208 protein-coding genes, 3 tRNA genes, 1 other RNA gene, 1 pseudogene and 3 riboswitches (2 of these 216 only partly in view) are annotated in these 230,686 nt (G+C 65.3%); of the genes and pseudogenes, 96 read left to right on the top strand and 117 right to left on the bottom strand.

Annotated features, from left to right (window positions below; genetic code table 11):
* From ACQE2J_RS07210 to ACQE2J_RS07185, 6 genes are all read right to left on the bottom strand, one after another.
* A protein-coding gene (locus tag ACQE2J_RS07210; protein WP_135539542.1) for a prolyl oligopeptidase family serine peptidase crosses the window boundary here: on the bottom strand, positions 1-572 show its 5' end (the start). The gene continues 1,660 nt to the left of window position 1, outside the view; only the first 572 of its 2,232 coding nucleotides appear in the window; its start codon is at positions 570-572; its stop codon lies beyond the left edge, outside the window.
* A gap of 65 nt (positions 573-637) precedes the next feature.
* Positions 638-1,285, bottom strand: a complete 648-nt coding sequence (locus ACQE2J_RS07205) for a GNAT family N-acetyltransferase (RefSeq protein WP_135539693.1) — start codon at positions 1,283-1,285, stop codon at positions 638-640.
* A gap of 189 nt (positions 1,286-1,474) precedes the next feature.
* Positions 1,475-3,004: a DUF222 domain-containing protein gene (locus tag ACQE2J_RS07200; RefSeq protein ID WP_426937372.1), complete on the bottom strand. Its 1,530-nt coding sequence runs from the start codon at positions 3,002-3,004 to the stop codon at positions 1,475-1,477.
* Positions 3,005-3,160: 156 nt separating this feature from the next.
* Complete coding sequence (locus tag ACQE2J_RS07195; RefSeq protein WP_135539546.1) at positions 3,161-4,678, bottom strand: MFS transporter; 1,518 nt, start codon at positions 4,676-4,678, stop codon at positions 3,161-3,163.
* Between the two features lie 250 nt (positions 4,679-4,928).
* Positions 4,929-6,020 (bottom strand): branched-chain amino acid aminotransferase, encoded by a 1,092-nt coding sequence (locus ACQE2J_RS07190; RefSeq protein ID WP_135539548.1) that lies wholly within the window; start codon positions 6,018-6,020, stop codon positions 4,929-4,931.
* A gap of 236 nt (positions 6,021-6,256) precedes the next feature.
* Positions 6,257-7,294 carry a 3-isopropylmalate dehydrogenase gene (locus tag ACQE2J_RS07185; RefSeq protein ID WP_135539550.1) on the bottom strand — a complete coding sequence of 346 codons (1,038 nt, stop codon included), beginning with the start codon at positions 7,292-7,294 and terminating at the stop codon, positions 6,257-6,259.
* Positions 7,295-7,543: 249 nt separating this feature from the next.
* Between ACQE2J_RS07185 and ACQE2J_RS07180 the strand changes: the two genes are divergently transcribed.
* Positions 7,544-8,395: an HpcH/HpaI aldolase/citrate lyase family protein gene (locus tag ACQE2J_RS07180; RefSeq protein ID WP_135539552.1), complete on the top strand. Its 852-nt coding sequence runs from the start codon at positions 7,544-7,546 to the stop codon at positions 8,393-8,395.
* On the top strand, positions 8,392-9,135 hold the full coding sequence (locus tag ACQE2J_RS07175; RefSeq protein WP_135539554.1) for a phosphatase PAP2 family protein: 744 nt from the start codon (positions 8,392-8,394) through the stop codon (positions 9,133-9,135). Before ACQE2J_RS07180 ends, ACQE2J_RS07175 begins: the two co-directional genes overlap by 4 nt.
* Before the next feature lie 29 nt (positions 9,136-9,164).
* Here ACQE2J_RS07175 and serA read toward each other — a convergent pair whose 3' ends face one another.
* The 5 genes from serA to ACQE2J_RS07150 form a co-directional block, all read right to left on the bottom strand.
* Positions 9,165-10,757 carry a phosphoglycerate dehydrogenase gene (gene serA, locus ACQE2J_RS07170; protein WP_135539556.1) on the bottom strand — a complete coding sequence of 531 codons (1,593 nt, stop codon included), beginning with the start codon at positions 10,755-10,757 and terminating at the stop codon, positions 9,165-9,167.
* A gap of 106 nt (positions 10,758-10,863) precedes the next feature.
* Complete coding sequence (locus ACQE2J_RS07165) at positions 10,864-12,156, bottom strand: GNAT family N-acetyltransferase (RefSeq protein ID WP_135539558.1); 1,293 nt, start codon at positions 12,154-12,156, stop codon at positions 10,864-10,866.
* 245 nt (positions 12,157-12,401) lie between these two features.
* Positions 12,402-13,433, bottom strand: coding sequence for a ketol-acid reductoisomerase (gene ilvC / locus ACQE2J_RS07160; RefSeq protein ID WP_135539560.1), 1,032 nt, complete (start codon positions 13,431-13,433; stop codon positions 12,402-12,404).
* A 156-nt stretch (positions 13,434-13,589) separates the two neighbouring features.
* The gene (gene ilvN / locus ACQE2J_RS07155; protein ID WP_135539562.1) at positions 13,590-14,102 is read right to left on the bottom strand and encodes an acetolactate synthase small subunit; all 513 of its coding nucleotides are present in this window, start codon (positions 14,100-14,102) and stop codon (positions 13,590-13,592) included.
* Complete coding sequence (locus tag ACQE2J_RS07150) at positions 14,099-16,033, bottom strand: acetolactate synthase large subunit (RefSeq protein ID WP_426937371.1); 1,935 nt, start codon at positions 16,031-16,033, stop codon at positions 14,099-14,101. Before ACQE2J_RS07150 ends, ilvN begins: the two co-directional genes overlap by 4 nt.
* 358 nt (positions 16,034-16,391) lie before the next feature.
* On the opposite strand from ACQE2J_RS07150, the gene ACQE2J_RS07145 reads away from it, so the two are divergent.
* The 3 genes from ACQE2J_RS07145 to ACQE2J_RS07135 all read left to right on the top strand — a co-directional run bounded on the left by ACQE2J_RS07145 (position 16,392) and on the right by ACQE2J_RS07135 (position 20,530).
* Positions 16,392-18,173, top strand: a complete 1,782-nt coding sequence (locus ACQE2J_RS07145) for an ABC transporter ATP-binding protein (protein ID WP_346763085.1) — start codon at positions 16,392-16,394, stop codon at positions 18,171-18,173.
* The gene (locus ACQE2J_RS07140) at positions 18,170-19,984 is read left to right on the top strand and encodes an ABC transporter ATP-binding protein (protein WP_426937370.1); all 1,815 of its coding nucleotides are present in this window, start codon (positions 18,170-18,172) and stop codon (positions 19,982-19,984) included. Before ACQE2J_RS07145 ends, ACQE2J_RS07140 begins: the two co-directional genes overlap by 4 nt.
* Positions 19,985-20,050: 66 nt before the next feature.
* Entirely contained in the window at positions 20,051-20,530 is a 480-nt protein-coding gene (locus ACQE2J_RS07135) for a hypothetical protein (protein WP_426937369.1), read from the top strand.
* A gap of 32 nt (positions 20,531-20,562) precedes the next feature.
* Here the strand turns inward: ACQE2J_RS07135 and ACQE2J_RS07130 are convergent, their stop codons facing one another.
* Positions 20,563-21,183 carry a protein-L-isoaspartate O-methyltransferase family protein gene (locus ACQE2J_RS07130; RefSeq protein ID WP_426937368.1) on the bottom strand — a complete coding sequence of 207 codons (621 nt, stop codon included), beginning with the start codon at positions 21,181-21,183 and terminating at the stop codon, positions 20,563-20,565.
* A gap of 131 nt (positions 21,184-21,314) precedes the next feature.
* Here ACQE2J_RS07130 and ACQE2J_RS07125 point away from each other — a divergent pair, with 131 nt between their 5' ends.
* Positions 21,315-21,833: an adenine phosphoribosyltransferase gene (locus ACQE2J_RS07125; protein WP_426937367.1), complete on the top strand. Its 519-nt coding sequence runs from the start codon at positions 21,315-21,317 to the stop codon at positions 21,831-21,833.
* A gap of 33 nt (positions 21,834-21,866) precedes the next feature.
* On the opposite strand, the gene ACQE2J_RS07120 is transcribed toward ACQE2J_RS07125, so the two are convergent.
* Positions 21,867-22,313: a PTS sugar transporter subunit IIA gene (locus tag ACQE2J_RS07120; RefSeq protein ID WP_426937366.1), complete on the bottom strand. Its 447-nt coding sequence runs from the start codon at positions 22,311-22,313 to the stop codon at positions 21,867-21,869.
* Positions 22,314-22,448: 135 nt separating this feature from the next.
* A complete protein-coding gene (locus tag ACQE2J_RS07115; RefSeq protein ID WP_426937365.1) occupies positions 22,449-22,784 on the bottom strand; it encodes a glucose PTS transporter subunit EIIB in 336 nt (111 codons plus the stop codon).
* An 84-nt stretch (positions 22,785-22,868) separates the two neighbouring features.
* On the opposite strand from ACQE2J_RS07115, the gene ACQE2J_RS07110 reads away from it, so the two are divergent.
* On the top strand, positions 22,869-24,239 hold the full coding sequence (locus tag ACQE2J_RS07110; RefSeq protein WP_426937364.1) for a PTS transporter subunit EIIC: 1,371 nt from the start codon (positions 22,869-22,871) through the stop codon (positions 24,237-24,239).
* A 45-nt stretch (positions 24,240-24,284) separates the two neighbouring features.
* Here ACQE2J_RS07110 and ACQE2J_RS07105 read toward each other — a convergent pair whose 3' ends face one another.
* On the bottom strand, positions 24,285-25,259 hold the full coding sequence (locus tag ACQE2J_RS07105; RefSeq protein ID WP_426937363.1) for a hypothetical protein: 975 nt from the start codon (positions 25,257-25,259) through the stop codon (positions 24,285-24,287).
* Between the two features lie 172 nt (positions 25,260-25,431).
* Between ACQE2J_RS07105 and ACQE2J_RS07100 the strand changes: the two genes are divergently transcribed.
* Positions 25,432-26,253, top strand: coding sequence for an aldo/keto reductase (locus ACQE2J_RS07100; RefSeq protein ID WP_135539580.1), 822 nt, complete (start codon positions 25,432-25,434; stop codon positions 26,251-26,253).
* A gap of 126 nt (positions 26,254-26,379) precedes the next feature.
* Here the strand turns inward: ACQE2J_RS07100 and ACQE2J_RS07095 are convergent, their stop codons facing one another.
* Positions 26,380-27,321 (bottom strand): D-2-hydroxyacid dehydrogenase family protein, encoded by a 942-nt coding sequence (locus tag ACQE2J_RS07095; RefSeq protein ID WP_135539582.1) that lies wholly within the window; start codon positions 27,319-27,321, stop codon positions 26,380-26,382.
* Positions 27,322-27,773: 452 nt separating this feature from the next.
* Here ACQE2J_RS07095 and ACQE2J_RS07090 point away from each other — a divergent pair, with 452 nt between their 5' ends.
* The 4 genes from ACQE2J_RS07090 to ACQE2J_RS07075 all read left to right on the top strand — a co-directional run bounded on the left by ACQE2J_RS07090 (position 27,774) and on the right by ACQE2J_RS07075 (position 33,401).
* Positions 27,774-28,754, top strand: coding sequence for an ABC transporter permease (locus ACQE2J_RS07090; RefSeq protein WP_135539584.1), 981 nt, complete (start codon positions 27,774-27,776; stop codon positions 28,752-28,754).
* A gap of 101 nt (positions 28,755-28,855) precedes the next feature.
* Positions 28,856-29,728, top strand: coding sequence for an ABC transporter permease (locus ACQE2J_RS07085; RefSeq protein ID WP_240689758.1), 873 nt, complete (start codon positions 28,856-28,858; stop codon positions 29,726-29,728).
* A 5-nt stretch (positions 29,729-29,733) separates the two neighbouring features.
* Complete coding sequence (locus ACQE2J_RS07080; protein WP_240689760.1) at positions 29,734-31,479, top strand: ABC transporter ATP-binding protein; 1,746 nt, start codon at positions 29,734-29,736, stop codon at positions 31,477-31,479.
* A 212-nt stretch (positions 31,480-31,691) separates the two neighbouring features.
* Positions 31,692-33,401: an ABC transporter family substrate-binding protein gene (locus tag ACQE2J_RS07075; protein WP_135539588.1), complete on the top strand. Its 1,710-nt coding sequence runs from the start codon at positions 31,692-31,694 to the stop codon at positions 33,399-33,401.
* Between the two features lie 206 nt (positions 33,402-33,607).
* Here the strand turns inward: ACQE2J_RS07075 and ilvD are convergent, their stop codons facing one another.
* The 7 genes from ilvD to cysK all read right to left on the bottom strand — a co-directional run bounded on the left by ilvD (position 33,608) and on the right by cysK (position 40,845).
* The gene (gene ilvD / locus ACQE2J_RS07070; RefSeq protein ID WP_426937362.1) at positions 33,608-35,320 is read right to left on the bottom strand and encodes a dihydroxy-acid dehydratase; all 1,713 of its coding nucleotides are present in this window, start codon (positions 35,318-35,320) and stop codon (positions 33,608-33,610) included.
* A 144-nt stretch (positions 35,321-35,464) separates the two neighbouring features.
* Positions 35,465-36,409 carry a 2-hydroxyacid dehydrogenase gene (locus tag ACQE2J_RS07065; RefSeq protein ID WP_135539591.1) on the bottom strand — a complete coding sequence of 315 codons (945 nt, stop codon included), beginning with the start codon at positions 36,407-36,409 and terminating at the stop codon, positions 35,465-35,467.
* A gap of 67 nt (positions 36,410-36,476) precedes the next feature.
* Positions 36,477-36,941: a MarR family winged helix-turn-helix transcriptional regulator gene (locus ACQE2J_RS07060; RefSeq protein WP_426937361.1), complete on the bottom strand. Its 465-nt coding sequence runs from the start codon at positions 36,939-36,941 to the stop codon at positions 36,477-36,479.
* A gap of 1 nt (position 36,942) precedes the next feature.
* Positions 36,943-37,644 (bottom strand): CE1759 family FMN reductase, encoded by a 702-nt coding sequence (locus ACQE2J_RS07055; protein ID WP_426937360.1) that lies wholly within the window; start codon positions 37,642-37,644, stop codon positions 36,943-36,945.
* Entirely contained in the window at positions 37,641-38,819 is a 1,179-nt protein-coding gene (locus ACQE2J_RS07050) for an LLM class flavin-dependent oxidoreductase (protein WP_426937359.1), read from the bottom strand. Before ACQE2J_RS07050 ends, ACQE2J_RS07055 begins: the two co-directional genes overlap by 4 nt.
* Before the next feature lie 168 nt (positions 38,820-38,987).
* Entirely contained in the window at positions 38,988-39,731 is a 744-nt protein-coding gene (gene cysE, locus ACQE2J_RS07045) for a serine O-acetyltransferase (RefSeq protein ID WP_135539701.1), read from the bottom strand.
* Between the two features lie 187 nt (positions 39,732-39,918).
* Positions 39,919-40,845 carry a cysteine synthase A gene (gene cysK, locus ACQE2J_RS07040; RefSeq protein WP_135539597.1) on the bottom strand — a complete coding sequence of 309 codons (927 nt, stop codon included), beginning with the start codon at positions 40,843-40,845 and terminating at the stop codon, positions 39,919-39,921.
* Between the two features lie 357 nt (positions 40,846-41,202).
* Here cysK and def point away from each other — a divergent pair, with 357 nt between their 5' ends.
* A complete protein-coding gene (gene def / locus ACQE2J_RS07035; RefSeq protein ID WP_135539599.1) occupies positions 41,203-41,775 on the top strand; it encodes a peptide deformylase in 573 nt (190 codons plus the stop codon).
* A 30-nt stretch (positions 41,776-41,805) separates the two neighbouring features.
* On the opposite strand, the gene ACQE2J_RS07030 is transcribed toward def, so the two are convergent.
* From ACQE2J_RS07030 to ACQE2J_RS06985, 10 genes are all read right to left on the bottom strand, one after another.
* Positions 41,806-42,840 (bottom strand): hypothetical protein, encoded by a 1,035-nt coding sequence (locus ACQE2J_RS07030; RefSeq protein ID WP_240689764.1) that lies wholly within the window; start codon positions 42,838-42,840, stop codon positions 41,806-41,808.
* Between the two features lie 174 nt (positions 42,841-43,014).
* Positions 43,015-44,496 (bottom strand): Asp-tRNA(Asn)/Glu-tRNA(Gln) amidotransferase subunit GatB, encoded by a 1,482-nt coding sequence (gatB, locus tag ACQE2J_RS07025; RefSeq protein WP_135539601.1) that lies wholly within the window; start codon positions 44,494-44,496, stop codon positions 43,015-43,017.
* The gene (gene gatA, locus ACQE2J_RS07020) at positions 44,493-45,995 is read right to left on the bottom strand and encodes an Asp-tRNA(Asn)/Glu-tRNA(Gln) amidotransferase subunit GatA (protein WP_135539603.1); all 1,503 of its coding nucleotides are present in this window, start codon (positions 45,993-45,995) and stop codon (positions 44,493-44,495) included. Before gatA ends, gatB begins: the two co-directional genes overlap by 4 nt.
* Before the next feature lies 1 nt (position 45,996).
* Positions 45,997-46,302: an Asp-tRNA(Asn)/Glu-tRNA(Gln) amidotransferase subunit GatC gene (gene gatC / locus ACQE2J_RS07015; RefSeq protein WP_425118842.1), complete on the bottom strand. Its 306-nt coding sequence runs from the start codon at positions 46,300-46,302 to the stop codon at positions 45,997-45,999.
* Between the two features lie 168 nt (positions 46,303-46,470).
* The gene (locus ACQE2J_RS07010) at positions 46,471-46,938 is read right to left on the bottom strand and encodes a hypothetical protein (protein WP_135539607.1); all 468 of its coding nucleotides are present in this window, start codon (positions 46,936-46,938) and stop codon (positions 46,471-46,473) included.
* A 156-nt stretch (positions 46,939-47,094) separates the two neighbouring features.
* Positions 47,095-49,341, bottom strand: coding sequence for an NAD-dependent DNA ligase LigA (gene ligA / locus ACQE2J_RS07005; protein WP_426937358.1), 2,247 nt, complete (start codon positions 49,339-49,341; stop codon positions 47,095-47,097).
* On the bottom strand, positions 49,338-50,531 hold the full coding sequence (locus ACQE2J_RS07000; protein ID WP_426937357.1) for a hypothetical protein: 1,194 nt from the start codon (positions 50,529-50,531) through the stop codon (positions 49,338-49,340). Before ACQE2J_RS07000 ends, ligA begins: the two co-directional genes overlap by 4 nt.
* A complete protein-coding gene (locus ACQE2J_RS06995) occupies positions 50,497-52,515 on the bottom strand; it encodes a S9 family peptidase (RefSeq protein ID WP_426937356.1) in 2,019 nt (672 codons plus the stop codon). The genes ACQE2J_RS07000 and ACQE2J_RS06995 overlap by 35 nt, the downstream gene beginning before the upstream one ends.
* A 117-nt stretch (positions 52,516-52,632) precedes the next feature.
* Positions 52,633-53,853 carry a tRNA 2-thiouridine(34) synthase MnmA gene (gene mnmA / locus ACQE2J_RS06990; RefSeq protein WP_426937355.1) on the bottom strand — a complete coding sequence of 407 codons (1,221 nt, stop codon included), beginning with the start codon at positions 53,851-53,853 and terminating at the stop codon, positions 52,633-52,635.
* Entirely contained in the window at positions 53,850-55,061 is a 1,212-nt protein-coding gene (locus ACQE2J_RS06985) for a cysteine desulfurase family protein (RefSeq protein ID WP_426937354.1), read from the bottom strand. Before ACQE2J_RS06985 ends, mnmA begins: the two co-directional genes overlap by 4 nt.
* A 115-nt stretch (positions 55,062-55,176) precedes the next feature.
* Between ACQE2J_RS06985 and ACQE2J_RS06980 the strand changes: the two genes are divergently transcribed.
* Positions 55,177-55,527, top strand: a complete 351-nt coding sequence (locus tag ACQE2J_RS06980; protein WP_135539617.1) for a hypothetical protein — start codon at positions 55,177-55,179, stop codon at positions 55,525-55,527.
* A 29-nt stretch (positions 55,528-55,556) separates the two neighbouring features.
* The gene (locus ACQE2J_RS06975; RefSeq protein WP_425118894.1) at positions 55,557-55,949 is read left to right on the top strand and encodes a hypothetical protein; all 393 of its coding nucleotides are present in this window, start codon (positions 55,557-55,559) and stop codon (positions 55,947-55,949) included.
* A gap of 28 nt (positions 55,950-55,977) precedes the next feature.
* Here the strand turns inward: ACQE2J_RS06975 and ACQE2J_RS06970 are convergent, their stop codons facing one another.
* The 3 genes from ACQE2J_RS06970 to ACQE2J_RS06960 all read right to left on the bottom strand — a co-directional run bounded on the left by ACQE2J_RS06970 (position 55,978) and on the right by ACQE2J_RS06960 (position 60,529).
* Complete coding sequence (locus ACQE2J_RS06970; RefSeq protein WP_240689768.1) at positions 55,978-57,729, bottom strand: hypothetical protein; 1,752 nt, start codon at positions 57,727-57,729, stop codon at positions 55,978-55,980.
* A 62-nt stretch (positions 57,730-57,791) separates the two neighbouring features.
* Positions 57,792-58,760, bottom strand: a complete 969-nt coding sequence (locus ACQE2J_RS06965) for a tetratricopeptide repeat protein (RefSeq protein WP_425118895.1) — start codon at positions 58,758-58,760, stop codon at positions 57,792-57,794.
* A gap of 149 nt (positions 58,761-58,909) precedes the next feature.
* Positions 58,910-60,529 (bottom strand): hypothetical protein, encoded by a 1,620-nt coding sequence (locus ACQE2J_RS06960; protein WP_135539621.1) that lies wholly within the window; start codon positions 60,527-60,529, stop codon positions 58,910-58,912.
* Between the two features lie 227 nt (positions 60,530-60,756).
* Here ACQE2J_RS06960 and orn point away from each other — a divergent pair, with 227 nt between their 5' ends.
* From orn to ACQE2J_RS06945, 3 genes are all read left to right on the top strand, one after another.
* On the top strand, positions 60,757-61,362 hold the full coding sequence (gene orn, locus ACQE2J_RS06955) for an oligoribonuclease (protein WP_276606433.1): 606 nt from the start codon (positions 60,757-60,759) through the stop codon (positions 61,360-61,362).
* A 142-nt stretch (positions 61,363-61,504) separates the two neighbouring features.
* Positions 61,505-61,888, top strand: coding sequence for an ArsR/SmtB family transcription factor (locus ACQE2J_RS06950; RefSeq protein WP_135539623.1), 384 nt, complete (start codon positions 61,505-61,507; stop codon positions 61,886-61,888).
* Positions 61,885-63,573: a SulP family inorganic anion transporter gene (locus tag ACQE2J_RS06945; RefSeq protein WP_135539625.1), complete on the top strand. Its 1,689-nt coding sequence runs from the start codon at positions 61,885-61,887 to the stop codon at positions 63,571-63,573. Before ACQE2J_RS06950 ends, ACQE2J_RS06945 begins: the two co-directional genes overlap by 4 nt.
* Positions 63,574-63,598: 25 nt before the next feature.
* Here ACQE2J_RS06945 and ACQE2J_RS06940 read toward each other — a convergent pair whose 3' ends face one another.
* On the bottom strand, positions 63,599-64,519 hold the full coding sequence (locus tag ACQE2J_RS06940) for an SCO6745 family protein (protein ID WP_426937353.1): 921 nt from the start codon (positions 64,517-64,519) through the stop codon (positions 63,599-63,601).
* A 95-nt stretch (positions 64,520-64,614) separates the two neighbouring features.
* Between ACQE2J_RS06940 and ACQE2J_RS06935 the strand changes: the two genes are divergently transcribed.
* Positions 64,615-65,349 carry an LmeA family phospholipid-binding protein gene (locus ACQE2J_RS06935; protein WP_135539628.1) on the top strand — a complete coding sequence of 245 codons (735 nt, stop codon included), beginning with the start codon at positions 64,615-64,617 and terminating at the stop codon, positions 65,347-65,349.
* Positions 65,346-66,854: a SulP family inorganic anion transporter gene (locus ACQE2J_RS06930; RefSeq protein ID WP_135539630.1), complete on the top strand. Its 1,509-nt coding sequence runs from the start codon at positions 65,346-65,348 to the stop codon at positions 66,852-66,854. Before ACQE2J_RS06935 ends, ACQE2J_RS06930 begins: the two co-directional genes overlap by 4 nt.
* A gap of 79 nt (positions 66,855-66,933) precedes the next feature.
* Here the strand turns inward: ACQE2J_RS06930 and ACQE2J_RS06925 are convergent, their stop codons facing one another.
* Together ACQE2J_RS06925 and ACQE2J_RS06920 are read right to left on the bottom strand one after the other, a co-directional pair.
* A complete protein-coding gene (locus ACQE2J_RS06925; protein ID WP_426937352.1) occupies positions 66,934-67,668 on the bottom strand; it encodes a hypothetical protein in 735 nt (244 codons plus the stop codon).
* A gap of 83 nt (positions 67,669-67,751) precedes the next feature.
* A complete protein-coding gene (locus tag ACQE2J_RS06920) occupies positions 67,752-68,678 on the bottom strand; it encodes a hypothetical protein (protein ID WP_426937351.1) in 927 nt (308 codons plus the stop codon).
* A gap of 111 nt (positions 68,679-68,789) precedes the next feature.
* Here ACQE2J_RS06920 and ACQE2J_RS06915 point away from each other — a divergent pair, with 111 nt between their 5' ends.
* The gene (locus tag ACQE2J_RS06915) at positions 68,790-70,121 is read left to right on the top strand and encodes a glutaminase (protein WP_135539636.1); all 1,332 of its coding nucleotides are present in this window, start codon (positions 68,790-68,792) and stop codon (positions 70,119-70,121) included.
* 74 nt (positions 70,122-70,195) lie between these two features.
* The gene (locus ACQE2J_RS06910) at positions 70,196-71,017 is read left to right on the top strand and encodes a siderophore-interacting protein (protein ID WP_425118855.1); all 822 of its coding nucleotides are present in this window, start codon (positions 70,196-70,198) and stop codon (positions 71,015-71,017) included.
* Between the two features lie 27 nt (positions 71,018-71,044).
* Here the strand turns inward: ACQE2J_RS06910 and ACQE2J_RS06905 are convergent, their stop codons facing one another.
* Together ACQE2J_RS06905 and ACQE2J_RS06900 are read right to left on the bottom strand one after the other, a co-directional pair.
* Entirely contained in the window at positions 71,045-71,968 is a 924-nt protein-coding gene (locus ACQE2J_RS06905) for a dihydrodipicolinate synthase family protein (RefSeq protein WP_425118856.1), read from the bottom strand.
* Between the two features lie 84 nt (positions 71,969-72,052).
* Positions 72,053-72,931: a ribokinase gene (locus ACQE2J_RS06900; RefSeq protein WP_426937350.1), complete on the bottom strand. Its 879-nt coding sequence runs from the start codon at positions 72,929-72,931 to the stop codon at positions 72,053-72,055.
* 591 nt (positions 72,932-73,522) lie between these two features.
* Between ACQE2J_RS06900 and istA (ACQE2J_RS06895) the strand changes: the two genes are divergently transcribed.
* The 4 genes from istA (ACQE2J_RS06895) to ACQE2J_RS06880 all read left to right on the top strand — a co-directional run bounded on the left by istA (ACQE2J_RS06895) (position 73,523) and on the right by ACQE2J_RS06880 (position 77,478).
* On the top strand, positions 73,523-74,983 hold the full coding sequence (gene istA, locus ACQE2J_RS06895; protein ID WP_135542790.1) for an IS21 family transposase: 1,461 nt from the start codon (positions 73,523-73,525) through the stop codon (positions 74,981-74,983).
* The gene (istB, locus tag ACQE2J_RS06890) at positions 74,980-75,708 is read left to right on the top strand and encodes an IS21-like element helper ATPase IstB (RefSeq protein WP_135542789.1); all 729 of its coding nucleotides are present in this window, start codon (positions 74,980-74,982) and stop codon (positions 75,706-75,708) included. Before istA (ACQE2J_RS06895) ends, istB begins: the two co-directional genes overlap by 4 nt.
* Positions 75,709-75,740: 32 nt before the next feature.
* A complete protein-coding gene (locus ACQE2J_RS06885) occupies positions 75,741-75,959 on the top strand; it encodes a hypothetical protein (RefSeq protein ID WP_135542787.1) in 219 nt (72 codons plus the stop codon).
* A gap of 316 nt (positions 75,960-76,275) precedes the next feature.
* Entirely contained in the window at positions 76,276-77,478 is a 1,203-nt protein-coding gene (locus ACQE2J_RS06880) for an IS110 family transposase (protein WP_426936256.1), read from the top strand.
* 78 nt (positions 77,479-77,556) lie between these two features.
* Here the strand turns inward: ACQE2J_RS06880 and ACQE2J_RS06875 are convergent, their stop codons facing one another.
* The 3 genes from ACQE2J_RS06875 to ACQE2J_RS06865 form a co-directional block, all read right to left on the bottom strand.
* Entirely contained in the window at positions 77,557-77,856 is a 300-nt protein-coding gene (locus ACQE2J_RS06875; protein WP_426937349.1) for a hypothetical protein, read from the bottom strand.
* A gap of 73 nt (positions 77,857-77,929) precedes the next feature.
* Positions 77,930-78,202 (bottom strand): hypothetical protein, encoded by a 273-nt coding sequence (locus ACQE2J_RS06870; protein WP_426937348.1) that lies wholly within the window; start codon positions 78,200-78,202, stop codon positions 77,930-77,932.
* Positions 78,203-78,919 (bottom strand): RelA/SpoT domain-containing protein, encoded by a 717-nt coding sequence (locus ACQE2J_RS06865; RefSeq protein WP_426937347.1) that lies wholly within the window; start codon positions 78,917-78,919, stop codon positions 78,203-78,205.
* A gap of 188 nt (positions 78,920-79,107) precedes the next feature.
* On the opposite strand from ACQE2J_RS06865, the gene ACQE2J_RS06860 reads away from it, so the two are divergent.
* The 4 genes from ACQE2J_RS06860 (at position 79,108) to ACQE2J_RS06845 (ending at position 82,272) form a co-directional block, all read left to right on the top strand.
* Positions 79,108-80,502 carry an IS1380 family transposase gene (locus ACQE2J_RS06860; RefSeq protein ID WP_135807966.1) on the top strand — a complete coding sequence of 465 codons (1,395 nt, stop codon included), beginning with the start codon at positions 79,108-79,110 and terminating at the stop codon, positions 80,500-80,502.
* Between the two features lie 270 nt (positions 80,503-80,772).
* Positions 80,773-81,117, top strand: a complete 345-nt coding sequence (locus ACQE2J_RS06855; protein ID WP_426937346.1) for a helix-turn-helix domain-containing protein — start codon at positions 80,773-80,775, stop codon at positions 81,115-81,117.
* 124 nt (positions 81,118-81,241) lie between these two features.
* A complete protein-coding gene (locus tag ACQE2J_RS06850) occupies positions 81,242-81,718 on the top strand; it encodes a hypothetical protein (protein ID WP_426937345.1) in 477 nt (158 codons plus the stop codon).
* A 56-nt stretch (positions 81,719-81,774) separates the two neighbouring features.
* Positions 81,775-82,272, top strand: coding sequence for a DUF3263 domain-containing protein (locus ACQE2J_RS06845; RefSeq protein ID WP_426937344.1), 498 nt, complete (start codon positions 81,775-81,777; stop codon positions 82,270-82,272).
* Between the two features lie 262 nt (positions 82,273-82,534).
* Here the strand turns inward: ACQE2J_RS06845 and ACQE2J_RS06840 are convergent.
* A tRNA-His gene (locus ACQE2J_RS06840) sits at positions 82,535-82,607 on the bottom strand.
* A gap of 227 nt (positions 82,608-82,834) precedes the next feature.
* On the opposite strand from ACQE2J_RS06840, the gene ACQE2J_RS06835 reads away from it, so the two are divergent.
* The 6 genes from ACQE2J_RS06835 (at position 82,835) to ACQE2J_RS06810 (ending at position 87,943) form a co-directional block, all read left to right on the top strand.
* Positions 82,835-84,466 carry a hypothetical protein gene (locus tag ACQE2J_RS06835; protein ID WP_135539643.1) on the top strand — a complete coding sequence of 544 codons (1,632 nt, stop codon included), beginning with the start codon at positions 82,835-82,837 and terminating at the stop codon, positions 84,464-84,466.
* Between the two features lie 147 nt (positions 84,467-84,613).
* Entirely contained in the window at positions 84,614-86,215 is a 1,602-nt protein-coding gene (locus ACQE2J_RS06830) for a hypothetical protein (RefSeq protein WP_426937343.1), read from the top strand.
* A 92-nt stretch (positions 86,216-86,307) separates the two neighbouring features.
* Positions 86,308-87,030 (top strand): ASCH domain-containing protein, encoded by a 723-nt coding sequence (locus ACQE2J_RS06825; RefSeq protein WP_425118860.1) that lies wholly within the window; start codon positions 86,308-86,310, stop codon positions 87,028-87,030.
* 96 nt (positions 87,031-87,126) lie between these two features.
* Positions 87,127-87,414 carry a DUF3618 domain-containing protein gene (locus ACQE2J_RS06820; protein WP_135539651.1) on the top strand — a complete coding sequence of 96 codons (288 nt, stop codon included), beginning with the start codon at positions 87,127-87,129 and terminating at the stop codon, positions 87,412-87,414.
* Positions 87,407-87,727, top strand: coding sequence for a GroES family chaperonin (locus ACQE2J_RS06815; protein ID WP_135539653.1), 321 nt, complete (start codon positions 87,407-87,409; stop codon positions 87,725-87,727). Before ACQE2J_RS06820 ends, ACQE2J_RS06815 begins: the two co-directional genes overlap by 8 nt.
* A gap of 140 nt (positions 87,728-87,867) precedes the next feature.
* Positions 87,868-87,943 (top strand) — tRNA-Lys (locus ACQE2J_RS06810).
* 81 nt (positions 87,944-88,024) lie between these two features.
* On the opposite strand, the gene ACQE2J_RS06805 is transcribed toward ACQE2J_RS06810, so the two are convergent.
* Together ACQE2J_RS06805 and ACQE2J_RS06800 are read right to left on the bottom strand one after the other, a co-directional pair.
* A complete protein-coding gene (locus ACQE2J_RS06805; protein WP_135541357.1) occupies positions 88,025-88,231 on the bottom strand; it encodes a hypothetical protein in 207 nt (68 codons plus the stop codon).
* Between the two features lie 137 nt (positions 88,232-88,368).
* A complete protein-coding gene (locus ACQE2J_RS06800; RefSeq protein WP_425118861.1) occupies positions 88,369-89,007 on the bottom strand; it encodes a GntR family transcriptional regulator in 639 nt (212 codons plus the stop codon).
* A gap of 212 nt (positions 89,008-89,219) precedes the next feature.
* On the opposite strand from ACQE2J_RS06800, the gene ACQE2J_RS06795 reads away from it, so the two are divergent.
* The 8 genes from ACQE2J_RS06795 (at position 89,220) to ACQE2J_RS06760 (ending at position 97,048) form a co-directional block, all read left to right on the top strand.
* On the top strand, positions 89,220-90,512 hold the full coding sequence (locus ACQE2J_RS06795; RefSeq protein ID WP_426937342.1) for an NRAMP family divalent metal transporter: 1,293 nt from the start codon (positions 89,220-89,222) through the stop codon (positions 90,510-90,512).
* Positions 90,513-90,514: 2 nt separating this feature from the next.
* Positions 90,515-91,300: a LamB/YcsF family protein gene (locus ACQE2J_RS06790; RefSeq protein ID WP_426937341.1), complete on the top strand. Its 786-nt coding sequence runs from the start codon at positions 90,515-90,517 to the stop codon at positions 91,298-91,300.
* Positions 91,297-92,082: a putative hydro-lyase gene (locus ACQE2J_RS06785; protein WP_426937340.1), complete on the top strand. Its 786-nt coding sequence runs from the start codon at positions 91,297-91,299 to the stop codon at positions 92,080-92,082. The genes ACQE2J_RS06790 and ACQE2J_RS06785 overlap by 4 nt, the downstream gene beginning before the upstream one ends.
* Positions 92,079-93,719, top strand: a complete 1,641-nt coding sequence (locus ACQE2J_RS06780) for a 5-oxoprolinase/urea amidolyase family protein (protein WP_426937339.1) — start codon at positions 92,079-92,081, stop codon at positions 93,717-93,719. Before ACQE2J_RS06785 ends, ACQE2J_RS06780 begins: the two co-directional genes overlap by 4 nt.
* Before the next feature lie 3 nt (positions 93,720-93,722).
* Entirely contained in the window at positions 93,723-95,513 is a 1,791-nt protein-coding gene (locus ACQE2J_RS06775) for an acetyl/propionyl/methylcrotonyl-CoA carboxylase subunit alpha (RefSeq protein ID WP_426937338.1), read from the top strand.
* A 149-nt stretch (positions 95,514-95,662) separates the two neighbouring features.
* Positions 95,663-96,136 carry a thioredoxin-dependent thiol peroxidase gene (bcp, locus tag ACQE2J_RS06770; RefSeq protein WP_426937337.1) on the top strand — a complete coding sequence of 158 codons (474 nt, stop codon included), beginning with the start codon at positions 95,663-95,665 and terminating at the stop codon, positions 96,134-96,136.
* Positions 96,137-96,229: 93 nt separating this feature from the next.
* Positions 96,230-96,311 (top strand) — tRNA-Leu (locus tag ACQE2J_RS06765).
* A gap of 260 nt (positions 96,312-96,571) precedes the next feature.
* Positions 96,572-97,048 (top strand): GNAT family N-acetyltransferase, encoded by a 477-nt coding sequence (locus tag ACQE2J_RS06760; protein ID WP_135541371.1) that lies wholly within the window; start codon positions 96,572-96,574, stop codon positions 97,046-97,048.
* Positions 97,049-97,093: 45 nt separating this feature from the next.
* Here the strand turns inward: ACQE2J_RS06760 and ACQE2J_RS06755 are convergent, their stop codons facing one another.
* Positions 97,094-97,720: a TetR/AcrR family transcriptional regulator C-terminal domain-containing protein gene (locus ACQE2J_RS06755; protein WP_135541373.1), complete on the bottom strand. Its 627-nt coding sequence runs from the start codon at positions 97,718-97,720 to the stop codon at positions 97,094-97,096.
* Between the two features lie 129 nt (positions 97,721-97,849).
* Here ACQE2J_RS06755 and ACQE2J_RS06750 point away from each other — a divergent pair, with 129 nt between their 5' ends.
* Together ACQE2J_RS06750 and ACQE2J_RS06745 are read left to right on the top strand one after the other, a co-directional pair.
* Positions 97,850-99,496 carry an amidohydrolase gene (locus ACQE2J_RS06750; protein ID WP_426937336.1) on the top strand — a complete coding sequence of 549 codons (1,647 nt, stop codon included), beginning with the start codon at positions 97,850-97,852 and terminating at the stop codon, positions 99,494-99,496.
* A gap of 14 nt (positions 99,497-99,510) precedes the next feature.
* Positions 99,511-100,890 carry an APC family permease gene (locus tag ACQE2J_RS06745; protein ID WP_135541377.1) on the top strand — a complete coding sequence of 460 codons (1,380 nt, stop codon included), beginning with the start codon at positions 99,511-99,513 and terminating at the stop codon, positions 100,888-100,890.
* A 75-nt stretch (positions 100,891-100,965) separates the two neighbouring features.
* Here ACQE2J_RS06745 and ACQE2J_RS06740 read toward each other — a convergent pair whose 3' ends face one another.
* A complete protein-coding gene (locus tag ACQE2J_RS06740) occupies positions 100,966-101,595 on the bottom strand; it encodes an HAD-IA family hydrolase (RefSeq protein ID WP_425118867.1) in 630 nt (209 codons plus the stop codon).
* Between the two features lie 160 nt (positions 101,596-101,755).
* Between ACQE2J_RS06740 and ACQE2J_RS06735 the strand changes: the two genes are divergently transcribed.
* Positions 101,756-102,103, top strand: coding sequence for a PadR family transcriptional regulator (locus ACQE2J_RS06735; protein WP_425118868.1), 348 nt, complete (start codon positions 101,756-101,758; stop codon positions 102,101-102,103).
* Complete coding sequence (locus tag ACQE2J_RS06730; RefSeq protein WP_425118869.1) at positions 102,100-103,074, top strand: HAAS signaling domain-containing protein; 975 nt, start codon at positions 102,100-102,102, stop codon at positions 103,072-103,074. Before ACQE2J_RS06735 ends, ACQE2J_RS06730 begins: the two co-directional genes overlap by 4 nt.
* Positions 103,075-103,119: 45 nt before the next feature.
* On the opposite strand, the gene ACQE2J_RS06725 is transcribed toward ACQE2J_RS06730, so the two are convergent.
* From ACQE2J_RS06725 to ACQE2J_RS06695, 7 genes are all read right to left on the bottom strand, one after another.
* Positions 103,120-104,448 (bottom strand): methyltransferase, encoded by a 1,329-nt coding sequence (locus ACQE2J_RS06725; protein ID WP_425118870.1) that lies wholly within the window; start codon positions 104,446-104,448, stop codon positions 103,120-103,122.
* Positions 104,449-104,501: 53 nt separating this feature from the next.
* A complete protein-coding gene (locus ACQE2J_RS06720; protein WP_425118871.1) occupies positions 104,502-104,783 on the bottom strand; it encodes an HPr family phosphocarrier protein in 282 nt (93 codons plus the stop codon).
* Between the two features lie 117 nt (positions 104,784-104,900).
* Entirely contained in the window at positions 104,901-106,571 is a 1,671-nt protein-coding gene (ptsP, locus tag ACQE2J_RS06715) for a phosphoenolpyruvate--protein phosphotransferase (RefSeq protein ID WP_425118872.1), read from the bottom strand.
* 38 nt (positions 106,572-106,609) lie between these two features.
* Entirely contained in the window at positions 106,610-108,820 is a 2,211-nt protein-coding gene (locus tag ACQE2J_RS06710; protein WP_425118873.1) for a PTS fructose transporter subunit IIABC, read from the bottom strand.
* Entirely contained in the window at positions 108,817-110,031 is a 1,215-nt protein-coding gene (locus tag ACQE2J_RS06705; protein WP_425118874.1) for a 1-phosphofructokinase family hexose kinase, read from the bottom strand. The genes ACQE2J_RS06710 and ACQE2J_RS06705 overlap by 4 nt, the downstream gene beginning before the upstream one ends.
* Entirely contained in the window at positions 110,028-110,822 is a 795-nt protein-coding gene (locus ACQE2J_RS06700; RefSeq protein ID WP_425118875.1) for a DeoR/GlpR family DNA-binding transcription regulator, read from the bottom strand. The genes ACQE2J_RS06705 and ACQE2J_RS06700 overlap by 4 nt, the downstream gene beginning before the upstream one ends.
* 274 nt (positions 110,823-111,096) lie before the next feature.
* Complete coding sequence (locus ACQE2J_RS06695; protein WP_426937335.1) at positions 111,097-112,473, bottom strand: MFS transporter; 1,377 nt, start codon at positions 112,471-112,473, stop codon at positions 111,097-111,099.
* Positions 112,474-112,768: 295 nt separating this feature from the next.
* On the opposite strand from ACQE2J_RS06695, the gene ACQE2J_RS06690 reads away from it, so the two are divergent.
* The gene (locus tag ACQE2J_RS06690; RefSeq protein WP_426937334.1) at positions 112,769-113,176 is read left to right on the top strand and encodes a universal stress protein; all 408 of its coding nucleotides are present in this window, start codon (positions 112,769-112,771) and stop codon (positions 113,174-113,176) included.
* 27 nt (positions 113,177-113,203) lie between these two features.
* Here ACQE2J_RS06690 and ACQE2J_RS06685 read toward each other — a convergent pair whose 3' ends face one another.
* From ACQE2J_RS06685 to ACQE2J_RS06665, 5 genes are all read right to left on the bottom strand, one after another.
* Entirely contained in the window at positions 113,204-113,992 is a 789-nt protein-coding gene (locus tag ACQE2J_RS06685; protein ID WP_426937333.1) for a 5'-nucleotidase, lipoprotein e(P4) family, read from the bottom strand.
* Between the two features lie 114 nt (positions 113,993-114,106).
* A complete protein-coding gene (locus ACQE2J_RS06680; protein WP_426937332.1) occupies positions 114,107-115,216 on the bottom strand; it encodes a threonine aldolase family protein in 1,110 nt (369 codons plus the stop codon).
* A gap of 54 nt (positions 115,217-115,270) precedes the next feature.
* Entirely contained in the window at positions 115,271-115,870 is a 600-nt protein-coding gene (locus ACQE2J_RS06675; RefSeq protein ID WP_426937331.1) for an AAA family ATPase, read from the bottom strand.
* Positions 115,867-117,207 (bottom strand): MFS transporter, encoded by a 1,341-nt coding sequence (locus tag ACQE2J_RS06670; protein ID WP_135541401.1) that lies wholly within the window; start codon positions 117,205-117,207, stop codon positions 115,867-115,869. The genes ACQE2J_RS06675 and ACQE2J_RS06670 overlap by 4 nt, the downstream gene beginning before the upstream one ends.
* Positions 117,204-117,866 (bottom strand): hypothetical protein, encoded by a 663-nt coding sequence (locus tag ACQE2J_RS06665; RefSeq protein WP_135541403.1) that lies wholly within the window; start codon positions 117,864-117,866, stop codon positions 117,204-117,206. Before ACQE2J_RS06665 ends, ACQE2J_RS06670 begins: the two co-directional genes overlap by 4 nt.
* Positions 117,867-117,945: 79 nt before the next feature.
* Here ACQE2J_RS06665 and ACQE2J_RS06660 point away from each other — a divergent pair, with 79 nt between their 5' ends.
* Positions 117,946-118,740 carry a DeoR/GlpR family DNA-binding transcription regulator gene (locus ACQE2J_RS06660; protein WP_240689989.1) on the top strand — a complete coding sequence of 265 codons (795 nt, stop codon included), beginning with the start codon at positions 117,946-117,948 and terminating at the stop codon, positions 118,738-118,740.
* Positions 118,741-119,139: 399 nt separating this feature from the next.
* Here the strand turns inward: ACQE2J_RS06660 and sucD are convergent, their stop codons facing one another.
* Together sucD and sucC are read right to left on the bottom strand one after the other, a co-directional pair.
* Positions 119,140-120,036, bottom strand: coding sequence for a succinate--CoA ligase subunit alpha (gene sucD, locus ACQE2J_RS06655; protein ID WP_135541405.1), 897 nt, complete (start codon positions 120,034-120,036; stop codon positions 119,140-119,142).
* Positions 120,037-120,054: 18 nt separating this feature from the next.
* The gene (sucC, locus tag ACQE2J_RS06650) at positions 120,055-121,224 is read right to left on the bottom strand and encodes an ADP-forming succinate--CoA ligase subunit beta (RefSeq protein ID WP_135541407.1); all 1,170 of its coding nucleotides are present in this window, start codon (positions 121,222-121,224) and stop codon (positions 120,055-120,057) included.
* Between the two features lie 197 nt (positions 121,225-121,421).
* Here sucC and ACQE2J_RS06645 point away from each other — a divergent pair, with 197 nt between their 5' ends.
* From ACQE2J_RS06645 to ACQE2J_RS06630, 4 genes are all read left to right on the top strand, one after another.
* Positions 121,422-121,916, top strand: a complete 495-nt coding sequence (locus ACQE2J_RS06645) for a MarR family winged helix-turn-helix transcriptional regulator (protein WP_135541409.1) — start codon at positions 121,422-121,424, stop codon at positions 121,914-121,916.
* Between the two features lie 4 nt (positions 121,917-121,920).
* Positions 121,921-122,613 carry a GNAT family N-acetyltransferase gene (locus ACQE2J_RS06640; protein ID WP_135541411.1) on the top strand — a complete coding sequence of 231 codons (693 nt, stop codon included), beginning with the start codon at positions 121,921-121,923 and terminating at the stop codon, positions 122,611-122,613.
* A gap of 120 nt (positions 122,614-122,733) precedes the next feature.
* Positions 122,734-123,444, top strand: a complete 711-nt coding sequence (locus ACQE2J_RS06635) for a hypothetical protein (RefSeq protein WP_135541413.1) — start codon at positions 122,734-122,736, stop codon at positions 123,442-123,444.
* Positions 123,445-123,462: 18 nt separating this feature from the next.
* The gene (locus ACQE2J_RS06630) at positions 123,463-124,656 is read left to right on the top strand and encodes an FAD-dependent monooxygenase (protein WP_135541415.1); all 1,194 of its coding nucleotides are present in this window, start codon (positions 123,463-123,465) and stop codon (positions 124,654-124,656) included.
* Between the two features lie 70 nt (positions 124,657-124,726).
* Here ACQE2J_RS06630 and ACQE2J_RS06625 read toward each other — a convergent pair whose 3' ends face one another.
* The 5 genes from ACQE2J_RS06625 to ACQE2J_RS06605 all read right to left on the bottom strand — a co-directional run bounded on the left by ACQE2J_RS06625 (position 124,727) and on the right by ACQE2J_RS06605 (position 130,012).
* The gene (locus ACQE2J_RS06625) at positions 124,727-125,167 is read right to left on the bottom strand and encodes a hypothetical protein (protein WP_226829721.1); all 441 of its coding nucleotides are present in this window, start codon (positions 125,165-125,167) and stop codon (positions 124,727-124,729) included.
* Positions 125,164-126,267, bottom strand: a complete 1,104-nt coding sequence (locus ACQE2J_RS06620) for an adenosine deaminase (protein ID WP_135541551.1) — start codon at positions 126,265-126,267, stop codon at positions 125,164-125,166. The genes ACQE2J_RS06625 and ACQE2J_RS06620 overlap by 4 nt, the downstream gene beginning before the upstream one ends.
* Before the next feature lie 42 nt (positions 126,268-126,309).
* Positions 126,310-127,485 (bottom strand): BMP family ABC transporter substrate-binding protein, encoded by a 1,176-nt coding sequence (locus ACQE2J_RS06615; protein ID WP_426937330.1) that lies wholly within the window; start codon positions 127,483-127,485, stop codon positions 126,310-126,312.
* Positions 127,486-127,582: 97 nt separating this feature from the next.
* The gene (locus tag ACQE2J_RS06610; protein WP_425118885.1) at positions 127,583-128,755 is read right to left on the bottom strand and encodes an amidohydrolase; all 1,173 of its coding nucleotides are present in this window, start codon (positions 128,753-128,755) and stop codon (positions 127,583-127,585) included.
* 147 nt (positions 128,756-128,902) lie between these two features.
* Positions 128,903-130,012, bottom strand: a complete 1,110-nt coding sequence (locus ACQE2J_RS06605; protein ID WP_425118887.1) for a mannose-1-phosphate guanylyltransferase — start codon at positions 130,010-130,012, stop codon at positions 128,903-128,905.
* Positions 130,013-130,379: 367 nt separating this feature from the next.
* Between ACQE2J_RS06605 and sdhC the strand changes: the two genes are divergently transcribed.
* The 7 genes from sdhC (at position 130,380) to ACQE2J_RS06570 (ending at position 138,087) form a co-directional block, all read left to right on the top strand.
* Positions 130,380-130,757, top strand: coding sequence for a succinate dehydrogenase, cytochrome b556 subunit (gene sdhC, locus ACQE2J_RS06600; protein ID WP_135541421.1), 378 nt, complete (start codon positions 130,380-130,382; stop codon positions 130,755-130,757).
* Position 130,758: 1 nt separating this feature from the next.
* Positions 130,759-131,208 carry a succinate dehydrogenase hydrophobic membrane anchor subunit gene (locus ACQE2J_RS06595; RefSeq protein ID WP_135541422.1) on the top strand — a complete coding sequence of 150 codons (450 nt, stop codon included), beginning with the start codon at positions 130,759-130,761 and terminating at the stop codon, positions 131,206-131,208.
* Between the two features lie 9 nt (positions 131,209-131,217).
* Positions 131,218-132,978 carry a succinate dehydrogenase flavoprotein subunit gene (gene sdhA, locus ACQE2J_RS06590; protein ID WP_425118888.1) on the top strand — a complete coding sequence of 587 codons (1,761 nt, stop codon included), beginning with the start codon at positions 131,218-131,220 and terminating at the stop codon, positions 132,976-132,978.
* Positions 132,978-133,766, top strand: coding sequence for a succinate dehydrogenase iron-sulfur subunit (locus tag ACQE2J_RS06585; RefSeq protein WP_425118889.1), 789 nt, complete (start codon positions 132,978-132,980; stop codon positions 133,764-133,766). The genes sdhA and ACQE2J_RS06585 overlap by 1 nt, the downstream gene beginning before the upstream one ends.
* Positions 133,767-134,015: 249 nt before the next feature.
* Complete coding sequence (locus tag ACQE2J_RS06580) at positions 134,016-135,245, top strand: D-alanyl-D-alanine carboxypeptidase family protein (protein WP_425118890.1); 1,230 nt, start codon at positions 134,016-134,018, stop codon at positions 135,243-135,245.
* A gap of 361 nt (positions 135,246-135,606) precedes the next feature.
* On the top strand, positions 135,607-135,777 hold the full coding sequence (locus ACQE2J_RS06575) for a hypothetical protein (protein ID WP_167854462.1): 171 nt from the start codon (positions 135,607-135,609) through the stop codon (positions 135,775-135,777).
* Positions 135,778-135,972: 195 nt separating this feature from the next.
* Entirely contained in the window at positions 135,973-138,087 is a 2,115-nt protein-coding gene (locus tag ACQE2J_RS06570) for an acyltransferase family protein (RefSeq protein WP_426937329.1), read from the top strand.
* 28 nt (positions 138,088-138,115) lie between these two features.
* Here the strand turns inward: ACQE2J_RS06570 and ACQE2J_RS06565 are convergent, their stop codons facing one another.
* From ACQE2J_RS06565 to nrdH, 5 genes are all read right to left on the bottom strand, one after another.
* Positions 138,116-138,619, bottom strand: a complete 504-nt coding sequence (locus ACQE2J_RS06565; RefSeq protein ID WP_425120428.1) for a hemerythrin domain-containing protein — start codon at positions 138,617-138,619, stop codon at positions 138,116-138,118.
* A gap of 153 nt (positions 138,620-138,772) precedes the next feature.
* A complete protein-coding gene (nrdF, locus tag ACQE2J_RS06560; protein ID WP_135541435.1) occupies positions 138,773-139,744 on the bottom strand; it encodes a class 1b ribonucleoside-diphosphate reductase subunit beta in 972 nt (323 codons plus the stop codon).
* 170 nt (positions 139,745-139,914) lie between these two features.
* A complete protein-coding gene (nrdE, locus tag ACQE2J_RS06555; RefSeq protein WP_425120452.1) occupies positions 139,915-142,041 on the bottom strand; it encodes a class 1b ribonucleoside-diphosphate reductase subunit alpha in 2,127 nt (708 codons plus the stop codon).
* Between the two features lie 5 nt (positions 142,042-142,046).
* The gene (gene nrdI, locus ACQE2J_RS06550; RefSeq protein ID WP_135541439.1) at positions 142,047-142,460 is read right to left on the bottom strand and encodes a class Ib ribonucleoside-diphosphate reductase assembly flavoprotein NrdI; all 414 of its coding nucleotides are present in this window, start codon (positions 142,458-142,460) and stop codon (positions 142,047-142,049) included.
* Position 142,461: 1 nt separating this feature from the next.
* Complete coding sequence (gene nrdH / locus ACQE2J_RS06545; protein WP_135541441.1) at positions 142,462-142,707, bottom strand: glutaredoxin-like protein NrdH; 246 nt, start codon at positions 142,705-142,707, stop codon at positions 142,462-142,464.
* A 664-nt stretch (positions 142,708-143,371) separates the two neighbouring features.
* On the opposite strand from nrdH, the gene ACQE2J_RS06540 reads away from it, so the two are divergent.
* The 7 genes from ACQE2J_RS06540 to ACQE2J_RS06510 all read left to right on the top strand — a co-directional run bounded on the left by ACQE2J_RS06540 (position 143,372) and on the right by ACQE2J_RS06510 (position 149,822).
* Positions 143,372-144,367 (top strand): AAA family ATPase, encoded by a 996-nt coding sequence (locus ACQE2J_RS06540; RefSeq protein WP_135541443.1) that lies wholly within the window; start codon positions 143,372-143,374, stop codon positions 144,365-144,367.
* 13 nt (positions 144,368-144,380) lie between these two features.
* Positions 144,381-145,265, top strand: coding sequence for a DUF58 domain-containing protein (locus tag ACQE2J_RS06535; RefSeq protein ID WP_425120429.1), 885 nt, complete (start codon positions 144,381-144,383; stop codon positions 145,263-145,265).
* Positions 145,252-145,704, top strand: a complete 453-nt coding sequence (locus ACQE2J_RS06530; RefSeq protein WP_425120430.1) for a hypothetical protein — start codon at positions 145,252-145,254, stop codon at positions 145,702-145,704. The genes ACQE2J_RS06535 and ACQE2J_RS06530 overlap by 14 nt, the downstream gene beginning before the upstream one ends.
* Positions 145,695-146,669: a vWA domain-containing protein gene (locus tag ACQE2J_RS06525; protein WP_425120431.1), complete on the top strand. Its 975-nt coding sequence runs from the start codon at positions 145,695-145,697 to the stop codon at positions 146,667-146,669. Before ACQE2J_RS06530 ends, ACQE2J_RS06525 begins: the two co-directional genes overlap by 10 nt.
* Positions 146,666-147,805, top strand: a complete 1,140-nt coding sequence (locus tag ACQE2J_RS06520; RefSeq protein ID WP_425120432.1) for a vWA domain-containing protein — start codon at positions 146,666-146,668, stop codon at positions 147,803-147,805. Before ACQE2J_RS06525 ends, ACQE2J_RS06520 begins: the two co-directional genes overlap by 4 nt.
* The gene (locus ACQE2J_RS06515; RefSeq protein WP_425120433.1) at positions 147,802-148,587 is read left to right on the top strand and encodes a tetratricopeptide repeat protein; all 786 of its coding nucleotides are present in this window, start codon (positions 147,802-147,804) and stop codon (positions 148,585-148,587) included. Before ACQE2J_RS06520 ends, ACQE2J_RS06515 begins: the two co-directional genes overlap by 4 nt.
* Positions 148,588-148,670: 83 nt before the next feature.
* The gene (locus ACQE2J_RS06510; RefSeq protein WP_426937328.1) at positions 148,671-149,822 is read left to right on the top strand and encodes a histidinol-phosphate transaminase; all 1,152 of its coding nucleotides are present in this window, start codon (positions 148,671-148,673) and stop codon (positions 149,820-149,822) included.
* Positions 149,823-149,866: 44 nt separating this feature from the next.
* On the opposite strand, the gene ACQE2J_RS06505 is transcribed toward ACQE2J_RS06510, so the two are convergent.
* Positions 149,867-151,288: a PucR family transcriptional regulator ligand-binding domain-containing protein gene (locus ACQE2J_RS06505; RefSeq protein WP_426937327.1), complete on the bottom strand. Its 1,422-nt coding sequence runs from the start codon at positions 151,286-151,288 to the stop codon at positions 149,867-149,869.
* 143 nt (positions 151,289-151,431) lie between these two features.
* Between ACQE2J_RS06505 and speB the strand changes: the two genes are divergently transcribed.
* The 4 genes from speB to ACQE2J_RS06485 all read left to right on the top strand — a co-directional run bounded on the left by speB (position 151,432) and on the right by ACQE2J_RS06485 (position 157,541).
* The gene (speB, locus tag ACQE2J_RS06500) at positions 151,432-152,442 is read left to right on the top strand and encodes an agmatinase (RefSeq protein WP_426937326.1); all 1,011 of its coding nucleotides are present in this window, start codon (positions 151,432-151,434) and stop codon (positions 152,440-152,442) included.
* Positions 152,443-152,444: 2 nt separating this feature from the next.
* Positions 152,445-154,097 carry a thiamine pyrophosphate-binding protein gene (locus ACQE2J_RS06495; protein ID WP_135541555.1) on the top strand — a complete coding sequence of 551 codons (1,653 nt, stop codon included), beginning with the start codon at positions 152,445-152,447 and terminating at the stop codon, positions 154,095-154,097.
* Positions 154,098-154,122: 25 nt separating this feature from the next.
* Positions 154,123-155,565, top strand: a complete 1,443-nt coding sequence (locus ACQE2J_RS06490) for a sodium:solute symporter (protein WP_425120436.1) — start codon at positions 154,123-154,125, stop codon at positions 155,563-155,565.
* 323 nt (positions 155,566-155,888) lie between these two features.
* Positions 155,889-157,541 carry a thiamine pyrophosphate-binding protein gene (locus ACQE2J_RS06485; RefSeq protein ID WP_135541463.1) on the top strand — a complete coding sequence of 551 codons (1,653 nt, stop codon included), beginning with the start codon at positions 155,889-155,891 and terminating at the stop codon, positions 157,539-157,541.
* On the opposite strand, the gene ACQE2J_RS06480 is transcribed toward ACQE2J_RS06485, so the two are convergent.
* The 16 genes from ACQE2J_RS06480 to ACQE2J_RS06405 all read right to left on the bottom strand — a co-directional run bounded on the left by ACQE2J_RS06480 (position 157,511) and on the right by ACQE2J_RS06405 (position 174,942).
* Positions 157,511-158,554, bottom strand: coding sequence for a DUF418 domain-containing protein (locus ACQE2J_RS06480; protein ID WP_426937325.1), 1,044 nt, complete (start codon positions 158,552-158,554; stop codon positions 157,511-157,513). The genes ACQE2J_RS06485 and ACQE2J_RS06480 overlap by 31 nt on opposite strands.
* A 68-nt stretch (positions 158,555-158,622) precedes the next feature.
* Entirely contained in the window at positions 158,623-159,264 is a 642-nt protein-coding gene (locus ACQE2J_RS06475; RefSeq protein WP_135541467.1) for a response regulator transcription factor, read from the bottom strand.
* Positions 159,261-160,346 (bottom strand): sensor histidine kinase, encoded by a 1,086-nt coding sequence (locus tag ACQE2J_RS06470; RefSeq protein ID WP_426937324.1) that lies wholly within the window; start codon positions 160,344-160,346, stop codon positions 159,261-159,263. The genes ACQE2J_RS06475 and ACQE2J_RS06470 overlap by 4 nt, the downstream gene beginning before the upstream one ends.
* A 31-nt stretch (positions 160,347-160,377) precedes the next feature.
* On the bottom strand, positions 160,378-160,932 hold the full coding sequence (locus tag ACQE2J_RS06465) for a hypothetical protein (RefSeq protein WP_426937323.1): 555 nt from the start codon (positions 160,930-160,932) through the stop codon (positions 160,378-160,380).
* 350 nt (positions 160,933-161,282) lie between these two features.
* Positions 161,283-162,026, bottom strand: a complete 744-nt coding sequence (locus ACQE2J_RS06460; RefSeq protein WP_425120443.1) for an ABC transporter permease — start codon at positions 162,024-162,026, stop codon at positions 161,283-161,285.
* Complete coding sequence (locus tag ACQE2J_RS06455) at positions 162,023-162,934, bottom strand: ABC transporter ATP-binding protein (RefSeq protein ID WP_425120444.1); 912 nt, start codon at positions 162,932-162,934, stop codon at positions 162,023-162,025. The genes ACQE2J_RS06460 and ACQE2J_RS06455 overlap by 4 nt, the downstream gene beginning before the upstream one ends.
* Before the next feature lie 379 nt (positions 162,935-163,313).
* Positions 163,314-163,690: a transfer-messenger RNA gene (gene ssrA, locus ACQE2J_RS06450) on the bottom strand.
* A 201-nt stretch (positions 163,691-163,891) separates the two neighbouring features.
* A complete protein-coding gene (gene smpB / locus ACQE2J_RS06445) occupies positions 163,892-164,362 on the bottom strand; it encodes an SsrA-binding protein SmpB (RefSeq protein WP_135541470.1) in 471 nt (156 codons plus the stop codon).
* A gap of 193 nt (positions 164,363-164,555) precedes the next feature.
* On the bottom strand, positions 164,556-165,785 hold the full coding sequence (locus ACQE2J_RS06440; RefSeq protein WP_425120446.1) for a peptidoglycan DD-metalloendopeptidase family protein: 1,230 nt from the start codon (positions 165,783-165,785) through the stop codon (positions 164,556-164,558).
* Position 165,786: 1 nt separating this feature from the next.
* Entirely contained in the window at positions 165,787-166,701 is a 915-nt protein-coding gene (ftsX, locus tag ACQE2J_RS06435) for a permease-like cell division protein FtsX (protein ID WP_135541474.1), read from the bottom strand.
* Positions 166,698-167,387 (bottom strand): cell division ATP-binding protein FtsE, encoded by a 690-nt coding sequence (gene ftsE, locus ACQE2J_RS06430; protein ID WP_135541476.1) that lies wholly within the window; start codon positions 167,385-167,387, stop codon positions 166,698-166,700. Before ftsE ends, ftsX begins: the two co-directional genes overlap by 4 nt.
* Positions 167,388-167,549: 162 nt before the next feature.
* Positions 167,550-168,674 carry a peptide chain release factor 2 gene (gene prfB / locus ACQE2J_RS06425; RefSeq protein ID WP_135541478.1) on the bottom strand — a complete coding sequence of 375 codons (1,125 nt, stop codon included), beginning with the start codon at positions 168,672-168,674 and terminating at the stop codon, positions 167,550-167,552.
* Positions 168,675-168,856: 182 nt separating this feature from the next.
* The gene (locus ACQE2J_RS06420; RefSeq protein ID WP_135541480.1) at positions 168,857-170,083 is read right to left on the bottom strand and encodes a globin domain-containing protein; all 1,227 of its coding nucleotides are present in this window, start codon (positions 170,081-170,083) and stop codon (positions 168,857-168,859) included.
* A 166-nt stretch (positions 170,084-170,249) separates the two neighbouring features.
* A complete protein-coding gene (locus ACQE2J_RS06415) occupies positions 170,250-173,012 on the bottom strand; it encodes a multicopper oxidase domain-containing protein (RefSeq protein WP_426937322.1) in 2,763 nt (920 codons plus the stop codon).
* Positions 173,009-174,109: a hypothetical protein gene (locus ACQE2J_RS06410; RefSeq protein WP_426937321.1), complete on the bottom strand. Its 1,101-nt coding sequence runs from the start codon at positions 174,107-174,109 to the stop codon at positions 173,009-173,011. The genes ACQE2J_RS06415 and ACQE2J_RS06410 overlap by 4 nt, the downstream gene beginning before the upstream one ends.
* Complete coding sequence (locus tag ACQE2J_RS06405; RefSeq protein WP_426937320.1) at positions 174,106-174,942, bottom strand: helix-turn-helix transcriptional regulator; 837 nt, start codon at positions 174,940-174,942, stop codon at positions 174,106-174,108. The genes ACQE2J_RS06410 and ACQE2J_RS06405 overlap by 4 nt, the downstream gene beginning before the upstream one ends.
* Positions 174,943-175,329: 387 nt before the next feature.
* Between ACQE2J_RS06405 and ACQE2J_RS06400 the strand changes: the two genes are divergently transcribed.
* The 8 genes from ACQE2J_RS06400 (at position 175,330) to ACQE2J_RS06365 (ending at position 184,246) form a co-directional block, all read left to right on the top strand.
* A complete protein-coding gene (locus ACQE2J_RS06400) occupies positions 175,330-176,553 on the top strand; it encodes a CpaF family protein (protein ID WP_426937319.1) in 1,224 nt (407 codons plus the stop codon).
* Positions 176,550-177,560 carry a type II secretion system F family protein gene (locus ACQE2J_RS06395; RefSeq protein ID WP_426937318.1) on the top strand — a complete coding sequence of 337 codons (1,011 nt, stop codon included), beginning with the start codon at positions 176,550-176,552 and terminating at the stop codon, positions 177,558-177,560. Before ACQE2J_RS06400 ends, ACQE2J_RS06395 begins: the two co-directional genes overlap by 4 nt.
* A complete protein-coding gene (locus tag ACQE2J_RS06390) occupies positions 177,557-178,495 on the top strand; it encodes a type II secretion system F family protein (protein ID WP_426937317.1) in 939 nt (312 codons plus the stop codon). The genes ACQE2J_RS06395 and ACQE2J_RS06390 overlap by 4 nt, the downstream gene beginning before the upstream one ends.
* A 113-nt stretch (positions 178,496-178,608) precedes the next feature.
* Positions 178,609-178,854: a hypothetical protein gene (locus tag ACQE2J_RS06385; protein ID WP_426937498.1), complete on the top strand. Its 246-nt coding sequence runs from the start codon at positions 178,609-178,611 to the stop codon at positions 178,852-178,854.
* 7 nt (positions 178,855-178,861) lie between these two features.
* Positions 178,862-179,269 carry a TadE/TadG family type IV pilus assembly protein gene (locus ACQE2J_RS06380; protein WP_426937316.1) on the top strand — a complete coding sequence of 136 codons (408 nt, stop codon included), beginning with the start codon at positions 178,862-178,864 and terminating at the stop codon, positions 179,267-179,269.
* Complete coding sequence (locus ACQE2J_RS06375) at positions 179,262-179,756, top strand: hypothetical protein (RefSeq protein WP_426937315.1); 495 nt, start codon at positions 179,262-179,264, stop codon at positions 179,754-179,756. Before ACQE2J_RS06380 ends, ACQE2J_RS06375 begins: the two co-directional genes overlap by 8 nt.
* A 1-nt stretch (position 179,757) precedes the next feature.
* Entirely contained in the window at positions 179,758-180,195 is a 438-nt protein-coding gene (locus ACQE2J_RS06370; RefSeq protein ID WP_167854465.1) for a pilus assembly protein TadG-related protein, read from the top strand.
* Positions 180,196-180,418: 223 nt separating this feature from the next.
* Complete coding sequence (locus ACQE2J_RS06365; protein ID WP_426937314.1) at positions 180,419-184,246, top strand: FtsK/SpoIIIE domain-containing protein; 3,828 nt, start codon at positions 180,419-180,421, stop codon at positions 184,244-184,246.
* Here the strand turns inward: ACQE2J_RS06365 and ACQE2J_RS06360 are convergent.
* Positions 184,207-185,253, bottom strand: a complete 1,047-nt coding sequence (locus tag ACQE2J_RS06360) for a GNAT family N-acetyltransferase (protein ID WP_425119734.1) — start codon at positions 185,251-185,253, stop codon at positions 184,207-184,209. The two genes, ACQE2J_RS06365 and ACQE2J_RS06360, sit on opposite strands and share 40 nt — an antisense overlap.
* 44 nt (positions 185,254-185,297) lie before the next feature.
* Between ACQE2J_RS06360 and ACQE2J_RS06355 the strand changes: the two genes are divergently transcribed.
* Together ACQE2J_RS06355 and ACQE2J_RS06350 are read left to right on the top strand one after the other, a co-directional pair.
* Positions 185,298-186,107: a purine-nucleoside phosphorylase gene (locus ACQE2J_RS06355; protein WP_426937313.1), complete on the top strand. Its 810-nt coding sequence runs from the start codon at positions 185,298-185,300 to the stop codon at positions 186,105-186,107.
* 63 nt (positions 186,108-186,170) lie between these two features.
* The gene (locus ACQE2J_RS06350; RefSeq protein WP_425119736.1) at positions 186,171-188,006 is read left to right on the top strand and encodes a phospho-sugar mutase; all 1,836 of its coding nucleotides are present in this window, start codon (positions 186,171-186,173) and stop codon (positions 188,004-188,006) included.
* A gap of 67 nt (positions 188,007-188,073) precedes the next feature.
* On the opposite strand, the gene deoC is transcribed toward ACQE2J_RS06350, so the two are convergent.
* From deoC to ACQE2J_RS06315, 7 genes are all read right to left on the bottom strand, one after another.
* Positions 188,074-188,721 carry a deoxyribose-phosphate aldolase gene (gene deoC / locus ACQE2J_RS06345; protein WP_426937312.1) on the bottom strand — a complete coding sequence of 216 codons (648 nt, stop codon included), beginning with the start codon at positions 188,719-188,721 and terminating at the stop codon, positions 188,074-188,076.
* Positions 188,722-188,830: 109 nt separating this feature from the next.
* Positions 188,831-190,120, bottom strand: coding sequence for a thymidine phosphorylase (locus tag ACQE2J_RS06340; RefSeq protein WP_426937311.1), 1,290 nt, complete (start codon positions 190,118-190,120; stop codon positions 188,831-188,833).
* Positions 190,121-190,190: 70 nt separating this feature from the next.
* Positions 190,191-190,649, bottom strand: coding sequence for a cytidine deaminase (locus ACQE2J_RS06335; RefSeq protein WP_276606438.1), 459 nt, complete (start codon positions 190,647-190,649; stop codon positions 190,191-190,193).
* Between the two features lie 152 nt (positions 190,650-190,801).
* The gene (locus ACQE2J_RS06330; RefSeq protein WP_426937310.1) at positions 190,802-192,085 is read right to left on the bottom strand and encodes an ABC transporter permease; all 1,284 of its coding nucleotides are present in this window, start codon (positions 192,083-192,085) and stop codon (positions 190,802-190,804) included.
* Between the two features lies 1 nt (position 192,086).
* On the bottom strand, positions 192,087-193,319 hold the full coding sequence (locus tag ACQE2J_RS06325; protein WP_426937309.1) for an ABC transporter permease: 1,233 nt from the start codon (positions 193,317-193,319) through the stop codon (positions 192,087-192,089).
* Positions 193,316-194,956, bottom strand: coding sequence for an ABC transporter ATP-binding protein (locus ACQE2J_RS06320; RefSeq protein WP_426937308.1), 1,641 nt, complete (start codon positions 194,954-194,956; stop codon positions 193,316-193,318). The genes ACQE2J_RS06325 and ACQE2J_RS06320 overlap by 4 nt, the downstream gene beginning before the upstream one ends.
* Before the next feature lie 74 nt (positions 194,957-195,030).
* On the bottom strand, positions 195,031-196,098 hold the full coding sequence (locus tag ACQE2J_RS06315) for a BMP family lipoprotein (RefSeq protein ID WP_240689994.1): 1,068 nt from the start codon (positions 196,096-196,098) through the stop codon (positions 195,031-195,033).
* A 326-nt stretch (positions 196,099-196,424) separates the two neighbouring features.
* Between ACQE2J_RS06315 and ACQE2J_RS06310 the strand changes: the two are divergent.
* Positions 196,425-196,883, top strand: a pseudogene (locus ACQE2J_RS06310) (ATP-binding cassette domain-containing protein); the annotation flags it as partial.
* A gap of 134 nt (positions 196,884-197,017) precedes the next feature.
* Entirely contained in the window at positions 197,018-198,829 is a 1,812-nt protein-coding gene (locus tag ACQE2J_RS06305; protein WP_135541517.1) for an ABC-F family ATP-binding cassette domain-containing protein, read from the top strand.
* Positions 198,830-198,919: 90 nt separating this feature from the next.
* Here ACQE2J_RS06305 and ACQE2J_RS06300 read toward each other — a convergent pair whose 3' ends face one another.
* Both ACQE2J_RS06300 and ACQE2J_RS06295 read right to left on the bottom strand, forming a co-directional pair.
* On the bottom strand, positions 198,920-199,156 hold the full coding sequence (locus ACQE2J_RS06300) for a hypothetical protein (RefSeq protein ID WP_135541519.1): 237 nt from the start codon (positions 199,154-199,156) through the stop codon (positions 198,920-198,922).
* A gap of 9 nt (positions 199,157-199,165) precedes the next feature.
* Positions 199,166-199,531, bottom strand: coding sequence for a sulfate permease (locus tag ACQE2J_RS06295; protein WP_135541521.1), 366 nt, complete (start codon positions 199,529-199,531; stop codon positions 199,166-199,168).
* A 210-nt stretch (positions 199,532-199,741) separates the two neighbouring features.
* Between ACQE2J_RS06295 and ACQE2J_RS06290 the strand changes: the two genes are divergently transcribed.
* Positions 199,742-200,656, top strand: a complete 915-nt coding sequence (locus tag ACQE2J_RS06290) for a DNA-processing protein DprA (RefSeq protein WP_240689996.1) — start codon at positions 199,742-199,744, stop codon at positions 200,654-200,656.
* 12 nt (positions 200,657-200,668) lie between these two features.
* On the opposite strand, the gene ACQE2J_RS06285 is transcribed toward ACQE2J_RS06290, so the two are convergent.
* The 3 genes from ACQE2J_RS06285 to mobF form a co-directional block, all read right to left on the bottom strand.
* The gene (locus ACQE2J_RS06285) at positions 200,669-202,810 is read right to left on the bottom strand and encodes a DEAD/DEAH box helicase (protein WP_135541524.1); all 2,142 of its coding nucleotides are present in this window, start codon (positions 202,808-202,810) and stop codon (positions 200,669-200,671) included.
* Positions 202,786-203,670: a HamA C-terminal domain-containing protein gene (locus ACQE2J_RS06280; protein WP_135541526.1), complete on the bottom strand. Its 885-nt coding sequence runs from the start codon at positions 203,668-203,670 to the stop codon at positions 202,786-202,788. The genes ACQE2J_RS06285 and ACQE2J_RS06280 overlap by 25 nt, the downstream gene beginning before the upstream one ends.
* Before the next feature lie 162 nt (positions 203,671-203,832).
* Positions 203,833-207,390 (bottom strand): MobF family relaxase, encoded by a 3,558-nt coding sequence (gene mobF / locus ACQE2J_RS06275; protein ID WP_167854467.1) that lies wholly within the window; start codon positions 207,388-207,390, stop codon positions 203,833-203,835.
* A 186-nt stretch (positions 207,391-207,576) separates the two neighbouring features.
* A riboswitch (TPP riboswitch) is annotated at positions 207,577-207,668 on the top strand.
* 76 nt (positions 207,669-207,744) lie between these two features.
* Here mobF and thiD point away from each other — a divergent pair.
* From thiD to tenA, 3 genes are read left to right on the top strand one after another with little or no spacing between them, the layout of a single operon-like run.
* Positions 207,745-208,569 (top strand): bifunctional hydroxymethylpyrimidine kinase/phosphomethylpyrimidine kinase, encoded by an 825-nt coding sequence (gene thiD, locus ACQE2J_RS06270; RefSeq protein WP_135541528.1) that lies wholly within the window; start codon positions 207,745-207,747, stop codon positions 208,567-208,569.
* Entirely contained in the window at positions 208,566-209,228 is a 663-nt protein-coding gene (locus ACQE2J_RS06265) for a TenA family protein (RefSeq protein WP_135541530.1), read from the top strand. The genes thiD and ACQE2J_RS06265 overlap by 4 nt, the downstream gene beginning before the upstream one ends.
* Entirely contained in the window at positions 209,225-209,884 is a 660-nt protein-coding gene (gene tenA / locus ACQE2J_RS06260) for a thiaminase II (protein ID WP_135541532.1), read from the top strand. The genes ACQE2J_RS06265 and tenA overlap by 4 nt, the downstream gene beginning before the upstream one ends.
* Here the strand turns inward: tenA and ACQE2J_RS06255 are convergent, their stop codons facing one another.
* Genes ACQE2J_RS06255 through thiM form a run of 5 tightly spaced genes read right to left on the bottom strand, consistent with a single transcriptional unit; the run spans position 209,885 to position 213,982 of the window.
* On the bottom strand, positions 209,885-210,655 hold the full coding sequence (locus ACQE2J_RS06255) for an ABC transporter ATP-binding protein (protein WP_135541534.1): 771 nt from the start codon (positions 210,653-210,655) through the stop codon (positions 209,885-209,887).
* Complete coding sequence (locus ACQE2J_RS06250; RefSeq protein WP_240689998.1) at positions 210,645-211,424, bottom strand: ABC transporter permease; 780 nt, start codon at positions 211,422-211,424, stop codon at positions 210,645-210,647. Before ACQE2J_RS06250 ends, ACQE2J_RS06255 begins: the two co-directional genes overlap by 11 nt.
* Positions 211,425-211,426: 2 nt before the next feature.
* Positions 211,427-212,470: an ABC transporter substrate-binding protein gene (locus ACQE2J_RS06245; RefSeq protein ID WP_135541538.1), complete on the bottom strand. Its 1,044-nt coding sequence runs from the start codon at positions 212,468-212,470 to the stop codon at positions 211,427-211,429.
* Between the two features lie 55 nt (positions 212,471-212,525).
* A complete protein-coding gene (thiE, locus tag ACQE2J_RS06240; RefSeq protein WP_205683375.1) occupies positions 212,526-213,161 on the bottom strand; it encodes a thiamine phosphate synthase in 636 nt (211 codons plus the stop codon).
* Positions 213,158-213,982 carry a hydroxyethylthiazole kinase gene (thiM, locus tag ACQE2J_RS06235; RefSeq protein ID WP_135541540.1) on the bottom strand — a complete coding sequence of 275 codons (825 nt, stop codon included), beginning with the start codon at positions 213,980-213,982 and terminating at the stop codon, positions 213,158-213,160. The genes thiE and thiM overlap by 4 nt, the downstream gene beginning before the upstream one ends.
* An 88-nt stretch (positions 213,983-214,070) precedes the next feature.
* Positions 214,071-214,166: riboswitch (TPP riboswitch) on the bottom strand.
* Between the two features lie 436 nt (positions 214,167-214,602).
* A riboswitch (TPP riboswitch) is annotated at positions 214,603-214,701 on the top strand.
* Between thiM and ACQE2J_RS06230 the strand changes: the two genes are divergently transcribed.
* On the top strand, positions 214,692-215,135 hold the full coding sequence (locus ACQE2J_RS06230; protein WP_135541542.1) for an NUDIX hydrolase: 444 nt from the start codon (positions 214,692-214,694) through the stop codon (positions 215,133-215,135). Its footprint overlaps the riboswitch before it by 10 nt.
* A gap of 329 nt (positions 215,136-215,464) precedes the next feature.
* Here the strand turns inward: ACQE2J_RS06230 and ACQE2J_RS06225 are convergent, their stop codons facing one another.
* The 3 genes from ACQE2J_RS06225 to ACQE2J_RS06215 form a co-directional block, all read right to left on the bottom strand.
* Positions 215,465-216,235 (bottom strand): ATP-binding protein, encoded by a 771-nt coding sequence (locus tag ACQE2J_RS06225; protein ID WP_101602029.1) that lies wholly within the window; start codon positions 216,233-216,235, stop codon positions 215,465-215,467.
* Entirely contained in the window at positions 216,232-217,818 is a 1,587-nt protein-coding gene (gene istA / locus ACQE2J_RS06220) for an IS21 family transposase (RefSeq protein ID WP_101602027.1), read from the bottom strand. The genes ACQE2J_RS06225 and istA (ACQE2J_RS06220) overlap by 4 nt, the downstream gene beginning before the upstream one ends.
* Before the next feature lie 86 nt (positions 217,819-217,904).
* Positions 217,905-218,744 (bottom strand): alpha/beta fold hydrolase, encoded by an 840-nt coding sequence (locus ACQE2J_RS06215; RefSeq protein WP_240689838.1) that lies wholly within the window; start codon positions 218,742-218,744, stop codon positions 217,905-217,907.
* A 47-nt stretch (positions 218,745-218,791) separates the two neighbouring features.
* Between ACQE2J_RS06215 and ACQE2J_RS06210 the strand changes: the two genes are divergently transcribed.
* Positions 218,792-219,373 (top strand): CGNR zinc finger domain-containing protein, encoded by a 582-nt coding sequence (locus ACQE2J_RS06210; protein WP_167854425.1) that lies wholly within the window; start codon positions 218,792-218,794, stop codon positions 219,371-219,373.
* A gap of 190 nt (positions 219,374-219,563) precedes the next feature.
* On the opposite strand, the gene secA2 is transcribed toward ACQE2J_RS06210, so the two are convergent.
* The 4 genes from secA2 to ACQE2J_RS06190 form a co-directional block, all read right to left on the bottom strand.
* Positions 219,564-221,903, bottom strand: a complete 2,340-nt coding sequence (secA2, locus tag ACQE2J_RS06205; protein ID WP_135540113.1) for an accessory Sec system translocase SecA2 — start codon at positions 221,901-221,903, stop codon at positions 219,564-219,566.
* A gap of 272 nt (positions 221,904-222,175) precedes the next feature.
* Positions 222,176-222,622, bottom strand: a complete 447-nt coding sequence (locus ACQE2J_RS06200; RefSeq protein ID WP_135540115.1) for a protein-tyrosine phosphatase family protein — start codon at positions 222,620-222,622, stop codon at positions 222,176-222,178.
* Between the two features lie 10 nt (positions 222,623-222,632).
* Positions 222,633-223,268: a transcriptional regulator gene (locus ACQE2J_RS06195; RefSeq protein ID WP_135540117.1), complete on the bottom strand. Its 636-nt coding sequence runs from the start codon at positions 223,266-223,268 to the stop codon at positions 222,633-222,635.
* Positions 223,265-223,660 (bottom strand): DNA-binding protein, encoded by a 396-nt coding sequence (locus tag ACQE2J_RS06190; protein ID WP_135540119.1) that lies wholly within the window; start codon positions 223,658-223,660, stop codon positions 223,265-223,267. The genes ACQE2J_RS06195 and ACQE2J_RS06190 overlap by 4 nt, the downstream gene beginning before the upstream one ends.
* A 59-nt stretch (positions 223,661-223,719) precedes the next feature.
* Between ACQE2J_RS06190 and ACQE2J_RS06185 the strand changes: the two genes are divergently transcribed.
* From ACQE2J_RS06185 to ACQE2J_RS06165, 5 genes are all read left to right on the top strand, one after another.
* Positions 223,720-224,877, top strand: a complete 1,158-nt coding sequence (locus ACQE2J_RS06185; RefSeq protein ID WP_135540121.1) for a PEP/pyruvate-binding domain-containing protein — start codon at positions 223,720-223,722, stop codon at positions 224,875-224,877.
* Between the two features lie 64 nt (positions 224,878-224,941).
* Complete coding sequence (locus tag ACQE2J_RS06180) at positions 224,942-225,544, top strand: histidine phosphatase family protein (protein WP_135540123.1); 603 nt, start codon at positions 224,942-224,944, stop codon at positions 225,542-225,544.
* Positions 225,545-225,572: 28 nt separating this feature from the next.
* On the top strand, positions 225,573-226,547 hold the full coding sequence (locus tag ACQE2J_RS06175; RefSeq protein ID WP_135540125.1) for an ATP-binding cassette domain-containing protein: 975 nt from the start codon (positions 225,573-225,575) through the stop codon (positions 226,545-226,547).
* Positions 226,544-227,347 (top strand): ABC transporter permease, encoded by an 804-nt coding sequence (locus tag ACQE2J_RS06170; protein WP_135540127.1) that lies wholly within the window; start codon positions 226,544-226,546, stop codon positions 227,345-227,347. The genes ACQE2J_RS06175 and ACQE2J_RS06170 overlap by 4 nt, the downstream gene beginning before the upstream one ends.
* Positions 227,348-227,694: 347 nt before the next feature.
* A complete protein-coding gene (locus tag ACQE2J_RS06165; RefSeq protein WP_135540129.1) occupies positions 227,695-228,705 on the top strand; it encodes a helix-turn-helix domain-containing protein in 1,011 nt (336 codons plus the stop codon).
* Here ACQE2J_RS06165 and ACQE2J_RS06160 read toward each other — a convergent pair.
* Complete coding sequence (locus ACQE2J_RS06160) at positions 228,638-229,324, bottom strand: hypothetical protein (RefSeq protein ID WP_135540131.1); 687 nt, start codon at positions 229,322-229,324, stop codon at positions 228,638-228,640. The two genes, ACQE2J_RS06165 and ACQE2J_RS06160, sit on opposite strands and share 68 nt — an antisense overlap.
* Before the next feature lie 338 nt (positions 229,325-229,662).
* On the opposite strand from ACQE2J_RS06160, the gene ACQE2J_RS06155 reads away from it, so the two are divergent.
* Positions 229,663-230,022: a DNA cytosine methyltransferase gene (locus ACQE2J_RS06155; protein WP_240689843.1), complete on the top strand. Its 360-nt coding sequence runs from the start codon at positions 229,663-229,665 to the stop codon at positions 230,020-230,022.
* Positions 230,023-230,173: 151 nt separating this feature from the next.
* Here the strand turns inward: ACQE2J_RS06155 and ACQE2J_RS06150 are convergent, their stop codons facing one another.
* Positions 230,174-230,686: the 3' portion of an integrase core domain-containing protein gene (locus tag ACQE2J_RS06150; RefSeq protein WP_135540133.1), read on the bottom strand. The gene runs 780 nt beyond the window's last position; only the last 513 of its 1,293 coding nucleotides appear in the window; the start codon falls outside the window, past its right edge — the gene reads right to left on this strand; its stop codon occupies positions 230,174-230,176.

The raw sequence follows: 230,686 nt of genomic DNA, 5'->3' as shown, positions 1-230,686 counted from the left end.
GCGACGAGCACGGTGTCGTCATCGAGCCAGGCCAGTCGAGTCTTCGCGGCGGGAATGTCGAATCCTCCGTCGACGAAGGTTCGGTCGTCGAGGTCGAATTCGCGGACCCTGTGCGAGTCGCCCCCGTCCGGAGACAGGAGGATGAGGGCGCGGCGGTGGTCGCTGCGGCGGACCATGGCACCGGACCAGACCCAGGATGTGTCTTCCCGGGCGGCCAGTTCGTCGACGTCGAGAAGCACGTCCCAGTCCGGCTCCGCGGTGCGGTAGCTGTCCCAGGTGGTGCGTCGCCACACACCTTTCGGGTTCTTCTTGTCTCGCCAGAAGTTGAAGAAGTGGTCGCCGCGTTTGGTGACCATCGGAATGCGGTCGTCGGAGTCCAGGGCGGTGCGCAGATCACCGGCGATCGAGTCGAAGAGAGGGTCGTGGAAACGCTCAAGCGTTTTCGCGTTCTGTTCTTTGACCCAGGCGATCTGCTCGTCACCGTAGATGTCTTCGAGCCAGAGGTTTTCGTCTTCAGGCGTTTCAGCACTCGTCGTCGGGGCTGTCGCTGTGGTGGGGTCATCTTCACGCATGTCCCCATCCTAGTGATCACGGCTGACGTGGACACTTCGCCGGTCCGCGACGCTGCCGAGGGCTGTCAGCTCGGTGCCGGCCGGAACATCACCAGGCCGGGGTGCCCGTTGGGCGCTTCGGGGCCGTGCCCGAGCTCGGTGAACCCAAGGCTCTCGTAGAGACGGCGGGCCGGGCTGTCGATGTCGTCGGTCTGCAGCCAGCACCCGTATCCGGCGACGGCGTTCAGCCACGCTTCGAGAGTCCGTCGGCCGATCCCCTGATCGCGGCGTCGCGGGTCCCGTGCGAGCAGGTTGAGTGCGAACGTCGATTCGAGTTCGGTGCAGCGTTCGCCGAGGCTGCTCTGCAGTTCGAATGCCCACGGATACTTCTGTTCTTCCCAGTTCCAGTAATGCCCGTAGGCGAAAGCGCTCAAACGTCCGTCGGTCTGGGATCGGGCCAGCGCCATCACCACTTGTCCTCTGCGGACCGATACATCGTAGACGTCGGCGAACAGCGTGGCGTATTTGGGATCTTCGCTGAGCGGTGGTTCCGCGGCTGCAGCACCGTAGATCGCTTCGACCTCTCCCCGTGGAGGAAGCACGCCGGACACGCCCGGACCTGAGGGCACGCCCTGCCACCCCGGGCCCAGCCCCGACAGGCGTCCCCACACGACTTCGATCATGGGAGCGACGGACTGTTCGCCGGACACCGGTTGTCCATTGCCGTCGTTCATGGCCATCACCCTAGTGCAGTGCCACAACGATCGGTTGAACTTCCGGTGACCATCTGCCGTTTCAAGTCCAATGACCGGCCGTTCTTCGGGCCGAACGTCCACCCGTTGCTTCAGCTCGAATGACCAGCCTCTGTTTCACGCCGACCGTCCAATCGTGACTCAGACCGAGGGCCAGGCCGCCGCCCCGTCTCACCGGAATCCTGCGTGCGCCTGGATTCCGGTGAGGAGCAGTTCCTCGATGGGGCTCAGCGTTTCATCGTCGGCGTCGAAGATGTCGATTCCGATGGCGGTGCCGCCGACATCGACGGTCGACGGCTGGCCTCTTCGTCGTTTGGCCAGCCATGGGAGCAGCACCTGAATCGATGTGTCGGCTTCCGGCAGTGACGCTGCGGTCCTGTTGTCCGGCGGTGACGCTGCGGTCCTGTTGTCCGGCGGCGCAGTCGTCTCTGCCACGACCTCGCCGTGAACCAGCCCCGGATCGGGGCCGCTGATCGGTTTGGTCCGGGTGCGGTAATGGTGACCAGTCGGAGTGATCACCTCAAGAGCATCTGGGGTCGCCTTGTGGCGCCATCCCGTGAGTTCTTTCGCATAGTTGCAGGCCGCGCAGAGACCGGACGAGTTGTCCCAGTCGGTTTCGCCGCCGGAGGCGAACGAATCCGCGTGATCGGCATGTTTGATGGGCGCCTCGCACCAGGGTGAGCGGCAGACGTCGTCACGGAAGGTAACCATGCGCCGAAGCAGGCCCGAGAATTCCCTGCGCCGCGAGTCCATCCGCACCAGCTGGCCGTCCTCCGGACGGGTGTAGAGCCGTCGAATGAACATGGCGGCGTCGTTTTCGACCACGAAGTCCCGGGCCGACTGCGCGGGGATCGGGCCGGCTCCGGGGAACCAAGCAGGCTCGTCTCCCGGCCCGAACAGACTGCTCGCCTGCATGATGAGGTGGATTTCTGTGGGCACGGCGGCGGTCGTCTCCTGCCCGGTCAGCCGCTCAACCAGCAGGTCAGCGGTGATCTGGCTCTGTGTCCGTCCGTCGGCCTCGCCGGTGGCGATGAGGCTCTGTGCCGACTTCTGCAGGTTGGTGTAGGCGGCAACTGCCTGCGGCATCGGCAGCAGTGCCGTCAGGTAGGCCATGTTCCCTGGTGCCGGGCGCACGGTCACCGCGCGCTCTTCGACGCAGCGTTCGAGGTGGTCGACCGCAGCTTTTTGGTCGAGTTTCTGTGCCAGCGCTCGCACCTCGTTGCCGAGTCGTCTGACTCCCACCTCGGGGAGGCGCTCGGCCATACGTTCATCGAGTTCGTGCTTCTTTTCGCGCGGCAGCCAGTCGGATTCCTTCGCGACGACGCGGGCCTTCTCCTCCGAGATGTCGCCGCCCTTCATCGCCGCATAGGTGTGGGGCAGGTCCATGAGAAGCGTGCGCGAGAACTTCAGGAGCCCGTCGCCACGGTAGCGGGAGACTTTCCTCGCCAGGCCGACCTCGGCCCCGACTCCGAGTCCCTGCTTCTTGCTGGCGACTCCGTCTTCGGCTTCCCGGTTTCGGCGGAGCATGTCGAATGTCAGGGTCTCCCGCGCCTGCGCGGCCGCGCCCGCTGCGGTCAGTTCCTCCAACGCCGTGATCCGGTCGATGGTCTCTTCCTCGGTCGTTGCCGGGGGCAATTCGGACAGGCGGGTGCGCCACCGACGGATCTCGGTGAGTACGTCTGGAACCTGCGCTGCCTCCATGCCTCACACACTATACGGAGGCACTGACACGACTTTTCCCGTGCACGTATCCCCAGGTCACAAGCCTGCAAATCGGCTGACGGCCGCCTTCGACCCAGGCAGCCGCCAGGCGGATTCCCGACCCGTCGATTGACTGGCTCAGCGCAGTAGACTGGCTCAGCTCAGTTCTTCGCCGGTGGTCTCTCGAGCGAGGAAGCTCATGAGCACGACCGCTGCGACGACGAGGGCACCGGTGAGGATGAACGTCAGCGTGAGTCCGAGCACCGGCCACATGAACGCGCCGAAGACGATCGGCGCAATGCCCGTCGCCAATCGTGATGCCGCTGAAGCCCACCCGAATCCAGAGCCGCGCAGACGCGTCGGGTAGAGCTCGGAGACATAGGTGTAGAGGGTCGGGATCGCGATCTGGATGACGAACCCGAATCCGATGATCGTCGCTTTCGCAGTGAAGGTGAGTTCGGCACCGGAGGCTTCGATGAACACCGCTGCCCCGACGAGGAGCACAGCGGCGAGGATCGAAGACACACCCAGCACAGCCTTGCGTCCGAATCGCTCGACGATGAGGGCCGAGACGACCACGCCGAGGATGCCGACCGCAGTCATCGACCCCGTCACGAGGAAGGCCGCCTGGTCGGCCAAACCCTGCTTCTTGAGGATTCCGGGCAGCCATGTCAGTGCCGCGTAGTAGACAAGGAGAACAGAGACGAACAGCGACCAGGAGACGAGAGTCGTCTTGGCCGAGTGCTGCCAGAGCTGCACGAGCTGACCGCTGGCAGCACGCAGCTGCCGGTTCACGCTCGAGCCCGCTGAGCTTGCTGAGCCTGCTGGGCTGGGTAGGCCCGCTGGGTCCGCTGAGTCCGCCGGGTCCGCGGGCCCTGCTGAGGAGTCTGAGTGCTGGGCGGTTTCATCGTCCGGAACAGGCTGGACGTCGCCGTCCGTGCCAACAGCACTCGGCGCATCGTGCGTCCATTCACGGACATCGGCGCCGGTGCGCTCGACAAGCCGGGTGATGACTGCGTCGGCTTCCCGGTAGCGGCCGACCGAAGCGAGATAGAGGGGTGATTCGGGGATTCCGAACCGGACAGCGACGGTGAGCAGCGCCGGGACGATCATGACGAGCATGATCAGTCGCCAGTCGCCGAAGTCGAGCAGATAGGCAGACACGAAAGCACACAGAGATGCACCGATCGGCCACCAGCCGTCCATGGCAGTGAGCACGCGTCCACGATGACGACTGGGAGTGAACTCTCCGACCAGCGCATAGTCGACGGGGATGCATCCGCCGAGTCCGAATCCCGCAAGGAATCGGAAGAGGATGAACCACCCGTAGGCTGGAGCGAAGGCCCCGGCGACCGTGAAGATCGAGAAGACGAGGAGCGTGAGAGTGAATGCCTTCTTCCGGCCGATGACATCGGCGATGCCGCCCCAGATGAATGCGCCCAGCGCCATCCCGATGAGGTTCGCTGTGGCGATCCACGCGGCCTCGCCGACGCTCAGGCTCCAGTAGTCGCTGAGCAGCGGGATGAGGAACCCGTTGAGGGCGACGTCCCACGCGTCGAACATGAAACCGAGCCCACCGATGATGAAGATGGCACCCTGAGTGCGCCATTTCCAGGGGAGCTGGGCGATGACTTCGGAGGCGGTCGGTGTCGACGCCGAGGTTGTCGTGTGCACGAAGACACAGTACCTCAATTTACGCACAATTGAGTAAAACAGTCCATGTGCAGGCACGGAACGTACGCGCCGCCTCAGCAACAAGTAACATCCGCACGAACGCAGAAAGGCCGGACGCTGCGATCACCGCAGCGTCCGGCCCGCCAGCCGAGCCGGGGCCCGTCAACCCCGAGCCAACAACCCCGAGGCAGTCCCCGAGCCATCAGCCCCGAGGCCGTCCCCGCCCCGTCAGTCCCGGTCAGCCCCAGCCTCAGGCCAGGCGCACGAGCCAGTTGTTCTTGTCTTCGAGGCGACCGTACTGGATTCCGAGCAGCGTCTTGCGCAGCTCCATGGTCTTCTCGCCAGCGGCTTCGCCGTGGTCGATGGTGAAGTCTTCACTGACGAGCTTGGCGATCGGTGTGATGACCGCGGCGGTGCCGCACGCGAAAGCTTCGACGATCTCACCGCTGGCCGCACCCTCGCGCCATTCCTCGACGGAGATCTGGCGCTCTTCGGGCTCGAGCCCGAGCTGCGGTGCCAGCTCGAGCAGCGAACGACGGGTGACGCCGTCGAGGATCGAGTCGCTCAGTTCCGGAGTGAGCAGCTTGCCGCTCTTCGTCACGAGCATGAGGTTCATTCCACCGAGCTCGTCGATGTACTTATTCTCCACCGAATCGGTGAACAGCACCTGCTGGCAGCCGTTGGCCGCCGCCTCGTTGGTCGCGACCAGAGAAGAGGCGTAGTTGCCGCCGCACTTGGCGAAACCGGTGCCGCCGGCTCCGGCGCGCTTGAGCTTGGGAGAGAGCCAGATCGACACGGGCTTGATGCCGCCGGAGAAGTACGGTCCGGCAGGGGACGCGATGACGTAGTAGTCGACTTCGTGGCTGGCCCGCACGCCGAGGAACCGCTCCGTCGCGATCATGAAGGGACGCAGGTACAGGCTCGACTCGTCGGCGTCCGACTCCGGCGTCGGAACCCAGACCTGATCCTGGGCGACGAGGGTCTTGAGCGAGTTGACGAAGTCCTCTTCGCTCAGCTGCGGCAGAGCGAGACGCTCGGCTGACTTGTTGATGCGCGCGGCGTTGCGCTCGGGACGGAAGGTCCAGACCGAGCCGTCAGCATGACGGTAGGCCTTGAGCCCTTCGAAGATCTCCTGAGCGTAGTGCAGCACAGCGGCCGCCGGGTCGAGGACGAGCGGACCGTAGGGCTTGACCTCGTGCCCCTGCCAACCGTCATCGACCGTGTATCGGATGTGCGCCATATGGTCGGTGAAGTACTGGCCGAAACCGGGATCCTTCTTGATGTTCTCGCGGACCAGCTCGGGTTGCGGCTGGAGATTCTTAAGAACGGTGAAATCAGTCATGGGAGCTCTCTTCTCATTGTGATGAGTGACACTGTCAGGGTAGTCCATCACCCCGGCACGAGTCGCGCCGGGGTGATGTCCGCTTCGTCCCGCGGTCGGGATGATCGCCACTTCGCCGAGGTGGTTGTGAAGTCACACTCCCGCCCTTGCCCAGGTGGCCGTGAAGTCAGACGCACGCCTTCGCCGAGGCAACCGTGAAGTCACGTGCCGACCGTCGCCGACGACGTGGTGAGGGCTCAGCCGAGCCGTGCCGCGATCGCGTCCCCCACCTCGGTGGTGGAGCGCTTCGTTCCGTCGCGATCGGCGAGGTCGGCTTCGACGGCGACCTCGATCGACTTCGCTACGGTCTCGAGCCCGAGGTGAGAGGCCATGAGTGCACCAGAGAGGATCGATGCCGTCGGGTCCGCGATCTGCTGTCCGGCGATATCCGGTGCCGATCCGTGGATGGGCTCGAAGAGGCTTGGCGCGGTGCCTTCGACGTTGAGGTTGCCCGAGGCGGCCAACCCGATTCCGCCGGTGACTGCGGCGGCGAGGTCGGTGAGGATGTCGCCGAAGAGGTTGTCGGTGACGATGACGTCGTAACGGCTCGGGTCCGTGACCATGTAGATCGTGCAGGCATCCGTGTGCTCGTAGTTGACGGCCACCTCGGGGTACTCCTGCCCGACCTTCTCGACGACGCGGCGCCACAGGTGTCCGGCGTGGACCATGACATTGTGCTTGTGGACGTACGTGAGCTTCTTGTTCCGGGCCTGCGCGCGAGCGAAGGCGTCGCGGACGGCGCGCTCGACTCCGTACCAGGTGTTGACCGAGACCTCGGTCGCGACCTCCTGCGGGGTATCGGTGCGCACGGAGCCGCCCGAACCCGTATAGGAGCCTTCGGTTCCCTCGCGGACGACGACGAAATCGATCTTCCCGGGCGCCGCCAGCGGGCTGGTCACCCCGGCGAACAGCTTCGAGGGACGCAGATTCACCGCATGGCCGAGCCCGAAGCGCATCTTGAGGATGACTCCGCGCTCGAGCACGCCCGAGGGCACGGACGGATCTCCGCAGGCGCCGAAGAAGATGGCGTCATGGTCCCGCAGCGACTCGAGCTCCTCATCGGTGAGCGTCTCACCCGTCTCATGCCAGCGCTGCGCGCCGACCGTGTAGTCGGTGAGCTCGAGCTCGACGGGCTCTCCCGCGACTTCGATGGCACGCTGGAGGACTTTGAGGCCTTCGGGGACGACCTCGTTGCCGATTCCATCTCCGGGCATGACTGCGATTGAGAACTTCATGCTCACAGAATAAGACTTCATCTCACCATTCAACTCCCCTGTCCTATAATGTGGACAGTCGTCTGCGCCGACGCAATGGCGCGGGGGTGCAGCGACGTTCGCGCCCGACCCCCGTGTGCCACCATGAACAAATTCACGTCTCAATCCCTGCTGTCGGCTACACATCTGCGCCGGCAGCGACGAAGATGGACATAGCACCCCAAACCCCGTGGGGGCCGCCAGTTCCCAGCCCCGAGAGAAAGTCGATCATTGACCGAAACCATCCGCAATGCCCGTGCCGCAGCTCTGCCCGCCAAGCTCTCCCGGTCCTGGCTGCTCGTCAACGCTGCCAAAGAGGAGAGCTTCACTCCCGCGCAGACCTCGGAAGCGGATTCCGTCATCTTCGACCTCGAGGCTTCCGTCGCCGAAGACAAGAAGCTCGACGCCCGCGACAATGTCGTACGCGCCCTCGAGAACGGAATGTCCGCCTGGGTGCGCATCAACAAGATGGAATCCGAGTTCTGGGATGACGACCTCGCCGCGATCGCGATGCTCCCCGGCCTGCGCGGAGTGATGCTGCCGGAGACCGAACGCCCCGAGCAGGTGTCCTACACTGCGATGCGCGCAAAGGCAGGCCTGCCCGTGCTCGCGCTCCTCGAATCCGCACGCGGAGTCGAGAACGCCACCCGAATCGCCGAGGCGCCCGGCACTTTCCGGCTCGCGTTCGGCACCAATGACTTCCGCAAGGACACCGGCTTCTCCGGTGATCCCATGGCCCTGGCCTACGCACGATCGCGCCTGACCATCGCCTCCCGTATGGGTGGCCTGCCCGGCCCCATCGACGGCCCGTCGGCCGCCGATGCCGATGCCGAGAAGGTCTGGTCCGACGCCGAGATCACCCACATGATGGGCATGACCGGCAAACTCGTGCTCAGCATCGACCAGGTCAACACCCTCAACGAGGCGATGAGCCCGAGCGAGGACGAACGTGACTGGGCCCGGCAGATGCTCGAAGCCGCGGAGGGCGGATCCGAGATCACCGACGGCTCCTACCTCCCGCGCCTGGCCCGCGCGAAGAAGATCGCTTCGCTGGCCGACACCTACGGCCTCTGGAACGCTTGAGCAGGCAGCCCAGCTGGCTGCTGTGGTCGACGCTGCCGGCCGTCCTGCTCGTCATCGCCTTCGGCTTGTGGCTGCGCCTCGACCACATCGGCCCCACTCCGGTCGATCAGTCCTGGCTCGGATTCGTCGGCCTCGACCACGGCTCCGTCCCGTACTGGGTCGCCGTCGTCCTCGCTGAAGTCGGCGGCGGCACCGGTGTCGTCATCTGCACCGGGCTGCTCACAGCACTCTTCGCTCTGCTTCGACGGTGGAGATCCGCTGCCTTCCTGGCCACAACGATGCTCGCCGGCATCGCCACCTCGGAGATCCTCAAAGCCATCGTCACGCGACTGCGCCCGAGCGATCAGCTCTACGAGTCCCTCGGATTCTCCTACCCTTCGGGGCACTCGATGGGAGCCGCCGCCCTGGCGATGAGCCTGGCGATCATCGCCTCCCGTGCTCACGAACAGCGCAGGGAAGCGCGACGCGCACACGCACAATGCGCGGATGCCGACCGTGCTCACGAACAGCAGATGAGGGCTCCGGCACCGAGGCTGCGCTTCCATTGGTCGTTCATCGCCGCGGGCGTCTGGATCCTGACGATGATGTGGTCACGCACCGCTCTCCAGGTCCACTGGCTCACCGATACTCTCGCCGGAGCACTCATCGGCATCGCCGTTGCCGTACTCGCCGATGAGTTCTGGACTCTGCTGAGACGAAGGACCCGCTCACCCCGCTTCGCTCTGTGGCTGGCGGGATGAACGGGCCCTGATACGGACGCTTCGGTGAGTCAGTCCTCCTGCAGCGACACCGCGGTGAACGTCGATGCATTCACGGCCCCGGCGACGGCCTTGACGACCTCGTCGGAGACGACCGAGTCGACTGCGAGCACAGACAGCGCCTCATTGCTCGTCGACGCGGGCGAGACCTGCATACCGGCGATGTTGACGCTGTTGGCCCCGAGCGCCAGACCCAGCTGACCGATGATGCCCGGCCGATCCTCATAGCGGAAGATCAGCAGGTTGTCGGTCAGCTCGATCTCGAGCGAGTAGCCGTCGACCTCGGTGAGCTTCTGCACGAGTTTCGGTCCGGTCACGGTGCCCGCCACGGAGATCCGCTGTCCTGTGCTCGTCGTCGCCGTGAGTCGAGTGATATTGCGGAACGACTCGCAGTAGGGATCGGTAACGAGCTCGACGCCGATTCCGCGCTCCTCGGCCAGCAGCGGTGCATTGACGTAGGAGACCTGGTCGGACACGACGTCCTTGAACAGGCCCTTGAGAGCGGAGAGCTTGAGGACGGAGACGTCCTTGTCCGCGATCTCACCGTTGACCTCGACCTTGAAGTGCGTGACCGAGGAGTCGGCCAGCGCATTGACGACCCGGCCGAGACGCTCAGCCAGCGGGATGCCCGGGCGCACATCCTCGTGGATGGCACCGCCGGCGACGTTGACCGCATCGGGCACGAGCTCGCCGGCCAGGGCCTTGCGCACGGACTTCGCGACGGCCACTCCGGCCTTCTCCTGTGCTTCATGCGTCGAGGCACCCAGATGCGGGGTGACGTTGACGGAGTCGAGCTCCATGAGTGCCGAATGCTCCGGCGGCTCGGTGTTCCACACGTCGATGCCGGCACCGCCGACCTCACCGGCCGCGATCGCCGAGGCGAGTGCCTCCTCGTCGATGATGCCGCCGCGGGCGACGTTGATGAACCGGGCACCGGGCTTCGCGGCCTTGAGCTCCTCGGTGCTGATCATGCCGATCGTCTCAGGTGTCTTGGGCATGTGCACGGTGACGAAGTCGGACACGGCGAGCAGGCCGGGCAGGTCGACGACCTCGACGCCCATCTGCGCGGCACGGGCCTGCGTGATGTAGGGGTCGTAGCCGACGAGACGCATGCCGAACGACTTCGCGCGCTCGGCGACGAGTCCGCCGATGCGACCGAGTCCGACGATGCCCAGCGTCTTCTCGTAGAGCTCGACGCCGGTGTACTTCTTCCGGTTCCACTCCCCCGCCTTGAGTGAGGTGTTGCCGGCGCCGAAGTAGCGTGCGGATCCCAGGATGTGGGCCATGGTCAATTCGGCAGCCGAGACGATGTTCGACGTCGGTGCGTTGACGACCATGACACCCGCCGAGGTGGCAGCCGGGACATCGACATTGTCGAGTCCGACGCCGGCGCGGGCGATGACCTTGAGATTCTTCGCCGCCGCGATCGCTTCGGCATCGACCTGCGTGGCCGAGCGGACGAGGATCGCATCGGCATCGGCGATGGCGGGAAGGAGCTGGGAACGGTCAGCACCCTCGGTGTGGCGGATATCGAAGTCTCCTCCGAGAGCTTCGATGGTGGCCGGCGACAGTTCTTCGGCGATGAGCACGACGGGTTTGGGCACTGATTTCCTCCTGGTGGTGCATCCGGGACGTGTCCATCTTATGAGACTTCGCGAATGCGCTCACAAGGTCTCAGATTCTGGGAAAATCGCTCAACAGACCGGGCCCTCAGAAACCGTTCGGCGAATACGGTGCCCGACCGAGGCTGAACATCGCGCTGGCGAGCACGGCAGCCCCCGGAGTCTTCTCATCGAGGCGCCCAGCGCGGGAGAGGATGACCGGATCGGCCCCGCCGAAGTACAGGGAGCCGAGCTCGGCGATGCCCAGCCCGAGGTCTGCAGGCGTCGAATCCGAGGCGGGTGTCACCTCGGCGCTCTGCCCGTCCGAAGTGATGGTGAACCGTCCCCCGGTCAGGTCGAGCGAATCGTCGACATCGATCGTCAGGGTCCCGGGCACGTACCAGGGTCGGGCCTCCAATGCGGCCTTGACGTCGAGGATGCGGATCCAGATGTTGTCTTCGGTCGCTACGGTCTTCACGCGTCGCGAATCGGTGAGCAGCCACGGCAGCGGAGAGTATTCGGCGGACTCGGCGAAGGTCACCCGCGTCGAGAGGTCGATCGCGGCGAGGAATGACCACAGGGAGGCGTACGCGGCATCGGTGACGGCCACGAAATCGATGATGTCGACGGTCGGCGGGGTCTTCGACCAACCGGCGAACTTGTAGGAGACATAGCCGTCGGGCTCGCCCTGCTCATCGAAGTGCAGTGCCGCGCGGACTCCGCGGTCCTCTTCCCCGGTCTCGACATTGAGCGCACCGGTGGCGCGCTCGATGTAGGTCTGCTGGCGCTCCATGGCTCCGGGCGAGCTCCGCATGAATTCGCCGTAGATCTTCGGAGCCAGCTCCCGCAGCTCACTGGGCAGGCACATCTCCACCCGCCGGTCGGGTTCGCGGACCATCTTGAACCCGGGCGAGGTGTCGACCTCGATCGAATGCGACCACGTGGCCACACCGAAGCCGAATCGGGAGTAGATTCCGCCCTCGGTCGCCGTCAGCGCGGCGAACGGATAGCCGTTGGCCTTCGCCTCGGCGAGGTCGGTGGTCATCAGCGTGCGGAGCAGTCCGCGCCGCCGATGGGTTGGGCGCACCGTGATCCACGTGATGAGGTGGCCGGGCACGAGGCGTCCCCCGCCGACGTTGACGAGCTTCTCGAACCACGCGAACGTCGCCACCGGGATCGCGGAGTCGAGCCCATGGGCGAACTCCTGATCAGCGTAGACGGCCGTGAGGTTGCGCCCATCGGCGATCGCCCGCTTGACCCGATTGAGCAGGGCCGCATCGGTCGACCGCGGGTCGTGGAAGCCCACGCTCGTCGACGCGAAATAGCCTTTCGTGCGCTCATCGGGCTCGCCGGTGGACTCGTCGATGGTCGGTTTGAAGTCTTCGAATCTGTAGTTCGTCACCCCTCCACAGTAATCGAGATCACCTCCCCGTGCCGCCGAAGGCGTGAGAAACGGCAGAACCTGAGCAGAGAACCGTCGAACAGCTCGCCACCTCGGCGAGGCGGATCCATCGGGCACACCATGACCCGGCAACTCGTCTCCGCACCTGCGCCGGCACACGACGAAGCCCCGGACACCTGTTGGTGTTCGGGGCTTCTCTCACCTCATCCGGCGGTGCTCAAGCACCGCCGCCTCGGCGAGGGGACTCAGCGAGCGGCAGTGCCCTCGGTGTAGTCGTCGTCGCTGTCCTTGAGCCATGCGAACATCTTGCGCAGCTCGCGACCGGTGGACTCGATCGGGTGCTGCTCTTCCTTCGCACGCAGCTCGTTGAACTCCGGTGCACCGTTCTTCTGGTCGTTCATGAAGCGCTCGGCGAACTTGCCGTTCTGGATGTCGTCGAGGACGCCCTTCATGTTCTCCTTCACCTCGGGGGTGATGACCCGCGGGCCGGAGACGTAGTCACCGTACTCAGCGGTGTCGGAGCAGGACCAGCGCTGCTTGGCGATGCCGCCCTCGACCATCAGGTCGACGATGAGCTTGAGCTCGTGGAGGACCTCGAAGTAGGCGATCTCGGGCTGGTAGCCGGCCTCGGTCAGGGTCTCGAAGCCGTACTGCACGAGGTGCGAGACTCCGCCGCAGAGCACGGTCTGCTCACCGAACAGGTCGGTCTCGGTCTCCTCGGTGAAGGTCGTCTTGATGCCGCCGGCGCGCAGGCCGCCGATGGCCTTGGCGTAGGACAGGACGGTGTCCCAGGCCTTGCCGGAAGCGTCGACCTCAACGGCGACGAGGACGGGCACACCGCGTCCGTCGACGAACTCACGACGCACGACGTGGCCGGGGCCCTTCGGGGCGACCATGATGACGTCGACACCCTCGGGAGCCTGGATGTAGTCGTAGCGGATGTTGAAGCCGTGGATGAACACGAGCGTCTTGCCGGGAGCCAGCTGATCCTTGATCTCGCTGTTGTAGATCTCGGCCTGCACCTGGTCGGGTGCGGCGATGGTGATTACATCGGCCCATGCGGCCACCTCGGCGGGGGTGCCGACCTCGAGGCCTTCGGCAGCGGCCTTGTCGCGGCTGGCCGAGCCCTCCTTGAGGCCGATGCGGACCTCGGCGCCCGAGTCGCGCAGGCTCAGCGAGTGCGCGTGGCCCTGGCTGCCGTACCCGATGACGGCGACCTTCTTGCCCTGGATGACGGACAGGTCGGCATCATCATCGTAAAAGCGTTCTGCTGCCATAGTTCTAGCTCCTTAGGATTACGGGGTGATGTCCCCATTGTTTCACAGTTCGGTACTGATGTTCATTTATTGAGATGACGGACGTTCCACCAAATGGAACGCGAATACCTCACCGAGGCGGCCGCCCGGGCGGGCCCGGACGGGGTGCGCGGTCGGTCAGCCGCGCAGGGCGCGGTCGGTGATCGACTTCGCCCCGCGTCCGATCGCCACGGTGCCCGACTGCACGATCTCCTTGATCCCGAAGGGCTCGAGGACCTCACGCAGCGCCTCGACCTTGCCGAGCTCACCGGTGGCTTCGACGCTGACCGACTCCGGACCGACATCGACGATCTTCGCGCGGAACATCTCGACCGCCGAGGCGACCTGCGGGCGGGTCGCGGCGTTGGCCTTGACCTTGTAGATCACATGGGCCCGCCGCACCGAGGTCTCGGGCTCGAGTTCGACGATCTTGATGACGTTGACGAGCTTGTTCAGCTGCTTGGTCACCTGCTCCAGCGGCACATCGTTGACGTCGACGACGACGGTGATGCGGGAGAGTTCGTCGCGCTCGGTCACACCGACGGCGAGGCTGTGGATGTTGAAGCCGCGCCGGGCGATGAGTCCGGTGAACCGGGTGAGCACACCCGGCTTGTTCTCGACCAGGACTGAGAGTGTGTGCCGGTTGTTCATTCCAGGCCTCCTTCGATCTGAGCCACGGAACGCACCGTGCCGTCTTCCTGCTCCCCGGCCTCGGCGATGGCCGCTTCGGCCTCCTCTTCGCCCTCACCGTCGAATTCCGGGCGGATGCCGCGGGCGTATTCGATCTCGTCGTTCGACACACCGGCCGCGACCATCGGCCACACCATCGCATCCGCCGGAACCGTGAAGTCGAGGACGACGGGCCGGTCGTTGATCGACAGAGCCTTCTCGATCGCCGCATCGACATCCTCGTTGCGGTCGACGCGCAGCGCCTCGCAGCCGTAGGACTCGGCGAGCTTGGCGAAATCGGGGATCCGGATCGTCTCATGCCCGGTGTTGAGATCGGTGTTCGAGTATCGGCCGTCGTAGAACAGGGTCTGCCACTGGCGGACCATCCCCAGCGAGGAGTTGTTGATGATCGCGACCTTGATCGGGATGTTGTTGAGCGCGCAGGTCGCGAGCTCCTGATTCGTCATCTGGAAGCATCCGTCGCCGTCGATGGCCCACACAACTCGGTCGGGCTGGGCGACCTTCGCGCCCATGGCCGCGGGCACGGAGTAGCCCATGGTGCCGAGTCCGCCGGAGTTCAGCCAGGACTTCGGGCGTTCGAACTCGACGAACTGCGCCGCCCACATCTGGTGCTGGCCCACGCCTGCGGCATAGACCGCCTCGGGGCCGGTGAGCGCAGAGATCCGCGAGATGACGTACTGCGGATCGCACAGTTCACCGTGACGCTCGTAGCCGAGCGGATAGGTCTGCTTGAGACGATTGAGGAAACGCCACCAGGGTTCGCGCTGACGTTCGAGCGCCTTGGGGAACTTGCTGCGCATCTCCGAGAGCATCTCGGCGAGCACCTCGCGGGCGTCCCCGACGATCGCGACGTCGACGTCACGGTTCTTCCCGATCTCGGCCGGGTCGATATCGGCGTGGATGACCTGCGCCTCCGGAGCGAAGGAGTCGAGCTTACCGGTCACCCGGTCGTCGAAGCGGGCGCCGATGGCGATGAGCAGATCGGCCTTCTGGAATGCGGTCACCGCAGGCACGCTGCCGTGCATTCCGGGCATGCCCAGGTGCAACTGGTGCGAGTCGGGGAAGGCGCCGCGGGCCATGAGCGTGGTGACCACGGGAATGTTCGTCGCCTCGGCCAGGCGCAGCAGCTCCTTCTCCGCTTCCGAGCGGATGACTCCGCCGCCGATGTAGAACACCGGACGCTGGGCTTCGGAGATCAGCCGTACGGCCTCGCGGATCTGCTTGGCGTGCGGTTTGAGGATCGGACGGTAGCCGGGCAGCACGGGCTCATCGGGCCACTCGAACGGTGCGGTGCCCGTCTGCGCGTCCTTCGTGATGTCGACGAGGACGGGGCCGGGCCGGCCGGTGGTGGCGATGTGATGAGCGTTGAGCAGCGCAGTCGGAATGTCCTCGGCCTTGGTGACGAGGAAGCTGTGCTTGGTCACCGGCATCGTCATTCCGACGATGTCGGCCTCCTGGAAGGCGTCGGTGCCGAGCAGGCTCGAAGCCTGCTGACCGGTGATCGCGAGCATCGGCACGGAGTCCATATGCGCATCGGCGAGCGCCGTGATGAGGTTCGTCGCACCCGGGCCCGAGGTCGCGATGCACACGCCGAGCTTGCCCGACGCGGCCGCATACCCTTCGGCCGCATGGCCGGCGCCCTGCTCGTGGCGGACGAGGATGTGGCGGATCTTGTCGGTCTCGAACAGCGGGTCATAGGTGGGAAGGATGGTTCCGCCGGGAAGCCCGAACACCGTGTCGACCTCAAGCTTCTCGAGGCTGCGGACGATCGCCTGCGCACCGGTGAGGACCTCCGGTCCGGTGTTGCGACGAATGCTGGACGGTGTGGCGGTGACCGGCGTGGCCGCGGGGGGATTCCCCGTGGGCTTCGCGGTCGAGGGCTTGGCTGCCATCGATTCCTATCCTTCCTAGGTGTCCTTCTCGTCTCCACATGAAAAAAGCCCCTCCGGTTTCGGTAGGGGCGCGCGGAACGTGTCGTCTTGACAGGCTACGGAAGATCCGCGCGCTGATGAATAACGACGACAAGAAGGTGAGTCATGCCTCAATAGTTCACCTCGCCCAGTGGGGGTGTCAAACCTCGCAATCTTTTGTCTTGCCCAATGAGACGCGTTCCGGTTGGCAGGTGAGACAGTGCGCAGGACCTCTGCCCTTCCGGGCGCGCTCAGCCCCGCGTTCAGCGCGGAGTGAAAAGGGAACCGGCGCTGCCGCAAACGTGGAATACCTCACAGTCTGCGACTAGGCTTGATACTCGTGCGCCCCCTCCTCCGCTTCTGGCCCGATCTCCGCTCCCGCATCGGCGTGTACATCCTCGTGCTCGTCCTCACTCTCCTGGCCAACGGCATCCAACTCGTCGTGCCGATGATCACCGGCTACATCATCGACGGACCGATCGCGCACCGTGATCTGTCGGCCCTGTGGCTGCCCGTGCTCGGAGTCCTGGCCATCGGCGTCGCCGAGGCGGTGGGCATGTGGGCCCGTCGGATGATCGTCGCGCCCGTGGTCTCGGGCTGGGAGATCATGTGGCGCTCCCGTCTCTTCGATCGCCTGCAGTACACCTCGGTGGCGATCCACGACTCCTGGGAATCGGGTCAGCTCCTCTCCCGCGCGGTCAACGACCTCTCGCAGATGCGCCGCTTCTTCGCGTTCGGGCTGCCCTTCCTCCTGTCGACGCCGATCGTCATCCTCGTCGGCACTGTCATGCTCTCGATCCTGCAGCCGGTCTTCGGCCTCATCATGATCGCGATGGCCGTGCCGACGATCGTGTCGGTGTCGATCTTCGAACGCAGGTACCGGGAGACCTCGCGGCGGTCTCAGGACACGATCGGTGAGATCACGACAGAGGTCGAGGAGTCCATCCAGGGCATCCGCATCCTCAAATCCTTCGGCCGCTCCCCCTGGGCCGCCGAACGGTTCTCCCTCGTGTCGCAGAAGTTCAAAGGTCTCGAGATCCGCAAGGCCAAACTCGACTCCTGGTTCTGGAGCGTCCTGCTGCTTCTGCCGACCCTGGCGCAGGCCGCCATCGTCGGCGTGGGCACCTGGGGCGTCGTCCAGGGCTGGACGACCATCGGCACCGTCGTCGCCGGTGTGACCATCTCGATGGTGCTGCGGATGCCGATCGAGATGCTCGGCTTCCTGCTTGCCGATGCGCTCATGTCGCTGACCGCGGCGACACGGTACTGGGAGGTCATCGACATCCGGCATGACATCACCGACACCGACGGCAGCGTCGACGACGATCCCGATGTCGGATCCTATCGCGGAGCGCTCGAATTCGATTCCGTCGACTTCCACTTCGCCGACACCGACCGTCTCACTCTGCACGGCCTCGATCTGCGCATCGAACCGGGACAGACGCTGGCACTTGTCGGCGCCACCGGTTCGGGCAAGACGACGCTGGCTTCGCTGGTTCCCCGACTCCAGGACGTCACCGCCGGCGCGGTGCGCATCGACGGGGTCGACATCCGGGACATGCCGGTCAATGAGCTCCGTCATCTCGTGTCGGTGTCCTTCGAGGATCCGATCCTGTTCTCGGCCTCGGTGGCCGAGAACGTGGAGATGGGGGCTCCCGGCTCGGACGAGGACGAGATCTGGACGGCTCTGGAGATCGCCTCGGCGAAGGACTTCGTCTCCCGACTGCCCGAGGGCCTGGGCACTCGGGTCGGTGAACAGGGCCTGTCCCTGTCCGGCGGTCAGCGGCAGCGCTTGGCGCTGGCGCGTGCGGTCATCGGTCGTCCCCGCATCCTCGTCCTCGACGATCCGCTCTCGGCCGTCGACGTCGACACCGAGGACCGGGTGCAGAGGGCCCTGCGCGAGATCCTGCCCGATTCGACGACGCTCATCATCGCCCACCGTCCCTCGACCGCGGCCTTGGCCGATGTCGTCGCCGTGCTCGACGAAGGCAGGATCGCGGCCCTGGGCACCCACGAGCAGCTGCTCGAATCATCACCTCTCTACCGGGAGCTGATGGGAGCGAGCGCGAAGGCCGAAGCACATACGACAGACGCACACAGCTGGGAAGGAGGCCGCCGATGAGCATTCCCCGCCTCGATCGCGACGACGAAGTCGACGAACTGCCGCCGGACATCGCCGCGAAGGCTCGCGCCCTGCTCAAGTCCCTGGTCCGGCCGCACCTGGCGATGGCGATCTTCCTCGCCCTCATCGTCGTCCTCACCGCGCTCATGCTCGTCATCGGGCCGGTCTTCATCGCCGATGCCCTCGACCAGGGCATCCCCCGCGCCGTCGACGGCGACACCGGGCCGCTCATCACGGCGGTCTCCCTGTTCATCGCCTCGGCCGTGGCTTCGGCGGTGCTCGCCTTCACCTCCACCCGCCTCGTCGGGATCACCGCGCAGAAGATCCTCTTCACCCTGCGGGAGAGGGTCTTCACACACGTGCAGCGACTCGACCTGGGCTATCACGAGAAGTCGACCTCGGGGCGCCTCGTCTCCCGCCAGACCTCGGACATGGAATCCGTGCAGCAGTTCCTGTCCTATTCGCTCTTCGATACGGCCCTGGCGCTGCTGCAGATGATCTTCATCGCCGTCACCCTCATCGTCCTCGACATCCCGCTGGCCATCGTCGTCTTCGCCGGGTTCATCCCGCTGTTCTTCATCACGAAAGCCGCACATTCGACCCAGCGCAACGCCTATCGGCGGACCCGGACCTCGATCGCCAAGGTCATCGTCCACTTCGTCGAGACGATGGGCGGGATCCGCGCGGTCCAGGCCTATCGGCGTCAGCCCGAACGACGCGGGACGCTGAGCGATCAGGATTCGCGCTACCGCGATGCCAACACCGATGCCCTGCGCGGGGTGGCCTGGTTCGCCGGATGGACTCGGCTCATCGGCAACGTCACCCAGACCGTCATCATCGTCGTCGGTGCCTGGCTCGTCATCGAAGGCTGGACCCAGATCGGTGTGCTCGCCGCGTTCATCCTCTATCTGCGACGGTTCTACGGCCCGCTCGACGAACTCGTGCAGGCGTTCAACCTCTATCAGTCCGCCTCGGCGGCGCTGGAGAAGATCGCGGCCGTACTCGACACCGACCCCGAAGTGATCCCACCCTCCCAGCCCCGCTCACTGCCCGCGCGGGACAGCGGCCAGGCCAGCGGCCGCTCGGTCGATCTCACTCATGTGCGCTTCTCCTACGGCGACGGGCCCGATGTGCTGCCCCGCTTCGATCTGCGCATTCCGGCGGGCCAGATCGTCGCCCTCGTCGGCGCCACGGGGGCGGGCAAGTCGACCCTGGTCAAGCTCGTCACCCGGTTCTACGATCCCACCGAGGGCCGAATCACCATCGACGAGGTGGACCTGCGCGACCTCGATGACGCGCAGCTGCGATCACACGTCGTCATGGTCACCCAGGAGTCCTTCCTCTTCGCCGGCACCATCGCCGACAACATCAGGATCGGCAACCCCGAAGCCGGTGATGATGAGGTCATCGCCGCAGCGAAGGCGGTGGGACTGGACGGGTTCATCCGCCGCCTGCCCGAAGGCTATGCCACGGATGTCAAGAAGCGCGGCGGCCGGCTGAGTTCGGGTCAGCGTCAGCTCGTGTCCTTCGCCCGAGTCTTCCTCGCCGACCCGGATGTCGTTGTCCTCGACGAGGCGACCGCCCATCTCGACATCCCCTCGGAGAGGCTGGTGCAGAACGCTCTGGCCACCGTGCTCGAGGGCCGGACCGCGATCATCATCGCCCACCGCCTCTCGACCGTCGAGATCGCCGACCGCGTGCTCGTCATGGATGCCGGACGGATCATCGAAGACGGAACCCCGGCCGACCTCATCGCCGGCACGGGCAAGTTCGCGCAGCTGCACCGGGCCTGGAAGGACTCGCTGGTGTGATCGATTCTCCTGTTTCAGCAATGTATATTGCACATTGACAGGAAGTCGACGCGACGAGGAGGACGCATGGATGCCGATGTCGACGATCGTGAACGTCAGATCATCACTGATGCCATTGCCCGCGGCTATACGGTGGCCCAGTGGATCGCCTGCGTCATCTGTCTGGTGTTCATCGCCTCGGGCCTGTGGTGGGCCGGCATCCTCGTGCTCGTCGGCACGCTGTTCGAACTCCCCCGCAGAGCGACACAGCGCTATGTACGCAAACGCGGTGTCGATCTGAGCATTCCGCCCGGTAAGGAAGTCGAGAAGACGTCGCTGTCGGGCTTGGCGTTCGGGCTCATCTTCATTCCCCTCGTCTGCGGACTGATCATCGCCGAAGGGAGGCTCGGACACCCCCTGCTGCCCTGGTCCTGGCGGGCGGGGTTCGACGGTTCGGACATCTTTACGCTCATACCCTTCATCTTCCTCGGACTCGTCGTCACCATCTCATGGTTCGTCCACCGACGCAGGGAATCCCGGAAGGTCGATCATGCTCCGTCCCGGTGAGCCTGGGGGATGTGGACGAGCGGCCAGCGCGATCACTCGCGGATGAGGGGAACGAAGCGGTACCGACCGTGCCCCGTGATCGCGATGTCATCGACGTCGACTCCGGTGCGCGTGACCTTGAGCATCTCCCCCTGTACAGGGATGACCATGATGCCGCCGATCTCCAGCTGAGCAACCAGCTGGACGGGCATCTCCTCGGCACCGGCCGAGACGAGGATCCTGTCGAACGGAGCGGCATCGGGCAGCCCGAGCACCCCTGACCTCGCCTCATGAATGTCGACCGCAGCGAGTCCTCCCTCGATTCGTCGAGCGCTCTCCTGCTCGAATCCTCCGATCACCGCTTGCGAGGACTCGACGAGTCCACGGTGCCTTTCGACACCGTTCACCTGCCCCTCCTCCCCGACGAGCACTGCCAGCAGCGCCGTCGTCCACCCCGAGCCGGAACCGAGGTCGAGGACCCGATCGCCGCGGCGGACTTCGAGGAGTTCGAGCATATCGGCGACCGTGCTCGGTTGGGAGTTCGTCTGACCGTGGCCGATCGCCAAGGGCACGTTGCTGGCCGAGTGCCTCCGTTCGGCTGCGGGCAGAAAATGGGCACGCGGCACCGCCTCGAACGCCTCGGTCACCGACAGTCGCCTGCGATCGTCGGCCATCGTCGCCTCCTGTCCGGGTGTATGACGGCGGGTGTCGCCCTCTTCGGCAGTCTGCGGCGAGCGCCCGCAGATTTCAAGACCCGCGCCGGACCCGCAGGAGACTCTGTGGGGCCACCGAGTATCGTTGACCCGTGACGATTACCGAACTGGACCGCGCGAAGTCCCTCATCACCTCGATCCCCGACCATCCTGAGCCGGGAGTGAACTTCCGCGATATCTCACCGCTCATCGCCGACGGTCCCGCGCTGCGGGCCGTCACCGAGGCGCTCATCGCACCCTTCGCCGGGCAGTTCGACTTCGTCGGCGGGCTCGAGGCCCGTGGGTTCCTCTTCGCCGGCACGATCGCGGCCATGACCGGCGTCGGCATCCTGCCCATCCGCAAAGCCGGCAAACTCCCGAAGCCCGCCGCTGCAGCCTCCTACTCACTCGAATACGGCACCGCCACGATCGAAGCACCGGATGTGCTGGGAGAGGGCGCACGCGTCCTCCTCGTCGACGACATCCTCGCCACCGGAGGAACACTGAGCGCGGCTCAGGCACTCGTGGCCGACCTCGGCGCCGAGGTCATCGGTTCGGCAGTCGTACTCGAACTGACCGGCCTCGGCGGCAGAGAGCACGCGGGAGAGGTCCACGCCCTCTTCTCCGACTGAGGCGACTCGCCCGAGCCGCGAGCGACACCTGTCTCAGTCGACGCGGATGATGGTCTCGCCTGCGGCGATCGGACCGGCCTCGGCGATCGTCAGCGCCTGCGCATCGGCTTCGAGGACCACGACCGGCACGACCACGGACTTCCCTGCCTCACGTGATTCCGCGGTGTCCCAGACGATGACTTCCTCACCTTCCTGGATCTGCTGCCCCACCTCGGCGCACATGGTGAAACCCGCACCGGACAGGTGCACGGTGTCGATGCCGAGGTGGACGAGCACCCCCTGATCGGGTCGGTGGGAGATGACGAACGCATGAGGCTTGAGACTCGTCACCGTACCGGACACGGGGGCCGTGACCGTCAGCGTCGCGGCGTCTCCGGGATCGATGGCTGTCCCAGGGCCGACGAGCGCTTTCGCGAAGACGGGATCGGGGACTTCCGTCAAAGGGATCACCGTACCGGTGATGGGAGATGAGATCGTCACTGTCACTCTCGTCTTCCTGCCCTTCGTCGACTGCTGGATTCGTTCACCACTGGATCGGAGCTTTTCACCTAGACTGTCGTGTGTCAAAGGTCACAGACAAGGTTCGCTGTTGAACAAGGAGGGCGAGTACATGACTCAGCCCATGAGGTCTTCGATGTCGTCGACGAGGTTGTCGGCCTCCGGACCGACGACGACTTGGACCGCGCTGCCCTGGACCATGACCCCGAACGCGCCGGCGGCAGTGAGCGCCTGCTCGTCGACGAGTGCGTCATCGCCGACCTCGACACGCAGCCGAGTGATGCACGCTTCGATGTCGTCGATGTTGTCGGCGCCACCCAGGCCGGCGAGAATCTGCGCTGCTTTGTCCATATCTGTCACCTTCATCTCCGGCGCTGAAGCGCCGGCGTCGATTTCACATTCTGCGATCTGTGTCACAAGTCTACGGCGACTCGTGGCCGTGTCGCACGGCATCGACGAACCACCGGTCCTGTGCCGAGGGTCCGATCATCGATCGGACCCCGGCATCCGATCGACCCACCCCCGAGGAGGAATCCGATGACCACTGCATCCGCCGAGTCACCGAAGAAACGCAAGAGGACGGTGCCGGGATTCGCGCAACTTCAGCGCGTCGGCCGTTCTCTCATGCTCCCGATCGCGGTGCTGCCGGCCGCGGCCCTGCTGATGCGGTTCGGACAGCCGGACATGCTCGGTTCCGATGGTCTCGGCAAGTTCGCGGATTGGCTGCTGCCGGTGGCGACGGTCTTCGCCGCCGCCGGCTCCGCTCTGTTTGACAATCTGCCGCTGATCTTCGCCGTCGGTGTCGCCATCGGCTTCGCCAAGAAGGCCGACGGTTCCACGGCACTGGCTGCCGTCGTCGGCTATATGGTCCTCAACGGCGTCTTCACCGCGCTGGCTCCGGTCTTCGGCTCGGACAATGGTGAGGGTGAGAACGTCATCAACTACGGAGTGCTCGGCGGCATCGTCGTCGGTATCGTCACCGCGCTTCTCTATCAGCGCTACCACCGGATCAAACTTCCGACCTACCTCGGTTTCTTCGGCGGTCGCCGCTTCGTTCCGATCGTCACCGCGATCGCCTCGATGTTCATCGCTGTGATCATGGGCCTCATCTACCCTGTCTTCGACACTCTCATCAACAAGGGCGTGGGCGGCTTCCTCATGGAACACGGCGCCAACCCGGGCACTGGATTCGTCTTCGGCACCGTCAACCGACTCCTCATCCCATTCGGGCTTCATCACCTTCTCAACAATCTGCCGTGGTTCCAGTTGGGTTCGTGCACGAATTCCTCGGGAGACACCGTGCACGGCGACATCACGTGCTTCTTCTCCGGGGTGGACGGCACTGCAGATTGGACAGGATCGTTCATGACCGGCTTCTTCCCGATCATGATGTTCGCCCTGCCGGCCGCGGCCCTGGCGATCTATCGCACCGCCCATCCGAAGCGCCGCAAGGTCGTCGGCGGGATCATGCTCTCCGTGGCTCTCACCGCCTTCATCACCGGAATCACGGAACCGCTCGAATACGCATTCGCCTATGTCGCGTTCCCGCTCTACGCGGTCCATGCCGTGCTCACCGGTTCGTCGTTGGCGCTGGTGAATGCGCTCGGCATCAAATCCGGGTTCGGCTTCTCTGCCGGCGCTCTGGACTACCTGCTCAACCTGGGTCGCGCCTCCGAACTGTCAGGAGGCATCGGCCCCGTCCTCCTCCTGCTGGTCATCGGCCTGGCCTATGCCGTCGTGTACTACTTCCTCTTCCGCTGGGCGATCATCCGATTCAATCTGCACACACCCGGTCGCGAAGACGAAAACGAGAACGGCACCGAGGCTCCTTCCGTCTTCGATGAGGCTCAGGTCGCTGCCGAGGAGTCCACGGGCAAGAAGCGGGCTCAGGACGAAGGGCGAAGTTGACCTTCCGACGGCCGGCGTCGACTGCGCAGATCCGCGGCCCTGGACTCAGCCGCAGGTGTCATACTTTCCTCGCAGCTGATCGCGGACCGCGAGCGCACTGGGGGTGTAGTATTCGTCGGGCTCACGCTCCCACTTGCTGTCATGCACGTAGTCGCATCCTCCGACGCTCACGGTCGCTCCGGTCGCCAAACCGCTGCCGCTGTGAGTCGGTTGCCCTGCCGTCCACGAGAGCGTCCACGGGTGTGAGGTCCCGGCATCGATCCTGTCGATGATCGTCATCAGGCGCGGTGCCGCATCCGTTCCGGCCTCCAGACGCGCGGTCACAGAGTTGAGTCGGTCGTCGCTGATCTCAACCTTCTCCACTTCGGGAATACTCGGTCGAAGCACCCCGACCAACCTGTTCTGCTCCTGTGCGGAATAGGGGAACATCACGGTCCACGCGGCTTGCCGATGGGGTGCGACGGTGACCTGCACCCGGTCTCGTCCGACCACGTCTCGGACAGCGGAGACAGCGGTGTCAGCGTCGGCGCTCAAGCCCCGGACATCCAACGAGTCCGCTATGTCCGTGTCATTGCGGATCTGCCAGCTGAGATGGTCGGGATGCAGTGACGCGTTCAGCTTCTTCATCCCCACCAGCCGCGGCCGCAGCTGATCAGCATCGGGCACGCCTCGAATATCTGCTGTGAAGTCGTCGAACCTCAGCGTCAGCCCGCGACTGTAGTCTGCGAACTCTGATCCGACTTCGGCATTGAGCGCCGTTACGACATCGATGGCCTCGTTGTCAGCGGCGCCGGCCCCCATCCGGACTCGAAAGTCGAGCACCTGACCGGAATCGAACCCGTTCCGATAGGAGTGGTCGACGTCATCGACCCCGGACATGCCAGAGAGCACACCGGCGATCTCTTCGGCCCGGTCGCTGAGGTCGGGGGCCGGGAGGCATCCGACCAGGCCGAGGAGGATTGCCGTCACGGTGAGGGCAAGCGGTGTCTGCCGGGGTCGTCGTCTGCTTCGCTGCTGCATACCCTCAGCCTATTCTCACCGCTCTGGCCGGGCCGGAGCAGGCAGTGACAGTTCTGGCACATGACTGCTTCACGCCTCACACCTGGGACGTGGCCATGGAATTCCACCGTCGACCTTGACGTTATAGGCTCGTGGCAAGACCACCACACAACCCGTGACGAAAGGCGGCACCATGACGGTTCCCACACTCACCCTCAACGACGGCAAGACGATCCCGCAGTTGGGCTTCGGTGTCTTCAAGGTCGACCCCGAGGAGACCGAGCGCATCGTCACCGATGCCCTCGAAGTCGGCTACCGCCACATCGACACGGCTGCCATCTACGGCAATGAGGAGGGCGTGGGCCGAGCGATCGCGAAGTCCGGGATCGCCCGCGACGAGCTCTTCGTCACCACGAAGCTGTGGAACGACCGCCACGGTGCCGAAGAGTCCAAGCGGGCGCTGGGCGAGAGCCTCGAAAAGCTCGGCCTCGACCACGTCGACCTCTACCTCATCCACTGGCCGACCCCGGAGAACAAGAACTCCGTCGAAACCTGGGAGGCCTTCCCCGCCTACCGCGACCAGGGGCTGACCACCTCGATCGGCGTATCGAACTTCGACCACCGCTACCTTCCGGAGATCCTCGACACCGGCATCATCCCGGCTGTCGACCAGATCGAGTGCCACCCGCAGTTCCAGCAGGTCGACACTCGTCCCGTGCTGGCAGCCAATGACATCAGGATCGAAGCCTGGGGACCGCTGGGCCAGGGCCAGGTCGACTACGCGAACACCGTCATCGGTGAGATCGCCGCGGCCCACGACAAGTCCTGGGCCCAGACCATCATCCGCTGGCACCTGCAGAAGGGCCACATCCTCTTCCCGAAGTCGAACAACCGCGACCGGATGGCGCAGAACTTCGACGTCTTCGACTTCGAGCTCAGCGATTCCGAGATCGCGTCGATCGATGCGCTGGAGAACGGCGGCCGCGTCTCTGCCGATCCCGCCGAGGTCAACTGACACTGTCCTGACAGGCCGGCCCTCACCGAGGCGGACCGCCCCTTGGCAGGGCCCGCCGGGCAATGCGGAAGCCGCCGGAGAGTTCCGACTCTCCGGCGGCTTCGTCGTCGTCAGCGGCTGGGGTCTCTAGCCGAGGACGCGGATCGGCTCGCCTGCGGCCCAGGCTTCGATGTCCTCAACTGCCTGAGTGAAGAAGATCCGGTACGTGTCCTCGGTGACATAGCCGAGATGCGGGGTGAGCACCGTGCGCGGGGTGCTGCGCAGACGGTGGCCGACCGGCAGTGGTTCGAGGTCATGGACGTCGAGTCCCGCGCCGCGGATCCGTCCCGCCTCCAGTGCCGCGATGAGCGCGTCGGTGTCGACGAGTCCCGCCCGGGAGGTGTTGACGAGGATGCTGTCTGGTTTCATGAGTTGAAGCTCGGCTGCCGAGACCAGAGCACGGCTGCGCTCACTGAGCTTGTAATGGATCGTGACGACGTCGGCGGTCGAGAACAGTTCCTCCCTGCTCACCGCTCGCACCCCCAGTGCTGCGGCCCGTTCGGCCTCGAGATTCTGGCTCCACGCCACGACGTCCATCCCGAAGGCCGCACCCACCCTGGCCACCTTCGTTCCCAGCCGGCCCAGACCGACGACGCCGAGGCGGTGTCCGTCGAGGTCTCCCCCGACGCTCGTCTGCCAGCCTCCGCTGCGGACCGAGGCGTCCTCGGCCGGGATGCTGCGCAGAACGGAGAGGATGAGTCCCCAGGTCAGCTCCGGCGTCGCCGAGGTGGTCGACTCGGTTCCGCAGACCACGATCCCCTGCGTATGCGCCGCCTCCACATCGATGGAGGCATTCACCCGCCCCGTGGTCACGAGCAGCCGCAGATCCGGCAGTCGTGCCAGTCGGCCGGCCGTGAACGCGGTTCTCTCCCGCATCGCCACGACCACCTCGGCGCCGGTGAGCACCTTGACCAGGTCATCGTCGTCGACGATGGGACGGTGGACGAACTCGACCTCGGAGTCAAGACGGGACCAGTCCGCGAAATCCGCGGCCACCTGCTGATAGTCATCGAGTACGACGATGCGCATGTCATTCCCCTCGGTCTGTCCGCGAGTCCGTGCGACGACTGCGTCGCTCCATCACCATCTGAACAAATCCTCGTGCAGACACGATCAGCGCCCCGCAGCCGATACCCAGAGCACCAGCCGCAAGCCATGAACTGTAAGTCAGACCCGCGAAGATGAACCCAGCCACCGCGATGAGCCCAACCGGCCATGTCGGCAGATTTCGATGTTCCAGGACATCGCTCACCGCGACCGCGGCAACGGCCCCGATAGCCACGATGGCGACATCTATCCAAATCACGAGACTAATCATATCGTCAAATTTTTTAGGATGCCTTGCTGAAATTGTCCAAATGTCGGATACCCTGAATGTAGTACACGTCACATCTGATCACCGTCGACCACAAGGGTTCCACCTGGAATGAAGACTTTCCCCAACCTGAGCAAACGACAAAGGAGTCTCAGTGCTTAGGTTCATGTCCATCCGAACACTGACCTACCTGATTCTGGCATTCGTCGCCTCCAGCTTCGCCTACCTTCTGGCCGCCGGCCTGATGCATCCCGAAGCAATCCTCTACCCTCCCATCGCGAAGGAACCGGTCCCCCTCGAGACCGCGCAGCAGTACTTGGATGCTCGCAACATCAATCCGGATGTGCCGCTGTTCCAGCGGTATGCGAACTGGCTCGGCGGATTGGTCCGCGGTGACCTCGGCGTCACCACAGGCACCAATAAGGCGATGGTCCCGGTCTGGGAAGAGCTGCTCAACCGTGTGCCCATCAGCCTGCGCCTGGTGCTGCTCGGTACGATCATCGGAACCGTTCTCGGCGTCGCCCTCGGAATGGTCTCGGCTGTTCGCCGCCGCTCGATCGACGACCGGGCCTTCACCTTCGGTTCGTTTCTCATCCTGGCCCTTCCGACACCGGTGATCATCCTCATCGTCCAACAGATCAACCAAGGTGTCCTCGACCTCACCGGCTGGGGTCTGCCGGCTATCAACCCCATCAATCCTCTCCTCGAGCCCGGGTCATGGGACGCGATCTCCTATCAGATCAAGGCTCTGGTGATGCCGACGATCGTTCTCACCGCAACTGCCGCAGCTTCGTATTCCAGGTATATGAAAGTCACGGCCCTTGACGTGCTCGGCAGCGACTATCTGAGAACGGCTCGCGCGAAGGGGCTTCGCCGCGGCCAAGCGATGACACGCCACGGTCTGCGCATGGCTCTGATCCCCATGGGACAGTACTTCGCGTTTGCAGTCGGGGCGGCTTTCGCCGGCTCGCTGTTCGTTGAGCTCATGTTCAACTGGCAAGGCATCGGCCGCTTCGCCATTTCCTCGATTTCGCTGGCCGACGTGAACGGAACGGTGGGAGTTGTGCTCTACACAGCCGTACTGACCCTGCTGTCAGCAACCCTTGCAGATTTCCTGCAGGGCGTCCTCGATCCCCGGGTGAGGTGAGAGCATTGAGTAAAGAGAGTTCAGGAGTCTGGAACACGACGCTCGGTACACCAGATCCGACACATGTGCCAGATCCGGACCGGACCGACGAGAATGTTCACGTGCCGGCACCCCTCGGACGGACGGCTCTCATCCGACGCAGGTTCTTCCGCAGCTCGGGTGCCTGGATCGGACTGACGACCTTCGTGCTGCTGATCCTCGTCGCGATCTTCGCGCCGATGATCTACCAGTACGGGCCGTTCGAACGCGATCTCGCGAATTCACTGACCGGACCGACGCAGTACCATTGGTTCGGAGTCAACGAAAACGGACTCGACATCTTCGCCCGAACCATGCAGGGACTGAGGATCTCGCTGGTCATCGGTATCGGCACCGCCATCCTCACCTCGCTCCTCGCAGTACTCGTCGGCACCGTTGCCGGCTACGTCAGCAGCAAAGGAAAATGGGGCGCGATTGCCGACGGATTCCTCGTCAACCTGACGAACCTCTTCCTCGTCGTCCCCGCGCTTCTGCTGATGATGCTCTTCAGCCCGGCGCTCCAACAGGCATCATGGCTGTGGATGATCCCGCTGCTGTCTCTGTTCGCCTGGATGCTCACCGCTCGTGTCCTGCGCGCCATGACCCAGCAGCTGGTCAGGACCGAATACGTCGAAGCGGCCAAGTTCATGGGAGTCAATCCTGTCGTCAACATCCTGCGTCACATCATTCCCAATATCGCCAGCTGGATCATCATCGACACGACGCTCGGCGTCAGTGCTGCGATCCTCGGCGAAACCGGTCTGTCGTTCATCGGCTTCGGCATTCAGTACCCGCAGGTCTCGCTGGGAACTGTGCTCCAGGACTACAACATCTCAGCTCCGTACACCTGGATCCCGCCCGCAATGGTGCTCGCGGCGCTCGTCATCTCCATCAACATGATGGGCGAGGCGCTGCGAGACGCCCTCGACCCGACCAGCGATTCCAGCAGACTCTGAGGCCGATGACAATGACTGACACTGTGCTCACAGTGAACGATCTGAGCGTATCGTTCCCGTCCGAAACCAACACCGTTCATGCGGTCCAGAACCTGTCCTACGAGGTCAGGAAGGGCGAGGCCCTGGCGATCGTCGGGGAATCCGGTTCGGGCAAATCCGTCAGTTCGCTGGCCGTGATGGGGCTGCTGCCGGTCAACGCGAGCGTCTCTGGTCGCATCGACCTGCTCGGCCGCAACATGTTCGAGCTCAATGACAGACAACTGTCCACCCTCCGCGGAAACACGGTTTCGATGGTGTTCCAGGACCCATTGTCGGCTTTGACTCCCGTCTACGAAGTCGGTCGACAGATCTCCGAGGTCGTTCGGATCCATCACCCCGAGGTATCACAAGCCAAAGCTGATGCGCGCTCGGTCGAACTCCTCGACTCTGTCGGCATCCCGGATCCGAGCAGGCGCGCCAAACAGTATCCGCACGAGTACTCCGGCGGAATGCGGCAACGAGCCATGATCGCCATGGCGATCGCCAATGAACCCGAACTCATCATCGCCGACGAACCGACAACCGCCCTGGACGTCACTATCCAGGCGCAGGTGATGGACCTGCTCAAGTCGGCACAGGAAATGCTTGGTGCCGCCACCGTTCTCATCACGCATGACATGGGCGTGGTGGCCGGGTTCGCCGACCGCGTCTTGGTCATGAAGGAATCGCGGATGGTTGAGGAAGGGGATGTCGAGGAGATCTTCTACAGACCCAGGGAGAAGTACACCCGAGATCTCTTGGCCGCAGTGCCGCGTATCGATCTCGACGATCCGAGCGAATCGAAGAGCATCGCGGGTTCGGCGATGGCCAAAGTTGCTGAGGTCTCCGAGACCCTCCTCCCTCGGGAGAAGCGTCCCGTCGTCCTCGAGGTGACCGACCTCGAACGCATCTTCCCTATCACCAAGGGTGCGCTCATCCGTAAGAAGATCGGCGAGCAACGGGCCGTAGACGGCATTTCGTTCGACATCCGTGAAGGCGAATGCCTTGCTCTGGTCGGTGAATCCGGATCGGGTAAGACCACTACCCTGCTGGAGATCATGCAGCTGCGCAAGCCGCAGAAGGGCACGATCAGGATCAACGGCAAAGACACTTCTTCGCTCACTCGCGCAGACCGAGCGACGATGCGCAGCGACGTGACGGTAGTGTTCCAAGACCCGATGGCGGCACTGGATCCGAGGATGCCGATCAGCGACATCCTCAAGGAGCCGATGCAGGTTCAGGGGTACAGCAAGGAACGTATGAATGAGCGGGTCGATTGGCTGCTGACGACCGTCGGCCTCACGCCCGAACATGCTTCTCGGTATCCGGCCCAGTTCTCCGGCGGTCAGCGACAGCGTGTGGGGGTGGCTCGCGCACTGGCCTGCGAGCCGAAACTCATCGTTCTCGACGAGCCGACCAGCGCCCTGGACGTCACTGTTCAGGCCGGAGTGCTGAAGATGCTTGCCGACCTCAGGTCCCGATTGGGCGTGAGCTTCCTATTCGTCTCCCACGATCTGTCGGTCGTCCGTCACATCTCCGACCGCATCGCGGTGATGAAGTCCGGAAAGCTGGTCGAAATAGGAGACACCGCAAACGTCTTCGACGACCCGCGGCACGCGTACAGCCGCGAGCTGCTTGCTGCAGTTCCGATCCCTGATCCGGCCAAGGCCCGGGCTCACCGCAGCACCACGATCGATGCCGAGGCGTTCTCCGGTTTTGGTGAGTCCCGATGACGAGAGAACTCATCGCTCTTGCCGGCTGTCACTCGCCCCCGGCCGTTCGACTGCGCGCCCGAACCGTAAAGGAGCATCCAACAAGCAACGTCTCAAGAGCTTGACCACCATGTGAGTTCGTGGTGAGGACACCACCGGCTCAGCTTCTCAGCCCCGCACCGGCCGAATACCGTCGCAAGGCGGCGGCCTCGAAATCAAAGGAGATGCAGAAAATGATTCTCAGAAAGAAGTTCACCTGCGGAGTCGCCGCCATGGCAATCGCGGGTCTCGCGCTGGCAGGGTGTTCTCAAGCACCCGAAGGCGGCGGCAAGGACGGCGATGACAATGCGCTCGACGCCAGCGCCAATGAGATCAATGCGAAAGACCGCGGTGAGGTCGGCGACGGAGGCGACCTGCGACTGACGAACAATGCGTTCCCCGCGAACTGGAACATCCTCAATCTCGACGGATACGAGACCAATACCAACGACATGATGGATATGATCTATCCCGATCTGTACAGCTACACGGCCGATGGCGAGGTCGTCCCGAACAAGAACTACACGAAACGCCTCGACGTGGTCTCCGAGGATCCTCTCGTCGTCGAGATCGAACTCAACGAGGGTATGAAGTGGTCGGACGGCACTCCGATCGACTACAAGTCCATTGAAAATGTCTTCAAGACGATGGACGGGTCGAAGGAGGACTACAATATCGTGTCCTCCGAGGGCTATGACCAGGTCAAGAAGATCGAGAAAGGCGACAACGACCTCACTGCCAGGGTGACGTTCAAAGAACCTTACGCGGACTGGAAGGGGCTGGCCGACGTTGCCCCCGACTCTCTCGTCAAGGATGCAAAGACCTTCAACGATGCGTGGGTCGATGGTCCGAAGGTCACCGCAGGACCGTACAAGGTCAAGAAGATCGATTCGAAGAACAAGACCGTCCAGATGGAGCCCGATGACAACTGGTGGGGAGACAAGGCTCCCCTGGATTCTGTCCTCATCACCACGATCGAAGATCCTTCGGCAGCGGCCTCAAGCTTCCAGAACGGACAGCTCGATGCCATTGAGACCACGGTTCCTGCCCAATACTCTGTCGTCAAGCCGATGATCGACAATGGTGCCGAACTGCGCCGCGCATCAGCACCGGATTGGAGCCACATCACTCTCAACGGTGAAAAGGGCGGACCGTTGGCTGATGAGACTCTGCGCCAGGCGGTCTTCAAGACCCTCGACCGCAAGGAGATCTTCCTCTCGGTCAACTCGACGATGCCTTACCCGAAGGACACCGAGCAGCTCAACAACCGCATGCTCATGACCAATCAGAACGGGTACAAGGACACCTCTGACGGTCGCGCCGATGCTGACGCGGACGCCGCAAAGAAGATGCTCGAAGACGCCGGCTACGAGTACGACGACTCGGGCAAGGCGACGAAGGACGGCGAGCCGATCACACTCGAATACGTCTACAACGACGGTTCGAAGACGAACGAAGCAGTCCTGCCCGTTGTCCAGGAGAACCTCAAGGAGATCGGTGTCACAGTCAAGGAGCACAAGGTTCCGCCGACGGATCTCTTCGCCAAGTACATCGATCCCGGCAAGTACGATATGACGCTGTTCGGCTACTCAGGCAACCCGTTCCTCTCCAGCGGCGACTCGATCTGGAAGACCAATGGCGGCCAGAACTTCAGCAACATCGGTGATAAGGAAGTCGACAAGCTCCTCAACAAGGCAGCGACTTCCACCGATGAAGACGAGCGAGCAGATCTGATGAATCAGGCAGACGATAAGCTCTGGGACGTCGCCGGCGTCATCCCGCTGTGGCAGTCCTACGACTTCTTCGTCGTCAACCCCGACCTCGCCAACTACGGCGCCTTCGGCTTCGAAAGCCCCGACTGGACGAAGATCGGATACGTCAAGGGATCTGACAAGCTCAAGTGATCCTCAGGTGATTCTCGTCTGAGTGGCTGGGGCCGCTGCCGACAGGCAGCGGCCCCAGTTGCTTCCTCCGTTCCCTCTCCCTGCTTCGGCAGTGCCAACGGAAAACGCACAGAAGCGCCGAGGTGGCGCAGACGAATCGTCTGCGCCACCTCGGCGCTGGTGTTCGTTCTGCCGCGGACGACGGTCAGCGGCTGATCAGGACATGCTCAGAAGCAGACCGCGCCCTTCGACGCCGACTGCACGAGCTTCGCGTACTTGCCGAGCACACCGGTCAGGCGGTGGTTGTCCGGGATCGTCCAGGTCTTGCGACGTTCGGCGAGCACCTCCTCATCGACGTGGAGCTCGATGGAGCGAGCGGCGATGTCGACGGTGATTTGGTCCCCGTCCTCGACGAGTGCGATCGGGCCGCCGTCGACGGCCTCGGGAGCGATGTGGCCGATGCACAGACCGGTCGATCCTCCGGAGAATCGGCCGTCGGTGAGCAGCAGGACGTCCTTGCCGATTCCTGCGCCCTTGATGGCTCCGGTGATCGCGAGCATCTCGCGCATTCCGGGGCCGCCCTTGGGACCCTCATAGCGGATGACGACGACATCGCCCTTCTTCAGCTCACCGTTGAGCACGGCGTCCATGGCCGGCTTCTCCTGGTTGAACACGCGCGCCGTGCCTTCGAAGACGTCGGCGTCGAAGCCGGCCGACTTCACCACGGCACCTTCGGGTGCCAGCGATCCCTGCAGCACGGTGAGACCGCCGGTGGCGTGGATCGGATTGTTCAGGGCCCGCAGGATCTTCCCGTCCGGGTCCGGAGGGTTGATGGACTCGAGGTTCTCGGCCACGGTCTTGCCGGTCACCGTCATGCAGTCGCCGTTGAGCAGCCCGTTGTCGAGCAGGGCCTTCATGATCACGGGCACGCCGCCGATCTTGAAGACGTCGTTCATCACGTACTGGCCGAAGGGCTTGACGTTGCCCAGGTGCGGGACCTTATCGCCGATGCGGTTGAAGTCGTCGAGCTCGAGGGTGACACCGGCCTCGTGGGCGATGGCCAGCAGGTGGAGCACGGCATTGGTCGAGCCGCCGAAGGCCATGACCACGGCGATCGCATTGTGCAGCGATTCGCGCGTGATGATGTCCTTCGTCGTGATGCCGCGACGCAGCAGTTCGACGACGGCTTCGCCAGACTTCCGCGCGAACATCGTGCGGTTGCGGTGGATGGCCGGCGGGGCGGCCGAGCCGGGCAGCGACATGCCCATGGCTTCGGCCGCAGAGGCCATGGTGTTCGCCGTGTACATTCCGCCGCAGGCACCCTCACCGGGGCAGACGGCGCGCTCGATGGCGTCGACGTCACCTTGGGTGATCGTCCCCGCCCGGCAGGCGCCGACGGCTTCGAAGGCGTCGATGAGGGTGACTTCCTTCTCCGAGCCGTCCGAGAGCTTCGCCGTCCCCGGCATGATCGAACCGTTGTAGAGGAACACGCTGGACAGCCCGAGGCGGGCGGAGGCCATGAGCATTCCGGGAATCGACTTGTCGCAGCCGGCCATGAGGACCGAACCGTCGAGCCGCTCGGCACTCATCACCGTTTCGACGGAGTCGGTGATGACCTCGCGGGAGACCAGCGAGTAGTGCATGCCCTCATGGCCCATGGAGATGCCGTCGGAGACCGAGATGGTTCCGAACTCCAACGGGAAGCCGCCGGCCTCGTGGACACCTTCTTTGGAGGCCTGGCCGAGGCGCTGCAGCGACATATTGCAGGGCGTGATCTCGTTCCACGAGGTCGCGATGGCGATCTGGGGTTTGACCCAGTCGTCGTCGCCCATGCCGACGGCGCGCAGCATGCCGCGCGCAGCGGTGGCTTCGAGCCCATCGGTGACATCGCGGGAACGGGGTTTGATGTCGGGGGTGTTCGTGTTCGTATCGATGCTCATGCAGGCATGCTACGCCCGATTCCAGCATCCGCACGCCCGACTCTCGCATGGTGGAACCTCTCCTGGGCACCATGCGAGAGTCGGTCGCTCAGCCGACGATTCGACCCTGCTTAGGTCAGGCTCTCATGACCTATTGTCGGTGCCTCAGATCTTGACGAGGTTGACCGGTTTCTCACCGTCGTTGATCCGGCGGACCTGCTCGGCGAGGATCTTCACGACCCGCGGCTCGAAGGCCGAGGTGTCCCCGCCGACATGCGGAGTCACGAGCGTATTCGGCGTCCCCCACAACGGGTGATTCCGCGGCAGCGGCTCGGGGTCGGTGACGTCGAGAGCGGCGTGGAGGCGCCCGGTCGTCAGCTCGGCCACGAGAGCGTCGGTATCGACGACCTTGCCGCGGGCGACATTGACGATGAGCGCATTGTCGGGCAGCAGTCCGAGGAACTCGGCATCGACGAGGTGGTGCGTGCCCTCGTTGAGCGGGGTGATGAGCACGACCACCTCGGTGTGGGGAAGCAGCTGGGGCAGCTCATCGACGCCGTGGATCTTGCCGCGGTCGTCCTCACGCGCACTCGAGGCGACACGGGTGAGCTGAACTTCGAACGGGTCGAAGCGGTCGGCGATGGCCGAACCGATCTCGCCGACGCCGACGATCATCACCCGACGATCCTGCAGGGACCGGTACCGGTGATGCTCCCACGTCCGGGAGACCTGTGAGCGCACGGCGTCATCGATGCCGCGCAGGCTCGCCAGGGTCAGGGCGAGCGCGAGCTCGGCGGTTCCTCCGGTGTGCACTCCCGAGGCGGTCGCGACCTCGATGCCGCGCTCGGGCAGATGCGCCACGGGGTCGTAACCGGTCGTCTGGGTGATGACGAGCCGCAGGTTCGTCAGCTCGTCGAGCATCTCGATGGTCGGGCCGGAATTCAGATACGGCAGGACGACGACGTCGACGTCATCGTGGCTGAGCTTCGGCGAACGCTCGGCATCGGAGAAGACGACGAGGTCGACATTGGCCCGTTGGTGGGCGGGGATCTGGGCGATCACCCGGTTGCGGAGCTCGGAATTCGGGAATGCGATCGTGGTGATGGACATGCCCTCATTCTGACACGCCGCCCGAACCGGCGCCGAGACCTTCATCACTCTGAGATGACCGGCCTCGTCACTCAGGCAGAGCGCGTCCGATCCGCGCGAACACCGACTGGAGGACCTCAAGCTCCTCATCGCTGACATGCTCGAAGAAGATCTCGTCGACATAGTCCTTGTGCTGCGATCCGGCGGCGAGGAACGCCTGCGCCCCGGCCTCGGTGAGCGCCACATTGTGGGCACGCCCGTCCTCGGGACACGGAGTCTTCGTCACCAGCCCCGAGTCTTCGAGGACCTTGATCCGGTAGTTCAGTCGCGACGGCGAGAACACGAGTTTCCTGGCCAGGGCACTCATCGTCAGCGTCCGCTCGGGCGCCTCCCACAGCAGGAGGAGCGTGTTGTAGTCACTGACGGTCAGACCCGCATCGTTCTTCAGCTGCGCCTCGAGGGCCTGGCGGACCCGCTGCGATGTCTCGAAGTAGGTCCGCCAGGCGTTCTGCGCCAGGGTCTCCCGGCCGAGGCCGAATCTGATCTCGGTCATTTCAGCCCTCGAGCAGCTGCGCGAACGGGGTGATGCGTTCGGGGTCGAACTCATCGCCGCCGCGCTCACCCGAAACCGCGCCGAAGACGGATCGTGCGGGCGCGGATTCCGGGTCGTCCGCCTCGGCGAGGTCATCGACTCCGAGCCCGGTCAGGCTCGCGGTCAGCGAGACGAGCTCCTCGGCAGCCTGCCGGATGCGCGCATTGAGCGCCCGGCCGCCTTCGACGGAACCCCAGTCGTCGGTGGCGGCGAAGACCGTGGTCGGCACGACGATGCCCTTGAGATAGGCGAGCATCGGCCGCAGCACCGCGTCCCCGGCCAGGGAATGTCGGGCGGTGCCGCCGGTGGAGGCGATGAGCACGGGGGTGCGTGCCAGCGTCCGATCGTCGATGAGCTGCCAGAACAGTGTGTGTAGCCCGACCGGGGCGGCCTTGTAGACGGGGGCGACCGAGACGATGGCGTCCGCGTTCGCGACCGTCGTGAACGCCGCTTCCAGCGCTTCGGACCGGAAGCCGGTCAGGGTCATATCCGTGAGCGCGGTGGCGAGGCTGCGGACGTTGATGATCTCGGTGACCACCTCGGTGCCCACGGACTCCCCCACCGAGGCGGCTGTGGCGAGGATCCGTTCGGTGAGTTTGAGTGTGGTCGAGTCCTCGCTGAGCGAGGTGTTCACGGCCACGATCTTCATCGTCTGCGTGCTCATGCCTGGTCGGCTCCTTCCTTCTTCGCTTCTGCGGCGCGTGCCTGCCGGTCCTCGTATGCTCGCGAACCCGGTGCGCCGCCGGGGACCGGGTCGCGGCCCTCGCGGTGGCGGATGACGAGCGATTCGTGGGTCGGGGCGCCGGGAACTTCGGCGGGCCGGTCCTTCGCGAATTCCTCACGCAGCACCGGGATGACCTCTTCGCCGAGGAGGTCGAGCTGCTCGAGCACGGTCTTGTGCGGCAGCCCGGCGTGGTCGATGAGGAACAGCTGGCGCTGGTAGTCCCCGGCCCAGTCGCGGAAGCCCAGGGTCCGCTCGATGACCTGCTGCGGCGAGCCGACGGTCAACGGGGTCTGCGTCGAGAAGTCCTCGAGGCTGGGGCCGTGGCCGTAGACCGGGGCGTTGTCGAAGTAGGGCCGGAATTCGCGCACGGCATCCTGAGAGTTCTTGCGCATGAACACCTGTCCGCCGAGGCCCACGATCGCCTGGCTCGCGGTGCCGTGCCCGTAGTACTCAAAGCGCTGCCGGTACAGCTGGACCATCCGGGCGGTGTGCGAGGTGGGCCAGAAGATGTTGTTGTGGAAGAACCCGTCACCGTAGTAGGCGGCCTGTTCGGCGATCTCGGGACTGCGGATCGAGCCGTGCCAGACGAAGGGCGGCACCTCGTCCAGCGGAGTGGGCGTGACGGTGAAGCCGTTGAGAGGAGTGCGGAACTTGCCCTCCCAGTCGAGGTTCTTCTCCCGCCAGAGACGGTAGAGCAGGTTGTAGTTCTCGACGGCCAGCGGAACACCCGAGCGGATGTCCTTGCCGAACCAGGGGTAGACGGGTCCGGTGTTGCCGCGCCCCATGATGAGGCTGATGCGACCATCGGAGAGGTGCTGGGCGTACGAGTAGTCTTCGGCGATGCGCACGGGGTCGGTCGTGGTGATGAGCGTGGTCGCCGTGGAGAGTTCGAGCGTCTCTGTCTGTGCGGCGATATTGGCCAGCAGCACCGGCGGGTTCGCGGGAGCCACGAACGGCGGATTGTGATGCTGGCCGGTGGCGAAGACGTCGAGGCCGACCTCTTCCACCTTCTTCGCGATCTCCACGGTGTTCTTGATCCGCTGGTGTTCGCTGACCGTGGTGCCGTCGGTGGGGTCGGTCGTGACATCCCCGATGGTGAAGATTCCGAATTCCATGTCTGCTCCTGCTTCTCGGGACTGCGTTCACTAGCTTCAATTTTGAAGTAACTAGTTGAAAGCTTAACAGACATGGTCGTGGAAGTATTCCCGGGGACCGAACGACGCTGAGGACACAGAAGTGCCCCACCTCCGAGGTGGGGCACTTCGCGGGAAGTTCGGCTGAGTTCAGATCCAGAGCGCGGGATCCTCGAGGACGAAGTCCGGGTACTTCGCTGCGCTCTCCGCGTCCGCGGAGGACGTCGAGTCAGCGGCATCCGCGCTGGACTTCGCGCCGCCAGAGGCGGAGGAGGCGGCCCCCGTCTCCTCGACGACGGCGTCGGGCTTCCTCTTCGCGCGCACCGTCGCGGGAATCCCCACGGCACTCGAATCCGCTGCGACGTCCTTGACGACGACGGCGTTGGCGCCGACAGCAGAATTGTCGCCGACGACGACGGGACCGAGGATCTTCGCCCCCGCGCCGATGAGCACATGATTGCCGATCGTCGGATGCCGCTTCGTCTGCGCCATCGAGGTGCCGCCGAGCGTCACCTGGTGGTAGAGCATGACATCATCGCCGATCTCCGAGGTCTCGCCGATGACGACTCCATTGGCGTGGTCGATGAAGAACCGACGGCCGATCTTCGCTCCCGGGTGGATCTCGACCCCGGTGAGCGTGCGCACCATCTGCGACATGAGACGCGCCGGGGTCTTGCCGGAATCGCGCTGCCAGAGCCTGTGCAGTCCGCGGTGAGCCCAGATCGCGTGCATTCCCGGATACGAGACCAAGGAGACGAAATCACTCGTCGCCGCGGGATCACGCCGGCGCACGGTCTCGAGGTCTTCGCGCAGGGTCTTGCGCACCTCGGGGCGGCTGAGCCCATAGACCGCCGCTCCCGCGGCCGCAGCGGCCGCCGTCCACAGTGCTTTCATCATGTCCGTCCTCGTGCTCACTCGTCGTGTCTGGTCTGCTTTGATTCTGCACCTGCGCCACCTCGGTGTGCGGCCTCGGTGTGTCGCTTCGCTTCGCTCGGGCCGTGCCGCCTCGTGGTCGTCGACAGATCCGAGACAGCGAGGGCGCCAAACCGGAGTTTGACGCCCTCATGCCGATGCCTCGGTGTCAGTCGAGGTACTCGGAGAACAGCGGGGTCGACAGGTAGCGCTCACCGAAGTCGGGCAGGATCGCGACGACGCGCTTGCCGGCGTTCTCCGGCCGGGCGCCGACCGCCTCGGCGGCAACGAGCGCGGCACCGGAGGAGATGCCCACGAGCAGCCCCTCTTCCTTCGCGACTTCACGGGCACGGTCGATGGCGGCATCGTTCTCAACGGCGACGACCTCGTCGTAGATCTCGGTGTCGAGGATGCCGGGGACGAAGTTCGCGCCGAGGCCCTGGATGGCGTGCGGGCCGGCCTTGCCTTCGGTCAGCAGCGGCGAGGCGGCGGGTTCGACGGCGACGATCTTGACGTCGGGGTTGGCCTCGCGCAGGGCAGCGCCGGCACCGGAGATGGTGCCGCCGGTGCCGATGCCGGAGACGAAGATGTCGACCTTGCCGTCGGTGTCGGCGAGGATCTCGGGGCCGGTGGTCGACTTGTGGATCTCAGCATTCGCCTGGTTCTCGAACTGGCGCACGAGCACAGCGCCGTCAGCGGCGAGTTCCTCAGCCTTGGCGACAGCGCCCTTCATGCCCTCGGCCTTGTCGGTGAGGACGAGCTCGGCACCGAAAGCGCGCAGCAGTGCACGACGCTCCTTCGACATCGACTCCGGCATGGTCAGCTTCACCTGGTACCCGCGGGAGGTGCCGACCATCGCCAACGCGATGCCGGTGTTGCCCGAGGTGGCCTCGACGATCGTGCCGCCGGGCTTGAGCTCACCCGACTTCTCTGCCGCGTCGATCATGGCCACGCCGATCCGGTCCTTGACGGAATTGCCGGGGTTGTACGACTCGAGCTTGGCGACGATCTCGGCACCGGTTCGCTCGCTGGCCTTGTTGACGCGGATCAGCGGCGTACGGCCGACCAGGTCGGAGACATTGTTGAAGATGGTCAATGTAAGTCCTTTCACGCTTCTGTATTCACCCACCGCCACAGGCCCTCACTGTTTGGCAGACCTGCTGAGACAGGGATTGAGCGACAGCTGGCATCTCGTGGTCCGAGACGGCTTGTGCTCATCTTAACCACGCCTCCCCTGAACATGTTCCCAGAATTGTTGCTCAACAATCCGTGTTCGCTCGCGGCGAAACCATTCGACTTATCGTGTAACATTCGGCGTTCCTGCGGCGAGGACTCGTGAACGTCGATCGCATACGACCCTTCAACCGCTGAGCAATCGGGACCGGCTTCTCGCGCCCGCGGCAGCACGGGTGCCGGGCGCGGCGCGGACGTCGATACCGATACGATTGTGCTCATGGCTATTCATCCCATCGTCGTCTACGGCGAGCCCGTTCTGCATCGCCGGGCCGAGAAGATCACCGAGTTCGACGAGGCTCTCGCCGCGCTCGTCGCTGACATGCACGAGACGCTTGACGCCAGCAACGGCGTCGGCCTGGCCGCACCGCAGATCGGCGTCGGCAAGGCTATCTTCGTCTTCAACGCCGATGACGATCACGGCGTCCGCCGCCGCGGCACCTTCGTCAACCCCATCCTCATCGCCTCGAAAGTCCCCGATACCCGCCCGGATCCCGAGGACGAGTCCGAGGGGTGCCTATCGGTGCCCAGTCTCGACTTCCCCCTCAAGCGCGCCGACCGGGTCACCGTCAACGGCGTCGATGAATCGGGACGGCCGGTGACGCTCACCGCCGAAGGCTGGTTCGCCCGCATCATGCAGCACGAGTACGACCACCTGCAGGGGACTCTCTACGTCGACCGGTTGGACAAACGCTGGTCGAAGAAGTGGAAAAGTGCGCAGGCGGCCCACGGCTACAACGAACCCGGCCGTTCCTGGATGCCGGGAGTCGACCCGGACCCCTTCGGACACTGAGGAGATCGGGCCGCGAGTTCGTCGATCTGCTCAGGCCTCGAGTTCGTCGATCGACTTCTGTGCCGCGGCCAGTCGGGTGTCGAAGTCGTCGAAGTCATCGGCCGTCTCGTCGAGTTCAGCGACGAGACCGGAGATGATCGACGACTGTGATTCCGCATCGATGCGCAGCTCCCGGAACTGCCAGTCGGCGGAATCGTCGGCGGCGGTGCGGGAGAGCACGTCGAGGACGCGGTCACCGAGTTCGCGTGAGCGTTCGGAGTTGTGCAGCAGCATGAGCTGCTCGTCGAGTTCCAGCAGCCGTTCATAGTACTCGTACATCGACTCGACTCGATGCGCCATCGAGGTGAAGGCGACGGCCAGCTTCTGCAGATAGGTCTCAACCGACTTCGCGGTTCCCGCATCACGGATGCCCTCGATCTCCTCCCGCAGGCTCACGAGTTCCTGCAGACGGATGCCCACGGATGCCACAGCATGGTCGAGGTCAACTCGCGAGACATGGTCTCTGAGGATCGGATGGGTCCACGCACGGGTCCGAACGATCTTGCGGGCGATCATCACGGCCAGGTGGAACAGACGCTGCTCATCGGTGTCGCGCCCGTCTTTGCGCCCGGCGACATAGCCGAGGCTGGCCGGGGTGATCCAGCGGGCGCCGGTGGCCGTGGAACGATTCTTCCGGCTCAGGCGCTTCGGATCACGCAGGTATTTCGGCCCGGTGACGGCGGCGAAGATACCGGTGCCCACCGCTGTGGCCGCTCCCATCCCGCCGAAGGTCAGTGCCGCGTCCCCGAACCCTGACAGCAGGGCGATCCCTCCGGGTGCGGCGAATCCGGCGGTCATGGCCGTACCGGCGGCGGTGCCGCCTTTGAAGAGAACACTCGAGCGGAAGAAGTTGCGGCCCATCCCGCCGGTGAGCATGATCGCGCTCGGCGCTCCTGCCGTGTATCGGTAGCCGCGGGCATTCCACGCGCGCATGACGTCGTCGTTGACGCTCTCGGGCACGAGGACCCGATAGATCGGGGCCGTCTTCCCGCACTCTCTCTTCCACAGAGACTTCCACTCGGACACCGTTTCACCTCCACGCGTGTGGTGCACGACTGCGGCACCCAGACTGCCGAGGGGAATCGGCAGCGACCGCAGGAGAATGCGGAAAAGCCACACCCTCCGCTGTGCTCGGGAGCCGGTCGGCTCCCTTGGACGCACAGTCTAGAGGGTGTGGCTGGATCAATCCTGAGTCGAAGCTCAGCCGTTGATCTTCGCGAGGATGAGATCCTTGGCCTTGCCGGCATCGGCCTGACCGCGGGTGGCCTTCATGATCGGGCCCATGAGCGCACCGATGGCCTGCATCTTTCCGCCCTTGATCTTCTCGACCACATCGGGGTTGGCTGCGATGGCCTCCTCGACTGCGGCTTCGAGAGCTCCGGTGTCCTCGACGATCTCGAGGTCACGGGCCTTCATCACCTCGGCGGGGTCGCCCTCACCGGCAGCGACTCCGGACAGGACGTCCTTGGCCAGCTTGTCGTTGAGTTTGCCCTGACCGATGAGCTCGACGAGCTCGGCCACCTGTGCAGGGGTGACGAGCTCGGTGGGGCGCTTCTCTTCCTGGTTCGCCAGGCGGGCGACCTCACCGGTCCACCACTTGCGGGCCTGGGCCGGCTTCGTGCCGGCGGCCACGGTGTCCTCGATGGCCTCCAGCAGTCCGGCGTTGACGATGTCACGCATCTCGAGATCGCTGAAATTCCACTCGGCGAGCAGCCGCCGACGCTTCTGCGCCGGCAGCTCGGGCAGAGTCGCCCGCAGCTGCTCGACCCAGTCGCGGCTGGGCTCCAACGGTACGAGATCCGGTTCCGGGAAGTAGCGGTAGTCATCGGCATCGGACTTCGGCCGTCCCGAGGAGGTCTCGCCGGTCTCTTCGTGGAAGTGACGGGTCTCCTGGACGATCTTCTCGCCGGCCTCGAGCAGGGTCGCCTGGCGGGCGATCTCGAAGCGCACGGCGCGTTCGATCGAGCGGAAGGAGTTGACGTTCTTCGTCTCCGTGCGGGTGCCCAGCGGAGCATCGGGGCTCTCGCGCAGGGAGACGTTGACGTCGGCGCGGACATTGCCCTGTTCCATGCGGGCCTCGGAGACGTCGAGGGCGCGGAAGATGTCCCTCAGCGTGCGCACATAGGCTGCGGCCACCTCGGCGGCGCGTTCTCCCGTCCCGGTGATCGGGTGGGTGACGATCTCCACGAGGGGAACACCGGCGCGGTTGTAGTCGACGAGCGAATGGTCCGCGCCCTGGATGCGGCCGGTGGCCCCGCCCACATGCGTGTTCTTGCCCGCGTCCTCCTCCATGTGGGCGCGTTCGACGGGGACGGTGACGATGGTGCCGTCCTCGAGTTCGACCTCGACCTGACCTTCGGAGGCGATGGGCTCATCGGACTGGCTGGTCTGGAAGTCCTTGGGCACGTCCGGGTAGAAGTAGTTCTTGCGTGCGAACCGGCAGGTCTCGGCGATCTCGCAGCCGAGCGCCAGACCGATCTTGATCGCGTACTCCACGCCCTTCTCGTTGACCACGGGCAGGGACCCGGGCAGACCGAGAGACGTGGGGGTCACGTTCGTGTTCGGTCCCCCGCCGAAGGTGTTGGGGGCGGCATCGAACATCTTGGTCGCGGTGCCGAGCTCGACGTGGACCTCGATGCCGATGACCGGATCGTACTTCTTGATCGCGTCTTCGTATTTCACTTGGCTTCCAGTCCTTCCGCGAGAGTGTCGAGCACACGTCCGCCGGCAGATTCGAGTGCGGCTTCGAGCGGTCCTGCCACCTCGTAGAGCTTGATGTCTTCGCGGGCCGGGGCCAGTATCTGGAATCCGACGGGCAGACCGTCGGCCAGTCCTGCCGGCAGCGACAGACCGGGGATGCCGGCGAGGTTCGCCGGGATCGTGGCGACATCGCCGAGGTAGAGGGCCATGGGATCCGCGGCCTTCTCCGCGCCGAACTTCAGCGCGGTGGTCGGAGCGGTCGGGGACACGAGGACGTCGGCGGCTTCGAAGGCCTTGGCGAAGTCGTTCTGGACCAGGGTGCGGATCTTCTGCGCCGAACCGTAGTAGGCGTCGAAGTATCCGGCCGACAGCGCGTAGGTGCCGAGGATGATGCGGCGTTTGACCTCATCACCGAAACCGGCGGCGCGGGTGGCCGACATGACGGTCTCCGCGGTGACGGGCCCGGACTCGGGTTCGACCCGCAGACCGTAGCGCATGCCGTCATAGCGGGCGAGGTTCGATGATACTTCGGAGGGCATGATGAGGTAGTAGGCGTCGAGCGCATAGGAGATCGCCGGGCAGTCGACCTCGACGATCTCGGCACCGGCGGCTGCTGCGACATCGAGGGCGGCGGAGAACGCGTCGCGCACTCCGTCCTGGTAGCCCTCGCCGCGCAGCTGCTTGATCACGCCGAGCTTCTTGCCCTTGAGGTCACTGGTCTGTGCGGCATCGAGGAACCCGCCGACCGGTTCGGGCAGCGAGGTCGAGTCGAGCGGATCGTGTCCGGCCAGCAGCTCATGCAGGGCCGCGGCGTCGGCGACGGACCGGCCCATCGGGCCGACCTGGTCGAGGCTTGAGGCCATGGCGATGATGCCGAACCGGGAGATCGATCCGTAGGTCGGCTTGACGCCGACGGTGCCGGTGAACGCGGCGGGTTGGCGGACGGAGCCACCGGTGTCGGTGCCCACGGACAGCGGTGCCTGGAATCCGGCCAGTGCAGCCGCCGCACCGCCGGAGGAGCCGCCGGGAACATGGTCGAGGCTCCACGGGTTGCGGGTGTCACCGAAAGCCGAGTGCTCGGTCGTCGATCCCATCGCGAATTCGTCGAGGTTGGTCTTGCCGAGCACCGGCAGACCGGCGGCCTTGACCTTGTTGTGCACCGTCGACTCGTACGGCGGCACCCAGTTCTCAAGCATCTTCGAACCAGCGGTCGTGCGCACCCCCTCGGTGACGACGAGGTCCTTGAGCGCGACCGGCACACCGGCGAGCGCATGGACGTCCTCACCGGCTGCGCGCTTGGCGTCGACGGCCTTCGCGGTCTGCAGTGCCAGCTCGTCGGTGACGGTGATGAAGGAGTTGAAGTCATCCTCGGTGGCGGCGATGCGGTCGAGGTGCGCCTGAGTGACCTCGACGGAGGAGAACTCGCCGGACTTCAGTCCTGCCGCGAGTTCGAGTGCGCTCTTATTCGTCATCTCTGTCATCTCATTCCTCCCCGAGGATCTGCGGAACGAGGAACTTGTCATCGGCTGCGGCCGGGGCCGAAGCCAGGGCCTGCTCGCTGCTCAGCGTCTCGCCCACGACATCGGGTCGCATGACGTTCGTCAGCGGGATCGGATGGCTCGTCGCGGGCACATCGTCGCCGGCCACTTCGTTGATCCTGGCGACGTTTCCCAGAATTGTGCTCAGGTCACCGGCGAGCGATTTCAGCTCGTCTTCGCTCATGGCGATCCGAGACAGTGAAGCCAGATGCTCCACCTGTTCGGGGGTGATTGCGGAAGACTCCGTCATTCCCTGCCTTTCATCGTCGTTAACACTGCCACCCAGTCTAATCGCTTCCCCGGACGCAGTTTCGTGGGCGTGATGTGAGCTTCCCCGAAACCCCTATTACTACTCGACGGCGGCGCAGCAACCTCGCGCGAGGTTGCTGCGCCGCCGTCGAGTAGTAATAGGGGTGGGTTAGGCGGGGAGGCGTTCGGGCCAGGTGCGCTCGCCGTGGATGTAGCCGGCGATGTCGGCGAGCACCCGGTCGGCGTCGGCCTGGGCGAACTCTCCAGCAGCGACTCCGGCCTGCAGGTCAGCGGCGAGCTCGGACACGCGAGCATGAGCGGCATCGGGGGTGGCAGCAACGAGTGTGCTGGCGGTGGAGACGATGCCGGCAGCGTCGGTGCCGGCGGCCGCGGTGTCGACGATGGTGCCTTCGACGATCTGATGCGATCCGCCGTCAGCAGCGGCCGACTCCTCGGGGCGGTTGGTCGGCGGTGTGTTCGTGCGCTGGGACGTCAGAGCAGGCTGAGCACTGCGTTTGGTCGACTGCGGTCCTGGATTGAGCACCAGGTCGGCCAGTCCTGCCGTCACCGGCACCGCCGTCAGGGCGCCGGCGACGACCACGCAGGTACCGGCGAGGAGTCGGGGAATCCATCTCATGTCCCACACTCTTCCATCCGAAGCTGTCTCTGAGCTTGGCTGAGTCTGTACCCGGACTTCGAGTTCGGTCACGAATGAGTAAACAGCCACACCATGGAACCGCCCGGGCCCGAGATAAATTCCCTTGGGGCGCCCGGCTCGGAACTCAGACGGTGCTCAGTCGAGGTCTCCTGTCTCCAACAGGGTCCTGAACTGGTCTTCGTCGAGGACCGGCACGCCCAGCGATTCGGCCTTCTCCAGCTTCGACCCGGCGTTCTCACCGGCGACGACATAATCGGTCTTCTTCGACACCGAGCCCGCGGCCTTGCCGCCGGCACCGAGGATCGCCTCCTTGATCCCGTCTCGAGTGAAGGAGCTGAGCGAACCGGTGGCCACGATCGTCAGACCGTCGAGGGTCTGTGCCGAAGCGTCGCCCTCTTCGTCCTCCATCCGCACCCCGGCGGCCTTCCACTCCTCGACGATCTCGACATGCCAGTCGACGTCGAACCAATCGCGGACGCTCTTCGCGATCGTCGGTCCGATGCCCTCGACTTCGGAGAGCTCCTCGAGCTCGGCGGTGCGAATGGCATCGAGGGTACGGAACTTCGCGGCCAGAGTCCGCGCGGCGGTGGGTCCGACATGTCGGATCGACAGCGCCACGAGCACCCGCCACAGATCCTGATCCTTGGCCTTCCTGATCTCGTCGAACAGCTTCTCCGTGTTCGCGCTCGGCGCACTCGGCTTCTTCGCGGTCCCACGCGTATAGAAGTAGGGGACGAGCTCCCGCTCCCCCGTCGCCACACCCCTGACCTTCTTGTCCCGCCAGATCTTCACATCCGCCAGCGACGCCCGCAGCTGCGAATCCTCGTCGGCGAGTTCGAAGAGGAAGGCCTCGGACGTCAGCGGCGGCGTCCCGGGCTCGGCCGGGGCCGTGAGGGCGAGTGCGGCCTCCTCGCCGAGGGCTTCGATGTCGAAGGCCGCACGGGAGGCGAGGTAGAAGATTCGATTGGCCAGCTGCGCGGGGCACGACCTGGAGTTCGGGCAGCGCAGGTCCTTGTCGCCCTCCTTCTGCTCTCCCAGCTCGGTCCCGCACGACGGGCAGTGGGTCGGCATGACGAATTCGTGTTCGGACCCATCCCGCAGGGCCGCGACCGGTCCGAGCACCTCGGGGATGACGTCCCCGGCCTTGCGCAGCGTGACGGTGTCGCCGATGAGCACGCCTTTGCGTTTGACCTCGTGACCGTTGTGCAGCGTCGCCCGCTCCACGGTCGATCCGGCCACGGTCACCGGCTCCATCACCGCAAACGGCGTGACCCGTCCGGTCCGACCGACCTGCACCTGGATGTCAAGGAGCTTCGTCGTGACCTCCTCGGGCGGGTACTTGAACGCCGTCGCCCACCTCGGCGCACGGGAGGTGTACCCGAGCGTCTCCTGCACGGCGATGTCATCGATCTTGATGACGATGCCGTCGATCTCATGCGTGACGTCGTGACGATGCTCGCCGTAGTAGGAGATGAAGTCTTCGATCTCGTCGACGGTCTCCAGCACCTTGAAGTAGTCGCTGATCGGCAGGCCCCAGGACCGAAACTGTTCGTAGACCTCGGATTGGCGGGCCGGTTCCGGATGCGAATCATCGGCCGGAGTCCACACGGCGATGCCGTGGACGAGCATATGCAGCGGCCTGCGGGCGGTGACGGCCGGGTCCTTCTGGCGCAGCGATCCGGCCGCGGAGTTCCGGGGGTTGGCGAAGGGGGCCTTGCCTTCGGCGACGAGCGCGGCGTTGAGTTCGCCGAACTCCTCGATGGGGAAGAACACCTCACCGCGGATCTCGACCTCGGCCGGAGGATGTTCGGTGTCCAGGTGGTGCGGGATGTCGGAGATGGTGCGCACGTTCGCCGTGATGTCCTCACCGATGCGGCCGTCGCCGCGGGTCGCGGCCCGCACGAGTTCCCCGTTGCGGTAGAGCAGGTTGACGGCAAGACCGTCGATCTTGAGTTCGCAGAGGAACTTCGACTTCGCCGAGGTGGCCGACCGCACCCGGTCATACCAGGTTCGCAGCTCCTCGTAGTCGAAGACATTGTCGAGACTGTACATCGGACCGATGTGCTCGACCGGGTCGAAGGTCGAGGTGTCGACGACGCCGCCGACCGTCTGCGTCGGTGAGGAGTCCGTGACGAGTTCGGGGAACTGCTTCTCGAGGTCTTCGAGCCGGTGGACGAGGTCGTCGTACTCGGCGTCGGAGACGAGCAGGGAATCCTGGTAGTACGCGGCCCGATACTCCTCGATCCGCTCCGTCAGCTGCGCATGGGCCTGCACGCGTGCGGCCGCGTCCGTGAGGTCGACGTCCGACAGATCCACATTCGATGCGTCTGCGTTCGACGGGTTCTCTTTCGACGAGCCCGCGTTCTCCGGTGTGGTGGTCATTCGATCTCCTCAAGAGCGCGCCGCAGACCGGCGGCGATGGTCATGGTCCCCCGATTGTGTTCGGGACTGAGTTCGCATCTCTCGTCCAGCAGCGGCGGGTAGGTCATCGGCAGTTCGGGACCGGCGATGATGCCGACTTCGCGCAGGCTCGCTGACCCCATGCCGATGCGCGACCACGGGATGCGGATGCGCTCAGTCCAGTGGTTGACCGCATCCGGTCGCCCACCGGCCTCGGTGGGCAGGTGGATCCAGAGACCGAGCCCCGCCTCGGCGAGGATGGCCGCCTGCTCCCAGCTGTGTGGTCTCAGGGCCGCCAACGGCACGGACACCGCCGTCGCCCCGGTGCGGCGGACCGCCTCGGCGGCGGGGATCTCCTTGCCCTGCAGGTGCAGGGGATCGAGGTTGGGCAGCGCGAGCACGGTCGGCGGCAGGTGGCGCAGCGTCGATTCGAGAGCCGCCCACACGTGGGTTTCGCTGATCGCGGGCAGGCTCGCCCACCCGGAGACGGTCGGCCAGGTGCCGGTGAGGACCGGGCTGAGGCGGGATTCGACGAGGCGGACGGTCGGCTGCATGCCCAGGCCCGCGATGCGATCGGCGAAGGCGGCGATGCCGAAGGCGTACGCCTGCACGACGTCGCGGCGAGCGCCGTGATCGCCGAGGACGCGGGCTCCCGAGCGCAGACTCAGCGCGGTCACGAGCGTCCAGGGCCCCGGCAGGGAGAGTTGGATCTGACCGGGTCGGGACTGACCGTATTCGGCGATCGCGTCGAACGCCTCATCGAGGGCGGAGTCCTCGAGTCGTTCGTCCCTTCCCGCCGAGGCGGTCAGCCGCCAGCCGAAGGAGGTGCGGTCGACGTGGAGATCGGTGAGCAGGCCGACGGCACGGCCGATGGCGTCGGCACCCCAGTGGTCCTCGGACGAGTGCGCGGTCAGCGGGACGGGCGGCAGCTGGTCGGCGAGAATGTCGAACCCGGCTGCGGCGGCCTCGCGGACGGGGCTCGTGGCGATGTAGCTGCGGTGCGGGTCCCGGACTCCGGGCAGCCAGATGCCGGTGGTCGTGGCGGCGGGCAGAACAGTGGTGGGCACGGTGGGGGCGGCGACCGCCTCGGCGGGGTGCGGGGCGTGTCCCGTCTCGTCCCGGCGCTGGCCGAGGCTCTCAGCCGCCGCGCGGGATTCCGAAGACGTCGGCATAGAATCGGAACTCGCTTTCCAGGGAATCGATGATGGTCTCGGCGCGGACGAAGCCGTGGGATTCGCCCTTGTACAGACGGTAAATGTACTCCACTCCGAACAGTTCGAGTGTATCGACGAACTCCTGAGCCTGTGAGGGCGGCACGATCGGGTCGCGGTCGCCCTGCATGACGGCCACCGGCACGTCGATCTCGGTGACACGGCGGATCGGCGAGCGGCGGATGTAGTCGTCCTGAGCTTCGGGCCAGGGTCCGACGAGACCGTCGATGTAATGGGATTCGAAGTCATGGGTGTCGACGACGAAGCGGATGAGATCGGTGACACCGAAGTAAGAGGTGCCGCAGGCGAACACGTCCGTGGCGGCCAGGGCCGAGAGCACCGTCCACCCGCCCGAGGAGGCCCCGGAGATCGCGATGCGCTCCGGGTCCGCGAGACCGGCGGCGATGAGCCCCTCGACGGCGGCCACGGTGTCGGCGACGTCGACGATCCCCCATTGTCCGCGCAGTCGGTCCCGCCAGGCCCGGCCGAAGCCGGTCGATCCGCCGTAGTTGACCTCGAGGACGCCGATGCCCTGTGAGGTGAAGAAGCTCGAGCGTGCCGACATGTCCGGGGTCGCCTGACCGGTGGGCCCGCCGTGGATCGAGACGATATAGGGCGGAAGTTCGCGCTCCGAGGCGGCGAAGCGTGGATTGTGCGGTGGGTGGATGACGACGGGCACTCCCCCGAGCTCGCCGACTCGCGGTCTGGAGTAGTAGCCCTGATGGGTGTCGAGTCGTTCCCGGGCGATCTCGGTGAACTGCCCGGTCGCGCGGTCGACGGCGCAGAGGACGCCGGGCCGGCTCGTCGATTTCGCGGTCATGAGCAGGTGGGTCCGGCCGAGGGCGAGGAGTTCGATCGTGCCGAAGGTCTCCCCGACCGGGTTGATCGGCTCCCAGGTGTTCGGGGCTTGTGCGTGGCTGCGCACGAGGGTGGCCGTGGCCGACTGCGTGTGCGCCCACACTTCGCCGCTGTCGTGGAGGTGCCAGCGGGTGCCCAACTGCCACAGTGCCCCGCCGATCTCATCCCCGGTGTCGAGGACGGGGCGCAGACGGTCGGGGCTGAGCACCTCGGGGGCCGGGGCGTGATCGGGGTCCGTGACGAGCGGGCGTGCGGCCACGGGGTCGAAGTCGAGACCGTGCAGCGCCCAATGACCGCCGTGATCGGAGATGACGTGGAGAGACGAGTCCGAGGTGAACTCGGGTTGGAGGAGGGAGACTCCCCCGTCGTCGGGGGTCGGCAGAGTGGGCGGGGCCTGTCGGGGGCGTGCGATCGCGTCCCCGCGGACCATGGCCACCGGCGGTGTCGCCGGAGTGCGCACGTCGACGAGCCACAGATTCGTGCCGTCCCATGGCATGTTCGGGTGCTCCCAGCCGATGAACGCCAGCGTGCTGCCGTCGGGCGAGAGACGCGGCCAGGCCATGAAATGCGACAGCGTCGAAAGCACGTTCGTCGTCCCGTGCTTGGTCAGCAGCACAACGGCGCGCTGGCGACGAGTGGATCGGCAGTCCTCGCGCACGCACAGCAGTCCCCACGGGGTCATGTGCAGATCCCCGTAGCGGATCCGACCCGAGGTGTCCGGGGTCAGGGCGTGCGGAGCCCGACCGGGGATGATCTGCCACACACGCTGATCGGCGGCGTTGACGAAGTAGATGACCTCGCTGTCGGGGTCGAGAGCCCAGGCCGCTCCCCCGTATTCGTGGACGGCGGAGCGGATGTTGAAGCCGGTGGGCAGGATCTGTTCCCAGTCGCCGGGACGAGACAGCGAGGTGCGGACGAGTCCGGTGCGGGCCTTCTCGGCGGGGATCTTCGTCGAGTAGAAGATCTCGTCTCCGCGGAAGGCGGCATCGAAGATCGGAGCGGCACCGGCGGCCACCTCGGCGGCGTTGAGAGGTGACGTCCAGGTTCCATAAGGTGCCGAGACGACATCTTGGGGAAATTCCTTCATGCCCCCAGAGTATCGCCAGTCACGGACATTCCGGCGGTGATGCCTCGCCCCGGGGCACCGGGCCAGGTGCCTGCGTTGCCCTGGGCGTCGGGCTCAGGTGATTAGCTGCCCGGGACCTCAGGCGTCGGCGAGCACAGCGTCCGGAGCCGGGGTGATGCGGTCCTTCGCCGTGGAGTCGATGGTCGCCTGCCCGAGCACACGGGTGCCGCGGTAGATGACCATCGTCTGCCCCGGTGCCACACCGGAGAGCTCCTCGTCGACGTCGACGTGCATGAGCTGCCCGGCCGGGCGGGCCGCAGGCACCTCGACTTCGTCGATGATGGGATTCGCTTCGTGTTCGGGCGCCTCGGCGACGAAGTCTCCGAGCCAGGCACGGGCCGGTACGGGATCGGCGTGGGCGCGGATCTGGACCTCGCAGTCGATGCCGTCCTCCGGGCTGTGTCCCATGTCCGCAGGAGCCGCGCCGGCCCACGAGGTGCGGATGCCCGTCAGATGCGACACGGCGAGGTCGGCACGCGAACCCACGGTGACCGTGTTCGAGGCCGGATCGAGCCCGGTGACGAAGCGCGGCTTGCCGTCGGCGGCGGGCTTCTCGATGCCCAGGCCCTTGCGCTGACCGATCGTGTACGTCATCGCCCCGTCGTGCTCACCGAGGACCTCGCCCTCGGAGTCCTTGATGAGGCCCGGACGCATCGGGATCTTGTCGGCCAGCCACGCCTTCGTGTCCCCATCGGGGATGAAGCAGATGTCGTAGGAGTCGGGCTTGCTCGCCACGGAGAAACCGCGCTCGGCCGCCTCGGCGCGCACCTCGGCCTTCGAGGCCGTGGCACCGATCGGGAAGTAGCAGTGCTCGAGCTGATCGGAGGTGAGCACGCCGAGGACATAGGACTGGTCCTTGGCCAGGTCCTCTCCGCGGTGGAGCTCCGGCTTCCCGTCATCGTCGCGCAGCACCTCGGCGTAGTGGCCCGTGGCGATGGCGTCGAAGCCCAGCGCCAGCGCCCGGTCGAGGAGGGCGGCGAACTTGATGCGCTCATTGCAGCGCATGCACGGGTTCGGGGTCCTCCCGGCCGCGTACTCGGCGATGAAGTCATCGACGATGTCTTCCTTGAACCGCTCGGAGAAGTCCCAGACGTAGAAGGGTATTTCGAGCATCCCGGCGACGCGGTGGGCGTCGCGGGAGTCTTCGATCGTGCAGCAGCCGCGCGAACCGGTGCGCAGGGTGCCGGGCATCCGGGACAGGGCGAGGTGGACGCCGACGACTTCGTGTCCGGCATCGACGGCGCGGGCGGCGGCGACGGAGGAATCGACTCCGCCGGACATGGCGACGAGTACTCTCATGAGGCTCCTTGCATCCATCGGGGTGTTGCCGAAACCATCCCGGCTCGGCGTGCCTGTTCGACGACCTCGGGCAGGGCCGTAAGCAGGGCATCGATATCGTCCTCGGTCGTCTCGTGGCCGAGGGTGAAGCGCTGAGTGGACCGGGCCGTATCCTCATCGACCCCGCAGGCCAGAAGCACATGCGAGGGACGCGAGACTCCGGCCGAACAGGCCGATCCCGTCGAGGTGGCCAGTCCGCGGGCGTCGAGACCGAACAGCAGCGAGTCCCCCTCACAGCCGGTGAACGCGAAGTGCGCATTGGCCGGCAGCCGGCCCGGACCGCGCGGACCCGAGAGTGCGACTCCGTCGATGCTCGATTCGATTCCGGCGACGAGGCGGTCCCGCAGACCCGCCAGACGTGCCGACCGTGCTTCGAGGTCTCCGGTGACGAGGTCGACGGCGGCGGCGAAGGCCACCGCGCCGGCGACGTCGAGGGTTCCCGAGCGCACACCGCGCTCCTGTCCCCCGCCGTGGAGGATCGCCGTCGGGGTGGCTGCACGGTCGAGCAGGAGGGCTCCGATGCCGACGGGTCCGCCGATCTTATGGGCGGTGATCGTCATCGCCGTGGCTCTGAACCCGGCGAAGTCGAGTGGGATCTGTCCGAGCGCTTGGACAGCGTCGATGTGGAAGGGGATGCCGAGTTCGGCGGCGACCTCACCGATCTCGCGGATCGGCTGCAGAGTGCCGATCTCATTGTTCGCGGCCATGACGCTGATGAGCGCCGTGGATTCTGGGGCCCGGCGCAGTTCGGCAAGGGCCGCGTCGACGTCGAGGCGACCGGTCGAATCGACGTCGAGATAGACGGCCTCGGCGCCGAGGCTCTCCAGCCATTCCACGGTCTCGAGGACCGCGGGGTGTTCGATCGTCGTCGTCAGCACGCGCGGGCGCACCGGGTCGACGAACGACCCGTTGTTGCGGGAGAGGTAGAGGCCCTTGAGCGCGAAATTGTCCGCCTCGGTGCCTCCCGAAGTGAAGATCACCTCCGACGAGGTGGCCGCGCCGACTGCGCGGGCGATGTCCTCGCGTGCTTCTTCGATGCGCATCCGTGCCGCCTGCCCGACAGCGTGCAGGGCCGAAGGATTGGCCCGGCGGGCCAGCTCCTTCGTGTACACCTCGAGCACCTCGGCGGGCATCGGCGAGGTGGCTGCGTGGTCGAGATAGATGGGCATCCCCTCAAGTTTAGGGCGTGTGCGGGATGACGGCCAGGATCCGTGCGGCATCTCACCCGTCCTGTGACCGCACCGGAGGATCTGCTTTGAGCCGATGCCGACTAAACTGGGTCGGGTGTTCACCGTTTTCACCATCGTCCTCTATGCCGTCACCGGTATCCTGACCGTGTGGTCGATCGTCGAGACCATCCGCAACCGACCGGCGGGCAAGGCCCTGCTGGCGGGTGCCGCGTTCCTGCTTCTGCTGCTCATCGTGCAGCTGATCCTCTCGATCGCCACCTTCGGCTCCGCGCACGATGTCGACCCGCTCCTCTACTTCGGCTATGTGATCACCGCGATCCTCGTCATCGCGTTGGCCGGGTTCTGGGCGTTCGCCGAACTCAGTCGGTGGGGGCCGGGAGTGCTGGCAGCAGCCGGACTGACGGTGATCGTGATGATCGAGAGATTGGACCAGATTTGGCAGTGACGAAAAGCAGCCGCTCCCCGTATTCGGCGATGCACAGCGGACCCGGGCGGGCGCTGACCGCCGTCTACGGGATCTTCGCACTCTCGGCCACGGCGAGAGCCGGCTACCAGCTCATCCGCGAATTCGATTTCGCCCCGATCGCGTACTCGCTTTCGGCAGTGGCCGCGGTCATCTACATCCTCGCCACGATCTGCCTCGTCATCGGCAATCGGATCTCGCATCGGATCGCCGTGGCCGCCTGCGCGATCGAATTCCTCGGCGTCATCGTCGTCGGCATCCTCAGCCACACCCATCCGGAGGACTTCGCAAAGCCGTCGGTGTGGTCGAACTTCGGCAGCGGCTACGGGTTCATCCCGCTCGTCCTGCCGCTCATCGGCCTGTGGTGGCTGTGGCGCGTCGGCCGCCGCGCGCACCGGGACTGAACACACCCGGTAACTGGCCGCCTCGGGATCATTCCACGCGGGAGGACAGCACATTCCAGTCGGTGGCGATGGCCGTGACGTCGTCTCCGGTCTCCATGAGCACGTAGGGGTGCGCGGTGTCGACCTTGACGGTGTCGCCGTCCTTGTCATTGGTCTTCACGGCTTCGACGGTGTCGCCGAGGTCGATTGAGTAATCGGTGGGAACCTTGATCGTCAGCGTGCAGCGGACCTCACCCATGCCGATCGCACCGTTCTCCGTGCTCAGTGTCATGTCTTCGAAGTCAAGATCCGCATAGGGCTTGCAGTCCACGTCGACCTTGTCGAAGCCGGAGTCCTTGTCGCGCAGTGTGCCGAGGTAGTCGCGGAATCCCTTGAAACCGCCCTCCTTGAGGCCATCGGGGGTGCCGGATTTCGCCTTGCCGTCGACGAGGTAGGACGCGACATCATCGGCCGCGGTCGTCATCTCCTCATCGAAGGCCTCGGGGCCCGGCTTCACGGCTCCCTGCCCGTCGGCCATGAGCGTGGGCATCTGCTCGGCCGGAATATAGGATGCGGAACGCACGAGCGGCTCAGTCGATGCCGAGTCCCGCGTCACAAGCATCACCTGCGTGAGCTGTTTGTCACCGTCGGTGGACTTCTTGTCCGCGGTGCCGAAGGCGTAGAACCACATCGGGTACTTCGTGAAGCTCGGGCTGGCGGCGACGACCTCGGTGAAGTTCGGAGCGCGCAGCTTCTGCTTGGCCTTCTCCGCGATCTGGATCTGGGCCTGCGTCTGGTCGATGAGCGGGGCGGCCTGGATCGCGTCGAGGTCCGTGCCCTTGTCACCGAGCGTCTTATCGAGCGCCTCGGTGTAGTTCGTCATGAACTTCCCGGCTTCCCCGGCCCGCAGCGCGGGGCGTTCGTATGGGGTGATGTCGGGGCTGCTCGGCTTGGCGATGGGCATGCTCGCGCATCCGCTGAGCACGAGCCCGGTGCCGACCAGCCCGGCTGTGACGGCCGTGAACGACCTTCGGTTGCGCAGGTCCCGTCGCCGAGGCGGTGGCCCGGCGGCCGTGCCCGGCTGCACGGTCGAGATCGGCTGAGTCGCCGGACCGGAACGGTCGGTCTCGGTCCCGCCGGAGCGATGGTCAGCATCGGGGCCGGAGCGGTGGTCCCGATCCTCGTCTCGTGCCGGCCCGTTCCCGCCTCCACCGCCGGTGGAGCTGTCGTGGTTCTTCTTCGGCGGGCGGATGCGCGCCTGCCACCAGCGGAGGAAGAAGAACAGAGCGAATCCGGCGAAGATGATCCCGCCGGCGAGGCCGAGCAGGCTGAGTCCGAGCACACCGTTGACACGCATCTCCAGGCTCACCGTCGTGCCGTCGAGACTGTCATCGGAATTCGCCGGAGCGATGACGAGCACCTGCGGCTCGGCCTCGAGGTTGAAGGTCTTCGCGACCGTCTTCCCCGTATCCTGGCTGATCCACCAATCCCGATCGGCGATCTCGGCCTCGGGCTTCGCATCCCCGGGAATGAACCGATGATCGGTGGCGTTCGGGAAGGACACATCACTGATCTGCTCCTGCGCCACCCCGTCGAGGTAGCTGTCGGCGTCGACCCCGTTGGCGGTGCCGACGAACAGCTCGGTCCCCTTCGAGTTCTTCGCCGTCACGGTCACGCTCGAACCCGAATAGGGCACGATCGCCTCGTCGAGGACGACGGCATAGGCTCCGTCCTTGACCTTGAAGGCCGGGGTCTCGGTGATCTCGTCGGTGCCGACGACCGAGAGCGCGGAGATGACCAATCCGGCGAGCGTGAGCGCCGCAACGCCGAAGAGGATGGCAGTAATGAGTCGGATTCGCTGGATCAGAACAATGCCCTCATGAGTGCGGTCCGTGCCTTGGTCACGGCTGGATCGTCGGCACTGAGGACTTCGAAGAGTTCGAGGACGCGCAGGCGCAGGGATTCCTTCTCGTCACCCGCGGTGGTGCGGATGAGACCGATGAGACGGGTGAACGCGCCCGCGGCATTGCCGCTGACGACCTCGGCATCGGCCGCGGCCTTCGCGGCCTCGACATCGGTCGGGTTCGCATCGGCGGCGGCGATGAGCTCTGCCGGCTCCTTGTCGATGAGGCGCCGACCCAGGCTCGCATGGGCGAGTCCGAACTTCGCCTCCTCATCGGCCGGCGACGACGCGAGAGCGGCCTTGAACAGGTTCTCCGCGGTGTCGAAGTCCCCCTTGGCCAGGGCCTCTTCGGCCTCCGGGTGGGCGGGACCTGCCGGTTCGGGTTCGGCACCGTCGGCGACGGCATGGCCGGTGACACCGTTCTCTCCGGCGAGCTTGAGCAGCTCATCGAAGTAGGCCGTGACCTGCGGTTCGGGCAGGGCACTCTGGAACAGAGGCACGGGCTGGCCCTTGACGAGAGCGACCACCGAGGGGATCGACTGCACGCCGAAGGCCTGCTGCAGACGCGGGTTCGCATCGACATCGACCTTGGCCAGAACCAGACGCCCGCCGTAGGAGGCGATGACGCGTTCGAGGATCGGCGACAGCTGCTTGCACGGTTCGCACCATTCGGCCCACAGGTCGATGACGACGGGCACACGGTCGGAGATCGCAACGACGCCGTTGAAGCTCGCCTCGTCGACGTCGAAGATCAGGGACGGAACGGCGACCGCATTCGGGTCCTGCCCGCCGGCCGCACCGCCGGGAGCTCCGGCACCAGCGGGCGCGTGTCCGGCCTGGCCGGTCTGTTCATGAGGCAGGTTCTTCCCGCGCACCGCAGACAGGTCGAGGCCCTGATTCTGCTGCGCGCTGCCCTGCGAGGGATCCATTGACACGTGGTCTCCTTTGTGACGCGATCGGTGGGAGCCGCTGATTCCGCCCCGCACCTGGTCCATGATTATCCAACAGAACGTATCAACACCGGTGTGCCCGCGGCTATTTCCTCAACGGAGGGCCGCGGCGGTGCCGAATCGGTCGCTCAGCCTTCCTCTGCCCCGGCGAGGGTCTCGAGGCCGCCGACGAGCTTGATCTTCCCGTCCTTGGGCACGAGGAAGGTGAGCACCTGGGTGGTCTTCGTCGTCACCGGCTTCTGCGTCGACGACGAGCCCAGCAGCTCCTTCTGCGGCGAGGACAGGGTCAGGGTGCCGGTGCGGCCGTCCTTCGACTCGGGGCTGATGGTCGATTCGGCCTCGACGACACCGGTGACGATGGCGGCGTCACCGGCCGTGCCCTGAGCGACGAGTTCCTTGCCCGGAGCGTACTTGTACTTCACCTCGGCCTTGCCCGATTCGGCGCTGGCTTTCTGCTCCTTCTGGTTCTTCCAGATCGACTTCGCGAAATCGTCGCCTGCGAACTTCTTCGCTTCCTTCGAATCCGCTCCGCTGCCGAGCGCCTTCGCATAATCGGCCACGGCCTTCTCCGGGGTTGCGACGAAACCCTTGGCACCGGGTTCGAGCATCTTCGCGCCCTGCCGGGAATCGGGCAGCTCGGGCAGCTTCGTGCCCGAGACCAACTGGGTCTGCGACCAGAGCTTGTAGTCGCTGCGCGGGTCCTCCTGAGTGAGGACGAGCAGCTGAGAATTGCCTCCGGCCGAGGTGATCAGGCTCGTCACCCGCGGCCAGGCATCGGTGGCCGAGGTGTAGTTCGCCACGATCTCCTCGCTGGCCACCGCCGGCGGCAGCTTCTGATCGTCGACGTCCTTCTTCACTGTGTACAGATCTTCGCGCTGTTTGAGCGCGGGACCCGCGGCACGCTGGGCCAGTGCCTTCTTGTCGGTCTTCTTGTCTGCGGTCTTGACGTCGTCGGCCACCGCGTCGAGGATCCGCTTTGCCTGATCGTCGGTGATGCCTGCGGCCGCCGAGCTCGGCGCTTCGGAGGGTTCGGGCTTCGGCAGCTCTTCGGGCCCGCAGGCGCTGAGCGCGAGCACGGGGACGATGGCGAAGGCGGTGCCGTATTCGGCGAGCTTGCGGCGACGCTCCTGGCGTGCCTTGCGACGATTCGCCTCCTTCTTCGTCTTGTTCATGCCGAAGAAGAGCAGGACGACGCCGCCGACGAAGGAGACGCCGCCGATGATCATCAGCGGGATCGCCCACGGGGTCTCGGCGTGGTTGGGCCATTCGAGGGTGACGGAAGTGACCTGTCCGGGCTCACCGCTGCCGGCGATGAGGAAGCCGGTGCGGTTGGCTTCGTCGTTCCATTCGAGCTCCACCGAATCCGTGCCGGTGACTTCGGACTGCCACAGATCGGCTCCGGCCGGGTCGGGCACTTTCCCTTCGCCGTCGGTGGCTTTGGTCGTGAGCTTTCCGTCTTCGGCCAAGCCGGTGACGCGGTCAAAGGCGGACTGTCCGGCCCAGGCTTCGACGTTCTCGATCGGGGCCTGGGCGATCGTCAGGTCACCGCTGCCCTTGACCGTGAGCGTGGCTGGGGTTTCGTAGAGGTTGAGCATCCCGGGGTCGACGATGACCGCCGGTTTGTCGGCGTCGACCTGCGCGGTGGCAGTGATCGTATCCTCCGGCGCCCACAGGGTCTTCTGCAGGATGCCGAGGCCACCGACGACGACACCCACCACCATGAGAATCACAGCGATTGTGTAACGCACGTGCGTACCTTCCCTCAGCCGAGCAAAAATGGCACCCCTGGTTCGGGGACTCTCCAAGTTTAAGTCACACACGCGATATCCCCTTTGTGCGCACGTTCAGTGTGTGTCGACGTTCACATGATCGGGTGGGCCGGACCCGCTCGGACACCGTCGCCGAGGCCGAACCCGGCCGGCCGCGGAACCGCCCCGAGATGCCCCGAACCTCTGCCGTGGCCTAAGCTGGGCGGGTGAGCAACGACAGAATTGTGTGGATCGACTGCGAAATGACCGGCCTCGACGAGGTCAGAGACGAACTCATCGAGGTGGCCGCGATCGTCACCGATTTCGAGCTCAATCGCCTCGACGACGGCATCGACATCGTCATCAAGCCCTCCGCCGAGGCGCGGGCGAACATGAACGAGTTCGTCACGAACATGCACACCACCTCCGGCCTGATCACCGAGCTCGACTCCGGCACGACCGTCGCCGAGGCGCAGCAGCGGGTCCTCGAATACGTGAAGAAGCATGTCCCTGAGTCGGGCAAGGCTCCGCTGGGCGGCAATTCCGTGGGCACCGACAAGGTGTTCCTCACCAAGCAGATGCCCGAACTCGTCGGACACCTGCACTACCGGATCATCGACGTCTCCTCGATCAAGGAACTGAGCAAGCAGTGGTTCCCCCGCGCCTACTTCCAGGCGCCGGCCAAGCACGGCGGTCACCGCGCCCTGGGTGACATCATCGACTCGATCATCGAGCTCCAGTACTACCGGAAGGCCGTGTTCTCCGCCGAGGGCCCGAGCTCCGACGAGGCGAAGGCCATCGCCGCCGAAGTCGCCGCGGACAGCACCAGCTGAGCGCTCCCGAGCCGTCCGTCCGCTGACCGCGCTCGACGCGGCACCGCGCATTCTCGGCCCGTCGCCCTCCGAGGCCGGTTCGAGTGCACAGCCTGAGATCGGTTCGCGTGCACGGCCTCGTCCGTGACATGATGATTCCATCATGCCATTAGATCAACGTCAGCGCCCCCTCTACGAGGTCAAGGCGAACCTGTTCAAGGGACTCGCCCATCCCTATCGGATCCGCATCCTCGAACTCCTTGCCGACGGGACCGAAGTCAGCGTCGCCGATCTGCAGTCCGAGACCGAGCTCGAGGCCTCTCACCTGTCCCAGCATCTGGCGGTGCTGCGGCGGCACCGCCTCGTGGTGTCCGAACGCCGGGCCAGCCACGTCTACTACCGCCTCGCCGATCGCCGCACCGAACAGCTGCTCGCCGTCGCCCGGGCCCTGCTCGTCTCGATGCTCGAAGACGATGAGGGACGCTTGGCGCAGGCGAGGTCCCTGCCGCAGATCGCGGGCGGAGCCGCGAAGGGGTCGCAGTCGTGAGCGCACCGAACGGCACCTCGGCTCGGGTGGGATCGGTCCTGCGACACACGCGGTCACTGCTTCCCTCGTTCCGTGACTACAGCGAGACGACGCGCTCCTGGCCGAAGGACCTCCTCGCCGGAGTCACCGTCGGCATCGTGGCCCTGCCGCTGGCCCTCGGCTTCGGCGTCAGCTCGGGTCTGACGGCGGAGCAGGGGCTGGTCACCGCCATCGTCGCCGGCTTCCTTGCCGCCGTCTTCGGCGGCTCTCACATCCAGATCTCCGGGCCGACCGGAGCGATGGCGGTCGTGCTCGTGCCCATCGTCGCCAGCCAGGGAGCTTCGGCGGTCGTCGCCGTGACCCTCATCGCCGGCATCATCGTCGTCGCCGCGGGCCTGCTCCGTCTGGGACGCGCGGTGTCGTTCATCCCGTGGCCGGTGATCGAGGGATTCACCCTCGGCATCGCCGCGATCATCTTCCTCCAGCAGGTCCCCTTCGTCACCACGGCGCAGGAATCGCTGCCCGGCGAACACAGCACGAACGCCCTCGTCGCCGCGACCCAGCTGATCACCGAGGCCGATTGGACCTATGCGCCCTATTCGCTGGCGGCGGTGGGCATCGTCGTCGTGTGCATGGTCGTCTCCCCGAAGATCCACCCCTCGATCCCCGGGTCCCTGGTGGGCATCATCATCGTCACCGTCCTCGCAGCACTCATCCCCAACCCCCTGGCCACGATCGGCACGATCCCCCAGTCGCTGCCGGCCCCCTCGATCCCCTCCATCGACCTCAGCCAGATCGCAGGACTGCTTCCGGCGGCCGGAACCATCGCCGCGCTGGCCGCGATCGAATCGCTGCTCTCGGTCCGCGTCGCCGCGTCGATGTCGGACTCCGGGGCCTACCATCCGGACCGGGAACTCGTCGGGCAGGGCATCGCCTCGATCGGTTCCTCACTGTTCGGCGGCATGCCCGCCACCGGTGCGATCGCCCGCACCTCGGTCAATATCCGAGCGGGCGGACGCACTCGTCTGGCCTCGATCGTCCACGCCCTCGTCCTGCTCGTCATCGTCCTCATCGCGGCCGCACCCGTCGGGCAGATCCCGCTCGCCGCCCTCGGCGGAGTCCTCTTCGTCACAGCTGTGCGGATGATCCACCTGTCGACGCTGCGCGCGATCATGCTCTCGACCCGCTCGGATGCCATCGGCTTCATCGTCACGGCACTCATCACGATCTCCTTCGACCTCATCGTGGCCGTGGGGATCGGCATGGTCGTCGCCGCGGTCTTCGCCCTGCGCAATCTCTCCCGTGCCACCGGCGTGACGATCGAACGCGTCGAGGATGAGGCGGACCCGCACTTCGGAGATCAGTCGATCGCCATCGTCCGCTTCGACGGCCCGCTGTTCTTCGCCTCCTCGGACCGGGTCTTCGACGAAGTCACGAAACTCGACGAGGTGGTCGTGGTGGTCCTGCGCATGTCCCAGCTCGAACTCGTCGATGCCACGGGCGCACGCATCCTCTCCGAGGTGGTCCGTGCCTTCGAACGCCGCGGAATCACCGTCCTCATCAAGGGCGTGAAAACCGGTCACGTCGAACTGTTCCGACATGTCGGGGTGCTCGGCGCGCTGCGCCATCACAAGCACCTCTTCGACGACCTGCCGACCGCGATCGAACACGCCCGCTCGCATGTCGAGCGTGCCGCGAAGCTCTGAGGCTCCCCGGCGCGGGAGGGTCGGCTCAGCCGGCCTTCTTCGCCGGCTGAGCGAAGATCGTCGCGGGGAAGGCCCCGGACTGCGCAAAGACCTTGATCAGCGTCCGCGTCGGTGAGAGCAGCGCCGCGATCTCCTCATCGCTGAGCACCGACCAGGCCGCTGCCACGGTGCCATCGGTGAGCGCTTCGACCTGGTCCTTGAGCTCACGTCCCGCCTCGGTGATGGCGGGCAGGTCGAACCCGCGGTCGTCCGTGCCCACGGTGATCAGCCCCGCCTCGGCGAGCCGAGACTGTGCGGTCTGCCATTCCTCATCGGTGTAGCCGCGGGTCTTCTGCGCGGCACGCGGGCGGAATGAGGCCCCGGTGGCGACATCGAGCATGAGCGCGTCGATGCCGGGAACACCGGCGGTGACGAGCGAGGCGACGTGGCCGTCACCGCGGAATTCGCGTGCGACGGTGGCCACGTCCCACAGCCGTTCGAAGGCGGTGGCAGGCTCGTGGCGGCCGATGACGTCGGCGGTGGCCGCGGCCAGGGCCCGCCCGGAGAAGTCCATGGCGGCGAGCACGGGGGTCAGCGTTTCGGTGATCTGGGTGGCCGCCTCGGTGAGCAGGGCGATGTCGTCGCGGTCACCGAAGAGTTCGGCCATATAGGCGCTCACGGCGTCGAAGCGGGCCTGGACCATCTCCTCCGGACTCACCCGCTCCCACAGGCGCGGCAGCATCTCGGCGACGAAGTTCGGCGAATAGTTGTAGTAGGCAGCGCTGACGACCCCGGGATTCACCCGGCCCAGGGGTGCCGAGCGGGCTGCCATATTCCCTTCGACTCCCGGTTCGAGTCCGTGCTCGGCATATTCGGCGCCGACCGTCGACGAGAAGTAGATCGAAGAGTGGAAGGAGTTGATGCGGGCGGAGACCGTCCTGATGTCCTGTGTGCGCTGGGATTCCATATCGTCATCCTAGAGCCGGCACCGTCCCAGGTAAATGAGTGCGCACAGGCGACCGGCGGATGCCGCCCGAACGCGAGTGCGGGAGAATGGAGCCCATGACTACGGCCAGAACCCTCGAATACCCGCAGCCGCAGAACGGCCGCCCACCGCGGCGGCGCCGGACGACGATCATCGTCTCCGCGATCGTCATCGTCCTCACCCTCATCATCGGGGCCATCGCCGCCGATCGGGTCGTCGACTACATGACCGAGCAGCGCATCGCGAAGAGCCTCGAGTCCTACGGGGACGCCGAGGTGGCGGTCGAAGGCTTCCCGGTGCTCACCCAGATGGCGGCCGGCAAGCTCGATACGGTGCACATCACCGCCGCCGAGGCGAACTACGAGGGCGTCGACTTCGCCGATGTCGATGCGAAGCTCTACGACGTGCCCACCGACACCTCGCGTCCCGTCGGCACCGTCGACGCCACTGCGGTCCTGCCCCACTCCACCCTCGATGAGCTCGCCGCCGAGCACGCTTCGCTGCCGGAGGGCATGGAGTTCACCACCGACGACGGTGAGCTCGCCCTCAAGGGCTCGATGTTCGGTCAGGATCTGCTCGTCGGCATCGACCCGAAGGCCGACGGCAGGCGTGCAGTGGTCAACGCATCGACGATTCGGCTCGGTTCGGCTGAGTTCTCCCTCGACCGGTTGCCCGGGTTCCTCACCTCGGCGATCTCCGATATCGTCATCGACCTCGATTTCCTGCCCGCCGGACTCGAACTCACCGACATCACCGCCACGGAGGCGGGGCTGAAGGTCCGGCTGCACGGCACCGGGGTCAGCCTGGAATGACGACACCTCTTCCCGCCGCGACGGACGACGACTCTTCGCGCTGGCGACCCGATCCCTCCGTGCGCACCGCGCTGACCTCGCCACGGCTGCTCACCCGCGAGGTCCTCGCCGGCCTCGTCGTCGGACTCGCCCTCATCCCCGAGGCGATCGCGTTCTCGATCATCGCCGGGGTCGACCCGAAGGTCGGCCTGTTCTCCGCGTTCATCATGGCCACCTCGATCGCCTTCCTCGGCGGCAGACCGGCCATGATCTCGGCGGCGACCGGGGCAGTGGCCCTCGTCATCGCCCCGGTGGCTCGGGAGCACGGCATGGACATGTTCATCGCCACCGTCATGCTCGCCGGAGTCTTCCAGATCCTGCTCGCCGTCGCCGGTGTCGCGAAGCTCATCCGCTTCATCCCCCGCAGCGTCATGGTCGGGTTCGTCAACGCTCTGTCCATCCTCGTCTTCGCCGCCCAGCTGCCCCATGTCATCGGAGTGCCGTGGCTGGTCTACCCGCTGCTGGCGATCGGCGTCGCGGTCCTCGTCTTCATGCCGAAACTGACGAAGGTCGTGCCCGCTCCGCTGGTGACGATCGTGCTCATCACCGGCATCGCCGTCGTCTTCGCCATCGACGTCCCCACCGTCAGCGACCAAGGCGAACTGCCGCGCAGCCTGCCCGAACTCTTCATCCCCCACGTGCCGCTGACCTGGCAGACTCTGTCGACGATCGCCCCGTACTCCCTGGCGATGGCTCTGGTCGGACTGATGGAATCGCTCATGACGGCCAAACTCGTCGACGAGATCACCGACACCCACTCGAACAAGACGCGCGAATCCTGGGGCCAAGGGGCTGCGAACATGATCTCCGGCCTCTTCGGCGGGATGGGCGGCTGCGCGATGATCGGGCAGACGATGATCAACGTCCGCGCTTCGGGAGCCCGAACCCGGATCTCGACGTTCATGGCCGGCGCGTTCCTGCTCGTCTTCGTCGTCGTCCTCGGAGACATCGTCGGCATGATCCCCATGGTCGCGCTCGCAGCGATCATGATGATGGTCTGCTTCGACACCTTCGACTGGCATTCGGTGCGTCCCTCCACTCTGCGGATGCTTCCGAAGTCCGAGACCTTCGTCATGGTGGCCACCGTCGCGGTCGTCGTCGCCACCGGCAACCTCGCCATCGGCGTAGTCGCCGGCGTCTTCGTGGCCAGCGTGCTCTTCGTCCGCCGCGTCGCCCACTTCGTCACCGTCGAACGAACAGTCACCGAGGCGACGGCTCACTACACGGTCCGCGGTGAGCTCTTCTTCGCGTCGTCGAACGATCTCACCACCCAGTTCCGCTACGTCCTCGATCCCGGCCGGGTCGTCATCGATATGAGCGAATCGCATGTCTGGGATGCCTCGAGCGTGGCCGCCCTCGACGCGATCGTGACGAAATACGAAGCCTTGGGCACGAGTGTGAAGATCGTCGGAATGAATGAGTACACCGAGACTCTGCACGCGCGACTCTCCGGAGGGCTCGGGTAGATCGGTCCCGGCTGCAGTCGGCAGCGGACGCAGCGAGGACCCGCGGCGGCGAAGGTCGGCCCGGGAGTGATCATGCGGGTCAGGGATCGATGACGGGATCGGCCAGTTCCCTCGGATCGGCGTCGAGCGTGATCCGCACGGCGTCGATGCTCTGACCATCGCGCAGCAGGTCCTCACCGTCCACGGTCCACCTCTCACCTGCCCTCTCTCCGCAGGGCTGACCGTGCGGCGCCAGCTCCTCACAGTCGACACCGGTGATCGGCGCCTCGGATTCGATGATGACCTCACCCCGGTCCAGAGGCCGGAAATACACGACCACGCCCGACTCCCCGCCCGCATCTTCTGCCTCCGGGCCGTTCCCTTCTCGTCCCGTCTGCGCCGGGACCGCAGCACCGGAGACTGCGTAGTCGAGCACTCCCCCGTGGAGCCCGGGATCAAGCTCTCCGGTGGAGAAGCCGATGTCCACGGAATGCAGGTGCTTGTCCACGCCGGCCTCACCGGGAGCCGAATCGATGCTGCCCTGCGGCTGCGAATACTCCGCCCGCAGGTGGGGCGGCAGCGGGGATTCGGTGTCGGGCAGACGGAACCCGTCGTAGATCTCACCACCGAACGTCCAACTGGTCGGCAGCGCGAGATCGAACTGCGTGTCCATCCGCACCGTGTAGCTGCCGTCGGCGGTGATGCTCACCCTATGCGTCGCCTTCTTGCTCCGCATCGGGTTCGGGGCCGCATCCGCACCGCGGGGCAGAAGCCCGACGACGATCATCACGACTGCGGCCGCCGACAGGATCAGGGCAGGCAGCGTGGACACCATTCGCCCGGTTCGGCGGGCAGATCCGAGTCGGAGGCCCGGCCCGGTTCGTCGGCCAGGTCGCAGTTGTCGTTCACTCACTGCCGTCAGCCTCTGCTGTAGGGACGGGCCGCAGGCACGGTCATGCCTTCCGGCGGTGCGAACGCGACGACGTCGATGTTCTTGCCGTAGCTTCTTCTCACGATCAGCCGACTGCTGTGCTCTCGCTCATCGCCGCTGTGAGGTGCGGTGCCATCATGGGTCGTCGACTCCTCGTCGGTGTTCGACTCCTCGTCTGGGTGCGCATCATCGACCTGTGCGAAGTCGTTGTCCGTGCAGTCGTTCATGAGGTCGAAATCGGTATTCGACACCGGACAGTACAGCGGCCCGTCGGTGTCGATCGACAGCGTGTGCGTCGTCGTGGTCGTCCTCCCCGCACCGAGTGTGGGCACGGGAAGAACGAGGAACTCCTCCCCTTCCACCGTCAGGAAGACCTTGTCGAGGACGTAGCTGAGCTCGACGGCGTGGCGTCCCTCACCCCATGTCGTCGGCATCCCGTCAGCATCCTGCGGACGGAACGAGAAATCAGCCGAGGGGTAGTCGAAGCCCTCCTCGCGTTTCGTCTCTACGTCGATGTCGAGGTCTCCCGCCGTCTTCGGCGAATCCCGGGTTGACCCCTCCTCTGTGCTCAGCTCCACCCCGGTGACCTCGGATGCTTCGGGCATCATCCGCAAACGGCTGCCACTGGCCGGATTCCGCCCCAGACCGGCGGAGCTGATCCACAGCCCCACCGCATCATCGCCTTCCGGCGGTGTTTCGAAGCTCATCCGCTGACGGATGGTCAGCGTGCCGTCTGTGGACGGGGCCGCCTCGGTGAGGATCTCCACCGGGGTCAGCGCGGTCTCGGGCAGCAGCTGGGACTGTCCCCGGGGTACCGTGTACCGGATGATCGACGCGACGACGAGGACGGCGACGATGATGACGGCCACGGCAGAGACTGCGAGGCCGATGAGGAACAGCTTGGTCCGGGTCATGGTCCCACCGTATGATCGAGCGCGGTGCCGGGGGTGAGACAACCGGTGCCAGACCTGGAACATCCCTTGGCCGCGGCCGCGCGGACAACCACAACTGCTGCAGGAGGTGCTATGCGATCGCCCATCCCGGATTTCCTCGATGAGACGCTCGACCGTTTCCGTCCCGATCGGTCCGGGGAGAATGCGGACTACATCCCGGATCTCGCCGCGGCCGATTCGGAGAAGCTCGCGATCTGCATCTCCACCCTCGACGGCATCGAATACACCGCCGGGGACGCCGATCACGAATTCTCCATCCAGTCGATGTCGAAGCCCTTCATCTACGGGCTCGCCCTCGAACAGGAAGGCTTGGCCGGGGTCTTCGAGAAGGTCGGCGTCGAACCCAGCGGTGAGAAGTTCAACGAGCTCTCACTCGACAAGATGTCGGGCAAACCGCTCAACCCGATGATCAACGCCGGTGCGATGACCATCCACTCCATCATCGGCGATCCGGGCGCCAGCCTGGCCGAACGCACCGAGATCGTCCGTGCGGGCCTCTCGCGCTTCGCCGGCCGCGAGCTGACCATCGACGAGAACGTCGCCGACGGCGAATGGCGCGAGGCCTACCGCAATGTCGCGATCGCGAACATGCTCCGGTCCTACGACATCTTCTACGACGACCCCGACGAGGTCGTCCGCGGCTACATCGAGCAGTGCTCCATCCTCGTGACCGTCAAGGACCTCGCGATCATGGCCTCGACCCTGGCCGGCGGTGGCCTCAACCCGCTCACCGGGGAGCAGGTGCTCTCTCCCCGAGTCAACCGGCAGGTGCTCGCGGTGATGATGACCTGCGGCATGTACGACGCCGCCGGCGACTGGATGACAGAGATCGGGATCCCCGCCAAGAGCGGCGTCTCCGGCGGAGTCTTCGGAGTCATGCCCGGTCAGGTCGGCATCTCCACGTTCTCTCCGCGCTTGGACAAGCACGGCACGAGCGTGCGGGGTGCGAAGATCTTCCAAGACCTCTCCGACCGGTTGAGCCTGCACATCATGGACGCCCCAGAACCGGCACGCTCGATCATCCGCCGCGACCGCCGTTTCGTCGACGGTCAGGGCAAGACGGTGCGTATCTGCAGCCTGCAGGGACTCATCCAGTGGAGCGGTTCGGAGAACGTGCTGCGGGCCATGGACGAACCGGAATCGAGCACGGATACGTTCGTGCTCGACCTGCGACGGGTCAACGAGATCAACTCGGTGGCCCGGACCATGCTCACCGAGGCTCTGTCCCGCCTCGAGGACGAAGGCACCCGAGTGGTGCTCATGGACCCCGACGACATGATGCAGTGCAAGGGTCCGAACTCGGCGCTGCCGGGCGTGACGATCCTCGATTCGCTCAAATCCGTCAAGGGGCTCAAGCGCATCCGTGACGACCGCCGCCGGGAGATGGCCGAACGCTCCCGGTGACCGCACCCGGCCGTGGACACCACAAGGGTGTTTGATAAGGTGAGCCTAACCGAATCGCTGGAGAAAGGCCGTTGATGACGACCGCACCGACCACACCCGAACGCACTGCCCGACCGGCCCGCCCGCAGGCGATCCTCACCGTCCTCGACGTCACCGAGGTCACGCCGAACCTGGTGCGGGTCCGCCTCGGCGGAGATGACACCTTCGACAACATCACCTCGAACGATGCGACCGACAAGTACGTCAAGCTCCTCTTCGCCGACCCCGCCCACGGTCTCGTTCCGCCCTACGACCTCACCGAGCTGCGCGAACAGGCGCCGGAGAAGCTGCCGAGCCGCCGCACCTACACGATCCGCGAGATCGATGTGGACGAGAAATGGCTGAGCATCGACTTCGTCATCCACGATGCCGACGGCATCGCCGGTCCGTGGGCGAAGGCCGCCGCTCCCGGTGACACGCTCGTCCTCGTCGGCGCCGGAGGCAAGTACGCTCCCGCCGCCGAATCCGACTGGCACCTCATCATCGCCGACCACTCGGCGATTCCCGCAGTGAGTTCGGCGATCGAGGCGATGCCCGCCGATGCGCGCGGTGTCATCGTCGCCTATGTCGCCGAGGCGGCCGACCGTGTGCTGCCCGAGGCACCGGCCGGCATCGACGTGAAGTGGGTGGAATCGTACGAGGAGCTCATCAGCAGCGTGCAGGAACTCGACTGGCTGCCGGGCACCCCGCAGGTCTTCGCCCACGGCGAGCGCGAGAGGGTCAAGGCGATCCGGAAGATCCTCAAGGAACGCGAGGTGCCGAGGGAGGCACTGTCGATCTCGGCATACTGGGCCAGCGGCCGCGCCGAAGACCAGTTCCAGGCCGAGAAGCGCGAACCCATCGGCAAGATCGACTGAGTCGCCCCGGCCGCGACCGGACCGAGCTCAGGCGAGATCGAGGCGGTCGGCCACCTCGGCGACCTTGAGTTTCGCATCCGCGTCGAGGTCCTGGATCGGCAGAGGCAGACTGTTCGCACCCACAAGACCGAGGTGCTCGGCGATGGCTGCGCTCACTCGCAGGCTGCCGCCGAACTCGGTGAAGAGGTCCCACAGCGGCTGGAGTTCGGCGGAGAGCTCACGCGCGATATCGGCGTTGCCGAGTTCGGCCGCGCGGGTGATCTCGAGCATCGGCTCCGGCAGGGTGCCGCCGACAGCTGTGTACCAGGCATCGCAGCCGGCGTTGAGCCCCTCGGCGCCGAACGCGTCGCCGGAGATGCCGATCGACACCTCATTGCCGACGGCCGCGCGGATCTCACCGATGCGCTCGTCCCAACCCGACGGTGAGAGTGCGAGCCCCGGGATCTTGATCGACGCCACACCGTCGAGCGCGGCCAGGCGGGCGTACAGCTCGGTGGAGAAGGTGAAGTGCGTGGTGCCCGGATTGTCGTAGACGACGATCGGCAGGTCGGTGGAGGACGCAACGGTGCCGAAGAGTTCGAAGACCTCGTCGTCGGTCAGGGGCTGATAGCTCACGGGAGCGAGGAGAAGTCCCTGTGCCCCGGCCGCCTCGGCGGAGGCGACATTGGCCAGCACGTCTCTCGTCCGCAGCGCCCCGACGCCGACGAGGACGGGGATGTCGAGAGCGGATTCGACCGTCAGCTGCGCGACTCGGGCGCGCTCCTGCCCGTCGAGGTAGGCATACGACCCTGTCGACCCGAGCGCGGTGATCGAGTCGACACCGGCGAGGACGAGCCTTTCGACGAGTCCGATGAAGGCCTCCTCATCCAGTTCTTCGCCGCGCATCGGGGTGAGCGGGAAGGCGCTCAGTCCGTTGAATACAGACGGGTCGTAGGCGGGTGTCCTCGTCATTGGTCCTCCTCGAGGGGTGGGATGGTTCAAGGGCGGTCGGGAGTGCGCGGGTCTGCGCCGGCGCGGTCCCTGTGGCCGTGACGGTCACTCGGGTTCGTCCGATTCCAGTCTGCCAGGTCGCTCGCGGCCCGGCAGGTACGTCTCGAAGCGATCGAACTCCGGCTGTGCTGAGATGTCCTCGACGGCCGCGGAACCGACGGCGTTCGCCGCCTGCAGCGCCGCCTCGGGACCGAGCCCGGACCGCAGCCCGATGGTCAGGGCCGCGCAGAAGGCGTCCCCGGCTCCCACGGTACTCACGGGGATCGCCGGGGCCGCCTCGGCGAACGCGATCTGCGTGCCACGCGCCACCAGTGCCGAACCTCGAGCACCATAGGTCACGGCCACGAGCTTCGCCTCCTGCAGCTGCGGCAGGAGGGAGTATTCGGTTTCGTTGACGATGAGGAGATCGGCACGGTCGACCACCTCGGCGGGCAGGGGCTGGGCGGGTGCGGCGTTGACGGCGAGGAAGCCGGGCACACGGTCGGCGAGTTCGGTGATGAGGTCCATGGAGATCTCGAGCTGCGTGAGCACGGCCTCATTCTTCGCGAATTCCACGCCGTCGAGGCCGACCAGGGCATTCGCGCCCTCACACACGGCGATCTGGTTCTCACCGGCGGCGTCGACGATGATGAGCGCGGTCCCGGTCTCTGCGTCCACCTCGGCGATATCGGACACGTCGACCCCGGCAGTGCGCAGTGCCTGCAGCATCGCCTGACCTTCGGCGTCGGCACCGACCGCGCCGATCATTCGGGTGCGCGCACCGAGGCGTGCCGCCGCAGCGGCCTGGTTCGCGCCCTTGCCTCCGGGCGAACGGCTCAGGCGGCCGCCGCCGATGGTCTCTCCGGCGGCGGGCAGTCGGGAGGTGGTGGCGGTGATATCGGCGTTGATGCTGCCGACGATCGTCAGGGAGCAGTCGATGGTCATGTCCACCATTATGAACTGCGGGAACGGAAGAAGCCCCGTGATCCTTGATCTCCCAAGGCTCACGGGGCTTCCCGATCGGGGTGAGTAACGGGACTTGAACCCGTTCTTAGGTGCTGGTTAGGGGGCGGTTCGGCGGGTTCTAGGGACTTTTGGACTCCAGCATCGACCCTATATTCCCGCCCAAGAACGGCAGGATATGGGCAAAAACTGGGCACCAATTTCCCCGTCCCCCCGTTACCTTTTAAGTAGCCTCAACATCCGTCAGGATAGAAGGGGTCGCTGGCCTGAGGACCTCGGCATGATTCATGCCCCCAGTCGTCATGATCCGGGGGGTGTTGTCACCGAGGTTCGAAGGCACCTGTGTGTGATCAACTTTAAGTAGGCCGGTTCAGCTCCAGAATCCAGCCAGTACAGCGGCTGGATTCCAGCCATAACAGCCCGTCTCTGCTTCTGTGCGCCACTCCCAGAAAACACAAAGTCATGGGCGTGGCCACTCTCATCGATTAGGTTCCCAAACGAACACCCCGATCCCGTTGCAGCAGGATCGAACCGGGGTGTCAGAAGGGAACCAGAAAGACCATGACCACACCCATGACTACCATCGAAAATATCAGGCGCCTCGACGCCGAAGGAAGATCCGGACGCCAGATCGCCACCGATCTGGGCATCGATCGTGAAACCGTCGCGAAATACCTCAACCAAGACGACTTCTCTCCGCAACCACCAGCCCCGACCCGTCAGGCCGGTGCTGCCGTCCTGGCAGGACTGACCCACATCATCGAACAGTGGCTGACCGACGATGCCCGCCGTCCCCGTAAACAGCGCCACACATCCAAACGGGTCTACGACAGACTCGTCGCCGAACACGACTATCAAGGCTCCTACTCACCCGTGCAGCGCTTCATCAAGGACTACAAGACCATGCACCGGGCCCGCAGTCAGGGCTTCTTCGAACTCGAATGGGCACCCGGACACGCGCAAGTCGATTTCGGTCAGGCCGAAGCGATCGTCGACGGCATCCGTGAAGTCCTCCACCTGCTGGTCATTACGTTCCCGTTTTCGAATATGCGTTTCGCTCAGGCCTTCCGCGGAGAAACCAGCGAATGCATCGGCCAGGGCCTGGCCACGATCTTTCACCACATCAATACCGTGCCCGTCGAACTCATCCTCGATAACGCCACCGGTGCTGGCAGACGCTGTGGCACGATTATCACCGAAGCCAGACTCTTCGCCGCGTTCAAAGCCCACTATCGGACTACCGCCCGCTACTGCAGCCCCTATTCGGGGCATGAGAAAGGCAACGTCGAAAACGCTGTCGGATTCATCCGCCGCAACTTCATGGTCCCCGAACCCACCGCGGTCTCCCTGGCCGGTTTCAACACGGACCTTCTGGCCTACTGCGACGGACTCGGCTCCGAGGATCACTGGAAGAAGGGCCAGAAGATCCAGGACCTGTTCGCCCACGACATCGCCGCGGGACTCGCGTTGCCCGGGATCGCCTTCGACCCGGTCCGCTACGAATCGCGTAAGGCCGATAAGACCGGCACCATCGTCATCGATGGTCATTCCTACCTCGCCGGCCCCGACTACCACAACAGGCTGCTCACCGTCGCGATCCGTCACGATGCCATCAGCATCCTCAACGAACGATCTCAACCTGTCATCGGCTTCGACCGCGCCTGGGGCCAGCCGGGGCCGACCGTGTTCACTCCCGATACGCTTCTGGCCGCGTTGATGACCAAACCCGGAGCCTGGTCGAACTCACCAGTCCGTGCCCAGGTGTCCGACCCTGTCCGTGACTGGGCCGATGCTGCCGATAGTCGGGCTCGTTCCGAGTTCTTCGGCCGTCTCGATGCCAGTGCCCAAGCCACGTCTTGGAACACCGCCGTCGAGGCTGCTGACAGGCTCATCCGACTCGGCGATGACCCCACCGGCCCAGGACTGCCGATGCTGGCCAGACGCCTGTGTCAAGGCAGCGAACCACCAGCATCGAACGTCGATTTAAGCCTCTATGACCGTTTCACCACTACTCGGCAGGAACAACCAGCATGACCATCACGACCACAGACGTCATCGACGCGGGACGACACACCGGCATCAGCCATACCGTCGTCGCCGAAGCCGCCGCCAAAGCAACTCCGAAACAACGACAACTCCTCCACGACCTCTTCACCGCCGAACACGCCTCCCGAGCCCATCAGCGCCGCACCCGGCTACTCAAAGCCGCGAAACTGCCCACCCTGAAAACCCTCGACGGGTATGACTGGACAAACATCAAGTTCCCCACCGACTACGGCCGCACTCGACTGACCGACCTCGAGTTCCTGACCACTGGTTCCGACCTCGTCTTCTACGGCGACGTCGGATGCGGGAAAACGCATCTGGCGATCGCTTTAGCCGCTCACGCCTGTCACCGGGGAATACCCGCCAGATTCTTCACCACCGCCAGCCTCGTCACACATCTACGCCGAGCAGCCGATCAAGGACGACTCGATAAGGAACTGGCCCTGCTGGGTAAGAACAAACTGCTCATCATCGACGAGTTCGGATATCTGCCCATCGATACCGAAGGCGCCAGGCTCCTCTTCCAGGTCATCGCCGACGCCTACGAGAAACGCAGCCTCATCCTGACCACGAACCTCGAGTTCGCCCGGTGGGGAACCGTGTTCGGCGACGACAACATGGCCGCAGCAATCATCGATCGCATCGTCCACCACGGCAGACTCCTCCACTTCACCGGCCAGTCCTACCGCGTCAAGAACGCACTCATGAGATGACCCCACCACCAGACACCGAAAGGACACCAACCATGAACTCTGTCAGCACCGACGAGCTCTTCCAACGATGCGAAACCGTCCTCTACGCAGCTGAAACCATCCTGCGCCGAAGCAGTCTCGACGGCCAGATCGCGATCTCATCAGCCGCCCAATTCCTGTTCGGCCCCGATCACCACGGAACTCACTACCAGCGCCTGCTGGCGGAGATCGAAACGCTGAAAGACCAGATTGCGGACCATCAAGGCTGGTAGTAACCACGAAGGTCAGGGCTGCGGACAGATTCCCATCCGCAGCCCTGCACGGGTAGGCACGTTCCCCGTATCGGACGCGGAGCTCACACGGCTGGAAACCATGCTCGCCTGGCTGGATTTTCGGCGCTCTTTTGGCCGGAAAAAAGTTGACAAAACACAGCACCAGGGAAATCGCTGATAGGGGCCAGAACCACTGGCAGAACACATGCCTCGAGCCCGACCGTAACGTGGATGCCGAACCCCGGAGCCACCCAGCACCACCGGCCAGCCGAACCACTCACAACCGCAGTCACACCAGTCGAAGAAGATGAGTGACATGATCACCAACCACGACACCATTGACGTATTCATCGGCATCGATGTCGGCAAACACGACCACCACGCCGTGGCGCTGGCCAGGGACGGCACCCAACTACTGTCGAAGGCCCTGCCCCAGAACGAAGCAAAACTCCGAGCACTCATCGACAAGCTCCGCACCCACGGGACACTCCTGCTCGTCGTCGATCAGCCCGCCACGATCGGAGCCCTACCCGTCGCCGTCGCACAAGCAGCCGGCGTCACCGTGGCCTACCTCCCCGGGTTGGCGATGCGCCGCATCGCGGACCTGCACCCAGGAGAGGCAAAGACCGATGCCCGGGATGCCGCGATCATCGCTGAAGCCGCCCGCACCATGCCACATACCCTGCGCGGGATTCGGGTCAGCGATGAAAACGTCGCGGAACTGTCGATGCTGTGTGGCTACGACGATGACCTCGCCAAACAAGCCACGGCCACGTCGAACAGGATCCGGGGCCTACTCACCCAGATACACCCCGGACTAGAAGCCGTCATCGGTGCCCACCTGGACCATCCTGCAATGACGGCGCTGCTGGTGAAGTACCCGACACCGAAGGCTCTACGTCGGGCCGGCAAGCACCGGGTCGAGACGCTGCTGGCCAAACACGCTCCACGAGCGTGGAAACGCTGGGCGACAGCGATCTTCGCCGCCTTGGACGAGCAGACTGTGGTGGTCGCGGGCACCGATGCGGCAGGGATCGTTCTCCCGCAACTGGCCACAGCTTTGGCTCAGACGAGGTCGTCGCGGGACGAGGTCTTTGCACGGATCGAGGAGTTGGTGGAATCGCATCCTCTTTTCGAGCTCCTGACATCGATGCCGGCAGTCGGCGTCAGGACAGCGGCGAGGATCCTGACCGAGGTCGTGGGCAAGGACTTCGCCACTGCCGGGCACTTGGCCTCTTACGCCGGTTTGGCACCGGTGACGTGGCGATCGGGGACGTCGATCCGTGGTGATCATTCGTCCCGCCGTGGCAACAAAGTCCTCAAACGGGCACTATTCCTCTCGGCATTCGCAGCGTTGAAAGACCCGTTGTCGAGGACGTACTACGACCGGAAACGTGCCCAGGGCAAGAAGCATAACCAGGCTCTGATCGCGTTGGCTCGTCGACGCTGCAACGTATTGTTCGCGATGCTGCGTGACGGTTCCTATTTCCACGTACCGATGGAGGCCACTGCCGCGTAGACAGGTTCCGAAGCACCCACGTCCAGTCCGAGACTGCGTCCCGGACCAATCAGTCCTGCCCAGCATCAGCCGGCAAGACTATTCGAAGAAATCTTGGTCACCCCTTGACGAAAACCATAGGGGCACCCCCCACACATCGTCCGGCCGCAACCACACACCGATAGCTTGGCAACGACGGTCGTGGAGCTCGACGAAGATCGCACCATCGAACCCGAGGCGAGTCGCAGTGCCGTCTACCCATTCGGTGCCGTCGCGCTCCCACGCGACACGAGCACGCACAGGCAGCGGCGGACGGTCCTGATACGAACCACGGGCACCGGCATCGTTGCGGACCTTCTGCCAATACTTCCACGTCGCAGTGCCGTGATCCTCGGTCATGTGAACATTATGCGCCGAGGTGCAGACACAGAAACGGCCCCACCGCCGTAGCGGTGGGGCCAGGGTGATTCAGTCAAAGCACAGCGCGAAGAAAGTCTTCTGCGGTTCGCTCGTCCTTCTTTTCGTTGAAGTAGGTACCGTGAGTGACCTTGACTGTCTCAATAGAGTCCGACCCAACTAGCACAATATCGATGGCGTGTGAGTCCCTGAACTTCTTTTCTCGTGCCGCATACTCGGCCATCGCTAGCTCGGAATCGTGGCCATAATCTTCCACCTCAATTAGCCGATCCTTTGAGTGATCGAACACGAGCAAGAAGTGGTTAATTGAGCTTGAATCGTTAGGCATTTAGGTGTCCCTCCTTGAGCGGTGGGCCTTGAGCGCAGAGTTAACATCTGCGAGTTGCTGGCTGATCGTAGCGCGCAAACTCTCTGGCTCCGGTATGCCCTCCTCGTCACAACGGTACCGGACAGACAGAGATTTACCTAGATCTTGCACAACACTTGACCCGTCTTGCTTGTAGTTCTCCCCCAACGCACCAGATAATCCTTCGATAAACTCAGCCCAGGAGTGCATCAATGCTGAGCGTAATTGAATTTCGACTGGCTTGCCGTCGCGTTCGACCACCAGGTGAACCGCCCGATACCCCGATTCTCGGGGCTCGGCAATATAGTCGGATCTGCGGACGATATCCGATCCCCATGCTCGCTCCAAAGAGTTTCGCAGCTGCTCCAGCTCGTCAATCGTCTCGGTGACGGCGCGGCATCCACCGATGTCTTGCATGCGAGAAAGATCGAGACCAGAGACGCGACTCAACTTGTCGACGATCGTCGGCAGTCGTTTCAATCGCTGGGTCACTCGTGCTTCGACGCCGGACTTCCGGGCGTAATGCCGAATGCCATTATTGATTCTGACTAGTGGACTCTGGAACGTCGCCCGATAGGCGTCAAGATCCTCGACCGCATCCATATAGGCATCGACTTCCTCCATCGTCTCAGGGGATCGGCGCAGGATCTTGCCGATCTTCCTCGCTCGAGACTTAGAGATCTCGCGTGCCTTCTCCATGGGCTCATCATATGCGAGAGCTATCAAACTTGCTTAAACCTTGATCCACCGATGTAAGTAGCCGGATCAAGCCGTTCGTGGAATGGAAATGCCCCTCCTGAGCTGGGAAAATGGTGATGTTCTAAGTCAACATTCCCGGCCAAGAAAGGGGCACCTCTCAGGTGCTATTCAATCACACGCCCACGGCTGTGTCTCATTCCTTCGATGATGAGAACCTCACCGCGACCACCGGGCTGGTCCCGATCATGGGCCTCGCCCAGAAAGCCGGCCTGCCAGACCTCGCCGACGACAGGTTGACCGTGTCGACCACCGGCGCTGATAAAGGCGCGAACCCAGCCGCGAAACTCGCCACCCTCGTCGGCGGAATTGCCGCCGGGGCTGACTCGATCGATGACATGAACCTTCTCCGCCACGGCGGCATGACACACCTGTTCGACCGTGTCTACGCCCCTTCGACGCTGGGTTCGTTTCTGCGTTCGTTCGCCTTCGGCCACGTTCGGCAACTCGACGCGATCTCCTCCCGCTTCCTGACCAACCTCAACGAACACACACCACTGCTGCCCACCAACCAGGAGTCGGCACAGACTTCGATGATCTTCGTCGATGTCGACGACACCGTCATCGATGTTCACTCCGCGTCGAAGCAGGGAGCCGGGTTCGGCTACCAAGGCAGTCGTGGACTCAACACGCTGTTGGCCACAGCCTCGACCCGCGACTCCAGCCAGATCATCGTCGGCCAGCGTCTGCGCAAAGGCTCGACCTCGTCAGCCCGGGGTGCTGACAAGTTCGTCTCCGACGCTTTGGCCACCACGGCCCGAATCAACTCCGACCTCCCGGTCCTGGTCAGGGCTGATTCGGCGTACTACTCCTCAAAAGTGGCCAAAGCCGCCCACGATGCCGGGGCTCATGTGTCGATCACCGTGCGTATGGATAAGAAGGTCAAAGCAGCGATCGGAACGATCAGCGACGACGCATGGACTGGCATCGAATACCCTGAAGCAATCTACGACGAAGACTCCAGGGCCTGGATCAGCAAGGCTGAAGTCGCCGAGGTCCCGTTCACCGCATTCACCTCGAAGAAGAAGTCCCTGCACGCCCCCGGACGCTTGGTCGTCCGCCGCATCCCGGAGCTCAACGAGACCAAACGCACTGCCGGACAGGACCCCTTGTTCGACTTGTACCGGTACCACGCGTTCTTCACCACCATCGACCGGGATCGTTTCGACACTGTCGCTGCTGACCAGATGCACCGCAAGCACGCGATCATCGAGCAGATCAATGCGGAGTTGAAGAACGGGGCGCTGGCGCATATGCCCTCCGGAGTGTTCAACGCCAACGCCGCCTGGGTCGCGATCGCAGCGATCACGCACAACCTGATGCGGGCTGCGGCCGGACTCATCGGTGGCAGGATGAGCAAAGTACGCGCCCAGACGTTGCGCACACGCATCATCAGCATCCCGGCCCGGATTGCTCACCGGGCCAGGAAGCTGATCCTGCACCTGCCCACGAAGTGGCCGTGGGCGACGGACTTCGCACGACTCTGGCAAGCAGCGTTGAGCCCACCAAGGACAGTATTATCCTGACCGATCCGCTCCTGCTCGAGCACGAGGCCGCAGGGTCTGGAGGAGACCTTGGGAAACATTTGTGGAAGAGACCGGTGAGAGACCGGGACACTACTTCCTGCCCTCACGTCATGTTCGCACTCGAACCCGAACGAACGGCCAAGAATCAACCGAATCGGTGGATCAAGGTTAAAGAGCGAAAAATGGCCCCGACCGCACCGTGAGGTGGGCCGGGGCCGCGGTGTGTGCTATTTCTTGAAGGACCGACTCTCGGCGGCCCAGGAGGACCACATGACAGGCAGTGGCTACGTGTCGATCGGGCAAGCCGTACGCAAGGCGCGGATGGGACTCGACCTCAACCAAGGCGAGCTCGCTGACCGACTAAACCGTGGGCAGGCGGATCGGTGGAATCAAGGGAAGGTGTCGCGGATCGAGTCATGCGACCGTGAACTCAGCTTCCAGGAGTTCATGAAGCTCGTCGACTCGCTTGGTGTTGATGCGTTCCGTAACACGCATGAGCTCGACCAGATCCTTCAGATAGCCGGCGAGCACACCCGTTCCTTGAAGTCCGCGATGCTGGACGCGATTGGGGAACTTGAATCAGTTCACGAGACTCTGACGAGAGGGTTGTCGTAGAACGACGAATGACCCCCACTGCCGGCCGACGAGACCGCTACACGGGAGACCGAGAACGGGGGCGAAAGCTCCGCGAGGACCAAGACGACGTCGAGGACGAATCACAAGATCCGGAGGACTGGGAATGAAACGGCTTGCAGCCACGGCCGCGATCACCACGGCACTACTAGCCGTGACCGGGTGCGCCGAGCCAACGCCACATGCCAACGAAGAGCCGCCCGCGACTATCGGGCAATTCGCGTCCGTGATCGCCCGCCACGACAAACCAATACGAGACGTCGTTGACGAGAGTTCGGGCTGCTTGCTCACCATGCTCCTGGGCGATTCAGACGTGCTTGCGCAGAGATGTGTGGACTCTGCAGGTGAAGGCAGATTCGAGGTCATCGAGATCAAGAACCGATTCGGGGAACTCGGAGAGGCACCGGCTGAGCTTGACGAACTCGTCCAGCGAATGATCCACGGCGGCGAACACCTCGCAACCACCGAAGATCTTGACGTTCGGGCTAACTGTGTCGAGGTAGGAAGCGACGAGTGCGCCACCTCAGTCTCCTCGGTGCTGCGGGCACTCGAAGAGGTGATTGTTCCCGAGCTCGACGCCTAGGGCCCATACCTGTAATCACGTTCGTCGTGTCATCCCTCCCCATATGGTCTCGTACATTGCACCATCCATGGAGAGAACTACGTGATCGCGGGAACGGCGTTATCCTGCACTTCACCCGGTTCAAAGACGCTCAAGCAGCCGCCACCAACAGCAACAACGCCATCTGGCTCGACCGGGATCTACTGCAGGGCGAGAGGCGCTGCGCGGTCCAGCACGAGCAAGCACACATTGACCTCGGGCAGACGAACTGCAGTGACCCGAGAGAAGAGCAAACGGCCCGCCGGCTGACAGCTCAGAAGCTCATCGCCTGGGATGCCCTCGTTGACGTGATCAAGTGGGCGCACAACGCCCTCGAGGCGGCCGACGAACTCTGGGTGACCCCCGAAGTGCTCGAGGACCACTTACGGTTCAACATGTCCTCCACGTCGTACTTCCAAATCCTCACTGCAATCATTGACGACCCTGAAACCGCATGGATGGAACCGGTGCTCGCCAACCGACTACGGAGACTCAGATATGGCGACGATCGAACGCTACGAGACGAAGAATGGTAAACGGTACCGGGTCCGGTACACCAAACCGGACTGCAAGCCGCCCGACCGGCGCGGGTTCAAAACGAAACGGGAATCGCAGATCTTCCTCAACACCATCGAAACATCCAACCTCGACGGGACGAGGATCTGACTGTCGTCGCTGAGGCGTTGAACCGGGCTCGTGATTTGAAACTTGGGCAAAACATGGGCAAGAACGATTCTGCGGCATAAGAAAAGCCCCACGATCGGCTATTTCTAGCGGATCGTGGGGCCTATTTATCGGGGTGAGTAACGGGACTTGAACCCGCGACATCCGCGACCACAACGCGGCGCTCTACCAGCTGAGCTATACCCACCACATGCGTTGCACCACTGGTGCAGACAGCAAGATATATCTTAACCTCACCCACTCGACGCGGGCAAACTCGGGCCGCCCATTGCGGACAATGAGACGCAGATCTCCTCACATGCAACGATTCAGTAGCGTTGTATAACGGTTTCAGAAAACTGGTAGGAGCAGTCCTCGACATTCATTAGGATTGGTTCGGCCCTGTCCTCGACAACCTCCCAAGGAACCCTGTACATGACTCGTGCGTTGATCTCCGTCTCTGAAGACGAGTTCACCTATATCTCCCTCAATGGGGCGACGAGTCGCTATTCGGACATCGGGGAGGCCATCTCGTACCTCGGCGACTATGCCCGAGAGACCGCCACTCCCCTGACCGTGACGATCGACGACGGCGAGAAGAAGACCGAAATCTCCATCGATGCGCATGGCAAAGTCGGATCCGCACCGAAGCCTGCGACCGGCGGCGATGCAGCACCGCCCGAGGTCGGGACAGCCGATACCGCGGCCACCGACCAATCCCCCGCCGGCGCCGAGGCGGCCGCGAGCACATCTGCCGACGCGGCGGCAGGGCAGACGGAGCCACCGAATTCCGACAATGACGGCTATCCGCAGGGCACCCCGTTCTCCGGCCCGGCCGCTCCCGCAGCGCCGAAGGTGAAGAAGACCCGGGTGCGCAAACACTCTTCTCGCAGCCGCCCACAGCGGCTGAAGAAGATCACCGTTCCGGGTCTCGTCCTCATCGGCATGGCGATCCTCATGATCGGCGCATTCGTCGTGCCCAATATCGTCCCCGTCGACTCCGACGACACCCCGCAGACGATCGGTTCGGAACAGCAGGTCAATCCGGCCTCAGAACTCTCCGTCGACAAGACCCGCGACGTCGTGCCGAGCTTCGACAACTCCCCGGTCTGGGAAGCCAAGGTGCCCAAGCGCGCTTCGGTCACCGCCTCCGATCGCGGCATCCTCCTCGTCGACAAGGGCAGGCTCGAAGTCCTCGACTCCGATACCGGCAAGACTCGTTACAAAGCCAAGATCAACGAGTCTCCGACCTTCGCCGTCGACACCATCATCGATGGCCGCCCGGCCCTGCTGTGGCAGTCCGGCGACACCGCCGAGGCGCTCTTCGACGGAGACAAGAAGCCGAAGTCCTACCAGCTTCCCAAGGATGCTCGCATCACCTCGGCCGGCAAGAGCGTGCTCATCAAATCCGGCAACAAGCTGTCGACCTTCGGCGCCGACGGGTTGGAGAACGTGCCGACCCCACAGGCGGGTTCGACCCCGATGGCCATCGACAACGATGAGCTCTTCAGCTCCGACTGGCACGGCCCGGTCAAGGCGAAGAACATCAAGACCGGTGCCGAACGCAACATCAAACTCGAACGCCCCGCCGACGGATTCCAGATCATCGACTGGATCTCGGCCGGCCACGGCAAGACCATCACCCTGTGGGGCGAGCAGGGCGCCTCGACGAATTCGGGCCACCGGATCCAGCTCGTCGTCCACTCCCTCGAAGACGGCTCCATCCTCTCGACCGTGACGACGACGACCGACATCGTCGGCGAGAAGACGTGGGTCCGCGGCCAAGCCGGCAAACGCGCCTACATCGGCCCCTACCTCTTCGACCTGCAGTCGGGCCTGCTGCTCATGGACGTCTCCAGCCGAGACATCCACCTCTCCGAACCGCGCGGCACGATCGTGCCCTGCACAATGGACACCAGCACTTCCTGCCTGCTCGCCGGCAAGCAGGCGTTCAAGACCGACACCGACCTGCTTGCAGTCGTCGACGACGGCAACGAAGCCTTGGTGCTCGGTGACGACTCCACCGTTCGGGCCTACCCGAAGAAGTCGGAGGCTCACGATCGCTGAGCCGCCCCTCGCCCCGGCAGCACGCCACGGCGAATCACCCCCGAGGCTTTTACACATCTGTTCAAGATATTAAGATGGCAACGACCTGCCTGCCCGTCATGTCCCCTTGACCGAATGAAGTCGGAATCCCCACCGCGAAGGAACGAAGTGCCAGCAATACGCCAGTTCAACCGCAGAATCGCCGCTATCGGCGCTGCGTTTGCCCTGGCAGCACTCCCTGTTTCCAGCACGATCACCCCCGCATTCGCCGAGCCGGATCCGACCCCTTCCGCCGAATCAGGTGCGGCAGGCACAGCCGACACCGAGGCGGCCAGCAGTGCCGATGCGGACGATTCCTCCGGTGCCGACGAGGGCAGCTCCGACACCGGATCCTCGAAGAACGAGGGCTCCAGCACCGACAACGGGGTCACCGAGGTCGAAGGCGAGACTGAAGCCGGGGGCAGTTCCGATCCGGATCCCGACTACGACACGGCATGCAAGGCCCCTGAAAAAGACGAGCCGGTTCCGGGCACAGACGGGCCGTGCGAGACCGATGAACCGCTGAAAGCGAAGTGGCATCCGGGGAGCAAGACACTGACCGTCACCAAACCGAAGAACAAGCCTGGCAGCCTCCCCGAGAGCTGGGTCGGCGTAGCCTTCGATAACCCTGGACGAAACACGGTCAGCGTTCCGGTCCAGTCGGAGCGGCGCTCGGCGGGCGATGACTCCACCCGCTCGGCTCACAGTGATTCGGACACCGATGACAGTGGACGCTCCGTCGCCGAGGCTGCGGCTCAGGCAGACGCCCCCGCGAGCTTTGAGATCAATTCCGAGGGCGAGATCTTGGCCGAAGGCGCTGACGAACCCATGAAGTTCAAGAGCTTCAAATCCGACCCGAAGTGGAGCTTCACCGCCGACGGCACATCCATCACCGCCGAAGGAAAGCGGTACCCGGATGACTCCGGCGGTGCCGACAGCGACGACGACGGCTCCTCTTCCAGCGGTTCGACGGCAGGTTCCGACGACAACTCGAACGCGGACAGCGAGCTCACCGCGTCAAAGGACTCGAATGCCGGTGACGACTCGTCGAATCCGTCAGGCAAGACCGACGGTTCCTCTTCCGACAGCAACACCGGTGAGGACAAATCCTCCGACACCGACGGCACCAGCGCCGACGATGGTTCGTCCTCCACCAGCGACTCTTCCCGAGACGACAACGCGTCTGGGGCCAAGACCACCTCGTCCGATAAAGACGCCGACGGACGCAACTCGAACTCCGACACCGGTTCGCGGGCCGAGGCATCAGGCAGCAGTGATTCCGAAGGCTCTGCATCCGATTCGGACTCCGGCAAAGACAAAGAGAAGGATTCGGACAAGGACGGGTCCGGTTCCACACTCGGCACGTCCGACGCCAACGGCACCACTCCTGACCCCTCGAACGGCAACGGCTCGCAGGACGGGCGAGAAACCATCCCCGGCACCACCGGCGACGAATGGCTGCCCGGAGACGAGGACTCCGAACACCAACCGGACTACTCCGACCCGGTACCGCGCAACCCCGACGAGCCTGCCCCCAAAGACGACTCCGATCTCATCACCGGCGGCGACCAACCCTCCCCGCGGGCCAATCAGCACCCGGCGACCTCATTCGGCGAGTCCATCATCTCCACGATCGTGAGCTCCTGGCCAGTCTTCGTCCTCGCCGCCTCGGGCATGGCCGCGGTCGGCTTCATCATCTACCTCATGGGACGTCGCGGAAAGCAGGACTGAGGCCGGCCGCGGAAGTGGTCCGGCCGCCTCGGTGAGCGATTTCTTCTCCTCGTCCCGGTCCGATCCGGCAATCCTCGCCTAAGATCGCTGACATGGATCTCTTCGACTCCGAACTGCGCGTGATCGCCGCGGCCGAGGACCTCGCGCGGACGCTCGGAGCCGACGCGAACCACACTGTCGCCGCGGCCGCGATGGACACGACCGGCCGCATCCACACCGGGGTCAATGTGGACCACTTCACCGGCGGACCCTGCGCGGAACTCGTGATGATCGGCAGCGCCGCGGCCGCAGGAGCGGGCCCGCTGGTCACCATCGCCGCGGTCGGCGACCACGACCGAGGACTGCTCGCACCGTGCGGACGCTGCCGGCAGGTCATCCTCGACCTCCACCCCGACGCCCTCGTGGCGATCCCCGACAAAGCCACCGGCGAGCGGTCGATCGCGCCGATACCCGCGCTCCTCCCCCACGCCTACCGCCACCCCGACGCAGCACCGATGCGGCTGCTGCGCTTCAACGCCCGCTACCGCGAGGCGGTCATGAACGGAACGAAGACGCTGACGGTGCGCTGGAACGAAGCTCATCGCACGGGTTCCGCACTGGCCTATTTCGAGGGCACCGAGCACGGTGCCGTCCCCGTGAGCATCACCTCGGTGACGGCAGAACGACTCAGCGAACTCAGCGCAGCAGACCTCGAACTCAGCCGACCCGGCGGCCTGGACCGCTATCGTGCGAACCTCCGCGACCACTACCCGGCCATGCCGGACGACGCAATCGTCGAAATCGTAAGATTCCGTCGAACCGCGCCCGATATCTGACACTCACTGTGCCCAGCCGCTAAGCTGGACAGCGAAGCACTGTGGCACAAGGTCACAGGCGCAAGAATGCATTCTCGACCGGGAGGACTCGACCCGATGACTGACAACGTCTACACCTCAGATGTGACCGTCGACCAGGCAACACCTGCACAGCTCGCGGAGTCGATCCGTCTGCGTGAGGAACGCATCGCGGACAACATCGACGAGCTCGTCGGCCGCATCCACCCGAAGGTGCTCGCGACGCGCGCCGTCAACAAGGCGAAGTCAGAGGTCGTCGAGGAAGACGGTTCACCCAAGCCCGAGATCATTGCGCTCGGTGCAGGTGCCGTGCTCGGCGTTGCTGCTCTCATCGTCGGCCTGTCCGGTCGGGGCAAGCGTGGCTGATGCCGCTCTGCCGATCCGGATGCTCCATGACCGGATCCTGCTCGAACCCGGCGCGGAAGCCGGTGAGCGCAAATCCTCGGCGGGCATCGTCATTCCCGCCACCGCCAGCATGGGCCGGCGCCTCGTCTGGGGCAGGGCCGTGGCGGCGGGCCCGCACGTGAGGCAGGCCAACCTCGGCGACACCGTCCTCTACGACCCCGAAGAGCTCGCCGAGGTGGAGCTCGAGGGGCGGGTCTATGTGCTCCTGCGTGAGCGCGACGTCCACGCGATCGCCGAACCTGCCGAGCAGTCCAGTTCCGGCATGTATCTGTGACGTTCCGGGCTGTCCCTCAGCGGGCCTCTGACCAGGGGCTTGCGACCTTCATCACAAAATCGGACGGGGGCCGATCTCGGTTTGCATGATCGGCGAACACCTGAGTAATATTAATTCTCGTTGCGCAACATGTGCGGCACGCACCTCTAGCTCAATTGGTAGAGCAACTGACTCTTAATCAGTGGGTTCCGGGTTCGAGTCCCGGGGGGTGCACCACAGATCGAGAACCGCCATTCGGATGATCCGGGTGGCGGTTCTTCGTCATTCACACCGGCAGTCGACTCTGCCGGATGCCTCTCATCTGCGGCTCTTGATCCCGGGACGGACTCGATTGTCCATCCGAGTCCGGTACGGCCGGAGCGCTTTGTCGGAGACTCCGCACCCGGCTTCGCATTCGAGCAGCGGGGCATTCGCCAGTGGCGCCTCGGCGCCGGGTTCGATGGTGCCGGCGGTGTCGATGAGACGGCAGTAGCAGTCCGGACACAGGAATGGTGCATATCTCATACAGATGCTCCTCATGGGCCAGACTCCGCTGACCTGTCATTGGGCATGCGGGCCACGGGCCGACATGAGCGCATGCAATCTGCACGCACCGTCGTTTTCAGACTAGCAGTCGCAGATGTGTGCCGGACGCGATTCGCTCAGGCTTGGCCGGCCCGAGCATAGGCGCCGAGGACCTGACGCTCGGAGTCTCCGAGGTAGGTTGCAAGCTTCTCCGCGGCAGCGCCCGGGCTGTCCTCGAGGTAGGTCTCGAGCACCTGGTGATTGCGGCCGATGAACGGCGCGTGCAGATAGTCGAGGACCTCGACCTTGAGGAAGGCCAAACGCAGCTCGGCGAGCACATTGGCAAACGAACGCATCAGCCGCCTGCTGTCCGAGAGCGAGACCACCGCGTTGTGGAAGGCCATGTTCGCCGTGCCCACGCTCATCCAGTCCTCGGCCGCCGCCGCAGTTTCCGCGGCTTCGATGGCCACTCTCATCTGCGTCGCGTTCGGGTGGTTCCTCTGCGCGTGCTCGAGCACCGAGCATTCGACGTGATGACGGACCCGGTAGATGTCGATGACGTCGGCCGTGCTCGGCGAGGCCACGGACACGCCTCGGTGCGGGATATGTGTGACCAGCCCCTGCTCCCCGAGCACCCGGAACGCTTCGCGCAGGGTATTGCGGGAGACGTCGAACTCCTTGGCCAGAGACGTTTCGGACAAGCGGTCGCCGGGGCGCAGCTCACCGGCGATGAGCCGCTCGGTGAGTCTGTTGACCAGGGAGGATTCGTGATTCACACCTCCATCCTAATGACACATGCCCGTGACCGGTGACGTTCTGTCGACAGTTTCCGCAAGAAAATGTGATCTGGGTCTACCTCTGTTGAACAATCAATGCTAGATTGTATAGCGATCTTCCGGATTGCGGTCGAGCGCCGACACTGCGGTCACCTCGATTTCGCTTTCGGATCGTCACCACACCAGGCCCCGTCACACAGTCGGAGACTCCAATGTCGCAATCACCGGAACCCCAACCATCCGGTTCTTCCTCGAACGCCGCCACCGGTTCGCAGCCGAACACCTTGGACGGCAAGATCAGCCGCACCGCCATCATCGGTGCCATCTTCCTCATGGCCACCTCGGCGATCGGGCCGGGATTCATCACGCAGACGGCCACGTTCACCGCCCAGATGGGTGCGGCCTTCGCCTTCGCGATCTTCGTGTCGATCCTCATCGACATCGCCATTCAGCTCAATGTCTGGCGGATGGTGACCTCCTCGGGCAAACGCGCCGCGCAGCTGGCATCCTCGGCCGTCCCCGGATCGGGCATCGTCCTCTCGATCCTCATCGTCATCGGCGGCCTGGCCTTCAACATCGGCAACATCGCCGGCGGTGGCCTCGGCCTCAACGCGCTGCTGGGCATCGACCCGAAGCTCGGCGGTCTCGTCACAGGAGTGCTGGCCATCGGGATCTTCCTGTTCAAACGCGCCGGCAAGGTCGTCGACACCGTCGTGCTCGTCCTCGGCGTCGGGATGATCATCCTCACCTGCATCGTCGCGATCGTGTCGAATCCGCCCGTCGGCGAGGCGATCAAGCAGTCCTTCGTCCCCGACACCATCAACTTCGCGACCGTGACGACCATCGTCGGCGGCACAGTCGGCGGCTACATCACCTACTCCGGCGCTCACCGCTACCTCGACTCGGGCAAGATCGGACCGCAGCACGCTCCCTCGGTCATGCGCTCGGCGCTGTCGGGAATCCTCGTCACCGGCATCATGCGCTACGTGCTCTTCCTCGCCATCCTCGGCGTCGTCGCCTCCGGAGTCGCCCTCGACCTCGACTCGAATGTCGCGAACCCGGCCGGTCAGGCCTTCGCCGCCGTGCTCGGCGATGCCGGAATGCGCATCTTCGGGGCGATCTTCTGGGCTGCGGCACTGAGCTCGGTCATCGGCGCCGCCTACACCTCGGCGACCTTCCTCTCGGCGTTCTCCAGGCGCCTCGAAGGCGGCTGGCCGCTGCAGCTGGCGACCGTGACCTTCATCGTCGTCTCACTCATCGTCTACCTCATCGTCGGCACCGCACCGGCCACGCTGCTCGTCTTCGTCGGCGGCTTCAACGGCCTCATCCTGCCCATCGGCCTGACGATCTTCATGTACATCGGCTGGTTCAGACCACGCCTGCTGCGCACGGACGCGTACCCGAAGTGGTTGCTCATCATCGGCACCGCGGCAACACTGGTCACGTGGTACACGGCTGTGCAGTCCATCGGCCCCATCTTCGCAATGATCGGAATCGGAGGGTGACAATGACCACCACGAACGAACTGAGAATCGACCTCAACTCTGACCTCGGGGAGAACGTACCCGACCGTGTCGTCAGCGACGATGCGGCCATGCTCGGCCTCGTCACGAGCGCCAACGTCTCGTGCGGCTTCCATGCCGGCAACCCCGAAGGCATCCGGGCCACCGTCGATGCCGCCACCCGCGGCGGCGTCGTCATCGGCGCCCACCCCGGCTACGACGACTACGAAGGCTTCGGTCGACGCGCCCTCGACGTCCCGGCCGCAACCCTGCAGGCTCAGGTCGAATACCAGATCGGCGCCCTCCTCGGCCTGACCACCGCGGTCGGCGGCACGGTCTCCTACGTCAAGCCGCACGGCGGGCTGTACAACGCGATCGTCCGCGACCACGCGCAGGCGAAGGTCGTCGTCGATGCGGTCAAGGCCGTCGACGACTCACTCGTCTTCTTGGGCCTCGCCGGCAGCGTGGCCAACCGGGTTGCCGCCGAGGCCGGGCTGACGGTCGCTGCCGAAGCCTTCGCCGACCGCGCGTACAACCCCGACGGTTCCCTGGTCTCCCGCAGCGAACCGAATGCTGTCCTCCACGACCCCGAGGCCGTGGCCGCCCGCGTGCTGCGTCTCGTCCAGACCGGTCAGGTCGAAGCGATCGACGGCAGCCTCGTCGATGTCGACGCCCAATCGATCTGCTTCCACGGCGATTCGCAGGGCTCGATCGACATGGCCCGCGCCGCGCGCGAGCTCCTCGAATCCGAAGGAGTCACCATCGCCGCATTCGCCGGAGCCGGGCGATGAGCGCGAAGTCCACCGCCGGTGCCGAAGCCCGCGCCCGCATCCGGGCAGGGGCCTCGGAGCCCACCTCGGGGATGGCGCCGGGCCTCGTCCAGGCGAACCTCATCTCCGTGCCCGCCGACTGGGCCTTCGACGTCCTGCTGTTCACCCAACGCAACCCGAAGCCATGCCCGGTCATCGACGTCCTCGAACCCGGGCAGGTCGAATCGGGTCTGGCCCCGGGCAGCGATCTGCGCACCGACATCCCCGGCTACCGGATCTGGGAGAACGGCCGGCTCACCGGAGAGGTCACCGACGCCACGCATGCGTGGGAGGAACACCCGGACCTCGTGTCCTTCCTCATCGGCTGCTCCTTCACCTTCGAAAACGGACTCACCGAGGCGGGCATCCCGATCCGCCACCAGGACGCCGGACGCAATGTGCCGATGTACCGCACCTCCACCGCGTGCGCCCCGGCCGGTCGGATCAGCGGAGACATGGTCGTGTCCATGCGCCCGATCCCGGCCGCCCAGGTCGCCGAGGCGGTGCGCATCACCGACCGCTTCCCCGCCGTCCACGGCGCTCCCGTCCACATCGGCGAACCCGCTCAGATCGGCATCACCGACCTGAGCACACCGGATTTCGGAGACGCCCCGGCCATCGCCGACGGCGACATTCCCGTGTTCTGGGCGTGCGGAGTCACCCCGCAGGCAGCGGTCCAAGCCTCGGGGGTGCCGTTTGCGATCACGCACTCACCAGGGAAGATGTTCATCACCGACGAACCGGAAGACACCTACCGCCAATGACGACCGACCTGACCTTCCACACCGCTTCCCGGCGTCACCTCCTCGTCGAATGCGCCGACCTGGCCGCGACGATGACCCTGCACCAGAGCCTGGAGGCGGCTGACCTGCCCGGCGTCGTCGAGCTCATCCCCGCCGCCCGCACCGTGCTCATCGACTTCGATCCCCGCCGCACCGGCGCCGGGATCCTCGAGCAGGCGATCCGCGGGCTCGACCGCACCGAATCCGCGTCAGCTGCGGCTCGGGAGGTCAGCATCCCGGTGACCTACGACGGGGAAGACCTCGCCGAGGTGGCCGAACTCCTCTCCGTCTCCCCCACCGAGGTCATCGCCCGTCACCAAGCGGCGACCTGGGAAGTCGCATTCGCCGGGTTCGCTCCCGGTTTCGGCTACCTCGCCGGTGACGACGAACTCTTCGATGTTCCTCGCCGCTCCTCCCCGCGCACCCGTGTGCCCGTGGGTGCGGTGGCCCTGGCCGGCGAGTTCACCGGCGTCTACCCTCGATCCTCCCCCGGCGGGTGGCAGCTCATCGGACGCACCGAAGCGAGACTGTGGGATCTCGACCGGCAGCCCCCGGCTCTGTTCGTCCCCGGCACGATCGTGACGTTCACCGATGCGGAGCGGGACTCCATCAGCGTGGGACACGAGGCGGCGAGCGCGAGCGCGGACGAACAGGCCAGCGCGTCTGCTCCGGCGACGGAGGCGAGCGAGTCATCGGCACACACCCTCGAGGTCCTCCGCCCCGGTCTGCAGCTGCTCGTCCAGGACCTCGGGCGTCCCGGCTTCGCCTCGATGGGCGTCAGCAGTGCCGGAGCCGCCGACCGCACGGCCCTGACGACCGCGAACCGGCTCGTCGGAAACGCCGAAGACGCGGCCGGACTCGAGAGCTTCGGCGGCGGGGCACGGCTGCGGTTCACCGGTGACGGAGTCGCCGCAGTCGCCGGAGCCGACGGGACGATCACCGTCACCGCCGGCGATGGCACGGTGTACACGCCCCGCCCCGGCGAGGCCTTCGCTGTGGCCGACGGGGACGAACTCGAACTCGGCACCACCACCCGCGGCATCCGCCGCTACCTCGCCCTCCGCGGCGGCATCGACGTCACCACGGCCTTGGACAGTGCGTCGGCGGACACACTCGCGGGACTCGGGCCGGCAGCCCTCGACAAGGGCACGACGCTCGACCTGCACACCCCCGTCGCCGCACCCCACCTCGTCGATCCGGTCCCAGCTGCCGCACGCGACCTGCCCCAGCCCGGTCAGACCGTGACTCTGACGGTGACCTTGGGCCCGCGGGAGGACTGGTTCACCTCGGCCGGCATCGACACTCTCCTGTCTCAGGAGTGGACGGTCACCCACGAATCCGACCGGGTCGGGCTGCGCCTGTCCGGTGAGGTCCCGCTCGAACGTGCCCGCACCGGCGAGCTGCCGAGCGAGGGCGCGGTCACCGGGGCGCTGCAGGTCCCGCCGAACGGACAGCCGGTGCTCTTCGGCCCGGACCATCCGCTCACCGGCGGCTACCCGATCATCGCCAGCGTCGACGACACCGACCTCGCCGCGCAGCTGGCTCCGGGTGTCACGCTGCGCTTCACCACCTCTGCCCGTGCACACGGGGCACCCCGCACACACGAGAACGAAAGCTGAATCATGTCGACCATCCTCATCGCCAACCGCGGCGAAATCGCCGTCCGCATCATCCGCGCCTGCGCCGAACACGGGCACACCTCGGTGGCCGTCTACGCCGATCAGGACGCCGACGCCATGCATGTGCGCCTCGCCGACGAAGCCTTCGCTCTGCCCGGGACCGGTGCGGGCGAGACCTACCTCAACATCGAATCGATCCTCAGCGCGGCGCGGGCCGCCGGGGCCGATGCTGTCCACCCCGGCTACGGTTTCCTGTCAGAGAACGCAGACTTCGCCGCCGCTATCGAGGATGCCGGGTTGGTCTGGATCGGACCGACCGCGGAGACCATCACGGCACTCGGCGACAAGGTCACCGCCCGCCAGCTCGCGCAGAAGGTCGGCGCTCCCCTGGCGCCGGGCATCGACCAGCCCCTGAAGGATGCGAGCGAGGTCGAGTCCTTCGCCGCCGAGGCGGGACTGCCGATCATCATCAAGGCCGCCCACGGCGGCGGCGGTCGCGGTATGAAGATCGTCCACGAGCTCACCGACGTGGCCGGCGCCTTCGATTCAGCGACCCGTGAGGCCGCCGAGGCGTTCGGTCGCTCCGAATGCTTCGTCGAGAAATACCTCGAACGTCCCCGTCACCTCGAAGTCCAGATCGTCGGCGACGGTCAGGGTCGTGTCGTGGCCGTCGGTGATCGCGACTGCTCCGCGCAGCGCCGCAACCAGAAACTCATCGAGGAGGCACCCGCCCCGGGCCTGTCGGCGGATCAGCGCGAGCGCCTGCACCGTTCGGCCGAAGCGATCTGCGCCGAGGTGGACTACCGCGGTGCCGGCACCGTCGAATTCCTCCTCGCCGCCGACGGCACCATGACGTTCCTCGAAGTCAACACCCGGCTCCAGGTCGAACACCCTGTCACCGAGGCGACGACCGGGATCGACCTCGTCGCCGAACAGTTCCGCATCGCCTTCGGCGACGGCCTGTCGCTCGACTCGACACCACGGCCGCAGGGGCATGCGATCGAGCTGCGCATCAACGCCGAGGACCCCGGCCGCGGCTTCCTGCCCACTCCCGGACGCATCGACGTCCTCGACGTGCCCGGCGGGCCCGGCATCCGCTGGGATTCCGGTCTCCGTGCCGGTGACACGGTGCAGCCGGCCTTCGACTCCCTCTTCGCCAAGCTCATCGTCCACGGTCCCGACCGGAGTGCGGCAATCGCCCGGACGATCACCGCGGCCAAGGAACTCCACGTCGAAGGGCCGGCCACCGTTCTGCCGTGTTCGCTGGCGATCCTGTCCGACGAGGCGTTCACCCGCCTCGGGGAAGACGGCGTCGAGGGCATCCATACTCAGTGGATCGAATCCGAGCTGCTGCCGCGCTTCGAGGCGCAGGACCGTCCCACACCGGGCTCGGGTGGTCAGATGCAGCGGATGCAGATCGAGATCGGCGGGAAGCTCACGACCCTCGGGCTGCCCGCCGGGCTGCTCGCCGCCCTCGGTTCGGCCGGTGGGGCCGGTCAGGGCAGCACCGATCAGGGCGGTGACGGCAGTGCCGCCGGCCACGGTGGAGCCGCCTCGGCGAGGGGAGGCGAAGGAGGGGCCGTCGCCGGGGATGTCACCGCACCTGTGCCCGGCAGCCTCGTCGACTTCCTCGTCGACGACGGTGCCGAAGTCGCCGCCGGAGACGAGGTCGCCGTGCTGTCGGCGATGAAGATGGAGACCCGGGTCGAAGCACCGGTCGCGGGCACGTTCCACCGGGTCGCGGCCGTCGGCGATGTCGTCGCGGTCGACCAGGCCATCGCACGCATCGGCTGAGGCATCGGCCAGTCCATCGCACGCATCGGCTGCGGCATCGCCCAGTCCATCGCACGCATCGGCTGAGGCATCCCAGGCGACAACGGAATAGAGTGGTGGACAGCAATGGTTATCCACCACCGATAGCGTCCACCTCAGGAGGAACATTCATGTCACGTCTGTCAGTCGGCGACACCGCCCCGGACTTCACCCTCGTCAATCAGGACGGGAAGTCCGTGAGCCTCAGCGACTTCAAGGGCCAGCGGGTCGTCGTCTACTTCTACCCGGCCGCCATGACCCCGGGCTGCACGACCGAGGCGTGCGATTTCCGGGATTCGCTCTCGGCGCTCAAGGCCGCCGGGATCAACGTGCTGGGCATCTCTCCGGACAAGCCGGAGAAGCTGCAGCAGTTCATCGAGAAGGAGGGCCTGAACTTCGACCTCCTCTCCGACGAGGACAAGTCGATGATGACCGCCTGGGGTGCCTTCGGCGAGAAGAAGAACTACGGCAAGGTCGTCCAGGGCGTCATCCGCTCGACCGTCGTCGTCGATGCCGAGGGCAAGGTCGAACTCGCCCAGTACAACGTCAAGGCCACCGGACACGTCGCCCGCGTGCGCAAGGCGCTGGGCATCTACGCAGCCTGAGCGACCGCTCGCGCGACCGCGGCCGAGGTTTTCAGCATCCCGCGACGCCCCTGCTAATCTTGAGGGCGTCGCGGCTGCCTCGGCGGGCGTTCGGCGCGAGTGGCGGAATTGGTAGACGCGCTGGATTTAGGTTCCAGTGTCTTCGGACGTAGGGGTTCAAGTCCCCTCTCGCGTACCGCAGTCCCCGGTGTGGAGATCGAACAGTTTCCGCACCGGGGATCTTTCATTCTCCGACGCTCATCGTCCACGCTCGTTCGCCCATCACAAAAGATGCACACCGCCCTACATTTCGTACACCGATTTCCACATTGCGTCCCTGCCATCAGTACGCAAACAGAGGTGCTGAACGTAATGTGGTGATTGCCCCAGAACCGGAGAGGTTTGTTGCCCCGGGACCGCAGAGGTAGCCGCGCCGGAACCACAGAAAGGACGACGATGACGTCATCTTCAGCACCGACGATCCGCCCCACCGCCCCTGCCGACGAAGCCCGCTGGAAGGAACTCTTCCGCGCCTATCGTGAGTTCTACCGGCTGCCCGAGTCCGAAGAGATCGTCTCCCGGGTGTGGGGATGGATCACCGAGCCTGATCATGAGGTGCAGAGCCTCGTCGCCGAGGTGGACGGGCGGATCATCGCCATCGCCGACTACCGCCGCTTCGCTCGCCCGTCGACCGGGTCGACGGGAATCTGGCTCGACGACCTCTTCACCGACCCCGAGGAACGCGGTTCCGGCGCCGGACGTACCCTCATCGCCCGGCTGCAGACCATCGCCGCCGAGGAGGGGCGCTCCGTCGTCCGCTGGATCACCGCATCCGACAACGAGCGGGCCCAGGTGCTCTATGAGAAGGTCGCCTCGCGGACGAACTGGGTCACCTATGACGCGAAGCCGGCAGCCGAAGCCGCGGGCTCTTAGGCCATTCGTTCGCGCAGTTCGGCGCGGAAGAGGAGCCGGAAGCGTTCACCAATCGCACACCTCCTGGCGCAGACCCGCGATGAGGGCTCGCAGTCCGAGGTCAAATGCGGCCACAGCTGATGACGACTCAGCGAAGCGCGGGTCGAGTGCCGCTCGGATCTCGGAGAACCGCTCATCCGCAGAGTCTTGGGCGATGAGGTCGTCGGGGGCGATGATGTCGAGGGCAGAACCGAGGACGTGGGCTTCGACCGTGCGCATGACCGCCACCGTCCTCGTCTCCGGCCAGCCGCCTCGGCGCAGGCCCGCGACTACTGCGTCGTACATCTGATACGTCGAAAGATCGCTGATCGATGTCGTCGCGAGCAGGCGGATGAGGTTGGGGTGGGCGGCGAACGCACGCAGATACGAGCGGGCCCACGACTCGAGCGCTTCGTCCCAGCGCACCCTGTCCGCGGATGAGGACACCGAGGCGAACGGACCGACGTCGATGTCGGAGACGATGCGGGCGCGCATGAGTTCGATGAGTTCGGCACGCCCGGAGACATGGTTGTACAGGGAGGACACCTGTCTGTCGACACGTGAGGCCAGCGTACGCATCGACAGAGCTTCAGCACCCTCCTCGTCGACGAGGACGAGCGCGGCATCGACGAGCCGCTGCCGATTGAGCCTCATTTTGCTCCTGCCTTCCTCTTCCATCGTTCCCGCTAGGAGTGTATCGTGTTCTCAGTCACAGACACGAACACTGTTCGTATATCGTGACGGGACGACGAAGACGTGCAGCGAAGCGGGAGCAGAATCGACGTGACGATCTCACATTTCCACAATGGCACCATCTGGCTCGGGTCCGCCGGCGAGACGAGCGACGCACTGCTCGTCGTCGACGGCATCGTCGCCGCGGTGGGTTCGGCCCTGGTCGCGGATTCGCTCGCCGAGGCGTCCCTCGCCTCCCGTGCAGACGTCGAGAGAGTCGACCTCGACGGCGGCTTCCTCATGCCCGCCTTCGGCGATGGTCACGCCCACCCGATCTTCGGCGGGCTCGAAGCGGAGGGACCGCAGGTGCGCTCGTGTCCCAGCGTCGACGAGGTCGTCGCCGAGGTGCGTCGTTTCGCCGCAGCGAACCCGGACATCGAGTGGATCACCGGCGCATCGTATGACGGCAGCCTCGTCGAGGGCGGACTCTTCGACGCCCGCTGGCTCGACGAGGCGGTTCCCGACCGGCCGGTCGTGCTGCGCGCTTGGGACTATCACACCGTATGGTGCAATTCGCGGGCCCTTGAACTCGCCGACATCACGGCCGAGACACCCGAACCGATGCTGGGTGAGATCCCCCGCCGGGGCGACGGGTCGCCGCTCGGCACGCTGCGCGAGTGGGGCGCGGTCGATCTCGTCGACGCCGTCCGTCCGCCGCGGGACGAGACCATTCGGCTCCGCGCTCTCGAATGTGCGGCCGACTACTACCTCCAGCGCGGCGTCACCTGGGTCCAAGATGCCTGGGTCGAGCCGGCCGACGTCGACACCTACTGCAAGGCCTCTGCCCAGGGGCGGCTCAAGCTCCGGTTCAACCTCGCCCTCTACGCCGACCCGCGCCATTTCGCACACCAGATGCCGGACATGATCGAAGCCAAGCAGCGCGTGGATGCTCTGGCCGATCCGCACCTCAGTGCCAACACCGTGAAGTTCTTTGCCGACGGGGTCGTCGAGAACGAGACCGGGTCACTGCTCAATCCCTACTGCTCCTCGCTGCACAACCACGGGCTGCGGGTGTGGGAGGGAGAGACCCTCGCCGAGGCGGTGCGGGCCGTCGACGCCGCGGGTTTCCAGGTTCACATCCACGCCATCGGCGATGCCGCCGTGCGGCAGGCCCTCGACGCCATCGAATCGGCGATCGTCGCGAACGGGCCCCGCGATCGCCGCCCAGTGATCGCCCACGCCCAGATCGTCGATTCCGCAGATCTCGCTCGCTTCGCCGAGCTCGGGGTCATCGCGAACATGCAGCCTCTGTGGGCACAGCTCGATGACCTCATGACCGTCCTCACGATCCCCCGCCTCGGCGAGGAACGGGCAGCCACGCAGTATCGGATGCGCAGCATCCTCGACAGCGGAGGGGATCTCTCTTTCGGCTCGGACTGGCCGTGCACCTCGGGCACGCCCGTCGAAGGTCTGGCGATCGGCACAAGCAGACAGAACGAGCAGGGCGAACCAACCGGCGGATGGACACCGGAGGAGATCGTCGATGTCGATCGTGCCCTCGACGCGTACTCGACGGCGGTGGCCCACCAAGCCTTCGCCGATCACTCTCCCGCAGCCTGGGGCGAGATTCGGCCCGGGGCGAGCGCTGATCTCATCAGATTCGACCGCGACCTTCGAGAACTGCCTCCGCGGGAACTCGCTGTGATGCCTGTTCGCACCACCTACCTCGGCGGCGTTGCCGTGCATTCAGCACCCTGAGCGAAAGGACGACGATGCCCCACCCACAAGACACCACAGCCCCTCACGGCGACGAGAAACCTCAGGCTGGCGGCGAAGGACAGCTCCGTCGAGCGCTCGGGGTCCCGTCTCTGGTGTTCTTCGGCCTTGTCTACATGGTGCCCCTCACGGTTTTCACGACCTACGGCATCGTCACTCAGGTCAGCGGCGGTCGGGTGCCGCTGGCCTACGTGATCACTCTCCTCGCAATGGTCTTCACCGCCAGATCATACGCAAAGATGGCCCACGAACTGCCCTACGCCGGGTCCGCCTACACCTACACGCAGAAGAGCTTCGGGGCAGGCATCGGCTTCGTCGCCGGATGGGCACTGCTCCTCGACTACCTGTTCCTGCCGATGATCAACTACCTCGTCATCGGCATCTACCTGTCCGCCGCGTTCCCGATGATCCCCTCCTGGGTATTCGTGCTCACCGCGATCGTTCTCGTCACCCTCCTCAATGTCATCGGCATCGTCTCCGTGGCACGTGCCAATATCGTCATCATCGTGGCGCAGGCGATCTTCATCATCACCTTCGCGGCCCTTGGCATCGCCTCGATGTCGGGAACCGGCAGCGTCGACCTCGCCGTCCCGTTCACCGGCGATGGGACCGCGGAGGGATTCGGCAATGTCATGGCCGGCGCCGCGATCCTGTGCCTGTCGTTCCTCGGCTTCGATGCGGTCTCGACCCTGTCCGAGGAGGCCAAAGATGCCAAGCGCACCGTACCTCGCGCGATCGTCATCGCCACCATCACGGGCGGTCTCATCTACATTGTGCTCTCGTTCCTCGCTCAACTCGTCTACCCGTCGAATGACTTCGCCGACGTCGACTCGGGCGCACTCGATGTCATGGCCGCCGCGGGAGGTGAATTCCTCACGATCTTCTTCACCGCCGCCTATGTCGCCGGCGCCTGCGGGTCCGCACTGACCTCGCAGGCCTCGGTCTCACGCATCCTCTTCGCAATGGGACGTGACGGTGTCCTGCCGAAGAGATTCTTCGGACGCCTCTCACCGCGTTTCCACAGCCCGATTCCGGCGACGCTGTCGGTTGGAGTGGTCTCACTGTTCGCATTGGCCATCGACCTCGGGTTCCTCTCGGAGATGATCAGCTTCGGCGCGCTCATCGCGTTCTCCGCAGTCAACCTCGCGGTGATCAAACACTTCATCATCGATGGGAAGCGGCGCGGAGCCCACGCCGTGATGAGCTTCATCGTGCTGCCGGGAATCGGGTTCTGCCTCACTCTGTGGCTGTGGACGAGCCTGTCACCGCGCACCCTGCTCATCGGCCTGGTCTGGCTCGTCATCGGCACCAGCTACCTCACATTCGTCACACGAGGCTTCAGACGTCCGACGCCGATGCTTGACCTGAGCGAGTGACCCCTCGTCGATCATGCTTCGAAGGTCGGCAGAGGCCCAGCCGATTCGAACCGACCGGAAGGACACCTGCCCAGTTCAGCCCTCCTGCTGAAGAAACTGCTCAATCGTCTCGATCGTCGAGGCATTGCCACGGTGCACGGTTGCGTTCATGCCCACGGCACGAGCACCCTCTGCGCAGATGTCGTGGTCATCGATGAAGAGCACGTCCTGAGGTTCAGCGCCCATGCGTTCGAGCGCATTCTCATAGGCCTCCGGTTCCGGCTTGAGCAGACCGGTCTCGTGACTGTAGAGGATCGGATCGAAGACTGCACTGAACCCGAATCGGCGTTCCTCTTCGCAACGAGCGCCGTCGACCGAATTCGACAGGATCGCGACTCCAGCACGCGATCGGAGTGAGTCCGCATAGTCGAACAGTTCGGTGTTGAGTCGACCGCAGTACTCGTCCCACATGTCCGCCTGCATCGCCTCGGCCAGGTCCGAATCCATCTCCAGCGCTCGGCCCACCTTCGACCAATACTCGGTTCTCGTGTCCGCTCGACGATCGATGACCGGCAAGTCCGCCGCCCGGAGACGTGCTCGGTACTCCTCCACTGAAAATCCGGATCGCTCCTGCCACCGACGCTGGAATTGCGGCCACACAGTGTCGTCATCAACAACCTCGAGGACTCCCCCGATGTCGAAGAGCACCCATCTTCTCAAGTCCATGCGGCAACCCTACCTGCCGATACCCGCACCCCTTGAGTGAATAGCCCAGTTAGAGGCGAATAGCCCAGGTTCAAATCTGGGCTGCCCACCTTAAACTGTGCCGTGGCGAAAAATACCCCGCCTCTTGCAATAGTGTGTCCCACACACTAAAGTGTGTCGCATGAACGAGGATGCGCAGAAGGCGCTGACCACACACGAACTGGAGCTGCGGCGCGGCACCGTCGTCTTCGCCAGTCTCGTCGCCTGCAGGCGCCCGCAGTACGGCTACTCGCTGCTGACGACGCTGACCGAGGCGGGAATTCCCACCGAGGCCAACACCCTCTACCCCCTGCTGCGACGACTCGAGAAGCAGGGCCTGCTCACATCCGAGTGGAGCACCGAGCAGGCTCGCCCCCGCAAGTACTACACCGTCACTGACAGCGGCGCCGAAGTCGCTGCCGCACTCCACTCTCAGTGGCTCGAACTCGACTCCAGCATCACGAAGCTCTGGAAGGACGGCACACCATGAGTGCGCTCACCGAAATCTACGTCGACAACGTCGTCCGTCATCTGCCCGAGAACACGCGTGCGGACATCGCCGCCGAGATCACCGCCACGATCGACGATACGGTCGAGGCCCGCCTCGGCGAGGATCCGCAGCCGAACCCCGAACGCACGGCCGCCGTCGAACGCGAAGTGCTCGAAGAACTCGGCGATCCGGCCGTGCTGTCGCGGGAGTATTCGAACTCGCCGCAGCACTTCATCGGCCCGAAGTCGTACCCCCTCTTCCTCTGGACACTGCGCTGGATCCTGCCCATCGTCGGTCTGATAGCGGTGCTCGCCAACGTGGTGGTCACCGTCGCCACCACCCCCGATGTTCAGCTCGGGGAACTGATCGGCAGCACTGTCGGCAACACCGTCTCCGCACTGCTCACCGCCTTCGCCGTCATCGCGATCATCATCGGCCTCGGCGACCGCCGTGCCGACGACGCGGCACTGCCCCGCATGCCCGGGCAGCAGAAGGGCGCGTGGACGATCGATGATCTCGATCGTCGCGATGTCCGCGGCAGGCAGATCCGCGCCGAGGCGGCCCTTGGGCTGGTCTTCATCCTCGCGTTGGCGACGATCCCCTTCATCCCGACGAGCCTGCTCTACGTCGGCCACATCAACCACGGCGGGACGTTCATCAATCCGGACCTCGGCACGGGCTGGCTGCTCGGCTACTGGGGCTTCCTCGCCCTCCTGGCCGTGGTCGAGATCATCAGGTTCGTGAATGGCTCGACGCGACCGACCGTGTCGATCATCGGCGGGATCATCGATGTGGCCATGGCCGTCTTCCTCACCATCGCCCTGCTCACCCAGCCGGTCCTCCACCCCGAGATCACGAGCGCTCCGAACGCCGACATCCAACAGATCATCACGGCCGCAGCGATCTGGATCATCACGATCTGGGACCAGGTGAGCACGTGGCGGACGTATCGCGCCCAGCAGAGCCGATGAGGACGGCAGCAGTCCTCTGACGCCCGGCCGCAGTACTCGTGCAGCTCAGCTGCGGCGGCTGGAGATGACCGTGAACTTCTTGTTCCGGGCCAGCTGTTCGCTGGGCCCGATGATGGCTTCGAGGCGATCCCGGTAGCGCAGGTGCGTGTTGAACACGGTGATCACCTGTCCGCCGGGCGCCAGATGTGCCGCGGCCGTGGCCATGAGTGCCGCGGCGGTCTCGGTTTCGATCGTCGTGCCCTGATGGAACGGCGGGTTGAGGACGACGAGGTCGAACTCCCCCAAGGCCGCCACGTCGGCATCGGCGCCGTCCGCGGCATCACCGAGGACGATGTCGACGTCGATTCCGTTCGCCTCCGCTGTGGCCCTCGCCGAGGCGACCGCCGCCTTGGACACATCCACGCCGGTTCCCCGTGAAGCTCCCGTGGCACGCATGGCAGCGGTCAGCAGCCATCCGTTCCCGCAGCCGAGGTCAAGGATGGAATCCGCAACAGCGGCGGGTGAGGCGGTCGAGACCGTCGTCGGAGACGAGGAGTCAGAGTCAGTGCCGGGCAGAGTCTCCAGCAGCGCATCGAGGAGCAGCGTCGAACCTTCGTCGCTGCGCACCCCGGAGAAGCAGGCACCGTGCGCTCTGACCTCGAGGTCTCCGACTGTTGAGTGAGCGATGACTCCGCGCTTCGGGAAGCTCGGCAGGCTCGGTGACGACAGCGGTCGGCTGCCGATGATCATCCGGTGCTTGCCCACTCCCGGAGAGACGTCGACCCGACCGAAGCCGCGGGAGAGCTCCTTGTTCACCGCCCGACTCATCGAGTCGCTGCGGCCGATGACGATGATCAGCGACACATGCGGCTGGAGTGCGGCAATGGACTCGGCGAGCGCGTTGGTGGCTTTCGGCGCGTTGATGATCGCCCAGGTCTCCCGGCCACTCTCCCCCGCGAGGACGTCTGCGCCGGCCGCCGTGTCGCACCCGAGCGTCGAGCGCCCACGCCCCGCCTCGGCGAGTGAGGCGATCTCCTCGAGGGAGGTGATCAGCGCAGCGTCGGCAGCGTCGGCGGCAGCACGGGATTCGTCGATGCGATCGTGATGGACGGCCACCTCGGCGAGTTCGCTGAGCAGGCGAGCCTGGAGTCCGCGGGCATCATCGACGACGATGAGGCGATGCGGGGCGTCGGCGATCGCTTCGGCGTCGATGAAGGCACCGGCCGCGTCACGACCGGACACGTCGAGTTCACGGAGGCGGCGGCCGATGATGTATTCGACGAGCATGCGCGCCTGCGGCAGACCGGGCACATCGCGCAGCTGCGGAAATTCCGCCAGCAGATCCCGGCTGCGATGGGCGGCGACAGAATCAGGGGACAGCAGGGAGGCGGACATTCGATCAGTCTAATCCGACCGCACCGCTTGCCGCCTCATCGGCTGTGCGCCGATCAGCCCTCAGCGTCGTGATCGGACTCGATGAGCTGTTTGAGGGCAGCCAGTGCCTCATCGGCACCGTCGCCTTCGGCGCGCAGAACGACCTTCTGCCCGTATTCCGCGCCGAGGCCCATGAGGGAGAGCACGCTGGCCGCGTCGAGAGCATCCTCGGCGGGTTCGCCCTCGAGGGCGATGGTGATCTCGAGATCATAGTCTCCGGCCGCCTCGGCCAGCAGAGCTGCTGGGCGGGCATGCAGGCCGACGGTGCTTCCAACTGTTGCGATGGTCTCTGCCATGACGCTGTCCTTCCTGTTCAGACCGCCCGGGTGCGGGTCGATCGACTTCTTCGACACTACTTGGTGGTGCGGTTGTCGCGCTGGGTGCGTCTCGGGCTCACGCCCGGACGAGCCGGCTCACAGACCGAGCTCGTCGAGGATCGGCAGTTCGGCTCGAACCGCGGCCTTCGCCTCGCCCGGACTCCGTGCCGTAAGAGCACGGCGGGCAATCTGCTGTGCTTGGTCCATGGTGACACCGGTCAGCACTTCTGCCACAGCCGACAGGGCACGCGGTGCCATCGACAGGCTGGTGACTCCGAGTCCGACGAGCACGACGGCCAATGCCGGATCGGCTGCGGCCTCTCCGCAGACCCCCACCGATTTCTCGGCAACGGTGCCTTGGGTCGCGGCCATGCCGATCAGTTGGAGGACGGCCGGCTGCCACGAGTCGCTGAGTTCTGCCAGACCGCCGAGCATGCGGTCAGAGGCCATGACGTACTGGGTCAGATCATTCGTGCCGATGGACGTGAACTCGACCTCAGCAAGGATCGATGCCGCCTGCAGCGCCGCCGAGGGGACCTCGACCATGACACCGGCAACCGGCAGGCCGGCCGCGTGGACGAGCGTCGAGAACTGCTTAGCCTCCTCTGCCGTGGCGATCATCGGAGCCATGACGTGAACGGTGACCGCATGTTTCTGCGCGGCCACGGCGATGGCCTCCAGCTGACGTTCGAGCACGCCCTGGGCCCTTCGGCTGGTCCGGAATCCGCGCACCCCCAAGGCCGGGTTCGGTTCTTCGCAGTCGGTGAGGAACGGCAGCGGTTTGTCGGCTCCGGCGTCGAGGGTGCGCACGACGACCTTGTGATCGTCGAAGGCCGCGAACACCTCCCCGTAGGCTTCGGCCTGCTCTTCCACGGTCGGTTCGGTGTCACGATCGAGGAAGCAGAACTCCGTGCGCAGCAGACCGACCCCTTCGGCACCGGCAGCAGCCGCCGCCCGCGCCTGAGTTCCGTCCCCGACATTGGCACGCAGCGGGATCCGGGTGCCGTCCTTGAGCAGGCAGGGACCGGTGAAGGACTGCAGCCGACCGGCCGTCTCCTTCCACGCTTCGACGAGCTCAGCCTCGGCGGCACCGGGTTCGGTGCGCAGGACGCCGGTGCCGCCGTCGACGAAGACGGAGGTGCGATCGGGGATGTCGCGGACCCCGGCGGCTGCGACCACGGCGGGAATGCCCAACGAGCGGGCGAGGATGGCCGTGTGACTCTGCGGCCCACCCTCCTCGCAGACCAGGCCGAGCACGAGTTCGGGATCCAAGGTGGCGGTGTCGGCAGGAGCGAGATCCGTGCCGATGAGCACGAAGGGTTCGGCCGAATACGGGATGCCGGGTGCCGGCACTCCGCGCAGTCGGGCGACGAGGCGAGCACGCACATCGAGGACATCGGCCGCGCGTTCGGCCATATAACCGCCCAGCTTCTCCAACTGGGCTGCGGTCTCCTCAGCCACCGTCCAGATCGCGGTCTCCGCATCGGTGTCGGACAGGCGTTTGATCGCCGTCTTCACCAGCGTGGGGTCCTTGGCCATGAGCGCCGTGGCTTTGAGCACGTCGCGGGCATCACCGGTGACCGTTTCGGACCGCTCACGCAGTTCGGCGTGCACGGCGGCCGAGGCCTCGCGGATCCTGTTCGCCTCCGCTTCCTGGTCGGCCGGGGCCGGCTTCGCCACGGGCGCGGACACCGGTTCGGGCATGTTCAGCGCCGGGGCGATGACACGCCCGGGCACGACTCCGATACCTGAGAACTCTGCGGACATCCCCATTCCTTCCTCTCTTGCCGATCTTGCCGAAGCGTTCAGACTCGCGAAGCGTCAGCCTTCGATGACACCGGTTCGTCGGCCTGCGCCGCATCGGACGCAACGGCTCCGGAATCGGTCGATGCGGTCGCGGTCGACTTCGATGCCGCCGGGGCGGTCGCCTCGGCGAGGCCGGCTGCACCGCCCTTGCGGACGAAGATCTTCAGCACCAGCACCAGCAGGGCGCTGATGATCGTGCCGACGACGATGGAGAGCAGGAACAGCAGGAACGAGTCGATGGCGAAGAAGACGAACACTCCGCCGTGCGGGGCCTGGCTGGTCACGGAGAAGGCCATCGTCATGCCGCCCGTGACGCCGGCGCCGACGATCGAGGCGGGGATCACGCGCAGCGGATCGGAGGCGGCGAAGGGAATCGCTCCTTCGGAGATGAACGCGGCACCGAGCAGCCACGCGGCCTTTCCGTTCTCCTTCTCCGCTTGGGAGAAGATGCGGGGACGCAGCGCTGTGGCCAGCGCCATGGCCAGGGGCGGAACCATTCCGGCGGCCATGACCGTGGCCATGATCTCCCAAGGCACCGGGTTCTCGACGGAGCCTGCGGCGAGTCCGGCGACGGCGAACGAGTACGCGACCTTGTTGACCGGCCCGCCCAGGTCGACGGCCATCATGACGCCGAGGATGAGTCCGAGGAGGACGGCAGCGGTTCCGGTCATCGAGCTCAGCCAGCTGTTGAGGCCCTCGGTCAGGGCGCTGATCGGTCCGCCAAGGACCATGAACATCAGACCCGAGGAGATGAGGGAGGCCACCAACGGAATGATCACGACCGGCATCAGCCCGCGCAGCCACCTCGGCGCGGCGAAGGAACCGATCCAGTGGGCGATATAGCCGGCGAGGAGTCCGCCGATGATGCCGCCGATGAAGCCGGCGCCCATGAGCACGGCCACGGCACCGACGGTGAATCCGGGGGCGATTCCGGGCCGGTCGGCGATTGCATAGGCGATGTAGCCGGCCAGTGCGGCGACGAGGAAGCCCATCGACAGGTTGCCGATCTGGAAGGAGACGGCCCCCAGGTAGGCACCGACCGGTCCCAGCGCCAGGTCGCCGAATTCGGTGGGCAGATTCCACAGGGAGTTGCCCAGGACGATGTCCTCGGAGTAGTCGGGAATGTCGAATCCGCCGAGGAGGAAGCCCAGAGCCATGAGCAGACCGCCGGCGGCGACGAAGGGGATCATATAGCTGACGCCGGTCAGCAGCACCCGCTTGAGGTGGGCACCGATGCTTTCCCGTGAGCTTGTCGAGTTCGACGATTCCTCGTCGGCGGTGTGAGCGGCGGCGAGTCTGCGGCCGTTCGGGGTGTCCGCCTCGGCGAGGGCTTTGCGGATGAGTCCCTGCGGATCGTCGATTCCGGCTTTGACCGGCACCTGCACATAGGGTTTGCCGGCGAAACGGGCCTTGTCGCGGACGTCGACATCGACGGCGAAGACGACGGCGTCGGCGCCATCGATGATGGACTGGTCGATCGGGGTCGTGCCGCTCGAGCCCTGAGTCTCGGTGACGACGTCGATGCCCATTTCGGACCCGGCCTGGACGAGGGCGTCGGCGGCCATGTAGGTGTGAGCGATTCCTGTCGGGCAGGCCGTGACGGCAACGACGCGGCGGGGGTCTTCGGCGGCCGAGGCTGAGTCTGCGGAGGCTGGGGCCGCGGCGGTTGCGGACGCTGCTGCAGTTGCGGACGCTGCGGCGGTGTCACCGGGGTTCGCTGCGGTGGAGCCGGCGGGTGCGTGCTCGGTGTCCGCTTCGCGCAGGCCGAGGGCGGTCTCGACGAGGTCGACGACTTCCTGCTCGGTCGCGGCAGCGCGCAGGGAGGCGACGAAGTCCTTCTTCACCAGGGAGCGGGCGAGCTTCGACAGCAGTGCGAGGTGTTCCTTCCCGGCACCGTCCGGGGCGGCGATCATGAATACGAGATCGGCGGGTCCGTCCTTGGCGCCGAAGTCGACCGGCGGGTTGAGACGAGCCATCGCCAAGCTCGGCGTGGTGACCGCGTCGATGCGGGCGTGCGGGATGGCGATGCCTCCGGGAACACCCGTCGGGGTCTTCTCCTCGCGGGCGATCGCCGCGGTCGCCAGCCCTTCGGCGGAGTTCGCGCGGCCCTGTTCGGCGATTGCGGTGGCCATGGCGCGGATGACAGCGGACGACTCCGTCCCCTGATCCGCGTCGAGGATCACCAGTTCCGTTGTGATGAGCGATGTCATCGTGCCTCCTCGGCTTCGGGGACTGAGCCCTGTTGATGATGTCGGTGGGAAAGATCGTCGATCGGTGCGTATGCGGATGTGTGCTCGGGTGTGCCCGCGGATGGCGTTTCGGGGGCAGTCAGGGGTGTCACGGTCACCGCGTCGGTTCGTGCATCCTCCGGGCTCGGCACCCCGGTGCCGCGCAGCCGGGCGGCAGCGGCTCCATAGGCGACGGCCTGGGCCAGCGCCTCACCGGGTTCACGACCGCGGGTCAGACCGAGCAGGTACCCGGCCAGAGTGGAGTCGCCTGCGCCCACGGTGCTCACGACCTCCATCGGCGGGTGCTTGGCGTGCCAGACGGTCTCGGGCAGAGCGAGAACTGCGCCTCCGGCACCCAGGGTCGCAAGTATCGAACGAGGGCGAGGGCCGACCGCTGCGAGCAGGGTCGAAGCGGCTCGGGCCGTGAGCTGCGGTGACGATTCCAGCCGGGCGGCGATCTCGAACAGCTCCGCTGTTTCGAGCGGTTCCGGGGCCTCGAGCGGCTTTGGGACCTCGAGCGGCTGGGCCGATGCGGACTGTCCGCTCGGGTCACCGTCGCCGCGCGGCTGAGCTTCTTCGCGGAGACCGGCGGCCTGCAGCAGTCCTGCGGCGCCGAGGAGCTCGGCGAGTTCTTCCGCGTTCGGCTTGATGAGATCCGGTGATGCCTGCAGTGCCGCAGCCAGGGGACCCCCGGAGGTGTCAACGGCGATGGAGGGAGGTTCGTCGAGTTCACGGATGCGTACGATGGCCCGCGCGTAGAAATCATCGCCGACTCCCGGAGGCAGAGATCCGGCCAGGACGACCCACTCTGCCTCGGCGGCCAGCTCTGCCACGAGGTCGAGCAGATCGGCCTGGCTGTGCGGGCTCAGGGAGGAGCCGGGTTCGTTGATCTTCGTCGTCGTGCCGTCGGGCTCGGTGACGGTGATATTGGACCGCAGCGGTGTGCCGGTGGGAACGGAGCGGTGAGCCAGTCCGATCGCATCGAGTCCGGTGAGCACGGGATCGTCGCTGTCTCCGGGCAGAACCGCCAGGGTCACGCGATCGGCCGCTGCCACTGCACGAGAGACGTTGACGCCCTTGCCGCCGGGCTGCTGTCCGGCCCAGACCGCCCGCTGCACTTGACCGCGGAGAACGGGGCCGCCGAGTTCGATGGTCCGGTCGAGACTCGGATTCGCTGTCAGGGTGAGGATCATGGAGCGACCACCTCGACCTCCGCATTCTCCAAGTGAGTCGACATCGGCTCGCCGGGCACGGCGTCGGTGATGAGGACATCGATCTGGTCCAATGCGGCGAAGCGCACCAGGGAGACGGCACCGAATTTCGCAGAGTCGGCGAGCACGACGACCTTGCGTCCGGAGTTGACGAACGCCGACTTCGTCGCCGCCTCATCGTGGTCGGGAGTGGAGACGCCGTCGTCGCCGAGTCCGTTGGTGCCGAGCACAGCGAGATCGACACGGTGACCGTCGATGGCCGCAATCGTCTGCGGTCCGACCATGGCACGAGTGACCGGACGGAAACGACCGGGAAGGACGAAGATCTCGACTCCGGGTGCTCCGGCCAGACTGTCGATGACCGACAGGGAGTTCGTGATCACGCGCAGCTGCCGGGGAGCCTGTCCGGCAGAGCGACGTTCATGGGCTTCGTGTGCGATCGCTCGGGCGAACGCCGCGCAGGTCGTCCCTCCGTCCAAGGAGATGCTCATCGTCTCGTCCAACAGGCTCAGCGCGGACTGCGCGATCGTGGTCTTTTCGTCGAGATTGTGGATCTCGCGGTCATCGAATGTCAGCTCTTCGAGGCTGTGCGGGCGGCACGGCACCGCTCCCCCGTGGACGCGCTGCAGAGATCCGGCCCTCTCGAGTGCGGCGAGATCGCGGCGGACGGTTTCCGTGGTGATGTCGAAATCGGCTGCCAGATCGGTGACACTGACCCGCCCCGCTTCGCTGACCAGATCAGCGATACGTCGTTGCCGTTCTTCAGCGAACACGTCCGGCCCTTTCCTTCGCGCGGTTCGTCGTCGATCCGGACGAAACCCACGTGGTTATCTGTTGGTTTGAATGATCTTATGACGCTATTCACGTATCGTCAATCACATTCCAACGCATATCCACTTATTCCAACATCACGTTCTTACGAAACGTCGCAGCGTCGGTCCGCGAGCGGCGATGCAGATGACGAGTGCCCCAGAACTCAGCGTTCTGGGGCACTTGTCAGACGCGGCCGCGGCGGGCTGCCTCGGTGATGGGATCAGGGCCGACGAATCAGCGCCCGACGCGTTTGTACGCCGAGGAATCGGCATTGTCGATCGTCGAATGCTTCCGGTTGTCGTGCATGAACAGCACGGCCACGAAGCCGACGATCGCGACGATGACGACATAGATGGCGAACCAGGTGGCCATTCCGGCGTCGCGGAACCACAGGGCGACGTACTCGGCGGACCCGCCGAAGAGCGAGTTGCCGATCGCGTAGGTGAACCCGACGCCGATGCCGCGGATGTGGGCGGGGAACATCTCGGCCTTCACGATGCCGGAGATCGAGGTGTACATGCTGATGAACGCCATGGCGATGATGATGAGGATGCCGGCGGTGACCATCGACTGGGCCTTGCCGATCATGCTCAGCATCGGGATGGGCAGGGCGATCATGCCGATGACGAAGATGAGCATGTTGTTCTTCCGGCCGATCTTGTCCGAGAGCATGCCGGCCAGAGGCTGCATGAAGACGAAGATGAGCAGACAGATCGTCATCAGATCGGCGATGGAGCCCTTGTTGAAGATCTCCTCGCCGGGGGTGCCTTCGTTCTGCAGCAGCAGGAACTTCTGCATATAGGTGGTGAAGACGTAGAACACGAGCGAACCGACGCAGGTGATGCCGAGCACGACGAGGAAGGCGCGAGGGTGACGCAGAACCTCGTAGAAGCTGCCCGAGTTCTCATCCTTGCGGGTGTCAGCCGAGGTGGTCTCGGTGAGTCCGCGGCGCAGCCAGATGGAGACGATGGCGGCCGCGGCCCCGATGACGAACGGCAGACGCCACCATCCTTCCTCGATCTGCTCGGTGCCCAGGGTGTGGGTCATGATGACGGCCAAGAGGCTGGCCAGCAGCTGTCCGCCGATGAGGGTGACGTACTGGAAGGAGGAGTAGAAGCCGCGCTTGCCTTCGGTGGCGACTTCGGACATGTAGGTCGCGGTCGCACCGTACTCACCGCCGACGGCGAGTCCCTGGACCATGCGCACGAGCAGCAGCAGGATGGCCGCCCAGGATCCGACGGTCGCGCTGGTCGGCAGGATCGCCATGCACAGGGAGCCGGCGCACATGAGCAGGATCGAGATGAGCATCGAGTTCTTACGGCCCATCCGGTCGGCGGCGCGACCGAAGATGTAGCCGCCGATGGGACGCATGAGGAAGCCGACGAAGAAGACGCCGGCGGACTGCATGAGCGACAGGGTCGGGTTGCCCTCGACGAAGAACTGCTCAGCGAAGTAGACGCTGAAGAAGGCGTAGATATAGAAGTCGAACCATTCGACGAGGTTGCCCGACGAGGCCGCGATGATGGCCTTGACGGTCTGCCATTCCGATTTCTTCTGACCTCCGGCGCCGGAGGCACTCACCCGGCCGAGCTTCTCTTGCGAATCTGTCACTGAGTCTTCCTTCTGTTTCGTGTATGACGCACAGAGCGCCCAGGTCACCTTACTGCCCCGGACAAGCGGCTGACGCATCGTTGCCGCCATCGAAATCCGCAACCGGACGCGCGAAACCTCGCCGAATACGGCCAGGCGGTCGCTGCTGACGACCGTGCCCTGGCGGGCCGAGTGAGGAATATCTCAATCTCGTCTGCGCGATTCTCGCTCCGAGATGCGAACCGCCGCCCGGTGGACAGGGGCGGGTGTGCTACAAATTGAGGGAGCTTCGTCCAATGTCGCACCAGGAGAGATCATGACAATCCTCGTCGGTTATTCCCCCTCGCCCGAAGGCAAGGCCGCTGTCGAATTCGGAATCGAGCAGGCCCGCGCATTCGACGATGTCCTCGTCGTGCTCAATGCCGGAATAGGTGAGACTCCCGACGAACGCGGTGTGGCCACCAGCAAAGACATCGAAGAGCTCAAGGAGACGCTGCAGTCTTCCGAGGTCTCCCACGAGATCCTTCAATTCCTCCGCGGCAACGATCCCGTCGAAGAGCTCCTGGCGCTGGCCGAGGCGACCGCCGACACCCGAATGATCGTCATCGGCTCCCGTCGCCGCTCGCCCGTCGGCAAGCTCATCATGGGTTCGACGGCGCAGCGGATCATCCTCGACTCAGATGTTCCCGTCGTGTCTGTGAAGGTCGACCGCAGGAAGAAGTAGTCGCGCGCGCCGGCTCGCCAACCGACTTCAGTCATCGGCGCGAACCGGTGCATCCCATTCGTCCAGGTCGGATTCGCTCCAGTCGCCATAAGTCGGATTGGGCAGGACGATCCATTCCGTGCCGAACTTCGCCCGGTTCTTCTCCACCAGTTTCCTCTGCTCGTCGACGGAGGCATCCGCGAATGCGCCATCGAAATCGTGCAGGGTGTCACCGAGCTGCATGAGCAGGGTGTGGTTCGCCTCGACCTTCGCACGCCGTTCGTCCTTCGGCGGACCCAGCAGCATCACGTGGTCGTCATCGGCCTGGGGCAGGCCCAGCTTGGCAATGGCTTCGACATTCTCCGCCCGATTCTCTTCCGTCCGGTCCGAGACGTAGTAGATGTCGACTCCGAGCTGGTCGGCATGTTCGAAGAATTCCAACGCACCGGGGATCATGGTCGGCTCCCCGTTCTTCTCCCAGTCGTCCCACGTGTCCCAGCCGCTGAAGTCATGGCACTTGGCGATATCGCGGGCCAGCAGCTTCGAATTGTCGATGGCAGTCTCATCGAGGTCGGTCATGATGGCCAGATCTTCCCCGTCCGGGGCCTTGGAAACGGCCTTGTCGAGCTGACGCGCAGCCATCTCATAGGTCTGTCCCTGCAGCGCCATCGCCTCGGCGCTCTGCTGCTGCCACTTCACACCCATGGTGTAGGCCGAGACGTCGCAGTCATCCGCCGCTTCGTCGCCCGATACCGGACCCGAATTGAGGATGTATCCGATCACCCCGACGATGAGCACGAGCAGAATCGTCAGGGCAGGAACGAGGGCCTTCTTCATTCATCTTCTTTCTTCAGTGTTCTTCTTTACGGACAACTGTCAGCTCAGGCGGGTATCAGCCGTCGTGGCCGGCACGGCCGCTCGACGGCTCCGCAGCAGCCTGGGAGCGTCGGATCAGTCGTTGCCGGCGATGGCGGCGACGAGCGCGTCGACGTCCTCTCTCGTCGTGTCGAAAGCGCACATGAGACGGACGATGCCCGTCTCCAAGGGCCAGTCCGCGAAAGCGAACTTCTGTCGCGCACGCTCGGCCACCTCGGCGGGCATGCGCACGAACACGACGTTCGACTCGACCCTCTGCACGATCTCGAGCCCGACCATGCCCTTGCTCTCGGCGGCCTCGGCGAGTCTTTCGGCGAGGTACTCGGCCATGTCGTTCGACGCGGTCGCCGAAACCCGCCACAGGTCGCCTCCGTACAGCGCGTTGAGCTGGGCGGACAGGAAGCGCATCTTCGACGCCAGCTGCAGATTCATCTTCCGCAGGAAGCGCATGCCCTGGCTGATGTCGGGGTTGAGGACGATGACTGCCTCGGCGCCGAGCAGGCCGTTCTTCGTTCCGCCGAGGCTGACGATGTCGACCCCGACCGCGGTCGTGATGTCGCCCAAGCCGACCCCGAGGTGGGCGGCGGCGTTGCCGAGGCGGGAGCCGTCGACGTGGACGAGCATGTCGAGTTCATGCGCGGTGTCGGCGATCGCCGCGATCTCGTCGGGGGTGTAGGTCGTGCCCCATTCCGTGGACTGGGAGATGCTCACAGCCAGCGGTTGGGCATTGTGCTCGGAACCGCGGCCGACGATCGCACCCCTGATGGTCTCCGGGGTGAGCTTGCCGTTCTCGGTCGCGGCACCGACGATCTTGAGTCCGCCGACTTTCTCGGGTGCGCCGGTCTCGTCGTAGTTGATGTGCGCCGAGGCGGCCGTGATCACCGCAGCCCAGCGAGGCAGTGCCGACTGCAGGGCCAGCACATTGGCACCGGTGCCGTTGAAGACCGGGAACGCCTGTGCGCTGGGGCCGAAATGTCCCTTCATCACCTCGTGGAGATGCGCCGTCCACGGGTCGTCGCCGTAGCCGGGCGCATGGCCGACATTGGCCTCGGCGATGGCGGTGATGACCTCCGGGTGGGCACCCGCCCAGTTGTCCGAGCCGAAGTTGCGCGGATGGGCCGCGAGGGAGGATTCGGGTGCCGGGGCTGACGTCCGGCCGTCTGCTGTCAGTGTGTCGTCGTTCACAGCTTCAGGGTATCGCCACTTCCCGACCGGCGCATTCTGATCCGAAGCCATGGCTCATCCGCGATCGCTGAGCTGGGCTCTGGTCTGCCTGATCACCTCGGCGCTGTCGAAGCCGTGTCTGTCATTGTCGACGTCGACGATCCTCACTCCCCGCCACAGGCACTCGACGGCTGAGGCACGCGACCAGAATTCGTCCCAGTTCTCGAGCTTCCAATGATCGCGCGACAGCCCTCGGGCCGCTACCCGCTCGCGGATGGCCTCACCATCGACGGCGACGCGGACGACGACCCATTCGGCCTGCGGCCAGTCATGGTCGCCGGCATTGTCCTCGAGGAAGGAAGCATCGGGAAGGTAGCGGCCGAAGGGGGCGTCGAGGACGACGCTGCGGCCCAGCCGCAGGTTGTCGCCGGCGACCGCGAGCAGCGTCTGGTACTCGAGGTCCATCACGCGATCCTGATAGATGGGGTTGTCGTCTCGTCCCCAGGGGTCGGTTCCGGCGATCTCGAGCAGTGCCTCGGTCAGTCGCCCGCAGACGACGTCCTTGTCGAGGAGGGCGGCTCCGAATTCGGCGGCAAGTGCCGTGCTCACGCTGGACTTGCCGCTGCCGGCGGGGCCGATGACGACGAAGACCGTCGGGGTCTCTGAGCCGATCACTGCCGCTCCCGGCTGCGGTCCTTGACGAAGAAGCCATACGAGATCGCTCCGATGACGAGCAGCACTGCGCCGACGAGGAACACCGAGTTGAAGTTTCCGGTGGTGTCGACGAGCCAGCCGGTGACGACCGGGGCCAGGGCAGCGCCGATGAACCCGCCGAAGTTCTGGATCGCGCCCAAGGAGGCGACCTGCTCGCTCGGTGCCACATCGGAGGCCAGGGTCCACAGGCAGCCGATCGGCACCTGCGAGAAGAAGTAGCCCAGGCACAGCAGCACGATGATCAGCGGCACATTGTCGACATAGGCCGTCGGGAACACCGAGGCGGCCGCGAGGACGGCGCCGCCGACGATCGGAACCTTGCGGGCGAAGATCGCGGGCCTGCCCTGTCGGATGAGGACGCCGGAGAACCATCCTCCCGCGAGGACTCCGAGCACACCCATGAGGAACGGCAGCGCCGCGAGCCACCCGGTCTCCTGCAGGCTGAAGCCGAGATCGGTCTCGATGTAGCTGGGCAGCCAGGTGAGGTAGACCCAGACCGTGTAGAAGATGCCGAAGGCGCCGATGATCATGAAGTAGGTGTTCGGCTTCGTGAACAGAGTCCCCCAGCCGACCTTCTCGGCGCCTTCGACCACGGCGTCGGCTTCGGCCTCGGTGGCCTCATCGAGCTGGTCCGAGATCTCGTCGGCTGCGGCATCGGCGGCGTCGTCGCCCTTGAGGATGTGCTCCTCACGCAGCGTCGGGTCGCGGTAGATGCGCAGCCACACGAGCATGACGATGATGCCGAGGGCGCCGACGATGATGAACATGCCGCGCCAGGACATCGTGAGCATCAGGAAGGTCAGCAGAGGTGGCGCCAGCGCGTTGGCGATCTGCGAACCGGTGTTGACCAGGGCGATCGGGAACGCGCGCTCCTTGGCGGAGAACCAACGTTCATTGACCTTGAGACCGGCCGTGAAGAACGGAGATTCCGCGACTCCGAGCGCCACTCGCAGCGCATAGAGCACGCCGAAGGAATTCGCCGCAGCGGTGACCATGCCCACCAGTGACCAGGCACCGGAGGCGAACGCGAACATCTTCTTCGCACCGAATTTGTCGACGAGGTAGCCGGCCGGCAGATTCGCGATCGCGTAGGGCCAGGAGAAAGCCGAAAGCAGAAGGCCCATCTGGGTCGCGCTGAGGTCGAACTCCTGCGCGATGGTCGTATTGCCCACGCTGAGGGTGGAGCGGTCGAGGTAGTTGACGATGCCGCCGATGACCAGCAGGGTGACGAAGATCCAGCGGATCCGTCGCGGGTTGCGCGTCCTCGCCGTGCGACGGGGGCTGGCCACGGCGCTCATTCCTGATCTCCGTGTCCGCGCGCCGAAGCGATGGCCGCGAGCATGGTGCGGGCAGCGGTGGTGACGTCACCGCAGTCTCCGCTGCTGCGAGCCGCCTTGGTCACTGAGCTGCCGACACCGATCGCCGCGGCACCCGCGTCGATCCACTCCGAGACGTTCTCGGGGGTCGCACTGCCTGCGGGCAGGATCGGCGCTTGGGCCAAGGGGGCGCGGACGGTCTTGAGATATCCGGGACCCGAGATCTCGGTCGGGAACAGTTTGACGATGTCAGCACCGGCGCTGAGGGTCTCGACCACCTCGGTGGGGGTGAACGCGCCGCTGATGCTCACCGCCTGGTAGCGGTTGGCGACCTCGAGCATCCCGCGGTCGAGGTTCGGGCTCACGAGCATCTGCGCGCCCGCCTCGATGCAGCTGTAGGCCGACTGCGCGTCAAGGACGGTTCCTGCCCCGATGACGACGCCCTGAGCGGAGTACTCTTCGCTCAGCGCTGTGATGATGCGCTTGGCGCCGGGCACCGAGAGCGTGATCTCAAGGGCACGGATTCCGCCGGCGATCGCCGCATGGGCGACGGCGAGTGCTTCGTCTTCGGAATCGAGTCGGATGATGAGCACGGCTCCGGTGTCATGGATGGCTCGGAGGGCCTCGAACTTCGTTAACATATTCACGCACGCTATCACATATATTCACACGCTTTGGGAATCGATGTGAACATGTGTGCATTGTTGGTACCCTGGAATCGTGCCCCCACATCCGAAGCCCTCCGCCCCGCTGATCCCCGATCAGCGACAGCACGAGATCGTCGAGCTGCTCCGTGCCTCCGTGGCGCTCAGCGTACGTGAACTCACCGAGACGATGAACGTCTCCCATATGACGGTGCGTCGCGATATAGCGGCACTCGAAGAGGCGGGTCTGGTCGAATCGGTCCCTGGGGGCGTCCGGCTGATCGGCTCTCCGCGCCAGCAGACACCCGTCGAGCGGGCACCGCGCACCGAGCTCGAGACGCCGGCGAAGCAGGCGATCGCTCGAGCGGCCGCCGCTCATGTCCGTCCGGGTTCGACGGTCTTCCTCGATGCCGGCACCACCTGCGAAGCGATCGTCGAACGCCTCCTGACCATCAGCGATATCACCGTCGTGACCAACGACTTCCTTTCGGCCATGCGGCTCATGGCCGAAGACGTCATGGCGATCCACACCGGCGGCACCATCGACAGCAACAGCGGCTCCTCGAGCGGTCCCCTGGCAGCAGCGACACTGAACGCCATGTCGATCGACATGGCCTTCCTCAGCGCCGGCGCCTGGGACCTCGATCATGGCCTGACCACCTCGGAGACGGACAAACTGACGCTCAAACGCGCGGCGGATCAGGCGGCGGAGCGCACGATCCTCGTGGCCGATTCGTCGAAGTTCGGCACTCATGCCAGGTTCAGGGCCCTCAACCTCGACGAACTCGACCTCATCATCACCGATGACCGTCTGCCCGAGAAGGAACGCACCCGCCTCGAGGACTCCGGAATCCACCTCGAGTACGCCTGAGACCTACGCTCGTCGGGCGTCTTCCACCGGGCATCACCCACCGGCAACTCCACACACTCCCGTTGCACCGGGGTGTTCCGCGGCCGCCGAGGCGAATTGTGCCGAACGCGGTGTTCTGCCGCCAACGGTGTGGGGCGCTCCCCACCAGTGCGGTTTGCTCCCGGTCCGGCTCAGTGCCGGCACGAGCAGGCACGAACCGCGCAGGCACGAGCCGAAAACCCGGTCCGAACGCGCACGATCCGAACGCGCACGGTCCGGATACGCACGGTCCGAACACACAACAGCGCGCCAGGAGTGCCTCCACACGTCACGTGTGACGTACGTGGGCACCTCTGGCGCGCTGGTGTCAGCCTCGGCCGGACCGCGCTGGTATCAGCGACGGCCGGTTCGCACTGGGACTCAGGCGAGGAGTTCGCGCATGAGTTCGGCGGTCTCGGTCGGGGTCTTGCCGACCTTGACGCCCGCAGCCTCGAGGGCTTCCTTCTTAGCCTGGGCGGTTCCCGAGGAGCCGGAGACGATGGCGCCGGCGTGGCCCATGGTCTTGCCCTCGGGAGCGGTGAAGCCTGCGACGTAGCCGACGACCGGCTTCGTCACGTTCTCCTTGATGAAGGCGGCTGCACGCTCTTCGGCGTCGCCGCCGATTTCGCCGATCATGACGATGGCTTCGGTCTCCGGGTCGGCCTCGAAGGCTTCGAGCGCATCGATGTGCGTGGTGCCGATGACCGGGTCTCCGCCGATGCCGATGGCGGTGGAGAAGCCGAGGTCACGCAGCTCGTACATCATCTGGTAGGTCAGCGTGCCGGACTTCGAGACCAGTCCGAGCTTGCCCTTCTTCGTGATGTTGGCCGGAATGATGCCGGCCAGCGACTCGCCGGGGGTGATGATGCCCGGGCAGTTGGGCCCGATGATGCGGGTGGCGTTGCCGGCCGCCTGAGCACGAGCCCAGACTTCGGCCGAGTCCTGGACCGGGATGCCCTCGGTGATGATGACGAGCAGCCCGATCTTCGCGTCGATGGCCTCGATCGCGGCGTCCTTGGAGAAGGCCGGCGGCACGAAGGCCACGGACACATCGGCACCGGTGGCTTCCATCGCTTCGGACACGGAGGCGAAGACGGGGAGCTCGACCTCGTTGCCGTCCTTGTCATTGTGCTTCACGGTGGTGCCGGCCTTGCGGGCGTTGACACCGCCGACGATGTTCGATCCGGCAGCGAGCATGCGAGCAGTGTGCTTCGAGCCCTCTCCGCCGGTGATGCCCTGGACGATGATCTTCGAATCGGAATTCAGAAAGACAGACATTGTTGTAAAGACCTTTCCTTACTTGGCAGCAGCCAGTTCGGCGGCCTTGTCGGCTCCACCGTCCATCGTGTCAGTGAGCGTGACGAGCGGGTGCGCGGCCTTCTGCAGGATGGCGCGCCCCTCTTCCACGTTGTTGCCGTCGAGGCGGACGACCAGCGGCTTGGTGGCCTGCGACCCAAGGATCTCGAGGGCCTTGACGATGCCGTCGGCCACGGCGTCACAGGCGGTGATTCCGCCGAAGACGTTGACGAAGACGGACTTGACCTGGTCATCGCCGAGGATGACGTCGAGTCCGTTGGCCATGACCTCAGCCGAGGCGCCGCCTCCGATGTCGAGGAAGTTCGCGGGCTTGACGTTCGAGTGCTTCTCACCGGCGTAGGCGACGACGTCGAGGGTCGACATGACCAGACCCGCACCGTTGCCGATGATTCCGACTTCGCCGTCGAGCTTGACGTAGTTGAGGTCGAGCTTCTTGGCCTTGAGCTCGAGAGGGTTCTCTGCGCTGATGTCGCGCAGCTCCTCGTGCTCCTTGTGGCGGAAGTCGGCGTTGTCGTCCAGGGAGACCTTGCCGTCGAGGGCGATGATGTCGCCGGCACCGGTCTTGACCAGAGGGTTGACCTCGACCAGGGTGGCGTCCTCGGACTCGAAGACGGTCCACAGGCTCGTCAGGACGGGAGCGATCTTCGCGGCGGTGTCGGCGTCGAAGCCGGCAGCCTCGGCGATCTCGGCAGCCTTGGCATCGTTGATGCCGTCGATGGCGGAGACGGGGATCTTGGCGAGCGCTTCCGGGCGTTCCACGGCGAGCTGCTCGATCTCCATGCCGCCTTCCTTCGAGCACATGGCCAGATAGGTGCGGTTGGAGCGGTCGAGGAGGACGGAGAAGTAGTACTCCTCCGCGATGTCGGCACCTTCGGCGATCATCACCTTTTCGGTGACGTGACCCTTGATGTCGAGTCCGAGGATGTCCTTGGCCCGGGCTTCGGCCTCATCAGGGTTCTTCGCGACCTTGACGCCGCCGGCCTTTCCGCGGCCGCCCATCTTGACCTGAGACTTCACGACCACGGTTCCGCCGCCGAGAGCCTCGGCTGCCTTCTTCGCTTCTTCTGGCGTCGTCGCGACCTGAGCCTTGAGCACGGGCACTCCGTGCTTCTCGAACAGGTCACGTGCTTGATACTCGAAAAGATCCACGTGTATTCCTTCGTTTCTGCTGCCGGGTGGTTGGCCCCTGCAGGTTCGTTGACGGATGCAACAACCAAGGACAACCATATTCCCAAAGGCACCCGTCCATCCAAACGCGCATGTCAAATAGACGTTGGGGGTAAGCAATGTCTCGTCAAAAAGTATCTTTGGCGTCAAGATTCTTGATATGGACGTAAAATCGTTGCATGGACGAAGTAGATCGAATAGTCGCAGCCTGGCGGCGTGAGCGTCCGGACCTCGATGTCTCTCCGATGGAGATCCTCTCCCGCGTCTCGCGATTGGCCAGGCAGTTGGATCTGGCTCGGAAGTCGAGCTTCTCCGATTACGGCATCGAGGGATGGGCCTTCGATGTCCTCTCCGCCCTGCGCCGCTCGGGCGAACCCTATCAGCTCTCCCCCTCGACGCTGCTGCAGGAGACCCTGGTCACCAGCGGGACGATGACCAACCGCATCGACCGGCTCGTCACCCGCGGCTGGGTCGAACGTCGGCCGGATCCCGGAGACCGACGCGGGGTGCTCGTCCACCTCACCGAGAGCGGTCGCGCCACCGTCGACTCCGCACTGGCCGATCTGCTCGTGAAGGAACGGGCGATCCTCAGCGGACTCACGGCCGCGGGAAGCCGCAATCTCGCGTCCCTGCTCCGAGAGCTCTCCACCGGATTCGACAGCGACGAGGACTGAGACCATGCCACCTGCTGACCTCACGGACTTCACCGGCGCACAGCCGCCTCGGCGAGAGACGATCCACGGTCGATTCGTCGACCTCGAACCCTTGGATTCGGCCGCTCACGGCGATGACCTCTTCGCGGAAGTCACGGCACCGACCGGGATCGACGACCGGTTCCGGTACCTGCCGCAGACTCCGCAGACCGATCGCGGGGAGTTCGATTCCTGGATCGCCGAGGCGGCCGGCAGCCCCGATCCCCTGTTCTTCGCCGTCGTCGACCGGTCCACCGGTCGGGCGCTGGGGCGGCAGGCGCTCATGCGCATCGATGCCGCCAACGGAGTCATCGAGATCGGGCACATCCTCTGGGGTCCGAGTCTGTCGCGGACCGCCGCGGCCACCGAGGCGCTCTTCCTCTGCGCCGAGCTCGTCTTCGCTTCCGGATTCCGCCGCTTCGAATGGAAGTGCGATGACGACAATGTGCCGTCGAAGCGGGCGGCCGAGCGCTTCGGCTTCACCTTCGAAGGCGTGTTCCGTCAGCACCTCGTGGTCAAGGGACGCAACCGCGATACCGCGTGGTTCTCGATCATCGACAGCGAATGGCCGTCCCTGCGGCAGGGATACCGGGCCTGGTTCGACGAGGCGAACTTCGATGCAGACGGCCGCCAGCGTGAGAGTCTGCGCGCGCTCATCGCCGCTGCCCGCCACGGCTGAGGCCCTCTGTGCGTCGCCGGCCCGTTCGCCGTTTCGCCGCGCGTCCGCCCGGGCTCGGGCACGGGCGGACATTAGGCTGGAACTGACACCACACGGCCCCTGACGACACCTCGAGGAACCATGCGACTTCGCCCCCTTGCCCTTCTGTCCGCCGCTGCGCTGCTGGCCACGACGACGGCCTGCGTGTCGACTCCCGAGGAGACCCGCCCCCAGCCCCGCCCTTCGGTGAGCAAGGAGGAGGTCACGCCGATCGAGACGCCCAAGGATGCGCCGAAGGTGTCCATCGTCGACTCCTCACCCGGCGGGGCGAAGGACACCGACCCGCTGTGGCAGGGCCTCGCCGAGGCGGCCGAGAAGAAGTCCGAGGCCTACCTCAAGGTCTACGTGCACACCGGCAATCCCGAAGTGCCCGACTCCGGAGAGATGACCGTGACCGCCGACAGCCCAGACAGTGTCAGCGTCACCCTCGATGCGGACAGCGTCGATGACGACCTCTCCCCGTTCCTGCTCCTCCACGGCACTTTCGAGGTCGAGGAGATCGGCAACTCGGCGTTCACGCTCAAGAACGTCGACGACAAGGACATCCCCGAGCTCGATCCGAAGGGCCCGGACGACGAGAAGCGCTGCACTGCCGAGGACGCGCAGGAGCGGATCGGTCTTGCCGCGGACGACCTCGCCGAGGATCCCGGCCGCCGCGAAGAGTTCCGACAGCAGTGGGGCGGCTCACCTCGCGTGTGGTGGGGTATCCAGATGACGGCGATCAGCCTCGGGGAAGAGGGCGAAGTCGCCGGCGACTTCCTCACCGAAGCCTGCGGCGACTACCTCCAGTAAGACCAGTCGCGTGAGCCTATGAAGATCGCCATCGTCGGAGCCGGAATCGGCGGGCTCTCTGCGGCCGTCGGGCTGCAGAGAGCCGGTGCCGAGGTGACCGTGTTCGAACGCGCTCCCGAAGTCAGGGCCGGCGGTTCGGGTCTGTCGATCTTCGCCAACGGTCTGGCGGCACTGGACGCATTGGGCCTCTCCGAGGACTTCGACGCGGTGACCGACCGCAGTGTCGAAGGTTTCGCCGCAGGTCAGCGTCGCGCCGATGGACGCTGGATCGCCCAGGTCCCCAACGACTCCGTCGGGGCGCTGCGCATCGTCGACCGCGCCGATCTCCACCGGATCCTCTTCGGGGCTCTGGCACCGGGGACCGTCCGCACCGACGCGGCAGCGGTCGCGTCCGCGACCGACGGCACCCTGACTGTCACCGCGGGTGCGGTCGGCACGGATTCCGAGGCACAGCTTGCGGCCGAGCAGCGTTTCGACCTCATCATCGCCGCCGACGGCCTGCACAGTCGGATCCGCTCAGTCGTCGCCGGAAGAACGGTCGCACCGCGGTACTCCGGTTATTCCGCGTGGCGGGGCATCACCTCGGTGCCGGTGGATCTGGAGCGTGCCGCCGGGGAATCGGTGGGATGCGGGCGCCGCTTCGGCATCGCTCCGCTGGCCGATGGCCGCGTCTACTGGTTCGCCGTGGCGAACATGCCCCAGGATGCCGTGTTCGCCCGTGAGAAGGCGACCGTCGAGGCGATGTTCGCAGGTTGGCACCGCCCCATCGCCGAACTCATCGAAGCCACCCCCGCCGAGGCGGTCCGTCGCACCCCGATCAGCGACCTCTCCCACCGGTTGGCTCGATTCCATCGGGGCCGGGTGGTGCTCCTCGGCGATGCCGCGCACGCGATGACGCCCGACCTCGGGCAGGGAGGCGGCCAGGCGCTCGAGGACGCGGCGACACTGACCGCGCTGCTCGCCCCGCTGGCTGAGCGCGGTGCTGCGCTGCGTGCAGAACTCGATGAGGCCCTGCACCGGTACGATGCGCTGCGCAGGCCGCGCTCACAGTCGATCGCCCGGAAGTCACGTCTCATGGGGCATATGTTCCAGCTCGACTCCCCGCTGTTGGCACGGGTCCGCAACGCGGTGTTCTCGGTCGTTCCCTCGCGACTCATCGCCGCGCAGGCCGCGAGCGTGCAGAGATGGTCACCGCCGGCTCCGCCTCGGTGAGTTCGCTCCCCCGCGGTGAGGAGTCCCCGCGGCCGAAACGGCACAGCGGTTCAGTCGGCCAGGGCGCGGTTCAGTCGGCCAGGGCGCGGTTGTAGGCCTCGACGACCGGGGGCAGGAAGAAGCCCATGATCACGGCGATGGCGGTGAGCAGGCAGGCCAGGCCCAGCCACAGAGATCCGCCGATGACGCTGAAGGCGAAGACGATGACGAGCAGCTCGAACGCGATCGCCGCGGGTCGCGCCCACCGGTGCAGCCGCCACGCCCCACGTGCCGCGGCACCGACTCCGGCCGCGAAGATGAGGAACATGACGGCCAGGCCGACCAGCGATGCGGCCAGCTCACCCGCGCCGATGGCCGTGATGATGAACGACAGCGCCGAACCGACCAGGGCCAGCGCCTGAATGCCGAGGACGACGACGACCAGGGTCATCGCCCGCGGAGTCGGGACACCGTGCCCGGCAGGATCCTGTGAGCCTCCGGGCACGGCAGACCGGTCACTGCGAGAACTCAAATGTTCACCCGAGCGAATCCGGGGATGAGGATCTCGTCGAGCATGCGCTCGCGCACATCCAGCGGCAGGAAGGCAGCGGTCACCGCGTTCACGGTGGCCCATTCGAGGTCCGTCTGCGTCCATCCCGCCTCATCGACGAGCAGACGCATCTCCCGCGACATCGACGTGCCGGACATGAGCCGGTTGTCCGGGTTGATGGTCACGGCGAAGCCGAGATCCTTCAGCCCCGTGATCGGGTGGCTGGCGATGGTGCCGCCGATGTCGGTCTGCAGGTTCGAGCTCGGGCACAGCTCCAGCGGGATCTGCTGGTCGAGGACCCACGCGGCGAGGCTGCCGAGCTGACCCTCTCCATCGACGATCTCCATGTCCTCGACGATCCGGGCGCCGTGGCCCAGACGCTGAGCGTGGCAGATGGTGATCGCCTCGTGGATGGATTCCTTGCCTGCGGCCTCACCGGCGTGGATCGTCACGGGCACATAGGCCTGATGGAGGGCGTTGAACGCGGAGAGGTGCGCCGAGGGCGGGAAGCCGTTCTCCGGTCCGGCGATGTCGAAGCCGACGACACCGGATTCCGAGCCCTTCTCACGGTGACGGATGGCCAGTTCCGCGATCGCCAGGGAATTGTCGGCCTGACGCATAGCGGTGATGAGCTGGCCGACGCGGATGTACTTGCCCTCGGCGGCAGCTTCCGAGACACCGGCTTCGAGCCCGTCCTGGACGGCCTCGACGACGGTGTCGAGCTCCAGCCCGCCTTCGAGATGCTGTTCGGGAGCCCACCGGGCCTCGGCATAGAACACGCCGTCGGCGACCTGGTCGAGCACCCATTCCTTGGCCACGCGACGCAGATTGTCTTCGGTCTGCATCACGGCCACGGTGTGAGAGAAGGTCTCGAGGTAGCGGACGAGATCACCGGAGTTCGCGGATTCCGCGAACCATCGGCCCAGCGACTCCGCGTCGGCGGCGGGCAGGGTGTGGCCGATCTGATCGGCCAGCTCGATCATCGTCGACGGGCGCAGCCCGCCGTCGAGGTGATCGTGGAGGGACACTTTGGGCAGCTGCAGGATGGGGTCGTCGGAGGCGACGCCGGCGGGTACATTCATCACCGTCTCAGCTTATCCGATGACACCGCCGTCGGCCGTTCATCATCTCTCCAGGTCGATATCCCCGCTCTTGATCCGCTCGCGCAGGTCCGTGATGCCTCGACCGGCATCGGAGACGCGGGAGAGGAACCCGTCCTCGGCGATGATGCGGACCCCGCCGTTGTCGAGCGTGCCCATGTAGCCCCGGTCACCGACGCGGAAGCCGCTGATCTCCTCCGGTCCGCGCTTCGGCGCGGGGGCCACCTCGTCGGGGTTCTTGCTCTGCGGCCAGTCGGGGAACATCGTGCGCAGCCCGCGGCGGACGTTGGGTTCGATGCTCGCCACGATCGACTGCGAGAACCCGCCCGCGGTGCCGTACCACACGAGCTTCGGCAGGATCGGGCTCTTCTCGTCCTCGACCTCGGTGTCGTCGGCGGCCTCGGCCAGATCCTTGCGCTTCTCGTCCGCCGCGGTCACCACCCCCATCGCTGCGGCCGAACCGAAGGGCACGAGGACGTCGGCGTCATCGTCGAAGGACTCATCGAAATAGTCCTCACCGGCCGTGCGGGTATCGGAGATCGACCTGCTTGCCGAGGCGGTGGTGCTGCGATAGGACGTCACCGTCGCCGCGCCTTCGTCCTTCTCGTCGTTGTACAGATCGACCCCGGCGTCGAAGGCGCTGCGGATGGCCCCGGCCTGCGGGAACCCGTGGGAGACGACGACGCCGACCTTCCCCGTCTCCGAGGCGGTGGCCGCGGTGTACCCGGCGATGAACGCCGGCGGGACGAGGTCGAAGTCGATGCTCAGCACGTTCTTCGGCAGGTCTTCGGTGCCGCTGGAGACCCCGAGGAAGAGCTCCTTCGGATGCGCGGCGGCGAAGTCGGCGAGCTCGTCGGCACCGCCGGGTCCGATCACCGTGGTCAGTGCGCAGTCCTGCCGGTGCATCCGATCCAGGGCCGCCGAGGTGGCCGACCCTCCCGAGACCCGTTGGCTCGAGGTGCCGGAGAAGACACCGGCTTCGCGGGCCAGTTCCGTCTCGGCGAGTGTGAGGGCACCGGCCGCATGATCGTCGAATCCGGCGGGAGCGGAGACGAGGCAGCCCAGCCGGGTCTCCTCGAGCGGTTCGGGAGCGGTCACGGAGCAGGCGCCGAGCGCCAGCGTGCTCACCGCACCGAGTGCGGCCAGCGTGCTCACCGCACCGAGTGCGGCCAGCAGGGTGGACCGGGCTCTCATCCTCATGAGTCCTAGATTATCGGCCGGCGGTGCGGGCAGGGTAATCAGCCGGCAGGCCCGGGCCCGCGGCGGCGGGGCCCGTGCTCAGCTGCGGCTCGGGAGATCAGCGATCACGGTCGAGGACCCTGAGCGCGGTGGCGGTGAAGACGCGGGCTGCGATGGCCACCGCGCGTTCGTCGATGAGCAGATCACCCTGATGGATGTCATAGGTGATGCCGCCGGGCGTGCGGGTGCCCAACCGGATGAGCGCGCCCGGGCAGTGGGTGAGGTACCAGGCGAAGTCCTCTCCGCCCATCGACTGCGGAGTCAGCTGCACTGCGTTCTCTCCCAGCTCACCGCGCACAGCGGATTCGATGAGTGTCACCTGGTCTTCGGTGTTGACCACGGGAGGCACACCTCGGCGGTGCTCGAGATCGACGTCGACTCCGTACGGACCGGCGATGCGATCGACGAGTTCGGGAAGCACCTCGGCGACCTGGTTCCACCCGTCGACGTCGAGACAGCGCAGGGTCCCGCGCAGAATCCCCTCGCTGGGAACGACGTTCGCGGCATGACCGGCGCTGATCTCACCCCACACCAGAGAGATCGCGTGGCGAGGGTCGATGAGACGGCCCAGCGTCGAGGGCAGATCGGTGGCGAGCTTGCCGAGGGCGTAGACGAGGTCCTCGGTCAGGTGCGGCCGGGAGGTGTGCCCGCCGTGCCCGGAGAGACGGATGATGACGGTGTCTCCGGCAGCCGTGATCGCACCGATGCGCGAACCCACCTTGCCGATGTCGACATTCGGATCGCAGTGGACGGCGTAGACCTCGGGCACATCATCGAGGACGCCCTGGGAGATCACGCGCAGCGCCCCGCCCGGGGTGACCTCCTCGCCCGGCTGGAAGATCAGGCGGACGCGACCGCCGAGTCCGCCGGGACGGGTCTCGTGGATGCGCTGCAGGGCAATGCCGGCGCCGATGAGGGAGGTCAGGTGCACATCGTGGCCGCAGGCGTGGGCGACACCGGGCACCGTCGAACGGAACTCCTCGTCGATGAGGTCGTCGACGGGCAGAGCGTCGATATCGGCACGCAGCCCCACGGCCACCGGCCCCTCCCCGACCTCGCAGACGACGCCGGTGCCCTCGAGTCGCCGCGGCTGGAGCCCGGCGGCTTCGAGGCGGGCGACGATCTTGTCGGTGGTCTCGAACTCTTGGAAGGACAGTTCCGGGTGGGCATGGATGTCGCGGCGGAAATCGATGAGCTCTGCACCGATCTCAGCGATTGTCGAGCTGATCATGTCAGGTCCTTCGTCAGCGGGAAGTTCGGGGATGGCTGGTGTCGACCATTGGAAGCAATGCTAAGCACAGACCGTCACATCTGTGCTCACTGCGACCAATTTCGACATACTTCCCACGAAGGGCAACTTCCCGCGAAGGGCATCGGCTCAGAGCAATTCGTCGAGCCCCCGCTCCCCTGCCGCGGACACGGCCTTCTTCACATCCTGAGCGTGAGAGCGGGAGGTGATGAGCAGAACGTCGTCGGTGTCGACGACGACGAGGTCTTCGAGTCCGACGATCGCCACCGTCCGCGGCCCTTCGGAGAAGACCACGCCCGAGGCATCGACTTCGAGCAGATCGGTGTTGCCGCCGATGGAGATGACCCCACGCGGTTCGCCGGGCACGGGCTGGCGCAGTCGGGCCACGGAGTCGAAGTCGCCGACGTCGTCCCAGCCGAAGTCGCCGGGGATGACGATGACACGGCCGGCGGCAGCGGCGGGTTCGGCCACGACATAGTCGATGGCGCGCTTCTCCAGGCCCGGCCACACCTCCTCGAGCACCTCCTGATGGTCGGGGGTGTCCCAGGCCTCGGCGATCCGGGAGAGTCCGGCGAAGAGGGCGGGGTCCTCCTCGGCGAGGATCTCGAGCAGGGATTCCGCTTTGGAGATGAACATGCCGGCGTTCCACCGGTAGCGTCCGGAATTCACGTACCGACGGGCAGTGCTCGCGGCGGGCTTCTCCGCGAACGCCAGCGCCCGACGAGCGGTGGGCGCCCCGTCGAGGCCGAGCAGATCGCCGGTCTTGATGTAGCCGTAGGCGGTCGCGGGGTTGCGGGGCATGATGCCGACGGTGACGATGTCCCCGGTCTCGGCGGCGGCCACGGCTTGGTCGATGACGAGGCGGAACTCGTCGACGTTCGTGATCGAGTGATCGGCGGAGAACGACCCGACGATCGCCGCAGGGTCTTCGCGGGCGATGAGCATGGTGGCCAGGCCGATCGCCGCGGCGGAGTCCTTGGGTGAGGGTTCGGCGACGATCTGAGTCCGTGAGATCCCGGGCAGCTGGGAGGCGACCTGGTCGAGGTGGGTCTCGCCGGTGACCACCCAGACCTTGTCCTCACCGACCATGGGGGCCACCCGATCCCAGGTGGCCTGGATCAGGCTGCGACCGAGCCCGAGCACATCGTGGAGGAACTTCGGGTTGGCGCGACGGGACAGCGGCCAGAGGCGGGTTCCCGAACCGCCTGCGGGGATGATGGCGTGGAAATGGGTATTCACGGAATCAGTGTCCCAGAGTTCGGGCATCGCTTCCCCGAGGTTGTCCGCCGTGTCGGAGGAGCTCAGCCGCAGCGTGGCGGTGGGGACAACCCCACCCCGGGGCCGCCTCGGTGACGGTCGGGGACCGCGTCGGCGTCAACCGCGGGGCTCGCAAGGGTCATGCAGGTCAGACCGGAGATCTCATCATTTAGCGCACACGACTGTGATGTAAATGAAAATCCGTGAGACGGGAAATCCCAGTTTTGAGGGAATTGCCAGGGTTGAGGTGTGATCCGGCACGCTGAGCGGTGTCTCGACTGGCACCGGAGCGGTCTTCGGCGTAGTTTCTAGACGTACACACCCCAATACTCAAGATGGAGGATGCTCCGTGGCCAAAGCGTCTACGGGCACTCTGTACCGAGGAAACGAAGGAATGTGGTCCTGGGTCGCGCATCGCGTCACAGGCGTCGGAATCTTCTTCTTCCTTCTGGTCCACGTGCTCGATACTGCACTCGTCCGCGTCTCGCCCGAGGCCTACAACGCAGTGATCGGAACCTACAAGACACCCGTCATGGCATTCGGTGAGATCGCCCTGGTCGCCGCAATCGCGTTCCACGCGTTCAACGGGCTGCGCGTCATTCTCGTCGATTTCTCGAAGAGTGGCCCGAAGAATCAGAAGAAGCTGTTCTGGGGAGTCATGGTCCTTTGGCTCATCATCATGATCGCCTTCATTCCTCGCCAGCTGATGCACACTTTCGGAGGCTGACATGAGCACAACATCCATTCCGGCTCCGCGGACCGGCTACTCCCGGCACAAGTCGACGCGTTCGAAGTTCGAGATGTTCGCATGGCTGTTCATGCGCGTCTCCGGCGTCATCCTCGTGATCCTCATCTTCGGCCACCTGTTCGTCAACCTGTGGGCCGGCGACGGCGTCCAGGCCATCGACTTCGGATTCGTCGCAGGCAAGTGGGCCAGCCCGTTCTGGCAGATCTGGGATCTGCTCATGCTGTGGCTGGCGATGCTGCACGGCACCAACGGCCTGCGCACCATCATCATGGACTACTCCGAGAAGCCCAGCACCCGCATGGCTCTGCAGGTGATCCTCTACATCGCCTCGATCATCGTCATCGTGCTCGGCACGCTCGTCATCTTCACGTTCGATCCCTGCCCGGCCGGAGCGGACCCCTCGGTCCTGGCTGAGTTCTGCAAGGCCTAAAGGAGAAACATGCAGGTACATCATTACGACGTCGTCATCGTCGGCGCCGGCGGCGCCGGCATGCGTGCGGCGATCGAATCGGGCCAGCGCGCCCGGACCGCCGTTCTCACGAAGCTCTACCCCACCCGTTCGCACACCGGTGCCGCCCAGGGCGGAATGTGCGCCGCACTGGCGAACGTGGAAGAGGACAACTGGGAATGGCACACCTTCGACACCGTCAAGGGCGGTGACTACCTGGTCGACCAGGACGCCGCCGAGGTGATGGCCAAGGAAGCCATCGACGCCGTGCTCGATCTCGAGAAGATGGGGCTGCCCTTCAACCGCACCCCCGAAGGCAAGATCGACCAGCGTCGCTTCGGCGGTCACACCCGTGACCACGGCAAGTCGGCCGTGCGCCGTTCCTGCTACGCGGCCGACCGCACCGGCCACATGATCCTCCAGACCCTGTACCAACAGTGCGTCAAGCACGGCGTGGAGTTCTACAACGAGTTCTACGTCCTCGACCTCGTCATGACCGAGGTCGAGGGGGTCAAGCGCCCGGCCGGCGTCGTGGCCTACGAACTGGCCACCGGCGAGATCCACATCTTCCAGGCCAAGTCGGTCGTCTTCGCCACCGGCGGAGTCGGCAAGGTCTTCAAGACCACGTCGAACGCCCACACCCTGACAGGCGACGGAATGGCCGTGACCTACAACCGCGGCATCCCGCTCGAGGACATGGAGTTCTTCCAGTTCCACCCCACAGGCCTCGCCGGCCTGGGCATCCTGCTCTCCGAGGCAGCTCGCGGTGAAGGCGGAATCCTCCGCAACTCCGACGGTGAGCGCTTCATGGAGCGCTACGCCCCGACGATCAAGGACCTCGCTCCGCGTGACATCGTCGCGCGTTCGATGGCCAACGAGGTCCGTGAGGGTCGCGGCTGCGGTCCGAACAAGGACTACGTCCTCCTCGACCTCACCCACCTCGAACCGGCGCATATCGATGCCAAGCTGCCGGACATCACGGAGTTCGCCCGCACTTACCTCGGTGTCGAGCCCTACACCGAGCCCGTGCCGGTGTTCCCGACCGCGCACTACGCCATGGGCGGCATCCCGACGAACATCAAGGCCGAGGTCCTCGGCGACAACGACACCGTCGTGCCCGGCCTCTACGCCGCAGGCGAATGCGCCTGTGTGTCCGTGCACGGCTCGAACCGTCTGGGCACGAACTCGCTTCTCGACATCAACGTCTTCGGCAAACGCGCCGGCATCGCCGCCGCGGAATACGCCCAGACCGCCGATTCCGTGGAACTTCCGGAGAGCCCGGAGACACAGGTCGTCGAGATGCTCGAGAAGATGCGCACCTCGGATGGCACCGAACGCATCGGCGCCATCCGCAAGGATCTGCAGGAGATCATGGACTCCAACGTCCAGGTGTTCCGCACCGACGAGACTCTGCGCGAGGCACTCGACGAGATCGCCAAGCTGCGCGAACGCTACAACAACGTGGGCATCCAGGACCGCGGCAAGCGCTACAACCTCGATCTGCTCGAGGCTGTCGAGCTGGGCTTCCTGCTCGAACTCGCCGAGGTCATCTCCGTCGCGGCCATCCACCGCAAGGAATCGCGCGGCGGACACTTCCGTGAGGACTTCCCCGATCGTGATGACGAGAAGTTCATGCACCACACGATGACCTACCTCGATCCCGAAGCGGAGACCGACGGCATCAAGGGCATGCGTCTTGAGACGAAGCCCGTCATCGTCACCCGTTACCAGCCGATGGAGCGTAAGTACTGATGAGCACCGACACCACCCCAGAGCCAGCCTCGAAGATCGATCTGCCCGAGCATGTCTCGGGCGAAGGCGGAAGCATTCCGTCCTTCGACTGCACCTTCCAGATTGCACGGTTCGACCCCGAACTCGATTCGGAGCCGCACTGGGAGGAATACAACATCACGATGTACGGCACCGACCGTGTGCTGGATGCCCTCCACAAGATCAAATGGGAGATCGACGGCTCGCTGTCCTTCCGCCGGTCCTGCGCCCACGGCGTCTGCGGCTCCGATGCGATGCGCATCAACGGCCGCAACCGCCTGGCCTGCAAGACGTTGCTGAAGGACCTCGACACGTCGAAGCCCATCATCGTCGAGGCGATCAAGGGTCTTCCGCTCGAGAAGGACATGATCGTCGACATGGAGCCCTTCTTCCAGTCGTACCGTGAGGTCATGCCGTTCCTCGTCACCTCCGGTCACGAGCCCACCCGAGAGCGTCTGCAGTCGGCCGAAGAGCGTGCGGCCTTCGACGACACCACGAAGTGCATCCTCTGCGCGGCCTGCACCTCCTCGTGCCCCGTGTTCTGGACCGACGGTCAGTACTTCGGACCGGCCGCGATCGTCAACGCGCACCGTTTCATCTTCGATTCGCGTGACGAGGGCGGCGACATGCGCCTCGAGATCCTCAACGACAAGGAAGGCGTGTGGCGCTGCCGCACCACCTTCAACTGCACCGAGGCCTGCCCTCGCGGCATCGAGATCACCAAGGCCATCGCCGAGGTGAAGCAGGCGATCCTGCAGCGCGCCTTCTGATCGCGACTGCCTGAAGTCCTACTGCTGCGGCCCCGCACCGATGGGTGCGGGGCCGTTTTCGCATTCTGCCGCCTCGGTTCCGGTGGGGGCGTCCGGTTCACGGCGCCTCGGCGCCGATGGAGGGCGGCGCGGCGGCGCTGGTGGAGGACGGCGCCTCGGCGCGGGTGGAGGAGCACGACCTGCGTCACTTCGGTGCGGGTGAGGCAAACCTGAGGACAGCGGGACGGACGCGAAAGTAGACTGGGGCGCATGCGTTTCACCCGCTCGTCAGCTTCCTCACTGCTCGCACTGCTCCTCGGTGCCGTGGCCGCAACAGTTCTGGTCGCGGCCCAGCTCGCCTACTCCCCCGCACCGGCGAAGGCAGCGCCACAGCCGGCGGAGTCGACGGCTCCGGCGTACGTGACGCCTGACGACCTCGGCGATGGGGCGAAGCCGCCGAAGCCGGTGGGCGTCTCCTGGCTCGTCGGTGACCTCGACAGTGGGAATCTGCATGCGGCGAAGAACATCGAGAAGCGGCACGCACCGGCTTCGACGATCAAACTGCTCACGGCTCTCGCTCTCGTCGATGTGCTCGATGACAAGAAGCAGAAGGTCAAGGCCGAATTCGAGGACATGGAGATCGACGGGACGAAGGTCGGGCTCATGCAGACGAACAGCTACACGGTCGATCTGCTCTTCCACGCCATGCTGATGTCGAGTGCCAATGATGCCGCGAACGCCCTCGGGCGGGCCGCCGGTGGTCAGGACAAGGCCGTGAAGCTCATGAACGACAAGGCCGCCGAGCTGGGGCTGGAGAACACGCATGCGGTGAACACCTCGGGCCTCGACGCGAAGGGGCAGTACACGAGCGCCGAGGACCTCATGAAGCTCGCGTGGGCCGTCTGCGAGGACGACTATCTCATGAAGGTCATCGGGACCGAGACTTATAAATTCCCCGGCGGGAAGAATCCGCAGACGAAAGAGAAGTTCAAAGGCTACGAGATTCAGAACCACACAAAGATCGTCGGGCAGGTCGACGGCGGACTGGGTCTGAAGAACGGCTTCACTCGCGCCGCGAAGGGCTCGTATGTGGCCGTAGCCGAACGAGACGGACACCGTGTCGTGGCGACGATGCTCGGCATCGACAACAACTCCCGGCAGGCCGCCGTCGACCTCCTCGAATGGGACTTCGCGCAGAAGGATCCGAAATCGCTGCAGACCGTTCCGGTGGGGACTCAGGCAACCGCCGAGGCGGACCCCACCGCTTCGGGCAGCGGCAGCGATGCCGGTGGAACCGACGAAGGGACGGCAGCGGCGTCGGCGGAGAAGTCGACGCCCGAAGAATCGGAGGGGGCGGCTGCCTCGGTGGCGTCTCGGTCCTTGGGTGCGGCGATGGACAATCCCCTCGCTCTCGGACTGCTTGCCGTGGGCGTCGTTCTGCTCACCCTCACTGCCGTGTTCTGGGTCAGGCTGCGGGCGCGCATGCAGGGGCGTCGCTGAGCTCTCGTCGCCCTGCATCGGCACGAAGCACCCTTCTCGACGAAGGTCTCACGGCGGTCACCGGCCGCGCATCTATGACCTCACGGGCCTCGAGTGGACAATTCTCGCTCGCGTCGGATATGCTGATTCTTTGCGTTCGAAGTTGTCCGCATTCATCGAACCGGTCGATGAGTTGCTCCTGACGACCGACAGTGAGAGTCGTAGGCCCCGATCCTGGTTCGCCCTTGCAGATGAATGTTCCGGACACCGTGTCTCTTCGAAACGCAGATCCCCATTGGCGATCACCCAGTCGCCGACTTCAGAACCTGACGAATAGCGTGCGTAGTTGCCTGCTATTCACAACCGAAGAAAGGAGGGAACCATGTCTGAGTTCCCACAGTGGGTCCAGCGCGGACTCATCCACGCAGGAATGATCGATCCCAAGATCAGCCGCGAATCCCGCGGTGAGACCACGATCGAAGATTCGACCGGTCGCATCGTGCTGTTCACCGGCACCTCGCTGCGCGAGATCACGCCGATGGCAGCCGCCTGACCGCCTGAACTGAAGAGGACGCCCACTCGCTGCCGGGTTTTACGCAGCGCGTGGGCGTCTGCTCATTCACTCCGGCCTCCGGCCTCCGGCGGCCGGGTCCGACGCAGCCGACGATCGCCGTGAGCATGCCCATTCGCTCAGCGCATCGATTCCCGATACTGTGAATGCCGAAGAGACCTCCCAACCCCACCGGCTATGTCTGATCTCCGCACTGATTCTGCGCACCTGGACGCTTCCCCCGCAGCGTCGACCCGATTTCAGCATCTCGAGGGGCTCCGCGGGTTCTCCATCGCTTTGGTCGTCATCTTCCACGTCTTCATCGGACGTGTCTCCTCCGGGGTGGATGTGTTCCTCTTCCTCGGTGGCACACTCCTCCTGTCTTCACAGATCCGCAACGCTGAGCGACTCGACGGACGTTCCTTCGCCCGTTCGGTGCTGCGCGTCCTCCTGCGTCTGCTCCCCGCGCTCCTCGCAGTCGTCGCCACGACCGTCGGCGGAGTCCTCATCTTCTACCCGCATCTGGACTGGGGACAGTGGCTGACGGATGCTTCAGCCGCCGCGAGCTTCTGGATCAACTGGCGTTTCGTCTCTCTCGGTTCCGATTACGATGCAGCGGGAATCGACAGCAGTCCCCTGCAGCATCTGTGGTCGATGTCGGTCCAGTTCCAAATCTATATTGCGATCATCGCACTCGTCTTCGCCTCACGTGGCCGTTCGGCACGGGTGCGGATGCGTCCACTGGTGTGGATCATCGCCCTGTTGTCGATGCTCTCGCTCCTCTGTGCGACCTGGATGGCCCTCGCCGGCGATCAGGGGGTGAACTACTACTCGACCTTCTCACGCTTCTGGGAGATCGGTGCCGGTGCGCTCCTCGGCCTGGTGCTGTTCGACGCCGAGCGCATCCGAGGCTCATCATGGCCACGGTGGCTCAGTGCCGTGCTGTCATGGGTCGGAGTGGTCATGATCTTCTCCGTCGGGCTGTTCTTCGACGGTGCCGAACAGTTCCCGGGGCCCCTGACTCTCGTTCCCCTCCTCGGTGCTCTGCTTCTCATCGGGGCCGGTCTCGTTCGCCAGAGGAAGCCACCGATCATCATCCGAGTTTTGGAGTCGGCTCCGCTGACCCGCCTCGGCACGATCGCCTACTCCTTGTACCTGTGGCATTGGCCGCTGCTCATCCTCACCGTCAGAGTCACCGGCATCGATGCGAAGAACCCTCTCGTCGGCGTCCCGGTGATTCTCGCTTCTCTGCTGCTGGCCGAGCTCACGCATCGGTGGGTGGAAATCCCACTGCGCCAGCGGACGGGGCCGGAGCCGCTGCCTTCCACCATCGCCCGGGCGCGGGTCGGCATGGTGGCGGTTCTGGTCCTCCTCCTCGTCTCTCCCCCGGCCTGGGCCGTTGGTCTCGTCGCGAACAGGGCCTACGTCGAGCACAAGATCTCGGCTGTCATCGCCGAAGGCCGCCCCGACTCCTACCCGGGTGCCGGCGAGATCCTCGACGGAATCGAACCACGCCTCGATGTGCCGATCATGCCGGGCCTGGCCTCACGGGACCCGATGATGCCGCCGACGGAGGCCGACCGATGCACGACACCGCAGAGCGACGACTCGATCATCTTCGACAAAGCCGACGGCGATCCGTGCTGGTACGGTGACACCGACTCGGAGCGATCACTGTATGTCGTCGGCGGATCACACAGCGAACAGTGGCTTGGTGCTCTCGACATCATCGGCAAGCGCCGAGGCATCCGGATCGTGCCTTTCACCCGCGCCGGCTGCCCTCTGTACTACAGTCCCACCGATGATACGGACTGCATCTCGTGGTCACGAAAGGTCGAAGAACACATCAGACTGCATCCGCCTTCGGAGGGCATATTCATGTCCTCGACCCGACCCACCGGAGACCAGGAGGAGGAGCCTGACTACGTCCCGGACGAGTACATCGACGTCTTCGAGCGTCTGGCCGAAGAGGAGAACACGATCTTCGCCGTTCGCGACACTCCGTGGCTGCAACTCGGCGACGGCGAGCATGTCGATCCGCGCGTCTGCGTCGGCGAGGACCCGAGCCGACGCTCATGCACCGTACCCGCCGAGTCGGTTCTGGCCGAGACCAATCCCGCTGCGGATGTCTTCGATACCGACAGCTTCATCCATCTCGACCTGAGCGAATCACTCATCCAAGACGGTCACGTGCAACCCGTGATCGGAAACGTCCTGGTCTTCCGTGACTGGAACCATCTGACCCATCAATATGTGCGCACTCTGGCCGCGGAGGTAGAACGGCAGATGTTCTCGGACGCCGCCGGTTCATAGCCGACCACACCGCACGCTGAGCCTGCGGTCAGCTGCGTCCGGCCATCTCGCAGGTCCACCCCTCAGGGATGTCCGGGTTCGCCAGAGTCTCGAGAATCTCTGCGCCGAGATCTTCGGTGAGCAGATCGTCGCCAACCGGGTAGAGGATCTTCTCCTCCTTCTCATTGTGCGCTTCGAGTCCGTCTTCGAGGGACTTCCAGACCGGGGCGATCTCGGCCTTGTCGGCACCCGCATCCAGCTTGGCTGCGATCTCATCCATCCGATCCCACAGCTCACCATGCTCACGGAGCATGACGAAGACCGGCCCCATGAGTCCTCCGGCCTTCATCGCCGGAAAGTGCAGAACCTCTTCGACATAGATGTGGTGGCGCAGCCCGGCGGCGCCCGTGTTGAAAGCCTCGATGTCGAGCGGCCCATCCGCCGACAACGTCCGCGCGAAGGTCTCGAAATATCCGTCGATGCGATGGTGGTCACGCTCAAGGACCTCGCCGACGCTGAGTCGTCCGCTCTCCCCTGTTCCCGAGCCTGTCATGGTGTGCAACTCCTTCGACTGTCGATGCGAGGAACTCGTCCCCGTCTGTCGATTGTGCCACTTCCGCCGAGGCGTCGGGTGAGCAGAGAAAGAGCGGCCCACCCGAGCCGGATTGCTCGAATGGGCCGCTTCAGTTCTCAGAACTCAGCGGTCTCAGAAGTCCCAGTCGTCGTCTTCGGTGTTCTCGGCCTTGCCGATGACGTAGGACGAACCGGAACCGGAGAAGAAATCGTGGTTCTCATCGCTGCCGGGTGAGAGCGCCGCCAGGATGGCCGGGTTGACCTTCGTGACCTCCTTGGGGAACATCGCCTCGTAGCCGAGGTTCATCAGCGCCTTGTTCGCGTTGTAGTGGAGGAACATCTTGCAGTCCTCGGCCAGTCCCACCGAATCGTAGATGTCGTGGGTGTAGGCGACCTCGTTCTCGTAGAGCTCGAACATGAGATTCATCGTGTAGTCCTTGAGCTCGGCCTTGCGCTCTTCGGACTGCGACTCCAAGCCCTTCTGGTACTTGTAGCCGATGTAATAGCCGTGCACGGCCTCATCGCGGATGATCAGACGGATGAGGTCAGCGGTGTTCGTCAGCTTCGCATGTGCCGACCAGTACATGGGCAGGTAGAAGCCGGAGTAGAAGAGGAACGACTCGAGCAGCGTCGAAGCGACCTTGCGCTTGAGCGGATCGTCACCTCGGTAGTAGCTGAGGATGATGTCAGCCTTCGACTGCAGGTAGGTGTTCTCTCGCGACCAGCGGAACGCCTCGTCGATCTCCTTCGTCGAGCACAGTGTGGAGAAGATCGAGGAGTAGGACTTCGCGTGCACGCTCTCCATGAACGCGATGTTCGTGAGCACTGCCTCTTCGTGCGGGGTGACAGCGTCGGGAATGAGCGAGATCGCGCCGACCGTGCCCTGAATCGTGTCGAGCAGCGTCAGTCCCGTGAACACGCGCATCGTCAGCGTCTTCTCGTCATCGGTCAGCGTCGCCCACGAGGGGATGTCGTTGCTCAGCGGCACCTTCTCCGGCAGCCAGAAATTTCCGGTCAGGCGATCCCACACCTCGTCGTCGATCGGATCGACGACGCGGTTCCAGTTGATGGCGTCGACGTGCGAGGCCAGAGTCAGATTCTCCAACGCTATCTCTCTTCCCAAAAAGTCTTGTTCTGCAAAAATCACGAAGTGGTCTTCGTGCTGAGTTTCAGCGGTCTGCTCGGCAGACGGATGTCCGCTGTGCAGGGCCCCTGCAGCAGCGGCCCTGCACAAAGCCGGCGGACCGATTCACATCGGTCCGCCGTGCCAGTGGATCAGAGCATGCAGGAGACGCAGCCTTCGACCTCCGTGCCCTGCAGAGCGAGCTGCCGGAGCCGGATGTAGTAGATGGTCTTGATGCCCTTGCGCCAGGCGTAGATCTGCGCCTTGTTGATATCACGAGTGGTGGCGGTGTCCATGAAGAACAGAGTCAGCGACAGTCCCTGATCCACGTGCTTCGTGGCCTCGGCGTAGGTGTCGATGATCTTCTCGTAGCCGATCTCGTAAGCATCCTGGTAGTACTCGAGGTTGTCGTTGTCCATGAAGGGTGCCGGGTAGTACACGCGCCCGACCTTGCCTTCCTTGCGGATTTCGATCTTCGAGGCCACCGGGTGGATCGACGAGGTCGAGTTGTTGATGTAGGAGATCGAACCCGTCGGAGGCACGGCCTGCAGGTTCTGGTTGTAGATGCCGTGCTCGGCGACCTGGGCCTTGAGCTCGCGCCAGTCCTCCTGGGTCGGGATGTGCACACCCGCCTCGTCGAAGAGCTCCTTGACGCGTGTGGTCCGCGGCTGCCACACCTCATCGGTGTACTTGTCGAAGTATTCGCCGGTGGCGTACTTCGAACGTTCGAAGCCGGCGAAGGTCGCGCCGCGCTCCTTCGCAATCTCCATCGACGCCCGTACACAGTGGTAGGCGACGGTGTAGAAGTACATGTTCGTGAAGTCCAGACCCTCATCGGAGCCGTAGTAGACGTGCTCACGGGCGAGGTAGCCGTGCAGGTTCATCTGGCCCAGGCCGATGGCGTGCGACATGTCGTTGCCGCGCGCGATCGACGGCACGGACTGGATGTCCGAGGTCTCGGCGACTGCGGTGAGGCCGCGGATCGCGGTCTCGATGGTCTGACCGAAGTTCTCCGAATCCATCGTCAGCGCGATGTTGAGCGAACCGAGGTTGCAGGAGATGTCCTTGCCGACCACGTCGTAGCCGAGATCATCGTCGTACTTGCTGGGCTCGGAAACCTGGAGGATCTCCGAGCACAGGTTGGACATGATGATCTTGCCGTCGATCGGATTCGCCTTGTTGACGGTGTCCTCGAACATGACGTACGGGTACCCGGACTCGAACTGGATCTCGGCGAGAGTCTGGAAGAATTCGCGCGCTTTGATCTTCTTCTTCTTGATCGCCGCGTTGTCGACCAGCTCCGTGTACTTCTCAGTGACATTGATGTCGGAGAAGGGCACACCGTAGACGCGCTCGACGTCGTAGGGGCTGAAGAGGTACATGTCCTCATTGCGCTTGGCCAATTCGAAGGTGATGTCGGGGATCACGACGCCCAGGGACAGAGTCTTGATCCGGATCTTCTCATCGGCGTTCTCGCGCTTGGTGTCGAGGAACTTGTAGATGTCGGGGTGGTGGGCGTGGAGGTACACGGCACCGGCGCCCTGTCGGGCTCCGAGCTGGTTGGCGTAGGAGAACGAGTCCTCGAGCAGCTTCATGACCGGAATGACGCCGGAGGACTGGTTCTCGATCTTCTTGATCGGGGCTCCGGACTCACGGATGTTCGTCAGGGCGAAGGCCACACCACCGCCGCGCTTGGACAGCTGCAGAGCGGAGTTGATGGAGCGGCCGATCGACTCCATGTTGTCTTCGATGCGCAGCAGGAAGCAGGAGACGAGCTCGCCGCGCTGGCGCTTGCCGGCATTGAGGAAGGTCGGGGTGGCCGGCTGGAAGCGGCCGCTGATGATCTCGTCGACGAGCTGGGTCGCCAGCGTCTCATCGCCACGGGCGAGGAAGAGAGCGACCATGACGACGCGATCCTCGAAGCGCTCGAGGTAACGCTTGCCGTCGAAGGTCTTCAGCGTGTACGAGGTGTAGAACTTGAAAGCTCCGAGGAAGGTCTGGAAGCGGAACTTGTGATCGTAGGCCCGCTTCGACAGGTTCTCGATGAACTCGAAAGAGTACTGTTCGAGGACTTCGGGTTCGTAGTAGTCCTTCTCGACGAGGTAGTCGAGCTTCTCCTTGAGGTCATGGAAGAAGACGGTGTTGTTGTTCACGTGCTGCAGGAAGTACTGCCGAGCAGCCTGCTTGTCACGTTCGAACTGAATCCGTCCGCTCTCGTCATACAGGTTCAGCATGGCGTTGAGCGCGTGGTAGTCCAGATCCGTCTCTTCGCGGATGATGTCCTCTACATTGCGGTCTTCAGCGAGCTCGCGCACAGTTTATCCAATCCTAGATTCACAGCGTCGACGTCCTCCTGAGTGCCCAGGAGTTCGACTCGATACATGAGGGGTACTTGACACTTTGCTGCGACCTTGTGGGCCGCGCGGCAATAGTCCTCGCCGAAGTTCGTGTTTCCGGCGCCGATGACTCCGACCAAATGGCGGCGGTTCTCTTCGACATTGAGGAATTTGATGACTTGCCTGGGAACAGCCCCGCGATTGCGACCGGCCCCGTAGGTGGGGGTGACGAGAACGAATGGCTCATCCACTCGAAGCGTCTCTTCCTTGGTCAACGTCGGCAACCGCACTGCCGGGTGCCGCAGCTTGCTGACGAAGCGGTGCGTGTACTCGGAGTTGGCAGAGAAGTAGACCAGAAGCATTTCAGGCCACGACGGAAGCGTTCTGCTCGCCGACGAGAGTGGCGATCTTGTCCGGTCGGAATCCCGACCAGTGATCGTTGTCGGTGACAACGACGGGGGCCTGCATGTAACCCATGGCCTTGACGACATCGAGGGCGTTCTCGTCGACGCTGAGATCGACCGACTTGTACTTCAGCCCTTTGGCATCGAGCGCACGGTAGGTTGCATTGCACTGGACACAAGCCGGCTTGGTGTACACGGTGATCATGACGACTCCTTCATTCTGCCTTGCGGCTCCGCGTTCTGGGTGGCGTGGCCGGCCTCTTCACCTGCCGATTCATGATGAAAATCACGAGGCGCAGGCTCAAGGGTGACCACTAGATGTTGTGTTCGGGTACGACCTTACCCCTATATCCAGTGTTACACCAGTGTGATTACGAGGTTCCACACCCTGTGACTTCACCGTCCACATTCGTCCACAGGCTGTGAACGACACCTATGTAGTTCGATGACCAGCGCGGACACTGGGAACAACGCTCGACAGCCGAATTCTCTTCCCGTTTTCCACTGCCGTTATCCACCGGTTTCCACAGGAAAAATTTTTGCCTGTGGGTGTGTCGCTGCTTCCTCGGCGATCGTCCGCACACGGTGGAGTGAGGCACCCGTCACGCAGTCGTGGAGGCCATGATCACACTGTTCTGCGCTCCTTGTTCCGCGCTTTCTCCTCAGCCTCCTCCCCTCGGTCCCCGCGACCGATTCCCAGCGGTCCCTTGTGGTCTCACCGACGGTACAGATCGGTCCTGACATGAGATCTTCGCAGGCGCCCCGTGCCGGGACGTGTGTCAGCACTGGAACGACTTCGGCTGTCTCTGTGTCAGGGCCAACCAATATGCTGGAGACCACACCGCACCGAATCGAGAGGCTCCAGGACTATGACGGCAACGGCACCGGCCAATACTCAGGAGATCGCGCACGCACAGTCGATCCTCAATGGCCTCGAGTCCTACCTCGACCATTTCGTCGTCGGCCAGCAGCGTCTGCGCGAGTCGCTGCTCATCGGACTCCTCTCCAGCGGACACCTGCTGCTCGAAAGCGTCCCGGGCCTGGCGAAGACCACCGCCGCCGCGGCATTGGCCAATGCGGTCGCCGGGAAGTTCTCCCGCATCCAATGCACTCCTGACCTGTTGCCGGCCGACATCATCGGTTCGCAGATCTACAACGCACATGAGGGCTCGTTCAACACCGTGCTCGGGCCGGTACATGCCAATATCGTCCTCCTCGACGAGATCAACAGATCCTCGGCGAAGACCCAGTCGGCGATGCTTGAGGCCATGCAGGAGAAGCAGACGACGATCGGCGGCAGACGCTTCGAACTCCCCCGTCCCTTCCTCGTCATGGCCACACAGAACCCGATCGAGCAGGAGGGCACCTACCAGCTGCCCGAAGCCCAGCTCGACCGGTTCATGATCAAGGACCTGCTCACTCACCCGAACCCCAACGAAGAGGTCGAGATCCTCTCTCGCCTCGATTCCGGCGTCTTCGACAAGGACTCGGTTCCCGAACCCGCCTGCACGCTCGACGATGTCACGACCATGCAGCGCTACGCCCGCACCATCTACATCGACCCCGCGATCACCCGATATCTCGTCGAACTCGTCCACGCCACCCGCAATACGGGCAAATACCTCGGCCGGTTCGCCCCGTTCATCGAGTACGGGGCCAGCCCGCGCGCCTCGATCGCCTTCACGAACGCCGGCCGGGCTCTGGCGATGCTCCGCGGCCGCAACTACGTCATTCCCGAAGACATCAAGGATCTTGCCCACCGCGTGCTCGCCCACCGCATCCAGCTGAACTTCGAAGCCGCCGCCGAGAACATCACGAGCGCCCAGATCGTCGATGCCCTTCTCATGGCCGTTCCCACTCCCTGATCGGCGCACGCCCATGACTGTTCTGCTCAATCGCATCAAGGCGCGGATGACCATCCACGCTCACCGGCGGACCCGACGCCTCCTCGACGGCGACTACTCCTCTGTCTTCCACGGTCACAGCCTCGACTTCGACGACCTGCGCGACTACATCCCCGGCGATGAGATCCGCGACATCGACTGGAAGGCCACGGCCCGCCACACCGAACCGCTGGTCAAACGCTATGTCGCCCACCGTCGGCACATCCTCGGCCTCGTCGTCGACACCTCCCGGAACTTCGACGCAGTGACCTCCGCCGGCACCGACAAGCGTCACCTGGCGATCCTCATGGCCGGCATGGTCGGCTACCTCGCCGTGCGGCACGGGGACGATGTCATGCTCATCCACGGCGGCGCCGACCGCACCACCGCCTCGCCCAAGAAGGGCAGCGAAGCCCACCTCGAACACCTGCTGCAGCAGATCCTCGCCGAATCCGGTACCGACTCCCCCGGGGCGATCAGCACGCAGCTGCAGTGGATCACCAGCCATATCAGTCACCGGATGCTGCTCGTCGTCATCTCCGATCAGGCACCGTTGGGTCCCGAGGAGGAAGCGACGATCCGTCGGCTGCGTGCCCAGCACGAGGTCCTGTGGATCACGGTCACCGACGCGGACCTCGCGGGCCTTCCGGCCGCCTCGGCGCCGTTCGACGTCGCCCGGCCCGATCACGGGCTGCCCACCTCGGTGATGCGGAAGCCGCAGGTGAGAGAGGAATTCGCCCTCGCCGAGGCGGCCCGCCGCCAACAGCGCAGCGACCTCCTCGCGAAGCTGGGCATCGCCCACACCGAGATCGACCACCCGAAGTCGGCCCTCGGCCGACTCCACACCCTTCTGCTGAGGCATCGCCGTGGGCCCCGCTGAACTCGTCGGACCGCTGCAGATCTCACCCGCGTGGTATGTCGCGGCGACGCTCGTGCTCCTCATCGTCCTCGGCAACTACTTCGCCCCGCTCTTCCGGCTCGCGGCCGGCGCCACGGGCGCATCCGGCCCGCGGGTCCCGATCCCCGTGCGCAGCACCTACCTCTCACGCATCGCCGCCGTCGAGACCGGGCTGAACGCGGAGCGCCCGGACGTCCGCGATGCGGCCAGGCAGCTGGCGAAGATCGTCCGCGAATTCGCTCACGACGCCTGGGGTGTCAAGGCCGAACATCTGACCTACCGGGATGCCGCAGTCGCCGGTCTCGACGACCTCGCAGCCTGCCTGCTCGGTCTCTACGAAGCGGAGTTCGCCGAGACCGAACCGGCCGACCTGGATGCACAGATCGCCGATGCCAGGAAGTTGGTGGCGCGATGGTCCTGATGTTCTGGTGGCTGGCCCTCATCCTGCTCGTTCTCGCGGTCGTCGCCGTGTACTGCTTGCGCCGCCCCAAAGCCACCGCCTCGTCGTTGGCCGTGGCACACAGCGGTCGGATGACGAGCCTGCCGAGTTTCCGGCGAGCGATGCGCACCCGCCTGACCATGACTGTCGCGTCCCTCGGCGTCATCGCCCTCACCGGTGTCTCTGCGCTGGCCGGAATCGCCCGACCGGCGTGGATCGAGACGGTCAATCCGGAGAAGAAGATGCGCGACGTCATGCTCTGCCTCGACGTGTCCGGATCCATGCTCGGCTACGACGCCGACCTGCTCGAGGCGTATCAGGAACTCGTCGACCGCTTCGACGGCGAACGCATCGGCATGACCGTCTTCAACGCCACAGCCGTCTCCGCGTTCCCACTCACCGACGACTACGACATGGTGGAGAACTTCCTCGCCGAAGCCGAGGACGGGTTCCGCACATGGGGGTCGGAAGGCACCGACTATTCGTGGTCGACCTCCCCACCGAACATCGGCGGCTCCTCGCTCATCGGCGACGGACTGGTCAGCTGCGTCGACAACTTCGACCGCAAGGACGAGGATCGTTCCCGCTCGATCATCTTCGCCACCGACAACATGCTCGCCGGCGATCCCCTGTTCGAGCTCAATGAAGCCGCCGATATCGCCGTCGAGGCCAAGGTGCGCGTCTACAGCCTGTCCCCGCCGTCGATCCTCACGACCACACAGACGAAGGAGCTGCGTTCCGTGTCCGATCGCACCGGCGGCAAGCAGTTCGACATGGGGTCGGCGTCGACCATCGACCGCATCGTCGAGGAGATCCAGAGCCAGGAGGCCGAGAACACTCCCGGCCGTTCGTACACGGTCGTCCATGACATGCCGGCGATCCCGCTCGGTCTCGCGGTCTTCGGCCTCGCCGGAGTCTTCGTGCTCGCGTGGAGGACTCGCTCATGATCTTCGATCCCGTGTTCTCCTGGTTCGGGTGGGGCTTCATCGTCCTCGCCCTCCTCACCGTGTGCCTCATCCCCGCCATCCGCGGCGATGGCCCACGGTGGAAGTGGTTCGCCCGCATGGGCATCGTTGCGGTCCTCGCCGTCGCTCTGGCCCGCCCGGGCATCCCGATCAAATCGTCGACCGAGGAATACGAGGCGCGGGCCGACGTCTACTTCGTCGTCGACACGACGACGTCGATGGCCGCCGAAGACTTCGCCGGAGACGGGACCCGCCTGTCAGGGGTGAAGAAGGACATGCTCGCCCTGGCCGATCAGTTCCCCGGCACCCGGCTGTCCATCATCACCTTCGCCTCGACCGCAGCGACCGTGATGCCGCTGACGACCGACCATGCGGCGTTCGCCTCCGCCGTCGATGTCCTCACCCCGGAGGCCTCTCTGAACTCGAAGGGCTCATCCATCACCGAGGCGGGTGAGGAACTCGAGAAGCGGATAAGCGCGAACGACGAGGACCGTCCCGAGAACAAGAACGTCGTGTTCTACTTCGGCGACGGCGAACAGACGACCACGCAGAGCCCCGACTCCTGGTCATCATTCGCCTCCCGCATCGACAGCGGAGCCGTCTTCGGCTACGGCACCTCAGCCGGTGGGAAGATGCGCGAATCCCAACCCTTCGGCTACGGATCGGGCATCGGCGAGCCCGGTGGCACCGATGACGAACCCGGCCTCGGCAGTGACGACGACTCCCCAGACGAAGGTGGGGCCGGCGATTACGTGCGCGACCGCAACGGCAACCCCGGCATCTCGAAGATCGATGAGTCGAACCTCAAGCGCATCGCCTCTGACCTCGGCGTCGACTACCACCACCGGGACGGCAAGGGGGCGATCTCCAGCATCTACACGGCCCCGAAGTACGACCAGGCGCTGGTGAAGAAGGACGGCCGCGTCACCGTCGACGAATACTTCTGGATCCCCCTCATCCTCGTGTTCGCCTGGATCGCCGTGGAGTTCGTCTTCGGCTTCCGCGAATATCTCCGGCTCAAAGCGATCACTCCACGCCGGCCTCGCCGAGGCGGCCCGCCCGGTCCCGGAGGCGTGCCCCACCAGCCCGGCCCAGGACAGTCAGGAGCCCCGCGATGAACCGCTTGGTGACCCTGTGGTCGCGGTTGCGCCGGATCACGAAGATCAACCTCATCCTCGGCACCGTCTTCGCCCTGGTCTTCGGCTATGTCGCGATGGCCACGTACTTCGGCTCCGCCTCCCAGGTCCGCTACACCTCGAATGACTTCCCCGGGGCGAAGAAGGCCGCGACCGCGTTCCTGCGCGTCAGCCCGATCCAACGCCACATCGGCTACTACAACCGAGGCACCGCCGAGGCGGCCGTCGGCGACTTCGACGCGGCGCAGACCGACCTCGAGTCCGCCCTGGAGATCGCTCCGACCTCCGCCGAATGCGCCGTGCGGATCAACCTTTCCTACGTCTACGAGAAGCAGGCCGATCAGATCGCCTCGCAGGACCCCGACCAATCACAGGAGCTCTACGACCGGTCGCTGAAGACGCTCGAGGAGGCCCCTGAGGAATGCCAGCCGGACAAGAGCGAAGAGAAGCAGAAGAACAAGCAGGCCAAGGAACGCGTCGAGGACAAGAAGAAGAGCGAAAAGGCCAAGGAAGACGGCACCGAAGACGATTCGCAGGACCAGGACTCACAGGACGAGGACTCGAAAGACAAACCCGAGGATGGCTCCTCATCCGAGGACGACGATGAACAGGACGAGAAGGAGCCCGACGACTCCGAAGGCAGATCAGAGCGCGAGAAGAAGCGAGAGGAGCTGGAGAAGCGCGGTGAGGATTCCGACCGCCAGCAGCGCCAGCAGGGCCCCGGAGGCAACGGCGGACGCTCGACACCGGAAAAGCCGTGGTGAGTCGCGACCTCGTCACACCGGTTCGTCGCTGACCGGCGAGGACCGTTCGCTTCGCCGGCCGACGTCTGTGACATCATGAATCCATGAACGCCGCAGACTCGACCCTCACCGCTTCATCGACACCTCGCCTCCGGGCCGTGCTGGAGACCTTCCCGCCCTATATCCCAGGCAAGCCTCCCCGCGAAGTCAGCGGGTTGCAGCCGTTCAAACTCTCGTCCAACGAGAACTTCCTCGCTCCGCTGCCCGAGGTCCTCGACGCCATGGTCTCCCACGCGAAGGACCCCGCTCACTACCCCGACGATGCGGCGGTGGCACTGCGTGAGGGCCTGGCCGATCGCCTCGGCGTAGGACTCGACGAACTCGTCGTCACCACCGGTGCCTCCGAACTCCTCGTCGCCCTGACCCAGATCACGTCGGATGCGAACACCGAGGCGATCTATCCGTGGCCGTCGTTCGAGATGTACCCGCAGACGACCGGGCTCGCCGGTTCGGTCCGCCGCGAAGTGCCGCTGAGCGCCGACGGCCGCCACGACCTCGACGCGATGGCCGAAGCGATCACCGATCGCACCGGCCTCATCATCCTCTGCTCACCGAACAACCCGACGGGTCCGGTGCTGCGCGATGCCGAAGTCCGCGCGTTCCTCGATCGGGTGCCCGCACATGTCCTCGTCGCCCTCGACGAAGCCTATTGGGAGTTCGCCACCGTCCCCGACCGGGTGCGCGGCCTCGGCCTCGTCAGGGACTATCCGAACCTCGTGCTGCTGCGCACCTTCTCCAAGGCCCATGGTCTGGCGGGGCTGCGCGTCGGCTACGCCGTGGCACACCCGCCGGTCATCGAGGGTCTGCGCAAAGCCGTCATCCCCTTCGGCGTGACCGACATGAGTCAGGCCGGCGCCCTCGAATCGCTGCGCCACTGGGACGCCGTGCTCGACCGAGCGGCGCAGATCGCCGATACTCGCGACGCCTTCGCCGACGCCCTGCGCGAGCAGGGGTGGGAGGTGCCCGAAGCGCAGGCGAATTATGTGTGGCTGCCGCTGGGCGAGAAGTCCGCGGCCTTCGAAGACGCCTGCGTCGAACAGGCCGTGGCGGTGCGCAACCTCGACGCCGGCGTGCGCATCAGCATCGGCGAAGACGAAGCGCTGGCCCGCGTTCTCGAGATCGCCGAGAGATTCCGCGCCGAACACTTCGCTGAGGTTCGCTCAGAGTCTGCTGAGGTTGGCCCAGAGTCTGTGTAGCCGACCACCGTGCGCACCGGTTCGAGCCGTGGCAGCAGCGGTTGTCAGAGTTCGGCGAGTTCAAGCGCGATCGATACCGCCTGGACGGTCTCGGCGCGGGAGAGGTCGCGACCCAGCAGCTTCTCGACCTTCGCCATCCGAGCCCGAACCGTGTGCCGGTGGATTCCGAGTTCTGAGGCAACGGCCTCCTTCGCCCCGGCCGCAGCGATATAGGCCCGCAGCGTCTCCAGCAGCTCCTGCCCGCCCCGCGCCCGGATGAGTTCACCGAGCACCCGATCGACGAAACGGTCCGCGGCTTCTTCATCGACCGCCGACAGCAGTGCCTTGACTTCGGAGGCCTCGGCTTCGTGCTGAGTCCTCCACAGCATCCATGCGTGGTGGATCTGCCCCACAGGGATCCGTTTCTCTGCCAGAGGTTCGAGCCCGGCCACCTCGGCGGCCTTCGTCACGAGGTCGCTGAGCCCCAGGTCTCCGGCACCCGCGACCCCGAGGAGGGAACCCGCGCGGGCGAGCAGGGAGGCACCGACGATATCGGCGATGAGATGCTCAGCCGTGTCACCGCGAACCCCGCCGAAGAACCTCACGTCCAGCGTCGCCACCGGCGCCGCGCCCGTGACTCGCGTCCATTCGGCGCGCTTCTCCTCGGCACTCAACTCCGACTCGAACAGCCGTGAGTACCCGGTGAGGACCGGCAAGTCGCTCAACGTCATCGCCAACAGAGCAGCGGCGGTCGACAGCAGCAGGGCACGTGTTTTCGGAGAACCGGCCGACTCGGCGGGGGTGAGGATCCATCCGAGAGGATGATCGCTGCCCACGGGCACGGCCTCGATGATCCGCGAACCGGTGCGGATCAGACGAGGACTCAGCGTCGGAGTGAGGTACTCCTCGATGAGCGCCGCACGCACATCGTCTTCCGCATCCTCACCGGTCAGAGCCCTGCCCGTCGGCGAGACGAAACGCACCTCAGCGTCCAGGGTCTCGGCCAGGTCGGTCACCAGCGCGGCAGGACCCTGATGCGCCAGGGCATTGGCGAACCGACGGGCGGCGCTGCTCGCTCGGGTCAGCTCCCGGTTGGTCTCGGCTTCGCGCATACGGGTGAAGGCGTCGACGACGGCGACGAAGGGCACCGGCTCGGGCACGCCGAAGACGGCCAGCCCGACCGCCTCGGCGTGGGCGATGAGCGAGCCCGGCACCTCCTGCCACGGCAGATCGGAGCCGAGCCCGATGCCCAAGGCGTGCACCCCGATGGTCTTGAGCCGACGCACATAGTCCCCGACCGTGTCCGCCCCGAGATCCTGACCGACGCCGATCGTCAGCAGAACCTCTCCCCCGGCCAGCCATTCATCGACTTCGGGAAGCTCCGAGGAGTGAACGATCGTGACGTCCTGCACGGCAGCGGTCGGCGAATCGACGATGACGTCGAGGGCGAGTTCACTGCGCGACCACAGCTGTTCCAAGGTGACCATGCCTCCGATTCTATCCGCATTGGACAGCACCGATTTCAAACGCTCCGCCATGGATATCGGTGTTGCCTGGGCCACGTCCTAGGCTGAGGACAATGCATCCGACCCGCCCGGGTCGAATCCGCCCCACGACGAAGGAGAAGCCAGTGACGTCTCAACCGCTCGGCCCCGCCGACTACAGCAAGACACCCCGGTACGCCGGTCCCCCGACCTTCGGACTGCTGCCGCGCATCGACGAGGTCGAAGCGGCGCGCCCGGGCGAGAAGATCGACGTCAAGGTCATCGGCATCCCCTTCGACGCCGGTGTCAGCTACCGTCCCGGTGCCCGCTTCGGCCCCGCCCACATCCGTCAGTCCTCGAAGCTGCTGCGTCCCTACAACCAGGCCACGAACGTTCATCCCTTCACCTGGCAGCAGGTCGCCGACTGCGGTGACCTCGGCGTCAACCCCTTCGACATCGAAGAGGCCATCACCACGGTCGAGGCCAATGCCGACCAGATGCGCGCCGACGGAGCCAAACTGCTCACCCTCGGCGGTGACCACACCCTGGCCCTGCCCAATCTGCGCTCCCTGCACAAGACGCACGGGAAGATCGCCGTCCTCCACTTCGATGCCCACCTCGACACCTGGGACACGTACTTCGGTGCCCCCTATACGCACGGCACCCCATTCCGTCGTGCCAGCGAAGAGGGCCTGCTCGACCTCGAGTCCTGCATGCACATCGGCATCCGCGGACCCCTCTACGGGAAGAAGGACCTCGAGGACGACGAAGTGCTCGGCTTCCAGATCATCCGCAGCGACGAGTACCAGTTCACCTCCGTCCAGGACGTCGTCGCTCGGATGCGCAAGCGCCTCGGCGACGCCCCCGTCTACCTCTCCGTCGACATCGACGTCCTCGATCCGGCCGCCGCACCGGGCACCGGCACCCCCGAGGCCGGAGGCATGACGAGCCGGGAGCTGCTCAACTCGATCCGCGGACTCCAGGGACTCAACGTCGTCGGCGCCGAGGTCGTCGAAGTCGCTCCCGCCTACGATCATGCCGAGATCACGGGCCTGGCCGCCGCCCACGTCGGCTATGAAGTGCTGTCGCTGTGGGCGGCAGAGAACAACGGCCTCGCCGAGCCTACGGGCCCGGCCGGCGAAGCGCTCGGACAGTGACGATGGACCAGGGGCAGAACTTCCGCAACGGCGGTCGCGCAGTGGTCGCGACACTGGCCGCCCATGGTGTCGATACGATCTTCGGCATCCCCGGCACCCACAATCTCGAGTTCTACCGGCACCTGCCGGAGTTCGGGATCCGCGCCGTGACACCCCGCCACGAGCAGGGAGCCGGCTACGGTGCCGACGGGTACTTCCTCGTCTCGGGCAAACCCGGGGTCATCATCACGACCTCGGGTCCTGGCCTGACGAACGTCGTCACGGCGGCGGCGACCGCCTACGCCGAATCCCGCCCGATGCTCATCCTCTCCCCCGGTGTGCCCACCGGGTTCGAACGCGCCGATGTCGGGATGCTCCATGAGACGAAAGACTCGTCGGGGGCGCTCAACCGCCTGCTCGTGTCCTCCCAACGCACCCGCACGGCCGAGGGCGCAGCGCAGGCCGTCGCCGAGGCGTTCGCGATGTTCGACTCCGCCCGGCCCGGTCCCGTCCACATCGAGGTTCCCCTCGATGTGCTCGAGGGCGCGTGGAACGGCCACGTGCCGGTGCCCTTCTCCGGTCACCGTCCTGGACTCGATGAGCATGTCGTCGCCCGCGCCGCCGAGGCGATCCGTGCCTCCCAGCGTCCGCTCGTCATCGCCGGTGGCGGAGCCAGGCGCGCCCACGCTCAGGTGCGTGCCTTCGTCGAAGCCCTCGACGCTCCGGTGGCGACGACGGCCAACGGCAAGGGCATCCTGCCGGAGGAGCATCCGCTCTCACTCGGGTCGAACGTCCGCTTCCCCAGTGTGCAGGCCGAATCCGCTGCCGCCGATGTCCTCATTGTGTTCGGCTCGGAATTGGCCGACTCCGACCTGTGGGGCGGAGCCATCGGCGCTCAGACCACGATCGGCGTCCGTGATGAAGCGGCTGATCAGACCGTCATCCGCTGCGATATCGACCCCGACCAGCTCAACAAGAACCTGCCCGGAGACATCCTCGCCTGCGCGGATGCCTCGGAGTTCCTCACCGCGCTCCTGACCGCGCTCGGACACGGGGAGGCTGCGGCCACCTCGGCGAGGGAATCCGGCGCCGACCGAGTCTCCCGGATCCGGGAGAGCTGGGGTGCCGATTTCGACTTCGCCTCGATCGGGGCTCGGGTCACCCGCCTCGTCGAGGAGGGTGCGGGTCCGGGCGTCGTCATCGCCGGCGACTCCTCGCAGGTCACCTATGACGGGACGGTGCACGCGCTGACCGCGCGCACCCCTGACCAGCTGCTCTACATGCCGGGATTCGCCACCCTCGGGTACGGGATCCCTGCCGCGATCGGCGCAAAACTCGCCGATCGCACGCGTCCGGTCACCTGCATCCTCGGCGATGGCGCGGCGATGTTCTCGATCCAGGAGTTCATGACCGCGGCCGAGCTGGGCCTGGGCATCCCCTTCGTCATCGTCGACAACGGCGGGTACGCGGAGATCGAGGGACAGATGGTCGAGCGGGACATGGAACCGTTCGCCGTCCGCCTCGCCCGCCCCGACTTCGCCAAGCTCGGCGAATCCATGGGCGGAGCCGGAGTGAAGCTGGCTGAATCGGTCATCGACGAACAGCTTCCGACCGCCGTCGCCGAGGCGATCGAGCGCGATCTGCCCACCGTCATCCACATCACCGTCGGCTGCTGAGCCGGCCACCATCGAAGGAGTCACAGTGGACTCATTGGTCGTCATCATCTATCTCGCCGCCATGGTGGGGTTCGGCGTCTGGGGTCGTTTCAAGGCGAAGAACCAGGACGATTTCCTCGTCGCCGGCCGTCGCCTCGGCGGTTGGCTGTACACGGGAACCATGTCCGCGGTCGTCCTCGGCGGCGCCTCGACGATCGGCGGCGTGGGCCTGGGCTACACGTCCGGACTGTCGGGAATGTGGCTGGTCTTCAGCATCGGACTGGGCATCATCGTCCTCTCCCTGCTGTTCGCGCCACGGATTCAGAAGCTGGAGATCTACACGGTCTCCCAGATGCTCGAACTGCGGTACGGGAAGGGTTCGCGACTGGTCTCCGGCGCGATCATGACCGCCTATGGGCTGATGATTTCGACGACGTCGACGGTCGCCTATGCGACGGTCTTCCACGCCCTGTTCGACCTCAACAAGTTCTGGTCGGTGCTCATCGGCGGCGGCATCGTCATCCTCTACTCGATGCTCGGCGGCATGTGGTCGATCACCTTGACCGACTTCGTCCAGTTCTTCATCCAGACCATCGGCATCTTCCTCATCATGCTGCCGATCGTGCTGAGCAGGTCGGGCGGAATCGGTGAGCTGTTCTCCAGTCTGCCCGCCTCGCACACCTCACCGGTGGGCATCGGTTGGCAGGCGATCATCGGCTACATCCTCATCTACACCCTCGGTCTGCTCATCGGACAGGACATCTGGCAGCGCGTGTTCACCGCACGCAGCCCGGGTGTGGCCCGGTGGGGTGGATTCTCCGCCGGCGTCTACTGCCTGCTCTACGCTCTGGCCGGGGCGCTGGTCGGCATGGCGGCAACGAAGATCGTGCCCGGCATCGAGGTTCAGGACGATGTCTTCGTCGCCGTCGTCGATGCCGCGATGTCGCCGCTGATGGGCGGGTTCGTCCTCGCCGCGGCACTGGCGGCGATGATGTCGACGGCATCGGGCTCCCTCATGGCCGCCTCCACCGTGTGCCGTCAGGACATCGTCGAACCGCTGCTGGCCAAGCGGGACGTCGATCCCGATTCGGGGATCGCGAAGACCCTCGTGCGCGAGACCGGGGACGAGATCCGCGATTCGCGCTTCTACCTCATCGGCCTCGGCGTCGTCACCCTCGTGCTCGCGATGATCATGCCCAGCGTCGTCGAAGCGCTGACGGTGGCCTACAACCTGCTGGTGGCGGGCCTGTTCATCCCGATCCTCGGCGGGCTCGTGTTCAAGCGCGGCACGATCGTCGGAGTGATGGCGGGCATGATCCTCGGTGCGCTGACCACGATCGTCATCATGATCACGATGGGCATCTACGCCAACGAGGCGATCTACCTCGGGCTCATCGCCTCGCTCATCGGCTACCTCGTCGGCTCGTTCGCCTCGAAGCCGACTTCGCCGGAGATCATGACGGCATGGAGGGAGCGCATCAACCGCTGAGGGCGCTCGCGCCCCGGGCGCCCTCGGCGCCCCAAGCGCCCCAGGGGCCCAAGGGGTCCCAGCGCCGAGACACGCACGCAGCGCCGAAAAACGCCGGTGTGCATGTGTGTCTCGGCGCTCCGTGCGTTTTTCGACGTCGCGGTGCCGGCGGACTTGGACGACCAGCCGGTTGTCGCCTATATTCGAGAAGTCAGGCCGGTTTCACCGTCGGATCCGGTTGATGCCGACAGCCGGTGCTCGAAAAAGGAGCACGAAGCCGCGAAGAACCGCGTGTGAGACATACATGGATCGTTCTTCCATATCTCATCCGCGAAAGGTCTTCCATGGCTCATACCTCGGCGCATGTCGCCACCACTCTCACTCAGCACATCGATGAGGTCTTCGGACTCATGGGCAACGGCAATGCCTATTTCCTCGATGCCCTCCTCACCTCCACCTCGGCGCATTACACCGCTGTCCGCCACGAGGCCGGCGCGGTCGTCGCCGCCGATGCGCATTTCCGCACCTCCGGTCGGATAGCGGCGGCCACGACGACCTACGGCGCCGGGTTCACGAACACGCTCACGGCCCTGGCCGAGGCGGCGCAGGCGAAGGTGCCGCTCGTCCTCGTCGTCGGTGATGAGCCGACCTCCGGGCCGCGCCCATGGGACGTCGACCAGGTCGCCATGGCCTCAGCGGTGGGTGTGCGCACCTACACCGTCGGCCGAGTCGATGCTGCGGCGGCGACCGTCACCGCGATCGAGCATGCTCTGACCTACCGGGTTCCCGTCGTCCTCGCGATCCCCTATGACGTGGCGACTCTCGACATCGGCGATATCCCCTCGGTCCCCGGGCCCGGTCGGGCTGCCGCCCTGGCGCCGACGAGCGAGTTCGCGCAGCTGTCCCTCGATCGTCTTGCCGCCGAACTCGCCGAGGCGAAACGCCCGGTCCTCCTCGCCGGTAGAGGCGCCTGGTTGGCTGGGGCTGAAGACGCACTCGGTGCGCTGGCCGCTGCCACGGGGGCACTGACGACGACCACGGCCTTGGGGCGCAACCTGTTCCCGGATGCCGAGTTCGACCTCGGCGTGGCTGGAGGATTCGGTGCCCCGGCGGCGATGGAGAGAATCCGCGAGGCCGATGTCGCCGTGGTCTTCGGAGCCTCACTCAACCAGTTCACCATGCGCTTCGGTGAGCTGTTCGCCCCGTCCACCGCCGTGTGGCAGATCGACACGGACGATCGTGCGACGAATTCCCGCGTCAGCGGTTTCATCCGCAGCGATGCGAAGCTGGCCGCAGCTGAACTCGTGTCGCGAGTGGAGGCCCGCGGTGCCGTCGCTGCGGGGTGGAGGACGGAGGTCGACACGACCGCTGACCGCGTCTACGACGCCGGCACGGAATTCGCCGAGGATGGTCGGCTCGATCCTCGCGCCGCCGCCGCTCGTTTGGGAGAGCTGCTGCCCGAGGACCGGGTCATCGTCTCCGACGGTGGTCATTTCCTCGGCTGGGCGAACATGTTCTGGGAGCCCAGCGCGCCCGATCGTCTGGCCATGGTCGGGACCGCATTCCAATCGATCGGCTTAGGCTGGCACAGCGTCGCCGGTGCCGCCCGCGCGAACCCGGAGTCGACGGTCGTGCTGGCCACCGGCGATGGCGGTGGCGCCATGGCCCTGTCGGATCTCGATACGGCGGTTCGCTCAGCGGGAGGCCGCGGACTGGCTGTGGTCTTCAACGATGCCGCCTATGGTGCCGAGGTCAACCTCTATGGGCTCAAGGGGCTCGAGAAGTCCCCGATGCTCATCGACGAGATCGATTTTGCGGCACTGGCGACAGCCGCTGGTGGCCACGGCGTCGAGGTTCGGTCGCTGGCCGATCTCGACGTCATCGACGATTGGAAGACGGCCCCGGTCGAAGAGAGGAAGTTCCTCGTCCTCGACCTGCGGATCTCCGGAGCCGTCATCGCTCCCTATCAGGAAGAGGTCATCCGCGTGAACTCGTGAGCTCGGCTCGAGCTTCCGGCAGACCCCCATGTGACGGTCCGCCACAGCTTCTCCAGCGGGCCTTGGCCGAAGCGACGCAGCCACAGGCTTGAGATCACGACCTGCAGAGCGAGGATTCCCAGGCAGACGACCAGGCCTGCAACATAGCCTCCTTGGGAGTCGAAGCGGCTCAGCTCGGGCAGGAACGTGCGGACGGCGATGATGAGGATTGTGGCTCCGACATAGTTGCTCAGTGCCATCCGACCCAGCGGGGAGAGCACTCGGTGCAGCACCACCTCGGCGGGGGTCCGCAGGAGCAGCAGGACGACGACGATATAGGTCAGTGCCATGGCGATCCCCAGGCCAGCGTTGATCCACTGGTTGGCCTGACGGGTCACGTAGTCCGTGACCGCGAACCCGATGATCGAGATGACCACTGCACCGGCTCCCACGAGAGCCAGGCGGCCGGGGTGGCGGAGGACCGAGTGGAGGAATCCGCTCCAGCCGATCGCGAAGCCGAGGAGGAAGAGCCCGGGGATCAGTGCGGGACCTCCCCCGGTGAAGATGCCGACGGCCAAGAGAATGCCGCCGAGGGCCGAGGTGATCGGTGCGAGCAGTCGGACGGGAATCCACGTCGAGGGCAGGAGGACGACGATTCCGGCGAGGGCGTAGGGCAGCAGGGCCTCCCCCGGCTGCAGGAACTGATGGAGGAGTCCGATGACTGCGAGGAAAAGGAAACGGCGGAGCAGCGCCAGCCGAGGCCGCGGACTGCGCTCGGAGGCGGTCAGCCACATCAGCCCGAACCCGATTCCGAAGAGGAAGGAGAAGATCGGGAAGAAGCGGTTCTGCACGAAGTCCTCGTAGAACCGGTAGAAGCCCAGCGGGTCACCGTGGGCGTCGATGGCGCCCAATTGGAGCATGGGCGGCAGGTTGACCAGGAGGATGCCGCAGAGGGCGAAGCCGCGGATGACGTCGAGGGCGACGATTCGGCGGCGGGTTGCCGGGCGGGCTGATTGTGTCAGTTGTGTGTTCATGACATCCATCGTCGGTGTTCGGCGGTGTCTGTGGCATCGGCCGTGGGGCCGAAAGTCAGCCTCAGGGGTCAGCCATTCGGCCGATTCATCACTCCCGATTCCCACATCCGTGCCGCGATCTCGACCCGGTTGCGCGCCTCGAGGCGATTCTGGATGCTGCCGAGGTGGGTCTTGACGGTGCCGAGCGAGATATAGAGTTCTTGACAGATCTCCTGATTGGTCCGCCCGTCGGCGACGAGCTTCGCCACTTCGATCTCGCGCCCGCTCAGTCTCTCGACGGCATGGGTCTGTCGGGTCGGAGTCGAGCGGCGCCGCTTGAGCAGGTCGAGGGTGAGCGAAGGAGAGATGAGCGCGTCGCCGTTCGCCGCAGCCCTGACGCCGGCGATGAGGAGGTCGGCGCCGGCGTCCTTGAGCAGGAATCCGCTGGCGCCTCCGTCCAATGCGGCATCGACGTAGTCATCATCATCGAACGTGGTGACCATGATGACCTTCGAGTACGGAGTGATCTTCGGCAGGGCCGCGAGCCCATCGAGTCGCGGCATGCGGATGTCGAGGAGGACGACATCGGGCGTCTCGCGTCGGGCGAGGTCGATCGCCTCGGCACCATCGGCGGCCTGCCCGATCACGCTGATCGTCTCCTCGGCGTCGAGGATGAGGGAGAACCCCATCCGCACCATCTCCTGGTCATCGACCACAGCGACTGTGATCATCCATCGTCTCCCTTCGTCGTCAGCGGCAGCCGGGTGCGGACCATCCATCCGCCCTCGTGGACTCCGGCATCGATCGACCCGCCGAGGTGGCTCACCCGTGTGCGCAGACTGCTCAGTCCCGTGCCGCTGCCGGCACCGATTCCGCCGGAGCCCGGACCGTTGGCCACGGTCATCTGCAGTGTCTTCGGCGCCTCGTCGCTCATCGTGAGGCTCACGGCCACCGGGGCGTCGGGGCCGGCATGTCGGCGCACATTGGTCAGGGATTCGACGAGCACACGGTCGAGCACCGGCCAGACAGCCTCGTCGTCGATCTCACCGGTATCGATCGAAATCTGTGCTCGTTGCCCGTAAGCCTCGACGCGGTCGCGCAGCGCCTGCGGCCCCTCGGCGATCGGAGTCCGCGATGCCGCCTCGGTGCGCGTTTCGGAGACGAGCCGTCGGATCTCCTCGAGGGCACGGGTGCCGGAGGCCTCGATCTTCTGCAGTGCTGTGGAGGTCAGCTGCGCATTGTCGCTGCGCCCGGCGGCCTGGGCAAGAACGACGATCCCGGTCACCTCGTGGGCGATGACATCGTGGAGTTCGGTGGCGATGCGACGGCGTTCCGCCTCGGCGGCGGTGGCCTTTCGTTCGACCAGCGACCGGTCGGTGAAGCGCAGCATCAGGCCGATCGAGATCGCGACGATGATGACGGTGGTGAAGGCGAGGCCGAAGAGCAGACCATCGGGCAGCAGACTGGGGACGATGATGTTCGCGACGGCGAGGACCGCGATGAGGGCGATCGAGCCCGACCCCGACCCGAGACGACCGAGCATCGTCAAGGTGACGAGGCTCAGCCACAGCACCGTCAGGCTCATCGATGCGGCGATGGCCACGAGGCCGAGAGCGACGAACAGTCCGAAGACGGCGATTCCCAGCATGCGCGCAGACGTCCGGCCCAGTTGGATGCGGATGAGGATGGGCAGGACCGCCGCCACTGGGAGCACGGCACCTGCGATCAGCGGCCACCCAGTGCTGGTGAGCAGATCGATCCCGAATGCCAGGGGCACCGGGATCAGCCACAGCCATGCGATGAGTCGTCTCATTGGCTCCCAGTTTAGTCTGATCGGCACAGACTCAGCGGCAGCTGCTCGAAGCGTACTCGAGTTCGACGACGACTCCGTCATCGGTGGCGGAGACGTTCCTGACCGATGCTGACTGCGACAGACTGACTTCTCCGGCCTCGCGGCCATCGGCGAACATCCGAACAGCGGCGGCATCGCTCTCGGCAGAGAACGTCACCGTCGTACCGCCGATTGTGACCGAGTCCGAGAACGACCCGTCGGAGTTCTTGATCGGAGTGGCCTCGGAGGGGTAGTCGAAGGTGATGAAGCGGGTGAGGCGGTCGGCCTCCCCGTCGACGAGGCGGTGGACGAGGAGCTGGTCTTTGTTCGTGCCGGTCGCCGGAGTCGTGTCGACATAGGTGAGGTCGGCCCGATCCTGTGCGGCATAGATGAGGTAGGGCCGACCGTGGACCTCGATCGATGTGGGCTCGACACCGCAGTCATCGAGGTAGGCGGTGACCTGGGATTCGAGTTCGGCCTTGGCACGGAACTCCGCGACGACTGCGACGCCGATGACCCCGGCGATGAGGGAGCAGGTGACGACGAGAGCGATGATGGCCTTCTTCATGAGGTGTCCTTCCGGATGTCAATGGCTTTGCACCATCGATACTTCCGGAACGGGGACTCGGCGACCTCGGCCGAACGGCCGGTCATGCTCGGCCGAACGGTCAGAATCGCAGTCGACGGGATCCCCGTGGCGGTCCCTGACGCCGTCATCACCGAGACGTTTCGAGCCACCGCCTTGTTTGACGTCACCTGTCCTTGTATCAGTCCCCGTTTTTCGCCACCGGGCGACCCCAGTATGAGGCCACCTGGTTCACAAGGATGTGCTCGTCCACGGTGATCTCACCGAGAGGGCATCTGCGGGGGCGCACGCCACAGTCGAGCGGCTGGGGTAGCCAGTTCAGTGTCATCTAGTCATCTCCAACGCATCAGAGCACGGACGAGAACGAACAGCACCGCGGATACTCCGATCAGATAGAGGCAACCCAGTCCAACGTCACTCCAGGCACCCACATCTACCAACGGCATAGTCACGGCCTCCCGCAGATGGTAGATGGGAGTGAAGGGAGCCAGAGTCTGCAGCCAGTCGGGCAACCCTTCCATCGGCATCATCGCCCCGCCTGCAAACCCGAGAGGGATGACGAGGAGGACCGCCAACATCGAAACTCCTGCCATTGACGGCACGAGTATGCCGATGAGGACCCCGAGGAAGAAGAACATCAGATAGCCCAGGACGATGGGGACCAGAGCAGCCGGGGCAGTGGCCAGCGGAGTCATGCCCAACCACGGTGTCGAGCCGATGACAATGAGTAACAGAGCCTGGGCCACTGCGAACATGACTCCCACAATGCCTTGAGCCAGCAGAATCGTCCCTGTAGAAATGGGGAAGGCCCGCAACAGACGCAGCATCCCATTCTCCCGCCACAGCGCTAGGTGCGAGGCCCCGGCGAAAATTCCCACGAAAGCAGTGCCGAAGGCGACAACGTTCGAGCTTACTTCGTTGACCGAATCCCCTCCGGATGCCGATGGCATATCCCCGAAAGAGAGTACCAATGCGATCAGCAGTGCAACGGGTACGAGGAACGTGAAGATGAGCGTGGGTGCGTCACGGAGATCGCAGACCAGCATCATCCTTGACATTGCACGGAAGCGGTTCATGCGACATAGTCCTTTCCGGTCAGCTGAAGGTAGACATCTTCCAGACGGCCGTTGTGCACCTGGGCTGAGCTCGTGTTGATACCGGCCTCGGCCAATGAGGCGAAAGCAGTGGCGGTATCCGGGGTGCGGACCTCTACCCCGTCTCCGGTGACCCGAGCTGCGTCAATGCCCGGGAGCCCCTTGACAGCATCGGTTTGGTGTAGCGCGGCAGGCAGCAAAATTGTTGCTCCCAGATTTGCTTCGGCGATGAGTCGGGAAGGGCTGGCGGTGCGCAGTATTCTCCCGTCATCGACGATCGAAACCGTGTCGCAGAGTCTTTCAGCCTCGTCGAGATAATGGGTGGTGTAGAGGGTAGTCATGTCGAGGACATCGGACGATTGGAGAAGGTGGACGAGGTTCTGCCGAGCGGCCGGGTCCAAACCTGCAGTGGGTTCATCGAGAAAGACGATGTCTGGCTGATGGACGATTGCGGAGGCGACGGCAAGCCGTTGGCTCTCTCCGCCCGAGAGGTCCTCCACCTTGGTCTTCGCTGCCGAACCGAGGCCAAGGGCGTCGATGAGGGCTTCGACTGACGTGCGGGGAGCACCGTAGATGTCGGCCACAGCCTGCAAATGCTCCTGCAACCGGGACTTCGGGAAGAATGCGGTCTTCTGCGGCTGGACTCCGATCCGGGCCAGCAACTCTGGGCGGCGCGGGTGTGGGCTCTGCCCGAGGAGGGAGACACTCCCGGAGGTAGGCTGACGGAAGCCGAGAACAGTGTCGAACAGTGTGGTCTTGCCGGCACCGTTGGGACCGATGATGCCGTGGAAGCTCCCCTCCTCAACGCTCAGGTTGAGCTCTTTCAGGATCTTCTTATGCTTGATCGTCACGTCGAGGTTCGCGACGCGAATCGCCAGCGATTCTGACATATTCTTCGATAGTCCTTTCTTTCAAGCGGACCTGTGTGCGGGGCGGCTGTCCGCCCCGCACACAGGATGACCAGCGCACTGATCGCTACACGCGGTAGCCCAAGACGATGTCGAGGTGCAGCATGAGAAGCATGAGGACGAGCTCGATGACGAGCACGTCGACCCGAAGGCCATCTCCGAACAGTCCGTCACATGTCCAGGATACCGAGAGCCCTGCAACAAACGTACCAACCGCAGTGCTCCACGGCTGTCCATCGGTCAGCTGCAATGCCCAGCAGCATAGAGACCCGATTGACGCATCCATCAGAAACTGCCTGGCAACCGTGATCCGCTCACACAAGGGAAAGGCCCCGGATTCTCAAGGAACCCAGGGCCTGTAGCGTGGAGATGGCGGGAATCGAACCCGCGTCCGTCGGCAGATTGTCAGGACTTCTCCGGGCGCAGTTCGTGAAATAGTTTCTTAGGTTCTGGCCCTGGCACGAACACATGGACCAACGAACGGAGTTGAGTAAGAGTCCCTCAGATACCCTCAACGAATATCTGAAGCAGTGGCTTCCTAAGCGACGCCAGGATCTAGAGCGGAAGCAACTCTAGGCTGACGGATTCGCAGCTCGGCCTTATCAGGCAGCGAGGGCGAAATCGGTGCGGTTGTTAGACTTAGCACCTATTGTTTTGCAGAGGACATTAACGAGATGACTCTGCATTCTCGGCCCGCTTCTCCCGACGCAGTGTCCAACGTCGAAACCGATCATCCCCATATTCTGTTACCAAACCTGACCAGCTCATTCTCCCGCCGGGGCGGTCGCTGGCGTTGGTCAGGAACACCAGCTTACTCGTACAACACACACCGGGCCAATTGCATTCCCGAGCTTCACCGACCAACGGCAGGGCCGCCTCGGTGATGGGATCGGTGGAGATGGCGGGAATCGAACCCGCCGGCTCAATCCCGCTCAGTCTTTACAGGAACTGCTTGGCTTTCATCGCACGCTCGGCTTCGCGCTTGTCCTGGGCCTCGCGCAGAGCCTGACGCTTGTCCCACTCGCGCTTGCCCTTGGCCAGAGCGATTTCGACCTTGACCCGTGACCCGTCGAAGTAGAGCTCGAGCGGAACCAGGGTGCGACCGGATTCCTTGACCTTCTGCGAGAGCTTGAGGATCTCCTCACGGTGGAGCAGCAGCTTCCGGCGGCGCCTCGCCGAATGGTTCGTCCACGTCCCGTTGGTGTACTCGGGAATGTAGACACCTTCGAGCCAGGCCTCATTCTGGAAGATGAGCGCGAACCCGTCGGTCAGCGATGCCCGGCCTTCGCGCAGCGACTTCACCTCGGTGCCGGTGAGCACGAGACCGGCCTCCCACGTGTGTTCGATGTGATAGTCGTGGCGTGCCTTGCGGTTCCTCGCAATGACTTTCTTGCCTGTCTCCTTCGGCATGACCGGCCTCCTCTCTGCTTCTGCGCCTCTGTGTGCGCATTCGCACACAGCCGTCCATTCTATCTCATCGGCAGTCGCGTCTCACACACCGAACGGCGACCGTGAAAGCCCCCTGCCCCTCCGCAATTACTACCCGACGGGCGCCCAGCAACGTGGCGCCACGTTGCTGCGCCGCCGTCGGGTAGCAGTTGGGTCAGAAGATGTAGGGTTTGGGATCGACGTAGCCGCCGTTCTTCATGATCTCGAAGTGCAGGTGGCAACCGGTCGAGGCGCCGGTCGTCCCCGAGTACGAGATGACCTGCCCCTTCTTGACCTTCTGCCCGTCGTGGACCTTGAGCTTCGTGTTGTGGTTATACGTCGACGCGATCGAATTGCCCTTGATCTTGCCGTGGGAGATGACGACGCGGTTGCCGTAGCCGCCGGTCCAGCCGGAGGTGACGACGATGCCGTCGCCGGCCGCACGGATCGGGGTCCCGCACGGCACGCCGAAGTCCATGCCGGTGTGCAGCTTCTTCGCCCCTGTGATCGGGTGGATGCGGTAGCCGAACGGAGAGGTCGTCGGGTATCCCTTGGCCGGGTTGGCCAAGACGCCGTCACCGAAGACGAATTTGCCCTTCTTCTCCTGCTCCTTCTCCCAGTCGCGGACCTTCTTCGCCAAGCGGTCCTGCTCGGCCTTCTCATCGGCCAGCTGCTTCTCGGTCTTGTCCTTGTTGTCGGAGATCGTCTTCTCCGCATCGTCCTTCGCCGAGATCAGGTCGTTGAGGCTGTCGGCCTTCTTCTTCGCATCGATCTGCGCGGCCTCTTTGGCCAGCACCGCCTCGGCGGCTTCGTCCTTGAGGTCGGAGATCTTCTCGGTCACGCCCGACAGGCGCTCCTCGTTGTTCTTGTTCAGCGCCCGCTGTTCGGAGAGCTTGTCGATCGTGCGCTGCTGGGACCGCACCGCCGAATCCACGCGACCGATTCCGCCGTCGGCGCTCGTGCCCTCCGCCATCTGCAGCAGCATCGCCAGATCCGAGGTGATGCCCGAGTTCTGGTAGGCCTGACGCCCGATCCGCGCGGCCGAGGTCTTGTGCTTGTCGATCTCCTCGGTGCCCGATCTGATCGAGTCCTTGAGGTCCTTCTGGGCGTTCTCGGCCGAGGTCAGGCGTGCCGCCATGTCCTCGTCCTTCTCGATCGCCTCGGCCAGCGCATCGTCGGCGGCCTTCGATTCCGCCTCGGCGTCGGGCAGTTTCTCCTCCGCGGCATCGCGTTCGGCGATGACCCGGGCGAGATCCTTGTCGAGACCCTCGAACTCCTGCTGGAGCTCCTTGACCCGTTCGTCGACCTGGCTCTTGTCGTCGCGCGGATCGGCCACCGCCGAGGTGACCGGTAGGACCAGCGCAAGCGCGGCCGCGGTGAGGGCGAGTCCGAGTCTGCGTCTCATCTCAGACCTTCGTGTACTTGTTCAGGGTGATCAGCGAAGATGCACCGGCCATGAGCACGCCGATGATGATGAGCACGGGAGCGATGAGGAGGACGTCCCACCCGGAGATGAGACTGAACCCGGTCGCCTGCCCCTGCAGCCAACCGCTGACACCGAAGTGGACGAGGAGGCCCAGGGCGCCGGCGGACAGGCTCGCGCCGATCGCCGAGGCGATGACGCCCTCGAGCAGGAACGGCAGCTGGATGAATGTGTTCGACGCACCGACGAGCCGCATGATTCCCGTCTCCCGCCGCCGCGAGAACGCGGAGAGTCGGATGGTCGTGGCGATGAGGAGCATCGCGCAGATGAGCATGATTCCCGCGATGGCCACGGCGACGATGGTCGCGACATTGAGCACCCCGAACAGCCGGTCGAGCAGCTGATTCTGGTCGACGACCTCCTCAACTCCCGGGGTCGAGGAGAACGTCTCCTTGATGATGTCGTACTTCTCGGCGTCCTTGAGTTTGACCCGGAAGGACTCGCTCATCTCGTCCTCGGGCACGGTTCCTTCGAGGCTCGTGCCCTTGAACTGCTCTTGGAAGTGGTCGTAGGCCTCGGACTTGCCCTCGAAGTAGACCTTGTCGACATAGGGGGCGAGTTCGGAGCTTTCGAGTTCGGCCCGGATCTGATCCTTCTGATCGCCGGTGACTTCACCGTCGACGCAGTTCGTCGCCTCCGAATCCGGCGGGCACAGAAACACGGAGACCTGCACGCGGTCGTACCAGAAATCCTTCATCTGCCCGACCTGCATCTGCAGCAGGATCGCGGCGCCGACGAAGAGCAGGGACACGAAGGTCACGAGGACGACCGAGAGCACCATGGAGAAGTTCCTCCGCAGGCCCGACCACACCTCGGAGAGGATGAAACCGGCCCTCATGAGGCGACTCCGTAGGTGCCCTCTTCGACGTCACGGACGATCGTGCCTTCGCGCAGTTCGATCACGCGTCTGCGCATCCGGTTGACGATCTCGCCGTCATGGGTGGCCATGAGCACGGTCGTGCCGTTGCGGTTGATCTTCTCGAGCACGTTCATGATGTCGGCACTCGTCGTCGGGTCGAGGTTGCCGGTGGGCTCGTCGGCGAGCAGGATTCCCGGTTTGTTGACCACGGCGCGGGCGATCGCCACACGCTGCTGCTCACCGCCGGAGAGTTCGCTGGGATACCGCTTCTCCTTGCCGGCCAGGCCCACGGTCTCGAGCACGTCGGGCACGAGCGTCGACATGGCCGCACGGGACTTCCCGATCACTTGGAGGGCGAAGGCGACGTTGGCGAAGACGGTCTTGTTCGGCAGCAGACGGAAGTCCTGGAACACGGTTCCGATCCCCCGCCGCAGGTAGGGCACCTTCCAGCTGGGCATCTTCACAACGGATTTTCCAGCGATGTGGATGCGTCCGGTCGTGGGCACCTCTTCTCGCAGGATGAGCCGGATGACCGTCGATTTTCCCGAACCGGATGCGCCGACGAGGAACACGAACTCCCCACGGTCAGCTTCGAACGAGATCTCGTCGAGTGCCTTGCGGGAGCGTGAGTCGTAAGACTTCGAAACGGAGTCGAATCTGATCAAGTTCGTCTTCAATCATGTCGCGGGTGGCTCGGCCGGTTCCACTGTACGTAACAGTTCCGTGATGTTCGGGGAGGCGGCCGGGCGTGTGTTGCGATCCGAATGAAGTTCACAGTCACCGCGATGAGACGGCCGACCTCGCCGAGGAGGCTGACCGTCAGAAGGTCAGGCGTCGGCCTCTTCGGCCATCTCCTGTTCCTTGCGCCAGCGGATGCCGGCTTCGATGAGTCCGTCGAGGTCGCCGTCGAAGACCGCCGAGGGGTTGTTGACCTCGTACCCGGTGCGCAGATCCTTGACCATCTGGTACGGGTGCGTGACGTAGGAGCGCATCTGGTCGCCCCAGCTGGCCTTGATGTCGCCGGCGAGCTCCTTCTTCTGCGCGGCCTCTTCCTGGCGCTTGCGCTCGAGAAGACGCGACTGGAGGACGCGCATCGCGGCCTCACGGTTCTGGATCTGGGACTTCTCGTTCTGCATGCTCACGACCACACCGGTGGGAACGTGGGTGATGCGCACGGCGGAGTCCGTCGTGTTCACCGACTGACCGCCCGGGCCCGAGGACCGGTAGACGTCGATGCGCAGGTCGTTCTCGTCGATGTCGATATGGTCGGTCGACTCGATGAGCGGGACCACTTCGACAGCGGCGAACGAGGTCTGGCGTCGGCCCTGGTTGTCGAAGGGGCTGATGCGCACGAGACGGTGGGTGCCGGCTTCGACGGACAGGGTGCCGTAGGCGTAGGGGGCGTTGATCTGGATCGTCGCCGACTTGATGCCTGCGCCCTCAGCATAGGAGGTGTCGAGTTCCTGGACGTTGTAGCCGCGGTTCTCCGCCCACCTCACGTACATCCGCGTGAGCGTCTGCGCCCAATCGGTGGCATCGTCGCCGCCGGCGCCCGAGCGCACGGTCACCACAGCGGAACGTTCGTCGTATTCGTGGTTGAGCAGCGTCGAGATCTCGAGTTCGGCCAGCTGATCGTGGAGCTTCTTGATGTCACGGTCGGCCTCTGCAAGGGAGTCCGCGTCGCCTTCGTCCTGGGACATCTCGACGAGCAGTTCGGCGTCGTCGATGCGCTCACCGAACTTCTCGAGCTTCTCCAGGGTGCCCTGCCTGTGGGAGAGCTTGGCCGAGGTCTTCTGCGCCGAGTCCGGGTCGTCCCAGAAAGTCGGCGAAGACGCCTCCTCCGTGAGCTCAGAGACCTCGTCACGCAGATTCTCCAGGTCGGACACGTCGAGAATCGCTTTGTACGTCTGGCGGAGGTTGGCGATTTCAGAAGGGTAATCAGTGGTGGCCATAATGACTCGATTCTAAAGCATGCCCGTGCCTCGCCCTCAATCGAGGGATGCGCGCCGAGGTGGGGCCACCTCGGCGCGCATCCGACGAATCCCCCGGCTCACCGGGGATGAGCCCGCCCGCGCGGGGACGGGCCCGACCCGGGCAGAACACCTGCCCGAGACAGGCCGGACACCGGCCCGCCTCAGGCGGGAACGAGTTCGGGAACCGTGGCCCAGGTGTCGGGGCCGAAGACCTCGAAGTGGATGTTGTCCTCGGGCACGTCGAGGTCGTCGAGTCCGCGGCGCACAGCGCGCATGAACGGGGGCGGGCCGCACAGGTAGACCTGCGCGTCGGCGGGCACGCTCACCTCGGTGAGGTCGATGAATCCTTCGTGGACGGTCTCGGTCGTCGTCCGGGCACCCAGCTGTTCGTACCAGTGATGCATCCGGGCCCCGGGCAGCTGACCGACCAGCTGCGCCATCTCCTGCCGGTGGGCGTGAGTGGCCATGGACTGGTCGGCGTGGAGGACCGTGACCTCACGCTGGGACTCCTTGGACACGAGGTCGTTGAGGGCACCGAGGATCGGGGTGCAGCCGATGCCGGCGGAGACGAGCAGCAGCGGGGCCTCGGCCTCTTCGACGACGAGGTCGCCGTACGGCAGGGAGCAGCGCAGCCCGTCGCCTTCGAAGACGTTGCCGTGGATGAAGTTCGAGACCTCGCCTGCGGGGATGCCGGCCTCGGTGCGGCCGGGTTCGGCCTTGATCGTCACGGTCCAGGACACCCGCGAGGTCGCCCGGGTGAGGCTGTACTGCCGGATCTGGCGGGCGCCGTCGGGCAGCTGCACCTGGACGGAGATGTATTGTCCGGGACGGGCCTGCGGCAGGACCTCCCCATCGGGGCGGGCGAGGACGAGGCTGACGGTCTGCGGGGACTCCTGGCGACGGCGGACGACGACGAGTTCGGACCAGACTTCGCCCGGGTCCACCTCGTGCCGGGCGTAGAGATCGCGCTCGGCGGCGATGAGAGTGTTCGCCATGTCCCAGTAGACCTCGGTCCAGGCGTCGACGACCTCGGGGGTGGCCGCCTCGCCGAGGACCTCACCGATGGCGGCGAAGAGGTGCTCGTAGACGATCGGGTACTGGTCTTCGGTGATGCCCAGGGAGGCGTGTTTGTTCGCGATCCGGCTCATCATCGCATCGATGTTCGGGGCATCCTCGGACACGAGCAGACTGGCATAGGCCGCGATCGCCCCTGCCAGGGCCTTCTGCTGCTCACCCTGGGCCTGGTTGCCTCGGTTGAACAGGTCGCGCAGCAGGTCGGGACGGGCGGTGAACATCCGGTCGTAGAAGATCGGGGTGATGTCACCGATCGCGGATCCGATGACGGGCAGGGTGTCCCTGACGATGGCGAGAGCGGGTTGGGAGATCACTTCAGCTCCTTTTGCGGCGCCCGTGCGCCGCGCAGCGGGAACGGCCTTTCCAGGTCGCTGTTCTTCTTGCAGTTTCGACCGTACTTCCGCGCGTAGAATGTTTTCTACACGCTGTAGAATGTGAGATTTTTCGTACCGCCCTCGCAGTCACAGCGGGGCGATCGCCTCAATCCGTGACGTCGACGATCCCGTGGGCACCGCGTTCGGCATCGACCATCACGTGGGAGACGAAGGGATAGTGCCCCGCCTCGGCGAATTCGAGTTCGACGAACCCGCCCTGCGAGGCGGCCAGGTCGAGCGTCTGACTCGCCCCCTGCTCCTCGTTGTCGGGTTTGAGTCGGTAGGCGCCTTCCTTGAACACGGTGTCGAACTGTCCGCCGATGATGTGGAAGGCGCTCGGCCGGTTGGGGCCGGCGTCGACGACCCAGATGCGTACCCGTTCGCCGACCTTCGCCTTGAGCTGATCGTGATCGTACTGATTGGCGAAGCCGTTGAAGACCACGGCATCGGGTTCCTCGCGGGCGGCCTTGTCGGAGTCGACGATTCCGCCCTGGGGTCCGAGATAGAGCTCGGATTGGACCATGAAGTATTCGCGGTCGACCTCCGGCAGCTTCGGCGGATCGATGATCACTGCGCCGAACATGCCGTTGGCGATGTGGTCGGTCATCGGCATCGTCGCGCAGTGGTACATCCAGGCACCCGAGTGCGTGGCCGTGAAGGTGTAGGTCAGCGATTCGCCGGGGGCGATCGTGCGCATCGGCTGGTCGGGGGCGAGCTCGCCGGCGTGGAAGTCGATCGAGTGGCCCATGGAACCGTCGTTGACCAGGGTGATCTCGAACCGGTCGCCGACCTTCCCGCGCAGGGTGGGACCGGGCATGGTGCCGTTGAACAGCCACAGCTTCTGCTTGACCCCGACGGCGACCTCGCGTTCTTCCTCGGTGACGGTGAAGGTCTTCCTGATCGTCTTCGGCTCCTCCGACTCATCGGGCTGCGGCAGCCGCGCGTCGCGGGCAGAGAAGTCCGCTCCGGGTTCGGCCATGAAGTCGAGGTCACCGGCCGCGGATTCCTCACTGCCGGAGGTTCCGTTGCCGCTGCCGTGATCCATGCCTCCGTGTCCGCCGTGATCCGTGCCGGCCATGCCGTCCGTGTCGGAATCCCCGGAGTCGCCGGAGTCATCATGGCCTGCTGCCGTATTCTCACCGGCACCGCCGATCGCGTTGACGGCGAAGACCATTCCCATCTGCCGGTGCCCGGCGATCGAGCACCAGCCCTCGAGATCTTCGCCGACGATGCCGACATCGACGGTGGCGGATGCGCCGGGGCTGAGCCGTCCGCTGTCGACGCCGTTGTCGAGCACGAGATCGTGGACGTCCTCGTCATCGGTGTTCTTCAGCTCGATGACGAGCCGGTTGCCGGCGGGCACGTCGACGCTGTCCGGACTGAAGCGCATGTCCTTCGCCTCAACGCGCACCGTTGTGGTCTCCCCCGTCGGCGTCACCCCCGCCGAGGCGGCTCGCGCGGTGACCGCGGTCGTGGCGTTCGGGTCGAGGGCCACTCCCCCGGCCACGGCGACGAGCACGAGCACCATGCCCGCAGCCGCCGATGCCAGTGCACGCCGGTCGTCGAGTTTGGATGCGGCGGCTCGCTGCTCCTTCGTCGGACGTTTCGTCCGGTGGATGTCCGGGTTCGCCTTGGCCTTGCGGGAGGCGCGGAGGCCGCGGAAGAGGAAGGGCAGGAACAGTGCCAGCCCCAGCGCCACGAGCCCTGAGCACAGGACTCTCACCCAGCTGGGCACGGGCAGCAGGCAGATCGCCAGGCCGAGATTGATGATCGTGATGCGGAAGGCCGCGAGGCGGTTGAATTCCCGGTTCGCGGCGCGCACGGCCGTCGGCCCTCCGCCGAGGACGACGGGCAGGAGATAGGACAGGGCGCCGAAGAGGATCTGTGCGGCGAAGCCTGCCGCCAGTGCGGGGGTCAGCCAGGTGAACCCGTGGGTGGCCGAAGTCCAATCCGCGGAGGTGAAGAACACCCAGGCCGTGGCGAGGAGGCAGATGACCAGCCAGACCATTGCGGCTGCGGCCGAATAGGTCGGGTACTCCCGTGGCGGTTTGGCCGCTGCGGAGAGCACGAAGGGCCGGGCGATGAGTCCGATGCCGGCCAGATAGGCGAGCAGCCCGATGCCGGCTGCCCAGGGGGCCGAGAACAGGGTCGCGGCCAGAGCGATGACCAGGCCGGTGAGCAGGAGCGGGAGAGCGCGACGGGCGGCCACCTCGGCGCCGGGGACGATCTTCGTCCGCAGCATCGTCGGCCACAGGGTCATGAGGGTGCCGATGACGGTCAGGCCGATCCAGCCGAGCAGGTTGAGCAGCGCATGGGCGGCCAGCAGCCGCGAGTGCCAGGGGTCGGCGAGGTCATCGGCGAGGATGACGCCGAAGGTCACGCCGACCGGCAGGATCCCGGCCGCGGCGACGTAGTAGTGGAGAGTTCCGGCGAAGCGGGAGGCCAGCGCGTGGCGGGCCCCGTTCCACAGCGAGGCCCCGTGCCAGACGACAGCGGCGACGACAGCCGCGGCACCGAGGATGACGAGTGCCCAGATGCCGGCCATCATGCCGATGATGACGACGAGGGTGCCGATGTTGAGCAGCCCGAGGCGCAGGCTCTGGCTGCGGCGGCTGGCCGCTGTCGAGGGGGTGTGCAGCAGCGCCTGGGCGAAGTGCTGGGACCAGACGAGGATGGAATGGCTGACCGCGCCGAGGACGAGGAGGTGGATCATCAGCCAGCGGGCCACCGGCAGGCCCGGATGGGCGGCGATGATGACGAGGAGGAAGACGAGCCAGATGACGACGGGGATGTCGCGGATGAGCCAGCGTCCGCGCCCGATGCCGAGGTCGTCGTCACGCTCGCGCGGTGAGGACAGCTGCGGGCTCATCGGGTGGGCTCCGATCTGCGAGCGACCGAACCGGTACGCTTCTTCGTCGCCGTGATCGCCGAGGAGGCCGCGACGATGGCGAATCCGAGGACTGCGAGCACGTTGAGCACTCCGCCCAGCTGTGTGGCCCAGCCGAGGTCGAGTCCGTCACCGATGCCGATGCGCAGGATGAGGCTGATGTGCAGCAGCCCGGCCGGGATCCAGAAGCCCGGGTGGTAGGGCAGACGGATGCGCAGCACCGCGGGCAGGATCACCGAGGCATGGGCCATGATCATCGACAGCGCGAAGCCGAGGAAGACCGCGTGCACGAGGGCGTCGAATCCACGTCCCGAGGTGATCGGGCCGCCGAATGTCCAGATCAGTCCGGCCACGGCCAACCATACGTACCCGGCGAGCAGGCAGGCACCGATGAAGCCGGTCTGCCCCGGGGCGCGCACGGTCTTGCGGGCGACGTCATTGCCCACCAGCCAGGCGACGAGGCTGAGCAGGCTGATGCCCAGCACCGGTCCTCCGGCCGCCGGCCACAGCAGAGAGGCGAGAAGGGCGAGGACGAAGACGGAGACGAGGAGTCGGAAGATGCGGGTGGCCGGTGCGCTGATGCTCACCCGAGCGAGCTCGAGTCGTTCGGCGCTGATCGTGAGCACGACGAAGCCGGTCAGCCAGCCGATGAGGCCGGAGACAGGGGCTCCCCCGATCCACATCAGACCGGCCCCGGCCAGCAGCGCTGCCCCGATGGCCTGGACGAGGATGGCATCGTCGAGGTTGCGTCTGAACAGAGGGATGTAGAGGACGGTGAGGGCAAGGCTGCCGGCCAGCAGGGCCAGCTGCCCGACGATGAGCGGAGCCGGTGTGAGCACGGCGATGGCGCCGAGCCCGAGCAGGCCGGGAGCGAGGAAACCTACCGGGCGGGCCAAAGCCACGGCTCGCTCCAGAGCGATGACCGTGCCGAGGAAGCCGAAGACCATGAGGATGCCGTGGAGTTCGGGCAGATCGTCACCGGCGACCGGGGCCCAGACGCCGAGCAGCATGAGTGCCGCATCGAGACCGGCCAGCAGGGCCAGTCCGGCGGGGAGGAGGAAGGCGAGGCGGCGGATCACTTCAGCGGCTTTCGGGTCGCGGCGGGACCGGCAGACTCACCGGATGCCGGCGCGGTCTGCGGATCGGCGGCGGGCGCGGTTGGAGAATCGGCGACCATGTCGTCGTGCAGGTGCAGGCGGCAGGCCCCGGGTTCGGAGAAGGGCTCGAGTTCGCTGTCGGCACCGGGTCCGCCGAAGGACTCGAGACTGCCCCGGACGAGGCCGAGGTGGACGCCGCAGACGATGTCCGGGTATTCGTGAGCGGCTTCGAGCAGGGGGCAGCGGGTGAGACGGAAGCTGCGTCGGCCGGCGTCCGTCGTTTCCGCTGGAACGGGTTCAGGCGCGAAGCCGAGACTGTCGAGCAGGGCGAGAGTCTCGTCGGTCGCTGTCGATTCGGCGGGGGCGGCCTCCTCGGCGTCGACCCGCATTTCGGCGACGCCTCGGGCGAGTTCGCGGCCCCAGTCGATTCCGGCCGCGATCCCGTCTGCTCGCGGATTCGGGCTCGTGCGATCGATCTGCGCGGCCAGCACCGAGGCGAGACCGAGGTATTCCGATGCTCCCTTCCGCGGTGACCCGATCGCTCGATACAGCCAGGCCGGTCGGCCGCGGCCCGAGGAGGCGGCCTTGGACTTCGTGGCCGCACCGGCCTCGACGAGTTGATCGAGGTGTTCGCGCACGGTGTTCTGATGCAGTCCGGTCATTGCGGCCAGCGCCGAGATCGTCACGGCCCCGGCCTGTGCCGCGAGGTGCTCGTGGACGAAGGCAACGGCCGGCGTCAGGCCCGCCTGCGGGACCGCCGGCTCCGGTCCGAGAGCCGCGGAGTCGCTGTCTGAGCGGTCACGTCTGTTTTTCACGATTCCCATTGTAATAAATGGTACTCGTCCGTGGATACGCCGCCCGGGCCCGCCTCGGCGAGTGATCGCGGAACTTCCCGCGTGGGCCCAAAAGCGCCGCCGGCGGGAGATCCTATTCATCCCGCCGGCGGCGCGGCTCAGGTGGAGTCAGCACGTCGGCTCAGACGGCGTCGCGCTTGCGGCAGGAGTGAAGTCCACCATCGGTCGCGAGCTGCCGGTGGTTGGATCATACCCGAAATGACACGCCTGAAACTACAGAGTCAGCATTTGAATACCCTCGATCGCGTTATCCACAGATTGCAGAAATCACTGGATTCTTCATTCGACTACAGCTAGGTTAAAAAGCAAATCTCGCTGTCATTCGAATGATCAGGGCAAGGGTTCAGAGTGGAAGCCACCGATGTCATCACCAGCGAGGTCCACAAGCGGATCAGAGATCTCGACGTGGACCCGCGCGCCGATATACAGCGTTCTCGCGAGCTCATACGCACCGTCATCGCCGAGTACGACGAACGCAGCCTCGTCGCCGATCTGCCGCTGCTCGAAGACAGAGAAGCGACCTTTCGCCAGATCGACAATCAGCTCTCGGGGTTCGGCGCCCTGCAGGATTATTTCGATGATCCGCACGTCGAGGAGATCTGGGTGAATTCCCCGAGTGAGGTCTTCATCGCCGTCGACGGCGTCCACCAACTGACGACGACGAAGCTGAGCTCCGGCGAACTCGATGACCTCATCGAACGGATGCTGCGCACCTCGGGTCGCCGCGTCGACCTGTCCCAGCCCTTCGTCGATTCCATCCTGCCCGACGGGTCCCGACTGCACGTGGTCCTTCCCGATATCACCCGCACCCACCCGGCAGTGAATATCCGCAAGTTCATCGCTCGGCCACGCAATCTCAGGAACCTCGTCGCCACCGGCTCGATCACCCCCGGTGCCGCCGAGTTCCTCGACGGGGCCGTCGCCTGCGGAGCCAACATCCTCGTCTCCGGTGCCACACAGGCCGGCAAGACGACGATGCTCAACGCTCTGGCCGGGTCGATTCCTGCCAGGGAGCGCACGATCTCCTGCGAAGAGGTCTTCGAACTCAACCTGCCCAGCCGCGACTGGGTGCCCATGCAATGCCGGCAGCCGTCCCTGGAAGGCACCGGCGAAGTGACCCTGCGGGCCCTGGTCAAAGAGGCGCTGCGGATGCGGCCGACTCGCATCATCGTCGGTGAGGTCCGGGAAGCCGAAAGCCTCGACCTCCTCGTGGCACTCAACTCGGGCCTGCCCGGAATGGGCACGATTCATGCGAACTCGGCACGCGCGGCGATCACGAAGATCTGCACCCTGCCGCTGCTGGCCGGGGCGAACATCTCCTCGGCGTTCGTCGTTCCCACCGTTGCCGTCAGCCTCGACGTCGTCGTCCACCTGCGACGCGATCCCAACGGGGTCCGCCGTGTCGACGAGATCTGCGCTGTCCCCGGTGGAGTCGAAGGCGATGTCGTCGAACTCGATACGATCTTCCATTCGCCGCGCGGAACGCTCGTCCGCGGTCAGGGCTTCGGCCACCTCGGCGAGAGATTTACCGGCATCGGTCGGGACCTGCACGCCGTTCTGGAGGCGGCGTGAGCTATTCGCAGTTCGCTCTGCTCATCGGCGCGGGACTCGGCGCCGGGCTGTTCCTCATCTGGATGTCTCTGTGGCAGCGTCCGCAGGGAGCACGGACGCAGCGGCGATGGGTGCGCGAACTCGACGACATGCTCACCGGTGCGGGATTTCCGCGGCTGCGGCCCGGGCATCTGCTGCTCATCTGCGTTGCCGTGTTCGGTGTCGTCGCGGTCCTCGCGACCGTGTTCACCGGGTCGTGGGCGATCGCCCTGTGTTTCGGCCTCTTCGCCTCCTGGCTGCCCCACCGGCTTCTGCAGCATCGGGCCCGCAGCAAGCAGGTGATGCGTCGGGAGCTGTGGCCGGAGACGCTCGATCATCTCAATTCCGGTGTCCGGGCGGGGCTGTCTCTGCCCGAGGCGCTCAGTTCCTTGGCCCATCGCGGTCCGGAACCGCTGCGGCCGCTGTTCGAAGTCTTCGCTGAGGAATACCGAGCCAGCGGGTCCTTCGCACTCGCGTTGGAGAGGTTCCGCCAAGTCAGCGCCGACCCGGTGGCCGACCGCATCGTCGTTGCCCTCAGCGTCACCCGGCAGGTCGGCGGCAGCGATCTGGGCACGATGCTGCGGGCCCTGGCTCAGTTCGTCCGCGATGACGCCCGCACACGCAACGAGCTGTCCGCGAGACAGCAGTGGACCGTCAATGGAGCCCGGCTGGCCGTCGCCGCACCCTGGGTGGTGCTCGCGTTCCTCTCGACCCGGCCCGAGACGGCCACCGCCTACAATTCCCGGACCGGACTGCTGCTCTTGGCCTCCGGCTTCGTCATCTCTCTGCTCGCGTATCAGGCGATGAAGCGCATCGGTCGGCTCCCTGCCGAACCTCGCGTCATCGAAGGGTCCTCCCTCAGCGCGGCACACCGCACGTACGCCGCTGCTGAGGGCTCTGCCGGCGAGGCCGATCCGCAGGCGAGCACCGGCTTCCGTGGTTTCGGTGCGTCCGGGACGAATGATTCACGGGACGGTCGGGCGGCATGAACATCCTCGATGATCCCCTGTCCGTCCTCGCCCTCGGGCTCTTCAACGGCTTCGCCCTGTGTGTCTTCGTCCTCTCCCTTCCGCCGCTGCGCCGACCGACCCTGTCATCACGGATCGCGCCCTATCTGCGCGATCAGGAGTCGTTGATCGATGTCTATGCTCCGCCGACGCCGCGTGCCGAGGGCTTCCTGGGACTGGCGAAGTCAGTGCTGCTGACGTCGACGCTGTGGGTGACCTCGCGCATCACCACGGATGCGACTCTGCGGCTGCGCATTGACCGCCTCGGCGGGAATGCCACGATCGAGAAGTTCCGCATCAATCAGGTGCTGAGCATCCTCGTGGGAATGATCGCCGCCGGCGGTCTGGCCGGGCTGCTGTCGGCTCAGCGCGGGTTCTCCCCCATCGTCACGCTCGTCCTTGTCATCAGCGGCGGCATCGCAGGTCATATCTTCAACGATTGGCGCCTGAGCCAGGCCATCAACCGTCACGAGTCCCGGGTGCTGGCCGAGTTCCCCACCGTCGCGGAACTCCTCGCCCTGTCCATCACCGCAGGTGAGGGCATCATCGAGGCGCTGGAACGGGTGTGTCGGACCTGTTCGGGTGATCTCATCGACGAACTGCGCGCGGCCCTGGCCGCCACCCGCACCGGAACCCCTCTGGTCGAGGCACTCGACGGGATGGCCACGCGGATCGCGATCCCCGAGATCGTCCAGTTCGTCGACGGACTCGCAGTATCGATGACCCGCGGCACGCCTTTGGCCGAAGTCCTCCGCTCCCAGGCCGCTGACGTGCGCGAACAGTCACGCCGACGCCTGCTCGAGCTCTCGGGCCGCAAAGAGATCGGCATGCTCGTTCCAGTGGTCGTCTTCGTCCTTCCCGTCACCGTCATCTTCGCTGTCTTCCCGTCCCTGACCGTGCTCGACCTCAGCCCGTGACCGTCTGGTCCGCCCCCGATTGCTTCCCGACGGAATCCGTGACCGTCCGATCCATCCGCACAGAAGAAGGAGACACCATGTTCCGCCAGTTCGGCAGCCGACTCATCCTGCTCATGCTCGCGCTCATCCCTGCCCCGCCTCCTCGCCGTGATGGCCCCACCATCACCGAGGCGGCCGACCGGGACATCGACCCCGACCTCACAGCCGATGTCGACCCGCCCGATCGTGGAGATGTGCCCGGGTGGGTGCTCATCACTCTGATGACTGCTGGACTCGTGGTCGCCCTGTGGGCACTGGCCGGTGAGGCGTTCACCTCGATGTTCCAGGATGCGATGAACAAGGTCCGCGGGGCCGGGTGACAACGCGGTGGCTGAAGACGCTCTGACCGATGACTTCACCGATTCGGGTTCGGCAGTCGCCGAGTTCGCGCTGGTCGCCTCGCTGCTGGCGCTCATTCTTGCCGGTGCCCTGCAGATCGGGCTCGTCATCCATGTCCGCAACACGGTCATCGACTCCGCGATCGCCGGGGCCCGGCAGGCGAGCCTGGCCGATCAGAGCCCCCGCGACGGGAAACGGCTGACGAGCGATCTCATCCGTGTGTCCGTCGGCGAGCGCTATGCGCAGAAGGTCACCGTCTCGACCTCACGACGAGGTGCGGTCGAGATCGTCGAGGTCCGGGTGCGGACACCGCTGCCCGTCCTCGGCCTGTGGGGACCGGCCGAAGTCTGGGATCTGCGTGGACGCTCCATCGTCGAGGACATCGACCGTGACTGAGCGCGAGCTGGAGGCACCCGAGGAAGTCGACGCGGTCGGTGGAGCTGACGCTGTTGGCGGGGCTGACCCTGTTGGTGGGGCTGACACGGGCACCGCCGTCATCGAGTTCATCTTCGCTTCGGTCGTTCTGCTCATTCCCGTCATCTACCTCATGCTCACCCTCTCTCAGCTGCAGGCCGCCAGCTATGCGACCACCTCGACGGCGATGTCCGCCTCCCGCATCGCCGCCCGCGACGCGAACCCGTCCGAAGCTCGGGCCCAGGAGGTGGCGAAGATGCACTTCGCGGACTTCGGGCTGCGCGATGCACCGACCTCCATCACCTACTCGTGCACCGGTCCCTGTGGACAGGCGGGTTCTCTCGTCACCGCACGTGTGGAGACGAAGGTGATCCTGCCCGGCTTCCCGCTGCTCTTCGGCTCCGCACATGCCCCACACATCACTCTGCGTGCCAACCACACTGACGTCGTCGCCGTCGGAGACCAGTGAGATGGCTGCGGACGGCTCCCATGAATCGGATTCCGGGTCGATCACGCCCTTGGCCATCGGCTTCGTCGTCATCGCGCTGCTGCTCGCTTTCCTCATCGCCGCCCTGACCGACCTGCACATGGCCAGGCGGGAGCTGCAGGGCCTGGCCGATTCTGCGGCATTGGCGGCGTCGGACTCGTTCGAACCCGCTCCCGGCGACGAGCCCGGGCTCGTGTTCTCACCTCGCGCGGCCGAACGGGCGGCCGGGCGCTACCTCAGCGCCGCTCCGACCCCGAAGGACATGCACGATCTGCGGTTGAGCGCCGACGCGGATGGGACGCATTCGGTGCGGATCCGGATCGAGGCCCGGTACTCCCCGGCTCTGCTCTCACCGTTCGTACCCGGACTCATCGACCTCCATGCCACGGCCTACGCACGGGGTGCTCTCCGCCTGGATTGACGAGTCAGCCGTTCGCCTCGTCACGGATGTCGAGTGGGCCCAGGGAGCCGGCTGCCGGGTCGGAGAGCGGGCTGTCGGACCCGGAGTACCCGACCGACTCCGACACCGATTCCTGTGGGCGGCGAACTCACTGGCACACCGCCGGCCTGTGGACGGCCGGGGCATATGCACAGGTCCTCTTCGACCTCTTGCCTCACCCGTTCGCCCCGAACAAGCTGTGGCCATGAGAACCCTGGGCCTCGTCCACCGCATCGAAACGAACGGAGCAGTCACAAGCGTGAGCGTCGAGGCCGACGCGGACAGTTCGGCTCTCGAGGTCTTCCGCTCCGCCTTCGGCCCGGAGCTGCTGCCTGAGGGCCTTGAAACGGGCAACCGGTGCCCCGGTGGGAGTCTTGAGCGCATCAGTTGGGGGCGGTGGCTGAACCTCAATCCGATCACCGTCATCGGCGCGAATGCCCTGCGCACGGTCGACCGCAGCGTTGATCATCGTGCCGCGTTGCAGCCGGCCGTGGTGTCGGTCCTCGCCGGACCGGACTCGGGGTACGCGCTCGCCGTCGATCCGAGACGTCTCAGCCTGTCCCGGCTGCCGCATGAGCAGTCGCTGACCGTCATCGACCCGTGCATTTCGCGCGAGCCGCAGCTGCTGACGCTCGATGCCACCGATGGTCAGGGAATCAGCCTTCTGGGAGCGACTGTCCTCGCTCCGAGTCCGGACACGGACTCACGCCGCGGAACGGATCCGAATTCCGACTCCCCTTCCGCGTCGTCGACGGCCGCACATGCTCCGCAGATCCGGTCCCCGCCGCAGGCACTGGCCGACGACGTCCACATCGCCCCGAAGACGGTCGACGATCCGCGCCCAGCCAGACCCCCGCAGTGGTGGACTTTCCTCATCCCGATCGGCATCGGGGTGGTGCTGGCCGCAGCCACCGGCATGTGGTGGTTCCTGCTGTTCAGCATCTCCGCCCCGATCTCCGGATACGTCGCCTACCTTGTGGAGAAGAAGCGTTTCACCCGCGATTGCCGGCAATGCCGCCGGGACCGTTCCGCGGCGACCGCTGACGCGCGCAATCGGCTGGATGAACTCGTGGCGGCACACCGTCGCAGTGCTTTCACCGCACCGGGTCTGTGCTTGGGCTTCGGTCCGATCCTCAGCAGCCTCACCGTCGATGAACAGCTGCAGGCAGGAATCGACCACGTCGACGGACGCATCGTGCTCGACGCGATGCCGATCCGCATCGATCCGCTGACCACGACCGTCACGGCCAGCGGAGATCCCGTCGTGCTGCGCACCATGGCGTTCGCATGGCTGTCCGATCGCCGCTATGCCTGGCGTCCCGGCCCCGAACTCGCTGAGCTGCCGGAACTGGCCGGCACGACGGTCTCCGCCGACTCCGCACAGACATCCGAGCTCCTCCTCGGCCGCGCCGGCCACGATATCGACGACACCATCACCGTCCGCCTCGACGAGCGCACCGGCCGCGGCGTCCTGACGCTGTCGGGCCCACGCCCCGCCTCGGCGATCTCGCTGTCGGTGGGCACTCTCGCTCAAGCCCACACCACCTCCTCGACGGCACTCCACGGTCCGGTTCCCGGCAGGCCGCTGACCGCCACGCTCATGCCGGCTGCCCGGTTCGTCACCCTGGACCGCCGCGGCGATACGGGCCAGGGCTGTCAGCCCTGGCCCAGCCACGGTCTCGGCGAACTGTGCGACGACGCACCGGAGGCCATCACCGCGCGGTGGCGAGCCGGCCGGCCGGGACCGGTCATCATCGGCCGCGGTGCCGACGGGGAGGTCGGCATCGACCTGTTCGCCGACGGCCCCCACGCCCTTGTCGCGGGCACCACGGGCAGCGGAAAGTCGCTGCTCCTCCAGACCTGGCTGCTGTCGATGGCGTTGGTGCTGTCGCCTCGGCGATTGCGTTTCGTGCTCGTCGATTTCAAAGGCGGTGCCACCTTCGCCCCGCTGCAGGATCTGCCGCACACCGACAGCGTGCTCGACGATTTCGATTCGGGCCTCGCCTTCCGCGCACTCGTGTCGATCCGTGCCGAGATCACCCGCAGGGAACGAATGCTGGCCGATCACGGATGCGCCGATATCGAGGAGCTCACCGACCCGCCGCCGCGCCTCGTCGTCGTCATCGATGAGTTCCACGCGCTGATGGCCACGCACCCGCGCGCCGCTGACCTGCTCGAACACCTCACCGCGCTCGGACGATCCCTCGGCGTCCACCTCATCCTCGCCACCCAGCGGCCCTTAGGCGTCGTGACCGGGCAGATGAAGGCGAACATCAACATCCGTGTGTGCCTGCGGGTCCGCGATGAGACCGATTCCTTCGACGTCATCGGCACCGAGGCCGCCGCCCTGCTGCCCGCGGACAAGCCCGGTGCCGCCTGCATCGACGATGGGATGAGCGTCTCTTCGTTCCGTGTCGCCGTTCCCTTCGGAACCGATTCCCGCACCGAGGCGGCTCTCCGTCCCCGGGTCAGGCCCTGGGTGCGGGGACCGATGCCGTCCGCAGCCGGTGGGGTTCGAGGCGTCAGTGTCGCGGACATCATCGCCGCGGCCGGTGACAGCAGGTTTCGTGCGGAGATGCGCCAGGTGGTGGTCCCACCGCTGCCCGATCCGGAAGAGATGGCCGGCGGGACGGAGCTCGGGGTCGCCTCGTCCGGTGTGCAGGGCGCGGCTGCTGCCACGGGGATCATCGATATTCCGGCCGAGCAGCGCCAGCAGCTGTGGACCTTCGACCCGGATGTGGACGGGTCGACGATCCTCACCGGAGGAGACCCTGCGGTCGTGGATTCTGTGCTCATGTCGATGGCCCGGGCTGCCGGACCGAAACGGCGCATCATCGCTTTGGGCCGGATCGCCGGTGCACTCGAAGGGGCCGAGATCACCTGCGGAATGAACGCAGGGTGGAGAATCCAGGCGGTGCTCGACCATCTCGCCACGGGGGCAGAGACACCACCGGACTCGGATGCACGAACTGGTCCGCACGCGCGAGTCGGCCGACAACCTCCGAGTCTGCTGGTCTGCGGCAACTGGGCCGAACTCGTCGACTCGCTCGACCACTATTGGGCCGAGCGCATCGAACGATTGGTCGGTCACGGCGCCGCTTTCGGTCTTGATCTTCTGCTTGCCGGCTGCCGGACTATGACGGGCAGGAACTCACGGTTCGCCACTCAGATCATCTTCCCGCCGGAGGCCGGTCAGGACGGGACGAACTTCGGCCTCAGCCGGCAGCGGTTCGCAGGCACCTGGCCGGGTTTCCGAGCCGTCATCCGAGGACCCCGGGTGCAGGCTTGCGGAGGGGAGGGAGCCGATGTGCAGCTCGTTCCCGCTGACATGGCGAGGAGCCATCGGTCCCCTGCACTCGGCGAACCGACCGACAGCGGCGTTTTCGCACCGCGTTGGCGAGGTCTGGCAGACCCGGCGGGAACCGCACTGGCGCCGACACCGCACGGCCTCGTCGGCGCGGGGACGAATGATGCAGATCCCGGCGCAGGGATGACCGGTGCTTTCACAGGACCGGACCGCATTCCCATCGGCGTCGATGCCTTCGGTGAGCTCGTCACGTGGGACCCGCTGCGAGACGGGTCCGTGCTCACGGTTCGCGGCTCACCGCAGAGCGGCAAGACCGAGTTCGCGGCCCATTTGAGCCGTCTGGCCGCGGTGGCCGTCCACGATGACGCCCACCGGGAGTCAGAGCCCGGCGATTGGGATCCGCTCGACGGACGATTCCATGTGCTCACCGTGCCGACACGGTTCACTCCCGCCTATGGTTCCCCTCTGGCCAAGGCACAGAATCTCGGACCTCTGCTCGTGCTCGGGGTGCATACGCGACAGGATCTCACCGGACTCGGACTGCTGCGACAGGCCCCGCTCGATGGGCTGCCGGGAACGGGCTGGTTCGTCACCGAGGTTCAGGCTCGCCCTGTCCGCCTCTTCACTGCCGACGAAGGGCGGAGGATGTTTCGGCTCAAGGCGGGCCGGTGCACAGTCGGCGCCGATCAGCTCCCGTCGGCAGGAGACCCCGAAAGCGTCTCATAACGGTAGAGCTCGGTGGCCGTACCCGATGCGAGCAGACTGTCGGCGAGCGCCGAGATCACGGGCATTCCGCTCGTGACTTCGATGACGACATCGGCGTCGACGGACAGTCGGGCCAACAGCAGTTCGGCATCGGCGACGGCTGCGGCGAAGTCCTCACCGGCTGCGTCGGCCGCATCCTCGCGGGTTTCGAACATCGACCCGAGGATGAGCTCGGTCGGAGCCTCCTCCACGGACTGGTCGACGACGGCCGACTCGGCTCGGTCGGCACCCGAATGTCCCGCACCGGTTTCGCCCGCGGCCGGCAGAGTTCCGGCGGTCTCATCGGCCTCCCGCGCATAGGACACGGCGAAGGCGCTGAGCCCGTCCGCCTCGGCGGTCCCGGCTGCACCGTTCAGCAGGGCCGCACCGTGGGCACCGGCGGCTTCGGAGAGGAACGCATTGTTGACCTGTCCGATGGTCAGCGGACCGACGGCATCGTCACGGTTGACCGCGGTGTACCAGGCGAGGAACGCCTTCGTCAGCTTCACCGAACCGGTCGCGACGATCTCGAGATCCTCGGCACGCCCGCCCCCGGCCGGCGGCAGAGCACCGGCGGGAACCTTGATGACACGGGTCGTCGTCAGCGGGGTGAACCCGAGTGCCTGAGCGAAACGCTCCCCCGCGCTGCCGGCCTGCACACGAGCTCGCAGGTCGAGTCCCTCGATCGCGGTTCCCCGCGTTTCGGCGCACACGGCGTCGAAGAGTTCACGACCCTGCCCATGGCCCCGCTCCTCGGCAGCCACCTCGACGTGCACCCACGCGCGGTGGGGGTGAAGCGGGGACTCCGCGATCGCGGCGGCACCGACGGGGACGTCGGGGACCACCTCGGCGATGACGGAGCGGATCAGCGGAGAATCCGAGGACGGACGGAACAGTGACCGGGCCATATGACCGGCCGGAGTGGTCGCATCCGCGAACACCTCGTTCAGGCGCAGATCGTCGCCGTCGCTCAGCTCTCGAATCGGCATGTGCTCGCTCCTTGGGCGGTGGGGAACTTGATAATCTTGGCGTCATGACTGACTTAAGCGATCCTACCGCCGCCGCCCATGCCGCGGCCACGACCATCAACGCGAACGCGGGCATCGAATCCCACGACATCGCGCTCGTCCTCGGCTCCGGTTGGGGCGGGGCGGCCGACCTCCTCGGCGAAACCGTCGCCGAGATCTCGGCCGCCGAGGTCCCAGGATTCCACGCTCCTGCAGTCGAAGGGCACGGCGCGACCCTGCGCACCGTGCGCATCGAAGCCAGCGGCAAGCATGCGCTCGTGCTCGGCTCCCGCACGCACTACTACGAAGGCAAGGGTGTGCGCGCCGTCGCCCACGGTGTGCGCACCGCTGCCGCGGCCGGCTGCTCCAGCCTGGTGCTGACCAACGGCTGCGGCGGGCTCAACCGCAATTGGGCCGCCGGCACCCCGGTGCTCATCTCCGACCACATCAACCTCACCGGCACCTCCCCCATCGAGGGCGCGAACTTCGTCGACCTCACCGACCTCTACTCGCCGCGCATGCGCGGCATCGCCAAAGAGATCGACCCGACCCTCGATGAGGGCGTGTACGCGCAGTTCCGCGGACCTCACTATGAGACTCCCGCCGAGGTGCGCATGGCCGGGGTCCTCGGCGCCGACCTCGTGGGCATGTCGACGACGCTTGAGGCCATCGCCGCCCGGCAGGCCGGTCTCGAACTCATGGGCATCTCACTGGTGACGAACCTCGCCGCGGGCATCCAGGAGACCCCGCTCTCCCACGCCGAGGTCATCGAAGCCGGCGTCGCCGCTGCCCCGCGCATCTCGCAGCTGCTTGCCGACATCGTCGCGAAGCTCTGAGCCTGCGCTTTCGACGACGCAGCCTTCCCCACCCCCTCACCGCGAACTCGCAAAGGACCGAACATGACCCGCGTAGCCGATCGCTTCACGAATGGATTCGACGCCGAGGTGGTCCGCGCCTGGATCGCCGATGACCCCGATCCGCAGACAGCCACGACGTTGGAGCACATCCTCGCCGAGGCCGAAGCCGGGGACGTCGCCGCGACCGCCGACCTCGAGGACCGGTTCGCCGGCCCCCTCGCCTTCGGCACGGCCGGACTGCGCGGCGAGATCGCCGCGGGACCGAATCGGATGAATCGGGCGGTGGTCATCCGTGCCGCCGCCGGACTCGCTTCGTTCCTCTCAGACACCGTCGGGGAGGGTTTCCGCGTCGTCATCGGCTGCGATGCCCGGTACAAGTCTGCGGACTTCGCCGCCGATACCGCCGCTGTCATCACTGCTGCGGGCGGCACAGCCATCCAGCTTCCCGAACAGCTGCCGACTCCGCTGCTCGCCTTCGCTCTGTCCCACCTCGACGCCGATGCCGGTGTCATGGTCACCGCCAGTCACAATCCGCCGGCGGACAACGGCTATAAGGTCTATCTGGGCAGACGCCCGCTGCTGGCCATCGAACCCGATCAGGCTGCGGCCGAGGCAGGAGCCGGAGCACAGATCGTCAGTCCGGCCGATGCCCTCATCGCCGAGCAGATCGCGGCGGTCGATTCCGTCGCCTCGGTGCCGCGTGCCGAATCCGGCTGGGAACACCTCGGCGAGGAGATCGTCGAGACCTACCTGAGCCGCATCGATGCTTTGGGTGTGCGGGCGGAGTCCGACTTGTCGATCGTCCTCACCTCTCTGCACGGTGTCGGAGCCGGCGTCGCCGAGGCGGCACTGATGCGCACCGGCTTCACGAACCTCCATCCGGTGGCCTCCCAACAGGCACCGGATCCTGACTTCCCGACCGTGGCCTTCCCGAACCCCGAAGAGGCCGGTGCCCTCGACGAGTCCTACGAACTTGCTCGGGAGGTCGGTGCGGAACTCGTCATCGCCAACGATCCCGATGCCGACCGGTTCTCCGCGGCGATCCCGGATCCCTCTGCGGCGACCGGGTACCGGCAGCTGTCCGGCGACGAGGTGGGGCTCCTCCTCGGCGAGGATGCCGCCACCCGACTGGCAGCCGGGACGCACCATGCAGGGCAGGGAGCGGACTCGGCTGCGCCGGTGTTCGCGAATTCGATCGTGTCCTCTCGCGCGCTGGCCGCAGCGGCCGCCGGTCACGGTTTCGCGGCGGTGAACACGCTCACCGGCTTCAAGTGGATCTCTCGCGTCGCCGGTCTCGTCTTCGGTTATGAGGAAGCGCTGGGCTACTGCGTCGACCCGGCGGCGGTGCGCGACAAGGACGGAATCTCCGCGGCAGTGACCTTCGCGGCCCTGGCTTCGCGCCTCAAGGCGGACGGGTCGAGCATCGAGGCCGAGCTCGATCGGATCCGGGGGCGCGACGGCTTCTTCGCCACCGCCCCGCTGAGCTTCCGCCTCGACGACGTCTCCCTCATCGCCACGGCCATGGCCAAGCTGCGGGAGAACCCACCGACCACTCTGGCCGGCTCCCCCGTCGCCGAGGTCCATGATCTCTCGACCGGATACCAGGGACTGCCCCCGACCGACGGGATCCTGCTGCTCTCCGATTCGGGTTCCAGGGTCATCGTCCGCCCCTCCGGCACGGAACCGAAGCTCAAGTGCTACCTCGAGGTCGTGGCCGAGCCCACCGAACTCCAGGCAGCCACCGATGCCGATGCGCGTGCGGCCGCCAGCGCGGGAGTGCGACTGCCGGCCACCTCGGCGAGTGCCTCGCTCAAACCCGCACTGCGGGAACGTCTCACCTCGATCAGCACCGAACTCAAAACCTACTTCGGACTATGACCCAATTGCTACGTGACGGCGGCCCAGCAACCTCGCGCGAGGTTGCTGGGCCGCCGTCGGGTAGCAATTAGAGGGAGTTGAGGATTGCGGCGGAGCCGGAGAGGCCGAGGCGGGAGGCACCGGCGGCGATCATCTCTTCGGCGGCCTCGACGGTGCGGATCCCGCCGGAGGCCTTGACGCCGAGGCGGTCACCGACGGTTTCGCGCATGAGCGCCACCGCGTGTGCACTGGCACCACCAGCTGGGTGGAAACCGGTGGAGGTCTTGACGAAGCCGGCCCCGGCGGCCTCGGCACGGCGGCAGACCTCGACGATCTGCTCATCGCTCAGCGCCGCCGATTCGATGATGACCTTGACCAGGGAGTCCCCGCTGGCCTCGACGACTCCGCGGATATCGGCCTCGACGGCGTCGAAGTCACCGGCGATGGCCTGGCCGATGTTGATGACCATGTCGACCTCGGCGGCACCGTCGGCAACGGCACGGACGGCCTCGGCGGCCTTGACCTCGGCCTTGACCTGCCCGGACGGGAACCCGACGACGGTGGCGACCACGAGCTCACCGGGGTCGGTGACCGGCAGCATCGACGGAGACACGCAGATGGCCAGCACGCCCAGCTCCTTCGCCTCGGCGACAAGCGCCTCGACATCGGCGGGGGTGGCTTCGGGCTTGAGCAGGGTGTGGTCGATGATCGCGGCGACGTCCGAACGGCTGGTCATGGGTTCCTCCAAGATGATTGGTGCAGGGTCTTCGGCGGCTTCGAATGCGCTGGTTCCAGCGTAGCGGCGCCGGGACCGGCACAGAACCGACGCTGCAGTGGTCTTTGACTCAGGTGATCTTTTCGAACACGATCGATTCCGGCACCGAGGCGGCGTCCCCACCGATCTCGACCGCGTCGTCGAGCGATGCGATCGCCCGGGAGAAACGTTCCGGAGTCGCCGTGTGCAGAGTCATGAGCGGTTGACCGGCGGTGACGCTGTCACCGGGTTTGGCGTGGAGTTCGATGCCGGCGACGTCCTGAACCGGATCCTCCTTACGGGCGCGCCCGGCACCGAGCCTCCACGAGGCCACTCCCACCGACAGTGCGTCGAGCTTCGTGAGCACCCCGGACTCAGTCGCGGTGACGACCTCGGTGTGCTCGGCGACCGGCAGCGGTGCCTCAGGGTCGCCGTTCTGTGCCCGGATCATCCGCTTCCAGACGTCCATCGCCCGCCCGTCAGACAGCGCGGCGCGCACGTCGACATCGGTCTTGCCGGTCAGGCGCAGCATCTCCTCGGCCAGTGCGACGGTGAGGTCGACGACGTCGGCCGGTCCACCGCCGGCGAGGACCTCGACGGATTCGCGCACCTCGAGAGCATTGCCGACGGTCAGACCCAGAGGTGTCGACATGTCGGTCAGCAGCGCCGAGGTGTTCACCCCTGCGGCCTTGCCGAGGTCGACCATCGTCTGCGCGAGTGTCCGAGCCTTCCTCAGATCCTTCATGAACGCCCCGGAGCCGACCTTGACGTCGAGGACGAGGCCGGATGTGCCCTCGGCGATCTTCTTCGACATGATCGACGAGGCGATGAGCGGGATGCAGTCGACCGTCGAGGTGGTGTCGCGCAGGGCGTAGAGCTTCTTGTCCGCCGGAGCCAGACCGGTGCCGGCGGCGCAGATGACCGCGCCGATGTCCTCGAGCTGGTCGACGATCGCCGCGTTGCTCAGCCCCGCCTGCCAGCCCGGAATGGACTCGAGCTTGTCCAAGGTCCCACCGGTGTGGCCGAGTCCGCGTCCGGACAGCTGCGGGACGGCGACGTCGAAGACCGCCACCAGCGGAGCCAGGGGCAGAGTGATCTTGTCACCGACTCCCCCGGTCGAATGCTTGTCCGAGGTGGGCCGCGTCAGGGACGAGAAGTCCATCCGCTCACCGGAGGCGATCATCGCCTGCGTCCAGTTCGCGATCTCGACCGGCTCCATGTCGTTGATGAAGATCGCCATGGCCAGCGCGGCCATCTGCTCCTCGGCGACGACGCCGCGGGTGTAGGCGTCGATCACCCAGTCGATCTGCTCCTTGCTCAGAGCCTGGCCATCGCGTTTGGCGGCGATGACGTCGACGGTGTCGAATGCCTCTACAGTCACGGTCTCAGTCCTTCGTTGTCAGCGCACCGGCAGGTGATTCCCGCATCGGCGGGCCACCTCGGTGAGGGTGTCAGTGTTTCGCGTTGTGGTCGGTCCGGCCCGCGCTCAGGTGGTCGGGCCCGAACGCTTCGGGCAGGACCACCGACAGCGGGGACCGTCCGCTGGGCATATTGAGGATGAGTTCATTGCCGCCGTGTTCGAACAGCAGCTGCCGGCAGCGTCCGCAGGGGACGAGGGTGTTGCCGTCCCCGTCGACGCAGTCGAAGGCGACTAGGCGGCCCCCGCCGGACATGAGCAGGTCGGAGACGAGCGAGCATTCGGCGCACAATGTCACACCGAACGAGGCGTTCTCGATATTGCAGCCGCCGACGATGCGCCCGTCGTCGACGAGTCCGGCCGCGCCCACGGGGTAGGACGAGTACGGCACATAGGCCTTCGTCATCGCCCGCTTCGCTTCGGCTCGCAGCAGCTCCCAGGTGCCTTCGCTGAGGTCATCGGGGCAGACCGGGGTGGGTTCCTCGCTCCAGATGTGTTCGGAGGCGTCGTGCCCGGATGGGTCGTGCCCGGAGGCGCCGTGTTCGGGTGCGGGGGTGTCGGGGACAGCCATGGGGATACCTCTTCCTGCAGAGTGCGACTGTTGGGTTCTCGAGGGGTGGTGCGATCACGTCGCCGAGGATGGACTCACTTCACGTAGGGCACACCTTCCGCCGCCGGCGGGCGGACCCGACCGACGAAGCCGGCGACCGCGAAGACGGTGACGATGTAGGGCAGCATGAGCAGCAGTTCGTTGGCCACCGGGGTGCCGATCGACTGCAGCGTGTTGCCGAGGCTCTTGGAGAAGCCGAACAGCAGCGCGGCGAACAGGGCACCCTTCGGGTTCCATTTGCCGAGGATCATCGCCGCCAGAGCGATATAGCCCTGCCCGGCCGACATCTCTTTGCCGAAGGCCAGTCCGGAGCCGACGGTGAAGAAGGCGCCGCCGAGTCCGGCGATGGCACCGGCGAGCAGCGTGTTGCGCACGCGGGTGAAGTTGACCTTGATGCCCACGGTGTCCGCGGCCTTCGGGTGCTCGCCGACGGCCCGCATCCGCAGACCCCACTTCGAGCGGAAGACGAAGATCTGCAGAGCGATGACGACGACGTACATGATGTAGACGAGGATGTTCTGATCGAACAGCACCCGTCCGAGCACCGGAATATCCGACAGCAGCGGGATCGGCAGGTTCGGCAGCTTCTGGCGGGCGTTCCACAGCTCGGGGTCCTGAGTGAGGACGGTCGAGTAGAGGAAGCTCGTGACACCGACGACGAGCACGTTGAGGACCACGCCGATGATGATCTGGTTGACCCAGTACTTCACCGCGAAGAAAGTGAGGATCACGGCGACGAGGGCACCGGCGATCGGGGCCGCGAGCAGACCCGCGTACGGGTTCTTCACCACCGAGGCGACGACCGCGGCGAGGAAGGCACCGGCCAGCAGCTGTCCTTCGATGGCGATGTTGATGATGCCCGAACGCTCGCCGACGAGACCGCACATGGCGCCGAAGATCAGCGGCACCGAGAGGGCCAGGGCACCGGCGAGCAGCGTCGTCAGCGGGATCACTCCGCCGGATCCGCCGCCTGCCCAGGCGAGGAAGGACACGACGAAGAGGATGCCGAAGAGCATCGGGAACCAGGATCCGATGTCGAGACGCTTGACGCTCAAGTAGATCGACACGGCGGCCATGATGACGAGCAGGATGCCCAGTGCCAGTCCTGCCGCGGTCGAGGACACGACGAAGTCGGGGATCGCGAAGAAGTCTCCGCCGCTGGCGAAGCGGAAGGTCGTCTCCCCGTCACGGCCGATGAGGCCGAAGAAGACGAACGAGACCAGAGCCAGGATCGAGTAGACGATCGGGAACTTCCAGGCGATCGGCGCGAGCGCCTTGACCTGGGATGAAGGTGTGGTTTCCACGGTCTGAGCAGTCATCTCAGTCCTCCTTCCGCTTGAGCACCGGTGTGGGCAGCCGGAAGATCGACCTCACCAGGGGCGGGGCCGCGATGAGCAGCACGATGACGGACTGGACGACGAGGACGATGTCGATCGGCGTTCCCGTCTGCGACTGCATGAGGTAACCGCCGGCCTTGAACGCACCGAAGAGCAGACCGGCGAGGAACGTGCCCAAGGGCTTCGAGCGTCCCAGCAGAGCCACGGTGATCGCGTCGAAGCCGATCGAACCGCTGATGCCGCCGGTGAGTTTGTATTCGGTGCCGAGCACCTGTGCCGCGCCGCCGAGTCCGGCCAGTGCACCGGCGACGATCATGACGATGATCGTCACCTTCGACACGGAGATGCCGGCGGTGCGGGCCGCATGCGGGTTCGCACCGACGGCTTTGAATTCGAAACCGATGGTCGACCGGTCGAGCAGCCACCACACGAAGATCGTGGCGAGGATCGCGATGATGAAGCCGAAGTGGAGGCGGAACGGTGCCGGCAGGAGCAGGAACATCTGCGAGGAGTCGTCGATGACGCGTGACTGCGGGTTCGCCGATGTCGTGTGCGTGAACCAGTTCTGCTTGAGCAGGTAGCCCAGCGCATAACCGGCGATCGAGTTGAGCATGATCGTCACGATCACTTCGTTGGCTCCGGTCCGTGCCTTGAGCACACCGGCGATGCCGGCCCAGATCGCGCCGCCGACGATGCCGCCGAGGACGGCGACGAGCATGTGCACGACCGGAGGCAGCGGAAGCGCGTAGCCGAGGAAACCGGCGATGGTCGCGCCGAGGATGACCTGGCCCTGACCGCCGATGTTGAACAGCCCGCAGCGGAAGGCCAGAGCGATGCCGAGACCGGTGAGGATGAGCGGGGTGCCCGAGACCATCGACTCGGTCAGCGGACGGATAGCCCGTTCGGCCGTGCGGGCGTCCCAGTCGAAGACCGCGCCGCGGAACAGGGCCGAATACGCGTTGCCGATGGTCGAGAAGAGAGTGGAGAAGAACTCGCCGGGGGCGGCGAAGAAGTTCTCGGCCGCCGCGACGACCTCCGCGTTGGACACAGCGATGAGGACACCGCCGAGCAGGAGGGCGAGCACGATCGCCAGCAGCGAGACCAGCCAGGACCCCGACAGGATCTCCTGGAGGAGAGTCTGCTGCTTGCCGTCCTCGGCCTCGCTCTCCGGCGGCGGTGCCGCAGAGGGGGCCGCCGGTGAGATATCAGTCGTCATTTGGTCTCCTCCGCCGAGGTGGTGGCTGAGTCGTCGTCCGCGGTTCCCGCTGCGGTGGCAGCGGTCCCCGCCTCATCGGTGGCGGCCCGCGCATGGTCAGAGCCATCGCTCGTCCCGGTGGTCGCGGCCAGCGCTTCGTCGGCGGGGACACCGGCCATCATCAGGCCCAGGGCCTCGCGGGAGGTGTCTGCGCCGACGATGCCGACAATGCGCCCGGAGTACATCACGGCGATGCGGTCGGCGAGCCCGTAGACCTCGTCGAGCTCGGTCGAAACGATGATGCAGGGGGTGCCGGAGTCGCGTTCGGCGATGACGCGCTTGTGCACGAACTCGATCGACCCGACATCGAGGCCGCGGGTGGGTTGGCTGGCGATGAAGAGCCGCAGTTCACGGCCGAGCTCACGGGAGAGCACGACCTTCTGCTGGTTGCCTCCCGAGAGGGTCGAGATCGGGTCGACGACGCTGCCGAGGCGGATGTCGAATTCCTCGACCTTCTTCTTCGCTTCCGCGGTGATGGTCTTCGATCTGAGGTTGAGCCCCTTCGCATAGGGTTCACGGTCGTAGACGTCGAGGATCATGTTGTCGCGGATCGCGAATTCCGCGATGATGCCGTCGGTCGACCGATCTTCGGGCACGAATCCGATGCCGGCGCCGAGGCGGTCCTTGACGGATGCTCCGCCGAGGCTCTTCCCGTCGAGGGTGATCGTGCCCAGGCGCGGTTCGGTCAGACCGATGATCGTCTCCGCCAGTTCCGTCTGGCCGTTGCCCTGCACGCCGGCGACGGCGAGGATCTCGCCGCGGCGGACGTCGAATGACACATCGTCGACGACGACGTTCTCGGCCTTGTCGACGACGGTCAGGTTCCTGACCTGGAAGGTCGCATCGCCGGGGTCGGCATCGTCCTTCTCGGTCGTCAGGGAGACGGCACGGCCGACCATCTGGCTGGCCAGCTCGGTCTCGGTCGAGTCCGGGGAGGCCTCGCCGACGATCTTGCCGCGACGGATGACCGTGATCGAGTCCGCGATCGCACGGACTTCGCGCAGCTTGTGGGTGATGAAGACGATCGAGGTGCCCTGCTCCTTGAGCTGGCGCATGATCGAGATGAGCTCATCGGTCTCCTGCGGCGTGAGCACGGCTGTGGGCTCGTCGAGGATGAGGATCTCCGCGTCGCGGGACAGGGCCTTGATGATCTCGACCCGCTGTTGGGCGCCGACGGGCAGATCCTCGATGAGCGCATCGGGGTCGATGTTGAAATTGAAGCGGGAGGAGATCTCGGTGACCTTCTTCCTCGCCTCGGCGATGTCGAGGAGTCCCAGACTCTTCGTCGGCTCGTAGCCCAGCGCCACGGATTCGGCGACCGTGAAGACCGGCACGAGCATGAAGTGCTGGTGGACCATGCCGATGCCGGCTGCCACGGCGTCGCCGGGGCCGGAGAACTTCACCGGTTCCTCGTCGATGAGGATGTCTCCCCCATCGGCGTCGTAGAGTCCGTAGAGGACGTTCATCATGGTGGATTTTCCGGCGCCGTTCTCACCCAGCAGGGCGTGGATCTCGCCCGGCTCGATGGTGAGGTCGATGTGGTCATTGGCCACGAACGATCCGAACACCTTGGTCATCCCGCGAAGCTCGAGTTTCACTGCTCCCGGTTCTCCTCACAAATTTGAAAACTGCAGGGCCGAAGATCTCCGGCCCTGCAGTTTAACCGATGAGCTTACTTCGGCGTGCTCTCAGACTCGACCGTCAGGGAGCCGTCGATGATCTGCTTCTTGAGATCTTCGACCTTCTTCTTCACATCTTCAGGAACCTCGTCCTCGAAGTCGTGGAAGGGAGCGAGACCGACGCCTTCGTTCTCGAGGGTGCCGATGTAGGGCTCATTGGTGAAGTTATCCTCGGTGCCTTCCTTGATGGTGTCCTCGACCGCATTCGCGATCTCCTTGACCACCGAGGTGAGGATGATGTCGCCGTATTCGGTCGACTCGTAGCCGTCGGAGTCGACCCACACGAGCTTGACGTCGCCGGCATCCTTCGCGGCGGCGGCCGCTCCGAGGCCGACGGGGCCGGCGACGGGCATGATGACGTCGGCGCCCTGGGAGATGAGCTGCTTCGTCAGTTCCTGACCCTGGCCCTGGTTCTCGAAGTCACCGGAGAACGATCCGTCCTGCTTCTCCTTGTTCCAGCCGAGGAGCTTGACGTCCTTCTTGTTGTCTTCGTTGAACTTCTTCACACCATCGGCGAAGCCGTCCATGAAGATCGTCACCGACGGGATCTGGATGCCGCCGAAGGTGCCGACCTTGCCGGACTCGGAAGAGGCGGCAGCGACATAGCCGGCGAGGTACGCGGCCTCGGCGGTGTTGAAGACGACGGGCTTGGCGTTGTCGATGGTCACGGGCTTGCCGTCGGCGTCGGAGAACGTGGAGTCGATGAGCGCGAAGTTGAGGTCGGAGTTCGCCTCGGCGGCTTCCTGGATCGTGTCCTCGAGGAGGAATCCGACGCCGAAGGTGAGGTTGCAGCCGGCCTGGACCATGTTGTCGACGTTCGGCTTGAAGTCCGAGTCGCCCTGAGACTCTGCGTCCTTCTCCTCGATGCCGAGGTTCTTCACCGCGTTCTCCATGCCCTGCTTGCCGGACTGGTTGAACGACTGGTCGTCCCAGCCGCCCGAGTCAGAGACCATGCAGGCGAGGTAGTCGTCGGCGGAATCTCCGCCACCGCCGGAACCGCAGGCCGAGAGCACAAGGGCGGATGCGGCGATCATCGACACCGCTGAAGCGAGCTTCTTCACGTTTTCTCTTTTCTAGTCACAGACAGCGGACACGGTCGAGGCCCCTGGCTGCCCCTGCCGAAAATGTGAAACCACTGGACGATCTGTCATATTTTGGTGAGTTTCGGCCAGTCTAATGCACCGAAGACGTTTCGAACGGCTTGCTAGCACGTCGAACACGGACACCGATATGAAAACGCAATAATCGGTCACGGAACGCCGCTGCCGGTCCGGAATGCGAGCAGGATCGGCCTCGTGTTTGAGACGGGTACGGCGAGCGGCCCGAACAGCGAGGGCCGCATGGTGGGGCGGTCGGCGGCCCGCGGTGAATTAGGCTGGAGGACGATATGGCACATCTTCTCGGGGCCGAAGCCCTGCACCTCGAATACCCCACCCGCGTCGTCTTCGACTCCGTCACCCTCGGCGTCGAGTCCGGAGACATGATCGGCATCGTCGGCCGCAACGGCGACGGCAAGTCGAGCCTGCTCGGCATGCTCGCCGGCACCATCGAACCCGATGCCGGGCGGGTGACCTATCGCGGCGGGCTGCGCCTGGGCATGCTCGGGCAACGCGACGATCTCGATGATGAGGCGACCGTCGGCTTCTCCGTCGTCGGCGACGCCGCTGACCACGAATGGGCGGCGGACCCGAAGGCCCGGGACATCATCTCGGGCCTCATCTCCGACCTCGACTGGAATTCGACGATCGCCAGCCTCTCCGGCGGGCAGCGTCGCCGGGTGGCGCTGGCCGCCCTGCTCATCGGCGATTGGGACCTGCTCATCCTCGACGAACCCAACAATTCGATGGGTTGTTCGTTCCGGACACCTCGATTCTACCGTCGCGGCAGGGCGGCGTCACGCCCTAGTGCTCGTCGTCGGGCCTGTGGGAGGCGGTCTGGCGTGCCGTGTCGTACTGCGCTAGCCGGGAAGGGTGGTCGCTAATGGCTACACCTCTGCTGGGGGCCGAAGGGCTGCATTTGGAGTACCCGACGCGGGTGGTCTTCGACTCGCTCTCTGTTGGGATTGAGGAAGGCGACCGGATCGGGATCGTCGGCCGCAATGGTGACGGCAAGTCGAGTCTGCTGGGGATGCTCTCGGGGCAGATCGAGCCGCAGGCGGGTCGGGTCACCCGACGGGGCGGCGTGCGATTCGGGGTCCTGGGTCAGAGCGATGATCTGGCCCCGGAGGCTACAGTCGGGTACTCGATCGTCGGTGACGCGCCGGAGCATGAGTGGGCCAGCGATGCGCGCATCCGCGATGTGATCGGCGGGCTCGTGGCGGACATCTCCTGGGATGCTGTGATCGGCCGGCTCAGCGGCGGGCAGCGACGACGCGTGGCTCTCGCGGCCCTGCTGGTGGGTGACTATGAGCTCATCGCTCTCGACGAGCCTACGAACCATCTTGATGTGGAGGGCATCGCCTGGCTGGCCGAGCACATGAAGCGGCGCTGGCCCAAGAACTCCGGTGGGCTGCTGGTCATTACGCACGATCGCTGGTTCCTCGATGAGGTCTGCACCGAGACCTGGGAGGTGCACGACGGCATGGTCGAGCCGTTCGAGGGCGGCTACGCGGCGTACGTGCTCCAGCGGGTGGAGCGGGATCGAATGGCGGCTGCGGCCGAGAGCAAGCGGCAGAACCTGATGCGCAAGGAGTTGGCCTGGCTGCGCCGTGGTGCTCCAGCGCGGACGTCGAAGCCGAAGTTCCGGATCGACGCGGCCAACGAGCTGATCGCTGACGTGCCGCCGGTGCGCAATCCCATCGAGCTGCAGCGGGTCGCGGTCGCTCGGCTGGGCAAGCAGGTGGTGGACCTGGAGGACGTGAGCGTGAGTTTCGGGGGTCGGACGGTTCTCGATGAGGTGACCTGGCGTATCGCTCCGGGTGAGCGCACCGGCATCCTGGGCGCGAACGGTGCGGGCAAGTCCACGCTGCTCGGGCTGATCTGCGGCACTCTGGAGCCGACCGAGGGTCGGGTCAAGCGGGGTAAGACGGTGCAGGTCGGCATCCTCGATCAGCAGTTCTCCCAGCTCGCCGACATCGGCGGGGACCGGGTGCGCGAGGTGCTGGCCCGCACCAAGACGACGTTCCAGATCGACGGCAAGGACCTCACCCCGGCGCAGCTGCTGGAACGCCTGGGGTTCGCCCGCGAGCATCTGTCGGCGCGGGTCGATGACCTCTCCGGTGGGCAGAAGCGGCGACTGCAGCTGCTGATGCTGCTGCTCAGCGAGCCGAATCTGCTGCTCCTCGATGAGCCGACGAACGATGTTGACGCGGATATGCTCGCCGCGCTGGAGGACCTGCTGGACTCCTGGCCGGGCACGCTGATCGTGGTCTCCCACGACCGCTACCTGCTGGAGCGGGTCACCGACCAGCAGTACGCGATCCTCGATGGCGGGCTGCGGCATGTGCCCGGCGGGGTGGACGAGTATCTGCGGCTGCGAGCCGCACAGGAGCAGCAGGCCGTGACACCGTCGCCGATGAGCGCTCAGAGCAGCGAGGAGAAGACGGCGTCGTCGTCTTCGTCTTCGGAGTTGTCGGGTGCGGAGCGCCGGGCGGTGCAGAAGGAGATCGGTGCGATCGAGCGCCGGCTGGAGAAGCTGTCGGGAAGCATCGACCGTATCCACCAGCGTCTCGCCGACCACGATCAAAGCGACTACGAGGGCTTGCAAGGCCATACCGATGAGCTGCGCGAGGCGGAGGGCGAGGTCGCCGAGCTCGAAGAGCGGTGGCTGGAGCTGTCCGAATCGATCAGCTGACGGGCCAGGGCTCCCGCCCCGCAGACAGAGGTTCGCGCCTGCCGCTTCGTGAGCGACAGGCGCGAATGCTGATCCCGATGACCGGGGTGATCAGGCCTGCGGCGGTCTGTGCTCGTTTCCTGTTTCGGCGGGGGTGGGTTCTCGGTAGGTCTCGGGAACCTCTTCGGCGCGACGACTGGCTCGTGATTCTCCGATCTCCTGCAACGTGAGACGGATCAGCATCTCCGACAGCTTGTGCAGATCGGGTGGTTCGCGATGCACCGCCCTGATAGAGAAATGTCGTTCGTCGTACCGACGCTGCGAGGTCTTCTTCACGTACTTGCCCATCGTGCACTCCTACGCCGAGACCGTCGGTTCGGCGATAACGTGCTCCCGAGAGTTACGCTCCGTGCGCCGCTCGGTGTGCTCGTGGATGCGCACGCGGGCGAGCAGAACCAGGCTGACGGGGCCGATCCAGAGCAACTTGAGCGCCGACCAGATCGCGACCAGCACGATGAGGTTGAGCCAGCCCGGCTCGCCGTCACGGATGATGACGGTCAGTAGGCTCGCGGTGTAGAGGTAGGGGATCGCGAGCAGCATCGCCGGGATGCCCCACTTGAGGCCGCGACGGGTGCGGACCTTGTCGAGCACGATGTTGGTCGGCATCCGGCGGCGCATGAAGACGCGGATATGGATGCTGGCGAACCAGATGAGTCGGAACATGATGCCTCCAAGCACGTAACTGTGGTGAGGCAGTACGTGTGGAGTGTCCCGAAGGACGGCCCCAAAAAGGGGGCCTACATGGTGAGGGGCGAATCTGCCTCTGTGCTTCTCACTCTACGCCGCGCGTACGACGCGCGGTAGCCCCCGCGGGCCGTGCTCGGTCGCTGGCGGTGCACCTTGCCGGTGACCGTCTGGGAAGGGACACAGATCATGGCGAAGCTGGCAGAGCAGGCGAAGGGTGAGCGGCAGGCACGGATGATGCTGTCGATGATCGCCGAGCCTGACGACGCGGCCACCGGCCGCATCCTGCACCGACTCGGCGGGGTCGAGACGCTCCAGCTGCTCGAAGACGACCAGGCCGCGGTGCCGGAGATGAACCGCGCCGATGCGATCGCCTGGCGCAACCGCGTCGCCCCGCGCATTGAGGGCGACATCCCCGCACGAGTTGCGGAGGCGGAACGAGCCGGTATGTCCACGCTCATCCCGACCGATACGGACTGGCCGCACGCGCTCAACGACCTCGGCTCCCGCGCCCCGTACCTGCTGTGGACACGCGGGGCGACCTCCTTCCTCGCAGGCGCTCTCACGGATCGGGTCACGATGACCGGCTCCCGGGCGGCCAGCGAGTACGGCGTCCAGGTCGCCGGGCATCTCGCCGGAGACCTGGCCCAACAGGAGCGCACCATCGTCGCCGGCGGCGGCTACGGCAGAGACGCCGCAGCACACCGGTCGGCACTCGCCGGCGGTGGAGGCACGATCGCGGTACTGGCCGGCGGCATTGACCGTCCCTACCCGCGCGGGAACTCGGACCTGCTGGCCCGGATCGGCGATCTGGGGATGCTGGCCAGCGAGGCTCCTCCGGGGGCGACGCCGACCCGGTGGCGGTTCATGGCCCGCGCCCGTCTGCTGGGTGCGCTCTCGGGCGCGACGGTGATCCCAGAGGCAGGCTTCCGGTCGGGATCGCTGCTGGTGGCAACAGAAGCCCACCGGCATAGCCGCGCCGTCGGAGCGGTCCCCGGCCCGGTCACGTCGGCGGCGAGTGTGGGGCCGCATGAGCTCATCAAGCGCGGACGCGGTGAGATCATCACCGATACCGAGGTGCCCTTTACTCGGTTGATGGGTTGAGTGCAGCGGAAACTAGATCGTTGCCACTACTTCTCCGAGAAGCGAACGTTCAAAACTAGTAAGCGGTATTCTCTCTGTGCCACGCAACACCTGAATTGCTTCAAGCATCTCATCGAGACTTCGGGAGTTCCCAAGTCCGCGTACCAACTGTCGCGATATCTCAAGAGGCAGGCCGTACTCTTCCAACGTAGTGAGATGCGGAGCGGAGAACATGCTCTCAACTCGGGCCGAGAAACCGTCGAATGACCCAGATTCCAATCCGCGCTCCTCAAGAATCTCGCTCACGACTACATCGAGCGCCCTCAACGCAGTGGGAAAATTGTGGTCTAGCCAGTACCGCACGAAATCGAACGCCGCCTCAATCTTCTCGTCAACGCTGGGAGATTGGTCATGCTCGTTCTCAACAAACCCCGCGATAATGTCCTTCATTCGGCCTTCAACGAGAGATGCTTGATTGACTTGATAAGCGACTTGCTGCGCGCTGTATGCGCCGTGCCCACGATGATACGAAGGAGGAATGTAGTTCCACATCAGTTCGCAGACTGCCCGAAGCTCCGCCCATTTTGGGTAGGAAGTAGACCACTGCAGCGGCTGAAGCCGTGACGTGGGCAGCGTGCGAATATGCTTCGCAAGCTCGGTTGCAGCTTCCGGTTCTACCCCCTTTATCGAGCGCAGAACCTTCAGGCTAAGGCCCGACTCTTCTAATACAGGTGACACCCGCTCCCTGGTCTCGTCGCTCCAATCTCCTTCGTCGATCTGCACGAGTAGTGAACTCGGGGCAATATCGCTTTGGCTGACACCAGGAATGTCAATTTCGGGAAACTCTCTCGTCGGGGCATCATGAAAGAGTACGATCTCACCCACGAAATGCTTAAACATTCTGCCAACACGGCCACGTATGTTAGCGAATGTGAAGTAGTTGTATGCCCTATTAGCAACTTTGCGATCAAGAATTATGATGCGTTTTGCTCGGGTATTGACTCCTTCGATCAGAGAGTTCGTGCAGACAAGCGTGTCAAGATCACCGTCTTCGAATCCCTGTACCATCTTTTGTGCGCGCCAACGAGGAAGGCGTCCATGATGCACACCCACACCACGTCGCAGCGCTCTTGAGACAATCCAATCCGGATGGTAGTTCTCTTCGATCCACTCGGCTACTTCCGGTAAGCCCCGACTAACGGTCGCGCCACTTGACCGCTGTTCGATCAGCGCTTCCAAAGCCTTTCGCGTCTTTGCTGGGCTTTGGCAATATACCAACGTGGGGTCACAGGACGAACCAATCAATTCGGCTACTATCGCGAGGCGTTCTTCGTCGTTTGAAGCCTTGATTTTTCTGGTGTCAGCAGCAACGGTGGAGAAATCAGTTCTGATGAAAGAAGCACGAAGGTTAGAAGGGAGGACTGATGCGAGGCCATCCACGACTGGACCCGCAAAGTAAAACTGGGCGCCAGTCTTAGCGAGTCGCAAGAATGCCTGATTCAACATTGATGCGCGTTGTTCTAGAGTGCCTTCGCTCTCCTCCGCGAGCTTGTAGAACTCGTCAATGAAGAACAAATCAACCGCAGGGAGTTGAGGAACCGCGAGCAACCGCTCCTGTGTCATGACCAGGATGTTGCGTTCACTCAACTCCTGGTTCGGGTGGGTGACAATCTTGTACTCACGAAATTGGGAGAGGCGTCGGCGGGTCTCATCCAGAAGTGCGATGGTAGGAACCACGAGTACCAGGTTCTTGTACCTGCCAGTTTGAACTAGTGCATCTATAACCACGCTCTTTCCAAAGCTGGTTGGCGCCGAGAGAATTACATTCTCTCCTTCAACCAGGCGGTGAAATACTTGAGACTGAATGCGGTGGAAGACGGTCTCAGAGGCTGGGTTGGGTCGGTTCATTTCCATGATGACCGCATCCCGAAGAGAGTCATGGTCTGCACCTTGAACGGCATAGGGGTACAGTCCGTGCATCATTGCTAGACTTCGAAGGATTTCGCCCTCGGGTCCCGTCCTACTGATTTTCTCAAGCGCTCGAATTACAAGATCCGTGCTTTCAGATCCGATGCCATTAATTGAAGTGAAAGCAGCAATATCGGATAGGATCTCAAACTCGTCGTCAACCTCACCGCGTAGCAGAGATGTCAGTTCTGCGTGAGAGCCTGCCATGCTTTCAACCTCCCATCGAAAGCGGACGTGAGTTCGGCCTTGGTGTCCATTGGGAAGAAAAACACGTGTGCCCTGATCTGACGAGGAAGTGTCCAGTTCTCGTACCTGTCTCGCAGACTCTTCCAGTTGTTCATGACCTCGGTTCGTAGATCAGCGAGGTACTCCTCAGTGCTCTCCTTGTGCCTGCCCGCAGCTTCGCTGTCATAGGAAATGAAGATAGGAACTACGACACTCTTGAATGTTCTGTCCAACGAGGTCTTTCGAGACAACAGCGCGGTGATCATGTCCCGGTGAGGATAGTCGTCAGGAATCTTGTCGGTTATGGCGGCAAATTCGTACCGCAGGTAGTCGCGACTGAGATGTAGCTTCAGCTCATCATATATTGCGCTGGCTGCACCGTAGCTGTCCTTATAGAGCTTCGATTCGCCAAGCCAGAGTTCTAGTTCCCCGGAGGCTCCTGTATCGACAATGTGGGCACAGTCGAAACCTTTGACAGTGTCGTTGGCAGCGTCTTTGAAGTAGATCCGGGATATAAGTCGCGAACTTCCATAGAACTTGCGCAGAATCATGTGAAGGAGGAGTTCACCAATTTCTCCTCTTCTCTCAAAGTCGATGGTGGCGTAAACACGACTGAGAGCCTTCCCGAGCAGTGCTGTGCCAGTAGCGTGGTTGTACCCTTCCAGTTCTTGCGTAGGAAGAATCCAATCGGCTGCCCAATTGATCAGGTCGACGCTGAGGTCATCGGAGCGCCATGTTCCATCTTCGAAACCGGCGCAAAACGTTGCAGATGGTAAGAGACTGTCGGTGTGATCTACGACGAGTTCAAGGATCGTCTCAGGAACTGGGAGCTTCGTAGCCATTGCCGACAGTTACCTCCGTGGATAGCTGAAGACGCTCAACGGAGGTGCCCATGAGGTCGAAGTTGCTGTCATAGCTACGCGTGCCGCAGCCATGCGGTTGAGTCACATCCTATCCTCTTCGGCTGTAGCCAAGAGGTCCTCTGGCGTGAGTGTCACCAGATGTCACAGGGATCGTTCTTGCCTCCTGACGCTGACAGAACGTTGGGCGACAGAGTCTCCGGTCTGAGGAGTATCCGCAGCTACCCGACGTATGGCTGCCGCTGCGCGGGCGCGGTCAATCTTCTGCGCCGCGCTCTGGGGTGCCGGGCCGAGTGGGGTGTCGTCGCTGATTTGGTAGCGGTCGCGGTAGGCCGCGATGGTCCGGGCGTCACGTCGCCAGCGTGCCTGTTCGCGGTCACCGGACGGCGGGTCACCGAGCGGCTGGGTCCACGGTTCGCCGGTCTGGCGGGCGGTGTCGAGGATCGCGTCGGCGCGGGTCTCGATCAGCTCTCGTCGCTCGGTCAAGGCCTGGAGCATGTCTGCCGCGATCGGGCCCTGCACGTGCGGGATGAGGCCGGCGATCAGCCGCGGGGTCTTCCTCGTGCGCCCCGACCCGGCCGGCTGGGCGGTGGCGCGTGCGAGACGGTAGTGCATGACCTTGGCGATGTCCTCGGCGTCATCGAAGCCGCGAGCAGCCACCAGGCGCGGGAAGAGTGTATCGACGTCGTGGTGGTTGGCCTCGGCGCGGCGCAGCTCGGCAGTCAGCGCTCCGAACGCGACCGAGCCCAGCGTGGCGTCGGCCTGCTCTTCGGTCAGGCCTGAGTCGCGGATGAGGGCGGCCCAGCGGTCGTGTTGGGCGGCTGCGGCGATGGTTTCGTACTCGGCGGCGAGCTGAGCGATCGAGCCCCACTGGTCCTGCTCGGCGGTGATCGTCTCGTGCGCGGAGAGCTCGGCTCCCGAGTGCTGCAGCACTCCGTAGAGGACCGAGCGGCCGGTGGCTTCCTCGTTGTCCGAGGGGTGCGGTGCGGCGTGGTCGTCGGGGCGGTCGAGGACGACGTAGGCGTGGTTGGACTCGCGGCCGCGGGTCATCGCGACGTAGACGTTCTCACGGGTCGAGGACGGCTCGACCAGCACATGTGCGGCATCGACCGTGATGCCCTGCGCCCTATGCGCAGTGACGGCGTATCCCAGATCCACGTGCTCGGCCACGTAGTCGGCCGGCAGCACGATCGACCCGAACCTTCGGCCGGGCTTGCGGATCGTGATCGACCCATCATCGCGCACGTCAGTGACCTGCCACCGTTCGCCGTTGCGCACCCACCCCCGGCCTGTGCCGGTGCGCAGGCGCCGGTCGTTGCGGCGGGTGATGATCGTGTCCCCGACCCCTGCGGACGTGCGCTCGGCCAGCGCGACCTCTCTGGTGGGGCGGATCGTGCCGTCCAGGATCAGGTCGGCACGGGCCCTCGCGTTCAGCGCGGTCACGTCATCGCGGGTCTCGGCGATCAGCACCGACGCCCGTCCGGCGTCGCGGTCGGCACGCCAGGCGGTGTAGGCGGCGTCGATCATGTCCTCGGCGTCACCATCGCTGATGCGGCCGTGACCTGCGTAGGTGTCGATCACGCGGGTGCGGCCGTGGCGCAGATCGAGGGAGGCGGTCTTCTCCCATTCGTGGACGAAGCGGTGCACGTCCACGAGCTCGGGAGCGTCGTCGCGGTCGGCCACGAGCATCCCGAAACTCCCGCCCGCATCGACCGACTGGAGCTGCCCGTAGTCGCCGACCAGCAGCACCTTCGCACCCGCGCCGGCCGCCAGGGCGGTGATGCGATCCAGCGACAGGGTGCCGGCAAGGGAAGCCTCGTCGATGATGACGAGCTGACCTTCCTCGAACGTGGTGCCCTGGGTCAGATGGTTCTGCCACCATTTCGCCGTGTTCTCGGTCGCGATCCCGAGATCCTCACCGAGAACTTGCGCGGCCACCGCCGACGGCGCAAGCCCGACCACCGAGCCCTTCCCGTGCTGCTTCTCCCATGCCTGGCGCAGCGCTGCCATGGCGGTGGTCTTCCCGGCACCGGCCGGGCCGACCAACACGTCGAGAACCCGGCCGGAGACTGCGATCTGGGTGAGCGCTGCCGCTTGGTCGTCGCCGAGCAGGTGCCCTTCCCGGTCGGGCTTCGCGGTGATCTTCTCGACCGTCTCGACCTCGACCATCGGGCCGGTCAGGGTGCGGGAGCGTTCCAGGAGACGGTCTTCGGCCTTCAGCAGCACCGTGGAGGAGAACACGGTCGAGTGGCGGCGCCGGAACACGCTGGTGCCGTCTGGGCGGCGGAAAGCGGCCGGGCTGGTAGCGAGCTCGGGCGGCGTCAGCCGCAGTGAGGCCTGCTCGGCGGCATCGGCGATCATCCCCACGGTGGCCTCCCGGTCGCTCGCGGTCGCGAACCGCCATTCTATCGACTGTCGGCTTGCCTCGGCGTGGAGGTTCCATCGCCGCCAGGTCGAGCGCTTCTCGCCCACAACCTCGACCACCGAGGCGCCGAGCTTGGCGATCACCTCTAACGGCACATCATCAGTCCGCAACGGCCGCACCTGCTGCGCCGTGGCGAGGAGACCACCGGCCCAGCCGGTCGCGTCCTCACCCAGTAGACGGCCGGCCCGCTCGCGCCAGCCGCTCGTCAGGTCGGCCAGGGAGTGGACCTGCTTCTCGGGGCGGGTGGCGAGGGTGGCCTGGGCGCGCAGGCGCACGATCGTCCGCGCCGAGGGCCGGCGACCGTGCTCGGCGGTGTAGGCGGCGATGAGCCGGTCGGCCTCGGCATCGATATCGCGGGCGCGGGAGGAGAACTCCTCGATCAGCTCCTCGCTGACCCCGGTGATCTCCCACGCCGGGTTACGGTCCCGGCCCCGATCCCGCGCCTCCCACTCCACGCCGAGCGTGCCGGTGAGGCGGTCGGCCAGAACCGCGTTGTAATGCTCCGAGAGCGCGACCACCGCCGCATGCATGGGCCGCCCGTCCAGCGACCGCCAGCGTCCGTCCAACGCGGTCTGGACCTTGTTGGAGATCACGACGTGGGTGTGCAGCTGCGGGTCCCCGGAGCGGCTGTCGTAGTGATCGAAGGCCGTGGCGATCAGGCCGGTCACGTCGACCTGGGCGACCGCGCCATCGGCGGCGGTGTAGCCGGTGCGGGTCGCGGCGACCTCGCGCTCCATGAAGTCCACGACCTCGGCGACCGCGTCGTGATGCGCCTGAGCGATCAGGGCCTGCGTGCCGGCGTCGGCCACGCCCCACAGCACCGAAACGGACTTCGGCACCGAAAACGTGTAGTCGAAGCCCGCAACCGAACGGCGGTTGCCCCGCTCGATCTCCTCGGCCTCGATCTGGCTGATCTGCTCGGCACGCTCACCCATCCCCAGGCCAGGGTCGAGGTCCGCGACGCGCTGCTCGATCCGTTCCGCGACCGAGACGTACCGTGGGAAGGCCCGCCCGAGCGGGTCGCCGCTGACGGGGTCGCGGCCCATGCCGATCAGCAACTGCAACTGCGACTCTGAGACCTCATCGCCGTGAACGATCTGCCCGTCGCCGAGGCCGTGCAGAGCCGACCCCATCCAAGTGCCCGGTGGTGTTCCCTCCTCCGTGTAGTACCTGGTCAGCGGGGTCGAGAGGGAGCGATCGCCGTCGGCGGCAGCGATCGTGCGAAGCAGGTACTTGTACCCGTCACCCGCACTCATCACCCGCATCGAGACCGTCATGCAGATCAGGTGAACCGCGCAGTCACCATGCAGAACGGTGACAATGTCCGAGCGGCGTGCGTTACTCTGCGTAGCACCTCGTCAACGTAACGGTATTGACAGCCGTCGGTCACGGCGTTCGCACGTCTGAGCGGAGTAGTTCCGCGCCGCGTTCGCCCCTCGACGATGATTTTTGGCTATGGTGGATGTGTAGACACGGGGTGCCCGACGCGGGCTGAGATCACACCCGGGAACCTGATCGAGTTCGGACTCGCGGAGGGATGTCGATGAACGACGTTATGCAGGCACACTTGCGGGTGCTGGCGCGCACTCCCGTTTCCAGGCTCGACACGAGCGAGAGATGGAGACGGGACTTTGATTCCGAACGTATTGACCATCGCGGGCACTGACCCCACCGGGGGCGCGGGGATCCAAGCCGATCTGAAGGCTTTCTCCGCGCAGGGCGCTTACGGGATGAGCGTGATCACGGCCGTCGTTGCTCAGAATACACAGGGTGTGCAGGGCTTCGTCGCTCTGGAGCCGGGATTCGTTGCGGATCAGATCGCCGCGGTGTTCGAGGACGTGCGCGTAGACGCAGTGAAGATCGGGATGGTCGCCAACGCCGCTATCGCCGAGGCGATCGCCGAGAGTCTGGACCGCTACACGAAGTGCCCGGTGGTGCTCGACCCAGTGATGGTCGCCAAGAGCGGAGATCATCTCCTCGAGCAGGACGCCGTCGACACGATCCGCGAGCGACTGGTGCCGCGATCCACCGTGATCACCCCGAACCTCCCCGAGGCCTCGGTCCTGCTCGGACGCGACACCGAGATCGGCGACCTCGCAGGGATGCGGGCGGCGCTGGATGAGCTGCGTGGCCTCGGAGCCGGCTGGGTGCTGCTGAAGGGCGGTCACCTCGGCAGCGGCGAGAGCATCGACATCCTCACCGGTGCCGAGACCATCGAGCTGACCGCACCGCGCATCGACACCGTGAACAATCACGGCACCGGCTGCACCCTGTCGGCCGCGCTCGCCGCCCTCCTCCCGGGCCAGGCCGTGCCCGTGGCGGTGCAACACGCAAAGGAGTACCTCACCGAGGCGCTTCTCCGCGCCGGAGACCTGGAGGTCGGCTCCGGTCACGGCCCCGTCCACCACTTCCACGCCCTCTGGGGCGACGCACTTGACCGAGGAGGAGAACGATGACCGAGAGATTCACCGACGCGCTGCGCGATCAGAACCGAGACACCTGGGAGCGGGCGGTCTCGCACCGCTTCGTGCGCGAACTGTTCGACGGCAGCATCGACGACGCCGTGATGGCTGGCTACCTCGTGCAGGACTATCGCTTCCTCGACGGCTTCCTGGTACTGCTCGGCTCTGCGGTCGCGAGCGCCGACGCGCTCGAGCCGCGGCTGAGGCTGGCCCGCTTCATCGGCGAAGTCGCGGGCGACGAGAGCACCTACTTCCTGCGCGCCTTCGACGCGCTCGGCGTGACCGAAGAGCAGCGTGAGCTGATCCCCGACACGGAGGCGACCACCGCGTTCACGGCGCTGTTCCGCGAGGCGGCCGAGACCCGCGAGTACGCGGTGATTCTTGCGGTGCTGCTCGTCACTGAATGGCTGTACCTCGACTGGGCCACGAACGCGCCTGAAGCGCTGCCGGAGAGCTTCGTGCATGCCGACTGGATCACGCTCCACGACTACCCCGGGTTCCACGACCTCGTCGCCTTCCTCCGCGCCGAGCTCGACCGGGTCGGCCCCGCGCAGCAGGCGCTTGCCGAGGACTTCTTCGCGCGGGCCGTCGCGATCGAGCTGGAGTTCTTCGACGCCAGCTATACCCACCCGTTGGAAGGAGTAGCCCGATGACCCTCTTCGCAGACCTGAAGACCGCGATCGGCCCCGAGTGGCGGACCTACACCGAGCACGAGTTCGTACAGAAGCTCAGCGAGGGCACCCTGCCGCTGCCCGTGTTCCAGGACTACCTGGTGCAGGATTACCTGTTTCTCGTGCAGTTCGCCCGCGCGAACGCGTTGGCCGCGTACAAGAGTCGCAGCCTCGCCGACATCACAGACGCGAGCGGAGCGCTGCGCGCGATCCTGCACGAGACCGAGCTGCACTGTCGCCTCACCGCGAGGTGGGGCATCCCGGAAGACGAGCTCGATGCGGCGCCTGAGAAGCAGGCGACGGTCGCCTACACCCGCTACGTGCTGGACACCGGCATGTCGGGCGACCTGCTGGACCTGCACGTCGCACTCTCCCCTTGCACGATCGGTTACGGCGAGATCGGCGTCGCTCTCGATCCGGCGCGCCGGGCCCGCGAGGGTCACCCGTACGCGGAGTGGATCGCCGAGTACGCCGGTCCCGAGTTCCAGGGAGCCGCAACGGCTGCGATCCAACGCCTTGACGCGTTGACCGGCGGCGAGGTCACCGAACAGCGGTTCGAGGCGCTTGTGCAGGTGTTCCGCGCCGCCACCCGGCTGGAGGCCGATTTCTGGCAGCAGGCACTCGACTCCGCCGCCTGATCAGCTGCTCAGGGCTTCGAGCAGTGTGCGTTCGAGCCGCGCGAACTCGGGGTGAGCGATGGTCTCGATGCCACGCGGCCTGGGAAGTGCGACATCGATCACCATGCGCACGGAGGCTGGGCGTGGGGTGAGTACGACGACGCGGTCGGAGAGCAGGATCGCCTCGCGAACGTCGTGTGTGATGAGCAGGGCGGTCCAGTCGTGCTCGATCCAGACCTGCTGCAGCCAGGCCTGCAGCTCCTGCTTGGTGAGCGCATCGAGCGCACCGAAGGGTTCGTCGAGCAGCAGGGTCTGCTGTTGCTGCACCACGGTGCGCAGCAGCGCCGCGCGCTGCCGCATCCCGCCGGACAGTTCGAACGGCAGAGCATCCTCGAACCCCGAGAGGCCGAAGCGAGGGAACCACTCGCGTACCTGTTGCTGAGCAGCACGGCGCTTGATCCCTTGCACTTCGAGGCCGAGTGCGGCGTTCTCGGCGATGCTGCGCCAGGGAAAGAGGAGATCCTTCTGGGGCATGTAGGCGGCGTGGTTGCAGGATCCAGCCGCTTCTCGTCCGTCGACTCGGATGCTACCCGAAGTGGCCTGGTCGAGGCCGGCGATGATGTTGAACAGGGTGCTCTTGCCGCACCCGGACGGCCCGATGATCGAGACGAGCTCGCCTGGTGACACGTGGAGCGAGACGGCGTCGAGCACACGACGGGTCTGACCGCGTCGCAGTTGGAACTCGCGGGTGATCTCGTCGAGTTCGAGGCGGGGCGCGGTTTCAGCGCTCATTCGCCGCCCTCCTTTCCTTCAGGTGCCAGGGGATGACGAGCCGTTCGATGAGGTAGGTGGAGAGGTAGAGGGTGATGCTGACGAGTGCCGTGACGGCGACTGCGGCGAGCACGAGGTCGGTGCGGAACGCGTTCTTCTGCACGCTCATGTAGATTCCAAGCCCTTCTTTCGCGCCGACGTATTCGGCGAAGATCGCCCCGATCACCGCGTAGGTGATCCCGATTCTGAGCGAGGTGAAGAACAATGGGAGTGCCGAGGGGAGCCTGACGAGCAAGAACTCGCGGATCCTCCCCGCCCCCATGCTGCGCAGCAGTGCGGAGGCTTCCCGGTCTGTGTGTGCGAAGCCTTCGACGAGGCCGATCGTGATCGGGAAGAAGGTGACGAGGGCGACCACGAGGATCTTCGGTAGCAGCCCGAATCCGAACCAGATGATCATGAGCGGCGCGATCGCGATGACAGGGATGGTCTGCGAGGCGACCAGCAGAGGGATGAGGCCTCGGCGCATGAGCGGTGAGAAGTCGATGGCGATCGCGATTATCCATGCGCACACCAGGGAGACGCCGAAGCCGACCGCTGTCACGCTGAGCGTGGCCGCGGCGTGATCGACGATCGCGGCGCGGTGCTCCCATCCCGACTCCGCGACACGGGACGGGGCGGGGAGCACCTGCGGGCGCGCCCCGGTCAGGTGCACGGCCGCCTCCCACACTGCGACGAGCACGGTGAGGAAGACGAGCGGCACCCACAGGTTCGCCCAGGAGCGCGCCCGCACGATCAGTCCTGCAGGTACTCGTTCGTGAAGAACTCCGACCAGTCCGGCTGCTCGTCGAGCGGCTTCCCGTCGCGGTCGGTGAGCAGCCCTGTATCGAAGAGGAACTCGCCCAGCTCGCTCCAGTGCTCCTCGGTCTGCAGGCCGAAGTCGCCGTTCTCATCGAGCATGTAGCCTTCGGAGAGCATCTGCTGCCCTGCGACCAGCAGGTCCAGCTCGGTGAGCAGACCGGAGTTCTCCTCCTGCAGGATCTCCGCCGTCGCCTCCGGATCGGCGATCGAGTCCTCATATCCTCGGGCCAGCGCCTGCACGAAGTCGCGCGCCACATCGGGGTTCTCCTCGAGCCAAGTACCGTTGCCGACGACGATCACCTGATAGGCGTCGGGGAACCCGTAGTCGGTGTAGGCGAAGTTCTTCAGCTCGATCCCGCGCTGCTCAGCCTCGACGCCCTCCACCGCGACGAACGGAACGGTGAAGTCCACGTCCCCCGAATAGAGCGCCTCGTATGCGCTCGTGCCGAGCACGACAGTCTCGAAGTCGCCTTGACCGCCTGCGGCCTGCACGACACCCTGCATGGTGATCGTTTCGGCGGGGTTGTCGAAGCCGCCGAAGACGAGACCGTCGAGGTCTGCGGGGCTAGTGATGTCGTCGCGGTCGCCGAGCACAGCGACCTCGGTCGCCCACGTCTGCTGCACGGCGAGCACCGATGTGAGGTCGGCGCCGGAGGCGATCGACATGGAGGCGGTGTCCTGGAAGCTGATACCGAACTCCGCCTGACCAGCGTCGACGAGCACCTCGGGGTTGCTGTTGTTGAACGGCAGGATCTCGACATCGATGCCGGCGTCTTCGAAGTACCCCTCGTGCAGGGCCACGTACAGGCCAGTATGGTTCACGTTCGGGGTCCAGTCGAGCGCGAAACGCACGGTCGTGCGCTGATCATCGGCCGGGGCATCGTTGTCGGTGCCGGCGCAGCCGGTGAGGACGACGGTGGTGAGCGCGATTGCGCTGGCTGCGGTCAATGCGCGTCGGAATCTGGGTGAGATGGTCACGGTTCTCCATGTTCTGTTCGGGGAATGAGGTTTGGGAATCAGGGGCGGTTCGTGCTCAGCCCCAGGCCCGCACGAATCGGCGCGCGGTCGCCTTGGGGTCTTCGGCGGCGCAGATCGCGGAGACGATGGCAGCCCCTGCGGCGCCGTCGTCGCGCAGCCGGGCGATATCGTCTATACCGATGCCGCCGATCGCGACCGAGGGCACCGACGCCGCGGCCGCCAGGCGTCGAAAGCCGTCGAACCCCAGCGCCGGAGGATGGTCCGGCTTGGTGGCCGTGGGGCGGATCACGCCGATGCCGAGGTAGTCCACAGTGCCTTCGGGTAAATGCGTCACCGCTGCGAGGTGCTCGTCACTGTTCGCTGTCAGGCCGATCACGGCATCGGGGCCGAACTCGTCGCGCGCCGATCGCACGGCGGGGTCACCCTGCCCAAGATGCACCCCGTCGACCGGGATGCCGCGTTCTCTCGCTGCTATCGCGACATCGAGCCGGTCGTTGACCAGCAGCAGCGCGCGGCCCTGGATCGCTTCCGCCAGACGTTCGAGCTCACGCAGATGTGCATCGAAGCCGGCATGCTTGTCGCGCAGCTGTACGGTGCGCACCCCGCCATCGACGGCTGCCCGCACGGTCTCCGCCACGCCCCGTTCACCGCAGAGCGCACGATCGGTCACCAGGTAGATGCCGAGGTTCACGCCCCACCGCCCGGCGCCGTCTCGGCGCGCACCTGCTCCGACGCGCTCACCTCCGCTGCGCTGATCGCGTACAGCGCGTCGAGCAGACGGGCAGCGAACGACCCGGGCCCCGCCGTCTCTGCAGCGGCCCGCTCAGCGGCGATCCCGTACACGACATGCGCAGCAGCCACCGCCTCGACCGGTGAGAACTCACCACGGATGGCAGCGAATGCCGCGATCAGCGCACCCAGCGCGCACCCACCGCCGGTGATCTTCGTCAGCGGCAGATCGCCGTTTGAAACCCGGAGGATGCGCTCACCGTCGGTGACCAGATCCACCGGCCCAGACACCGCCACGACTGTGCGCAGGTCTCTCGCCAACCGCATCGCGATCGGTGCGGCCGCCTCGGTCTCATCCGCACTTTCGACGCCCTTGCCACCCGTTCCGGCCCCCGCGAGCGCGAGGATCTCGGAGGCGTTGCCCCGGATCGCGAACGGGTGCTGGGCGGCGAGCTTCTCGGCGAGAGCTGTCCGGATGGGCAGCGACCCGATCGCGACCGGATCGAGCACCCACGGCGTGCCCGCATCGTTCGCCACGGCGACCGCTTCCTCGGACGCCGCACGCTGCTCCGGGATCGGCGTTCCCAGATTCACCAACAGGCCCCCGGCGACACGGGCGAACGGTCCGGCCTCGCCGACGATGTCGACCATCGCCGGTGCCGCGCCGATGGCCAGCAAGGTGTTCGCGGTGAAGTTCGTGACCACCGAGTTAGTGATGCACTGCACCAACGGGGTCTGCGCCCTCAGCTCACCGAGCAGAACCGCGGATGATGAGACAGACATGAACTCTCGCTTTCTTCCACTGCGAAAGAAAGTCGATCACCATGACGGCACGCCGAAAGCGGACACCTGGATCGGTATCTCGAACGCGCTGAAGTCATCCGGACATTCCCTTCGCCAGTACGAACTGGATCAGGTTCGACGGGTGTGATCTCAGCCGCTGGGTGCGGCACCCCGTGTCACTGCCCACTACCCTAACGCATTCGGCCACAACTGGGAGCACTCCCGTGGAACGCTAGGGCCGCCGATGGTCAGGAGCACGGCAGATCCTGGCGGGGGCTGTCGACGGTGATTCGCCGACACTGAACCAGATCGGTGCAGCCCACGGTGTCAGGGACCATATAGAAAGATCAAATACCAACACGGGCAGCCGACCACGGCCCCATCCTGGTACAAAACCATGCGGTCGGCAGGAGCACGGAGACGCTGAGGACTACCAGCCTCTGAGGGGCTCCGGGTGAGATCGGCCGGCGGCATCGGCGCCCTCCACTCCTGCTGCACGGAACCCGCACCTCCGTCAGTACACGAAAAAAGCGGCGGGAGTGAACGCAAGACCTCGGATAAACGTTCCCTCGCAAAGAGCCAGCGACCGATGAGCAGCACAAATCCTCGGTAGACTGGTGTGACGTGACACGGGGTGCTGCACGGGATCTGCGGCTGAGATCACACCCGTCGAACCTGCTCTAGTTCGAACTAGCGAAGGAATGTCCAAGTGAGTGCTTCCACCTCTCCGTCCCGTCCGATCGTCGCGACGATCGCAGCAGTCATCCGTGGCGGCGACGTGCTGCTGGTGCGTCGCGCGAACCCGCCAGATGTCGGGCGGTGGGGCTTCCCTGGGGGGAAAATCGAAACCGGCGAAACAATTCAGCAAGCCGCCCTACGCGAGTTGCATGAGGAAACCGGCGTGCACGGTGAGGCACGCGAGGTGTTCACCGCTGTCGATGCCTTCCATCACGACGACTCCGGCACCCTCCTCCAGCACTTCGTCCTCGTCGCGGTGCGGTGCGACTGGCGAACCGGGGTACCCGTGGCAGCTGATGACGCGCTGGAAGCACGCTGGTTTTCAATCGAAGACCTCGAACACGGAGACCTTGCACTCAGTCTTGATGTGCGCGAAGTTGCCGAGACTGCCTTCCGGCTCGCGCAAAGCTCTTGAACTATCTCAATACGTTTGAATGATACCGAACGACGGAAAGAGGACAACTACTTTTGGAACCGCACGGGGTTCCTGGTAGATGCAGTGCGACACAATGCGGGTTCTGTCAGTTGATCGTTTCGTGACGATCCCAGAAGTCTCGCAGTCGCATAGCGAGAGATTCAGGGCGTTCTTCCGGTACGAAATGCCCGCAGTTCTCGATGATGCCACCTTCAAGTGGCGCGTAGCGTCGGTTGGTACGGATAGTCCACGTACCTGGTACTGGTGCTCGGTGGGAGTGGTACTGGCCCCGAGCGTGTGCTCGGGGCCGGCACCTGTCGTCCTGGCGGCTACTCCCAGTAGCCGTCGTCGGCGCGGGCTTGCTCGTGGCGGAGCCTGCGCATGTCGATCTGGCCGAGGCTGATCTTTCGGGCCTGGTTCGACAGCCGGTTCACGATCGAGTCCGCAGCGACTCGGTCCGGCAGTTCGGCCACCCAGTGCGCTGGCCCCGTCTGCGAGGCGATCATCGTTGGCAGCCGGTGTTCCCGGTTCGCCAGCACTGCGAACAGATCGCTGGCAGCGTCGCTGTCGATCCCGACGGTGAGGAAATCGTCGATCACGAGTAGATCCGTGTGCGAGAGGTCGTTGAGCAGCTTCTGGTGGGCGATACCGTCCCCGCGGGCGATCACCAACCTCCTGGCCAGGTCGTCCATCCGGGCGTAGACGACGGAGTGGCCGTTGTGACACGCCGCGATGCCGAGCGCGCACGCCAGATAGGTCTTCCCACCGCCGGTCGGTGAGGTGATCAGCAGGTTGGTGGGATCTGCTCGCCAGTCGTGTGCGGCGTAGCGACGCATCCGCACCGGGGTGATGCCACGATCCTCGCGGTAGTCGATCTCCGCGATCGATGCCTGCGGGAGGGGGAAGCCGGCGGCACGGATGAGCTTGTCGACCTTGTGGATCCGGCGCTGCTCGAGTGCGTCGTCGGTAGCGGTGAGAAAGATCTGCTCCGGGGTGAGCGTGTCGTTGGCTTCGTCGTCGATGAGTTCTTCGAACCGGGTCGCGATATGCGTGACCCGCAGCTGGCGGAACTTGTCGTAATCGATGCTCGTGAACGTCACCGGGCCTCCTCCCCTCCGGTCTCGTAGTGAGACGCGTCGCGCACGTACACATCGGGTCCATTCGGTGCGCTGGCTGCGCGTTTGCGTGTGGACGCGGCCGGGATCGGCGCCCTGGGTTTCTTCTGGTCGCTGTCGATCGCAGCCATGATGCGCTTCAGCGTCGTGTAGGTGGCGTACCCGCCCCGGTTGACGAGTTCCTGGCAGGCGGCCTCGAGCCGCTGCCGGTTCTGCTTTCCGAGTCCGCTCAGGATGTTCTGGCAGTCGAGATATCCCTGCGCCTCGATCGTCTGCCGGTCGAGGACCTGCTCGATCACCGTCACGGTCGCCGGGCCGGCGCTGCGGGCACGATCGGTAAACCAGCGCCTCGACCACAGGCCGTCGATGCCCTGATGCTGCTTGGGCACATGCTCGGGAAGCGTCGAGTACCGGCCCTTGCGGCCCCACAGTCTGGGGTGCTCACACACGATCGCGGTGCCGTCGAACACCGTCACCCGCGACGACGTCAGCCGGACCCGCAACAGTCGCCCGGCTAGCTGATAGGGCACGGAGTAGCGCTGGGAATCGGCGGTGACGTGGTAGTTCCGCCCTGCCTTGAGCTCTTTCCACTCGACCTCTTCGAACCGCGCATCGGGCAGCGGACCGAGCAAAGACAGCTCCTCGGCCTCGAATCGCTGCCACCGGGTCGTGTCGTCGGCCCGACGCAGGTCGTGGTTGATCTCGTCGACGCGCTGCTCGATCGCGTCGTTGAGCTCGGACAGGCTCGTCCAGACCTCGTCTTCGAGGTAGCCGATGACACGCTTGTTGACCACGTTGACGGCGTTCTCGGCCGCGGCCTTATCGCGGGGCTTGCCCGCCCGGGCCGGGACGATCGCGGTCCCGTAATGGTCGGCGAGCTGCTGATAGCGGGCGTTGACAATCCGCTCCCGGTCACCCTTGCGCCGCGGATGCGTCGACGTCGTCGGGTTGTCCGGGACCACCAGCTGGACCACGCCCCTGTAGAACGAGAACGCGCGCACGTGCGCGTCCAGCCACGCCGGCGACTTCATGTTCGCGTAGGCGCGGCAGAACAACACCCCCGAGTAGGGAAGCACCCCGACCCACAGGTACGCCTTGGTGACCTGCCCGGTGACCGCGTCGACGAGATCGAGCGTGTCACCGGCCCAATCGACGAGCATCGCCCGTCCCGGCTCGTGGTGGAGCACGGCGACCAGGTCATGCGATCTGACGTAGTCGGCGAACAGGGCGCAGAACTGCGAATACCCGTACTTCTTCTGCCCGCCGCTCTGGGTGTCGGCGTAGCGGCGCCATGCCTGCAGCAGCGTGAAGTGCCGGTTCTGCTTCATCGACGTCAGCACGCGCGCCAGGTCAGGCTGCGCGTACTCCACCGAGACCCGCCGGCGTCCGTCCGGGAACCACGCCGCGAGCTCGGCATCACCGACCGCCGCAGCCGAGGTCACTCCGTGCCGGGTGAGGGCTTGCTTCACACGAGAGACGTCGCGTCGCGAGCATCCGACGGTCTCGACGACCTCGCTGTAACTGCGATCTGCGAGCACCAGCTCCATGATCGCCCGATAGTTGACCATACCAAGGGCCTTTCCGACTCAGTGACGGGCGACACGGACGTGCCGCCCCACCGCTCAGAAGACCACCGAAATCACGGCAGTACCACCTATCCAGAAAACTGATACCAGGTACGTGGACTATCGGGACCAAGTAGCGCTACGCGCCATTCAAGGAGAGACGTGCTATCTCGGGTTTCTTCGACGTAGTCTCTCCACTTACTCAGCACTGGAGCTTGGGCCGCGAGCCCGTGATCTCCCCAAAGGGCCAACGTGGGAACGGTGACCCGGTACCCCACCTGATGGTCGTGTTCATCGTGATCGAGGTCTTCCCAGGTCGCTCGGTAGTCCTCGAATCCCGCATGCATTGCGCCCGGTTGCTTGAAGGACTCGATGTAGTGACCGATCATCGGTTCGAGACGGTCGCGCCGCAGTGTCCATCGATGGAATAAATAGCGAAGATACTCTTCTTCCCGACCAGATGTCATTGCCTCGGGGAGGTCGTGCTGCATATGGAAGAGCCAGTGGAAAAATCCGGCCGCCGTCGCGGTATCGGATTGGAACATCGCATGCGTGGGCACGACATCCAAGACCGCGAGCGTCCTGATCCGGTCAGCCTGGTCGAGCGCGAACCTGTGCGCTACTCGTGCCCCACGGTCGTGGCCGACCACATGGGAACGTTCGACGTCGAGTGCGTCGAGAAGTTCCACGATGTCGGCAGCCATGCGACGTTTGGAGTACCCGCCCTGGGGCTTGTCGCTGAGCCCGTAGCTGCGCAGATCGGGGGCGATGACCCGATAGGCGTCTGGCAGGAGCGGGGTGAGCTGATCCCAGCAGGCTGAGGTTTGCGGCCAGCCATGCAGGAGCACGACCGTCGGAGCATTCGGGTCAGTGTTCCCTGACAGCGTGTAGTGCAGGCGAATCGAAGGCAAGCTCAGAACATCAATCACAATTCGATACTAACCGCATAAAAGGGTTAGCTCATAGAATGAGGTCTGTGACTGCATCACAGCGTTTCGAGCCTTGGCTGTTCTACGGCGGATCAGTGGCGCTCGATTTCGTCAACACACTGCGAGACCGGGCTACGACGCCCCGCGAGACACTGACCTCCCCGGAAACACTGAGGGTGTGGGCAGGGCAAGCCCGGCTCGTTCCACCTGAATCTGGGTTCGGCGTCGAGACCTCCATCACGGACCAGGATCTGAGCGACTGCCTTGATCTGCGTGAGAGTATTGATGCCTTGCTTGTCCCTCAAACAGCGCTGCATTCGCGGCACATTTTGCTGGTCAACCGATGGGCTGCTGCGGCTCCGCGTCAGGAGATTGACGAATCAGACCCTGAGTTGGTCATAACCAAAATGGCATCGATAGAGAACGTGTTTGGAGTGCTCGCGGCAGATGCAATCTCGATTATTGCCCAAGGAGAACAGTCACGGATCAAGGTGTGTTCGCACCAGAGGTGCGGAATACGTTTTATCGATCGGTCACGCTCGCAGCAGCGCCTCTGGTGTTCCATGCAACGATGCGGCAACCGCGCTAAGGTCGCCCGCCATGCCGCCGGGCGAGACAACAAGTCTTAGCTCAGGCTGTCGGTAAGGTTGTGAACAGAAAGCACCGATCAGGACCGTGTTACTTTTGCAGGCCCACGGGGTTCCTTCCTCGGTGTAATACCGCGTCAACGGTGTCGAGAGAGAGCGGTCGTCATCGATCGCGTCGGTGAGCGCGCCAAGCTTCGCTGGCGGAGTAGCGGACGGTGGTTGGGGCTGGCGGTCAGGTGTACGTGATCGACGGTGGTCTGCCGCCCCTGATGAAGTTTCCGAGGTAGGCGACCACGCGGTCTGCTTCGGAGCCGAATGGGTTGTCGGTGACCATGTACGTCCAGGTCGATGACGGGCGGCGCAGGCCGAGATCGCCGAGGGTTGTGGCGTCGTCGGGTGCGTTGTCGAGAACCCGCCGGACTGCTGCGAGGGCGTCGGGGCCGAGGCTGCGGAACGAGTCGCCGGCGATTCGATTGAACTCGTCCAGCGGGTTCTGCCTACCCAGAACTCGCAGGTGGATGCCCTCGCGGACGGCGGCGAGGTGGTTCAGGTGATCGGTCCAGGCGCGGTCGAGCTGGTAAAGCACGACTTCCGTGGCGAGGCGGCGACGTTGCGCCGCCCATGCGCCCGCCCGGCCGGGAGCATCCGTGAAGACCTGCTGGAGGTAGTCATCGAGCGCGTCGGGTTCGGTGAGGAGGCGTTCGCGGGTATCCAGGATCGCCTGTCGATGCTGGTCGGTCATGGTGTGGTAGCTGCGGGTGGTGCGGTGCAGCTGCAGCAATTTGCCCTCGGCGACGCGCTGCGAGTGCTCGTAGAGACGCGCGAACTTCCGGTCGCCGATGAGCCCGTCTGGGGCGATGGAGCGGGGCTGGTCGCTGATGCGGAGCTGTTCGGTCACCACGTCGTCTTCGAGGCTGGTGTAGAACACGGACCTGCCGGGGTCGCCTTGCCTGCCCGACCTGCCGCGCAGTTGCCGGTCGAGGCGGGCCGAGTCGTATCGTCCGAGCCCGATGACGAGCAGGCCGCCGGTCTCGGCAGCTCCTGGACCGAGTTGGATGTCGACGCCTCGGCCGGCCATCTGTGTGGACACGGTGACCGCACCGTGCTCGCCGGCGCGGGCGATGATTTCAGCCTCGGCAGCGTCGTTCTTCGCGTTGAGTACCCGCGCTTCGACACCCAGCTCGGCGAGCAATCGGGCGAAGCGCTCAGAATCGGCCACGCTGCCGGTACCGATGAGCACCGGCTGTCCCGCATCATGGGCTGCACGCACGGCGTCGGCTGCGGCGGTGTCGCGTTGCTCGACGGTGGCGAACAGCCGGTCTGCGGCGTCCTCGCGGATGCAGGGGCGGTGGGTGGGGATGACCCCGGTCTTGATGTCGAGGTCTTCGGCGAGGCGCTCGGCCGCTTCGAGGGCGGTGCCGCTCATCCCGGTGAGGGTCCGATAGCCGCGGGCGACTGTCTCCACGAGCACCTGGTCGAGGATCTCAGCTTGCCCGGTCACCTCCAGTCCCTCTTTGCGCTCGATGGCGGCGTGGAGACCGTCCGGCCAACGCTGACGATCCGCGACCCGGCCACGGGCATCGTTGACCAGCTGCACCCGTCCATCGGTGACGAGGTAATGCACGTCGCGTTCGACCAGCGCGTGCGCGTGCAGTGCGACATGCGCCGCCGTCAACAGTTCGACATGCTCCTGCGCATATAGGTCATCGATGCCGAGCGCCGATTCGACACGAGCGATACCTGCCTCGGTGAACGCGACGCTGCGCCGGTCGCCCTCGACCTGATAGTGCTCCTCCTCGGTCAGTTCCGCGATGACCTGCGCCAAAGATGCTTCTTCTGGTTGCGGGTCGGCGTCGCCGGCGATCACCAGCGGCACCATCGCGTCATCGAGCAGCACGGCGTCGATCTCATCGACCACCGCGGCGTCCAATCCCGGCACCAGCCGCCGTGCCTCGGGGAGGCGCTGGCGGTCGCGCAGCAGATCGAACCCGATCTGGTGCACCGTCGCGTACACGACGTCAGCCCGGTACGCTTCGGAGCGATCCGGCTGACCCATTCCGTCGACGACCGCAGCGCAGGTTAGGCCGAACGCGGAGAACAACGGTTCTCCGGCATCGGCGTCTCGGCCCGCCAGGTAGTCGTTTGCCGAAAGCACGTGCACGCGCCGGCCGGCCGCGGCGAGACCGGCGGACACGAGGAACCCGACCAGCGTCTTGCCCTCGCCCGTGGCCATATCGACTACCCGGCCGCGTAGCATGCTCACGGCGGCGAGCAGCTGCACCTCGAACGGCTCCAACCCCAGCCGACGCCGCGCCACCTCACTCGCCACGCCGAGAAAGCGCGCCAGCTCGTCATCATCGTCCAAACTGATCGACACGGACCCAGCCGAACGTCTCAGAAGATCGTCGTCAGTGAAGCAACGCAGCGACGCGCGCTGGGAGACGATGCCCTCGACCAGCGACGCATACGTGCGCAGGTTCGCCGTGCCAGGATCCTGGCGGAAACGACTCACCCACCTCAGAGGGCGCTGCCACCACGCCCCCTGTTCACGCAACGGCTCGGGTCCGACCATCACCTCACGCTACCTGACCACCCTGACCGGGATCAGGGAACAGCTACTGGCACGGACTCGGCTCGACCTCGCTCAAGCCGCCTCCTGGAAGCGGTAAGTCCGCATCCGAGTAGGCTGAGCAGCGCAGAATCAGGCCAATCAGGACGCTCGTACTTTTGCAGGACTACGGGGTGTCTTTCTCTGTGTATAGACGGTTCAGTATCGATCGCATTATGTTAATCGGGGTCGTTCGCCTTTGCTGTCGCCATGATGAAAGCAGAAATGAGTAGTGATTATGTTCTCAATTGCGAGGAGACGTTGCCGATCCAGCGTCGTTGTTCCGGGGTTTCCACCGCTTGCGGATGGTAGTTCTTTCTTACCCAGGCCACGGCGGCATTGGCGGGTACCCCACCGATGATGGCGAGCGCGGCTAAGGCCGTTCCCGTTCGGCCTATGCCGCCGTCGCAGGCGATCTCGACCCGTTCGATTGCGGCTCGTTCGTACGCCTCATGGAGTGCTGCGACGGCGTCAGCCGTGGAGGTCGGGAGGGAGAAGTCCTGCCATAGAACCCAGCGGTGTGGCCAGAGATCGATACGCGGGGCGCGTCCCAGGAGATAGAACCCGAACTGAGGATCGAGTCCGTTGGGAAGCGGCGCGAGTAGGCCACGCCCTCGAACCCGGCGGCCATCGGGAAACTCAACCACGCCGTTACCGGTTTCCCATGTCTCGATCGCGTTCATGTCGCGGTGCCTATGCTTCATTTCGTCGGTCGATACAGAGGGTTGCGACGAGGTCTTCGTGGAGTTGGAACCAGACGCGGTGGCAGGAGTCGATGTCGGTCTTGTCGATCCAGTCAAGTTCCCCGCTCATGGCCCTGCGTAACGCCAACTCGTACCGCGCGACGTAGCCGTCGAACCTTGCGAGAACGGCAGATAGATTCTCGATCAAAGGAGCAAGTTCCGTTCCGAGGGCCGTCAGTTCTTCGAGAACCCGCCCATCCCATGCGCGATCGAAATGATCATTGGGCGCGAACTGATGCGTTTCGGTCGGTTTGATCTGCCAGTCGGTGACCGCTCGCAACAAGCGAGCGTTGAGCGGGAGGAAGACCCGGTAGGTGGACGCAACTACGCCATCGGGGTCGGCGCTCACGCGCTCTGCCGCGAGTTGGCGCTCGTTCTCCGCCTTGCCAAAGTCGGTGAGCGACCACCCATCGAGGTCGGCGAACGCGACGTGCTGCACCCACCCCGCATGTTCCGCGACGCTCAACTGGCGCAGCGCGTCGGCGTGGCTCGTTCCTGCACGCTCGGCAACCGCTTCGCTGTCGGCGAACCCCACGAGCCGCACGGCGTGCAGCACGAGTAGTGATGCCGCGGAATGATGGGTCATATTCGCTTGTCCTGCCGGGCGCTAAGGCGGTTGACGTACTGCTGGCACGCCTGTGGCGAGCGGAAGCCCATCGCCTCGGCGATCTGCGCCCAGGTCAGCCCCTCGTTGCGAGCTGCGAAGAGCAGACCGATCTCCACGCTCTCAACCTCGGCGCGAGCGGCCGGGAGCAACGAGAGCGCTCCCAGGAGTTCATCCGGGGTCAGTTCGGATGAACGCCACAGGGCGTACTGCGTCAGCTCGACCGCTGACGGCGGAGCCGGTTCAGGTCGCCACGGCCGCGGCTCCAACTGGTCTGCACCTTTGTCGAGAAGCATGCCTTGGGCGTTGCGCTCACGCTCGGCCTGCGCATGGTCGGCGGGGCCGGGTCGTTCGAGGTCGTGCTTGCGTTCCATGCCACCCATCCTGCTACGATCAACACACTGTTGTCAATACTTCATTGATTGGTGGTGTGATGCTCACAACGCTCTCCGAGGCGAGCCGGACGGACACGGGCGGGAAAGCGGCGACGCTCGGAGTGCTGCTGCGCGCGGGGCTGCCGGTACCCGATGGGTTCGTCGTGCCGAGCGGCATCCAGCGGACCGGCATCGAGGTCGGGCGCTCGTTGCGCGATGCGGTTGCCCGTGAACTGGCGCGGATGGGCGACCCTGTGGTGGCCGTGAGGTCATCGGCGACGGACGAGGACAGCGCAGAGGCGTCGGCCGCGGGCCAGTACGAGACCGTCCTCGGCGTGCGCGGCGCAGACGATGTGTGCCAGGCGGTCGCGACCTGCTGGGCTTCGGCCCGCGCCACGCGAGTGGGCGACTACTGGACTCGCTCAGGTGACACGTCGCCGCAGGCTTCGGGCATGTCAGTGCTCGTGCAGCCGGTCATCGAGGCCGATGTCTCAGGAGTCATGTTCACCCCTCAGCACGCCGATGAGCCGACGCGGATCGAAGCGTCTTGGGGGCTGGGTCTGCCAGTCGTGGGCGGTACCGTCGCCCCCGACGCCTACGAGGTCACCCCGGACGGGATCGTCGGCTTCTCGGCGGGAAGCAAGCAGACCCGTGTCGACCTGGATCACGAGCACGGCGGTGTCGCGACCAGTGCCGTCGCCCCCGACCGGCAATCCGCGCGCACCCTGGACGACGCCACGGTCACAGCCTTGGCCGACCTGGGCTGGATCGCGACTGCGCTTGGCGGGCCGCAAGACGTTGAATGGGCGGTTGCTGACGGCACTGTCTGGATTCTTCAAGCACGTCCGATCACCGCCGCGCTTCCGGCCCGCAAGGTTCATGATTCGTCCGATCAGGCCGGGGTGCTGAGCGGCACTCCGGGTGCTCACGGAACCGTCACCGCGGCGGCTCGTGTCGTGCGCGGGCCTTCGGACTTCCCGACTGTCCGCGCGGGTGACATCGTGATCTGCCCGTACACCGGTCCCGCTTGGACGCCGCTGTTCACTGTCGCCGCCGGGGTCGTCACCGAGACCGGCGGCGCGCTCTCGCACGCCGCGATCGTCGCCCGCGAGTACGGCATCCCTGCCGTGCTCGGCATCGACGGCGCCACTGCCCATATCGAGAACGGTGACCGAATCACGCTTGACGGGACAGCCGGAACTGTGACCGTTCTTTGACCCCAAACCCTACCCCCGACTGAAAGGAGAGCGGGAGCATCGTCATGATGCTCCCGACCCACTCATGGCAACCAGGTATCTCTACATTGCCCGGCACGGTGACGCCGACGCGTTCGGCAACCTCACTGACACCGGGCACGAACAGGCCCGCCTGCTGGGTCAGCGATTGGCGCATCTTCCCATCGACGCCGTGTACCACTCGCCTTTGCCACGAGCCGCCGATAGCGCCCAACAACTCAACATCTTCCTCACTGGCACTGCGCCCGTCAGCGGAGCACCCGAGCTGATCGACCACGTACCCTACGTGCCCACACCGGAAGAGACTCCACCGTCGTGGGTGCCGTTCTTCGACGGCTACGACACCAACGAGGCCGAGGCCGGGCACAAGATCGCCCGGAGCCTCACCGCGAGATTCGCCACACCGCCCGAGGGCGACGACGATGCGCACGAAGTGCTCATCACCCATGCCTACCCGATCGCGTGGCTCATCCGTCATGCCCTGGACGCACCGGCGGTGCGGTGGCTCGGCCTCAGCAGCGCCAACGCCGCTCTGACCGTGATCGAGAACCGGCCCGAGCTGCCGCCGAGCATCACCATGTTCAACGACATGAGCCACCTTCGCCCCGAACTGCAATGGACGGGTTTCCCCAAGACGCTGCGCCCCTGAACGCCGCGAGAAAGACAAGGAGATTCGAGTGAGTGACTATGTAATCGAGGCCGAGGGGCTGGTGAAGCGGTATGGCAAGCACACTGCGCTGGACGGCGTGGATCTGCGTGCCCGCCCTGGAACCGTTCTCGGCGTCCTCGGCCCGAACGGGGCCGGGAAAACAACGGCGATCCGCATCTTGGCGACCCTGACCGGCCTCGATGCCGGAACCGCCAGAGTCGGCGGCATGGACGTAACCCGCGACGCGGCCAAGGTGCGACGGATCATCGGTTTGACCGGCCAGTACGCGACGCTGGACGAAGAACTCACAGGAGTAGGCAACCTGATCCTGATCGGGAGTCTGCTCGACCTGCGCAAACCCGAGGCCGCCCGCCGAGCAGACGCGCTGTTGGATCGTTTCGGCCTGACGGAGGCCGCGGGAAAGCCCGTGGCTACCTACTCCGGTGGGATGCGCCGACGCCTCGATCTGGCGGCAAGCCTGGTCGGTCATCCTCGCGTCGTGTTCCTCGATGAACCCTCGGTCGGCCTCGACCCCGGCAAACGCGAAGAACTGTGGCGGATCATCCGCGAACTCACCACGGATGGCGTCAGCGTCCTCCTGACGACGCAGTACCTCGAAGAAGCCGACGCGCTGGCCGACGAGATAAGCGTGATCGACCACGGGCGCGTGATCGCCCACGGCACCCCGCCTGAACTCAAGCAGATCGTCGGTGGGCAGGCCATCGCCATTCGCCCCAAGAATCCCGTAGACGTGGAGAAAGCCGCTGCCATCCTCGCCGCCGTGTCCGGCCACCCGGTCGAGCACGCCGCTCAACAAGAGTTGGTCGCGCCAGTGGACAGTGACCGGGCGATGTTCGACATCGCCCGCCGCTTCGAAGCGGAGAGCATCGAGGTTGCCGAGTTCGCGTTACGGCTCCCCAGCCTTGACGAAGTGTTCTTCACCCTGACCGGCGCACCCGCCACCAGCGGCAAGACCGACGAGGCCGAAAGGAGCCACGCATGAGCACCGTCTCCATCACAGCCACCAGTTCTGAGAGACGCCCAGCGGGGCTACTACGGCACAGCCTGATCCTGGCCCGCCGGAGCCTGGCCAAGTCCGCCAGGAACCCCGGCGCACTGGTCAACGGAGTCGTCACACCAGCGATCTTCCTGCTGCTGTTCGTCTACCTGTTCGGCGGCTCAGTAGCAGGCTCCACCGACGACTACCTGCTCTATCTCTTCCCCGGAATCGTGGTCATGGGCGCAGGACTCTCAGGGATGCTGTCCAGCGGCCTGAGCATCAACATCGACATGAAGAAAGGCGTCTTCGACCGATTCCGCAGCCTGCCCATTGGACGATCAGCACCACTGCTCGGGTCGATCATGGCAGACATGGTGCGCTACGTCATCGCCATCGCTTTGCTGTTCGGTATCGGCTACCTCATGGGCTTCCGCGTCCAGACGGATACCGGATCAGCCTTGGCTGCAGTCGCGCTCGTGCTCGCGTTCGGATTCTGCCTGAGTTGGGTGACGGTGTTCCTCGGGGTGCTGGTCAAAGACGAGGGCGCAGTCATGGCGTTCGCGTTCATCGTCTTCATCCCACTCATGCTCGGTTCCAGTCTCGCGGCCCCCATTGACACGCTCCCTGAATGGCTCCAAGCCTGGGCGAACGTCAACCCCGTTACTCACGCGATGGACGCTGCCCGAGCACTGCTGGCCGGTGTGCCGACTGGAAACTCGATCATCCAGACCATCCTCTGGTCGGCTGGAATCTTGATCGCTTTCTGCCCGCTGGCGATCGCTGCTTACAACCGCAAACGTTGATAGTCGCACCGTTACCTCACCCGGCTGCGCTGCGGGCCATAGCCGACAAGCACTCACCCTTACCAGTCGCCCGACCCACCGCCGCGCCAGACTCGTCACCGATCTCAAACTTCTGGATGTACGGGGTTCTGCGGAGTCACAAAGCCAGCAGCTCTTGACTGGCGACTTCCTTGATTATGGACAAGAGGAAGAAGTCCACAGCGATCGTTGGACCCGTGCCGCCTTTGGTGACCACCGATGCTGAGCGAGAACTGTCCGACACCATCTCGTGCTTTCTGGCTCAGCTACGCGATCTGCCATCGGAGAGACGCCGTTGACAGAGGTCTGCATGACTTACAGGCAGTCGGATGAAAGCCGGAGGTAACGGCTTCCAGCCTCTGCTGGCGCGCACTCACACGATCCATCGCCCTATCGGGCCGCTGGCGTATGACTGCGTGAAGGTCATCATTGTCAGAGATGGATCAGCGATCTTGTTCAGTGAGTTCGGGCAGAAGCCGGTGCGCCCCGGCGACGTGATCCTGCTCGGACCGAACGTCCTCTGCGGTTCCGAGCCCGAAGGTCACATCACGGTCACCACGATCTACGCGGACACGGACTATGTGATCGATCAGGCGTTCTGGCAGTACGCCGGCATCGTCTACGACCGGCTGGATGCGCCGGTGTTCGTCAAGGAGACCTTCACCGAGCCGGCGCAGATCATCCGCCTCGGCGAGCAGCACGCGGGGCTGCTCATGCCGTGGCTGGATGAGCTTGTCGGGCTCAGCCTCGATGACGCGCACGCCCGGTTCCATCGGATGCAGGCACTCTGGTTCAACGTGATGGATCGCATCGCCCCGCACATCCGAGTGACCGACCATCGGGTCTCGCCCTCGCAGCGGGCGCGGAGCCTGCCGGTGCATCCGCGAGTGCGGCGCTTCGCCCCGACACGGGCGGAGGCCGACATGGTGCGTGCCGCGCTCAGCGGCGCGATCGCCAACCCCTGGACGCTGGATGATCTCTCCGAGATGGTGCATCTATCCACCAAGCAGGTCGCACGGGTGTTCACCGACGCCTACGGGAAGACACCGCTGGCGTATCTGACGATGCTGCGGGTCGAGGAGATGGCGCGGCTGCTGCGGGAGACCGATCTGACGATCGAGCAGGCGGGCCGCAAAGTCGGATGGCAGTCACGCAACCGCGCCTCCGAAGCCTTCCGACAGGCGACAGGCCTGACCCCGAGCCGCTACCGGATCATGCTGGCTACGCAGTACCGCCGCCATCACGACCAGCCCCGCGGCATCGCCGGTTCGACTACAGCGTGCGTCCCAGGCCTGTCCCACTCGGGCGTCGAGACTGTCCAGAATCGAAGGTCGAGCTGAACGGGTTCGGGAGCCGTCTGCGCTTCCCGCCCTGGTTGCGCAACTGCTCGATTTGACGCTGCTGCGCCGTAACGCGCTCGTTCAAGCTCTCCTGGCTGCCGTGCAGTTGCACGAGCTGCTGGCTGAGTGTGGCGTTCACTTCTTCCAGTCGTTGCGCAAGCGCCGCTTCAGCCGGCGCGGTTGCGACGGGTTGCATCTCCGCATTGACCGCAACGGCCTCGTCCAGCGCATCCGCGGCAGAAGCCTGGGTCAGGCGGCGGTGCGCGATGCGGCAGAACATCGCCGTGCGCGCGACCTCAGGGGAAAGGCCATCGGGGTAAGCCTCTGACAGGGCGTCTTCGATGAGCTGGATGCTCGGAAGGGTCAGCAGAACCGGAGCGGTGCTCTCGAACGCGGCGGCGAGAGATGCGCAGTCCTCGCCGACAGTGATGTGACCGTCGATCATCTTCTCCACCTGCGGCGTGATGCCCGCTGGGTCGGGTTCGCCCGGCTCGGGGAGGACGTGCGAGTCCCAGAGGTCGGCGCCGATGTCCTCGCGGTAGTTCCCGTAACGGCGCAGCTCCTGAGCCACCGCGCTCCGCTCGTCCTCGGCCAACACGAGCATCATCTGCTCCGCCATGACGGTCTCCTCTACGCCCGCACGACGCGTGCCGGCACGACCCTTCGACACCCAGGTGATCGGCTCCCTCCCGACCAGACTGCACCGTGTCAACCTAGGTTTCCCGCGATCTGCAAGAGGTGTGATCCCTCGTGGAGGGGTGCTGGTCGAGCACGTCTGGAAGGTCGGTGCGGGCCGGCCTTCGGGGTGCGCGGGGCGGTGTCGCTGGGCTGCTGAGGCGCGGCGCGCTGGCGCTGGGCCGGCGGATTCGGGGATGCGTGCACCTGGCAGGTGTTCTCCCGGCGTGGGGCTCCGCGCGGGGCCTGGTGCCGGGTCTCCACCGACCTGCCGGAGCCCTCATGCCTCACGCTGCCACCCCTGCCCGCCGACGCTGGAAGATCGGTTCGCTGTTCAGCGGGTACGGCGGTCTCGACCTCGCCGCCGAGCACTGCTTCGACGCGGAGACGGTCTGGTTCTCCGAGCTCAACGACCCCGTCGCTGGCGTCTTCGCCCACCACTGGCCGGATGCCCCGAACCTGGGAGACATCACCGACGTGGACTGGAGCGAGGTCGCACCGGTCGATGTGCTCTCGGGAGGGTTCCCGTGCCAGGACATCTCGACGGTCGGGAAGATGGCCGGTCTCGCGCCCGGCACCCGCTCGGGGCTGTGGTCGTTCATGGCTGAGGCGATCGAGGCGCTGCAACCCGGTTCGTGGTGATCGAGAACGTGCGCGGGCTGCTGTCTGCCCGCGCGGCCCGTCCCGAGATGCAAGGAGCAACCCCCGATGAACGCAACCCCGCAGACGCAACTGTGATGTCTCGGGTCATCGGTGACAGTTCTGCCTCAGGACATAGGTAACGTTTCGTGTCTCAGGACTTCGGTGACGGTTTGGTCCGTGATCTCCAGCCGCGGGACTTTCCGTTGCCCACGTAGCGGACACCGGGCTCGGGCAGCGAGTGCTCGATGAGCAGCTCCCCAGTTTGGGTGTCGAAGAAGCTGATCGTGTAGGAATCGATGATGACGTGCACGTGCTCACCGGCACGGTCGCGCCCGATCTGGTAGGCAACATCTCGGACCGTCACTCCACCGGTCACCCGCACTTTCCGCAGATACTCGCCCGGTCTGGCAGGCGGCGCAGTCTCGCGTCTCAGCGACTCCTTGGCCAGCGTGCCGGCCGGAGGGTCCGGGAACACGGGATCGACAAGCACTGGCTGCGGACGCGGAGGCTCGGCGACCTCAGTCGCCTCCCACGCGGCTTGCGGGGTGATCCTGCCCGGAAGCCCTTGGTGGCCCCGCTCGGTGTTATAGATGACATCGAACCGGTCAACCTGCTCCTGCAGCTCGGCGACCGACTCGGCCAGGGACTGCTTGTCGAGCCACCG

The organism is Brevibacterium sp. LE-L (assembly GCF_050214925.1).
Classification (GTDB): domain Bacteria; phylum Actinomycetota; class Actinomycetes; order Actinomycetales; family Brevibacteriaceae; genus Brevibacterium.
The sequence above is the reverse complement of the archived record's forward strand: the minus strand, read 5'-3'. Positions and strand labels throughout refer to the sequence as shown.

Excerpts from the sequence above, each read along its gene's own strand:
- ACQE2J_RS07205 (WP_135539693.1), bottom strand. The coding sequence starts at position 1,285 with ATGAACGACGGCAATGGACAACCGGTGTCCGGCGAACAGTCCGTCGCT.
- ACQE2J_RS07200 (WP_426937372.1), bottom strand. The coding sequence starts at position 3,004 with ATGGAGGCAGCGCAGGTTCCAGACGTACTCACCGAGATCCGTCGGTGG.
- ACQE2J_RS07190 (WP_135539548.1), bottom strand. The coding sequence starts at position 6,020 with ATGACTGATTTCACCGTTCTTAAGAATCTCCAGCCGCAACCCGAGCTG.
- ACQE2J_RS07185 (WP_135539550.1), bottom strand. The coding sequence starts at position 7,294 with ATGAAGTTCTCAATCGCAGTCATGCCCGGAGATGGAATCGGCAACGAG.
- ilvC (WP_135539560.1), bottom strand. The coding sequence starts at position 13,433 with ATGGCAGCAGAACGCTTTTACGATGATGATGCCGACCTGTCCGTCATC.
- ilvN (WP_135539562.1), bottom strand. The coding sequence starts at position 14,102 with ATGAACAACCGGCACACACTCTCAGTCCTGGTCGAGAACAAGCCGGGT.
- ACQE2J_RS07150 (WP_426937371.1), bottom strand. The coding sequence starts at position 16,033 with ATGGCAGCCAAGCCCTCGACCGCGAAGCCCACGGGGAATCCCCCCGCG.
- ACQE2J_RS07140 (WP_426937370.1), top strand. The coding sequence starts at position 18,170 with ATGAGCATTCCCCGCCTCGATCGCGACGACGAAGTCGACGAACTGCCG.
- ACQE2J_RS07135 (WP_426937369.1), top strand. The coding sequence starts at position 20,051 with ATGGATGCCGATGTCGACGATCGTGAACGTCAGATCATCACTGATGCC.
- ACQE2J_RS07130 (WP_426937368.1), bottom strand. The coding sequence starts at position 21,183 with ATGGCCGACGATCGCAGGCGACTGTCGGTGACCGAGGCGTTCGAGGCG.
- ACQE2J_RS07115 (WP_426937365.1), bottom strand. The coding sequence starts at position 22,784 with ATGCCGTGCGACACGGCCACGAGTCGCCGTAGACTTGTGACACAGATC.
- ACQE2J_RS07110 (WP_426937364.1), top strand. The coding sequence starts at position 22,869 with ATGACCACTGCATCCGCCGAGTCACCGAAGAAACGCAAGAGGACGGTG.
- ACQE2J_RS07105 (WP_426937363.1), bottom strand. The coding sequence starts at position 25,259 with ATGCAGCAGCGAAGCAGACGACGACCCCGGCAGACACCGCTTGCCCTC.
- ACQE2J_RS07100 (WP_135539580.1), top strand. The coding sequence starts at position 25,432 with ATGACGGTTCCCACACTCACCCTCAACGACGGCAAGACGATCCCGCAG.
- ACQE2J_RS07095 (WP_135539582.1), bottom strand. The coding sequence starts at position 27,321 with ATGCGCATCGTCGTACTCGATGACTATCAGCAGGTGGCCGCGGATTTC.
- ACQE2J_RS07090 (WP_135539584.1), top strand. The coding sequence starts at position 27,774 with ATGTCCATCCGAACACTGACCTACCTGATTCTGGCATTCGTCGCCTCC.
- ACQE2J_RS07080 (WP_240689760.1), top strand. The coding sequence starts at position 29,734 with ATGACAATGACTGACACTGTGCTCACAGTGAACGATCTGAGCGTATCG.
- ACQE2J_RS07075 (WP_135539588.1), top strand. The coding sequence starts at position 31,692 with ATGATTCTCAGAAAGAAGTTCACCTGCGGAGTCGCCGCCATGGCAATC.
- ilvD (WP_426937362.1), bottom strand. The coding sequence starts at position 35,320 with ATGAGCATCGATACGAACACGAACACCCCCGACATCAAACCCCGTTCC.
- ACQE2J_RS07065 (WP_135539591.1), bottom strand. The coding sequence starts at position 36,409 with ATGTCCATCACCACGATCGCATTCCCGAATTCCGAGCTCCGCAACCGG.
- ACQE2J_RS07060 (WP_426937361.1), bottom strand. The coding sequence starts at position 36,941 with ATGACCGAGATCAGATTCGGCCTCGGCCGGGAGACCCTGGCGCAGAAC.
- ACQE2J_RS07055 (WP_426937360.1), bottom strand. The coding sequence starts at position 37,644 with ATGAGCACGCAGACGATGAAGATCGTGGCCGTGAACACCTCGCTCAGC.
- ACQE2J_RS07050 (WP_426937359.1), bottom strand. The coding sequence starts at position 38,819 with ATGGAATTCGGAATCTTCACCATCGGGGATGTCACGACCGACCCCACC.
- cysE (WP_135539701.1), bottom strand. The coding sequence starts at position 39,731 with ATGAAAGCACTGTGGACGGCGGCCGCTGCGGCCGCGGGAGCGGCGGTC.
- def (WP_135539599.1), top strand. The coding sequence starts at position 41,203 with ATGGCTATTCATCCCATCGTCGTCTACGGCGAGCCCGTTCTGCATCGC.
- gatA (WP_135539603.1), bottom strand. The coding sequence starts at position 45,995 with ATGACAGAGATGACGAATAAGAGCGCACTCGAACTCGCGGCAGGACTG.
- gatC (WP_425118842.1), bottom strand. The coding sequence starts at position 46,302 with ATGACGGAGTCTTCCGCAATCACCCCCGAACAGGTGGAGCATCTGGCT.
- ACQE2J_RS07010 (WP_135539607.1), bottom strand. The coding sequence starts at position 46,938 with ATGAGATGGATTCCCCGACTCCTCGCCGGTACCTGCGTGGTCGTCGCC.
- ligA (WP_426937358.1), bottom strand. The coding sequence starts at position 49,341 with ATGACCACCACACCGGAGAACGCGGGCTCGTCGAAAGAGAACCCGTCG.
- ACQE2J_RS07000 (WP_426937357.1), bottom strand. The coding sequence starts at position 50,531 with ATGCCGACGTCTTCGGAATCCCGCGCGGCGGCTGAGAGCCTCGGCCAG.
- ACQE2J_RS06995 (WP_426937356.1), bottom strand. The coding sequence starts at position 52,515 with ATGAAGGAATTTCCCCAAGATGTCGTCTCGGCACCTTATGGAACCTGG.
- mnmA (WP_426937355.1), bottom strand. The coding sequence starts at position 53,853 with ATGAGAGTACTCGTCGCCATGTCCGGCGGAGTCGATTCCTCCGTCGCC.
- ACQE2J_RS06985 (WP_426937354.1), bottom strand. The coding sequence starts at position 55,061 with ATGCCCATCTATCTCGACCACGCAGCCACCTCGCCGATGCCCGCCGAG.
- ACQE2J_RS06975 (WP_425118894.1), top strand. The coding sequence starts at position 55,557 with ATGCACAGCGGACCCGGGCGGGCGCTGACCGCCGTCTACGGGATCTTC.
- ACQE2J_RS06965 (WP_425118895.1), bottom strand. The coding sequence starts at position 58,760 with ATGGATCCCTCGCAGGGCAGCGCGCAGCAGAATCAGGGCCTCGACCTG.
- ACQE2J_RS06950 (WP_135539623.1), top strand. The coding sequence starts at position 61,505 with ATGCCATTAGATCAACGTCAGCGCCCCCTCTACGAGGTCAAGGCGAAC.
- ACQE2J_RS06940 (WP_426937353.1), bottom strand. The coding sequence starts at position 64,519 with ATGGAATCCCAGCGCACACAGGACATCAGGACGGTCTCCGCCCGCATC.
- ACQE2J_RS06935 (WP_135539628.1), top strand. The coding sequence starts at position 64,615 with ATGACTACGGCCAGAACCCTCGAATACCCGCAGCCGCAGAACGGCCGC.
- ACQE2J_RS06930 (WP_135539630.1), top strand. The coding sequence starts at position 65,346 with ATGACGACACCTCTTCCCGCCGCGACGGACGACGACTCTTCGCGCTGG.
- ACQE2J_RS06925 (WP_426937352.1), bottom strand. The coding sequence starts at position 67,668 with ATGGTGTCCACGCTGCCTGCCCTGATCCTGTCGGCGGCCGCAGTCGTG.
- ACQE2J_RS06920 (WP_426937351.1), bottom strand. The coding sequence starts at position 68,678 with ATGACCCGGACCAAGCTGTTCCTCATCGGCCTCGCAGTCTCTGCCGTG.
- ACQE2J_RS06915 (WP_135539636.1), top strand. The coding sequence starts at position 68,790 with ATGCGATCGCCCATCCCGGATTTCCTCGATGAGACGCTCGACCGTTTC.
- ACQE2J_RS06910 (WP_425118855.1), top strand. The coding sequence starts at position 70,196 with ATGACGACCGCACCGACCACACCCGAACGCACTGCCCGACCGGCCCGC.
- ACQE2J_RS06905 (WP_425118856.1), bottom strand. The coding sequence starts at position 71,968 with ATGACGAGGACACCCGCCTACGACCCGTCTGTATTCAACGGACTGAGC.
- ACQE2J_RS06900 (WP_426937350.1), bottom strand. The coding sequence starts at position 72,931 with ATGACCATCGACTGCTCCCTGACGATCGTCGGCAGCATCAACGCCGAT.
- istA (WP_135542790.1), top strand. The coding sequence starts at position 73,523 with ATGACTACCATCGAAAATATCAGGCGCCTCGACGCCGAAGGAAGATCC.
- istB (WP_135542789.1), top strand. The coding sequence starts at position 74,980 with ATGACCATCACGACCACAGACGTCATCGACGCGGGACGACACACCGGC.
- ACQE2J_RS06885 (WP_135542787.1), top strand. The coding sequence starts at position 75,741 with ATGAACTCTGTCAGCACCGACGAGCTCTTCCAACGATGCGAAACCGTC.
- ACQE2J_RS06880 (WP_426936256.1), top strand. The coding sequence starts at position 76,276 with ATGATCACCAACCACGACACCATTGACGTATTCATCGGCATCGATGTC.
- ACQE2J_RS06875 (WP_426937349.1), bottom strand. The coding sequence starts at position 77,856 with ATGACCGAGGATCACGGCACTGCGACGTGGAAGTATTGGCAGAAGGTC.
- ACQE2J_RS06870 (WP_426937348.1), bottom strand. The coding sequence starts at position 78,202 with ATGCCTAACGATTCAAGCTCAATTAACCACTTCTTGCTCGTGTTCGAT.
- ACQE2J_RS06865 (WP_426937347.1), bottom strand. The coding sequence starts at position 78,919 with ATGGAGAAGGCACGCGAGATCTCTAAGTCTCGAGCGAGGAAGATCGGC.
- ACQE2J_RS06855 (WP_426937346.1), top strand. The coding sequence starts at position 80,773 with ATGACAGGCAGTGGCTACGTGTCGATCGGGCAAGCCGTACGCAAGGCG.
- ACQE2J_RS06850 (WP_426937345.1), top strand. The coding sequence starts at position 81,242 with ATGAAACGGCTTGCAGCCACGGCCGCGATCACCACGGCACTACTAGCC.
- ACQE2J_RS06835 (WP_135539643.1), top strand. The coding sequence starts at position 82,835 with ATGACTCGTGCGTTGATCTCCGTCTCTGAAGACGAGTTCACCTATATC.
- ACQE2J_RS06825 (WP_425118860.1), top strand. The coding sequence starts at position 86,308 with ATGGATCTCTTCGACTCCGAACTGCGCGTGATCGCCGCGGCCGAGGAC.
- ACQE2J_RS06820 (WP_135539651.1), top strand. The coding sequence starts at position 87,127 with ATGACTGACAACGTCTACACCTCAGATGTGACCGTCGACCAGGCAACA.
- ACQE2J_RS06805 (WP_135541357.1), bottom strand. The coding sequence starts at position 88,231 with ATGAGATATGCACCATTCCTGTGTCCGGACTGCTACTGCCGTCTCATC.
- ACQE2J_RS06795 (WP_426937342.1), top strand. The coding sequence starts at position 89,220 with ATGTCGCAATCACCGGAACCCCAACCATCCGGTTCTTCCTCGAACGCC.
- ACQE2J_RS06790 (WP_426937341.1), top strand. The coding sequence starts at position 90,515 with ATGACCACCACGAACGAACTGAGAATCGACCTCAACTCTGACCTCGGG.
- ACQE2J_RS06785 (WP_426937340.1), top strand. The coding sequence starts at position 91,297 with ATGAGCGCGAAGTCCACCGCCGGTGCCGAAGCCCGCGCCCGCATCCGG.
- ACQE2J_RS06780 (WP_426937339.1), top strand. The coding sequence starts at position 92,079 with ATGACGACCGACCTGACCTTCCACACCGCTTCCCGGCGTCACCTCCTC.
- ACQE2J_RS06775 (WP_426937338.1), top strand. The coding sequence starts at position 93,723 with ATGTCGACCATCCTCATCGCCAACCGCGGCGAAATCGCCGTCCGCATC.
- bcp (WP_426937337.1), top strand. The coding sequence starts at position 95,663 with ATGTCACGTCTGTCAGTCGGCGACACCGCCCCGGACTTCACCCTCGTC.
- ACQE2J_RS06760 (WP_135541371.1), top strand. The coding sequence starts at position 96,572 with ATGACGTCATCTTCAGCACCGACGATCCGCCCCACCGCCCCTGCCGAC.
- ACQE2J_RS06755 (WP_135541373.1), bottom strand. The coding sequence starts at position 97,720 with ATGAGGCTCAATCGGCAGCGGCTCGTCGATGCCGCGCTCGTCCTCGTC.
- ACQE2J_RS06745 (WP_135541377.1), top strand. The coding sequence starts at position 99,511 with ATGCCCCACCCACAAGACACCACAGCCCCTCACGGCGACGAGAAACCT.
- ACQE2J_RS06740 (WP_425118867.1), bottom strand. The coding sequence starts at position 101,595 with ATGGACTTGAGAAGATGGGTGCTCTTCGACATCGGGGGAGTCCTCGAG.
- ACQE2J_RS06735 (WP_425118868.1), top strand. The coding sequence starts at position 101,756 with ATGAACGAGGATGCGCAGAAGGCGCTGACCACACACGAACTGGAGCTG.
- ACQE2J_RS06730 (WP_425118869.1), top strand. The coding sequence starts at position 102,100 with ATGAGTGCGCTCACCGAAATCTACGTCGACAACGTCGTCCGTCATCTG.
- ACQE2J_RS06725 (WP_425118870.1), bottom strand. The coding sequence starts at position 104,448 with ATGTCCGCCTCCCTGCTGTCCCCTGATTCTGTCGCCGCCCATCGCAGC.
- ACQE2J_RS06720 (WP_425118871.1), bottom strand. The coding sequence starts at position 104,783 with ATGGCAGAGACCATCGCAACAGTTGGAAGCACCGTCGGCCTGCATGCC.
- ptsP (WP_425118872.1), bottom strand. The coding sequence starts at position 106,571 with ATGTCCGCAGAGTTCTCAGGTATCGGAGTCGTGCCCGGGCGTGTCATC.
- ACQE2J_RS06710 (WP_425118873.1), bottom strand. The coding sequence starts at position 108,820 with ATGACATCGCTCATCACAACGGAACTGGTGATCCTCGACGCGGATCAG.
- ACQE2J_RS06705 (WP_425118874.1), bottom strand. The coding sequence starts at position 110,031 with ATGATCCTCACCCTGACAGCGAATCCGAGTCTCGACCGGACCATCGAA.
- ACQE2J_RS06690 (WP_426937334.1), top strand. The coding sequence starts at position 112,769 with ATGACAATCCTCGTCGGTTATTCCCCCTCGCCCGAAGGCAAGGCCGCT.
- ACQE2J_RS06685 (WP_426937333.1), bottom strand. The coding sequence starts at position 113,992 with ATGAAGAAGGCCCTCGTTCCTGCCCTGACGATTCTGCTCGTGCTCATC.
- ACQE2J_RS06670 (WP_135541401.1), bottom strand. The coding sequence starts at position 117,207 with ATGAGCGCCGTGGCCAGCCCCCGTCGCACGGCGAGGACGCGCAACCCG.
- ACQE2J_RS06665 (WP_135541403.1), bottom strand. The coding sequence starts at position 117,866 with ATGTTAACGAAGTTCGAGGCCCTCCGAGCCATCCATGACACCGGAGCC.
- sucD (WP_135541405.1), bottom strand. The coding sequence starts at position 120,036 with ATGTCTGTCTTTCTGAATTCCGATTCGAAGATCATCGTCCAGGGCATC.
- ACQE2J_RS06645 (WP_135541409.1), top strand. The coding sequence starts at position 121,422 with ATGGACGAAGTAGATCGAATAGTCGCAGCCTGGCGGCGTGAGCGTCCG.
- ACQE2J_RS06640 (WP_135541411.1), top strand. The coding sequence starts at position 121,921 with ATGCCACCTGCTGACCTCACGGACTTCACCGGCGCACAGCCGCCTCGG.
- ACQE2J_RS06635 (WP_135541413.1), top strand. The coding sequence starts at position 122,734 with ATGCGACTTCGCCCCCTTGCCCTTCTGTCCGCCGCTGCGCTGCTGGCC.
- ACQE2J_RS06630 (WP_135541415.1), top strand. The coding sequence starts at position 123,463 with ATGAAGATCGCCATCGTCGGAGCCGGAATCGGCGGGCTCTCTGCGGCC.
- ACQE2J_RS06620 (WP_135541551.1), bottom strand. The coding sequence starts at position 126,267 with ATGAATGTACCCGCCGGCGTCGCCTCCGACGACCCCATCCTGCAGCTG.
- ACQE2J_RS06615 (WP_426937330.1), bottom strand. The coding sequence starts at position 127,485 with ATGAGGATGAGAGCCCGGTCCACCCTGCTGGCCGCACTCGGTGCGGTG.
- ACQE2J_RS06610 (WP_425118885.1), bottom strand. The coding sequence starts at position 128,755 with ATGATCAGCTCGACAATCGCTGAGATCGGTGCAGAGCTCATCGATTTC.
- ACQE2J_RS06595 (WP_135541422.1), top strand. The coding sequence starts at position 130,759 with ATGAGCACAACATCCATTCCGGCTCCGCGGACCGGCTACTCCCGGCAC.
- sdhA (WP_425118888.1), top strand. The coding sequence starts at position 131,218 with ATGCAGGTACATCATTACGACGTCGTCATCGTCGGCGCCGGCGGCGCC.
- ACQE2J_RS06585 (WP_425118889.1), top strand. The coding sequence starts at position 132,978 with ATGAGCACCGACACCACCCCAGAGCCAGCCTCGAAGATCGATCTGCCC.
- ACQE2J_RS06580 (WP_425118890.1), top strand. The coding sequence starts at position 134,016 with ATGCGTTTCACCCGCTCGTCAGCTTCCTCACTGCTCGCACTGCTCCTC.
- ACQE2J_RS06575 (WP_167854462.1), top strand. The coding sequence starts at position 135,607 with ATGTCTGAGTTCCCACAGTGGGTCCAGCGCGGACTCATCCACGCAGGA.
- ACQE2J_RS06570 (WP_426937329.1), top strand. The coding sequence starts at position 135,973 with ATGTCTGATCTCCGCACTGATTCTGCGCACCTGGACGCTTCCCCCGCA.
- ACQE2J_RS06565 (WP_425120428.1), bottom strand. The coding sequence starts at position 138,619 with ATGACAGGCTCGGGAACAGGGGAGAGCGGACGACTCAGCGTCGGCGAG.
- nrdI (WP_135541439.1), bottom strand. The coding sequence starts at position 142,460 with ATGCTTCTGGTCTACTTCTCTGCCAACTCCGAGTACACGCACCGCTTC.
- nrdH (WP_135541441.1), bottom strand. The coding sequence starts at position 142,707 with ATGATCACCGTGTACACCAAGCCGGCTTGTGTCCAGTGCAATGCAACC.
- ACQE2J_RS06540 (WP_135541443.1), top strand. The coding sequence starts at position 143,372 with ATGACGGCAACGGCACCGGCCAATACTCAGGAGATCGCGCACGCACAG.
- ACQE2J_RS06535 (WP_425120429.1), top strand. The coding sequence starts at position 144,381 with ATGACTGTTCTGCTCAATCGCATCAAGGCGCGGATGACCATCCACGCT.
- ACQE2J_RS06525 (WP_425120431.1), top strand. The coding sequence starts at position 145,695 with ATGGTCCTGATGTTCTGGTGGCTGGCCCTCATCCTGCTCGTTCTCGCG.
- ACQE2J_RS06520 (WP_425120432.1), top strand. The coding sequence starts at position 146,666 with ATGATCTTCGATCCCGTGTTCTCCTGGTTCGGGTGGGGCTTCATCGTC.
- ACQE2J_RS06515 (WP_425120433.1), top strand. The coding sequence starts at position 147,802 with ATGAACCGCTTGGTGACCCTGTGGTCGCGGTTGCGCCGGATCACGAAG.
- ACQE2J_RS06510 (WP_426937328.1), top strand. The coding sequence starts at position 148,671 with ATGAACGCCGCAGACTCGACCCTCACCGCTTCATCGACACCTCGCCTC.
- ACQE2J_RS06505 (WP_426937327.1), bottom strand. The coding sequence starts at position 151,288 with ATGGTCACCTTGGAACAGCTGTGGTCGCGCAGTGAACTCGCCCTCGAC.
- ACQE2J_RS06495 (WP_135541555.1), top strand. The coding sequence starts at position 152,445 with ATGGACCAGGGGCAGAACTTCCGCAACGGCGGTCGCGCAGTGGTCGCG.
- ACQE2J_RS06485 (WP_135541463.1), top strand. The coding sequence starts at position 155,889 with ATGGCTCATACCTCGGCGCATGTCGCCACCACTCTCACTCAGCACATC.
- ACQE2J_RS06480 (WP_426937325.1), bottom strand. The coding sequence starts at position 158,554 with ATGAACACACAACTGACACAATCAGCCCGCCCGGCAACCCGCCGCCGA.
- ACQE2J_RS06475 (WP_135541467.1), bottom strand. The coding sequence starts at position 159,264 with ATGATCACAGTCGCTGTGGTCGATGACCAGGAGATGGTGCGGATGGGG.
- ACQE2J_RS06470 (WP_426937324.1), bottom strand. The coding sequence starts at position 160,346 with ATGAGACGACTCATCGCATGGCTGTGGCTGATCCCGGTGCCCCTGGCA.
- ACQE2J_RS06465 (WP_426937323.1), bottom strand. The coding sequence starts at position 160,932 with ATGAAGAAGGCCATCATCGCTCTCGTCGTCACCTGCTCCCTCATCGCC.
- ACQE2J_RS06460 (WP_425120443.1), bottom strand. The coding sequence starts at position 162,026 with ATGAACCGCTTCCGTGCAATGTCAAGGATGATGCTGGTCTGCGATCTC.
- ACQE2J_RS06455 (WP_425120444.1), bottom strand. The coding sequence starts at position 162,934 with ATGTCAGAATCGCTGGCGATTCGCGTCGCGAACCTCGACGTGACGATC.
- smpB (WP_135541470.1), bottom strand. The coding sequence starts at position 164,362 with ATGCCGAAGGAGACAGGCAAGAAAGTCATTGCGAGGAACCGCAAGGCA.
- ACQE2J_RS06440 (WP_425120446.1), bottom strand. The coding sequence starts at position 165,785 with ATGAGACGCAGACTCGGACTCGCCCTCACCGCGGCCGCGCTTGCGCTG.
- ftsX (WP_135541474.1), bottom strand. The coding sequence starts at position 166,701 with ATGAGGGCCGGTTTCATCCTCTCCGAGGTGTGGTCGGGCCTGCGGAGG.
- prfB (WP_135541478.1), bottom strand. The coding sequence starts at position 168,674 with ATGGCCACCACTGATTACCCTTCTGAAATCGCCAACCTCCGCCAGACG.
- ACQE2J_RS06415 (WP_426937322.1), bottom strand. The coding sequence starts at position 173,012 with ATGAGCCCGCAGCTGTCCTCACCGCGCGAGCGTGACGACGACCTCGGC.
- ACQE2J_RS06390 (WP_426937317.1), top strand. The coding sequence starts at position 177,557 with ATGAACATCCTCGATGATCCCCTGTCCGTCCTCGCCCTCGGGCTCTTC.
- ACQE2J_RS06385 (WP_426937498.1), top strand. The coding sequence starts at position 178,609 with ATGCTCGCGCTCATCCCTGCCCCGCCTCCTCGCCGTGATGGCCCCACC.
- ACQE2J_RS06370 (WP_167854465.1), top strand. The coding sequence starts at position 179,758 with ATGGCTGCGGACGGCTCCCATGAATCGGATTCCGGGTCGATCACGCCC.
- ACQE2J_RS06365 (WP_426937314.1), top strand. The coding sequence starts at position 180,419 with ATGAGAACCCTGGGCCTCGTCCACCGCATCGAAACGAACGGAGCAGTC.
- ACQE2J_RS06360 (WP_425119734.1), bottom strand. The coding sequence starts at position 185,253 with ATGCCGATTCGAGAGCTGAGCGACGGCGACGATCTGCGCCTGAACGAG.
- ACQE2J_RS06355 (WP_426937313.1), top strand. The coding sequence starts at position 185,298 with ATGACTGACTTAAGCGATCCTACCGCCGCCGCCCATGCCGCGGCCACG.
- ACQE2J_RS06350 (WP_425119736.1), top strand. The coding sequence starts at position 186,171 with ATGACCCGCGTAGCCGATCGCTTCACGAATGGATTCGACGCCGAGGTG.
- deoC (WP_426937312.1), bottom strand. The coding sequence starts at position 188,721 with ATGACCAGCCGTTCGGACGTCGCCGCGATCATCGACCACACCCTGCTC.
- ACQE2J_RS06330 (WP_426937310.1), bottom strand. The coding sequence starts at position 192,085 with ATGACTGCTCAGACCGTGGAAACCACACCTTCATCCCAGGTCAAGGCG.
- ACQE2J_RS06325 (WP_426937309.1), bottom strand. The coding sequence starts at position 193,319 with ATGACGACTGATATCTCACCGGCGGCCCCCTCTGCGGCACCGCCGCCG.
- ACQE2J_RS06305 (WP_135541517.1), top strand. The coding sequence starts at position 197,018 with ATGGCTACACCTCTGCTGGGGGCCGAAGGGCTGCATTTGGAGTACCCG.
- ACQE2J_RS06300 (WP_135541519.1), bottom strand. The coding sequence starts at position 199,156 with ATGGGCAAGTACGTGAAGAAGACCTCGCAGCGTCGGTACGACGAACGA.
- ACQE2J_RS06295 (WP_135541521.1), bottom strand. The coding sequence starts at position 199,531 with ATGTTCCGACTCATCTGGTTCGCCAGCATCCATATCCGCGTCTTCATG.
- ACQE2J_RS06290 (WP_240689996.1), top strand. The coding sequence starts at position 199,742 with ATGGCGAAGCTGGCAGAGCAGGCGAAGGGTGAGCGGCAGGCACGGATG.
- ACQE2J_RS06285 (WP_135541524.1), bottom strand. The coding sequence starts at position 202,810 with ATGGCAGGCTCTCACGCAGAACTGACATCTCTGCTACGCGGTGAGGTT.
- ACQE2J_RS06280 (WP_135541526.1), bottom strand. The coding sequence starts at position 203,670 with ATGGCTACGAAGCTCCCAGTTCCTGAGACGATCCTTGAACTCGTCGTA.
- mobF (WP_167854467.1), bottom strand. The coding sequence starts at position 207,390 with ATGACGGTCTCGATGCGGGTGATGAGTGCGGGTGACGGGTACAAGTAC.
- ACQE2J_RS06265 (WP_135541530.1), top strand. The coding sequence starts at position 208,566 with ATGACCGAGAGATTCACCGACGCGCTGCGCGATCAGAACCGAGACACC.
- tenA (WP_135541532.1), top strand. The coding sequence starts at position 209,225 with ATGACCCTCTTCGCAGACCTGAAGACCGCGATCGGCCCCGAGTGGCGG.
- ACQE2J_RS06255 (WP_135541534.1), bottom strand. The coding sequence starts at position 210,655 with ATGAGCGCTGAAACCGCGCCCCGCCTCGAACTCGACGAGATCACCCGC.
- thiM (WP_135541540.1), bottom strand. The coding sequence starts at position 213,982 with ATGTCTGTCTCATCATCCGCGGTTCTGCTCGGTGAGCTGAGGGCGCAG.
- istA (WP_101602027.1), bottom strand. The coding sequence starts at position 217,818 with ATGGTCAACTATCGGGCGATCATGGAGCTGGTGCTCGCAGATCGCAGT.
- secA2 (WP_135540113.1), bottom strand. The coding sequence starts at position 221,903 with ATGGTCGGACCCGAGCCGTTGCGTGAACAGGGGGCGTGGTGGCAGCGC.
- ACQE2J_RS06200 (WP_135540115.1), bottom strand. The coding sequence starts at position 222,622 with ATGAACGCGATCGAGACATGGGAAACCGGTAACGGCGTGGTTGAGTTT.
- ACQE2J_RS06195 (WP_135540117.1), bottom strand. The coding sequence starts at position 223,268 with ATGACCCATCATTCCGCGGCATCACTACTCGTGCTGCACGCCGTGCGG.
- ACQE2J_RS06190 (WP_135540119.1), bottom strand. The coding sequence starts at position 223,660 with ATGGAACGCAAGCACGACCTCGAACGACCCGGCCCCGCCGACCATGCG.
- ACQE2J_RS06185 (WP_135540121.1), top strand. The coding sequence starts at position 223,720 with ATGCTCACAACGCTCTCCGAGGCGAGCCGGACGGACACGGGCGGGAAA.
- ACQE2J_RS06180 (WP_135540123.1), top strand. The coding sequence starts at position 224,942 with ATGGCAACCAGGTATCTCTACATTGCCCGGCACGGTGACGCCGACGCG.
- ACQE2J_RS06170 (WP_135540127.1), top strand. The coding sequence starts at position 226,544 with ATGAGCACCGTCTCCATCACAGCCACCAGTTCTGAGAGACGCCCAGCG.
- ACQE2J_RS06165 (WP_135540129.1), top strand. The coding sequence starts at position 227,695 with ATGAAAGCCGGAGGTAACGGCTTCCAGCCTCTGCTGGCGCGCACTCAC.
- ACQE2J_RS06160 (WP_135540131.1), bottom strand. The coding sequence starts at position 229,324 with ATGGCGGAGCAGATGATGCTCGTGTTGGCCGAGGACGAGCGGAGCGCG.
- ACQE2J_RS06155 (WP_240689843.1), top strand. The coding sequence starts at position 229,663 with ATGCCTCACGCTGCCACCCCTGCCCGCCGACGCTGGAAGATCGGTTCG.